Annotated in this window: 229 protein-coding genes, 2 tRNA genes, 1 other RNA gene, 2 pseudogenes and 1 other annotated feature (1 of these 235 only partly in view); of the genes and pseudogenes, 117 read left to right on the top strand and 117 right to left on the bottom strand. The window is 53.8% G+C overall.

The annotated features are described in order from the left end of the window. Window positions 1-1,782 carry the 5' portion of a transcription-repair coupling factor gene (mfd, locus tag OGW17_RS10430; RefSeq protein WP_071258226.1) on the bottom strand. It extends 1,665 nt beyond the left edge of the window, so 1,782 of the gene's 3,447 nt are visible here — the first part of the coding sequence; it begins with the start codon at window positions 1,780-1,782; its stop codon lies beyond the left edge, outside the window. A 129-nt stretch (window positions 1,783-1,911) separates the two neighbouring features. Beyond that, complete coding sequence (locus OGW17_RS10425; protein WP_012132800.1) at window positions 1,912-2,985, bottom strand: acyltransferase family protein; 1,074 nt, start codon at window positions 2,983-2,985, stop codon at window positions 1,912-1,914. Window positions 2,986-3,246: 261 nt separating this feature from the next. Here OGW17_RS10425 and lolC point away from each other — a divergent pair, with 261 nt between their 5' ends. The 5 genes from lolC to cobB are packed head-to-tail and all read left to right on the top strand — an operon-like array spanning window position 3,247 to window position 8,165. Next, window positions 3,247-4,446, top strand: coding sequence for a lipoprotein-releasing ABC transporter permease subunit LolC (lolC, locus tag OGW17_RS10420; protein ID WP_114647634.1), 1,200 nt, complete (start codon window positions 3,247-3,249; stop codon window positions 4,444-4,446). After that, complete coding sequence (lolD, locus tag OGW17_RS10415) at window positions 4,439-5,140, top strand: lipoprotein-releasing ABC transporter ATP-binding protein LolD (RefSeq protein ID WP_071258222.1); 702 nt, start codon at window positions 4,439-4,441, stop codon at window positions 5,138-5,140. Before lolC ends, lolD begins: the two co-directional genes overlap by 8 nt. Beyond that, entirely contained in the window at window positions 5,140-6,384 is a 1,245-nt protein-coding gene (gene lolE / locus OGW17_RS10410) for a lipoprotein-releasing ABC transporter permease subunit LolE (protein WP_024130429.1), read from the top strand. Before lolD ends, lolE begins: the two co-directional genes overlap by 1 nt. Before the next feature lie 32 nt (window positions 6,385-6,416). Beyond that, the gene (gene nagK, locus OGW17_RS10405; RefSeq protein ID WP_071258220.1) at window positions 6,417-7,328 is read left to right on the top strand and encodes an N-acetylglucosamine kinase; all 912 of its coding nucleotides are present in this window, start codon (window positions 6,417-6,419) and stop codon (window positions 7,326-7,328) included. A gap of 15 nt (window positions 7,329-7,343) precedes the next feature. Next, complete coding sequence (cobB, locus tag OGW17_RS10400) at window positions 7,344-8,165, top strand: Sir2 family NAD+-dependent deacetylase (protein ID WP_071258218.1); 822 nt, start codon at window positions 7,344-7,346, stop codon at window positions 8,163-8,165. Between the two features lie 101 nt (window positions 8,166-8,266). Here the strand turns inward: cobB and potD are convergent, their stop codons facing one another. Genes potD through potA form a run of 4 tightly spaced genes read right to left on the bottom strand, consistent with a single transcriptional unit; the run spans window position 8,267 to window position 12,091 of the window. After that, entirely contained in the window at window positions 8,267-9,313 is a 1,047-nt protein-coding gene (gene potD / locus OGW17_RS10395; RefSeq protein WP_071258216.1) for a spermidine/putrescine ABC transporter substrate-binding protein PotD, read from the bottom strand. 24 nt (window positions 9,314-9,337) lie between these two features. Next, window positions 9,338-10,117, bottom strand: a complete 780-nt coding sequence (gene potC / locus OGW17_RS10390) for a spermidine/putrescine ABC transporter permease PotC (RefSeq protein ID WP_012132793.1) — start codon at window positions 10,115-10,117, stop codon at window positions 9,338-9,340. After that, the gene (gene potB, locus OGW17_RS10385) at window positions 10,114-10,971 is read right to left on the bottom strand and encodes a spermidine/putrescine ABC transporter permease PotB (RefSeq protein ID WP_286452185.1); all 858 of its coding nucleotides are present in this window, start codon (window positions 10,969-10,971) and stop codon (window positions 10,114-10,116) included. The genes potC and potB overlap by 4 nt, the downstream gene beginning before the upstream one ends. Next, complete coding sequence (potA, locus tag OGW17_RS10380) at window positions 10,955-12,091, bottom strand: spermidine/putrescine ABC transporter ATP-binding protein PotA (protein ID WP_012132791.1); 1,137 nt, start codon at window positions 12,089-12,091, stop codon at window positions 10,955-10,957. The genes potB and potA overlap by 17 nt, the downstream gene beginning before the upstream one ends. 250 nt (window positions 12,092-12,341) lie before the next feature. On the opposite strand from potA, the gene pepT reads away from it, so the two are divergent. Further along, on the top strand, window positions 12,342-13,568 hold the full coding sequence (pepT, locus tag OGW17_RS10375; RefSeq protein WP_047457474.1) for a peptidase T: 1,227 nt from the start codon (window positions 12,342-12,344) through the stop codon (window positions 13,566-13,568). Window positions 13,569-13,677: 109 nt separating this feature from the next. Here the strand turns inward: pepT and roxA are convergent, their stop codons facing one another. The 8 genes from roxA to rluE form a co-directional block, all read right to left on the bottom strand. Continuing rightward, entirely contained in the window at window positions 13,678-14,799 is a 1,122-nt protein-coding gene (gene roxA, locus OGW17_RS10370) for a [50S ribosomal protein L16]-arginine 3-hydroxylase (RefSeq protein ID WP_071258215.1), read from the bottom strand. Between the two features lie 92 nt (window positions 14,800-14,891). Then, window positions 14,892-16,355: a two-component system sensor histidine kinase PhoQ gene (gene phoQ, locus OGW17_RS10365; protein ID WP_012132787.1), complete on the bottom strand. Its 1,464-nt coding sequence runs from the start codon at window positions 16,353-16,355 to the stop codon at window positions 14,892-14,894. After that, a complete protein-coding gene (phoP, locus tag OGW17_RS10360) occupies window positions 16,355-17,026 on the bottom strand; it encodes a two-component system response regulator PhoP (RefSeq protein ID WP_024130426.1) in 672 nt (223 codons plus the stop codon). The genes phoQ and phoP overlap by 1 nt, the downstream gene beginning before the upstream one ends. 171 nt (window positions 17,027-17,197) lie before the next feature. Beyond that, on the bottom strand, window positions 17,198-18,568 hold the full coding sequence (gene purB, locus OGW17_RS10355; RefSeq protein ID WP_012132704.1) for an adenylosuccinate lyase: 1,371 nt from the start codon (window positions 18,566-18,568) through the stop codon (window positions 17,198-17,200). 3 nt (window positions 18,569-18,571) lie between these two features. After that, window positions 18,572-19,213 (bottom strand): high frequency lysogenization protein HflD, encoded by a 642-nt coding sequence (gene hflD / locus OGW17_RS10350; RefSeq protein ID WP_024130407.1) that lies wholly within the window; start codon window positions 19,211-19,213, stop codon window positions 18,572-18,574. A gap of 35 nt (window positions 19,214-19,248) precedes the next feature. After that, entirely contained in the window at window positions 19,249-20,355 is a 1,107-nt protein-coding gene (gene mnmA / locus OGW17_RS10345) for a tRNA 2-thiouridine(34) synthase MnmA (RefSeq protein WP_071258214.1), read from the bottom strand. A gap of 54 nt (window positions 20,356-20,409) precedes the next feature. Next, window positions 20,410-20,871, bottom strand: a complete 462-nt coding sequence (locus tag OGW17_RS10340) for an NUDIX hydrolase (protein ID WP_012132701.1) — start codon at window positions 20,869-20,871, stop codon at window positions 20,410-20,412. 9 nt (window positions 20,872-20,880) lie between these two features. Beyond that, window positions 20,881-21,534 carry a 23S rRNA pseudouridine(2457) synthase RluE gene (gene rluE, locus OGW17_RS10335; protein ID WP_081353176.1) on the bottom strand — a complete coding sequence of 218 codons (654 nt, stop codon included), beginning with the start codon at window positions 21,532-21,534 and terminating at the stop codon, window positions 20,881-20,883. 172 nt (window positions 21,535-21,706) lie between these two features. Between rluE and icd the strand changes: the two genes are divergently transcribed. The 3 genes from icd (at window position 21,707) to OGW17_RS10320 (ending at window position 24,876) form a co-directional block, all read left to right on the top strand. Further along, window positions 21,707-22,957 carry an NADP-dependent isocitrate dehydrogenase gene (icd, locus tag OGW17_RS10330; RefSeq protein WP_047457457.1) on the top strand — a complete coding sequence of 417 codons (1,251 nt, stop codon included), beginning with the start codon at window positions 21,707-21,709 and terminating at the stop codon, window positions 22,955-22,957. Window positions 22,958-23,661: 704 nt separating this feature from the next. Continuing rightward, a complete protein-coding gene (locus OGW17_RS10325; RefSeq protein WP_049011760.1) occupies window positions 23,662-24,621 on the top strand; it encodes a Kdo(2)-lipid IV(A) acyltransferase in 960 nt (319 codons plus the stop codon). 123 nt (window positions 24,622-24,744) lie between these two features. Then, window positions 24,745-24,876 carry a hypothetical protein gene (locus OGW17_RS10320; protein ID WP_012132696.1) on the top strand — a complete coding sequence of 44 codons (132 nt, stop codon included), beginning with the start codon at window positions 24,745-24,747 and terminating at the stop codon, window positions 24,874-24,876. 666 nt (window positions 24,877-25,542) lie between these two features. Here the strand turns inward: OGW17_RS10320 and uspF are convergent. Then, window positions 25,543-25,971, bottom strand: a complete 429-nt coding sequence (gene uspF, locus OGW17_RS10315) for a universal stress protein UspF (protein ID WP_049011759.1) — start codon at window positions 25,969-25,971, stop codon at window positions 25,543-25,545. Window positions 25,972-26,502: 531 nt separating this feature from the next. Between uspF and OGW17_RS10310 the strand changes: the two genes are divergently transcribed. From OGW17_RS10310 to OGW17_RS10280, 7 genes are all read left to right on the top strand, one after another. Beyond that, window positions 26,503-27,597, top strand: a complete 1,095-nt coding sequence (locus OGW17_RS10310) for a NapC/NirT family cytochrome c (protein ID WP_049011758.1) — start codon at window positions 26,503-26,505, stop codon at window positions 27,595-27,597. Between the two features lie 20 nt (window positions 27,598-27,617). Next, window positions 27,618-30,062: a trimethylamine-N-oxide reductase 2 gene (locus tag OGW17_RS10305; RefSeq protein WP_071258212.1), complete on the top strand. Its 2,445-nt coding sequence runs from the start codon at window positions 27,618-27,620 to the stop codon at window positions 30,060-30,062. 136 nt (window positions 30,063-30,198) lie between these two features. After that, on the top strand, window positions 30,199-30,849 hold the full coding sequence (gene zinT / locus OGW17_RS10300) for a metal-binding protein ZinT (RefSeq protein WP_071258211.1): 651 nt from the start codon (window positions 30,199-30,201) through the stop codon (window positions 30,847-30,849). Window positions 30,850-31,058: 209 nt separating this feature from the next. Next, the gene (gene leuE, locus OGW17_RS10295) at window positions 31,059-31,697 is read left to right on the top strand and encodes a leucine efflux protein LeuE (protein ID WP_012132690.1); all 639 of its coding nucleotides are present in this window, start codon (window positions 31,059-31,061) and stop codon (window positions 31,695-31,697) included. Window positions 31,698-31,883: 186 nt separating this feature from the next. Then, complete coding sequence (gene yeaR, locus OGW17_RS10290) at window positions 31,884-32,246, top strand: DUF1971 domain-containing protein YeaR (RefSeq protein ID WP_024130400.1); 363 nt, start codon at window positions 31,884-31,886, stop codon at window positions 32,244-32,246. A 3-nt stretch (window positions 32,247-32,249) separates the two neighbouring features. Further along, window positions 32,250-32,432 (top strand): DUF1869 domain-containing protein, encoded by a 183-nt coding sequence (locus OGW17_RS10285; protein WP_012132688.1) that lies wholly within the window; start codon window positions 32,250-32,252, stop codon window positions 32,430-32,432. Window positions 32,433-32,664: 232 nt separating this feature from the next. Next, window positions 32,665-33,312: a hypothetical protein gene (locus OGW17_RS10280; protein ID WP_049011754.1), complete on the top strand. Its 648-nt coding sequence runs from the start codon at window positions 32,665-32,667 to the stop codon at window positions 33,310-33,312. A gap of 63 nt (window positions 33,313-33,375) precedes the next feature. Here OGW17_RS10280 and fdhF read toward each other — a convergent pair whose 3' ends face one another. Further along, window positions 33,376-35,523 (bottom strand): formate dehydrogenase subunit alpha, encoded by a 2,148-nt coding sequence (gene fdhF, locus OGW17_RS10275; RefSeq protein ID WP_071258210.1) that lies wholly within the window; start codon window positions 35,521-35,523, stop codon window positions 33,376-33,378. Window positions 35,524-35,989: 466 nt separating this feature from the next. Between fdhF and OGW17_RS10270 the strand changes: the two genes are divergently transcribed. Continuing rightward, on the top strand, window positions 35,990-36,238 hold the full coding sequence (locus tag OGW17_RS10270) for a GlsB/YeaQ/YmgE family stress response membrane protein (protein ID WP_012132684.1): 249 nt from the start codon (window positions 35,990-35,992) through the stop codon (window positions 36,236-36,238). Between the two features lie 139 nt (window positions 36,239-36,377). Here OGW17_RS10270 and OGW17_RS10265 read toward each other — a convergent pair whose 3' ends face one another. Continuing rightward, on the bottom strand, window positions 36,378-36,476 hold the full coding sequence (locus OGW17_RS10265) for a YoaK family small membrane protein (RefSeq protein WP_024130398.1): 99 nt from the start codon (window positions 36,474-36,476) through the stop codon (window positions 36,378-36,380). 170 nt (window positions 36,477-36,646) lie between these two features. Between OGW17_RS10265 and OGW17_RS10260 the strand changes: the two genes are divergently transcribed. Further along, the gene (locus OGW17_RS10260; protein WP_024130397.1) at window positions 36,647-36,901 is read left to right on the top strand and encodes a putative hemolysin; all 255 of its coding nucleotides are present in this window, start codon (window positions 36,647-36,649) and stop codon (window positions 36,899-36,901) included. A 55-nt stretch (window positions 36,902-36,956) separates the two neighbouring features. Here OGW17_RS10260 and OGW17_RS10255 read toward each other — a convergent pair whose 3' ends face one another. Further along, complete coding sequence (locus OGW17_RS10255; protein ID WP_012132682.1) at window positions 36,957-37,304, bottom strand: DUF488 domain-containing protein; 348 nt, start codon at window positions 37,302-37,304, stop codon at window positions 36,957-36,959. Between the two features lie 217 nt (window positions 37,305-37,521). Here OGW17_RS10255 and OGW17_RS10250 point away from each other — a divergent pair, with 217 nt between their 5' ends. After that, on the top strand, window positions 37,522-38,229 hold the full coding sequence (locus OGW17_RS10250) for a CTP synthase C-terminal region-related (seleno)protein (protein ID WP_012132680.1): 708 nt from the start codon (window positions 37,522-37,524) through the stop codon (window positions 38,227-38,229). Between the two features lie 32 nt (window positions 38,230-38,261). Here OGW17_RS10250 and OGW17_RS10245 read toward each other — a convergent pair whose 3' ends face one another. After that, a complete protein-coding gene (locus OGW17_RS10245) occupies window positions 38,262-39,449 on the bottom strand; it encodes a CynX/NimT family MFS transporter (protein WP_012132679.1) in 1,188 nt (395 codons plus the stop codon). A 99-nt stretch (window positions 39,450-39,548) separates the two neighbouring features. On the opposite strand from OGW17_RS10245, the pseudogene OGW17_RS10240 reads away from it, so the two are divergent. After that, a pseudogene (locus tag OGW17_RS10240) lies at window positions 39,549-40,338 on the top strand (AraC family transcriptional regulator); the annotation flags it as partial. On the opposite strand, the gene OGW17_RS10235 reads toward OGW17_RS10240, so the two are convergent. After that, on the bottom strand, window positions 40,321-40,767 hold the full coding sequence (locus OGW17_RS10235; RefSeq protein WP_012132677.1) for a DUF441 domain-containing protein: 447 nt from the start codon (window positions 40,765-40,767) through the stop codon (window positions 40,321-40,323). The pseudogene OGW17_RS10240 and the gene OGW17_RS10235 sit on opposite strands and share 18 nt — an antisense overlap. Before the next feature lie 210 nt (window positions 40,768-40,977). On the opposite strand from OGW17_RS10235, the gene yoaI reads away from it, so the two are divergent. Next, window positions 40,978-41,082: a small membrane protein YoaI gene (yoaI, locus tag OGW17_RS10230; RefSeq protein ID WP_096753847.1), complete on the top strand. Its 105-nt coding sequence runs from the start codon at window positions 40,978-40,980 to the stop codon at window positions 41,080-41,082. Between the two features lie 4 nt (window positions 41,083-41,086). Here the strand turns inward: yoaI and OGW17_RS10225 are convergent, their stop codons facing one another. Both OGW17_RS10225 and dgcJ read right to left on the bottom strand, forming a co-directional pair. Next, window positions 41,087-41,590: a YbaK/prolyl-tRNA synthetase associated domain-containing protein gene (locus OGW17_RS10225; protein ID WP_012132676.1), complete on the bottom strand. Its 504-nt coding sequence runs from the start codon at window positions 41,588-41,590 to the stop codon at window positions 41,087-41,089. A 45-nt stretch (window positions 41,591-41,635) separates the two neighbouring features. After that, entirely contained in the window at window positions 41,636-43,123 is a 1,488-nt protein-coding gene (gene dgcJ / locus OGW17_RS10220; RefSeq protein WP_071258209.1) for a diguanylate cyclase DgcJ, read from the bottom strand. Between the two features lie 170 nt (window positions 43,124-43,293). Here dgcJ and OGW17_RS10215 point away from each other — a divergent pair, with 170 nt between their 5' ends. Further along, window positions 43,294-44,064 (top strand): class I SAM-dependent methyltransferase, encoded by a 771-nt coding sequence (locus OGW17_RS10215; RefSeq protein ID WP_071258208.1) that lies wholly within the window; start codon window positions 43,294-43,296, stop codon window positions 44,062-44,064. Between the two features lie 51 nt (window positions 44,065-44,115). On the opposite strand, the gene OGW17_RS10210 is transcribed toward OGW17_RS10215, so the two are convergent. Next, entirely contained in the window at window positions 44,116-45,399 is a 1,284-nt protein-coding gene (locus OGW17_RS10210; protein ID WP_058669020.1) for a YeaH/YhbH family protein, read from the bottom strand. 204 nt (window positions 45,400-45,603) lie between these two features. Continuing rightward, window positions 45,604-47,538, bottom strand: coding sequence for a protein kinase YeaG (gene yeaG / locus OGW17_RS10205; protein ID WP_012132672.1), 1,935 nt, complete (start codon window positions 47,536-47,538; stop codon window positions 45,604-45,606). Window positions 47,539-47,971: 433 nt separating this feature from the next. Here yeaG and OGW17_RS10200 point away from each other — a divergent pair, with 433 nt between their 5' ends. Beyond that, window positions 47,972-48,718 (top strand): MipA/OmpV family protein, encoded by a 747-nt coding sequence (locus OGW17_RS10200; RefSeq protein WP_012132670.1) that lies wholly within the window; start codon window positions 47,972-47,974, stop codon window positions 48,716-48,718. 209 nt (window positions 48,719-48,927) lie between these two features. Here OGW17_RS10200 and OGW17_RS10195 read toward each other — a convergent pair whose 3' ends face one another. Both OGW17_RS10195 and gapA read right to left on the bottom strand, forming a co-directional pair. Beyond that, on the bottom strand, window positions 48,928-49,812 hold the full coding sequence (locus tag OGW17_RS10195) for a D-hexose-6-phosphate mutarotase (RefSeq protein ID WP_047457434.1): 885 nt from the start codon (window positions 49,810-49,812) through the stop codon (window positions 48,928-48,930). Between the two features lie 84 nt (window positions 49,813-49,896). Next, window positions 49,897-50,892: a glyceraldehyde-3-phosphate dehydrogenase gene (gene gapA / locus OGW17_RS10190; protein WP_012132666.1), complete on the bottom strand. Its 996-nt coding sequence runs from the start codon at window positions 50,890-50,892 to the stop codon at window positions 49,897-49,899. A gap of 341 nt (window positions 50,893-51,233) precedes the next feature. Here gapA and msrB point away from each other — a divergent pair, with 341 nt between their 5' ends. Beyond that, window positions 51,234-51,647, top strand: coding sequence for a peptide-methionine (R)-S-oxide reductase MsrB (gene msrB, locus OGW17_RS10185; protein ID WP_047457431.1), 414 nt, complete (start codon window positions 51,234-51,236; stop codon window positions 51,645-51,647). A gap of 41 nt (window positions 51,648-51,688) precedes the next feature. Then, on the top strand, window positions 51,689-51,964 hold the full coding sequence (locus OGW17_RS10180) for a YeaC family protein (RefSeq protein WP_071258207.1): 276 nt from the start codon (window positions 51,689-51,691) through the stop codon (window positions 51,962-51,964). Between the two features lie 93 nt (window positions 51,965-52,057). On the opposite strand, the gene pncA is transcribed toward OGW17_RS10180, so the two are convergent. The 3 genes from pncA to sppA form a co-directional block, all read right to left on the bottom strand. Next, window positions 52,058-52,699, bottom strand: a complete 642-nt coding sequence (gene pncA / locus OGW17_RS10175; protein ID WP_071258206.1) for a bifunctional nicotinamidase/pyrazinamidase — start codon at window positions 52,697-52,699, stop codon at window positions 52,058-52,060. A gap of 10 nt (window positions 52,700-52,709) precedes the next feature. Next, a complete protein-coding gene (gene ansA / locus OGW17_RS10170) occupies window positions 52,710-53,726 on the bottom strand; it encodes an asparaginase (RefSeq protein ID WP_071258205.1) in 1,017 nt (338 codons plus the stop codon). Between the two features lie 127 nt (window positions 53,727-53,853). Next, window positions 53,854-55,710 carry a signal peptide peptidase SppA gene (sppA, locus tag OGW17_RS10165; protein WP_071258204.1) on the bottom strand — a complete coding sequence of 619 codons (1,857 nt, stop codon included), beginning with the start codon at window positions 55,708-55,710 and terminating at the stop codon, window positions 53,854-53,856. A gap of 180 nt (window positions 55,711-55,890) precedes the next feature. Here sppA and OGW17_RS10160 point away from each other — a divergent pair, with 180 nt between their 5' ends. The 3 genes from OGW17_RS10160 to topB all read left to right on the top strand — a co-directional run bounded on the left by OGW17_RS10160 (window position 55,891) and on the right by topB (window position 59,594). Beyond that, window positions 55,891-56,442, top strand: a complete 552-nt coding sequence (locus OGW17_RS10160) for an NAD(P)H nitroreductase (protein WP_071258203.1) — start codon at window positions 55,891-55,893, stop codon at window positions 56,440-56,442. Between the two features lie 160 nt (window positions 56,443-56,602). Next, window positions 56,603-57,646, top strand: coding sequence for a selenide, water dikinase SelD (selD, locus tag OGW17_RS10155; protein ID WP_024130393.1), 1,044 nt, complete (start codon window positions 56,603-56,605; stop codon window positions 57,644-57,646). Window positions 57,647-57,650: 4 nt separating this feature from the next. Next, a complete protein-coding gene (gene topB, locus OGW17_RS10150) occupies window positions 57,651-59,594 on the top strand; it encodes a DNA topoisomerase III (RefSeq protein ID WP_071258202.1) in 1,944 nt (647 codons plus the stop codon). Between the two features lie 84 nt (window positions 59,595-59,678). Here the strand turns inward: topB and gdhA are convergent, their stop codons facing one another. Next, window positions 59,679-61,022, bottom strand: coding sequence for an NADP-specific glutamate dehydrogenase (gdhA, locus tag OGW17_RS10145; protein WP_012132655.1), 1,344 nt, complete (start codon window positions 61,020-61,022; stop codon window positions 59,679-59,681). Window positions 61,023-61,291: 269 nt separating this feature from the next. Here gdhA and OGW17_RS10140 point away from each other — a divergent pair, with 269 nt between their 5' ends. After that, window positions 61,292-61,534, top strand: a complete 243-nt coding sequence (locus OGW17_RS10140; RefSeq protein WP_172773950.1) for a YnjH family protein — start codon at window positions 61,292-61,294, stop codon at window positions 61,532-61,534. On the opposite strand, the gene OGW17_RS10135 is transcribed toward OGW17_RS10140, so the two are convergent. Continuing rightward, window positions 61,494-61,907 (bottom strand): pyrimidine (deoxy)nucleoside triphosphate diphosphatase, encoded by a 414-nt coding sequence (locus tag OGW17_RS10135; RefSeq protein WP_111925695.1) that lies wholly within the window; start codon window positions 61,905-61,907, stop codon window positions 61,494-61,496. The genes OGW17_RS10140 and OGW17_RS10135 overlap by 41 nt on opposite strands. A gap of 79 nt (window positions 61,908-61,986) precedes the next feature. On the opposite strand from OGW17_RS10135, the gene OGW17_RS10130 reads away from it, so the two are divergent. Then, window positions 61,987-62,556, top strand: a complete 570-nt coding sequence (locus OGW17_RS10130; protein ID WP_024130391.1) for a carboxymuconolactone decarboxylase family protein — start codon at window positions 61,987-61,989, stop codon at window positions 62,554-62,556. Further along, entirely contained in the window at window positions 62,549-63,184 is a 636-nt protein-coding gene (locus tag OGW17_RS10125) for a CDP-alcohol phosphatidyltransferase family protein (protein ID WP_071258201.1), read from the top strand. Before OGW17_RS10130 ends, OGW17_RS10125 begins: the two co-directional genes overlap by 8 nt. Before the next feature lie 143 nt (window positions 63,185-63,327). On the opposite strand, the gene OGW17_RS10120 is transcribed toward OGW17_RS10125, so the two are convergent. The 6 genes from OGW17_RS10120 to xthA all read right to left on the bottom strand — a co-directional run bounded on the left by OGW17_RS10120 (window position 63,328) and on the right by xthA (window position 69,531). After that, on the bottom strand, window positions 63,328-64,635 hold the full coding sequence (locus tag OGW17_RS10120; protein WP_071258200.1) for a rhodanese-like domain-containing protein: 1,308 nt from the start codon (window positions 64,633-64,635) through the stop codon (window positions 63,328-63,330). An 87-nt stretch (window positions 64,636-64,722) separates the two neighbouring features. Beyond that, window positions 64,723-65,355 (bottom strand): ATP-binding cassette domain-containing protein, encoded by a 633-nt coding sequence (locus OGW17_RS10115; protein ID WP_071258199.1) that lies wholly within the window; start codon window positions 65,353-65,355, stop codon window positions 64,723-64,725. Then, window positions 65,355-66,890, bottom strand: coding sequence for an ABC transporter permease family protein (locus OGW17_RS10110; RefSeq protein WP_058669030.1), 1,536 nt, complete (start codon window positions 66,888-66,890; stop codon window positions 65,355-65,357). The genes OGW17_RS10115 and OGW17_RS10110 overlap by 1 nt, the downstream gene beginning before the upstream one ends. Further along, the gene (locus OGW17_RS10105) at window positions 66,863-68,026 is read right to left on the bottom strand and encodes an ABC transporter substrate-binding protein (RefSeq protein ID WP_071258198.1); all 1,164 of its coding nucleotides are present in this window, start codon (window positions 68,024-68,026) and stop codon (window positions 66,863-66,865) included. The genes OGW17_RS10110 and OGW17_RS10105 overlap by 28 nt, the downstream gene beginning before the upstream one ends. A 14-nt stretch (window positions 68,027-68,040) precedes the next feature. Next, window positions 68,041-68,715, bottom strand: coding sequence for a TVP38/TMEM64 family protein (locus OGW17_RS10100; RefSeq protein ID WP_012132644.1), 675 nt, complete (start codon window positions 68,713-68,715; stop codon window positions 68,041-68,043). A gap of 9 nt (window positions 68,716-68,724) precedes the next feature. After that, entirely contained in the window at window positions 68,725-69,531 is an 807-nt protein-coding gene (gene xthA / locus OGW17_RS10095; RefSeq protein ID WP_012132643.1) for an exodeoxyribonuclease III, read from the bottom strand. 445 nt (window positions 69,532-69,976) lie between these two features. Between xthA and astC the strand changes: the two genes are divergently transcribed. The 7 genes from astC to ves all read left to right on the top strand — a co-directional run bounded on the left by astC (window position 69,977) and on the right by ves (window position 77,564). Next, window positions 69,977-71,197, top strand: coding sequence for a succinylornithine/acetylornithine transaminase (gene astC, locus OGW17_RS10090; protein ID WP_071258197.1), 1,221 nt, complete (start codon window positions 69,977-69,979; stop codon window positions 71,195-71,197). Next, entirely contained in the window at window positions 71,194-72,228 is a 1,035-nt protein-coding gene (astA, locus tag OGW17_RS10085; RefSeq protein ID WP_012132639.1) for an arginine N-succinyltransferase, read from the top strand. Before astC ends, astA begins: the two co-directional genes overlap by 4 nt. Then, window positions 72,225-73,703, top strand: a complete 1,479-nt coding sequence (astD, locus tag OGW17_RS10080) for a succinylglutamate-semialdehyde dehydrogenase (protein WP_071258196.1) — start codon at window positions 72,225-72,227, stop codon at window positions 73,701-73,703. The genes astA and astD overlap by 4 nt, the downstream gene beginning before the upstream one ends. Next, a complete protein-coding gene (gene astB, locus OGW17_RS10075; RefSeq protein WP_049008585.1) occupies window positions 73,700-75,043 on the top strand; it encodes an N-succinylarginine dihydrolase in 1,344 nt (447 codons plus the stop codon). The genes astD and astB overlap by 4 nt, the downstream gene beginning before the upstream one ends. After that, window positions 75,036-76,004 (top strand): succinylglutamate desuccinylase, encoded by a 969-nt coding sequence (gene astE, locus OGW17_RS10070; RefSeq protein WP_114647413.1) that lies wholly within the window; start codon window positions 75,036-75,038, stop codon window positions 76,002-76,004. Before astB ends, astE begins: the two co-directional genes overlap by 8 nt. Window positions 76,005-76,327: 323 nt before the next feature. Next, window positions 76,328-76,816, top strand: coding sequence for an ATP-independent periplasmic protein-refolding chaperone Spy (gene spy / locus OGW17_RS10065; RefSeq protein WP_047457387.1), 489 nt, complete (start codon window positions 76,328-76,330; stop codon window positions 76,814-76,816). Window positions 76,817-76,988: 172 nt separating this feature from the next. After that, entirely contained in the window at window positions 76,989-77,564 is a 576-nt protein-coding gene (gene ves / locus OGW17_RS10060) for an environmental stress-induced protein Ves (RefSeq protein ID WP_047457383.1), read from the top strand. A gap of 171 nt (window positions 77,565-77,735) precedes the next feature. On the opposite strand, the gene nadE is transcribed toward ves, so the two are convergent. Further along, window positions 77,736-78,566, bottom strand: a complete 831-nt coding sequence (nadE, locus tag OGW17_RS10055) for an NAD(+) synthase (protein WP_012132631.1) — start codon at window positions 78,564-78,566, stop codon at window positions 77,736-77,738. A gap of 228 nt (window positions 78,567-78,794) precedes the next feature. On the opposite strand from nadE, the gene osmE reads away from it, so the two are divergent. The 8 genes from osmE (at window position 78,795) to cedA (ending at window position 85,143) form a co-directional block, all read left to right on the top strand. Beyond that, window positions 78,795-79,136, top strand: coding sequence for an osmotically-inducible lipoprotein OsmE (gene osmE, locus OGW17_RS10050; RefSeq protein WP_012132630.1), 342 nt, complete (start codon window positions 78,795-78,797; stop codon window positions 79,134-79,136). A 300-nt stretch (window positions 79,137-79,436) separates the two neighbouring features. Beyond that, window positions 79,437-79,757: a PTS N,N'-diacetylchitobiose transporter subunit IIB gene (chbB, locus tag OGW17_RS10045; RefSeq protein ID WP_024130389.1), complete on the top strand. Its 321-nt coding sequence runs from the start codon at window positions 79,437-79,439 to the stop codon at window positions 79,755-79,757. 86 nt (window positions 79,758-79,843) lie between these two features. Then, a complete protein-coding gene (chbC, locus tag OGW17_RS10040; RefSeq protein WP_012132628.1) occupies window positions 79,844-81,202 on the top strand; it encodes a PTS N,N'-diacetylchitobiose transporter subunit IIC in 1,359 nt (452 codons plus the stop codon). Between the two features lie 50 nt (window positions 81,203-81,252). Beyond that, complete coding sequence (gene chbA, locus OGW17_RS10035) at window positions 81,253-81,603, top strand: PTS N,N'-diacetylchitobiose transporter subunit IIA (RefSeq protein WP_012132627.1); 351 nt, start codon at window positions 81,253-81,255, stop codon at window positions 81,601-81,603. A gap of 7 nt (window positions 81,604-81,610) precedes the next feature. Next, window positions 81,611-82,453 (top strand): transcriptional regulator ChbR, encoded by an 843-nt coding sequence (gene chbR / locus OGW17_RS10030; RefSeq protein ID WP_012132626.1) that lies wholly within the window; start codon window positions 81,611-81,613, stop codon window positions 82,451-82,453. 123 nt (window positions 82,454-82,576) lie between these two features. Further along, window positions 82,577-83,932: a 6-phospho-beta-glucosidase gene (locus OGW17_RS10025; RefSeq protein ID WP_012132625.1), complete on the top strand. Its 1,356-nt coding sequence runs from the start codon at window positions 82,577-82,579 to the stop codon at window positions 83,930-83,932. Window positions 83,933-83,944: 12 nt separating this feature from the next. After that, a complete protein-coding gene (gene chbG, locus OGW17_RS10020; RefSeq protein ID WP_058669038.1) occupies window positions 83,945-84,703 on the top strand; it encodes a chitin disaccharide deacetylase in 759 nt (252 codons plus the stop codon). Window positions 84,704-84,879: 176 nt separating this feature from the next. Further along, entirely contained in the window at window positions 84,880-85,143 is a 264-nt protein-coding gene (gene cedA / locus OGW17_RS10015; protein WP_196050445.1) for a cell division activator CedA, read from the top strand. A gap of 49 nt (window positions 85,144-85,192) precedes the next feature. Here the strand turns inward: cedA and tcyP are convergent, their stop codons facing one another. The 4 genes from tcyP to hxpB all read right to left on the bottom strand — a co-directional run bounded on the left by tcyP (window position 85,193) and on the right by hxpB (window position 88,983). After that, window positions 85,193-86,584, bottom strand: coding sequence for a cystine/sulfocysteine:cation symporter (gene tcyP, locus OGW17_RS10010; RefSeq protein WP_071258193.1), 1,392 nt, complete (start codon window positions 86,582-86,584; stop codon window positions 85,193-85,195). A gap of 132 nt (window positions 86,585-86,716) precedes the next feature. After that, complete coding sequence (locus tag OGW17_RS10005) at window positions 86,717-87,319, bottom strand: metal-dependent hydrolase (RefSeq protein ID WP_077956894.1); 603 nt, start codon at window positions 87,317-87,319, stop codon at window positions 86,717-86,719. Window positions 87,320-87,404: 85 nt separating this feature from the next. Beyond that, window positions 87,405-88,166 carry a 2-dehydro-3-deoxy-D-gluconate 5-dehydrogenase KduD gene (gene kduD / locus OGW17_RS10000; RefSeq protein WP_047457368.1) on the bottom strand — a complete coding sequence of 254 codons (762 nt, stop codon included), beginning with the start codon at window positions 88,164-88,166 and terminating at the stop codon, window positions 87,405-87,407. Between the two features lie 148 nt (window positions 88,167-88,314). Next, complete coding sequence (gene hxpB, locus OGW17_RS09995) at window positions 88,315-88,983, bottom strand: hexitol phosphatase HxpB (RefSeq protein ID WP_071258192.1); 669 nt, start codon at window positions 88,981-88,983, stop codon at window positions 88,315-88,317. Window positions 88,984-89,131: 148 nt separating this feature from the next. Between hxpB and OGW17_RS09990 the strand changes: the two genes are divergently transcribed. Beyond that, window positions 89,132-89,668 carry a YniB family protein gene (locus tag OGW17_RS09990; protein WP_012132617.1) on the top strand — a complete coding sequence of 179 codons (537 nt, stop codon included), beginning with the start codon at window positions 89,132-89,134 and terminating at the stop codon, window positions 89,666-89,668. A 79-nt stretch (window positions 89,669-89,747) separates the two neighbouring features. Here the strand turns inward: OGW17_RS09990 and OGW17_RS09985 are convergent, their stop codons facing one another. The 3 genes from OGW17_RS09985 to pfkB all read right to left on the bottom strand — a co-directional run bounded on the left by OGW17_RS09985 (window position 89,748) and on the right by pfkB (window position 92,041). After that, entirely contained in the window at window positions 89,748-90,608 is an 861-nt protein-coding gene (locus OGW17_RS09985) for a fructosamine kinase family protein (RefSeq protein WP_286452178.1), read from the bottom strand. Window positions 90,609-90,718: 110 nt separating this feature from the next. Beyond that, the gene (locus OGW17_RS09980; RefSeq protein WP_012132615.1) at window positions 90,719-91,006 is read right to left on the bottom strand and encodes a type V toxin-antitoxin system endoribonuclease antitoxin GhoS; all 288 of its coding nucleotides are present in this window, start codon (window positions 91,004-91,006) and stop codon (window positions 90,719-90,721) included. 105 nt (window positions 91,007-91,111) lie between these two features. Beyond that, window positions 91,112-92,041 carry a 6-phosphofructokinase II gene (pfkB, locus tag OGW17_RS09975; protein ID WP_049008572.1) on the bottom strand — a complete coding sequence of 310 codons (930 nt, stop codon included), beginning with the start codon at window positions 92,039-92,041 and terminating at the stop codon, window positions 91,112-91,114. Between the two features lie 287 nt (window positions 92,042-92,328). On the opposite strand from pfkB, the gene OGW17_RS09970 reads away from it, so the two are divergent. After that, a complete protein-coding gene (locus OGW17_RS09970; RefSeq protein ID WP_071258191.1) occupies window positions 92,329-93,087 on the top strand; it encodes a DUF481 domain-containing protein in 759 nt (252 codons plus the stop codon). Window positions 93,088-93,276: 189 nt separating this feature from the next. Here the strand turns inward: OGW17_RS09970 and yniD are convergent, their stop codons facing one another. Next, the gene (yniD, locus tag OGW17_RS09965; protein WP_096753848.1) at window positions 93,277-93,384 is read right to left on the bottom strand and encodes a small membrane protein YniD; all 108 of its coding nucleotides are present in this window, start codon (window positions 93,382-93,384) and stop codon (window positions 93,277-93,279) included. A gap of 304 nt (window positions 93,385-93,688) precedes the next feature. Between yniD and thrS the strand changes: the two genes are divergently transcribed. From thrS to selO, 16 genes are all read left to right on the top strand, one after another. Then, on the top strand, window positions 93,689-95,617 hold the full coding sequence (thrS, locus tag OGW17_RS09960) for a threonine--tRNA ligase (protein WP_071258190.1): 1,929 nt from the start codon (window positions 93,689-93,691) through the stop codon (window positions 95,615-95,617). A 3-nt stretch (window positions 95,618-95,620) separates the two neighbouring features. Then, window positions 95,621-96,163: a translation initiation factor IF-3 gene (infC, locus tag OGW17_RS09955; protein ID WP_047457361.1), complete on the top strand. Its 543-nt coding sequence runs from the start codon at window positions 95,621-95,623 to the stop codon at window positions 96,161-96,163. A gap of 96 nt (window positions 96,164-96,259) precedes the next feature. Next, entirely contained in the window at window positions 96,260-96,457 is a 198-nt protein-coding gene (rpmI, locus tag OGW17_RS09950) for a 50S ribosomal protein L35 (RefSeq protein WP_001124225.1), read from the top strand. A 118-nt stretch (window positions 96,458-96,575) separates the two neighbouring features. Then, window positions 96,576-96,932, top strand: coding sequence for a 50S ribosomal protein L20 (rplT, locus tag OGW17_RS09945; protein ID WP_000124850.1), 357 nt, complete (start codon window positions 96,576-96,578; stop codon window positions 96,930-96,932). A gap of 119 nt (window positions 96,933-97,051) precedes the next feature. After that, window positions 97,052-97,175: a sequence feature (Phe leader region), on the top strand. Continuing rightward, on the top strand, window positions 97,057-97,101 hold the full coding sequence (pheM, locus tag OGW17_RS09940; RefSeq protein ID WP_001386830.1) for a pheST operon leader peptide PheM: 45 nt from the start codon (window positions 97,057-97,059) through the stop codon (window positions 97,099-97,101). Its footprint overlaps the feature before it by 45 nt. Window positions 97,176-97,237: 62 nt before the next feature. Then, window positions 97,238-98,221: a phenylalanine--tRNA ligase subunit alpha gene (gene pheS / locus OGW17_RS09935; protein WP_024130384.1), complete on the top strand. Its 984-nt coding sequence runs from the start codon at window positions 97,238-97,240 to the stop codon at window positions 98,219-98,221. A 15-nt stretch (window positions 98,222-98,236) separates the two neighbouring features. Then, complete coding sequence (gene pheT / locus OGW17_RS09930) at window positions 98,237-100,624, top strand: phenylalanine--tRNA ligase subunit beta (protein WP_012132607.1); 2,388 nt, start codon at window positions 98,237-98,239, stop codon at window positions 100,622-100,624. 4 nt (window positions 100,625-100,628) lie between these two features. After that, window positions 100,629-100,928, top strand: a complete 300-nt coding sequence (gene ihfA / locus OGW17_RS09925) for an integration host factor subunit alpha (RefSeq protein ID WP_001229266.1) — start codon at window positions 100,629-100,631, stop codon at window positions 100,926-100,928. A gap of 100 nt (window positions 100,929-101,028) precedes the next feature. After that, complete coding sequence (btuC, locus tag OGW17_RS09920) at window positions 101,029-102,009, top strand: vitamin B12 ABC transporter permease BtuC (protein ID WP_071258189.1); 981 nt, start codon at window positions 101,029-101,031, stop codon at window positions 102,007-102,009. A gap of 29 nt (window positions 102,010-102,038) precedes the next feature. Beyond that, window positions 102,039-102,914 carry a class A beta-lactamase gene (bla, locus tag OGW17_RS09915; protein ID WP_114647412.1) on the top strand — a complete coding sequence of 292 codons (876 nt, stop codon included), beginning with the start codon at window positions 102,039-102,041 and terminating at the stop codon, window positions 102,912-102,914. A 47-nt stretch (window positions 102,915-102,961) separates the two neighbouring features. Beyond that, window positions 102,962-103,513 (top strand): glutathione peroxidase, encoded by a 552-nt coding sequence (locus OGW17_RS09910; RefSeq protein WP_024130381.1) that lies wholly within the window; start codon window positions 102,962-102,964, stop codon window positions 103,511-103,513. Beyond that, the gene (gene btuD / locus OGW17_RS09905; RefSeq protein ID WP_071258188.1) at window positions 103,513-104,262 is read left to right on the top strand and encodes a vitamin B12 ABC transporter ATP-binding protein BtuD; all 750 of its coding nucleotides are present in this window, start codon (window positions 103,513-103,515) and stop codon (window positions 104,260-104,262) included. The genes OGW17_RS09910 and btuD overlap by 1 nt, the downstream gene beginning before the upstream one ends. 78 nt (window positions 104,263-104,340) lie before the next feature. Next, window positions 104,341-104,805 (top strand): C40 family peptidase, encoded by a 465-nt coding sequence (locus OGW17_RS09900; protein WP_012132602.1) that lies wholly within the window; start codon window positions 104,341-104,343, stop codon window positions 104,803-104,805. 172 nt (window positions 104,806-104,977) lie between these two features. Next, window positions 104,978-105,148: a hypothetical protein gene (locus OGW17_RS09895; protein WP_153257548.1), complete on the top strand. Its 171-nt coding sequence runs from the start codon at window positions 104,978-104,980 to the stop codon at window positions 105,146-105,148. Further along, complete coding sequence (locus OGW17_RS09890) at window positions 105,145-105,858, top strand: EAL domain-containing protein (protein WP_012132600.1); 714 nt, start codon at window positions 105,145-105,147, stop codon at window positions 105,856-105,858. The genes OGW17_RS09895 and OGW17_RS09890 overlap by 4 nt, the downstream gene beginning before the upstream one ends. Window positions 105,859-105,919: 61 nt before the next feature. Then, window positions 105,920-107,362, top strand: coding sequence for a protein adenylyltransferase SelO (gene selO / locus OGW17_RS09885; protein WP_071258187.1), 1,443 nt, complete (start codon window positions 105,920-105,922; stop codon window positions 107,360-107,362). A 3-nt stretch (window positions 107,363-107,365) separates the two neighbouring features. On the opposite strand, the gene hemP is transcribed toward selO, so the two are convergent. The 3 genes from hemP to ppsR form a co-directional block, all read right to left on the bottom strand. Beyond that, window positions 107,366-107,557 carry a hemin uptake protein HemP gene (gene hemP, locus OGW17_RS09880; protein ID WP_047457344.1) on the bottom strand — a complete coding sequence of 64 codons (192 nt, stop codon included), beginning with the start codon at window positions 107,555-107,557 and terminating at the stop codon, window positions 107,366-107,368. Window positions 107,558-107,710: 153 nt separating this feature from the next. Next, window positions 107,711-108,757 (bottom strand): 3-deoxy-7-phosphoheptulonate synthase AroH, encoded by a 1,047-nt coding sequence (gene aroH / locus OGW17_RS09875; protein WP_058669047.1) that lies wholly within the window; start codon window positions 108,755-108,757, stop codon window positions 107,711-107,713. A gap of 165 nt (window positions 108,758-108,922) precedes the next feature. Next, complete coding sequence (ppsR, locus tag OGW17_RS09870; RefSeq protein ID WP_012132595.1) at window positions 108,923-109,756, bottom strand: posphoenolpyruvate synthetase regulatory kinase/phosphorylase PpsR; 834 nt, start codon at window positions 109,754-109,756, stop codon at window positions 108,923-108,925. Between the two features lie 335 nt (window positions 109,757-110,091). On the opposite strand from ppsR, the gene ppsA reads away from it, so the two are divergent. Continuing rightward, complete coding sequence (gene ppsA / locus OGW17_RS09865) at window positions 110,092-112,470, top strand: phosphoenolpyruvate synthase (RefSeq protein ID WP_071258186.1); 2,379 nt, start codon at window positions 110,092-110,094, stop codon at window positions 112,468-112,470. A gap of 141 nt (window positions 112,471-112,611) precedes the next feature. Here the strand turns inward: ppsA and rprA are convergent. Together rprA and ydiK are read right to left on the bottom strand one after the other, a co-directional pair. After that, window positions 112,612-112,719: antisense sRNA RprA (gene rprA / locus OGW17_RS09860), an RNA gene on the bottom strand. 191 nt (window positions 112,720-112,910) lie between these two features. Further along, window positions 112,911-114,023 (bottom strand): AI-2E family transporter YdiK, encoded by a 1,113-nt coding sequence (gene ydiK / locus OGW17_RS09855; RefSeq protein WP_047457341.1) that lies wholly within the window; start codon window positions 114,021-114,023, stop codon window positions 112,911-112,913. A 213-nt stretch (window positions 114,024-114,236) separates the two neighbouring features. On the opposite strand from ydiK, the gene ydiJ reads away from it, so the two are divergent. The 3 genes from ydiJ to OGW17_RS09840 all read left to right on the top strand — a co-directional run bounded on the left by ydiJ (window position 114,237) and on the right by OGW17_RS09840 (window position 117,988). Further along, window positions 114,237-117,293 (top strand): D-2-hydroxyglutarate dehydrogenase YdiJ, encoded by a 3,057-nt coding sequence (ydiJ, locus tag OGW17_RS09850; RefSeq protein ID WP_071258185.1) that lies wholly within the window; start codon window positions 114,237-114,239, stop codon window positions 117,291-117,293. Further along, complete coding sequence (gene menI, locus OGW17_RS09845; RefSeq protein WP_012132590.1) at window positions 117,290-117,700, top strand: 1,4-dihydroxy-2-naphthoyl-CoA hydrolase; 411 nt, start codon at window positions 117,290-117,292, stop codon at window positions 117,698-117,700. The genes ydiJ and menI overlap by 4 nt, the downstream gene beginning before the upstream one ends. Before the next feature lie 99 nt (window positions 117,701-117,799). After that, complete coding sequence (locus tag OGW17_RS09840) at window positions 117,800-117,988, top strand: YdiH family protein (protein ID WP_024130379.1); 189 nt, start codon at window positions 117,800-117,802, stop codon at window positions 117,986-117,988. 91 nt (window positions 117,989-118,079) lie between these two features. Here OGW17_RS09840 and OGW17_RS09835 read toward each other — a convergent pair whose 3' ends face one another. Then, window positions 118,080-118,931 carry a Vmh family MBL fold metallo-hydrolase gene (locus OGW17_RS09835; RefSeq protein ID WP_012132588.1) on the bottom strand — a complete coding sequence of 284 codons (852 nt, stop codon included), beginning with the start codon at window positions 118,929-118,931 and terminating at the stop codon, window positions 118,080-118,082. Window positions 118,932-119,056: 125 nt separating this feature from the next. On the opposite strand from OGW17_RS09835, the gene OGW17_RS09830 reads away from it, so the two are divergent. From OGW17_RS09830 to ldtE, 8 genes are all read left to right on the top strand, one after another. Beyond that, window positions 119,057-119,950: a LysR family transcriptional regulator gene (locus OGW17_RS09830; protein WP_071258183.1), complete on the top strand. Its 894-nt coding sequence runs from the start codon at window positions 119,057-119,059 to the stop codon at window positions 119,948-119,950. A 553-nt stretch (window positions 119,951-120,503) separates the two neighbouring features. Next, window positions 120,504-120,872, top strand: coding sequence for a Fe-S cluster assembly scaffold SufA (gene sufA / locus OGW17_RS09825; protein WP_012132586.1), 369 nt, complete (start codon window positions 120,504-120,506; stop codon window positions 120,870-120,872). An 8-nt stretch (window positions 120,873-120,880) separates the two neighbouring features. After that, window positions 120,881-122,368: a Fe-S cluster assembly protein SufB gene (sufB, locus tag OGW17_RS09820; RefSeq protein WP_012132585.1), complete on the top strand. Its 1,488-nt coding sequence runs from the start codon at window positions 120,881-120,883 to the stop codon at window positions 122,366-122,368. 16 nt (window positions 122,369-122,384) lie between these two features. Continuing rightward, window positions 122,385-123,131: a Fe-S cluster assembly ATPase SufC gene (sufC, locus tag OGW17_RS09815; protein ID WP_012132584.1), complete on the top strand. Its 747-nt coding sequence runs from the start codon at window positions 122,385-122,387 to the stop codon at window positions 123,129-123,131. Next, the gene (gene sufD, locus OGW17_RS09810; protein ID WP_071258182.1) at window positions 123,106-124,377 is read left to right on the top strand and encodes a Fe-S cluster assembly protein SufD; all 1,272 of its coding nucleotides are present in this window, start codon (window positions 123,106-123,108) and stop codon (window positions 124,375-124,377) included. The genes sufC and sufD overlap by 26 nt, the downstream gene beginning before the upstream one ends. Further along, a complete protein-coding gene (sufS, locus tag OGW17_RS09805; protein ID WP_071258180.1) occupies window positions 124,374-125,594 on the top strand; it encodes a cysteine desulfurase SufS in 1,221 nt (406 codons plus the stop codon). The genes sufD and sufS overlap by 4 nt, the downstream gene beginning before the upstream one ends. A gap of 12 nt (window positions 125,595-125,606) precedes the next feature. Next, the gene (gene sufE / locus OGW17_RS09800; RefSeq protein ID WP_049011812.1) at window positions 125,607-126,023 is read left to right on the top strand and encodes a cysteine desulfuration protein SufE; all 417 of its coding nucleotides are present in this window, start codon (window positions 125,607-125,609) and stop codon (window positions 126,021-126,023) included. A gap of 101 nt (window positions 126,024-126,124) precedes the next feature. After that, entirely contained in the window at window positions 126,125-127,129 is a 1,005-nt protein-coding gene (gene ldtE / locus OGW17_RS09795) for a L,D-transpeptidase LdtE (RefSeq protein WP_071258179.1), read from the top strand. Between the two features lie 68 nt (window positions 127,130-127,197). On the opposite strand, the gene lpp is transcribed toward ldtE, so the two are convergent. The 5 genes from lpp to OGW17_RS09770 form a co-directional block, all read right to left on the bottom strand. Further along, on the bottom strand, window positions 127,198-127,434 hold the full coding sequence (gene lpp / locus OGW17_RS09790; RefSeq protein ID WP_001082307.1) for a murein lipoprotein Lpp: 237 nt from the start codon (window positions 127,432-127,434) through the stop codon (window positions 127,198-127,200). Window positions 127,435-127,745: 311 nt separating this feature from the next. Next, on the bottom strand, window positions 127,746-129,158 hold the full coding sequence (gene pykF, locus OGW17_RS09785) for a pyruvate kinase PykF (protein WP_012132579.1): 1,413 nt from the start codon (window positions 129,156-129,158) through the stop codon (window positions 127,746-127,748). 7 nt (window positions 129,159-129,165) lie between these two features. After that, entirely contained in the window at window positions 129,166-129,360 is a 195-nt protein-coding gene (gene ynhH / locus OGW17_RS09780) for a protein YnhH (protein ID WP_244264181.1), read from the bottom strand. Window positions 129,361-129,534: 174 nt separating this feature from the next. Continuing rightward, a complete protein-coding gene (locus tag OGW17_RS09775) occupies window positions 129,535-130,680 on the bottom strand; it encodes a trans-sulfuration enzyme family protein (RefSeq protein WP_071258177.1) in 1,146 nt (381 codons plus the stop codon). Between the two features lie 9 nt (window positions 130,681-130,689). Continuing rightward, window positions 130,690-132,060: a pyridoxal-phosphate dependent enzyme gene (locus tag OGW17_RS09770; protein WP_071258175.1), complete on the bottom strand. Its 1,371-nt coding sequence runs from the start codon at window positions 132,058-132,060 to the stop codon at window positions 130,690-130,692. A gap of 423 nt (window positions 132,061-132,483) precedes the next feature. On the opposite strand from OGW17_RS09770, the gene OGW17_RS09765 reads away from it, so the two are divergent. From OGW17_RS09765 to ydhT, 10 genes are all read left to right on the top strand, one after another. Further along, the gene (locus OGW17_RS09765) at window positions 132,484-133,506 is read left to right on the top strand and encodes a methionine ABC transporter ATP-binding protein (RefSeq protein ID WP_047457318.1); all 1,023 of its coding nucleotides are present in this window, start codon (window positions 132,484-132,486) and stop codon (window positions 133,504-133,506) included. Next, window positions 133,499-134,167, top strand: a complete 669-nt coding sequence (locus OGW17_RS09760) for a methionine ABC transporter permease (RefSeq protein WP_012132573.1) — start codon at window positions 133,499-133,501, stop codon at window positions 134,165-134,167. Before OGW17_RS09765 ends, OGW17_RS09760 begins: the two co-directional genes overlap by 8 nt. Window positions 134,168-134,188: 21 nt before the next feature. Next, window positions 134,189-135,001, top strand: a complete 813-nt coding sequence (locus OGW17_RS09755; protein WP_012132572.1) for a MetQ/NlpA family ABC transporter substrate-binding protein — start codon at window positions 134,189-134,191, stop codon at window positions 134,999-135,001. Window positions 135,002-135,204: 203 nt separating this feature from the next. Then, window positions 135,205-135,414 (top strand): fumarate hydratase FumD, encoded by a 210-nt coding sequence (gene fumD, locus OGW17_RS09750; protein ID WP_012132570.1) that lies wholly within the window; start codon window positions 135,205-135,207, stop codon window positions 135,412-135,414. A 407-nt stretch (window positions 135,415-135,821) separates the two neighbouring features. After that, complete coding sequence (locus tag OGW17_RS09745) at window positions 135,822-136,448, top strand: ferredoxin-like protein (protein WP_012132569.1); 627 nt, start codon at window positions 135,822-135,824, stop codon at window positions 136,446-136,448. A gap of 20 nt (window positions 136,449-136,468) precedes the next feature. Next, window positions 136,469-138,571 (top strand): aldehyde ferredoxin oxidoreductase, encoded by a 2,103-nt coding sequence (locus tag OGW17_RS09740; protein ID WP_071258173.1) that lies wholly within the window; start codon window positions 136,469-136,471, stop codon window positions 138,569-138,571. Window positions 138,572-138,581: 10 nt separating this feature from the next. Continuing rightward, window positions 138,582-139,226, top strand: a complete 645-nt coding sequence (locus tag OGW17_RS09735) for a YdhW family putative oxidoreductase system protein (protein WP_071258172.1) — start codon at window positions 138,582-138,584, stop codon at window positions 139,224-139,226. A gap of 63 nt (window positions 139,227-139,289) precedes the next feature. Continuing rightward, entirely contained in the window at window positions 139,290-139,958 is a 669-nt protein-coding gene (locus tag OGW17_RS09730) for a 4Fe-4S dicluster domain-containing protein (protein ID WP_070518460.1), read from the top strand. Beyond that, window positions 139,955-140,740 (top strand): thiosulfate reductase cytochrome B subunit, encoded by a 786-nt coding sequence (phsC, locus tag OGW17_RS09725; RefSeq protein WP_071258170.1) that lies wholly within the window; start codon window positions 139,955-139,957, stop codon window positions 140,738-140,740. The genes OGW17_RS09730 and phsC overlap by 4 nt, the downstream gene beginning before the upstream one ends. Before the next feature lie 3 nt (window positions 140,741-140,743). After that, window positions 140,744-141,556, top strand: a complete 813-nt coding sequence (ydhT, locus tag OGW17_RS09720; RefSeq protein ID WP_012132564.1) for a protein YdhT — start codon at window positions 140,744-140,746, stop codon at window positions 141,554-141,556. Between the two features lie 5 nt (window positions 141,557-141,561). Here ydhT and OGW17_RS09715 read toward each other — a convergent pair whose 3' ends face one another. From OGW17_RS09715 to OGW17_RS09700, 4 genes are read right to left on the bottom strand one after another with little or no spacing between them, the layout of a single operon-like run. Further along, window positions 141,562-142,239: an amino acid ABC transporter permease gene (locus tag OGW17_RS09715; protein WP_012132563.1), complete on the bottom strand. Its 678-nt coding sequence runs from the start codon at window positions 142,237-142,239 to the stop codon at window positions 141,562-141,564. Beyond that, the gene (locus OGW17_RS09710; protein ID WP_071258169.1) at window positions 142,229-143,008 is read right to left on the bottom strand and encodes an amino acid ABC transporter permease; all 780 of its coding nucleotides are present in this window, start codon (window positions 143,006-143,008) and stop codon (window positions 142,229-142,231) included. Before OGW17_RS09710 ends, OGW17_RS09715 begins: the two co-directional genes overlap by 11 nt. Further along, window positions 143,008-143,826: an amino acid ABC transporter ATP-binding protein gene (locus tag OGW17_RS09705; RefSeq protein WP_012132561.1), complete on the bottom strand. Its 819-nt coding sequence runs from the start codon at window positions 143,824-143,826 to the stop codon at window positions 143,008-143,010. Before OGW17_RS09705 ends, OGW17_RS09710 begins: the two co-directional genes overlap by 1 nt. Window position 143,827: 1 nt before the next feature. After that, window positions 143,828-144,661 carry an ABC transporter substrate-binding protein gene (locus tag OGW17_RS09700; RefSeq protein ID WP_047457292.1) on the bottom strand — a complete coding sequence of 278 codons (834 nt, stop codon included), beginning with the start codon at window positions 144,659-144,661 and terminating at the stop codon, window positions 143,828-143,830. A 304-nt stretch (window positions 144,662-144,965) separates the two neighbouring features. On the opposite strand from OGW17_RS09700, the gene OGW17_RS09695 reads away from it, so the two are divergent. Further along, window positions 144,966-145,145 (top strand): hypothetical protein, encoded by a 180-nt coding sequence (locus OGW17_RS09695; protein ID WP_024130375.1) that lies wholly within the window; start codon window positions 144,966-144,968, stop codon window positions 145,143-145,145. A 96-nt stretch (window positions 145,146-145,241) separates the two neighbouring features. On the opposite strand, the gene OGW17_RS09690 is transcribed toward OGW17_RS09695, so the two are convergent. Together OGW17_RS09690 and OGW17_RS09685 are read right to left on the bottom strand one after the other, a co-directional pair. Further along, complete coding sequence (locus OGW17_RS09690) at window positions 145,242-145,382, bottom strand: hypothetical protein (protein ID WP_096753850.1); 141 nt, start codon at window positions 145,380-145,382, stop codon at window positions 145,242-145,244. A gap of 135 nt (window positions 145,383-145,517) precedes the next feature. Next, complete coding sequence (locus OGW17_RS09685) at window positions 145,518-146,420, bottom strand: endonuclease/exonuclease/phosphatase family protein (protein WP_071258167.1); 903 nt, start codon at window positions 146,418-146,420, stop codon at window positions 145,518-145,520. A 243-nt stretch (window positions 146,421-146,663) separates the two neighbouring features. On the opposite strand from OGW17_RS09685, the gene OGW17_RS09680 reads away from it, so the two are divergent. Then, window positions 146,664-147,602 carry an alpha/beta hydrolase gene (locus tag OGW17_RS09680; protein WP_071258166.1) on the top strand — a complete coding sequence of 313 codons (939 nt, stop codon included), beginning with the start codon at window positions 146,664-146,666 and terminating at the stop codon, window positions 147,600-147,602. Between the two features lie 72 nt (window positions 147,603-147,674). Here OGW17_RS09680 and OGW17_RS09675 read toward each other — a convergent pair whose 3' ends face one another. The 4 genes from OGW17_RS09675 to mdtK form a co-directional block, all read right to left on the bottom strand. Next, window positions 147,675-149,975 carry a TonB-dependent siderophore receptor gene (locus tag OGW17_RS09675; RefSeq protein WP_049010736.1) on the bottom strand — a complete coding sequence of 767 codons (2,301 nt, stop codon included), beginning with the start codon at window positions 149,973-149,975 and terminating at the stop codon, window positions 147,675-147,677. A 298-nt stretch (window positions 149,976-150,273) separates the two neighbouring features. Next, window positions 150,274-150,350, bottom strand: a tRNA-Val gene (locus OGW17_RS09670). A 4-nt stretch (window positions 150,351-150,354) separates the two neighbouring features. Next, window positions 150,355-150,431, bottom strand: a tRNA-Val gene (locus tag OGW17_RS09665). A 151-nt stretch (window positions 150,432-150,582) separates the two neighbouring features. Next, window positions 150,583-151,956 (bottom strand): multidrug efflux MATE transporter MdtK, encoded by a 1,374-nt coding sequence (mdtK, locus tag OGW17_RS09660; RefSeq protein WP_049011824.1) that lies wholly within the window; start codon window positions 151,954-151,956, stop codon window positions 150,583-150,585. A gap of 216 nt (window positions 151,957-152,172) precedes the next feature. Here mdtK and OGW17_RS09655 point away from each other — a divergent pair, with 216 nt between their 5' ends. After that, entirely contained in the window at window positions 152,173-152,814 is a 642-nt protein-coding gene (locus OGW17_RS09655) for a riboflavin synthase (protein ID WP_012132549.1), read from the top strand. Window positions 152,815-152,853: 39 nt separating this feature from the next. Here the strand turns inward: OGW17_RS09655 and cfa are convergent, their stop codons facing one another. Then, a complete protein-coding gene (cfa, locus tag OGW17_RS09650) occupies window positions 152,854-154,002 on the bottom strand; it encodes a cyclopropane fatty acyl phospholipid synthase (RefSeq protein WP_012132548.1) in 1,149 nt (382 codons plus the stop codon). A 290-nt stretch (window positions 154,003-154,292) separates the two neighbouring features. Beyond that, entirely contained in the window at window positions 154,293-155,498 is a 1,206-nt protein-coding gene (gene punC, locus OGW17_RS09645) for a purine nucleoside transporter PunC (protein WP_024130373.1), read from the bottom strand. A gap of 112 nt (window positions 155,499-155,610) precedes the next feature. Here punC and punR point away from each other — a divergent pair, with 112 nt between their 5' ends. Next, a complete protein-coding gene (gene punR, locus OGW17_RS09640) occupies window positions 155,611-156,543 on the top strand; it encodes a DNA-binding transcriptional activator PunR (protein ID WP_012132545.1) in 933 nt (310 codons plus the stop codon). Here the strand turns inward: punR and purR are convergent. Continuing rightward, window positions 156,540-157,565 (bottom strand): HTH-type transcriptional repressor PurR, encoded by a 1,026-nt coding sequence (purR, locus tag OGW17_RS09635; protein WP_012132544.1) that lies wholly within the window; start codon window positions 157,563-157,565, stop codon window positions 156,540-156,542. The genes punR and purR overlap by 4 nt on opposite strands. A 297-nt stretch (window positions 157,566-157,862) precedes the next feature. Between purR and cydH the strand changes: the two genes are divergently transcribed. Both cydH and OGW17_RS09625 read left to right on the top strand, forming a co-directional pair. Further along, the gene (cydH, locus tag OGW17_RS09630; RefSeq protein WP_096753851.1) at window positions 157,863-157,952 is read left to right on the top strand and encodes a cytochrome bd-I accessory subunit CydH; all 90 of its coding nucleotides are present in this window, start codon (window positions 157,863-157,865) and stop codon (window positions 157,950-157,952) included. A 174-nt stretch (window positions 157,953-158,126) separates the two neighbouring features. Continuing rightward, the gene (locus OGW17_RS09625) at window positions 158,127-159,293 is read left to right on the top strand and encodes an MFS transporter (protein WP_071258165.1); all 1,167 of its coding nucleotides are present in this window, start codon (window positions 158,127-158,129) and stop codon (window positions 159,291-159,293) included. A gap of 46 nt (window positions 159,294-159,339) precedes the next feature. Here the strand turns inward: OGW17_RS09625 and sodB are convergent, their stop codons facing one another. Both sodB and OGW17_RS09615 read right to left on the bottom strand, forming a co-directional pair. Then, the gene (sodB, locus tag OGW17_RS09620; RefSeq protein WP_012132540.1) at window positions 159,340-159,921 is read right to left on the bottom strand and encodes a superoxide dismutase [Fe]; all 582 of its coding nucleotides are present in this window, start codon (window positions 159,919-159,921) and stop codon (window positions 159,340-159,342) included. 125 nt (window positions 159,922-160,046) lie between these two features. Continuing rightward, window positions 160,047-160,868 (bottom strand): C40 family peptidase, encoded by an 822-nt coding sequence (locus tag OGW17_RS09615; RefSeq protein WP_047457273.1) that lies wholly within the window; start codon window positions 160,866-160,868, stop codon window positions 160,047-160,049. 337 nt (window positions 160,869-161,205) lie between these two features. Between OGW17_RS09615 and grxD the strand changes: the two genes are divergently transcribed. Next, window positions 161,206-161,553 carry a monothiol glutaredoxin 4 gene (gene grxD, locus OGW17_RS09610; RefSeq protein ID WP_003832760.1) on the top strand — a complete coding sequence of 116 codons (348 nt, stop codon included), beginning with the start codon at window positions 161,206-161,208 and terminating at the stop codon, window positions 161,551-161,553. Between the two features lie 110 nt (window positions 161,554-161,663). On the opposite strand, the gene rnt is transcribed toward grxD, so the two are convergent. The 4 genes from rnt to OGW17_RS09590 all read right to left on the bottom strand — a co-directional run bounded on the left by rnt (window position 161,664) and on the right by OGW17_RS09590 (window position 164,665). Beyond that, entirely contained in the window at window positions 161,664-162,311 is a 648-nt protein-coding gene (gene rnt / locus OGW17_RS09605; protein WP_012132536.1) for a ribonuclease T, read from the bottom strand. Window positions 162,312-162,413: 102 nt separating this feature from the next. Next, entirely contained in the window at window positions 162,414-162,821 is a 408-nt protein-coding gene (gene gloA / locus OGW17_RS09600; protein ID WP_024130371.1) for a lactoylglutathione lyase, read from the bottom strand. 88 nt (window positions 162,822-162,909) lie between these two features. Next, window positions 162,910-164,007 carry an alkene reductase gene (locus tag OGW17_RS09595; protein WP_071258164.1) on the bottom strand — a complete coding sequence of 366 codons (1,098 nt, stop codon included), beginning with the start codon at window positions 164,005-164,007 and terminating at the stop codon, window positions 162,910-162,912. Window positions 164,008-164,065: 58 nt separating this feature from the next. Next, window positions 164,066-164,665 (bottom strand): TetR/AcrR family transcriptional regulator, encoded by a 600-nt coding sequence (locus tag OGW17_RS09590; protein WP_047457263.1) that lies wholly within the window; start codon window positions 164,663-164,665, stop codon window positions 164,066-164,068. 101 nt (window positions 164,666-164,766) lie between these two features. On the opposite strand from OGW17_RS09590, the gene OGW17_RS09585 reads away from it, so the two are divergent. The 3 genes from OGW17_RS09585 to sodC all read left to right on the top strand — a co-directional run bounded on the left by OGW17_RS09585 (window position 164,767) and on the right by sodC (window position 166,553). Beyond that, window positions 164,767-165,006, top strand: a complete 240-nt coding sequence (locus OGW17_RS09585; RefSeq protein ID WP_047457260.1) for a DUF1289 domain-containing protein — start codon at window positions 164,767-164,769, stop codon at window positions 165,004-165,006. A 49-nt stretch (window positions 165,007-165,055) separates the two neighbouring features. Further along, window positions 165,056-165,952, top strand: coding sequence for an aldo/keto reductase (locus OGW17_RS09580; RefSeq protein ID WP_012132531.1), 897 nt, complete (start codon window positions 165,056-165,058; stop codon window positions 165,950-165,952). A 79-nt stretch (window positions 165,953-166,031) separates the two neighbouring features. Continuing rightward, window positions 166,032-166,553 (top strand): superoxide dismutase [Cu-Zn] SodC, encoded by a 522-nt coding sequence (gene sodC, locus OGW17_RS09575; protein WP_071258163.1) that lies wholly within the window; start codon window positions 166,032-166,034, stop codon window positions 166,551-166,553. Here sodC and OGW17_RS09570 read toward each other — a convergent pair. From OGW17_RS09570 to OGW17_RS09560, 3 genes and pseudogenes are all read right to left on the bottom strand, one after another. Beyond that, window positions 166,529-168,569, bottom strand: a pseudogene (locus OGW17_RS09570) (FUSC family protein). The gene sodC and the pseudogene OGW17_RS09570 sit on opposite strands and share 25 nt — an antisense overlap. Continuing rightward, complete coding sequence (locus tag OGW17_RS09565) at window positions 168,569-169,429, bottom strand: efflux RND transporter periplasmic adaptor subunit (RefSeq protein WP_071258161.1); 861 nt, start codon at window positions 169,427-169,429, stop codon at window positions 168,569-168,571. The pseudogene OGW17_RS09570 and the gene OGW17_RS09565 overlap by 1 nt, the downstream one beginning before the upstream one ends. A gap of 2 nt (window positions 169,430-169,431) precedes the next feature. Beyond that, entirely contained in the window at window positions 169,432-169,668 is a 237-nt protein-coding gene (locus OGW17_RS09560) for a DUF1656 domain-containing protein (RefSeq protein WP_012132527.1), read from the bottom strand. 194 nt (window positions 169,669-169,862) lie between these two features. Between OGW17_RS09560 and slyA the strand changes: the two genes are divergently transcribed. After that, entirely contained in the window at window positions 169,863-170,303 is a 441-nt protein-coding gene (slyA, locus tag OGW17_RS09555) for a transcriptional regulator SlyA (RefSeq protein WP_012132526.1), read from the top strand. 48 nt (window positions 170,304-170,351) lie between these two features. Here the strand turns inward: slyA and slyB are convergent, their stop codons facing one another. Continuing rightward, window positions 170,352-170,819 carry an outer membrane lipoprotein SlyB gene (gene slyB, locus OGW17_RS09550; protein ID WP_012132525.1) on the bottom strand — a complete coding sequence of 156 codons (468 nt, stop codon included), beginning with the start codon at window positions 170,817-170,819 and terminating at the stop codon, window positions 170,352-170,354. 283 nt (window positions 170,820-171,102) lie between these two features. Between slyB and anmK the strand changes: the two genes are divergently transcribed. From anmK to pdxY, 5 genes are all read left to right on the top strand, one after another. Continuing rightward, the gene (gene anmK, locus OGW17_RS09545) at window positions 171,103-172,224 is read left to right on the top strand and encodes an anhydro-N-acetylmuramic acid kinase (RefSeq protein WP_024130367.1); all 1,122 of its coding nucleotides are present in this window, start codon (window positions 171,103-171,105) and stop codon (window positions 172,222-172,224) included. A gap of 86 nt (window positions 172,225-172,310) precedes the next feature. Continuing rightward, window positions 172,311-172,640, top strand: a complete 330-nt coding sequence (mliC, locus tag OGW17_RS09540) for a C-type lysozyme inhibitor (protein ID WP_012132523.1) — start codon at window positions 172,311-172,313, stop codon at window positions 172,638-172,640. 58 nt (window positions 172,641-172,698) lie between these two features. Continuing rightward, window positions 172,699-173,355 (top strand): pyridoxamine 5'-phosphate oxidase, encoded by a 657-nt coding sequence (gene pdxH / locus OGW17_RS09535; RefSeq protein WP_012132522.1) that lies wholly within the window; start codon window positions 172,699-172,701, stop codon window positions 173,353-173,355. Window positions 173,356-173,481: 126 nt separating this feature from the next. Next, window positions 173,482-174,756 (top strand): tyrosine--tRNA ligase, encoded by a 1,275-nt coding sequence (gene tyrS / locus OGW17_RS09530; protein WP_024130365.1) that lies wholly within the window; start codon window positions 173,482-173,484, stop codon window positions 174,754-174,756. A 61-nt stretch (window positions 174,757-174,817) separates the two neighbouring features. Beyond that, on the top strand, window positions 174,818-175,678 hold the full coding sequence (gene pdxY / locus OGW17_RS09525) for a pyridoxal kinase PdxY (RefSeq protein WP_058669168.1): 861 nt from the start codon (window positions 174,818-174,820) through the stop codon (window positions 175,676-175,678). 252 nt (window positions 175,679-175,930) lie between these two features. Here the strand turns inward: pdxY and gstA are convergent, their stop codons facing one another. The 12 genes from gstA to blr all read right to left on the bottom strand — a co-directional run bounded on the left by gstA (window position 175,931) and on the right by blr (window position 186,197). Then, window positions 175,931-176,536: a glutathione transferase GstA gene (gene gstA, locus OGW17_RS09520; RefSeq protein WP_071258160.1), complete on the bottom strand. Its 606-nt coding sequence runs from the start codon at window positions 176,534-176,536 to the stop codon at window positions 175,931-175,933. 104 nt (window positions 176,537-176,640) lie between these two features. Continuing rightward, window positions 176,641-178,146, bottom strand: a complete 1,506-nt coding sequence (gene dtpA / locus OGW17_RS09515) for a dipeptide/tripeptide permease DtpA (protein ID WP_047457245.1) — start codon at window positions 178,144-178,146, stop codon at window positions 176,641-176,643. A 611-nt stretch (window positions 178,147-178,757) separates the two neighbouring features. Beyond that, a complete protein-coding gene (gene nth, locus OGW17_RS09510) occupies window positions 178,758-179,393 on the bottom strand; it encodes an endonuclease III (RefSeq protein ID WP_049008478.1) in 636 nt (211 codons plus the stop codon). Continuing rightward, entirely contained in the window at window positions 179,393-180,085 is a 693-nt protein-coding gene (locus OGW17_RS09505; protein ID WP_012132516.1) for an electron transport complex subunit E, read from the bottom strand. The genes nth and OGW17_RS09505 overlap by 1 nt, the downstream gene beginning before the upstream one ends. Before the next feature lie 3 nt (window positions 180,086-180,088). Then, on the bottom strand, window positions 180,089-180,709 hold the full coding sequence (gene rsxG, locus OGW17_RS09500) for an electron transport complex subunit RsxG (protein WP_071258158.1): 621 nt from the start codon (window positions 180,707-180,709) through the stop codon (window positions 180,089-180,091). Between the two features lie 9 nt (window positions 180,710-180,718). Further along, entirely contained in the window at window positions 180,719-181,771 is a 1,053-nt protein-coding gene (rsxD, locus tag OGW17_RS09495) for an electron transport complex subunit RsxD (RefSeq protein ID WP_012132514.1), read from the bottom strand. After that, window positions 181,772-183,790, bottom strand: coding sequence for an electron transport complex subunit RsxC (gene rsxC, locus OGW17_RS09490; protein WP_071258156.1), 2,019 nt, complete (start codon window positions 183,788-183,790; stop codon window positions 181,772-181,774). It lies immediately after the preceding gene. Beyond that, on the bottom strand, window positions 183,783-184,361 hold the full coding sequence (gene rsxB / locus OGW17_RS09485) for an electron transport complex subunit RsxB (RefSeq protein ID WP_012132512.1): 579 nt from the start codon (window positions 184,359-184,361) through the stop codon (window positions 183,783-183,785). The genes rsxC and rsxB overlap by 8 nt, the downstream gene beginning before the upstream one ends. Beyond that, window positions 184,361-184,942 carry an electron transport complex subunit RsxA gene (rsxA, locus tag OGW17_RS09480; RefSeq protein WP_005121199.1) on the bottom strand — a complete coding sequence of 194 codons (582 nt, stop codon included), beginning with the start codon at window positions 184,940-184,942 and terminating at the stop codon, window positions 184,361-184,363. Before rsxA ends, rsxB begins: the two co-directional genes overlap by 1 nt. 76 nt (window positions 184,943-185,018) lie before the next feature. Beyond that, window positions 185,019-185,459 carry a DUF2569 domain-containing protein gene (locus OGW17_RS09475; protein ID WP_012132511.1) on the bottom strand — a complete coding sequence of 147 codons (441 nt, stop codon included), beginning with the start codon at window positions 185,457-185,459 and terminating at the stop codon, window positions 185,019-185,021. A gap of 89 nt (window positions 185,460-185,548) precedes the next feature. Next, window positions 185,549-185,764, bottom strand: coding sequence for a transcription modulator YdgT (ydgT, locus tag OGW17_RS09470; RefSeq protein WP_024130361.1), 216 nt, complete (start codon window positions 185,762-185,764; stop codon window positions 185,549-185,551). A gap of 307 nt (window positions 185,765-186,071) precedes the next feature. Then, complete coding sequence (gene blr, locus OGW17_RS09465; protein ID WP_047457235.1) at window positions 186,072-186,197, bottom strand: division septum protein Blr; 126 nt, start codon at window positions 186,195-186,197, stop codon at window positions 186,072-186,074. A gap of 246 nt (window positions 186,198-186,443) precedes the next feature. Here blr and OGW17_RS09460 point away from each other — a divergent pair, with 246 nt between their 5' ends. Further along, window positions 186,444-187,484: an oxidoreductase gene (locus tag OGW17_RS09460; RefSeq protein ID WP_024130359.1), complete on the top strand. Its 1,041-nt coding sequence runs from the start codon at window positions 186,444-186,446 to the stop codon at window positions 187,482-187,484. 116 nt (window positions 187,485-187,600) lie between these two features. On the opposite strand, the gene add is transcribed toward OGW17_RS09460, so the two are convergent. From add to malX, 3 genes are all read right to left on the bottom strand, one after another. After that, complete coding sequence (add, locus tag OGW17_RS09455; protein WP_047457232.1) at window positions 187,601-188,602, bottom strand: adenosine deaminase; 1,002 nt, start codon at window positions 188,600-188,602, stop codon at window positions 187,601-187,603. A gap of 100 nt (window positions 188,603-188,702) precedes the next feature. Next, window positions 188,703-189,875 (bottom strand): MalY/PatB family protein, encoded by a 1,173-nt coding sequence (locus OGW17_RS09450; RefSeq protein ID WP_049011606.1) that lies wholly within the window; start codon window positions 189,873-189,875, stop codon window positions 188,703-188,705. Between the two features lie 10 nt (window positions 189,876-189,885). Beyond that, window positions 189,886-191,478, bottom strand: coding sequence for a maltose/glucose-specific PTS transporter subunit IIBC (gene malX, locus OGW17_RS09445; protein ID WP_049011605.1), 1,593 nt, complete (start codon window positions 191,476-191,478; stop codon window positions 189,886-189,888). Window positions 191,479-191,654: 176 nt separating this feature from the next. On the opposite strand from malX, the gene OGW17_RS09440 reads away from it, so the two are divergent. Continuing rightward, a complete protein-coding gene (locus OGW17_RS09440; protein WP_049011604.1) occupies window positions 191,655-192,683 on the top strand; it encodes a Mal regulon transcriptional regulator MalI in 1,029 nt (342 codons plus the stop codon). A gap of 70 nt (window positions 192,684-192,753) precedes the next feature. On the opposite strand, the gene OGW17_RS09435 is transcribed toward OGW17_RS09440, so the two are convergent. Both OGW17_RS09435 and manA read right to left on the bottom strand, forming a co-directional pair. Next, entirely contained in the window at window positions 192,754-194,262 is a 1,509-nt protein-coding gene (locus OGW17_RS09435; protein WP_049011603.1) for a YdgA family protein, read from the bottom strand. A gap of 102 nt (window positions 194,263-194,364) precedes the next feature. Beyond that, a complete protein-coding gene (gene manA, locus OGW17_RS09430; RefSeq protein WP_049011602.1) occupies window positions 194,365-195,540 on the bottom strand; it encodes a mannose-6-phosphate isomerase in 1,176 nt (391 codons plus the stop codon). A gap of 261 nt (window positions 195,541-195,801) precedes the next feature. Here manA and fumB point away from each other — a divergent pair, with 261 nt between their 5' ends. Both fumB and fumC read left to right on the top strand, forming a co-directional pair. After that, a complete protein-coding gene (gene fumB / locus OGW17_RS09425) occupies window positions 195,802-197,448 on the top strand; it encodes a class I fumarate hydratase (RefSeq protein ID WP_012132495.1) in 1,647 nt (548 codons plus the stop codon). A 159-nt stretch (window positions 197,449-197,607) separates the two neighbouring features. Next, window positions 197,608-199,011: a class II fumarate hydratase gene (fumC, locus tag OGW17_RS09420; RefSeq protein WP_047457217.1), complete on the top strand. Its 1,404-nt coding sequence runs from the start codon at window positions 197,608-197,610 to the stop codon at window positions 199,009-199,011. Here the strand turns inward: fumC and tus are convergent. The 3 genes from tus to rstA form a co-directional block, all read right to left on the bottom strand. After that, window positions 199,008-199,937: a DNA replication terminus site-binding protein gene (gene tus / locus OGW17_RS09415; RefSeq protein ID WP_012132493.1), complete on the bottom strand. Its 930-nt coding sequence runs from the start codon at window positions 199,935-199,937 to the stop codon at window positions 199,008-199,010. The genes fumC and tus overlap by 4 nt on opposite strands. A 97-nt stretch (window positions 199,938-200,034) precedes the next feature. Then, complete coding sequence (gene rstB, locus OGW17_RS09410; protein ID WP_012132492.1) at window positions 200,035-201,336, bottom strand: two-component system sensor histidine kinase RstB; 1,302 nt, start codon at window positions 201,334-201,336, stop codon at window positions 200,035-200,037. Between the two features lie 12 nt (window positions 201,337-201,348). Then, window positions 201,349-202,083, bottom strand: coding sequence for a two-component system response regulator RstA (rstA, locus tag OGW17_RS09405; protein WP_024130356.1), 735 nt, complete (start codon window positions 202,081-202,083; stop codon window positions 201,349-201,351). Window positions 202,084-202,210: 127 nt separating this feature from the next. Here rstA and OGW17_RS09400 point away from each other — a divergent pair, with 127 nt between their 5' ends. Further along, window positions 202,211-202,546, top strand: a complete 336-nt coding sequence (locus OGW17_RS09400; RefSeq protein ID WP_012132490.1) for a GlpM family protein — start codon at window positions 202,211-202,213, stop codon at window positions 202,544-202,546. Here the strand turns inward: OGW17_RS09400 and folM are convergent. The 3 genes from folM to ydgH form a co-directional block, all read right to left on the bottom strand. Then, a complete protein-coding gene (gene folM, locus OGW17_RS09395; protein WP_047457214.1) occupies window positions 202,543-203,265 on the bottom strand; it encodes a dihydromonapterin reductase in 723 nt (240 codons plus the stop codon). The two genes, OGW17_RS09400 and folM, sit on opposite strands and share 4 nt — an antisense overlap. 36 nt (window positions 203,266-203,301) lie before the next feature. Next, window positions 203,302-204,684: an amino acid permease gene (locus tag OGW17_RS09390; protein ID WP_012132487.1), complete on the bottom strand. Its 1,383-nt coding sequence runs from the start codon at window positions 204,682-204,684 to the stop codon at window positions 203,302-203,304. 289 nt (window positions 204,685-204,973) lie between these two features. Beyond that, entirely contained in the window at window positions 204,974-205,918 is a 945-nt protein-coding gene (ydgH, locus tag OGW17_RS09385) for a DUF1471 family protein YdgH (protein WP_012132486.1), read from the bottom strand. 525 nt (window positions 205,919-206,443) lie between these two features. Between ydgH and pntA the strand changes: the two genes are divergently transcribed. Continuing rightward, window positions 206,444-207,973 (top strand): Re/Si-specific NAD(P)(+) transhydrogenase subunit alpha, encoded by a 1,530-nt coding sequence (pntA, locus tag OGW17_RS09380; protein WP_071258296.1) that lies wholly within the window; start codon window positions 206,444-206,446, stop codon window positions 207,971-207,973. 10 nt (window positions 207,974-207,983) lie between these two features. After that, window positions 207,984-209,372: a Re/Si-specific NAD(P)(+) transhydrogenase subunit beta gene (gene pntB / locus OGW17_RS09375; protein ID WP_012132483.1), complete on the top strand. Its 1,389-nt coding sequence runs from the start codon at window positions 207,984-207,986 to the stop codon at window positions 209,370-209,372. Window positions 209,373-209,432: 60 nt separating this feature from the next. Here the strand turns inward: pntB and OGW17_RS09370 are convergent, their stop codons facing one another. Further along, entirely contained in the window at window positions 209,433-210,467 is a 1,035-nt protein-coding gene (locus tag OGW17_RS09370) for an AI-2E family transporter (RefSeq protein ID WP_047457210.1), read from the bottom strand. A 136-nt stretch (window positions 210,468-210,603) separates the two neighbouring features. Here OGW17_RS09370 and OGW17_RS21655 point away from each other — a divergent pair, with 136 nt between their 5' ends. The 3 genes from OGW17_RS21655 (at window position 210,604) to mdtI (ending at window position 211,567) form a co-directional block, all read left to right on the top strand. Continuing rightward, window positions 210,604-210,777 (top strand): protein YdgV, encoded by a 174-nt coding sequence (locus OGW17_RS21655; RefSeq protein WP_081353174.1) that lies wholly within the window; start codon window positions 210,604-210,606, stop codon window positions 210,775-210,777. A gap of 111 nt (window positions 210,778-210,888) precedes the next feature. Next, a complete protein-coding gene (gene mdtJ / locus OGW17_RS09365; protein WP_012132479.1) occupies window positions 210,889-211,251 on the top strand; it encodes a multidrug/spermidine efflux SMR transporter subunit MdtJ in 363 nt (120 codons plus the stop codon). Further along, a complete protein-coding gene (mdtI, locus tag OGW17_RS09360) occupies window positions 211,238-211,567 on the top strand; it encodes a multidrug/spermidine efflux SMR transporter subunit MdtI (protein WP_071258154.1) in 330 nt (109 codons plus the stop codon). Before mdtJ ends, mdtI begins: the two co-directional genes overlap by 14 nt. A 45-nt stretch (window positions 211,568-211,612) precedes the next feature. Here the strand turns inward: mdtI and OGW17_RS09355 are convergent, their stop codons facing one another. The 4 genes from OGW17_RS09355 to OGW17_RS09345 all read right to left on the bottom strand — a co-directional run bounded on the left by OGW17_RS09355 (window position 211,613) and on the right by OGW17_RS09345 (window position 214,616). Further along, window positions 211,613-212,431, bottom strand: coding sequence for a trypsin-like serine peptidase (locus OGW17_RS09355; protein WP_047457207.1), 819 nt, complete (start codon window positions 212,429-212,431; stop codon window positions 211,613-211,615). Window positions 212,432-212,532: 101 nt separating this feature from the next. Beyond that, window positions 212,533-212,613 (bottom strand): small membrane protein YdgU, encoded by an 81-nt coding sequence (gene ydgU, locus OGW17_RS21650; RefSeq protein ID WP_455549893.1) that lies wholly within the window; start codon window positions 212,611-212,613, stop codon window positions 212,533-212,535. Between the two features lie 88 nt (window positions 212,614-212,701). Next, entirely contained in the window at window positions 212,702-212,965 is a 264-nt protein-coding gene (gene asr, locus OGW17_RS09350) for an acid resistance repetitive basic protein Asr (protein WP_047457204.1), read from the bottom strand. A 160-nt stretch (window positions 212,966-213,125) separates the two neighbouring features. Continuing rightward, entirely contained in the window at window positions 213,126-214,616 is a 1,491-nt protein-coding gene (locus OGW17_RS09345; protein WP_047457202.1) for a carboxypeptidase M32, read from the bottom strand. Window positions 214,617-214,791: 175 nt separating this feature from the next. Between OGW17_RS09345 and OGW17_RS09340 the strand changes: the two genes are divergently transcribed. Further along, window positions 214,792-215,481 (top strand): CPBP family intramembrane glutamic endopeptidase, encoded by a 690-nt coding sequence (locus OGW17_RS09340; RefSeq protein WP_058669085.1) that lies wholly within the window; start codon window positions 214,792-214,794, stop codon window positions 215,479-215,481. A gap of 130 nt (window positions 215,482-215,611) precedes the next feature. Continuing rightward, window positions 215,612-215,707 (top strand): KPN_01571 family protein, encoded by a 96-nt coding sequence (locus tag OGW17_RS09335; protein ID WP_233609019.1) that lies wholly within the window; start codon window positions 215,612-215,614, stop codon window positions 215,705-215,707. Window positions 215,708-215,765: 58 nt separating this feature from the next. Here OGW17_RS09335 and ynfM read toward each other — a convergent pair whose 3' ends face one another. Continuing rightward, complete coding sequence (ynfM, locus tag OGW17_RS09330) at window positions 215,766-217,019, bottom strand: multidrug efflux MFS transporter YnfM/SxtP(Kp) (RefSeq protein ID WP_012132469.1); 1,254 nt, start codon at window positions 217,017-217,019, stop codon at window positions 215,766-215,768. 120 nt (window positions 217,020-217,139) lie between these two features. Here ynfM and ynfL point away from each other — a divergent pair, with 120 nt between their 5' ends. The 3 genes from ynfL to bioD all read left to right on the top strand — a co-directional run bounded on the left by ynfL (window position 217,140) and on the right by bioD (window position 220,209). Further along, window positions 217,140-218,039, top strand: coding sequence for a multidrug efflux transcriptional activator YnfL/SxtR(Kp) (ynfL, locus tag OGW17_RS09325; protein ID WP_012132468.1), 900 nt, complete (start codon window positions 217,140-217,142; stop codon window positions 218,037-218,039). 128 nt (window positions 218,040-218,167) lie between these two features. Continuing rightward, on the top strand, window positions 218,168-219,388 hold the full coding sequence (gene mlc, locus OGW17_RS09320; protein ID WP_012132466.1) for a sugar metabolism global transcriptional regulator Mlc: 1,221 nt from the start codon (window positions 218,168-218,170) through the stop codon (window positions 219,386-219,388). A gap of 125 nt (window positions 219,389-219,513) precedes the next feature. Continuing rightward, complete coding sequence (gene bioD / locus OGW17_RS09315) at window positions 219,514-220,209, top strand: dethiobiotin synthase (protein ID WP_024130350.1); 696 nt, start codon at window positions 219,514-219,516, stop codon at window positions 220,207-220,209. On the opposite strand, the gene clcB is transcribed toward bioD, so the two are convergent. The 8 genes from clcB to OGW17_RS09275 form a co-directional block, all read right to left on the bottom strand. Further along, window positions 220,165-221,454 (bottom strand): voltage-gated ClC-type chloride channel ClcB, encoded by a 1,290-nt coding sequence (clcB, locus tag OGW17_RS09310; RefSeq protein ID WP_048902388.1) that lies wholly within the window; start codon window positions 221,452-221,454, stop codon window positions 220,165-220,167. The genes bioD and clcB overlap by 45 nt on opposite strands. 164 nt (window positions 221,455-221,618) lie before the next feature. Beyond that, window positions 221,619-222,767: an osmoprotectant ABC transporter ATP-binding protein OsmV gene (gene osmV / locus OGW17_RS09305; RefSeq protein ID WP_047457187.1), complete on the bottom strand. Its 1,149-nt coding sequence runs from the start codon at window positions 222,765-222,767 to the stop codon at window positions 221,619-221,621. Next, a complete protein-coding gene (osmW, locus tag OGW17_RS09300; protein ID WP_012132461.1) occupies window positions 222,767-223,414 on the bottom strand; it encodes an osmoprotectant ABC transporter permease OsmW in 648 nt (215 codons plus the stop codon). Before osmW ends, osmV begins: the two co-directional genes overlap by 1 nt. A 9-nt stretch (window positions 223,415-223,423) precedes the next feature. Next, window positions 223,424-224,326, bottom strand: coding sequence for an osmoprotectant ABC transporter substrate-binding protein OsmX (gene osmX, locus OGW17_RS09295; protein WP_071258153.1), 903 nt, complete (start codon window positions 224,324-224,326; stop codon window positions 223,424-223,426). A gap of 27 nt (window positions 224,327-224,353) precedes the next feature. Then, window positions 224,354-225,064, bottom strand: coding sequence for an osmoprotectant ABC transporter permease OsmY (gene osmY / locus OGW17_RS09290; RefSeq protein WP_012132459.1), 711 nt, complete (start codon window positions 225,062-225,064; stop codon window positions 224,354-224,356). Between the two features lie 305 nt (window positions 225,065-225,369). After that, window positions 225,370-225,984, bottom strand: coding sequence for a Tat proofreading chaperone DmsD (gene dmsD / locus OGW17_RS09285; protein ID WP_024130349.1), 615 nt, complete (start codon window positions 225,982-225,984; stop codon window positions 225,370-225,372). Between the two features lie 41 nt (window positions 225,985-226,025). After that, on the bottom strand, window positions 226,026-226,883 hold the full coding sequence (locus OGW17_RS09280) for a dimethyl sulfoxide reductase anchor subunit family protein (RefSeq protein WP_071258152.1): 858 nt from the start codon (window positions 226,881-226,883) through the stop codon (window positions 226,026-226,028). A 1-nt stretch (window position 226,884) separates the two neighbouring features. Then, window positions 226,885-227,235: 4Fe-4S dicluster domain-containing protein (locus tag OGW17_RS09275; RefSeq protein WP_286452172.1), on the bottom strand; the 351-nt coding region annotated here is incomplete at its 5' end.

The raw sequence follows: 227,235 nt of genomic DNA, 5'->3' as shown, positions 1-227,235 counted from the left end.
GCAGAACAGTTGATACTGCTCGCGATCGTGCTTAAAGGCGAAACCTTCTTTTGCCGCGCGCTGGGCGTAAATATCCAGTAGCTCTGCCGCCACGTCGCGCACTTTCTCCGCGGCTTTCTGTCGGGCGCGAGACCAGGCGTCGCCGCCCAGTTTATGCAGCGGCGCGTTCTCTTCGGCGCCTCCGGCATAGCGGCTGATGAGATGTAAAGATGACACCGGTACGTACAGTCTGGCGTCGTTGGCGTAGGTGAGCATCAGGTACTCGCCCTTGATGCCGCCGGCTTCCAGCGTCGTCATACCCGCATAACGCCCCACACCATGCTCAAGGTGTACCACCGGCTGTCCAGGATGCAGCTCCGCCAGGTTGCGGATCAGCGTGTCGGGGTTAATCGTGCGGCGTGAGTCCTGACGGCGACGCGCAACGCGTTCACCCAGCAAATCGCTCTCGCAAATAAGCGCCAGATTACGCTGCGTATCGATAAAGCCATGCTCCGCAGCGCCAATCATCAGGTAACGTCCGGCGTCGAGCGCCTCATCCAGGCGCAAAATTCGTTTGGGTGAAATTTTAATACGGGCGAGCAGTTCCCCGAGCGCTTCGCGGCGGCCTTCGCTTTCTACGGAGAAAATGACCGGCCCGTTGAAGGATTCAAGAAATCTACGCAGCGCGTCCAGAGGCGCTTTTTGCTGCGCCTGTACCGCCAGATCCGGCAGTTTCTGGAAACCCAGATTGGTATTCGCCGCCTTACCTGGCAGATGTTCGGTTTTTAACTGTATGCGGGGCCAGCGTTTGAGTTCGGAGAACAGCTCATCGACCCGCAGCCACAGGGATTCCGGCGGCAAAAGCGGGCGCATAGGATCGACGCCACGGTTTTCAAAACGCGCCAGGGTATCGGCCTGGAAGCGTTCAGCGCTGTTTTCCAGCGTGCCGGTATTCACCAGCAGCGTGTTCGCCGGGAAGTAGCTGAACAGAGGCGGCAGCGGCTCGTTGAAGAACAGCGGCTGCCAGTATTCGATCCCGGCAGGCAGCGTGCCTTTACTGACCTGCTGGTAAATATGCTCGGCGTCGCGTTTAACTTCAAATGTGTCACGCCACTGGCTGCGGAACAGCTCGATGGCCGTTTTATCGGTCGGAAATTCATGCGCGGGCAGCAAATTGATGGCGTCGACTTCTTCCAGCGTACGCTGGGTATCGGCATCAAACAGGCGCAAACTGTCGATTTCATCATCAAAAAAATCAAGACGATAGGGCTGTTCGCTGCCCATCGGAAACAGATCCAGCAGCGCGCCGCGAGTGGCGTATTCACCGTGTTCCATGACCTGATCAACATGGCGATAGCCCGCGCTATCCAGCTGTGCGCGCAGGGCGTCGCGCGACAAACGCTGACCCTTTTTCATCACCAGGGCGTGGCCGTGCAAATAACTGTGCGGGCAAACGCGCTGCATCAGCGTATTTACCGGAACAATCAATACGCCGCGCTGCATTGACGGCAACTGGTAAAGCGTGGACAGGCGTGAAGAGATGATTTCCTGGTGTGGGGAAAAGCTGTCGTAAGGGAGCGTTTCCCAGTCCGCCAGATTCATCACCAGTTGGTCGGTGAACTGGCGAACTTCGTCATGCAGGCGCAGGGCGTTTTGCATGTCAGGTGCAATAAGTACGATTGGGCCAGCATGGCGCTCGGCAATCTCCGCCACCAGCGTGGCGCAGGCGGCGCCGGTAAGCTCGCCCAACTGGCGCTGATCGCCGGGTTTGGTTGGCAGAGTATAACGTTGTTGTTCAGGCATAGTGGTTGCAGGATCTCTATTGGGTATACACCACACTATGGGGGCATATCACTGATAAGCAATGCTCTTTATTATCCGTGATCGTTTCTCTTTAGCAAATTGATTCGCCCCCGGGAGGGGGCGAAAAGATTAACGCGAATAGCTGGTAACGGCGGGGAGAGAAGGCGGAGAGAAGAAGAGATCGGCAAACAGGCGTTGCGAAATTTTTCGGACGGTAAGGCCCGTCAGCGTGCAAATCAGCAGACTGGCAAAGGGGTAAACCAACAGCAGAGCAAACTCAAGCTGCGGCGACCATGCCGCGCCGTTGATTTTCGGAATCAACGTTAAGCTGAACGCTTCGACCAGGATACGGTGGGTTGTATAGATAGCAATAGTGTTTGAGCCGATGACATTCAGCAGACTGGAAGAACGCATGCCGAAGCGCTGCTCATACTGATAGAAAAGCTTCATGATCAGCACAATCGACACCAGTGAGAGCAGCAGGGATACATTAGCCAGCCAGGCGATGACGGCGAGCAGCGCAATGCCCGCAAACGCGATAGCATAACGACGCAGTGGGACATGCTTAATCCACTCCATCAGCGTGGCGCCAAACCAGGCGCCGAGGCTGTAGTAAGGCAGGTTGCGGATCACGCTGTTCATTCCCCACCACGGCGTCGGCACGAAGTTTATCGTCACGCTCAGCAGTACAAACAGTACGAACAGTGGTTTTGCCCATTGGCTGAAAACTTTACACAGCACAAAATAGACAACCAGCGCATACAGATACCAGAGGCTGGTGCTGGCCGTCAGCATTCCGTGAATAAACTCGCCGACGGACCCGGCATAAGCGGCGTTGGAGGCATTGTTGATGTCGCGTTCGGGCGCCAGCCAGTGGTTGAGCCAGCTAAGCGCCAGCCATTGCGCCACTCCCCAGAGCGCCAGTACCCAGACAATGCTCCAGATCCGTTTATCAATACAGGTTCCCCAGGGCACGCTGTCAATATAGCGGCGGATCAGATACCCGGAAATAAAGAAAAACACCGGCATGCGAAACGGCGCCAGATAGAGGTTAAAGTAGATCCAGCATTTCGTCAGGATCTCCGATAACGGATACTGGAAAGCGGTCAGGTGGGGATAGAACGTAATCACAGAGTGATAAATGACCACCAGGCAGATGCATAACCCTTTGATTTGGTTGATCCACAATTCTTTTTGTTTCATCAGGACGGCGTACTCGTGTTATTCAACATAGCCTGTGATCCTGCGGGCGGGGATCGGTGTTGTAATGCGTAACATTCTGTATTTTATTTTTTTAAGATAAAGATCAGGGTCAAGGGTGAGTATCAAAGCAGGTATCTTCAGGAAGTTGATTTCTTGATACTTTTCAGAATTACGCTGACGAACACTTACGGTTCAGTCATTTACCCATTCCGCTTTCGCTTATATACTCAGGGCTTTGCTAACAGCAACCAGACGGATTTCATGTACCAACCTGTCGCTCTATTTATTGGCCTGCGTTATATGCGTGGGCGTGCAGCAGATCGTTTCGGTCGTTTCGTCTCCTGGCTTTCCACCATTGGCATTACTCTCGGGGTGATGGCGCTGGTCACGGTATTGTCGGTGATGAATGGTTTTGAACGTGAACTGCAAAACAACATCCTTGGCCTGATGCCGCAGGCAATTCTCTCGTCTGAGCAGGGCTCCCTTAATCCACAGCTGATACCCGAAAAAGCGGTTACGTTGAATGGCGTCAATCGTATCGCGCCGCTTACCACGGGAGATGTCGTGCTGCAAAGCGCGCGTAGCGTCGCCGTGGGCGTGATGCTGGGTATCGACCCGGCGCAAAAAGATCCCTTAACGCCGTATCTGGTCAATGTGAAGCAAACCTCTCTTGAAGCGGGCAAGTATAATGTCATCCTCGGCGAGCAGCTTGCCGGGCAGTTGGGCGTCAATCGCGGCGATCAAATTCGCGTGATGGTGCCTTCCGCCAGCCAGTTCACGCCAATGGGACGCCTGCCGAGCCAGCGCCTGTTTACGGTGATTGGCACCTTCGCGGCGAACAGCGAAGTGGATGGCTACCAGATGCTGACCAATATTCAGGATGCGTCGCGCCTGATGCGCTACCCGGCGGGCAATATCACCGGCTGGCGCTTGTGGCTTAATGAGCCGCTGAAGGTGGATACCCTCAGCCAGCAGACGCTGCCGGAGGGGACGAAATGGCAGGACTGGCGTGAGCGAAAAGGCGAGCTGTTCCAGGCCGTGCGCATGGAAAAAAACATGATGGGTTTGCTGTTAAGCCTGATTGTCGCCGTGGCGGCGTTTAATATTATTACTTCGTTAGGTTTAATGGTGATGGAGAAGCAGGGCGAAGTGGCTATTTTACAAACCCAGGGGCTGACGCCGCGCCAGATCATGATGGTGTTTATGGTTCAGGGCGCCAGCGCCGGGATTATCGGCGCGCTGCTGGGGGCAGTGCTGGGCGCATTGCTGGCCAGCCAACTGAATAACCTGATGCCGATCATTGGCGCATTCCTGGATGGCGCTGCGCTGCCGGTGGCGATTGAACCGCTACAGGTTGTTGTTATTGCGCTGGTGGCGATGGCCATCGCGTTATTGTCCACGCTGTATCCTTCCTGGCGCGCTGCCGCCACCCAACCCGCTGAGGCTTTACGTTATGAATAAGATCCTGTTGCAATGCGACAACCTGTGCAAACGCTATCAGGAAGGCTCCGTGCAAACCGACGTGCTGCACGATGTCAGCTTCAGCATTGGCGAAGGCGAAATGATGGCGATTGTCGGCAGCTCCGGCTCCGGGAAAAGTACGCTCCTGCACCTGCTGGGCGGCCTGGATACGCCGACGTCGGGCGATGTCATTTTTAGCGGCCAGCCGATGAGCAAACTCTCGTCGGCGGCGAAAGCGGAACTGCGCAACCAGAAGCTTGGCTTTATTTATCAGTTCCATCACCTGCTACCGGATTTCACCGCGCTGGAAAACGTCGCGATGCCGCTGCTGATCGGCAAGAAAAAAACGGCTGAAATTACCGAGCGGGCGCGTGAAATGTTGCAGGCGGTGGGGCTGGATCACCGAGCTAACCATCGTCCATCCGAACTTTCCGGCGGCGAGCGTCAGCGTGTCGCCATCGCCCGAGCGCTGGTCAACAATCCGCGCCTGGTGCTGGCGGATGAACCGACCGGCAACCTGGATGCGCGCAATGCTGACAGTATTTTCCAGCTTCTGGGCGAACTCAATCGCGCTCAGGGAACGGCGTTTCTGGTGGTGACTCACGATTTGCAGCTGGCGAAGCGAATGAGCCGTCAGCTTGAAATGCGCGACGGTCTGCTGACGGCAGAACTGAGCCTGATGGGAGCTGAGTAATGGCTTCGCCTTTATCGTTATTGATCGGCTTGCGCTTTAGTCGCGGTCGTCGACGCGGCGGTATGGTGTCGCTGATTTCCGTTATCTCGACTATCGGCATCGCGCTGGGCGTGGCGGTACTGATTGTCGGTTTAAGCGCGATGAACGGTTTCGAGCGCGAGCTGAACAACCGTATTCTGGCCGTGGTGCCGCATGGTGAAATTGAAGCTGTGAATCAGCCGTGGACTCACTGGCGCGAAGCGCTGGAAAAAGTGCAGCACGTACAGGGGATTGCAGCGGCAGCGCCCTATATCAACTTTACCGGGCTGGTGGAGAGCGGGGCGAATCTGCGCGCAATCCAGGTGAAGGGCGTGGACCCGAAACAGGAACAGCGCTTGAGCGCGCTGCCGTCGTTTGTGCAAAACCATGCCTGGGATAACTTCAGGGCGGGCGAGCAGCAGATCATCATTGGCAAGGGCGTTGCCGATGCGCTGAAAGTGAAGCAGGGCGACTGGGTGTCGATCATGATCCCCAATGCCAGCGCCGATCATAAATTGCAGCAGCCTAAGCGAGTGCGTCTGCATGTGACGGGGATTCTGCAACTGAGCGGTCAGCTCGATCACAGCTTTGCCATGATCCCTATGGAAGACGCGCAGCAGTACCTGGATATGGGGGCCAGCGTGTCCGGCATCGCGATTAAGGTCAACGATGTCTTTAACGCCAATAAATTGGTACGGGACGCTGGCGAAGTGACCGACAGTTACGTTTACATTAAGAGCTGGATCGGTACTTACGGCTATATGTACCATGATATTCAGATGATCCGCGCCATCATGTATCTGGCGATGGTGCTGGTGATCGGCGTGGCCTGCTTCAATATCGTTTCGACGCTGGTGATGGCGGTAAAAGATAAGAGCGGCGATATCGCGGTATTAAGAACCTTAGGGGCGAAAGATGGCCTAATCCGCGCCATTTTCGTCTGGTATGGGCTGCTGGCGGGTCTGCTCGGCAGTCTGTGCGGCGTGGCGATTGGCGTGGTCGTCTCGTTGCAACTGACCCCTATTATCGAAGGCATCGAAAAGCTGATAGGGCATCAGTTCCTTTCTGGAGACATCTATTTTATCGACTTCCTGCCATCCGAATTACACTGGCTGGACGTTATTTACGTACTGGTTACGGCATTGTTGCTGAGCTTGTTGGCGAGCTGGTATCCGGCGCGACGCGCCAGCAATATTGACCCCGCGAGAGTGTTAAGCGGCCAGTAGTCGCAGTACATAAGAACAAGGAGCGGTGCGTGATGCATTACGGGTTTGACATTGGCGGGACAAAAATTGCCTTAGGCGTGTTTGATAACGAGCGACGTTTGCGCTGGGAAAAACGCGTACCGACGCCACGCGAAGGCTATGAGGCTTTTTTAACCGCGGTCTGCGATCTGGTGGCGGAAGCCGACCAGCGGTTTGACGTAAAAGGTTCCGTGGGCATTGGTATTCCCGGGATGCCGGAAACGGAAGACGGAACGCTGTATGCCGCCAATGTTCCGGCCGCCAGCGGTAAACCGCTCCGCGCCGATCTCAGCGCCCGGCTGGATCGTGATGTTCGCCTGGATAACGACGCGAACTGCTTTGCACTGTCGGAAGCCTGGGATGATGAGTTCACGCAGTATCCGCTGGTCATGGGGCTTATCCTCGGGACGGGCGTAGGCGGCGGACTGGTGCTCAACGGTAAGCCGATCACCGGTCGCAGCTATATTACCGGCGAGTTTGGTCATATGCGTTTGCCTGTCGATGCGCTCACCCTGATGGGGTTCGATTTTCCTCTGCGTCGCTGCGGCTGCGGTCAACTGGGCTGCATCGAAAATTATCTTTCCGGCCGCGGGTTTGCGTGGCTGTATCAGCATTACTATCATCAACCTCTACAGGCGCCGGAGATTATTGCTTTGTGGGAGCAAGGTGATGAACGCGCGCGTGCGCATGTTGAACGTTACCAGGATTTACTGGCGGTCTGCCTGGGGAATATCCTCACGATCGTCGATCCCGATCTGGTGGTGATTGGGGGAGGATTATCAAACTTCACTGCTATAACAACGCAACTGGCAGACAGGTTGCCACGTTATCTCCTTCCTGTTGCTCGTGTACCGCGTATTGAACGGGCGCGACACGGTGATGCGGGCGGGATGCGCGGCGCTGCCTTCTTACATCTTACCGATTAATCAAAAGAGGTTGTTATGCAGTCGCGTCGGGCTCATCGATTAAGCCGTTTTCGTAAAAACAAACGCCATTTGCGTGAACGCCTGCGTCAGCGAATCTTTTTCAGAGACAGAGTGGTGCCGGAAATGATGGAAAAACCAAGAGTATTAGTTCTTACTGGAGCGGGAATCTCTGCCGAATCCGGCATTCGTACATTTCGCGCCGCTGATGGTCTCTGGGAAGAGCATCGGGTTGAGGATGTGGCGACCCCGGAAGGGTTTGCCCGCGATCCAGAACTGGTTCAGTCATTTTACAACGCCCGCCGTCAGCAGTTGCAGCGGCCTGAGATTCAGCCCAACCCGGCGCATGTCGCGCTGGCAAAACTGGAAGAGGTGCTGGGCGATCGTTTCCTGCTGGTGACGCAAAATATCGATAATCTGCATGAACGCGCGGGCAACAAGAATATCATCCACATGCACGGCGAGCTGTTGAAAGTGCGCTGCTCCCAGAGCGGGCAAATTCTGGACTGGACGGGCGATGTGACTTCAGACGATAAGTGCCATTGCTGCCAGTTCCCGGCTTCGCTTCGCCCGCACGTCGTGTGGTTTGGTGAAATGCCGCTTGGCATGGATGAGATCTATATGGCGCTGGCGATGGCGGATGTGTTTATCGCTATCGGAACATCCGGGCATGTTTATCCGGCGGCCGGGTTTGTGCATGAGGCCCGCCTGCACGGCGCGCATACGGTCGAGCTAAATCTTGAACCAAGCCAGGTCGGCAGCGAGTTTGAAGAGAAATATTATGGCCCGGCAAGCCAGGTTGTACCGGCGTTTATTGAGAAATTATTGAAAGGACTGTGATTTTTTTGCCGGATGGCGGCGAATGCCTTATCCGGCCTACGGTTTGCATTTATCCAGGCCCGATAAGCGCAGCGCCATCGGGCATTCTTTACAACGCTGAATTAGCGTCCCGCTTTCAGCTTCTGATAATACTCTTCATAGATAGCACTGGCGGAACCCACGTCGTTCTGCCATTCCCCTTTATTGATGGTGTCGGCATCAGGGTAGAGTGATTTATCATTTGCCACTTCAGGACTTAACAGCTTACGTGCGGCCAGGTTCGGCGTCGGATAACCGATGGTTTCCGCCACTTCTTTCGCCACATCCGGGCGCAACAGGAAGTTGATCAGCTTCAGCGCGCCTTCTTTGTTTTTGGCGTTCGCCGGAATAGAAAGGCTGTCCATCCAGAAAATACCGCCTTCTTTCGGCCAGATAACCTCAAGCGGCGTCCCTGCCTGACGTGCAACGTACGCAGAACCGTTCCACACCATCCCCAGGTTGACTTCGCCTTCCATATACGGGTTAGCCGGGTTGTCGGAGTTGAACGCCGCCACGTTTGGCATCAGTTTTTTCAGTTCGTTATACGCCGCTTCAATCTCTTTAGGATCGGTGGTGTTGCCGGAGTAACCCAGCTTACGCAGCGCCATCTGGAACACTTCACGCGCATCGTCAGTCAGCAGCAGGCCGCCTTTATACTCAGGCTTCCACAGGTCAGCCCAACTGGTGACGGTTTTCGGGTCAATTTCGTCGCTGTTAACGCCAATTGCCGTTGCGCCCCAGATATACGGGATGGAGTAGTCGTTATTCGGGTCAAACGGTTTGTTGAGCATTTCAGGATCGAGGTTGTGGAAGTTGGTTAACTTCGTTTTGTCGATCTTCTGGATCATGCCCTCTTTACGCATTTTATCGACGTAATAGGTGGAAGGCACCACCAGGTCGTAGGCGCCGTCTTTATACGTTTTCAGCTTGGCATACATGGTTTCATTCGACTCGTAGGTCGAATAGATAACCTTAATGCCCGTCTCTTTAGTGAACTGTTCCAGCAGTCCTGGTGGAACATACTCGGTCCAGTTGTAGAAATAGAGCGTGTTGTTGTCATCAGCGTGAGCGGCGCTCATGCCCAGTGCCAGAGCACCCGCCGCGAGCAGGTGGCGTGACCATTTTTTCATTTAACGTCCCCTGAATAGTGGGCCTCAACGGCCCTTGGTTTTATCACGAGCAATAAGCTGGCTGGCGATGACCATAACCAGCGACAGAACCAACAAAATCGTTGCCAGCGCATTAACTTCCGGTGAAACGCCGACTTTTACCATTGAGTAAATTTTCAATGGCAGAATCTCATAGCCAGGCCCGGTGACGAATGACGAAACCACCACGTCATCCATCGACAGGGTGAAACTGAGCAACCAGCCAGCCGCGACCGCAGGCATTGCCAGCGGCAGAATGATCTTACGCAAAATCGTGACTTCACTGGCTCCAAGGTCTTTTGCCGCTTCCAGCATCCGCACGTCAAACCCTTTCAGGCGCGAGTAAACGGTAACGACCACGAAGGGCAGGCAAAAGGTGATATGCGAAAACAGCAACGACCAGAAGCCCAACTGGATGCCGAGCAGCATAAACAGCACCAGCAGTGAAATCGCCATTACAATATCCGGCGACATCATGACGACGAACAGCATGCCGCTGACAAACGGTTTACCGCGAAAACGATAGCGATACAGCGCCACTGCCGTTAGCGAGCCGATGATCGTGGCAAAGGTGGCCGAGAACACCGCCATCGTCAGCGAGTGCTGTGCCGCCTGCAACAGGCTGTCGTTATTCATCAGCAGGCTGTACCAGTTGGTGGTAAAGCCCTGCCAGTTGATGCCAAAGCGCGAACTGTTAAAGGAATTCACAATCAAGATGATGATTGGAATATACAGGTACGCGTAGATAGCGGTCATAAAACCGCCACGAAGCAGTCGACCGATCATTCGAGTTCCACCTTCTTATTCAGCAGCCGCGATGCGCGCCAGTAAACCAGCAGCATCAGGCCCATCACAATCGTCAGCGTAATGCTGGTGGCTGCGCCAAACGGCCAGTCGCGAATGTTCAGGAACTGAACCTTAATAACATTACCAATCAGCAGGTTCTTTGCTCCACCCATCAGGTCAGAGACATAGAACAGCCCCATCGCCGGCAGTATCACCAGTAGACACCCGGCGATGATCCCCGGCATGGTCAGTGGAATAATAATGCGAATAAAGGTCTGCAATTTACTGGCGCCCAGATCGCGGGCGGCCTCCAGCAGCGGCTTATCCAGTTTTTCAATGCTGGAGTAGAGCGGCATCACCATAAACGGCAGCAGGATATAGACCAGACCGATAATGACCGCGCCCGGCGTGAACATGATGCGGATCGGGGCGTCAATCACACCCAGCCACAGCAGGAACTCGTTGAGATAGCCCTTGGTGCTGAGAAAAATTTTCAGGCCGTAAATACGGATCAGCGAGTTGGTCCAGAACGGCACGATCAGCAAAAACAGCAGCAGCGGACGCACTTTTTCCGGCAGTTTCGCCAGAAACCAGGCAAAGGGATAGCCGAGCACCAGGCAGGCGAAGGTGGCAATGAGCGCCATATTGAGGGAATGCAGCAATACCTCAAAATAGAGCGGATCGAGCAAACGAGCGTAGTTATCCAGCGTAAAGACCATTTTGACGAAGTTCGCGTCATCACGGGTCAAAAAGCTGGTACCAATAATCATCAGGTTGGGCAGAAAGACAAACAACACAAGCCAACCAACGACAGTGACAATCACCACATTCTGGAATTTACTTGTGTTCTTCATCAGCCAGTACGACCTCCCAGCTTTCTACCCAGTTAATGGCCATTTTTTGGTCGAGAGAGTGGTCGAAGTCAGGATCGTCTTCATTGAAGAATTCGCTGACCATCACCATTTTGCCATTTTCCAGTTCGACGACGGACTCCAGCGTCATACCTTTGTAGTTGCGCTCGCGTACGTAGCCAATGAGACCTTCAATGTGGTTATCATCGTTAATTTCATCAACGCGCAGATCTTCCGGGCGTAACAGTACGTTCAGTTTCTGACCAGGAACGACGGCAAAGTTAACATAAATATTGCACTCGCGTCCTTCTACATTGGCGCGTACGCGTTGTTCGTCGAGACGTTCAATTACCGTGGCGTTAAACATGTTGATTTCGCCAATGAATCCGGCGACGAACAGGTTTTTCGGCTCCTCATAGATTTCTCGCGGCGTGCCGTCCTGCTCAATAATGCCGTCGCGCATCACCACGATACGGTCAGACATGGTCAGCGCTTCTTCCTGATCGTGCGTAACGAACACAAAAGTGATGCCCAGCTTACGCTGCAACGCTTTCAGTTCGTTCTGCATCTGCTTTCGCAGCTTGTAATCCAGCGCGGAGAGGGATTCATCCAGCAGCAATAAACGCGGTTTATTGACGACGGCGCGGGCGATGGCCACACGCTGCTGCTGCCCGCCGGAAAGCTGATGCGGCTTTCGCTGCGCAAACTCTTCCAGTTGCACCATGCGCAGAGCGTCGGTGACGCGAGGGGTAATCTCGGCGGCGGGGGTTTTCTGCATGCGTAAACCGAAAGCCACATTTTCAAATACGGTCATGTGGGGGAATAACGCATAGCTTTGAAAGACGGTGTTCACATAGCGGTGTTCCGCTGGAACGTCGGTGATGTCCTGGTTATCCAACATGATATGACCGGCATCAACATTTTCCAGACCGGCAATCAGGCGCAGAACGGTTGTTTTACCGCAGCCAGAGGGGCCAAGCAGCGTGAGGAATTCGCCGTTATTGATGGTCAGATTCAGATTAGAAATGACCTCTTTTCCGTCGAAGCTTTTGCGAATTCCCGCCAGTTGTACCAGCGGTGAAAGCGAACGCGGTTGTTTATTCAATTTTTTACTCTGTCCCATGTAGACGCAACGGATGGCTGACCGATGCGGGGTTTGTGGTTAACCACCTTGGTGACTCTTAATGAGGGCGGTCATTCTACGGCAAACCGCTAAAATCGCCAATCCTTGTTGCGAATTACTGGCTTAGCTTTATAGTCAGAAAAAGTGTCTACGCGAAATATTCTCGTTTGCAGGGATAAAAGTGACCTGACGCAATATTTGTCTTTTCTTGCTTATTAATAATGTTGTCACGAAAAGTGAGGGTGACTGCATGGATAAACTACTTGAGCGTTTTTTACACTACGTGTCGCTGGATACCCAATCAAAGGCGGGCGTACGGCAAGTGCCCAGCACTGAGGGCCAGTGGAAATTATTACATTTGCTCAAACAACAGCTCGAAGAAATGGGGCTGGTGAACGTCACGTTAAGTGACAAAGGGACCGTCATGGCGACGCTGCCAGCCAACGTTGCTGGCGATATTCCCGCGATTGGTTTTATCTCTCATGTGGATACCTCACCTGATTTCAGCGGTAAAAATGTGAATCCGCAGATTGTGGAAAACTACCGTGGTGGCGATATTGCGCTAGGGATCGGCGATGAGGTGCTGTCGCCGGTGATGTTCCCGGTTCTGCATCAACTGCTGGGGCAGACGCTGATCACCACTGACGGGAAAACGCTGCTGGGCGCTGACGACAAAGCGGGCGTGGCGGAAATCATGACCGCGCTGGCGGTACTGAAACAGAAAGACATTCCGCACGGTGATATTCGCGTGGCCTTTACGCCGGATGAAGAGGTCGGGAAAGGGGCGAAACATTTTGACGTCGAGGCTTTTGGCGCGCAGTGGGCTTATACCGTTGATGGCGGCGGCGTAGGGGAGCTGGAGTTTGAAAACTTCAATGCGGCCTCCGTGAATATCAAAATCGTGGGCAATAACGTACACCCCGGTACGGCGAAGGGCGTGATGGTGAATGCGCTGTCGCTGGCGGCGCGTATTCATGCCGAGGTTCCGGCGGATGAGAGCCCGGAGACGACTGAAGGCTATGAAGGCTTCTACCATCTGGCGAGTATGAAAGGCACCGTTGATCGTGCGGATATGCACTACATCATTCGCGATTTCGACCGCAAACAGTTTGAAGCCCGCAAGCGCAAAATGATGGAGATCGCTAAAAAGGTCGGGAAGGGACTGCACCCGGACTGCTACATTGAGCTGGTGATCGAAGACAGCTATTACAATATGCGCGAGAAAGTGGTCGAACATCCACATATTCTCGATATTGCACAGCAGGCAATGCGTGACTGCGATATTGTGCCGGATATGAAGCCGATCCGTGGCGGCACTGACGGCGCCCAGCTTTCGTTTATGGGCTTACCGTGCCCGAACCTCTTTACCGGCGGCTATAACTATCATGGCAAGCATGAGTTTGTGACGCTGGAAGGGATGGAGAAAGCGGTGCAGGTGATTGTGCGTATTGCGGAGCTAACTGCGAAGCAGCAGTAATGGTGCCGTGGTGTGATGGCGCCGGATGGCGCTTCGCTTATCAGGCCTACCGTGTGTAGGCCTGATAAAACGCGCTAGCGTTGCCATCAGGCTCAATCGCAATAACTTATTACCCTTCGAAGAACCAGTACCCGCTGTTGACCAGCGCGGCCAGCATCGCGAGGAACGACGGGTCTTCCAGCGCATCGCCAAAATTCTCGGCGGTCAGCACGATGTGACTGGAGAGCGCCTCCAGCGCCGGGCGGTGCGGAGAATCAATCTTCTCACCGTTGGCGTAGATCTCATCGCCAATGCGCAGGACGCGTAAGCCGCCCAGACGCACCAGCACATCGCCTTGTTTCAGCGCATCATAGATCTCATCCGGCTGATACGGCGGTTCCGGCGGCGCGATGTCCAGTTCGTGACGAGACTGGGAGATAAATTCGCCAAACCACTGTTTAAAGTGTTCAGGCTGATTGATCAGGTCGAGCATCATTTCACGCAGCTTGTCCATCTCCTGCGGCAGAACGTCGGCAGGATGCTCGCGCGGCGGGATATCCGGGTCGCTGTAATAGGTGCTGCCCAGCTCGCGTTGCAGAACGTAGTCGGCAAAACCGCTGATCAGTTCACGCGTATTCGGCGCGCGGAAACCAACCGAGTAGTTCATCGCGTTTTCCAGCGCGTAGCCTTCGTGCGGGAATCCGGGTGGGATATACAGAATATCGCCGGGCTCCAGCTCTTCATCAATGATGGCTTCAAAAGGATCGACCTGGAGTAGATCCGGGTGAGGGCAATGCTGCTTCAGTTGCAGCTTCTCGCCTACGCGCCAGCGGCGGCGACCGGTTCCCTGAATGATAAAGACATCGTACTGATCCAGATGCGGACCCACGCCGCCGCCAGGGACGGAAAAGGAGATCATCAGATCGTCAATACGCCAGTCTGGCAACGCGCGGAAAGGGCGCATCAGCGCAGCGGTAGGTTCATGCCAGTGGTTTACGGCCTGAACCAGCAGTGACCAGTTGTTCTCGCCGAGGTGGTCGTAACTCTCGAACGGGCCGTGGCTGACCTGCCATTTACCATCCTGATGGCTGACCAGACGGCTATCGACTTCGCTTTCCATCGCCAGTCCCGCCAGTTCGTCAGGGGAGAGCGGATCAATGAAGTTGTTGAACCCACGTTTTAACACCACCGGGCGTTTTTGCCAGTGGCGTTCAAGAAATTCGGGCCAGTTAAGTGTTAATTGATATTCCATGTTGATTATCCGCAGGCTGGTATCTGACACCGATTATAACGGATGCTTAACGACATGCGGTGAAGAACATACATAAATATTACACGCCAGCGTCATTCATCGCGCTGAATCGGGTGCTGGCGACCAAAAATCACCTCCATCCGCGCTCCGCCGAGCAAACTGTCACCGGCGACGATCTTCCCTTCATATTGCTCAGTGATCTCACGGGCGACCGCCAGCCCTACGCCTTGCCCTGGTCGCAGGGTGTCAATGCGCTGACCGCGATCGAAAACCACATCACGTTTGCTTTGCGGAATGCCCGGGCCGTCGTCTTCTACCAGAATATGCAGATGCTCATCGGTCTGCCGGGCTGAAATTTCAACAAACTCCAGGCAGTATTTACAGGCGTTATCCAGCACGTTGCCCATCACTTCAACAAAGTCATTCTGCTCGCCGACGAAGCTGATTTCCGGCGAAATATCGAGGCTAATGTTGACCCCTTTACGCTGATACACCTTATTGAGCGCGCAGGTGAGATTGTCCAGTAACGGCGCTACGGGGTGCAGCTCACGGCTGAGTAACACGCCGCTTCCGCGCATGCTGGCGCGATGCAGGTAATAACCGATCTGCTGGGAGATACGGCTGATCTGTTCCAGCATGACCGGTTCGGCGTCGCTGACGCTCATTTTTTCGCTGCGCATTGAACGCAGGGTGCTCTGCAATACTGCCAGCGGCGTTTTCAGACTATGGGTGAGGTCGGTTAACGTGGTGCGGTATTTATCATAACGCTCACGTTCGCTCTTCAGCAGCCGGTTGAGGTTGCGCACCAGGCTGGTCAGTTCCCGCGTGGTTTCCGGGTTGAGCATTTCACGGTGGTGTTCTTCCAGCTCGCGCACTTCACGCGCCAGCGCTTCGATAGGGCGTAAACTCCACCATGCGGCGACCCAGAGCAACGGGATGACTAACAGCAGGTTTGCCGCCAGAACATAAATAAACCAGCTCCAGACCATATACGAGCGTTTCAGCTCGATGGGGATGGTATCGACAACCACTATCGTCAGTTGCGGCATCCGCGCGGTAGCCGGATAGACATTCACCGCCACGGAGTGGGTCATTTCCGCATCGTCGTCATCTTCCCGCACCTCTTTGAGCTGCTGTTGGGCGGAATGATCTTCACTCAGCAATGTGCTGGTGGCATCGACATCGGCTTCAATTTCATGAAAACCGTTGGCTTTCAGCCATTCCGGCTGGATACGTTTCTCCAGCCAGGGAACGTTGCGCTGCGCCCATAACAACTTGCCGTTCTCATCATAGATCAGTGTCATCGTGGGGCTTTGCATATCGAGATTTTCCGGGATCTCGATATTGATTTTATTGTTTTGCCATGACGCGAGGGTGTAGAAAAGGTTGCTTTCACCGCGTAACAGGCGAAAGGTTGTCTTATCGAAACTGACGCTATAGCCAACCAGCGCGACCATGCCGTAGGCCAGAGAGAGCACCAGCACAACGCCTGCCGTCGCCAGCAGAAAGCGCAGGCGCAGCGATAAAGGAAAAAGATGACGCAGTAATTTATTCATTAGCGCAGTTCGAACAGGTATCCCTGACCACGGACGGTGGTAATCACATCATCAGGATATCGCGCCTGAATTTTTTTGCGTAAGCGCCCCATTAATACATCAATGGTATGGCTTTCACGCAGTTCCGCATCCGGGTAGAGCTGTAGCATCAACGAATCTTTACTGACGACTTTGCCATTATTGCGGATCAGCGTTTCCATAATGGTGTATTCAAACGCCGTCAGTTTTATCACTTCATCATTTACGGACAATTCACGGCGGGAGAGATCCACCTGAAAAGGCGGAATAGAGATAACCTGCGAGGCCAGGCCGCTGTTGCGGCGCATTAACGCCTGCATACGCGCGACCACTTCTTCAATATGAAACGGTTTTGTCACGTAGTCGTCGGCGCCGGCGCTCAGCACTTCCACTTTATCCTGCCAGCCCTCACGGGCGGTTAATACCAGAACAGGAAGGGAAACGTCATTGCTGCGCCAGCGGCGGATCAGCGAAAGCCCGTCTTCATCCGGGAGGCCTAAATCGACGATGGCGATGTCCGGCAGATGCTCGTTAAGATAATAATCGGCTTCCTTTGCATCTTCTGCGTCATCAACCTGGTGCCCCAAATCCTGTAATTGAACCTTCAGGTGGTGGCGTAATAAGGCATTATCTTCGACAACCAGTACGCGCATCATCTTTTCTCCCTAAATTAACGGTATTAGTAGTTTAACGCTGATTATGTTGCGGCGGGGATAAACATTTCGTAAACCGGGGGGAGAGTTATGCCGGATGAGTCTCCGGCATTGGGTGCGCTGAATATCGGCCGGATAAGATGCGTTAGCATCGCTATCCGGCAGGGGGGATTACTTCAGCTCGTCAACCATAGTGATGGCGCGACCAATATAGTTGGCCGGGGTCATCGCCTTCAGGCGCGTTTTCTCTTCTTCCGGCAGGGCCAGACTGTCGATAAACTGCTTCATGCCTTCGGCGTCAACACGTTTGCCGCGCGTTAACTCTTTCAGCTTCTCGTACGGTTTCTCAATGCCGTAGCGGCGCATTACGGTCTGGATCGGCTCTGCCAGCACTTCCCAGTTGTGATCCAGTTCATCCAGCAGACGATCGCGGTTCACTTCCAGTTTGCTTACGCCTTTCAGGGTGGACTGATACGCGATCAACGCATAGCCAATACCGACGCCCAGGTTACGCAGCACGGTGGAGTCCGTCAGGTCGCGCTGCCAGCGGGAAACCGGCAGTTTGCTTGCCAGGTGTTGCAGTACGGCGTTAGCCAGCCCCAGGTTGCCTTCGGAGTTTTCGAAGTCAATCGGGTTAACCTTGTGCGGCATGGTGGAAGAACCAATTTCACCCGCGATGGTTCTCTGTTTGAAGTGGTTGAGCGCGATATAACCCCAGACGTCGCGATCGAAGTCAATCAGGATGGTGTTAAAGCGCGCGACACAGTCAAACAGCTCTGCGATGTAGTCATGCGGTTCAATCTGTGTGGTGTACGGGTTCCACTGGATACCCAGCGACGTCACAAACTCTTCGCTGAAATGGTGCCAGTCCACTTCCGGGTAAGCGGCAATGTGGGCGTTATAGTTACCGACCGCGCCGTTGATTTTACCAAGGATTTCCACCTGGTTTAACTGACGGAACTGGCGTTCCATACGGTAAGCCACGTTAGCCATCTCTTTCCCCATCGTGGACGGCGTAGCCGGTTGACCGTGGGTACGGGAGAGCAGGGGAATGTCGCGATACTGAACGGACAGATCTTTGACCGCGTCGATCAGCTGACGCCAGTACGGCAGGATCACTTCGTCGCGTGCGGTTTTCAGCATCAGCGCATGAGACAGGTTGTTGATGTCTTCAGAAGTACAGGCGAAGTGGATGAACTCAGAAACCGCATGCAGTTCCGGGATATCCGCCACTTTTTCTTTCAGGAAATACTCAACTGCCTTCACGTCGTGGTTTGTCGTGCGCTCAATGGTTTTGATACGCGCGGCATCTTCTTCATTGAAGTTCGCGACGATCGTATCCAGGAAACCGTTTGCGTCGGCAGCAAAAGCAGGAACTTCCTTGATCGCTGCGTGCGCGGCCAGTTTTTGCAGCCAGCGTACTTCAACCTGTACACGGAATTTCAGCAAACCGTATTCGCTGAAAATCCCGCGCAGCGCGCTGACTTTATCGCCGTAGCGTCCATCGACAGGGGAAACGGCGGTCAGTGAGGATAATTCCATAGATCACAACTCCGGGGTTAAATGAGCAAGAATTTGTTTTGCCTGAGTGGTCAGGCGATTACGAGAAAACATTAATTGCAGGCGGCCACCGCCGACCTGGTGCCAGAGCACTGCGGCACGGATACCGGCCAGAAGCGAGGCGCGAACTTTTGCCTGCACCTGCGGGCTTTGCAGCACGGCGGGTGAGCCCGTCACCTGAATGCGCGGCCCCAGCGGGCTGATGACATCGACATAAATACCGGCCATCGCGCTCATCAGCGTTTCTGATTGCAGGTCAAAATGGTCAAGCTGACGCTGTAAGCCGTTAATGCGCTCGCCCAGCATGTCCAGCGCGCCTTTGGCGGCTGACAGTTTGCGCTCCAGCACCATCAGGCTCAGCGTATAGCGCGTCAGCTCTGCGTTCAGCCCCTGGCGGCTACTGGCATTCAGGACGCCGAGCAGGGTTTCCAGACCGAGGCGAAGGTTCGCTTCGCTGCCGCCGAATACGCCCAGCGTAGAGCTGGGGTTCATATCGATAACGCTGTTCAGTGAAACGTGTAGCGCATCGGCATCACAGTGCCCCTGGTGCGCCAGCTGTTGCACCAGGCGTGCTGACTGGCAAATGCCTGCCAGTGCGAGGGTGATGTCATAATAATTCTTTGCCACGATCACTGCTTCCTTGTATCAGTTATAGAGAATAATTATACCGGCAGGGGCAGGCGCTGCTCGATAATACCGCCGCCGAGGCACACTTCTCCGTTATAAAAGACAGCCGACTGACCCGGCGTTACTGCGGCTACCGGCTCATCAAAAATCACTTCAATGCGTTCGTCATCCAGCGTTTTCACGGTGCACGGAATGTCGGTCTGGCGGTAGCGGGTTTTCACCGTGCAGCGCAGGGTGCCGCTAAACGGTTCGCGATCGACCCAGTGAAGCTGTTGGGCAATCAGGCCGAAGGACATCAGACGTGGATGCTCATGACCCTGAGCGACAACCAGAATGTTATTCTCGACATCTTTATCGACCACGTACCACGGATCTTCGGTGCCTTCTTTGGTGCCGCCGATACCCAGACCTTTACGTTGGCCCAGCGTGTGGTACATCAGCCCCTGGTGCTGACCGATTTCGTCGCCGTCTACGGTGATGATTTTTCCTGGCTGCGCCGGGAGATAGCGACCGAGGAACTCGCGGAATTTACGTTCGCCGATAAAGCAGATGCCGGTAGAGTCTTTTTTCTTCGCGGTGATCAGACCGAGGTCTTCGGCAATTTTGCGTACCTGCGGTTTTTCCAGTTCACCGACCGGGAACAGGCTTTGGGCGATCTGCTCATGGCCGAGTGTGTAAAGGAAGTAGCTCTGATCTTTGTTACCGTCGAGCCCGCGCAGCAGGCGGCTTTTGCCGTCCACATCCGCGCGACGGACGTAGTGACCGGTGGCGATATAATCAGCGCCCAGATCTTCAGCGGCAAATTCGAGGAAGGCTTTAAATTTGATCTCTTTATTACACAGAATATCCGGGTTCGGCGTGCGGCCCGCTTTGTACTCTTCCAGGAAGAGTTCAAAAACGTTGTCCCAGTATTCTGCGGCAAAGTTTACGGTATGCAGTTCAATGCCAAGTTTGTCGCAAACGGCCTGCGCATCAGCCAGGTCGGCTGCCGCTGTGCAATATTCCTCACCGTCGTCCTCTTCCCAGTTCTTCATGAACAGGCCTTCTACCTGGTAGCCCTGTTGTTGCAACAGCCAGGCGGAAACGGAGGAGTCGACACCGCCGGACATGCCGACGATCACTTTTTTTGGGCTTTCTGACATTGGAATACTCACGACATTGAACTTCAAGGCGGCGTATTCTATCACGCAGCCCTTTTACTTGACACCCTCTGTAAACGGCCAGTTAAATTCGCCGATGATCGCCAGCGGATAACGTTGCCCGTTCTGCCAGCAACGAATGCTCTCGGCAACCAGCGGCGAACGCAGGTTGGGGGCGTTGAGGATCGCGTCGGCGCTGACCCAGCGACAGCAGTCAATGTCGTTGTCGTGAGGTTCAGTGGCGCACATCCTGGTAAGTTCAATGGAAAAGAGGAAACGCAGGAACGGCGTGTTGTCCGGCGCGATCCATTGATGCAGACGAATAAAGTGCTGGGGTTGCGCGGTAATCCCTGTCTCTTCCCAGAGTTCGCGCGCGGCGGCTTCCACCAGCGTTTCGTCGGCTTCCAGATGTCCGGCTGGCTGATTCCAGAGCGCTTTGCCGTTAATGGTCTCTTCCACCACGAGGAATTGACCTTCTGCATGGACGATGCAGGCGACGGTGACGTGCGGTTTGAACATGGTTTTTCCTTAATCGGTAGCGTCTCGCCATTCGCCGTTGGCAAGATTATCCAGCGTGTAGTTGCCCATTGCGTAGCGGATCAGTCGCAGCGTAGGGTAGCCGACGTGCGCCGTCATACGCCGTACCTGACGGTTACGGCCTTCATATAAGGTCACTTTGAGCCAGCGGGTGGGAATACTTTTTCGTTCGCGAATCGGCGGCGTTCTCGGCCACAGCCATTCGGGTTCCTCCACTACCTCAATGCCCGCAGGCAGAGTGGGGCCATCATTGAGCGTCACGCCATTGCGCAGGGCTTCCAGCGCTTCTGCGGTGGGTTCGCCTTCAACCTGAACGTAATAAATCTTACCGGTACGTTTGCCGGGCTGCGTCAGACGAGCCTGCAATGCGCCATCGTTGGTGAGCACCAGAAGACCTTCGCTGTCCCTGTCCAGACGACCTGCTGCATAGACGCCCTGGACAGGAATATAGTCTTTTAATGTGCTGCGCCCGGCCTCATCCGTAAATTGCGGCAAAACATCGTAAGGTTTATTGAACAAAACCACGCGTTTTGGCTGGTTTTCTTTCCGCCGCTTAGTGACTTGTCGTGAGCTGAATCGCTCAACCCGGTGATTTCTAAAAGAAGTTTTTTGCATGGTATTTTCAGGGCTTATCAATTGCCGCATTATAGCCTAATAACGAGTGTCTTTCATGGCAGCAAACAATAGGGTAGTATTGACACGCTCATTACAAATCATTAACAAAAAAGTTGCTCTAATGCATCCGTGTCGCAGGACGCAAACGCACATGCAGCGTGATGACAGACGAGCAAACCAGAAGCGCTCGAAGGAGAGGTGAATGGAAAGCAAAGTAGTTGTTCCGGCGGAAGGTAAGAAGATCACCCTGCAAAACGGCAAACTCAACGTTCCTGAAAATCCGATTATCCCGTTCATTGAAGGCGACGGTATCGGTGTTGATGTAACCCCAGCCATGCTCAAAGTGGTCGATGCCGCTGTCGAGAAAGCCTATAAAGGCGAGCGTAAAATCTCCTGGATGGAAATTTACACCGGTGAAAAATCCACTCAGGTTTATGGCCAGGATGTCTGGCTGCCTGCTGAAACCCTGGATCTGATTCGTGATTACCGCGTGGCCATCAAAGGCCCTCTGACTACCCCGGTCGGCGGCGGTATTCGTTCCCTGAACGTGGCGCTGCGTCAGGAACTCGACCTGTACGTGTGTCTGCGTCCGGTTCGTTACTATCAGGGCACCCCAAGCCCGGTTAAACACCCTGAACTGACCGACATGGTCATCTTCCGCGAAAACGCTGAAGATATTTATGCAGGTATCGAATGGAAAGCCGACTCTGCGGATGCCGAGAAAGTGATCAAATTCCTGCGCGAAGAGATGGGCGTGAAGAAAATTCGCTTCCCTGAACACTGTGGTATCGGTATTAAGCCGTGTTCCGAAGAAGGAACCAAACGTCTGGTGCGTGCGGCGATTGAATATGCCATCGCTAACGACCGTGATTCTGTGACCCTGGTTCACAAAGGCAACATCATGAAGTTCACCGAAGGCGCGTTTAAAGACTGGGGCTACCAGTTAGCGCGTGATGAATTCGGCGGTGAGCTGATCGACGGCGGCCCGTGGGTCAAAATCAAGAACCCGAACACCGGCAAAGAGATCGTGATTAAAGACGTGATCGCCGATGCGTTCCTGCAACAGATCCTGCTGCGTCCGGCTGAGTACGACGTGATTGCCTGTATGAACCTGAACGGCGACTACATCTCTGACGCCCTGGCGGCGCAGGTTGGCGGTATCGGTATCGCGCCGGGCGCGAACATCGGTGACGAGTGCGCGCTGTTCGAAGCGACTCACGGTACTGCGCCGAAGTACGCGGGCCAGGATAAAGTTAACCCGGGCTCCATCATTCTGTCTGCTGAGATGATGCTGCGCCACATGCAGTGGTTCGAAGCCGCAGATCTGATCGTCAAAGGGATGGAAGGCGCGATTGCCGCGAAGACCGTCACTTACGATTTCGAACGTCTGATGGAAGGCGCTAAGCTGCTGAAATGTTCAGAGTTTGGCGACGCGATCATCGCAAATATGTAATCCAGTTTCTGGGTTAAACAAGAACGGGAGCCTGAGGGTTCCCGTTTTTTATTATTAGCATTCGAACTTGTTTTTTGAATGTCGAATTCGCAGAGGACTAAGACGATACTTCGCAAGTCTCCAGACGGGGAAGATGTGCATCTGCCAGTGACTCAGACGATTAGCCCATCAGCGGATGTGGCTACGGAGCATTGTGCAAAACGGGCATGAACAACCTGGAACGGGTGAAGCGTCACAGGTTCCCAAAAATGTTGTCTGCGGCTCAGTACCATGCTGACTGTAAAAACTTCCCAGAATATTACTTTCGAGTGTGCGAACGTTATCAGGAGCCGTACCGGGTACTACGTTGGGCGGCGATTTGAATGCCAGGCAACTGAACGACGAGGCTGCCAGTGATATGGCGAATATGTTTCTGACTTTCATCTGATGATTACCCTTCTCACTAAAAGTTATGTAATAACATAACCTCAATTGTGCTTAATGAATAGACCTGAAATTGTCCGATCGGTCATGTGGCGGCGAAAAGGTAAATGACGTTTTTACGACCTCGCGGTGAGCAGGGGATAAGTCGCAAAAAATGACAAAACGACTTTTTCGTCTTTTTATAGACTTTTTGTGCTAACCGGGGCTTTAGTTTTCCCCTCTTTGTAATAGTCAGATAGCTAACACCGCAGTTATCAGTAAATCGGAACGTATTTTACTCAATGACGAGACTCCCAACATTTTCATTCGCTTTTTTTCATCCTCGCTACTGGCTGCTATGGCTGGGTATTTTCTTCTTACGATGTGCTGTTTTGCTGCCTTATCCCATTCTGCTCAGGCTTGGCGCTTGTCTGGGGAGAGTGGCCATGCGCGCATTGCCTCGCAGGGTAACAATAGCCCGTCGCAACCTGGAACTTTGCTTTAAGGCGCTACCTGCGAAGGAGCGTGAAAAATTACTGATTAAAAATTTTGAGTCGGTAGGCATGGGGGTACTTGAAACCGGTATCGCCTGGTTCTGGTCAGACAGGCGTTTACGCAAATGGTTTACGGTTACGGGTTATGAACATATGGAAAGTGCGCGAGCTGAAAATAAAGGCGTGCTTCTCATCGGTATGCACTTTCTTACTCTTGAACTTGGGGCGCGCATATTTGGGATGCTCAATCCGGGCATTGGCGTATACAGGCCGAACAATAACGCGCTGTATGACTGGTTGCAGACGCGGGGACGTCTTCGCTCAAATAAAACCATGCTCGATCGCTATGATTTAAAAGGCATGATACGAGTGCTCAAACAAGGTGAGATTGTCTGGTATGCACCTGATCATGACTATGGCGCTCGTAACAGCGTGTTTGTTCCTTTTTTTGATGTTCCCGATGCGGCGACTACCGCCGGCAGTTACATGCTTGTCAGAAGCGCCCGCCCGGCGGTTGTTCCTTTTGTTCCCCGACGCCGAGCGGATGGAAGAGGGTACGAGCTGATCATCCTCCCGGATATCGGCCATGAACTGTATGACGAGGGCAAGGAAACCGTTGCGACCAGAATGAATCGGGCGATTGAACGCGCAATCAACCTGGCTCCTGAACAATATATGTGGCTACACCGTCGCTTTAAGACCCGACCAGCAGGCAAGCCGGCCCTGTATGGGAAGAAGGAAAACGCGATTGAGAGTAACGGCGAATAGCTCGCTTCCTGGTTTCAAACCGCCTCCGGGCGGTTACTGGTCAATAATGCCGTCATAAACCTGTCATGTGTTCGTGCTATTGGGAATTTAGTCATTCATTTTCTGCGGTCAGGGGAGGTGAAAATGGGCACGGAACATGAACGCATTCGGTCAGTATTAACGGGGCTGCTTATCGCGCTGCTGATGCTGCTTGTCATGGCCGGGTGGCCTTATCTTGTGCGTATGATCTCCGGTTATATCGCCGGGTATCTGTAAATATGCACCTGAGGATAAACAAGAACGGGAACCTGTCAGTTCCCGTTTTTTTATGTCAGTAGAATGGCGTGTTGTGAGAGTGACGACTCTGCACCTGCAATCACCAGCCAGGCAGCGTACCCCCGACACTCCACTCTTCGGAGCCAAAATCGGGTTTCTCGCCTCGGATCACACGGTTTCTTTCTTCTTTTGTCGGTTTATGGGTGGCGGCGCGGCTGGGAAGTTTCCCGGGAGTTTTTACGCAGCCGAATCCCTGACAAATTGGGCTGGCGGAAGAAGGCGCGGGTTGTACTTCTGAGTCGACACAAGCCGTCAACAATACGATTGAAATCGTGCCGGCAACTCTCTTTATGTTCATAAATATCCTTTTAATGTTTAACGACTCACATGCCCTTTTCCCTGAGAGCATGAATACTCTGGCAAAAAAAGCCCGCAACAGAGTGCGGGCAAAATCATACTGGAAGCAATGTGAGCAATGTCGTGCTTTCAATACCTGTATTAGGCGCTAAGGTATTTACAGCAAGAGAATGATAACCATTATCATTTAATGATTCAACCATTCGTTTTATAAGGCTGTTTTTATCGGGAGTCATTCATCAGAAAACAGGTGTGATACAAGAACGGGAGCCTGTTGGCTCCCGTTTTCGCCAGGGTTAGCGAGCGGTATTAGCGTACAACCAGAACAGGGCAGTTTGCATGGCGAACAACGGCCGCAGCAGTTGAACCCAGCAGATAGGTGCTGAAACCCGGTTGATGCGACGCAATGATAATCAGGTCGGCTTCTACCGTATCCGCCAGTTTGAGGATCTGATCTTTGGGCGGGCCGTAGACAACATGGGACTGGCTCCTGCCCTCGGGGATATTGAATTGTTTAACAATTTCCTCCAGTTTGACGGCGGCCTTTGACTGAAGACCGCTTCTATCCGGGAACTCGCTGGAGTAGGCCAGACCCAGTGAGGCATAGAACGGGACAGAAGGTATTACGGCCAAAAAATGCACCTTTGCGGTTTTAGCATGCGCCTCAACCTGCGGGATGATCTGACGGGTCAAGCTGGCTTCTGAGATATCAATCGGCACCAGAATAGAACGATACATATTCACCACCTCCTGTTTGTTTTATCTCCACCTTAAGTGTACTGGACTTATCGGTTGTATAAGAAGTAATCAGATCAAAGTTATGTGAACGAGTCCGCAAGTCGTAAGAATGTAGACACAAAACGTCCACCAGAAGGAGTTACCGACATGATGGCTGTCAGGAGAATGATTTTTACCGTGAATATCGTTATGAAGCAGTAATGGGTTCCGTTTTACTTTATTTCATTGTATATTTATTTATATAACGACGGGATATTTTCTCTCTCTTGAATCGCCATCTTAATTATTTGAAACTTTCTCCTGATATTTAATTTAATACTGGTTTAAATATCTATATAATACAGTGTAACTTGCTGTGTTTTAACGATTTTATACTCATATATTCCGTTGCTGTGTAATCTGCGATCCCCTTCAAATTTACTTGCATGCTAATTCTTATTCACATCCACGCTTGATGGATATCAATAATTAACCTGCTCGGTCTAATTATTGTCTACCTCTAAAAGGGTAGTTGTCTGATGAGAATGAAGAATGAGAAAAATAAATAAAACCATTTTATGGACGATGCTGCTTTGCATCGTTCTTGGCGCAGTAATTGTTTTAGCGGGGCAATGGACGTTACATAAAACATCGAGCACTGAATTTTGTCTGTCTTGCCATACGATGCAGGCGCCTTATGAGGAGTATACGGGCTCGGTTCACTTCCAGAATCAGAAGGGGATTCGTGCGGAATGCGCGGATTGCCATATCCCGGAAGGCGGAGTGGATTACCTGGTAGCCAAGCTCCTTGCCTCGAAAGATGTTTATCATCAGTTCATCACCAAAAAAATCGACACGCCAGAGAAGTTTGAAGAACATCGTCTGGAGATGGCGCAAACCGTTTGGGCGCAGTTGAAAGCCAGCGACTCCGCAACCTGCCGTAGCTGTCATAGCATGGATGCGATGGATCTTGACGCGCAAAGCGCTGATGCCCGCAAAATGCACCAAATGGGCATTCAGGAAAAACAAACCTGTATTGATTGCCACAAAGGCGTCGCCCACTTCCCACCCGAAATAACAATGGACGACAGCGCCCTCAAAGCGCTTGAGGCCCAGTCTGCATCCACCCCCGCATCTGCAAAAACGCTCTATGCCGTAAGCAATACCGCTCTTGGCGATCTGGCAACTGTCTATCCGGCCACGCAAATGCATGTCCTGAAATCGACGGAAACGTCACGGCTGGTGGAGATCCGCGGAAGCCAGATGCAGGGGAGCGGGCAGGTTATTTACTACGCGGCAGGCCAGCGGTTGATCCTTGCCAGTCTGAGTGAGAAAGGGCAGCAATCACTCCACATTCTCTCTGACTGGAAAAAAGATGATTACGGTAACGCGTGGCGGGATGTGGCGCTACAGGGCGAGTGGAGCGGCTCTGCGCTCGCCAGCCGCGAACCGATGTGGGACTACGCGCGCAAACTCGACAATGTGTACTGCGCAGGCTGCCATGCGCCGATTCCTGCGAAGCATTTTACCCTCAATGCCTGGCCCTCTGTGGCGAAAGGGATGGGGGCTCGTACCAACATCAGTGAAAACGAACTGGATATCCTGAGCCGTTACTTCCAGTACAACGCGAAAGACATGCATGAATAGTGATAATACCAGGAGAAATCATGAAACTCACAAGACGTGACTTTATCAAGACGGCTGGAGCGGCAACCGGGACTATGGCGATTTCTTCGGTGATCCCAATGCCTGCCTGGGCCGAAAACCAAAATGGCGGCGCCATCCTGACTGCCGCACGTTGGGGGGCCGTATATGTGGAGGTTAAAGACGGCAAGGTTGTCTCTTCAAAAGGCGCATTACCTAAAACCATACCGAACTCATTGCAGCAAACCGCGCCGGATCAGGTACATACCAACGCCCGTGTAAAATACCCAATGGTGCGTAAAAGCTATCTGGAAAATCCAGGTAAAGCGGACGGTAAACGGGGAAGCGATCCCTTTGTGCGGGTGAGCTGGGAACAGGCGCTGAAACTCATTCATGAGCAGCATAGCCGTATTCGTAGCAGCTATGGCCCGTCCTCCATTTTTGCGGGTTCCTATGGCTGGCGCTCCAGCGGCGTCTTGCATAAAGCGCAAACATTGCTGCAACGCTATATGAGTATGGCCGGGGGATATGCAGGCCATACCGGGGATTATTCCACCGGGGCGGCGCAGGTTATCATGCCATATGTTGTGGGATCGGTTGAGGTATACGAACAACAGACGACATGGCCGATGGTGCTTGAGCACAGCCAGGTGGTGGTGCTGTGGGGGATGAACCCGCTCAACACGTTAAAAATTGCCTGGAGCAGTACGGATGAGCAGGGGCTTGAGTATTTTAATCTGCTGAAGAAATCGGGAAAAACCGTTATCGCGATCGACCCAATGCGCTCAGAAACCATTGAGTTTTTTGGCGACAATGCAACGTGGATCGCCCCGCATATGGGAACTGACGTGGCGATGATGCTGGGGATTGCGCATACGCTGGTGAAAAAAGAGCGTCACGATAAAGCGTTCCTGGAAAAATACACCACCGGTTATCCGCAGTTTGAAGAGTATCTGCTCGGCAAGAGCGACAACGTTGAGAAAACCGCTGAATGGGCATCCGGTGTCTGTGGCGTACCCGCAGAACAGATTGAGAAACTGGCGGAAATTTTCGCCAGCAACCAAACCATGCTGATGGCGGGCTGGGGGATTCAACGTCAGCAATACGGTGAGCAAAAACACTGGATGCTGGTGACGCTGGCCGCGATGCTGGGGCAAATTGGGACGGAAGGCGGCGGTTTCGGTTTCTCCTATCACTATTCCAACGGCGGGAACCCGACGCGTACCGGTGGTGTACTGCCTGCGATATCGGCGCAAATTGAGGGGGGATCGTCGGCAGGGAACGACTGGGCGGTATCGGATGCGGTGGTGAACCTGCCTGTGGCGCGAATTGTGGAGGCGCTGGAAAACCCAGGAGGAAAATATCAGCATAATGGTAAAGAGCAGACCTTCCCGGATATCAAAATGATCTGGTGGGCAGGCGGCGCGAACTTTACCCATCATCAGGATACCAACCGCTTAATCAAAGCGTGGCAGAAGCCCGAGCTGGTGGTGATTTCCGAGTGCTACTGGACGGCGGCGGCGAAACATGCCGATATTGTTCTCCCGATCACCACATCGTTTGAACGTAACGATCTCACGATGACCGGAGACTACAGCAACCAGCATCTGGTGCCCATGAAGCAGGTGATTGCGCCGCAGTTTGAGGCCCGTAATGACTTTGACGTCTTTGCTGATTTAGCTGAGATGCTCAAACCCGGCGGCAAAGCGGTCTATACCGAAGGTAAAGATGAGATGGCGTGGCTGAAGCAATTCTACGACGCCGCGCAAAAGGCGGCTCGCGCTCAACGTGTGGCAATGCCTCAGTTCAATGCGTTCTGGCAGCAGAATAAGCTGATTGAAATGCGCGAGAACGAAAAGAACAACAAGTATGTGCGTTATGCCGATTTCCGCCATGATCCGGTCATGAATGCGCTCGGTACGCCAAGCGGTAAGATCGAGATCTACTCAAAAACCATTGAAGGTTATCACTACAAAGACTGTCCGCCTCATGCTTCATGGATTGAACCGGATGAGTGGAAAGGGTCTGCGGATAAGGATCAGTTACAGTTGCTGACCGCCCATCCGGCGCACCGTCTGCACAGTCAGTTGAACTATGCGTCGTTGCGAAAAGAGTATGCCATTGCCGATCGCGAGCCGGTGACGATTCATCCAGATGATGCGAAGGCAAGAGGCATTGCCGAGGGCGACCTGGTACGTGTATGGAATGGTCGTGGTCAGGTTCTGGTCGGGGCGCACGTCAGCGACGGGATCAAGCCGGGGATCATCTGTATCCATGAAGGCGCCTGGCCTGATATCGAGAATGGCATCTGTAAAAACGGCGGCGCCAACGTGCTGACGGCGGACATCCCGACGTCAAGGCTGGCGAACGGCTGCGCGGGGAATACGACCCTGGTATACGCAGAGAAATTTACCGGCGAAGCCCCAACGCTCACGGTATTTGATGAGCCAGAGATTGTCACTCTGTAACGCCGGGGACTGTTAGTTTGTCGGAATAAGCGGGAGCCTGTGTGCTCCCGTTTTTTATGCTTCTCATTCAGAGTTGAATTAATAGTGATGTTATATTATAACATCCTATCTTTACGCACTGATTGAGGGTGATATTTTGGCGATTCATTTTGAAAAATTAGCAGTAGCTCTGGGAATGCTTCTGGTTAGCGGACACGCGCTTGCGCATGGGTACCATTCACATGGCGCACCGCTAACGGAGATGGAGCAAAAGGCGGCAGAAGGCGTTTTTGACGATAAAAACGTGAAGGACAGGGCGCTAACGGACTGGGACGGTATGTGGCAGTCTGTTTATCCGTATCTGGTAAGCGGGGAGCTTGATCCGGTATTTAAAAAGAAAGCGGAGAAAGATAACAGCAAAACGGCCGAGGAGATTAAGGCCTATTACCGTAAAGGCTACGCCACCAATGTGGATACTATCGGCATTGAGAATGGCGTCATGGAATTTCACACCGGTAATCAGGTTGAGTCCTGCCAATACGATTATGCCGGACACAAAATCCTGACCTACGCATCCGGTAAAAAAGGCGTTCGCTATCTGTTTGAGTGTAAAGATGCGAAGAGCAACGCGCCTAAATATGTGCAGTTCAGCGATCATATTATCGCGCCGCGTAAGTCGAGCCATTTCCATATCTTTATGGGGAACACTTCCCAGCAGGCATTGCTTGAAGAAATGGATAACTGGCCAACCTATTATCCGTACCAGCTGAAGGCCGAAGAGGTCGTCGACGAGATGTTGCACCACTAAGATGTTGTTATTATGGCGGGCCCGGCAGGACCCGCCATCGTGTTGTGACGGCGTCCCAAAAGAGCGATATCTGTCATAAGTAGGGCGCCTTTGCCGGTAAATATCATGATATAACGCAACGCTATGATTTCCCTTCCCATCATTCAGTTCATTCGTTAGCATATTGTTTCGCAGTAAAGCGTATCTGTTTTTTTCAGGAAGAGGTTAACGTGTTCGCAGAGTATGGAGTTCTGAACTACTGGACGTATCTGGTTGGGGCCATTTTTATCGTGCTGGTGCCGGGGCCTAATACGATATTTGTGCTGAAAAACAGCGTCGGGCGAGGGATGAAAGGCGGATATCTCGCCGCCAGCGGCGTGTTCATTGGCGATGCGGTGCTGATGTTTCTGGCGTATGCGGGCGTCGCAACATTAATAAAAACAACGCCGGTGCTGTTTAATATCGTTCGTTATCTCGGCGCTTTTTATCTGCTGTATCTTGGTGCGAAGATCCTTTACGCCACGCTTAAATCGAAAGGGAGCGAAGTGGCGCATGATGAGGTTCCGTTTGGCGCAATCTTTAAACGTGCCTTAATACTGAGCCTGACCAATCCCAAAGCCATCCTTTTTTACGTTTCGTTTTTCGTCCAGTTTATTGACGTCAATGCGCCGCACGCGGGGCTGTCATTTTTTATCCTGGCGACAACGCTTGAAGTGGTGAGCTTTTTCTATCTGAGCTTCCTGATTATTTCGGGCGCTTTTGTAACGCAGTACATTCGCACGAAAAAGAAACTGGCGAAGGTGGGGAATTCCCTTATCGGTTTGATTTTCGTTGGTTTTGCCGCACGTCTGGCGACGCTTCAGTCATAACGCCATCAGGCCCGCGCACTCTGTGGGCCTTCCGTTTTTACTTTTTACTTAAAGATGATGCTCACCGCCACGCGCGACGGAAAAAAATAACCAATAAATGGTATTTAAAACGCATCTTATGAGGCGTACCCTTTTTACAGCAGCGATTCAGTAAGATCGCTGGTTGTTACTGGAAGAGGGAATAAAATGCTTCAAATTCCACAAAATCATATCCATACACGCTCCACTCCGTTCTGGAATAAAGACACCGCGCCAGCCGGAATTTTCGAACGCCACCTTGATAAAGGAACCCGACCAGGGGTTTATCCTCGCCTGTCGGTTATGCAGGGGGCGGTCAAATATCTCGGATACGCAGATGAACACAGCCCGGAACCGGAAAAAGTGATGATCATTGAAGCCGGTCAGTTCGGCGTTTTTCCCCCGGAAAAATGGCACAACATCGAAGTGATGAGCGACGATACCTACTTTAACATCGACTTTTTTGTTGCACCGGAAGTGCTGATGGAAAGCGCCAGCCAACGAAAAGTCATTCATACCGGGAAGGAGTAAATCATGGGCAAAGCGACCTATACCGTTACCGTAACCAATAACAGCAACGGTGTTTCAGTTGATTATGAAACTGAAGCGCCGATGACACTGCTGGTCCCGGACGTTGCGGCAGAAGTGGTGAAAGATCTGGTGAACACCGTGCGCTCATACGACACCGAAAACGAGCACGACGTTTGCGGCTGGTGATCCCGTTCGGGAAGCCTGCGACCGCGATTTTTTAACCGTTACGCTAAACCGCACAGCGCTATCACGACGCTGGGCGGTTTTTTTTTCGCCTGATATCAGCATGTACCTGACAACTGAAATTAATTGAAAAGAAATATTAAGGAAACCTTAAGAACATCGCATTGTTTGTTAATGCTCTGGCATTCATAAAATATATGATTGAGCATCAAACACTGAACAGAAAATGACCACCATGAAATTTGATACTCGATTAACCTCGTCGGCTCTCGTCCTTGCGCTTGTTGCGTTGGTTATTCCTTTCACTGCGAACTGGCACGTACCTCTGCTAAATGGCGTCGTGGTGTTATGGATTGAAAATGGGCAGGCGCTATGGCTACTGTTTGGTGCGCTATTTACCGCCTGGTATATCAGGCCGTTGTCTCGCCCTGACGGCGCAAAGCAGTTCTGGCTTTGGGCGGTGGTGTGGTGGCTGGTGTTGTTAGGGCGAAGCACCAGCTGGGGGCGCGACTATTTTCCTGATCATCCCAAAATGATCTTCCGGGGGATTTCCGTCGTCCTGATCGCCGCGCTTGTGCTTCCGGTATTGATCTCAAAGACTTTGCGCCAGGAGATTGCGCGTCGGCTGCGTGAAGAATCCCTGCCGCTGTGGTTGCTAACTGTTACTGCCTGCGCGTTTTTAATTTCCGATACGGTAGAGCATCATCGGTTACTGTCGCCGCTGTTCCTGCACAGTAAGCAATACACTGATTTGATTGAAGAACTGTATGAATTGCCGTTCATGATCGGGCTTTTTTTGGTTACGCTGACGTTTATGAAACGCGATAAACAAGATGAATATATTGCGTTGCAGACGGCGGAACCGCAGCATGCGGAATATTGAGGTTCGCTGATGAAAACGCCCGGGTTCTTTTTCCCGAACCCGGGCTAACAGGCACAGCGCGGTTTATGCAATTGCCTCGCATAAACGCGACTTCATATCGCTGTACGATTGGGCAGCATGGTTTTCCGCCCAGCGCTGATCGGTAATGGCTTCGACCTTCACGGCGCAGTATTTGGTTTCAGGCGTTTTCGAAATCGGATCAAGATTATCCTGAGTCAGTTCGTTACAGGCGCCTATCCACCATTGATAGGTCATATAGACCGTTCCCTGGTTAATGCGATCTGAAACATCGGCCCGGCTGATGACTTTACCGCGACGTGAACTCACCCACACCAGTTCGCGATGACGAATCCCCAGTTTTTCCGCGTCGTTTGTGTTGATTTGCACGTTGCCAGGTTCATCTGCCAGCGCCTGTAGCGCAGCACAGTTGCCGGTCATTGAGCGGCAGGAATAGTGTCCCACTTCGCGAACGGTACAGAGCACCATCGGGAACGCATCATCAGGAACTTCCGCCGGAGCCCGCCACGGCGCGGCGAATAACTTGCCTTTGCCGCTGGGCGTATCAAACTGACTATGTGCGTAAAGATACGGTGTGCCGGGGTGATCAAGGTCCGGGCACGGCCACTGCACATGCCCCATATCGCCCATTTTCTCCCAGGTGACGCCGTAGAAAAGCGGACACAGTTCGCGCATCTCATCCCAGATGTGCTGGTTACTTTCATAATGCATCGGGTAGCCCATTTCGGTCGCCAGCAGACTGATAATCTCCCAGTCGCGCTTCACATCTCCGGTGGGATCGATGGCTTTTTCAAACCGCTGGAAGCCACGGTCGGCACAGGTGAAGACGCCGCCGTGTTCGCCCCATGAGGTCGCGGGCAGGAGAACATCCGCCATTTCTGCCGTTTTGGTCATGAAAATATCCTGCACCACGATAAAGTCCAGCGCCTCGAAACCGGCCCGCACCAGCCCCAGGTCGGCCTCGGTTTGCAGCGGATCTTCCCCCATGATGTAGTAGGCTTTAATTTTGCCTTCCATCGCCAGGTGCGGCACCTCGGTAATACGCGTGCCGACTTTGTCATCCATCAGGCTGGCATCGATTCCCCAGGCTTGCGCGAATTTCTCTCTGGCGGCTGCATCCGTCACGTCCTGGTAGCCGGGGAACTGGTTAGGCAGAACGCCCATATCGCACGCTCCCTGGACGTTGTTCTGACCGCGTACCGGGCCGACGCCGACGTCAGGACGCCCCAGATTGCCCGTCAGCAGCGCCAGGCTCGACAAACCGCGCACGACGTCGACAGCCTGACCAAACTGGGTCACGCCCATTCCCCACATGACCGTGGCGGAAGGGGCGGCGGCGAACGTTCGCATCGCCTGACGCACCTGCTGGGCAGGGACGCCGGTTAAATGTTCGACGGATTCCGGGGCGTAATCTTTTACGGTCTCCCGGTAGGCCTCCAGTCCTTCCGTGTGCTTTTGTACGTACTCCGTGTCGTAAAGGTGTTCATCAAGCAGAACGTAGCCAAAGGCGTTAACCAGCGCCATATTGCAGCCGTTGTTCAGTTGCAGGTGCTGATCGGCAATACGGGCGGTCTCAATGCGCCGGGGATCGCACACAATAATTTTGGCGCCGTTCTGCCTGGCCTTAATGACTCTGCGCGCGACAATAGGGTGAGAGTCTGCGCAGTTATAGCCGAAAATCAGCAGGCATTTGGAGTTCTCTATATCGCTGATGGAGTTACTCATCGCCCCATTACCCAGCGTCTCCTGCAACCCGGCGACGGAAGGGCCGTGGCATACGCGGGCGCAGCAATCGACATTGTTGGTATTGAGTACGGCGCGGGCGAATTTCTGCATGACGTAGTTGGTTTCATTCCCTGTCCCACGGGAAGAGCCCGTCGTCATAATGGCGCGGGACCCAAAGGTTTCTTTAATGGCGGATAAGCGTTGTGCGGTATAGCGGATCGCTTCATCCCAACTGACGGGGGTAAATTTTCCGCCTTTTTGATAGCGGATCATCGGGCGGGTCAGACGTGGCGTCAGAAGCCGCGTGTCGTTAAGGAAGTCCCAGCCATAGTAGCCTTTCAGGCATAACTGGTTCTGGTTGGTTACGCCCTCTGCGCCTTCGGCACGGATAATTTTGTTATTTTCAACAACAAGCTTGAGCTTGCACCCGGCCCCACAGTACGGGCACACACTGGTGATTTTTTTCATCAATAACAGACCTGTTAAAAGCTGAAATAGCGCGAATTGTAGTCGAAGCCGACGCGCAACATGGCGCTGGCTTCGGTTTGTCGTAGCGACGGGCTGTTAAAGCACAAACCGTGCCAGAAACAGAAACTCAGGCGCGGCGGGGCTTGTCTGCGGAAAGATGAAGAAAATGACAGCGGATTCGTCATAAATGACGAGTAAACGTCAAAAAAAAGCCCGCACTCAGTGAGGCGGGCAAAAATACTGGAAGCAATGTGAGCAATGTCGTACTGAATACCTGAGTGATTTGCTCAACTATTCAGTAATGAGAAAGATAATCTTTATCATCTAAACTTGCAACGCCAACTTTTATGGGAGTAAAGAAAAAATAATAAAAGTGACATTTATCACAAATTTCAATTCTCTGATGATGTGCTATTCTTTTTAACGGCGAGTAAACCGCTAACGTACAAACATAAGTGAGGAAAAAATGGGCATTATTTCATGGATTATCTTTGGGCTTATTGCAGGTATTCTGGCGAAGTGGATTATGCCTGGTAAGGATGGCGGCGGGTTCTTCATGACGATCATCCTGGGGATCGTCGGTGCCGTGGTAGGGGGATGGATCAGCACGTTCTTCGGGTTTGGCAAAGTTGACGGCTTCAACTTTGGCAGCTTTGCCGTAGCGGTTATCGGCGCGATTGTCGTTCTGTTTATCTACAGAAAAATCAAAAGTTAAGCGAAGTAGTTCGTAAGACGAAAAGGCTACCGTTGGTGGCCTTTATTATTTTGATAAGCCCGTTACCACCAGCCCAGTTTAGTTCCTGCCACCGCGATAATCGCAATGCCAATCATGATGAGTGTCGTTTTCTTCATCGTTACGCCCCCGGCGTGGCGTAGCCGCCGATGAAAAACCATGCCAAAAAAGTCACCGCCGTAATGAAAATCACGACAGGAAAAATAATGCCTAATTTCATGCTATCACCCGTTCTCGTTATAGGAAGACGAGCAAGGATAGCAGGGCGTCGTGCGTGACAAAAGATGTTTTAACGTCACGCTTTTCATTCTGATACGCATCGCAAGAAAACATGGAGATACAACGGCAGGCGGGTTAACCTGTCGGGGTGTAATGTTAACGGGAGTTCATATGAGATTCATGTTTGTCGCGCTGCCGTGCGCGTTGGCGCTCTCCGCCTGTTCGTCGTCATCCCAGCCCGAGGCGCCGAAACCTCCGCAAATAGGTATGGCAAACCCGGCTGCCGTCTATTGCGAACAGAAGGGCGGTACGCGAGTGCCCGTTCAAAGCCCGCAAGGGGTACGCACGGAATGCAAACTGCCCGGCGGAGAAGTGATCGAAGAGTGGGATCTCTGGCGCAGAGATCATCCTGCCAGCGGTAAGTGACACCCGGCGCATCGCTTTGCGCATGCGCCGTGTTTTGGCGGATTTTTTGTGCGAATCACAATCCGCGTAGCCAGTCGGCCAGGACAAGTGCGTGATTCTGCTCTGTGTTCTTTGCCGCATATAGCAGGGTCAGCGTCTGCTGGCGGGCAATATCCGCCAGCCGTTTACCTTCCTGCTTCTGTTGGTCGAGTTCACTCCGGTATTGCTCAGTAAAATTTTTGAAATCAATCACTTCAGAGTGAAAGGCCTTGCGTAATTCAGATGAAGGCGTAAGCGTTTTATCCCACTCGTCAAAGGCCAGATCGGTTTTTTTGACCCCTCGCGGCCACAGCCTGTCAACCAGTACACGGTAGCCGTCGCTTTTTTCTGCCGGGTCGTAGACGCGTTTACACTGAATTTTCATCCTTTTCTCTCCTCAATCCAGGCCATGACTTCATTAATCTGATTGCCGGAAAATCGTGCCGCGTCATGCTGACGTAGCAGGCTGTTTCTGAAACGTAGAACGTCATCACTATAGCACTTCGATCCTCCTCAATTTAAGGGATTGTGATAACAGTAAAAGATCGGTAGTCTGAGGTTCCTTATGTTGTCCCTCATTGCATTGACATAAGGAACGCCTCATGGAACTTTCCCCTGTTAAAGACACGCTACGTATTGCGCTGGTGGGTGATTACAACCCCGATATCGTGGCGCACCAGGCCATACCCCTTGCTATTGATGATGCGGCCGCCGTGCTGGAGTTAATGGCGGACTATGACTGGCTGACGACGCCCGACATCAATAGTGACGAAGATTTGGTGGGCTATGATGCCATCTGGGTTGTTCCCGGCAGTCCCTATAAAAATACCGAAGGGGCATTGATTGCTATTCGCTATGCCCGTGAAAACAGCATTCCTTTTCTGGGAACCTGCGGCGGATTCCAGCACGCGATCCTCGAGTATGCCCGCAACGTGCTGGGCTGGCGCGATGCGGCGCACGCCGAAACTGATGCTTCCGGTCGGATGGTTATCGCCCCGTTGAGCTGCTCGCTGGTGGAAAAAACGGATGATATCGAACTGAGGGCGAATACGCTGGTCGCCAAAGCCTACGGGCAGGACGTTATCTCCGAAGGGTATCACTGCAACTACGGGGTATCAGAGGATTTTGCCGCTGAACTTGAGAATGGCGATTTGCGGGTTACCGGGTGGGATGAGGCGGGAGACATCCGTGCCGTGGAACTGGTAACGCATCCCTTTTTCGTTGGTACGCTTTTTCAGCATGAACGTGGCGCGCTGGCGGGAAAACCCGTTCCCCTGGTGCAGGCGATGCTGCGAGCCGCACGGGGATAAAAACAAGGGCAGGTCAATGCCTGCCCGTTCGGTTATTTTGCTGCGATCTCCCGATCGCGTCCGGCATAAAGGCCGAATATCGCCATCGCGACCGCCAGAACCGCCACGCCAATTAGCGGGATGTGCCAGTCGCCGTTGGCATCATGAATCTTACCCATCAACGGCGGCCCACATGCCGCCAGCAGATAGCCGACAGATTGCGCCATGCCCGAAAGCGCCGCCGCCTGGTGCGCGGAACTGGCGCGCAGCCCGATAAACGTCAGACCCAAAATCATCGTCGCGCCAGAGCCAAACCCAAACAGAATCGTCCACAGCACCGCCTGCTCCGGCACAAACCAGAACCCGGCCGCGCCGAGAGCGCACATGAGCGATACCAGCGCGGCAATACTGCGCTGATCCTTGAACCGGTGCAGGATGAGCGGAATCAACAGTCCCGGCGCAGCCGTCGCCAGTTGCAGCAGGCCGTGTAGCGATCCGGCCTGCGCTTCACTGTAGCCGTGGCTGATTAAAATCGCGGGCAGCCAGCCGATGATAACGTAATAGATAAGCGAGTTAATGCCGAGGAATAAGGTGACCTGCCAGGCGAGGGAAGATCGCCAGATGCCGCGCGAGTGTAGCGCGCGGGAGTTGCTCAGGTTGGCGGTAGCCGTGTTGCGCCACTGCGGCAGCCAGATAAGAAAGGCCAGCAGGGGAAACAGCATCAGCATTAACAACGCGCCGCGCCAGCCAAAACCATGCAACGCCAGCGGTACGACCATTGCCGAACCCACCGCCGCTGCGGCGCCCATTGTCAATGAATAGGCGCCGGTCAGTTTTGCCACATGCTGCGAATAATCGCGTTTAATCAGCCCGGGGAGCAGCACGTTTCCCAGCGCGATACCGCAACCAATAATGGCTGTGCCGGTAAACAGGAAGCTGGCAGAAGGCAGCGAGCGCACGGCAATACCAAAGCAAATCAACAGCATGGCGGCAAACAGGCTACGTTCCATGCCGAACCGGCGCGCAATGTTTGCCGCCAGCGGAGAGACCAGCGCGAAAGCCAGCAAGGGAAGCGTGGTCAGGAGGCCCGTTTGTGCGGTAGTTAGCCCGTAATCCGCACGAATCGTCTCCAGTAACGGCGCAGCGCCAGTGAAGGTAACGCGCAGCGTCGTCGCAATCATCAGAATACCGGCAATCAGTAATGCACCGTTTTTGCCGCGTAATGAAGGGGAAATAGTCATTGTTTTCTCATATCAACAGGCGAGGCGATACCTTACCGTTTTTACTCTCTGGATCAATCAAGCTAAAATGACAGTTTATCGCTAAAATCGGACAATATGATGATTGGCCTGAGACTGGATGGCTACGAGCCTGACCTTCACCATGATGCGGCTGTGGCCTTTTGCATTCGCGCTCGCGAAGATGAACTTTTCAGTCCGCTGCATCACCATCGAAAAGGGCAACTGATCCTGGCGCTGCATGGCGCTATTACCTGCGAAGTAGAAAGCGCCATGTGGATGGTGCCGCCACAGTATGCGGTATGGGTTCCCGGCGAAATTCCCCACAGTAACCACGTCACGGCGGGGGCGGAATTATGTTTTCTGTTTATTGAGCCGGATGCGGTCGTGATGCCGGATCGCTGCTGTACGCTAAAAATAACGCCATTGTGCCGGGAGCTGATTCTGGCGCTTGCCGCGAGAACGGATATTCAGCGTACCGAGCCAATGACGCAGCGCCTGACACAGGTCTTGTTTGATGAGCTTCCGCAACAACCACAGGAGCAGATGCAGCTTCCGGTTTCCGGGCATCCCAAAATACGTCAAATGGTGGAGACGATGGCGCGTGAACCAGCCCGCTGGCAAACGCTGGGGCAGTGGGCGAGCCTGTTCGCCATGAGCGAACGCAATCTTGCCCGACTGGTGGTAAAGGAAACCGGCCTGAGCTTTCGTCGCTGGCGTCACCAGTTGCAGCTTATTCTGGCGTTGCAGGCGCTGATTGACGGACACAGCGTGCAGCATGTCGCCCAAACGCTGGGTTATGATTCAACGACCGCGTTTATCACCATGTTTAAAAAGGGGCTGGGGCAAACGCCAGGCCGTTATCTGGCCGGGCTTACTGCTTCCCAATAATCAGCGACACCAGGCCTGCGGCAATGAGCGGGCCGACCGGCACGCCCCGGAACAACGCGACGCCCAGTACCGTTCCCACCAGTAAACCCGCGACCAGCTGTGGCTGGCTTCCCATCAGCGTAACGCCGCGCCCGCCCAGCCAGGAGACGAAGACGCCAATGGCGATGGCAACCAGTGATTTCCAGTTGACGAAGGAGTGAATGAGCGTAGAGGGAGGCAGCGAACCGCTGGCGATCGGCGCCATGACGCCGATAGTCAGGATAATGATCCCGACGGTAAGCCCCTGTTTCTCAATCCACGGGAAAAACGTATTGAGTGGGGTAACGCGGACAATGATCAACACCAGAATTGAAACGGCGACAGTGGTGTTATGGCTGATAAAGCCCAGCGCTGCCAGTCCAAGCAGGATCAGCAGAGTGACATCAAACATCGTGGTTTCCTTGCCAGAGAAAGATAAGCCTGCTTACTGTACGCGCAAATACGTGAGTGAACAGGCTTTTTTATCAATAACGGCACATTTTCAGGCGAATGCCTGAGGGAGAATTTTCCGGGCAGGCCAGGCTTGCTGTCATTAAATTGCCATTAATTCGATTTATCAATAACAGGTGAGCCGTTTTCTCTGTCGCAACGGGGTGAAACCATGAACGATCATATGCTGATTGAAACGCTGATCATTACCTCATCATTTTTCGCTATTGCCGCGGTGATTGTGATTTCCGTACTGGTGCTGGAAAGACGTTTCTGAGCCGTTATTGCGCTCGGCGAAAGTTGACCAGTTCCGGCTGCGCAATGCGCAGGTAATCGTCGGTATTCATAATGACCGATTTTTCCAGCACACCGGCGTTAAACGCGATTTCGTTAAAGCGCTCGAACAACAGCGGATCGGCCACCAGCTTCAGGTTAGGGTGGAAGCTAAAAGGGGGAATCGCGCCAAAGACGCAGCCGGTCAGCGCATCCACCTCGGCAGGGCTGGCAAGCGAAGCTCTTAGTCCGCCGAGATGGTTTGCGAGTTGGGCGAGATCGGCCTGCTGGTCAGCGGAAAGGATCGCCAGGACATGTTGATTGACGCCATTGCCTTTCACTTTACACACCAGCGCTTTTGCCCCCTGGCCCAGTGCGGTGCCGCGAATTTCCGAAACCGCTTCGCACTTACCGACCGCCTCGTGGCTGAGTACACGATAAGTGGCGCCTTCCTGCGATAAAAGGGTAATCAAACGCTGGTGAGCCGTGATTCCCTTAGCGACTTCATTCATTATTCACTCCCAATATTGCGATGAAGTTTTAACGGCAAAAGGGTATCACAAACGTGCATGATTTTGTTGTTTGTTGAGATAGAGTTGCTCATCGGAGGCCTTGTATGCGTCCTGGATCGTATCCTCAGGCTGCATATGATAAAGTCCAGCGGAAAAACTAATCACCTTATCTGGCGCGATGATTCGCAACTTATTGGCAATACGCTCAGGTAAAGTTGTTGCCGGTACAACTGAATCGATAAGAATTACACAAAATTCATCACCTCCCAGTCTTATTGCGTAATCTGTTTTACGCACCGATGCTTCAATGGCTTTTGCCAGCAATGTAATTGTGCGATCGCCTTCCTGATGCCCCTGCGTGTCGTTAATGACTTTCAACCTATCCAGATCGATGGCGATAAACGTCACGGAGGTGCCTGTGTTGACCAGTCGCTGCAAACGCTGTTCAAGCTGCGGTGTCAGGATCTTACGGTTATAGAGGCCGGTCATCGCATCGCTGATATTTTCACGATTGACATTATGGTAAAGGCGAAAATGCATTCTGACCATGTTCAGTAACGTAGCGGTAACGAGCAGGTAAAAGGCGAACAGTTTCCATGATGAGACAATAAAATACAGGATGTCGAGAGATAATGTGACACGGATGCCGCCTGGCAGGTCGTGAACATAATTAACATAATTAAAGAGGTTATTTTCGCTCTGATGGACAATGATTTTTTTCTCTGAATTAAGGTCGAACAGAGTCGCGTCCAGATAGCGCCAGACCAGTGGACGATCCTGAGTGTAAAAAATATTCTTCAGGTTATCCTGGTTAATATCCACCATTACTATGCCTTTTAACTTTCCATGTAGATAAACGGGAGTTAAAAAACTCATCACATTTTTTTCAGTAAGATCGTCCTGATAAATGCTTGAGAGCACTGTTCGCCCTGTGAATTGACCATCAATATCGTTACGGTTGATTCCCAGCGTTCCTTTTCGCAGAAAAGACCAGTGGTGCATAAAAAATTGTCTGGAGTCAATCAGGTTATAAAAATAGACGTAGCGTTTTTTAATATCCAGATAGTAGTGGAATTTATCTTCTACAGTGCCCAGCCCTTTACCATAATCCTTCTGGTTACGATTCGCGGCCACCGCCTGATCAAAAGCGAACAACAGAGGAGCGTCGTCAGCTACGATCGCGCAGTTTGCCTCGGCGGTTTGCAGTGTTCCATGTAGCGATGGGTTATTATGAGTGGTGAGATTGATGCCGTGGGTATTGCGACCTGTTTCAAATCTGCGGCATAACGCATATTGTTGTTCATCGGATGACGGTGTTTTGGGCTCCGTGAACGTGCGCATTAAATGAGCTGCAATGCTCTGATTCTGGTACTTGTCATACAAAAATGAAGAGTCTGCCTTTTCGATGATATAGCCCATATAGGCATTCATCGCCCTGTCACTGGCGATCAATTCATAAGCCAGAAAAGAGGACGTCAGTACAATGACGCTTGCGGAGATAAAGAGCCTGAGCGCTTTATGATGCAATTTCATGATGAATAACAGTTTTCAAAGGGCGACGCTTCAGTTTATCACAGTGGCGATGTTCTCTCTAACAGCGCCTTCGTCCTCTTTTGTGTTGTGAAATAAAAATCATTCTCATACTTCCCCTTTTTCTCTTAATGTTGTATTTATAATGCAACTTATCAGGAAGGAGGTGCGCGATGAGTGCGAATGAAAAAGCGGGCCATACATTTTTAGCAAGCCTGGGCAAAACCCGTCTGCGTCCGGGCGGCATTGAGGCGACGGAGTGGCTGTTCAGCCAGTCTCAGCTGACGCCGGACAGCCAGGTGCTGGAAGTGGCATGCAATATGGCGACGACCGCCATTGAGTTGGTGCAACGTTTTGGTTGTTCGGTCTACGCCATCGATATGGATAAAAACGCGCTGGCAAACGCGCGGAACAATGTCGCGGCGCACGGGCTGGAAAATCACATCCATGTCATGGCCGCCAATGCCAACAGCTTACCCTTTGCCGATAACAGTTTTGATGTCGTGATTAACGAGGCCATGCTCACCATGTATGCCGACAAAGCGAAAGCAAAGCTGATCGGTGAATATTATCGGGTTCTGAAGCCGGGTGGCCGTCTCTTAACGCACGATATTATGCTGACCAGCCAGAAGCTGGCGGAAGGTGAGCAGAACCAGCTTCAGCATGTAGTGAAATCGAATGTAAGCCCAATGACCAAACAAGGCTGGCGCGATCTGTTGCTGGATTCCGGGTTTGAGCAGGTTTTACAGCAGAACGGTGAAATGTCGCTGATGTCTCCGCGAGGGTTGATTCGCGATGAAGGGCTGAAAGGGGCGCTTAAAATTGTTTATAACGGGCTGTGCATCCGTGACAATCGCAGCCGTTTTATCAAGATGTTTCGCTTCTTTAAATCACAGCGCCATCAGTTGAATTACATTGCCTGCTGTTCGGTTAAGGGGAAATAAAGAAAAGCCAGAACAGGGTTCTGGCTTTTTACTGACCTGACGGAGTGATTTCTAGTCTTTACTTGTCGTACTTTGTTTCTGGAACAGTTCACGGAAGACCGGATAGATATCATCCTGGTCGCGGATATGCTGCATCGCAAAGTTATCAAAAGTCGATTGCAGATGCTCATATTCGCGCCATAAGGTCTGGTGGGCGCGGCGGGTGATTTCGATATAGCTGTAATAGCGCACCACCGGCAGCAGTTTTTTCGCCAGAATCTCATGACACAGCGGAGAGTCATCTGCCCAGTTATCGCCATCCGAAGCCTGCGCCGCGTAGATATTCCACTGCGCCGGGTCGTAGCGATCTTTCACTACCTCATCCATCAATTTCAGGGCGCTGGAGACGATAGTGCCCCCGGTTTCCTGGGAGTAGAAGAACTCATGCTCATCCACCTCTTTTGCCTGCGTATGGTGGCGGATATAGACCACTTCAACGTTCTTATAGGTTCGGCTGAGGAACAGGTAGAGCAGGATATAAAAACGTTTGGCCATATCTTTGGTGGCCTGATCCATCGAGCCGGATACGTCCATCAGGCAGAACATCACGGCCTGGCTGGAAGGGTCAGGGCGCTTTTCATAATTTTTGTAGCGTAAATCAAAGGTGTCGATAAAGGGGACACGGTCGATTTTTGCCCGCAGTTCGGCAATCTCTTTACGTAGCCGCTCCTCTTCCAGCAACTGCGCGGGTTCGCTTTTGGTGATGATGTCCAGGTCGTCCTCAAGCGCGCGTAGCTCCCGACGTTTACCCGCAGTCATCGCCGTGCGGCGCGCCAGAGAGTTTTGCAGGGAACGCACCACGCTGATGTTGGCCGGAACGCCGTTGGAGGTAAAACCCGCGCGGTGGGTTTTATACTCAGTAAGCTGCCGTTGCTGATTTTTTTTCAGGTTAGGCAGCGCTAAATCTTCAAAGAGCAGATCCAGATACTCATCTTTGGAAATCTGAAAGACGAATTCATCCTGACCCTCACCATCCTGACTGGCCTGGCCTTGCCCACTCCCGGAACCACCGCCGCCACCTTGTGGACGCTCAATGCGATCGTTCTGTACGAAATGATCGTTGCCGGGGTGTACGCGATGGCGCAAGCCGCCCCGTCCCTGATGAAACATCGGTTCGCTGATGTCATCCGTCGGGATTGAAACGGACTCGCCGCTCTCTACATCGGTCACCGAACGTTTATTAATGGCCTCGGAGATCGACTGTTTAATTTGCGCTTTATAACGGCGTAAGAAGCGCTGGCGGTTCACCATGCTCTTGTTTTTACCGTTAAGACGCCGGTCAATAAACCAGGTCATAAGCCCCCCGTACTGCATTTGCCAACTTACGCTTCATCCTTCAAGTTGTCTCTGCGTTGGCTGTATTCGCTCACCCCAGTCACGTACTTATGTACGCTCCTGGGGATTCACTCATTTGCCGCCTTGATACCTCTTGAATGATTTCGCGTACAAAAGAATTGTTGGCCCGGTAAACGGATAAAATTTTCCGGGCCATTTATGCTGTTAAGACGATTTCCGTACGCGCAGATACCATTCGCACAGCAGGCGAACCTGCTTACGGGTATAACCTTTCTCCATCATGCGGTCGACAAAATCGTCGTGTTTTTTCTGCTCGTCGGTTGAGGTTTTCGCGTTAAACGAAATCACCGGCAGCAGCTCCTCGGTATTCGAGAACATTTTCTTCTCAATAACCGTGCGCAGTTTTTCGTAACTGGTCCAGTTTGGATTGCGACCGCTGTTATTCGCTCTGGCACGCAGAACGAAGTTGACGATCTCGTTACGGAAATCTTTCGGGTTGCTGATGCCCGCCGGTTTTTCGATTTTCTCCAGTTCAGCGTTCAGTGACTCGCGGTCAAAGAGCTGGCCGGTATCCGGGTCGCGGTATTCCTGATCCTGAATCCAGAAATCCGCATAGGTGACATAACGATCAAAAATGTTCTGTCCGTACTCGGAATAGGATTCCAGATAAGCGGTCTGGATCTCTTTGCCAATAAACTCGGCGTATTTCGGGATCAGATAACCTTTCAGGAACTCCAGATAGCGCTCAGCCAGCTCCTGCGGGAACTGTTCGCGCTCGATTTGCTGCTCCAGTACGTAGAACAGGTGCACCGGGTTGGCGGCCACTTCGGCATGGTCAAAGTTAAACACGCGGGAGAGGATCTTAAACGCGAAACGCGTGGACAGACCGTTCATCCCTTCATCGACGCCGGCGTAATCCCGGTATTCCTGATAGGACTTCGCTTTCGGGTCGGTATCTTTCAGGCTTTCGCCATCATAGACGCGCATTTTCGAGTAGATGCTCGAGTTTTCCGGCTCTTTCAGACGAGAAAGAATCGAGAAGCGCGACAGGGTTTCCAGCGTACCCGGCGCGCATGGCGCATGAGTCAACTCACTGTGATTCAGCAGCTTCTCGTAGATTTTGATCTCTTCGGAAATGCGTAAGCAATACGGCACCTTCACGATGTAAACACGGTCGAGGAAGGCTTCGTTATTTTTGTTGTTGCGGAAAGTCACCCATTCGGATTCGTTCGAGTGGGCAAGAATAATACCGTTAAACGGCAGGGCGGAGATACCTTCCGTCCCGTTGTAGTTACCTTCCTGAGTGGCGGTCAGCAGAGGATGCAGCACTTTAATCGGTGCTTTAAACATCTCGACGAACTCCATGATCCCCTGGTTAGCGCGGCACAGCGCGCCGGAATAGCCATAGGCATCCGGGTCGTTTTGCGCGTGGTGTTCGAGTTTACGAATATCCACCTTGCCGACCAGCGCGGAAATATCCTGGTTGTTTTCATCGCCGGGTTCTGTTTTGGCGATAGCAATCTGTTCCAGAATGGACGGCCAGACTTTGATGACGCGGAATTTGGTAATATCCCCGCCGAACTCATGCAGACGTTTCGCGGCCCACGGCGACATAATGGTGCCGAGATAGCGGCGCGGAATGCCGTACTCTTTTTCCAGAATCTGCGCGTCCTCCTGCGGATTAAACAGGCATAACGGGTGATCGTTTACCGGACTACGCTCACCGTTGGCGCTCAGAACATAAATAGGCACATGCTGCATCAAAGATTTCAGTCGCTCGGCCAGCGACGATTTACCGCCCCCTACAGGCCCCAACAGATACAGGATCTGTTTCTTCTCTTCCAGCCCCTGAGCCGCGTGTTTCAGATAAGAGACAATCTGTTCAATCGCGTCTTCCATGCCGTAAAACTCTTCGAATGCGGGATAGCGAGCGATGACCCGGTTCGAAAAGAGTCGAGAAAGTCGAGGTTCCTGGGCAGTATCGACCATGACAGGCTCACCAATAGCCATCAGTAGCCGCTCTGCCGCGTTGGCATAAGCACTGCGATCTTGCCGACAAGTGGTAAGAAACTCCTGCAGTGTGAACTCTTCGTCCTTGGCAGCTTCATAGCGCTGGCGATAGTGATCGAATATATTCATGGTATGCCGTCCTTTCGTTTTTTAGCACATGGTAAGAGCCGTTCATATGAATAGTAGAGGCTCCCGGAAGAGGTAACTGAACGACGTCTCTACTGATTAAACAGCAACTCTCATGCCACAACGCAGAGCAAGAGATCAACGTGCCCGGTGATACATCTTCTTAAAATTAAGCGTAGATGGCATTTGCAAAACTTGCCTGTGCGCATAAATGAATTTCAATGGCATATCAATAACTCATCCGCTAAAAGTGCATGGTTATGTAAAGAAAAGAGATGAAAGTCATCCCACGTTCATCCGACTGCAAGCAAACTGTCATCCACTATTGAGAAATTAACCGGTTACAGAGAGTGAAACGAATAAGTAAAATAGTTGGGTTGAAACGTATTGGCAGTTACACTTTTGGCGCTAAACATTTGAATAAGGAATATGGATTGTGACCAAACTCAAACTTCTGGCATTTGGCGTGCTTATCGCCACATCAGCTGGCGTAGCGCAAGCTGAAAACGACTTGACGCTGGGCGCTGGCGTTGGTGTGGTTGAACATCCTTACAAAGATTACGATGCTGATGTGTATCCGGTGCCGGTTATCAACTATGAAAGTGATAACTTCTGGTTCCGGGGCCTGGGCGGCGGATACTACCTGTGGAACGACAAAGCGGATAAATTGTCGATTACCGCGTACTGGTCTCCGCTGTACTTTAAGCCGGGTGACAGCGACGATCGCCGACTGCGCGAACTCGACAAGCGTAAGAGCACCATGATGGCGGGCCTGTCTTACATCCACAATACCGAATACGGTTTCCTGCGCACCACGCTGGCGGGTGATACGCTGGATAACAGCAACGGCATCGTGTGGGATCTGGCCTGGTTGTACCGCTATACCAATGGCGCGCTGACGCTGACGCCGGGCATTGGTGTGCAGTGGAACAGCGAAAACCAGAACGAATACTACTATGGTGTTTCGCGCAAAGAGTCCTCGCGCAGCGGCCTGCGTAGCTACGATCCAGAAAGCGGCTGGAATCCGTACCTGGAAATCAGCGCTAACTACAACTTCCTCGGGGACTGGAGCGTTTACGGTACAGCGCGTTATACCCGTTTGTCGGATGAAGTGACCGACAGCCCGATGGTTGATAAATCCTGGACCGGCCTGATCTCAACCGGGATCACCTATAAGTTCTGATTGTGCATTTTTACAGTGCAATTCGTGCATCAAAACAGGGCGCTTGCGCCCTGTTTTGCTTTGCGGTGGTGCATTGATGGGGAGGATGCGATGACAGGACTTGGTACATGGGTGAGAATGCCAGCGCAGAGATGTACGCAGACGGCGGTGCCGACAGGTTGCAGGCCGGATAAGATGCGTCAGCATCGTCATCCGGCATCAGTCAAGCCTTAACGTTTTGCGACGCGAATTGTTTGCACCAGGCGAGACGGTTTTTCTTCGCTGGCTTTTTGCGGCGCGGTGGCATAAGCCGTTTCCACACAGACAAAGGTTTTGTAGCCATCATCCGGCATGTCGCCCATGCTGGCGGCGAGTGCCGGGCCAGGGTTCCATCCCACAACGTTAATGTTGTGATGGTGGATGACGTCAATGTTGCGGTTCAGCGCATCATCATGGATAACGCTACAGGCTTCCGGGTTCAGGTAAACGCGGTCAGTACGATCCGGGAACGTCTGGACGCCGTCTGCCAGCACATCTTCTTTGGCGTCGTTCACTTTATCAATGAAACGGTCGCCAAGGCCGCTGACCTTAACTGCGGCGATATCGCCGACGTTAAAGTAGGTGTGCAGGGCAGACGTGGTTTCGAATTCGCCGTGGGCCTCCAGTTCGATCTCACAGGTTTTACCCACTTTGAAGCGCGCAAGCAGGGTGAAATCGTGCGGCCAGTACTGGCGAGTCGCCTCACTGCTCTGTAGTTCAAATGTCAGTACCGCGCCGTTGTCGTCTTCGTTGTGGGCTTTCAGCGCCCACGGCAGGTTACGGGCAAAGCCGTGAGACGGCAGACCCTGCTGCGCAGAGGGGCCAAACCACGGCCAGCAGATCGGTACGCCGCCACGCAGCGCAACGCCTGTTTTAAACGGCGTGTTGTTGCTCAGCCACAGCACTTCTTCGGCGCCTGCTGGTTTCCAGGAGAGCAAATGTGCGCCCTGGAGTGCAAAAGACGCCTTAACTTGCGGGTGATCGACGACGATCACGTCAAGCTCGTCGAGCTGGCGGCGGGAGAGGACAGGGGTAATTTGTTCGATGACCGGGAGAGCGAAAATTGTGTTAATCATGATGCAATCCTTGGAGTTGAAAACTCTTAGCCATAAAAAAAGGCGACCGAAGGTCGCCTTTTGGGATCAATTTCTCATCTCAACTTATTTGGAGATGTGAGCAATCAGATCCAGAACTTTGTTGGAGTAGCCGGTTTCGTTGTCGTACCAGGAGACCAGTTTCACGAAGTTGTCGTTCAGCGCGATACCTGCTTTAGCATCGAACACGGAAGTGCACACTTCGCCGTTGAAATCGGTAGATACTACGTCGTCTTCGGTGTAACCCAGAACGCCTTTCATCGGGCCTTCGGAAGCAGCTTTGATCGCTTTCTTAATGTCTTCGTAAGAAGCCGCTTTTTCCAGACGAACGGTCAGGTCAACAACGGATACGTTCGGAGTCGGAACGCGGAACGCCATACCAGTCAGTTTGCCGTTCAGTTCCGGCAGCACTTTACCTACCGCTTTAGCAGCACCGGTAGAGGACGGGATGATATTCTGAGCTGCGCCACGGCCGCCGCGCCAGTCTTTGTGAGACGGGCCGTCAACGGTTTTCTGAGTAGCGGTGGTCGCGTGAACGGTGGTCATCAGACCTTCGATGATGCCGAAGTTGTCGTTGATAACTTTAGCCAGCGGCGCCAGGCAGTTGGTGGTGCAGGATGCGTTGGAAACGATGTCCTGGCCTTCGTATTTGTCAAAGTTAGCGCCTTTAACAAACATCGGAGTGTTGTCTTTGGACGGGCCCGTCAGAACCACTTTTTTCGCGCCAGCAGTGATGTGCTTACGTGCGGTTTCGTCAGTCAGGAAGATACCGGTAGCTTCAGCAACTACGTCAACACCAACTTCGTCCCATTTCAGGTTAGCCGGATCACGTTCAGCGGTAACACGGATTTTTTTACCGTTAACGATCAGATGACCGTCTTTCACTTCAACGGTGCCATCGAAACGACCGTGAGTGGAGTCATATTTCAGCATGTAAGCCATGTATTCAGCGTCTAACAGATCGTTGATTGCAACAATCTCAATGTCAGAACGTTTCTGAGCAGCACGGAAAACAATGCGACCGATACGGCCAAAACCGTTGATACCTACTTTGATAGTCATATATTCCACCAGCTATTTGTTAGTGAATAAAAGGTTGCCTGTAAAATTACAAAAACCTTACGCAGCGTCAAGCGGAATCGTGTCAATCATTGCGACAAATCAATCCTCTGTACAAGCTTTGCACGGCTGACTCGCCTCACTCTTCCTTTCGGCTTGAAACCACATGGGGGCGGCGCCCCGAATTTTAAAGGGCAACTGAGATAAAAACGTGATTCCGATCACGATTCATAAGCTGCCATTTCGCAAGGATCAAGTTTAGAACAAAAGTTCACACTGGGGTGTTAATGTTTTGTTAGAATCGGTCACGCAATGTGAGTATGGCTAAAGCGAGATGTGAGCAAATGGCTAATCAACCCTCTGCGGAAGATCTGAAAAAAAAGTTGTCCGAAATGCAATTCTACGTGACGCAGAATCACGGTACGGAACCGCCATTTACCGGGCGTTTGCTGCATAATAAGCGTGATGGCGTCTACCACTGTCTGGTCTGCGACGCGCCGCTGTTTCATTCCCAAACCAAGTATGATTCCGGCTGCGGCTGGCCGAGCTTTTACGAGCCGGTCAGTGAAGAATCTATCCGTTACATTAAGGACTTTTCCCACGGGATGCAGCGTATAGAAATTCGCTGCGGCAATTGTGACGCGCACCTGGGACATGTCTTTTCGGATGGCCCACAGCCGACGGGTGAGCGTTATTGCGTCAATTCGGCCTCATTAAGCTTCACCGATGATGAAAACGGCGAACAAACTAAGGGCTGAAAAAACGATTCAGCAAATTATTCCACAGGAGCGGACTTATCATGAATCTTGATGAGATGATCGACAGCATGACGCCGGAAGTTTATCAGCGCTTATCTACCGCCGTTGAGCTGGGAAAATGGCCGGATGGCGTTGCGCTGACGCCGGAGCAAAAAGAGAACAGCATGCAACTGGTGATGCTCTGGCAGGTGCGGCACAATACCGACGCGCAGCATATGACCATTGATACCAACGGTCAGATGGTGATGAAAAGTAAGCAGCAGTTGAAAGAGGATTTTGGCATTGCGCCAAAATCGATTGCGACGCTGAAACTGTAATGTAGCCTTTTTTATTGGTAGCCTGATGGCGCTTCGGCCTACTGGTCATCGCTTTGTAGGCCTGATAAGCGAAGCGCCAGGCAGTAAGAACACCTAACCCTGCGTTTCTTCCCAGTCAACCAGCGTATACAGCGTGGCGCCAGCGGCCGCCATCTCCATAAAGGCGTGCGCGCTGTCCTGCGGCTGAATATTCACGCCGCGACAGCCATCGGTAATCACATTCACCGTATAACCCAGTTGCAGCGCATCCAGCACGGTAAACTTCACGCAGTAATCGGTCGCCAGCCCCATCACGATCAGCGTCTGTACGCCGTTCTCGCGAAGCCAGGCGTCCAGGGCGGTTTTCTGGCGGCGTCCGTTATCAAAAAAGGCGCTGTAGCTGTCCACCTGCGGATTCTCGCCTTTATGGAAAACCGCGTCGATGGCGTTCTGCCTGAGCAGGGGATGCAGGGCCGCGCCGTCGCTATTTTGTACGCAGTGATCGGGCCAGAAGGTTTGCGCTAAACCGTCCAGTTGTCCCTGGCTGTAGGGTTGCGCCTGATGCTGGCTGGCGAAACTGCCGTGTCCGGCAGGATGCCAGTCCTGGCTGGCGATCACCGCGTCGCCGCGCGCTTTACACCAGGCGATAAGACGGTTTGCTACGTCCACGGTGCTGTCACCTTCAGGGACGGCCAGTGCGCCGCCGGCACAAAAATCATTCTGCAAATCAACCAGTAGTAAGGCCCGGGTCGTCATGAAAAGCTCCTTATTCGTCTGGCGTCAGTTCACCGCGCAGATTTTGCGTCATCGCGGTACGAATGGTCTGTGTATCCAGATTCTGGCTTAATAAGTAGTGCAGCTTAGTCAGCGTTGCTTCAACGGTCATATCCGCGCCGCCGATCACGCCCGCATGCGCCAGCGCGTTGCCGGTGGCATACCCACCCATATTCACCTTGCCAGACATGCATTGCGTCAGGTTAACCACCACGATACCGCGTGAACTCGCATCTTCCAGTTCTTTGAGGAACTCTTTGTTCTGCGGCGCGTTACCGACGCCGTAAGAACGCAGGATCAGCGCTTTTACCGGCTGGCGCAGGAAGTTACGCACCACTTCGGCAGAAATTCCCGGATAAATGGTGACGACGCCAATAGGCTGCGGTGTGATCGGGTGAACAATCAGCTCGCCTTCGCCGTGCGGCGCGGGCGGCGTACCTAAGCGACGGATATGAATTCCGGCTTCCAGCAGCGGCTGAAGGTTGGGGGAGGCGAACGCGTCAAAGCCATCGGCATGCGCTTTTGTCGTGCGGTTGCCGCGAAACAGCCGGTTATTGAAAAAGAGGGTGACTTCATTGATGGGGTAATTCGCGGCGACATACAGGGCATTCAGCAGATTAATCTGCCCATCGGAGCGCAGCTCCGCCAGCGGAATTTGTGACCCTGTCACAATTACCGGCTTACCCAGATTCTCCAGCATGAAGGAGAGCGCCGAGGCGGTAAACGCCATCGTGTCAGTGCCGTGGAGGATGACAAAGCCGTCATAGTCGGCGTAACGCGCTTTGATGTCTTCTGCGATATGCTGCCAGTCTTCCGGCGTCATATCGGATGAGTCCATCAGCGGGGCATATTCATGAATGGTGAAGTCCGGCATTTCCGGGCGGTGAAATTCGGGCATCAGCGCCAGCTGGCGCTGGAGATGGCCTGATACCGGAATGTAACCCTGTTCCGAGCGCTGCATACCAATCGTACCGCCGGTATAGGCAACGTAAATCGATTTCTTCTGCATGGCAATGTTCTTACGAAGTGAAGTCTCTTATATTGCCGGAGGCGGTTGCGCCTTATCCGGCCTACAAATTACGCGAAACTCGTAGGCCGGATAAGACGCGATAGCATCGCCATCCGGCAATGGCAATTTAGCGCACGTTCGCGCAGGTCAGGCAGAACGCATAACGGTTTTGTGGATCGTTAAAGGCAGCCAGCTTATCACTCTCTGCTTTTACCGCGCTGGCGGCTGTCGCCAGCGGCGCCGGGAGCATCGCCTGAATGGCTTCCGGCAGCATCGCGCGCACGGAGCCGGACATGCTGTCCATGATTCTGTCGAAGAATGTCGGTTCATCCTGATAATACTCAAGATGCCATTGCTTCAGTTTAGCCAGCTCTGCGGCTTTGGCGATGGCGTCGTCAAAGTCACCCAGACTGTCTACCAGACCATTCGCTTTTGCATCCTGGCCGGTCCAGACATGCCCCTGCGCGATTTTATCAATCTGCGCCGGGGTGCTCTTACGCGCATCGGCAACCAGCGTGATAAAGCGTTTGTAGCCATTCTCAATGCTGAGCTGCATCATCTGCTGCACTTCAGGCGGCAGCGATTTGGTGACAGAAACGTCCGCCAGCGGCGAGGTGGCGACGCCATCGGTATGCACGCCGATCGAATCCAGGCTGTTCTCAACGGTGTTGATAACGCCAAAGATGCCGATTGAGCCTGTCAGGGTGCTCGGGTTCGCCACAATGTAGCTTGCCGGGGTGGAGATCCAGTAACCGCCGGATGCCGCCATTCCGCCCATCGACACCACAACCGGCTTGCCTGCGGCTTTCGCAGCGGCCAGTTCGGCGCGAATGACTTCAGAGGCGCTGACGCTGCCGCCGGGGCTGTTTACGCGCAGCACAATCGCTTTCACTTTCGGGTCCAGGCGCGCATCGCGGATTTGCGACGCTGTCGTGTCGCCGCCGACGTTGCCCGGTGTTTCTTCACCGTCCATAATCGCGCCATTGGCGAACACGACGCCGATACCGTCGCCGGTATCGGCAGGCGTTTTCAGCGAATAATCGTAATAGCTGATGGCCCGATAGTTGTTTTCTGCTTTGCTCCAGCCAAACTGTTTGGTCAGCGCTTTTTCCACTTCGGCGTTAGACGCCAGCGCATCCACCAGTTTGTTGGCGAGCGCGTATTTCGCGGTATCGCCATCCACTTTGCTCAGCCCGTCGAGCATAGCCTGCGCGCCAGGGAAGACCTGCTGCGCGGGGATCTGACGGTTCGCCGCAACGATGTTCAGGTAGTTTTGCCACAGCTCGCCAATCCAGCGGCTGTCCGCTTCGCGCGCGGCAGGCGACATATCATCGCGGATAAACGGTTCCACGGCGGATTTATAAGTGCCGACGCGGAAGACGTGCGTGGAGACTTTCAGCTTATCCAGCAAGGATTTGTAATACAGGCCGTTGGTTGCGAAGCCGTGCAGATCGACCGTACCCTGCGGAGAAAGCCAGATTTTATTGGCGAAGCTCGCCAGGTAATATTGCCCCTGACTGTAGCTGTCGCCTACGGCAAAGACCGGCTTGCCGCTATCGCGAAATTCGCGCAGCGCTTTCCCGATGTACTGCATGGAAGGCTGATCGGCGCCCGCGAAGTTTTTCAGATCCATCACGATGCCGGTGATATTGCGATCGTCTTTCGCCTGACGAATGGTGTTGACGATATCAAACAGTGAGTTTTCTTGCAGGCGGTCAGAGCTGGCGCCAAACAGCTGTCGGCCAATGACGCCCAGGCGGTTGGTGCTGGACGGTTTATCGACGATCACGCCGGAAATATCCAACAGCAGCGCGCCGCGTGCAGTTTGTTGGCTGGTATTGCCATCGCTAAGCTGCATCCAGATACCGACGCCCACCAGAACCAGAAAGATGAAGAACAGGTTGAGCACCAGTTCCCGGACGAAATTCAGCAGTCGCCATGTCCACTTAAAAAATCCGGCAATAAATCGCCACAGGGTTCGCATGTATTCTCCCTACCAGATTAACATTCCGCTATCTCCGTCATACTCAGAGAGAAAGCGTATAAGATGTGGGTATCGTAATGACCAGGCAGGCACTTGTCAGCAGGAATCACTGCCTGTGCTGTAACTAAATCCCCTCTCGTGTTAATTTTGTGAATAAATATCATTGCTGGAGTTAACCAAATGGACGCACTCGAATTACTTGTAAACCGTCGTAGCGCCTCTCGTCTGGCCGAACCCGCGCCTGCGGGTGAACAGTTACAAAATATTCTGCGCGCGGGCATGCGCGTACCCGATCACAAATCCCTGCAACCCTGGTGTTTTTTTGTGATTGAAGGTGAGGGGCGTGAGCGCTTCAGTGCTGTTCTGGAGCAGGGCGCCATTGCGGCGGAAGGCGATGAGAAAGCGATAGAGAAAGCGCGCACCGCGCCATTTCGCGCGCCGCTGATCATCACGGTGGTGGCGAAATGCGAGGAGAACCACAAAGTGCCGCTGTGGGAGCAGGAGATGTCAGCAGGATGTGCGGTTATGGCGATGCAGATGGCGGCGATTGCGCAAGGCTTCAACGGCATCTGGCGCAGCGGGGCGTTAACCGAAAGCCCGGTGGTTCGCGAGGCGTTCGACTGTCGCGCACAGGATAAAATTGTGGGCTTCCTCTATCTGGGCACGCCGCAGCTGAAAGCGTCAACGACCATCAGCGTACCGGACCCGACGCCTTTCGTGACGTATTTCTAAGCGTCATGGCCCCGGCAGGCGGCTTTTTCGATGAGCGCCTGCCGATTATTCGGCAAAACTGTCTGGATTATGAGCAAAGACGCCGGAATTCAGACACTCTCTCTTACCACGTCATGGAATGAGCGCTACCATAGCCCGATTGCAATGACAGGAGATGTCCATGAGCGAGCACGCTATTCGTTTAACGCAATACAGCCACGGAGCCGGTTGCGGTTGTAAAATTTCCCCTAAAGTGTTGGAAACCATCCTGCACAGCGAGCAGGCGAAGTTTGTCGACCCGAACCTGCTTGTGGGCAATGAAACCCGCGATGACGCGGCGGTATACGACCTGGGTAATGGCACCAGTATCATCAGCACCACCGACTTCTTTATGCCGATTGTCGATAATCCGTTCGATTTTGGCCGTATTGCGGCGACCAACGCCATCAGCGATATCTTCGCGATGGGCGGCAAACCGATTATGGCGATCGCCATTCTGGGCTGGCCTATCAACAAACTGTCGCCGGAAATTGCCCGGGAAGTCACCGAAGGCGGGCGTTTTGCTTGTCGTCAGGCGGGTATTGCGCTGGCGGGCGGGCACTCTATCGACGCGCCTGAGCCCATTTTCGGTCTGGCTGTCACCGGCGTGGTGCCGACCGAGCGCGTGAAGAAAAACAGCACCGCGCAGGCCGGATGCAAACTGTTCCTCACCAAGCCGCTGGGCATTGGCGTGTTGACCACCGCCGAGAAAAAATCACTGCTCAAGCCGGAACATCAGGGGCTGGCGACAGAAGTGATGTGCCGGATGAACATTGCGGGGGCGTCGTTTGCCCATATCGACGGCGTGAAAGCAATGACCGACGTGACCGGTTTTGGTCTGCTGGGGCACCTTAGCGAAATGTGCCAGGGCGCAGGCGTGCAGGCGCGGATCTGCTATCAGGACATTCCAAAACTGCCGGGCGTCGAAGAGTACATTAAACTTGGCGCAGTGCCGGGGGGGACGGAGCGTAATTTCGCCAGCTACGGCCATCTGATGGGCGACATGCCGCGCGAGGTGCGTGACCTGCTGTGCGATCCGCAAACGTCTGGCGGTCTGCTGCTTGCGGTGACGCCGGAAGCGGTAGAGGAAGTGAAAGTCACCGCGGCGGAGTTTGGTATTGAACTGACGGCGATTGGTGAACTGGTTGACGCCCGTGGCGGTCGCGCCATGGTAGAGATCCGTTAATTCGATGCGGTTGTTTATTGCCGAAAAGCCGAGTCTGGGCCGCGCCATTGCGGATGTGCTGCCAAAGCCGCACCGCAAAGGCGACGGTTTTATCGAATGCGGGAATGGACAGGTGGTCACCTGGTGCATCGGCCATCTGCTTGAACAGGCGCAGCCGGACGCGTATGACGGTCGTTATGCGCGCTGGAATCTGGCCGATCTGCCGATTGTGCCGGAAAAGTGGCAGCTCCAGCCGCGTCCTTCCGTGATGAAGCAGCTCAATGTCATTAAGCGCTTTTTACATGACGCAAGCGAAGTGATTCACGCGGGAGACCCGGATCGCGAAGGGCAGCTGCTGGTGGACGAGGTGCTGGATTATCTGCAACTGTCCCCGGAAAAACGCCAGCAGGTGCAGCGTTGCCTGATCAACGATCTTAACCCGCAGGCGGTGGAGCGTGCGATTTCCCGGCTGCGCGCCAACAGCGAATTTGTGCCGCTGTGCGTCTCCGCGCTGGCGCGTGCGCGCGCCGACTGGCTGTACGGCATTAACATGACCCGCGCGTATACCCTTCTCGGGCGCAACGCGGGTTACCAGGGCGTGCTCTCGGTAGGGCGTGTTCAGACACCGGTTCTCGGGCTGGTGGTTCGCCGCGATGAAGAGATCGAGAACTTCGTCGCCAAAGATTTCTTTGAAGTGAAAGCGCATATCGTCACGCCAGCTGAGGAGCGGTTTACCGCCATCTGGCAACCCAGTGAAGCGTGCGAACCGTATCAGGATGAAGAGGGGCGTTTGCTGCATCGTCCGCTGGCGGAGCATGTGGTGAATCGTATTAACGGTCAGCCCGCGATCGTCACCAGCTATAACGATAAACGGGAATCAGAATCTGCCCCGCTGCCGTTTTCGCTGTCGGCGTTGCAGATTGAAGCGGCGAAACGCTTTGGCCTGAGCGCGCAGAACGTGCTTGATATCTGCCAGAAGTTGTACGAAACCCACAAATTAATTACCTATCCGCGTTCCGACTGCCGCTATCTGCCGGAAGAGCATTTTGCCGGACGCCATGCGGTGATGAACGCCATTGGCGTGCATGCTGCGGATTTGTTGCCGCAGCCGGTGGTTGACCCGGACACGCGAAACCGCTGCTGGGATGATAAAAAAGTCGACGCTCACCACGCGATCATCCCGACTGCGCGCAGTTCATCAATTTCCCTCAGCGACAATGAAGCGAAGGTGTACAACCTGATCGCACGCCAGTACCTGATGCAATTCTGCCCGGACGCGGTATTTCGCAAATGCGTCATTGAACTGGAGATTGCGAAGGGGAAATTCGTCGCCAAAGCGCGTTTTCTGGCGGAGGCCGGATGGCGAACGCTGTTGGGCAATAAAGAGCGTGACGAAGAGAACGACGGTACGCCGTTACCGGTGGTGGCGAAAGACGACGAACTGCTGTGCGAAAAGGGCGAGGTCGTTGAGCGTCAGACCCAGCCGCCACGCCATTTTACCGATGCTACGCTGCTGTCCGCCATGACCGGGATTGCCCGTTTCGTGCAGGATAAAGATCTGAAAAAGATCCTGCGAGCGACCGACGGGCTGGGAACCGAAGCGACGCGCGCGGGCATTATCGAACTGCTGTTCAGGCGCGGATTCCTGACCAAGAAAGGGCGTTACATTCATTCAACGGATGCCGGGAAGGCCCTGATTCACTCGTTACCGGAGATGGCTGCCCGACCGGATATGACGGCGCACTGGGAGTCTGTCCTGACGCAAATCAGTGAAAAGCAGTGCCGCTATCAGGATTTTATGCAGCCGCTGGTCGGCACGCTTTTTCAGTTGATCGATCAGGCTAAACGCACGCCGGTACGTCAGTTTCGGGGCATTGTCGCGCCAGGCGGTGGCGGCGAGAAGAAAAAGAGCGCGCCCCGTAAGCGAGCGGCGAAAAAAAGCCCGCCATCAGAAGAGGCGAGCGTATAACGCACAGGCCTGATAAGGCACTTGCGCCGCCATCCGGCAATGCCTGATGGCGCTGCGCTTATCAGGCCTGCATGCCACGGAAAATTAAATCACACCCTGCGCCAGCATCGCGTCGGCCACTTTGACGAAGCCTGCGATGTTCGCCCCGCGAACATAGTTGGTATGTTTGTTTTCGCCGCCGTATTCCACGCAGGCATGATGAATATCCAGCATGATGTGGTGCAGACGCGCATCCACTTTCTCGGCTTTCCAGCTCATTCGCGCGGCGTTCTGCGCCATCTCCAGACCGGAAGTCGCCACACCGCCTGCGTTGGCCGCTTTACCTGGCGCGAACAGCACGCCAGCTTCGAGGAACAGATCGGTGGCTTCAATGGTGGTTGGCATATTGGCGCCTTCCGCCACTGCTTTCACGCCGTTGGCGATCAGCACGCGCGCGGCGTCCACGTCGAGTTCGTTCTGCGTTGCGCACGGCAGGGCGATATCAACTGGCACTGACCACGGCTGTTTGCCTTCCATATAGGGCAGGCCGAACTCGCGGGCGTAATCCGCCACGCGCCCGTCACGGCTGGCTTTGATTTCGCACAGGCGCGCCAGTTTTTCTTCGGTGAAGCCGCTCTCATCCACGACGGTGCCGCTGGAGTCCGAAGCCGTCACCACACGAGCGCCGAACGCCATTGCTTTCTCGATAGCGTACTGCGCCACGTTGCCGGAACCGGACACCGCCACACGCATACCCTCAAAACCCAGACCGTGGCGTTTGAGCATCGCTTCGGTAAAGTACACCAGGCCATAACCGGTGGCTTCCGGGCGAATCAGGCTACCGCCAAACGAGAGGCCTTTCCCGGTGAACACGCAGGCGCTGTTGTTGGAGAGCTTACGCATCATACCGGCCATAAAGCCCACTTCACGTCCGCCCACGCCGATATCGCCAGCAGGTACGTCAGTGTCTGGCCCTAAATGGCGATAGAGCTCTGTCATCAGCGCCTGACAGAAACGCATCACTTCGCCTTCGCTCTTGCCTTTAGGATCGAAATCGCTGCCGCCTTTACCGCCGCCCATCGGCAGCGTGGTCAGCGCATTTTTAAACGTCTGCTCGAAGCCGAGGAATTTCAGGATCGAGAGGTTAACGGAAGGATGAAAACGCATCCCACCCTTATACGGGCCGATGGCGGAATTAAACTGTACGCGCCAGGCACGGTTAACCTGCACCTGATTACGATCGTCCACCCACACCACTCGGAACTGGATCACGCGTTCTGGCTCAACCAAACGTTCCAGCAATGACATCTGACGATAACGAGGATTTTGCTCAAGGAAAGGCCACAGCGTGGTCATTACTTCACGAACGGCCTGCGCGAACTCGGTCTGATTGGGGTCACGCTGTTGAACATGGTTTAGAAACGACTCCAGAGAACATGTCTGATCCATAGATATAAGAACCTCTTATGTATTGATATGGTTATATTTATAATGTTGTGTTTCGTGTTTATGCAGTTTTTGACTATACCACCAGCAGTGTGACGGTAAGCAAGAAAAAAAAATGGCGTGCCAGGGAAATTAATAACGGCGCGCGCGTCATAATAAAAAGCGATGGATGGCGTGGCTAAAGTTTCAGTTGCTTACGACCGTTATACTGAAGGTAGGCTTCATAACAAGGAAACGCTATGCATCGTTTATTTATCGCGGCAGCAGCGGCGATGGTCTCTTTTGCCGCGCTGGCGAATCAGCATTATCGCCCGGATGTGGAGGTTAACGTCCCGCCCGAAGTGTTCAGCTCCAGCGGGCAGCGTGCGCAGCCCTGCAATCAGTGCTGCGTCTACCAGGATCAAAACTATTCGGAAGGGGCGGTGATTAAAGCCGAAGGCGTGCTGCTGCAATGCCAGCGCGACGAAAAAACGCTCAGTACGAATCCGTTGGTCTGGCGTCGCGTAAAGCCATAAACGCCTCTAACAGCGGAATGTCCGCAGGCGCAAGCGGGTAACGCAGCGCCTCTTTTGGCGAACACCAGATCATGTTCTGGTGATAGTGCGCGGTGACGGCGCCGGTAAACGCCGGGACGTGCCAGGCGTGCAGATGGATCAGCCGGCCAGAGACTTCGCGCTGATGGCTGGCGATATAGCGCCCGACAACCGCCTCAATACCCAACTCTTCACGCAGTTCGCGAATCAACGCCTGAGGCTGCGTCTCACTGGACTCCACTTTGCCTCCGGCAAACTCCCACATACCCGGCTGATCGGCATGTTCCGGGCGTTGAGCCAGCAATATTTTGTCGTCACGCTCAATGATTGCGGCGACGACATCAATGGTTTTCATCATATTCATCAAGGTTCAACAACGGAAAGTGACATACTATCCTTATCTTTGCGTGACCTAAAGTCTTCAGGAGCAAGCGTTGAACGATCCACAACCCTGGGTTAGCCCATTGACCCATATCCCTTCCAGTCTGAAACCTCTCGTCGCTACGCAGAAAAAACATTACGGCGACGTTCTGCACCCCACGCGCTGGTGGGGGCGAATGCCGTTTCTGTTCTGGCTGGTGGCGCTGTTTGTCGGGTTTCTGGAACGTAAGCGCGCGCGGTTAACGCCGGTGATGCGCGCGTTGTTGATGACGCGCGTTTCGCAGGTGTGCCATTGCGCCTTCTGTGTGGATGCCAACAGTTTACGTCTGGCCGAACGGTGTGGGGCGCTGGATAAAGTACAGGCCGTTGCCGGGTGGCAATCGTCCACGCTATTCAGCGAGGAGGAGCGTGTCGCACTGGCTTATGCCGAGGCCGTGACCGCCACGCCGCCGCAGGTTGATGAGGCGCTCAAGGCGATGATGAAACGCTATTTTACTGACGACGCGATTACCGAAATGACGGCGCTGATCGCCTTTCAGAACCTGTCGGCGCGTTTTAATGCTGCGCTGGATATTCCTTCGCAAGGGCTGTGTGACGCATTGAAAGGGGCGCCACATGTTTGATCGGCATCTGCACCCACGGGTTAAACCGCTCCTGCACCGCTGTGCCGCGTATCTCGATAAACCGGCGATCACCCCGGACGGCCTGACGCTGTTTGGATTTGCCATTGGCGTGCTGGCGCTGCCGTTTCTGGCGCTGGGCTGGTATCTGGCCGCGCTGGCGGCCATTGTGCTGAATCGCCTGTTCGACGGGCTGGATGGCGCGCTGGCGCGGCGCAGAGGGTTAACCGATGCGGGGGGATTTCTTGATATCACCCTCGACTTTCTGTTTTACGCGCTGGTTCCGTTTGGCTTTATTCTGGCCGCACCGGAACAAAACGCGCTGGCAGGGGGCTGGCTGCTGTTTGCGTTTATCGGTACGGGCAGTAGTTTTCTGGCGTTTGCGGCGCTGGCGGCGAAGCATCAGATTGATAATCCGGGCTATGCGCACAAATCGTTTTACTATCTGGGCGGGTTGACCGAAGGCACCGAGACAATATTGCTTTTTGTTCTGAGCTGCCTGTTTCCGCGTTATTTTCCCGTTCTGGCGTGGGTATTTGGCGCGTTGTGCTGGATGACCACCCTGACAAGGGTCTGGAGTGGATACCTGACGCTGAAGGTTATCCGGCCTGGAAAAAGAGCCTCTCTGTAGGCCTGATAAGCGTAGCGCCATCAGGCATCAGTATGGCACGGCGCTTTCCCGTAGGCCTGATAAGCGCAGCGCCATCAGGCATCAGTATGGCACGACGCTTTCCCGTAGGCCTGATAAGCGCAGCGCCATCAGGCGCATTATGTCTACTTACTGCTGTCCGGGTCGCGCTCGCCGGTGGACACCGGATTTTTCGGATCGCTGCTCCATTCGTACCAACCGCCGTCATACACGGCGACGTTTTTCCAGCCCATCGCCCGCGCGTACATAAACGTTTCGGAGGCGCGCCAGCCGGTGCCGCAATAGAAGGCAACGTGCTGATCCGGCAGGATATCCCACTGCTTCCACATGGCGGCGATATCCTCTGCGCTGCGCATGGTGCCGTCCGGGTTATGGAAATCCTCCATATGCGTGGAGTCGCTGCCCGCATGTCCCCAGCGCGCGCCGGCAATTTCGCCTTTTGGTTTGATATAGCTGTATCCGCTGGTGGTGCCGATAAATTCCGGCCAGGAACGGATGCTGACCAGCGATGCGTCCTGACGGTGCAGCAGGGCGCGGGCCTGTTCCATATCCAGCATTAACTGCGGCTGCGCCGGGATCGCCACGCCAAAGTCGGGTTCCGGCTTCACGTCAGTCGGCATGCCGCGTTCAACCGGCAGACCCGCATCGGACCAGGTTTGCCAACCGCCGTCGAGCAGACGAACGTCCTTCACGCCCGCATAGAGCATAATCTGCGCAACGCGCGCCGCAGCGTATACGTCGCGGCCATACAGAATAACCGTCGTGTCATGGCGAATACCGTGTTTCGCCAGCATCGCTTTCAACTGCGCGTCAGAGACTTTATTCCACAGCGGTTCGCTTTCCACCTCATTGGTGTCGATGTATCCGGCGCCGGGAATGTGGCTGAGCAGATAATATTTCGGCGCGCCCCAGCCTGCTTCAATCACCTTCCAGTCTCCCGCCGGTTTAGCCGTAACCGGCTGGTTTTGTTGAAGGGCATGCAACCACTGTGGGTATGCTAATTGCTCGAAGTGAGGGAGCTTTTGCAGTCGGGAAGGATCGGTCAGCGCATCGCTCAGCGTAGCAATCTGGCTGAAGCCTGCCTTCTGTAAACGTGATTTCACCGCCTGTACGCCACTGTCATTGCCATACAGCGCCAGCGGGGCGTCTTTCCTGAGCTGATGCAGTTGCAGCCAGGCGGCGAGCTGCTCGTCGCTCATTTTATCGAGCCAGGAGGCTGACAGATTCAGTGCGGAAGGTTCGTGACCGGAAGGGCCATTAAGGGTTTGCGGCCAGCCGTTGTAAAAAGCGCTCTGGCGCGTATCAATTGCGGCGCCCTGTTTTTGCTGTAGCTGGCTGAAGGTAAGCGACTGCGCCATATCAGCAGCCCAGGAGGAAGCGCAGGCGAGTCCTGAAGCCAGTGCCAGCGCGGTCATTTGAGAAACACGTTTCATCGAATAGCCCGACGTTAAAATAAGAGGGCGCCATTCTCTGCTGGCTGGCAGGGAAAAACTTTGCGTTAACGCAGTTTGTCGGCATATTCACGCCCACGCCTCCATCTGGAGCACCGTGCCGCCGGGAGGGACATCCTGGATATCGTGCGTCACCTGTACCACCGGAATGTTTTGTTGCCGTACTTCGGCAAAGACCCACCGGCGGAAGGCGTCGCGGCGCCCGGCGTCCAGTCGGCTGAACGGCTCATCCAGCAGTAATGCCTGCGGTTGCGCCAGCAGCGCGCGAAGCAGGGCCACCCTGGCGCGCTGGCCGCCGGACAATGACGCCGGATCGCGGCGGCTGAACCCGTCCAGCCCGGCGCGCTCAAGAGCATGCCGCACTTCCGTTTGTCTGGCCGCCCCTTTTATCGCGGCAGGCAGCGCCAGCAGTAAGTTCTGCCCGACGCTGAAATGGTCAAACAGCAGGGCATCCTGAAACAAAATACCGATTTGACGTTGCGCGGTGGGGAGCGTATCGATGCGTCGTTCGTTGAGCCAAAGCTCGCCGGAGGCCTGAAACTGAGACGGCAGTGCGCCGACCATCCACGAAAACAGCGAAGACTTTCCGCTACCGGAAGGCCCCATTAACGTGACAATGTCACCTTTTTTGACCTGAAAGGCGACCTGATTCAATAAGCGGTGATTGCCCTGGCGCAGCGTGAGATGTTGAACGATGAGCATTAGCGGAGTCCTTGACGATAGTGGCCAATGACGCGTGAACATAGCGCCGTCAGCGCGAAAACCAGCAGGGGTAACAGCAGTTGCCATAGCGCCTGCGACGCAAGAATTGTGGTACTGCCGCCGCTGCTGAGCGCCACGGCTTCTGTGGTGAGCGTAGGGTAGCGTCCGGCGCCCAGCCAGAGTGTCGGCATGTATTGGGCGATGCTGACGGAAAAACCGACCGCGAAGGCAAACAATGCGGGGCGCAGTAAAAGTGGGCACTTGATGCGCCAGAAGATACGAACCCGCGTCCAGCCCAGCGTTTGCGCGATCAGCACCAGCCGTGGGTCAATGCGCCGCCAGGCGGGTTTGAGGACGAATAACATCCACGGGATAACCCACAGCAGGTGCCCCCAGATAACGGTAGCGTACTGGCCGTCTTGCCCGGCGAGCAGCGCCAGAGTGTATTGCCCGGTGACCAACGGCAGCGCAGGCAGCAATATTGGCAGCCAGACCCAGCGGTGCCCGGTTTGCGGCCCCCATTCCAGCCATAAGAACAGCGTCATCAACCCCAGCACGGCGGACGCCAGCCCCATTTGCAGGCTGTTCATCAGCGCTTCGCGGTTCACCGACGCAGGTTCAGCCATACAGGCCAGCAGCGCCACGCACAGCATGCCGCTTAACGGCAGCGTTAGCGCCAACGTTTTTCCGCTTCTGCCTGATAAGCGCTGGCGGCGAAGACCGTTGATGGCAGGAAGGGTGCGTTGCCATCCCCGCCAGATGAGATAGCCGAACAGGGCAAACAGCATAAGCAACGCCACGAGCAGTAAACTGGCGAGCGCGCCTTTGGCCTGTTGGTCGGCGTCGCCCTGGCTCAGCCATTGCCAGCTTAACACAGCCAGCGTAGGTGGATTGCCCGGCCCCAGAATCATCGCGACATCCACTGCCGATAATGACCAGGCGACAATCGCCAGCATTACCGCGCCTAATCCAGGCGCAACGGCGGGTAACAGCAGCCAGCTCAGGCATTGCAGACGGCTGTAGCCCAGGGTATCCAGCACGATGACCTGCTGCGAAAGCTGTTTTTCACTTAATAATGCCGACAGGACCCAGAGCAGAAAGGCGCTCTCTTTGACGGCCAGCGTGAGCCCAAGCCCGATGCCATAGCGATCCATCTGCGGCGTGAGCGAGGGGAAAAGGCGATAAAGCATCCCGCCTTCGGCAAAAAGCAGCAGGGCGCTGGCGGCAAAGGCCACATGAGGAATGGCCAGTAGCCAGGGGAGGCGGGCGCAAAGACGCGCCCATTTTGCGCCAGGCCACAACGCGACGACGATCGTCAGCGCAATAGCCAGCGCGCCGGTTGCCGCCAGGGTGACGGAGACCAGCGTTGCCCGCAGCGCCTGCGGAAGCTGTGGATCGCTAAACAGCGCCAGCCAGTGCGTAGCGGAGAACGCGGGCGTGATAAGCGTGAATGCGGCAGGAACCAGCGGCAACCAGATGACCGCCATCACGCCCCAGACCAGCAGGGTTACTGCGTACCGTAGCGGCGTAGCCATGCCTGTTCCAGCGCGTTCACCCATGCGGAATGCGGTTCCGCCAGCGTAGGCGGCAACCCGTCAGGAATGCGCGACCGTAACGCTTCCCGCTGCCCGGCGGGCAGCTTATGCGGGTCAAGCACGGAAGGATCGCCCCAGAACGCCGGATCGGCTTTGCGCAACTGCGCGTCGGGGGAAAGCAGGAAATTGGCAACCACCTTTGCGCCTGCGCTGGCGCGGGCGTTCGCCGGGATCGTGACAAAATGCACGTTGCCAATCATGCCTTGTGAAAAACCGAAACTGTAGCTGGTTTTGGGCAGTTCGCCGCTGGCGATCTTTTGCTGCGCATGAGCGGGATTAAACGTCAGAGACAGGCGCAGCGAACCGGCTTGCAGCAGCGCGTCCATCCGGGCGGGAGAGGGAGGGAAGTCTTTTCCCTTCCGCCACAGGCTGGGATGCAGCGCATCAAGATATGCCCATAGCGGCGCGGTGACGGAATTGAACGTCGCGTCATCCGGCGCGACCTTGAGCGCATCCGGTTGAGGGGTTAACGCCAGTAACAGCTGTTCCAGGAACGCCGTCCCGGTAAAATCCGGCGGCCGTGGGTAGGTGACAGTACCGGGATGGGCTTTCGCAAAAGCGAGTAGCGCCTGCGGGCTTTGCGGCGGCTGCGGCGTAATATCCCGGTTAGCAATGAAGGTTAACTGCGCGCCGCCCCAGGGTGACTCCGCCCCTTGCGTCGGCATGGAAAAATCCTCGCGTACCGGTTTGCGCGTATCGACATAGCGCCAGTTTGGCAGCGTTTCCGCCCAGTGAGTTTGCAGCAGTCCGGCTTCTTTCAGCGTGCGGAAGTTCTCGCCATTTACCCACAGCAGATCGACGGAACCATCGGTTTTACGCCCGGCGGCGGACTCAGTCTGAATGCGTTTCACGGCATCGGCGGCATCCGCAAGCCGGACAATCCTGAGGTTAATGGCGTAATGCGTTTTCATCTCGCCGCTGACCCAGTCGAGATACTGATTAACGGCATTGTCGCCGCCCCAGGCGTTAAACCAGACGGTCTGGCCTTTGGCTTCATCTTTCACCGCCTGCCAGTTTTCGACGGCTTGCACATGGCCCGTCAACAGCAGACCCGCCAGTAATAGAGTACGACGCATGATCGCTCCTGAAATTAGGATCGTAAAAAACGCTTAACCAGCCAACGGGAGGCCAGTGGTAACAGCCCCAGCAGGGCAAAGGCCGCCAGCATACCGGGGGAAATGATGTCGCGTATTGATGTCAACTGGCTGAGCTGGCGTCCGGCGTTGAGATAAATCACCGTTGCCGGAAACATGCCCGCCTGACTGATCCACCAGTATTGACGTACGCGGATTGACGTCAACCCGGCGAGTAAATTAACAAGAACAAAGGGGAACAGCGGCATTACGCGCAGCGCAAACAGATAAAAGGCGCCGTCGCGCGCCATACCATGATTTACGGTTTGCATCTGGCGTGCGAACCGGCGGGAGATCCACTCCCGCAGCAGGTAGCGGCTGGCCAGCATGGCGAGCGTAGCGCCGAGGGTTGACGCGAAGGAGACCAGCAGCGTTCCTTGCCAGAGTCCGAATAGCGCGCCGCCGAGCAGCGTCAGCAGCGCAGCGCCGGGAATCGATAAGGCCGCCACCAGCGTATAGACCAGAAAATAGAGACCGGCGCTCAGGAATGGCGACTGTTGCTGCCAGGCCGCCAGCATCGTGTGATAGCGTTTCAGGGTATCAAGGGAGAGAAAACCGGGAGGCAAAGCCCACACCACCCCGGCGATACAGATGATTAAAAAACCTGAGAGCAGTCGTTTTTTCGCGTTCACCTGCGTTTATCAGACCCGGAATTTTGCCCAGACGGGCGCATGGTCGGACGGTTTTTCCATGCTGCGGATTTCATAGTCAATGCCGGTTTCAACGCAGTGTTCGGCCAGCGGATTGCTCGCCAGCAGCAGGTCGATGCGCAGCCCCCGGTTGTCGTCGAAACCTTTTGAGCGGTAATCAAACCATGAAAATTTATCGACCGTTTCCGGGTGCGCGTGACGAAAGGTATCCACCAGCCCCCAGTTTATCAGGCGATCCATCCACTCGCGCTCTTCCGGCAGGAAAGAGCACTTACCGGTACGCAGCCAGCGTTTGCGGTTCTCTTCGCCAATGCCGATATCCAGATCGGTTGGGCTGATATTCATATCCCCCATGATCAGCACCGGATTGTCGCGTTTCAGTTCGTTGTCCAGGTAGTTTTGCAGGTTCTGATAAAACTGCGCTTTTGCCGGAAATTTCAGCGGGTGGTCACGGCTTTCGCCCTGCGGGAAATAGCCGTTAATGACGGTGATACTGCCCAGCGGTGACGGGATCTCCGCCATGATGATACGGCGCTGCGCCTCTTCGCCGTCGTCGGGAAAACCACGGCGCACAGAAACAGGCGTCTCTTTGGTCAGTAGCGCGACGCCGTAATGGCCTTTCTGTCCGTGATAGAAGACGTTATAGCCGAGCTTTGCTACCTCTTCGAGAGGGAACATATCGTCGTGAACTTTTGTCTCCTGCAAGCCGATCACGTCAGGCTGGTGCTTGTCGACAATGGCTGACAGTTGATGAGGACGGGCGCGCAGGCCGTTGATATTAAAAGAGACAAATTTCATAGTCGCTGCCACTTTGCAAGGTGAATAGTGCAAGGATGGTAGCAGAAATTAGACGGGCTGACTGCCACTTGTCGCGCGAATCAAACGATAACTGCCAATGGCCTTAACGATGGAGCAAAAACTGCACTGTTTCAGGGCGGAGTGCGTCATAACGATGCAATAATTTCTGATAAATTTCGTCTACGATCACAATTCCAGAATTATATTTGGCGACTGAATAATATTTCGATTTTTCCTCTTATTTGTTCTTTTCTTCGCAAATATATTCACTTTTTATGCAGCAATAGTGAATGCCGGCGGGTTGTAACCCGTTGATTTTTCGTTTCCAAAACCGGTTTATGCATTTTTTCCTCTGGCTGGCACGAACAGTGCAATCTACATTTACAGCGCAAACACTCATTTTATTAACATATAAATAACTTTTTATTTACCGGAAGAGGTCGCTATGTCTCTGTCAATTACGCGTGAAAATTTTGATGAATGGATGATGCCGGTCTATGCCCCGGCACCTTTTATTCCGGTTCGTGGAGAAGGCTCACGCCTGTGGGATCAGCAGGGGAAAGAGTATATCGACTTCGCCGGGGGAATTGCGGTGAATGCGCTCGGCCATGCGCACCCGGCTTTACGCGAGGCGCTGAATGAGCAGGCAAGCAAATTCTGGCATACCGGAAATGGCTACACCAACGAGCCGGTGCTGCGACTGGCGAAGATGCTGATTGACGCCACCTTTGCTGAACGCGTCTTCTTCTGTAACTCCGGCGCGGAGGCCAACGAAGCGGCGCTGAAACTGGCGCGTAAGTATGCGCACGATCGTTTTGGCACGCATAAAAGCGGGATTGTGGCATTCAAAAATGCCTTTCATGGCCGCACGCTGTTTACCGTCAGCGCAGGCGGGCAGCCTGCGTATTCACAGGATTTCGCTCCGCTGCCGCCGGATATCCGCCATGCCGTGTATAACGATCTCAACGCGGCCAGCGAACTGATTGATGACACGACATGCGCGGTGATCGTGGAGCCCATGCAGGGCGAAGGGGGCGTGCTTCCGGCCACGAAAGCATTCTTACAGGGGTTGCGCGAATTGTGCGACCGACACAATGCCTTGCTGATTTTTGATGAAGTACAGACGGGGGTTGGGCGTACCGGCGAGCTGTATGCCTACATGCATTATGGCGTCACCCCCGATCTGCTTACCACTGCGAAAGCGCTGGGCGGCGGTTTCCCCATCGGGGCGCTGTTGGCCACTGAAAAATGCGCCAGCGTGATGACGGTAGGCACTCACGGAACCACCTACGGCGGCAACCCGCTGGCTTCTGCGGTGGCGGGAAAGCTGCTGGAAATCGTCAATACGCCGGAAATGCTGAACGGCGTTAAGCAACGCCATGACTGGTTTGTCGAACGCCTGAACGCCATAAATGAACGCTTCGGATTGTTCAGTGAAATTCGTGGACTGGGGCTGCTTATTGGCTGCGTTCTGGAGGCTGAGTTTGCCGGAAAAGCTAAACTTATTTCACAGGAAGCCGCAAAAGCCGGAGTGATGGTGTTGATTGCGGGCGCTAACGTGGTGCGTTTCGCACCTGCGTTAAACGTCAGCAAAGAGGAAGTGGCAACCGGGCTGGATCGCTTTGCGCTGGCCTGTGAACGCATCAAAGCAGGAGGTTCGTCATGATGGTGATCCGCCCCGTCGAACGACGTGATGTCAGTGCGTTGATGCAGCTTGCCAGTAAAACCGGCGGCGGCCTGACCTCTCTGCCAGCAGATGAAGCGACGCTGACGTCGCGTATTGAGCGCGCGCTAAAAACGTGGCGTGGCGAACTGCCGAAAAGCGAACAGGGTTACGTGTTCGTGCTGGAGGACAGCGATACGGGAAGCGTTGCGGGAATTTGTGCGATTGAGGTGGCCGTGGGGTTGAACGATCCCTGGTACAACTATCGCGTTGGCACGCTGGTGCATGCTTCTAAAGAGCTGAATGTCTATAACGCGCTGCCGACGCTGTTTCTCAGTAACGATCACACCGGGAGCAGCGAACTGTGCACGCTGTTCCTCGATCCCGACTGGCGTAAAGAGGGCAACGGCTATTTGCTCTCTAAATCACGCTTTATGTTTATGGCGGCGTTTCGCGACAAATTTAATGAAAAGGTTGTGGCGGAAATGCGCGGCGTGATCGACGAACACGGCTACTCGCCGTTCTGGGAAAGCCTGGGAGAACGCTTTTTTTCCATGGAATTCAGCCGGGCAGACTATTTATGCGGCACCGGACAGAAGGCGTTTATTGCTGAACTGATGCCGAAGCACCCTATTTACACCCATTTCTTATCGGAAGAAGCCCAGGCGGTGATTGGCGAAGTACATCCGCAAACGGCGCCGGCCAGAACGGTACTGGAGAAAGAAGGTTTCCGCTACCGCAACTATATCGACATTTTCGACGGCGGCCCGACGCTGGAGTGCGACATTGATCGGGTTCGGGCAATCCGTAAAAGCCGCCTGCTGGACGTGGTGGAAGGCCAGCCCGCGCCGGGCGAGTTTCCGGCGTGTCTGGTCGCCAATGAAAATTATCATCACTTTCGCGCCATGCTGATTCGTACCGACCCGGATACGCAACGTCTGGTGCTGACTGCGGCGCAACTTGATGCGCTCAAATGCCACGCGGGAGATCGCGTTCGTCTGGTACGTCTTTGCGCTGAGGAGAAAACCGCATGACTTTATGGATAAATGGCGACTGGGTAACTGGTCAGGGGGAGCGCCGGGTCAAAACGAATCCGGTGAATGGCGAAGTGCTCTGGCAGGGCAGCGACGCGGATGCGACACAGGTCGCTGAGGCAGGGCGTGCGGCGCGTGCAGCGTTTCCGGCCTGGGCCAGGCTGCCTTTCGCCGCGCGGCAGGCCATCGTGGAAAAATTTGCCGCCTTGCTGGAGGTTCATAAAGCGGAGTTGACGGCAATTATTGCGCGAGAAACCGGGAAGCCTCGCTGGGAAGCGGCGACGGAAGTGACGGCGATGATCAATAAAATCGCTATCTCGGTGAAGGCATACCATGCCCGGACGGGAGAACAACAAAGCGAATTGCCGGACGGGGCGGCGACATTGCGCCATCGTCCGCATGGCGTGCTGGCGGTGTTTGGCCCGTACAATTTCCCCGGCCATTTACCCAACGGCCATATCGTTCCGGCGCTGCTGGCCGGAAATACCCTGATTTTTAAACCGAGCGAGCTAACGCCGTGGACTGGCGAAGCGGTGATGAAACTGTGGCAACAGGCGGGGTTGCCGCCTGGCGTACTCAACCTGGTGCAAGGAGGGCGCGAAACGGGACAGGCGCTCAGCGCGCTGGACGCGCTTGACGGCCTGCTCTTTACCGGCAGCGCGAATACGGGGTATCAGTTGCACCGTCAGTTATCCGGGCAACCGGAAAAAATCCTGGCGCTGGAAATGGGAGGGAATAACCCGCTCATTATTGAGAACCCAGAGGACATTGATGCGGCGGTACACCTCACGATTCAGTCGGCGTTTGTCACCGCCGGACAGCGCTGCACCTGCGCCCGCCGTTTGCTGGTGAAACGCGGGGAACAGGGCGACGCGTTTCTGGCGCGCCTGCTGGAGGTGAGTCAGCGTTTAACGCCGGGTGAGTGGGATGATGAACCGCAGCCGTTCATCGGCGGGCTGATTTCCGAACCGGCTGCGCGTCATGTGTATGAGGCCTGGCAGCGTCTTGAGGCGATGGGCGGACGAACGCTGCTGGCCCCACGTATGCTGAAAGCGGGAACGTCCTTGTTAACGCCGGGCATTATCGAAATGACCGGCGTGAAGCAGGTCCCGGATGACGAGGTGTTTGGCCCGTTATTGAGCGTCTGGCGCTATGAGCGCTTTGATGAAGCCATTCGTATGGCGAATAACACCCGCTTCGGTTTGTCGTGCGGGCTGGTGTCTCCCGATCGTAAGCAGTTCGACCAGCTACTGCTGGAGGCGCGTGCGGGTATTGTTAACTGGAACAAACCGCTGACCGGAGCGGCCAGCACGGCGCCGTTTGGTGGCGTTGGCGCGTCGGGGAACCATCGCCCCAGCGCCTGGTATGCAGCAGATTATTGCGCTTGGCCGATGGCGAGCCTGGAATCGCCGACGCTTGTACTGCCCGATTCGCTCAGTCCGGGGCTGGACTTCTCTCGCGAGGAACCGGTATGAAAGCGCATGAAGTGAATTTTGACGGTCTGGTGGGGTTAACCCACCACTATGCCGGGCTGTCCTTTGGTAATGAGGCGTCGATACAGCACCGCTTTCAGGTGTCGAATCCCCGCCTGGCGGCGAAGCAGGGCTTACTCAAGATGAAAGCGCTGGCGGATGCGGGATTCCCTCAGGCGGTCATCCCCCCGCACGAGCGGCCGTTTATTCCCGTGCTTCGTCAGCTAGGTTTTAGCGGGCAGGACGAGCAGGTGCTGGAGAAAGTGGCGCGCCAGGCACCTCACTGGCTCTCCAGCGTCAGCTCCGCTTCGCCGATGTGGGTGGCGAATGCGGCGACGGTATGTCCTTCAGCGGACGCGCTTGACGGCAAAGTGCATCTGACGGTGGCGAACCTGAACAACAAATTTCACCGCGCGCTGGAGGCACCGACCACGGCGTCTTTGTTGCGGGCCATCTTCCGCGACGCGCAGTTTTTCGCAGTGCACGACGCGCTGCCGCAGGTGGCGCTGCTGGGGGATGAAGGCGCTGCCAACCATAACCGGCTCGGCGGTGATTATGGCGCGCCGGGTATTCAGCTGTTTGTCTATGGGCGTGAAGAGGGCGTCGACACGCGTCCGGTGCGCTATCCGGCGCGGCAAACCCGCGAGGCCAGTGAAGCGGTGGCGCGTCTTAACCAGGTGAATCCGCATCAGGTTATCTTTGCCCGGCAGAACCCAGACGTTATCGATCTCGGCGTATTCCACAACGATGTGATTGCGGTGTCGAACCGCCAGGTGCTGTTCTGCCATGAACAGGCGTTCGCAAAGCAGGGCGAGCTGATGCGCCAGCTCCGGTCGCGCGTGGCGGGATTTATGCCGCTTGAGGTGCCTGCCCGGGAGGTTTCCGTGCAGGATGCCGTCGCCACGTACCTGTTTAATAGTCAGCTTTTAAGCCGCGATGACGGCTCTATGGCGCTGGTTCTGCCGCAGGAGTGCCGGGAACATGCCGGTGTGTGGCGGTATCTGAACGCGTTGCTGGCGGCTGATAACCCCATCAGCGATCTGCGCGTGTTCGACCTGCGCGAAAGTATGGCGAACGGCGGCGGCCCGGCCTGTTTACGCTTGCGTGTGGTATTGACCGAGGATGAGCTGCGGGCGGTGAATCCGGCGGTGATGATGAACGATACCCTGTTCAGCACGCTCAATGACTGGGTGGATCGTTATTATCGCGACCGCCTCACCGCCGCCGATCTGGCCGATCCGCAATTGCTGCGTGAAGGGCGGGAGGCGCTTGATACGCTGACGCAACTGCTTAACCTGGGGTCGGTGTATCCCTTCCAGCAGGAGGGTGCAGGGAATGGATAACTTTTTGGCGCAGACGCTGGCAGGAATATCCCCCGATATTACGCAAGGGGAAACGGAGAGCTTTCACTGGCGCTGGCAGATGCCTGGTGTGCTTGAACTTACGCCTGCCGTTGAGGTTGACCGCGCTCTGGTGCTCTCTGCGGGCATCCACGGCAATGAAACGGCGCCTGTGGAAATGCTGGACGCACTCCTTTCGGCGCTGTTTGAAGGGAAAATCCCCCTGCGCTGGCGATTGCTGGTGATTCTGGGGAATCCTCCGGCGCTGGCCGAGGGGGTACGCTATTGCCATAGCGATATGAACCGTATGTTCGGCGGGCGCTGGCAGATGTTCGAGGAGAGCGGGGAAACGCTGCGCGCCCGCGAGCTGGAACAACTGCTGGAGGATTTTTATTCCCGCCGCAAAATGTGGATACGCTGGCATCTCGATCTGCATACTGCGATTCGCGGCTCCCGCCACGTTCGGTTTGGCGTTTTGCCGCAACGGCCTATCCCCTGGGATGAACACTTTCTGTCATGGCTGGGGGCGGCAGGGCTGGAGGCGCTGGTTTTTCATCAAACGCCGGGCGGCACCTTTACGCATTTTAGCTGTGAGCATTTTGGCGCGTTGTCCTGCACGCTGGAACTGGGCAAAGCGCTGCCGTTTGGGCACAACGATCTGACGCAATTTACCCCTACCGCGCAGGCGCTGGCGACGTTGCTGGCGGGAGAAAAGCCGATGGAAGGGGGAATAAGGCCGGTTCGCTATCGCGTGGTGGCGCAAATTACACGCCGCAGCGATGCGTTTGTTCTCTATATGGATAACCAGACGCTGAATTTCACGCCGTTCAAAGAAGGAACGCTACTGGCGCAGGATGGCGATGAACGGGTGATCGCTACCCATGATGTTGAATATGTTCTCTTTCCTAACCCTAATGTGGCCTGTGGTTTACGTGCTGGCCTGATGCTGGAAAAACTCGCGTAATTATTTCCCCCTCAGGCGAACGTCTGAGGGTCTTATTTTTGTGTGCTATCGCGATTTATTACGGATTAATCCTGGTAAACTGCTTTATTAATAGTCACCGGTCAGGTATAGTTCTTCATATTTCCTGCAAAATCATCCGCTTGCAATAAAATATTGCAACTCTCCTCGATTTATTCTTTTTTTCTTCATAATTGACGAAAAATTGTTTTTTACACTTTCATTGTTTTACCGTTGCTCTGACTAATTGACGATTAAGGCGGTAAAGTTTATCTCGTCAACACGGCGCTACGCCGAAAGAATAACTGAAAGGAAGGACATAGATTATGCGTAAATTAACTGCACTGTTTGTTGCCTCTACCCTGGCGCTGGGCGCTGCGAACCTGGCTCACGCGGCTGATACCACTACCGCTGCTCCGGCAGATGCGAAGCCGATGATGCACCACAAAGGCAAATTCGGTCCGCATCATGACATGATGTTCAAAGATTTGAACCTGACCGACGCGCAGAAACAGCAAATCCGCGACATCATGAAAGGTCAGCGTGACCAGATGAAACGTCCGCCGCTGGAAGAGCGCCGCGCAATGCACGATATCATCGCCAGCGACAGCTTCGATAAGGCGAAAGCCGAAGCGCAGATTGCGAAGATGGAAGAACAGCGCAAAGCCAATATGCTGGCGCACATGGAAACGCAGAATAAGATCTACAACATTCTGACGCCGGAACAGAAAAAACAGTTTAATGCCAATTTTGAGAAGCGTCTGACAGAACGTCCGGCGCCGGAAGGTAAAATGCCAACACCACCTGCTGAGTAATCCCTCAGCGTTACGCTAACGCATTCAAGACCGCCGGTCCTGTTCACAACATCTCTTCTCGATGTGGACAGGATCGGCGGTTTTTCTTTTCTTCTCGTTAAGGTAAATCTTCACTGCTGCCGATAACAACAATGTGCCATATTATGGCGCTGCGTCCTTCTCGGGAGTGATAATGGAATACTTTGATATCCGTAAAATGCCGGTAAACCTCTGGCGCAATGGTGCGGGCGAAACGCGCGAGATTTGTTGTTTTCCTCCGGCGACGCGGGATTTTCACTGGCGCGCCAGTATTGCGTCTATCGCCGGGAACGGGGAGTTTTCCCTTTTTCCTGGGGTTGAGCGCGTTATTACGTTACTGGAAGGCGGAGAGGTGATGCTGGAAGGCGTGAATACGTTTACCCATACCCTCAAGCGACATCAGCCGTTCACGTTTGCAGGCGATAGCGTTGTGAAAGCCACGCTGTCGGAAGGGCAAATGTCGATGGATCTCAATATCATGACCCGACGCGATCGCTGTAAGGCGAAGGTCAGGGTTGCCGATCGCACGTTTACGACCTTCGGTTCGCGCGGTGGCGTTGTGTTTGTTATTAGCGGCGCCTGGCAACTGGGAGACAAGCTCCTGACCGCCGATCAGGGCGCCTGCTGGCATGACGGGAAACACACGTTACGGTTGTTGAAGCCAGAAGGACAGCTGTTGTTTAGCGAGATTACGTGGTTGCCGGGTTATACGCCGGACACCGTCCAGTAAATGCAACAGGACAGCGCCCGATGGCGCTTCGCTTATCGGGCCTACGGGAGCTATGCAGCGATGTAGGCGGATAAGGTGGTACGTTCGCGCCCGATGGCGTTTCGCTTATCGGGCCTACAGGCGTTATACAGTGATGTAGGCCGGATAAGACGGTACGTCGCCATCCGGCGATTATGATCTCTTCCAGAAATCGTCAAACACCGTAATGGGTGTGCGACGCTTGTGTTCCGTTCGGATATACCAACCTTCGATGATTTTCGCGATGCTGGCATCCAGCGTTTTCCCTTCCAGATAATCATCAATGTTGTCATAGGTGACGCCAAGCGCCGCTTCGTCCGGCAGAGAAGGGCGATCGTCTTCGAGATCCGCCGTTGGCGCTTTCTTATATAAATGTTCCGGGCAACCCAACGCGGCGAGCAGCTGTTTTCCCTGGCGCTTGTTCAGACGGAAAAGCGGGTTAATATCGGTACCGCCATCGCCATATTTAGTGAAGAAGCCCGTCACCGCTTCGGCGGCATGATCGGTGCCGACCACCACACCGTTGGTCATTCCGGCGATACTGTACTGCGCCTTCATGCGTTCGCGGGCTTTTTCGTTGCCGCGAACAAAATCGCTTAACTCAATGCCTGCTTCACGCAATGCCTGCTCGCTGGCCAGAACGGCGCCTTTAATATTGACGGTCAGGACTCTGTCCGGCTGAATAAACGCGATCGCATCCTGACAATCCTGCTCGTCGGCCTGCACGCCGAATGGCAGACGCACGGCAATAAATTGCAGGGCGTCGTTCCCTGTCTCTTCACGCAGTTCAGTAATTGCGGTCTGGCACAATTTGCCCGTCAGCGTCGAATCCTGCCCTCCGCTGATACCCAGTACCAGGGATTTCAGGAAGGGATATGTTTTCAGGTACGCTTTCAGGAAATCTACGCTGCGGCGAATTTCCTCTTCTGCATTAATGTGCGGTTTTGCGCCAAGCGCCCGGATTATCTCTTGCTGTAGCGTCATTTAACCCCTCCGAAGATTTTCAGAATAAATATACTGCGTTAAAGCTAACGCTTTGCTCTCTAAACGACAAGACTCCACGGCCTGAGTGGCGCAATTTACGGCATTAAAACGACATCGTTTTGTTTAATTGGAATTTTCTGAAAGATTTGTTGCATCGATTGTGGGCTTGAAAAAAGCCCTGATGTATTCCAGGCTTATATAACACGCTGATAAACAAGAGGACGGAAAATGAACAAGAATATAGCAGGAATTCTGAGTGCAGCGGCGGTAATGACTATGCTGGCAGGGTGTACGGCGTACGATCGTACAAAAGACCAATTTGTCCAGCCTGTAGTAAAAGATGTGAAAAAAGGGATGAGCCGGTCGCAGGTTGAGCAGATTGCCGGTAAGCCTTCATCTGAAGTGAGCATGATTCATGCGCGCGGTACTTGCCAGACCTACATCCTGGGTCAACGTGATGGTAAAGCTGAAACCTATTTTGTCGCGCTGGATGACACTGGTCATGTGATTAACTCCGGCTACCAGAGCTGTGCAGAGTATGACACCGATCCGCAGGCTCCGAAGCAGTAACAACTGTATATTGCCTGAGCATATGTATGAACCGGCCTGTGTGCCGGTTTTTTTGTTCCTGGGATAATCTTATTTATTGTCGCGAAATATTTGCCTGAAATGTGAGAGGGGTCATAACACCAGGTCAATGAGAGACAATTTTGTTAGTCAAAGAAATACCATCCGCCAGTTCTATCCCGTATACTCATTTCAGCCACCTAAAAAAGTAAATTCGGTTACGCAAGTTGTCCAGTGCATGGATGCAGGTTAAGGCTTGCGGAATGACTGGCTAACAGATAATCGCATATGAGGATCGTTTTTATGGAAAAGAAACACATTTATCTGTTTTGTTCTGCGGGCATGTCGACTTCTTTACTGGTATCGAAGATGCGCGCTCAGGCTGAGAAATATGAAGTGCCGGTTATTATTGAAGCATTTCCTGAGACGCTGGCAGGAGAAAAAGGTCTTTCAGCGGATGTCGTGTTATTAGGCCCACAAATTGCTTATATGTTACCCGAAATTCAGCGTTTGTTACCCAACAAACCTGTAGAAGTGATTGACTCGCTGCTGTATGGCAAAGTCGATGGTTTAGGCGTGCTTAAGGCTGCTGTCGCAGCAATTAAAAAAGCCGCCGCAAATTAATTTTTTGTTTTAATTTTTCCCGTCAAAGAGTTATTTCATAAACATTCACCGCAATATTTTATTGCGGTATTTAAGGGTATTTTTCTATGAGTAACGTCATTGCTTCACTTGAAAAGGTACTCCTTCCTTTTGCTGTTAAAATAGGAAAGCAGCCGCACGTTAATGCAATCAAAAACGGCTTTATTCGCTTAATGCCGTTAACCCTTGCGGGGGCCATGTTTGTATTAATCAACAACGTTTTCCTGAGCTTTGGGGAGGGGTCGTTTTTTTATTCTTTAGGCATTCGGCTTGATGCTTCCACCATTGAAACATTGAATGGCTTAAAAGGCATTGGCGGAAACGTCTATAACGGTACGCTTGGTATTATGTCGTTAATGGCGCCGTTCTTTATCGGAATGGCGCTGGCGGAAGAGCGTAAAGTTGATGCGCTGGCGGCGGGGTTGTTATCCGTGGCGGCCTTTATGACCGTTACGCCATATAGCGTAGGCGAAGCTTATGCGGTTGGCGCGAACTGGCTGGGCGGTGCGAATATTATCTCCGGTATTATTATTGGTCTGGTCGTGGCGGAAATGTTTACCTTTATTGTGCGCCGCAACTGGGTCATTAGATTACCGGACAGCGTCCCGGCGTCGGTTTCCCGTTCATTCTCGGCGTTAATTCCAGGCTTTATTATTCTCTCCATTATGGGGATCATTGCGTGGGCGCTGGCGAACTACGGTTCTAACTTCCACCAGATCATTATGGATACCATTTCTACGCCGCTGGCATCGCTGGGCAGCGTGGTTGGCTGGGCCTATGTGCTGTTTGTTCCGCTACTGTGGTTCTTTGGTATTCACGGCTCGTTGGCATTGACCGCGCTGGACAGCGGTATTATGACCCCGTGGGCGCTGGAAAACATCGCCATCTATCAGCAGTTTGGTTCCGTGGATGCGGCGCTGGAAGCCGGGAAGACGTTCCACGTCTGGGCGAAACCGATGCTCGATTCCTATATTTTCCTCGGAGGGAGTGGCGCGACGCTGGGTCTGATTATCGCTATCTTCCTGGCCTCGCGTCGTGCGGATTACCGCCAGGTAGCAAAACTGGCGCTGCCGTCTGGTATCTTCCAGATTAACGAACCGATTCTGTTCGGCCTGCCGATTATTATGAACCCGGTGATGTTTATCCCGTTCATTCTGGTTCAGCCGATTCTGGCCGCCATTACGCTGATTGCGTATTACCTGGGGATTATCCCGCCGATTACCAACATCGCGCCGTGGACGATGCCAACCGGTCTGGGAGCGTTCTTTAACACCAACGGCAGCGTTGCCGCTCTGCTGGTCGCACTGTTCAACCTGGGCGTCGCGACGCTGATTTATCTGCCTTTCGTGGTTGTCGCCAACAAAGCGCAGAATGCAATTGAGCAAGAAGAAAGCGAAGAAGAAATCGCTAACGCACTGAAATTTTAAATTTAATCCGGCATGGTCTCCCCATGCCGGGCTGAACCAGAGGAAAACGTATGTTGGATCTCGAAAACGTAGCGGGTACGCCGTCAGAGGCGGAAGAACTCGAAGAAGTGGTGATGGGGCTTATCATCAACTCCGGTCAGGCGCGCAGCCTGGCTTATGCGGCGCTGAAACAGGCCAAGCAGGGTGATTTTGCTGCGGCAAAAACGATGATGGAGCAGTCGCGGATGGCGCTCAATGAAGCGCATCTCGTGCAGACGAAACTGATTGAAGGCGATCAGGGCGAAGGTAAAATGAAAGTCAGCCTGGTGCTGGTTCATGCTCAGGATCACCTGATGACGTCGATGTTAGCGCGGGAACTGGTTACAGAGTTAATCGAGCTTCACGAGAAGCTGGAACAGTGAGGAATAAATGATGCAGCTACAGGTTAACGCACCGGAGATCGCCACCGCTCGTGAGCAACAGCTTTTTAACGGCAAGAATTTCCATGTGTTTATCTATAACAAAACTGAGAGCATCAGTGGGCTGCATCAGCATGATTATTATGAATTTACCCTGGTGTTAACGGGGCGCTACTATCAGGAAATCAACGGTAAACGTGTGCTGCTGGAGCGTGGTGATTTCGTGTTTATCCCGTTGGGATCGCACCACCAGAGTTTCTATGAGTTCGGCGCCACGCGTATTCTTAACGTTGGTATCAGTAAGCGTTTTTTTGAACAACACTATCATCCTTTATTACCGTTTTGTTTTGTTGCGTCTCAGGTATACCGGGTCAACAGCGCTTTCCTGACTTATATTGAAACGGTTATCGCGTCGCTGAACTTTCGGGGAAACGGGTTAGATGAGTTTGTAGAAGTGGTCACCTTCTACATCATTAACCGGCTGCGCCATCACCGTGAAGAGCAGGTGATTGACGATATTCCGCAATGGCTGAAAGCGACCGTGGAGACAATGCACGACAAAACGCAGTTTGGTGAAAACGCGCTGGAAAATATGGTGCACCTGTCCGCAAAATCTCAGGAGTATCTGACCCGCGCAACGCAGCGTTATTACAGCAAAACGCCAATGCAGATTATTAATGAGATCCGTATTAATTTTGCGAAAAAACAGCTGGAAATGACCAACTACTCCGTAACGGATATAGCGTATGAGGCGGGTTACAGTAGCCCAAGTCTGTTTATTAAAACGTTTAAAAAGCTGACCTCATTTACACCGAACAGTTATCGTAAAAAATTAACTGAATTTAATCAGTAAACAATATTGACCTGACAACACGATTTTATCGCTTGCCCTGAATAGCGCGGGACGTCCGCGCCATACCTGACGAACGGGCAGAGCGTAATACACGCCAGTGTTTTTACACTGAAGGGAGAAAGTATGAGCCAGAAATTAAAAGTCGTCACAATTGGTGGCGGGAGCAGCTACACCCCTGAATTACTGGAAGGTTTTATTAAGCGTTATCATGAATTGCCGGTTTCTGAATTATGGCTGGTGGATGTTGAAGACGGAAAAGAGAAGCTGGATATTATTTTTGACCTCTGCCAGCGCATGATCGACAAAGCCGGTGTCCCGCTGAAATTATACAAAACGCTGGATCGTCGCGAAGCTTTGCAAGGGGCAGATTTCGTCACTACGCAACTGCGCGTGGGCCAGCTGAAAGCCCGTGAACAGGATGAACGCATTCCGCTAAGTCACGGGTATCTGGGGCAAGAGACCAACGGCGCAGGCGGCCTGTTCAAAGGGTTGCGCACCATCCCGGTTATCTTTGATATCGTGAAAGATGTCGAAGAACTGTGCCCGAACGCGTGGGTCATTAACTTCACTAACCCGGCAGGCATGGTGACAGAAGCGGTTTATCGCCACACCCACTTTAAGAAATTCATCGGCGTATGCAATATCCCCGTGGGGATGAAAATGTTCATCCATGACGTGCTGGCATTGCAAGACAGCGACGATCTGTCGATCGACCTGTTTGGCCTCAACCACATGGTGTTTATTAAAGACGTACTGGTGAATGGCGAATCGCGCTTTGCTGAACTGCTGGATGGCGTGGCGTCCGGGCAGTTAAAAGCGTCAACGGTGAAAAATATTTTTGACCTGCCGTTTAGCGAAGGGCTTATTCGCTCGCTGAATATGCTGCCGTGTTCCTATCTGCTTTACTACTTCAAGCAAAAAGAGATGCTGGCGATTGAAATGGGCGAATACTATAAAGGCGGCGCGCGCGCTCAGGTGGTGCAGAAGGTTGAGAAACAGCTCTTCGATCTTTATAAAAATCCAGAGCTGAACATCAAACCGAAAGAGCTGGAGCAGCGCGGCGGGGCTTACTATTCCGACGCCGCATGTGAAGTGATTAACGCTATCTATAACGATAAGCAGACGGAACACTACGTCAATATCCCACATCATGGTCATGTGGATAATATCCCTGCTGACTGGGCGGTGGAGATGACCTGCACATTAGGGCGGAATGGGGCGACGCCGCACCCGCGCATCACGCATTTCGATGAAAAAGTGCTGGGCCTCATCTATACCATCAAAGGGTTTGAAGTCGCAGCCAGTAAGGCGGCGCTGAGCGGCGAGTTCAATGATGTGCTATTAGCGCTTAACCTGAGCCCGCTGGTGCACTCCGATCGCGATGCGGAAACCCTGGCGCGGGAATTGATTCTGGCTCACGAGAAGTGGCTGCCGAATTTTGCGGAATGCATCGAGAAACTCAAAGGCGCACAACACTGACAGAGGTTGGGTATGGAACGCTTATTGATTGTGAATGCGGATGATTTTGGCCTGAGCAAGGGACAAAACTACGGCATTGTCGAGGCTTGTCGGAATGGCGTTGTGACGTCCACAACGGCGCTGGTCAATGGTGACGCCATCGACCATGCGGCGCAACTGTGCCGTGACGTGCCGAAACTGGCGGTGGGGATGCATTTTGTGCTCACCTTAGGGAAGCCGCTGACGGCAATGCCGGGTTTGACGCGTGAAGGGCTGCTGGGAAAATGGATCTGGCAAATGGCCGAGGAAGAGACCTTGCCGCTGGATGAAATTTCGCATGAGCTGGAGTGTCAGTATCAGCGTTTTATAGACCTTTTTGGCCGTGAGCCAACGCATCTGGACAGTCATCACCATGTGCATATGTTCCCGCAAATTTTTCCCATTGTGGCACAGTTTGCGGCAGAACGCGGCGTTGCTCTGCGTATCGATCGCCAGTCGGTGCTTAATGCTGACGATCTGCCGGTAGCGTTACGCAGCTCGCAGGGATTCAGCAGCGAGTTTTACGGCGACGCTATTTCAGAAGCGCTGTTTCTTCAGGTGCTGGATGCCTCTGCTGACAGAGGCGAAAAGTCACTGGAAGTGATGTGTCATCCGGCGTTCATCGACAATATCATCCGTCAGAGCGCCTATTGTTACCCCCGCTTGACTGAGCTTGACGTGCTGACGTCTGCGTCGTTGAAGTATGCGATTGCGGAACGTGGGTATCGTCTCGGCAGTTTTCTTGATGTCTGACTCCTGAGTTTGCGGCGCATTGCTGCGCCGCATTTTTTATGCCGTCAGCCTGACGGCGCTTGTTTTACCCGCCCGTGACCAGACGCGGTGCGTCGCCATCAGCGTAAACCGCACATGCAAGGCGGGACGAACGGGGGCAAAATCAGCTAAGATAGTGTTTTTCTGATTTTTAGCATTTGCCTTTAGTGAAACAACTGATGATGAAACCTCTTCGCCAACAAAATCGCCCGGTTATCAGCTATGTTCCACGCGTGGAGCCCGCGCCGCCAGAACATGCGATAAAAATGGACGCGTTTCGTGACGTATGGATACTGCGCGGAAAGTATGTCGCCTTTATCTTAATGGGGGAGGCATTTCAGCGATCGCCTGCATTTACCGTTCCTGAGTCGGCGCAGCGATGGGCGAATCAGGTTCGCCAGGAAAATGAGATAGCCGAATAATTCGCATAAAAAAACCGCCTGATTAAGGCGGTTTTTTCATCACGCGGGATCAATGATGTGCCAGTTCGGCATCGTCTTCACTGTCCAGAAGGGTTTTGTCCGTCTGCTTCAGCCACTGGCTGGTCAGCGTACCGGCAGTCATTGAGCCGCTCACGTTCAGCGCGGTACGACCCATATCGATCAGCGGTTCAACGGAAATCAGCAGCGCGACCAGCGTGACCGGCAGGCCCATCGCAGGCAGGACGATCAGCGCAGCGAAGGTGGCGCCGCCGCCGACGCCCGCGACACCGGCAGAGCTGACGGTCACAATACCGACCAGGGTGGCAATCCAGACCGGATCAAGCGGGTTAATACCGACAGTCGGCGCAACCATCACCGCCAGCATAGCCGGGTACAGGCCTGCACAACCATTCTGACCAATCGTCGCGCCAAAAGAGGCGGAGAAGCTGGCGATGGATTCCGGTACGCCCAGACGACGCGTTTGCGCTTCCACGTTCAGCGGAATGGACGCGGCGCTGGAGCGGCTGGTAAAGGCGAACGTCAGAACCGGCCATACTTTACGGAAATATTTCAGCGGGCTGACGCCGTTGACGCCCAGCAGGATACCGTGCACCACAAACATGATGATCAGGCCAAGATAAGACGCGACCACGAAGCTACCCAGTTTGATGATGTCCTGTAGGTTAGACCCTGCGACGACTTTGGTCATCAGCGCCAGTACGCCATATGGCGTCAGTTGCATTACCAGGCGCACCAGCTTCATCACCCAGCTTTGCAGGGTATCGATAGCGATTAGCACGCGTTCGCCTTTCGGCGCGTCGTCTTTCAGCAGTTTCAGCGCCGCGACGCCGAGGAATGCCGCGAAGATCACCACGCTGATGATGGAGGTCGGGTTTGCGCCGGTCAGGTCAGCAAACGGGTTTTTCGGCACAAACGACAGCACCAGTTGCGGTACGCTGAGGTCGGCGACTTTACTGACATAGTTGGTTTCTATGGCGTTCAGACGCGCGGTTTCCGCGCCGCCCTGCACCAGACCTTCCGCCGTCAGACCGAACAGGTTGGTGACCAGTACACCCACCAGTGCGGCAATCAGGGTAGTGAAAAGCAGCGTGCCAATGGTCAGAAAGCTGATCTTACCCAACTGAGACGCGTTATGCAGACGCGCAACGGCGCTGAGAATAGACGCGAAGACCAGCGGCATGACGATCATTTGCAGCAGTTGTACATAGCCGTTGCCGACGATGTTGAACCACTGAACGGAGTCTTTTAATACCTGGCTGTCAGACCCGTAAACGGTGTGCAGGGCGAGACCGAAGATCACGCCCATCACCAGACCGACCAGCACTTTTTTTGCCAGACTCCACTGTTTGTGGCGAGTTTGCGCCAGCACGAACAGCAGTGCAACGAACACCACGATGTTCGCGATTAATGGAAAATTCATCCCCGTTCTCCTGATTTTTTTATACGTATCGCCGTGTGACAGCGATCCTGTTGGCGCAAGGTTAGCAGAACTGTGACCGACCTCTTATATTCAAATGGAATTGTTTATGCCAAAAATGACATTTATGCTGGTTTACTCAGCAATCTGGTGATTTATAAAGCGATCGAACTGCATTTGCAGCATATTAATCATCTGCGACGACCAACGCACTGCACTGTTTTCGGGCATTGTCTGCGGCATCCAGATAGCCCACACGAATAACGCCATGCATAAAAAACGCTCCAGTTGATTGCCTTTTTGCGGAACGAGGATCGGTAGACGGAAGCGCCAGCGGCAGGGCCAGAGCAGGGGAACGCCCGCCGGGGTCAGCATATCGGCCAGAATATGGCTTAAATAACCGAGCACCATTCCTTGCAGGGCATCGGCCGGAATAATCCAGCTCTCCGGCACTTTCAGGTAGAAAAGGGCAAGCATAGCGAACACGGCGAACAGGCTGTGCGTAAACCCGCGATGGCCGAACGCGCGCGCGACAGGTTTTGATATCCATTTCAGACGCTGGCCAAGAAATGATTTTGGATGATCAATATCGGGCAGCAGGCAGGTCAGGATGGCCGAAGGGACAATATGCCACCAGTCGCCCTGAGCGAGAACCGGCGTCAATTCCGCATTTTTGGCAAACACTGCGCAGGCAATGGAAAAAAGAAGGTGGCCTTCCGCCGTCATGATAAAACCCAATAAACTGTCAATTCATACAGTATAGGGTTTTTATACAGTAGGCGGAAGAGGTGACGTTGTAACTCTATGTCACAAATGACATGAATTAGCGCGCCAGCCAGCCGCCATCGACGGCGAGGGTATAGCCGTGAACGTAATCAGACGCCGAAGAAGCGAGAAAGACAACCGGGCCTTGCAGATCGGCAGGTGTGCCCCAGCGTCCGGCCGGAATGCGGTCAACAATCTCTTTGCTGCGTGCGGCGTCATCCCGCAGCTGTTGCGTATTGTTCGTCGCCATATAACCGGGAGCGATGGCGTTCACGTTGATGTGATGTTCCGCCCATTCGTTCGCCAGCAACCGCGTGATACCCAATACGCCGCTTTTCGACGCGGTATAAGAAGGCACGCGAATGCCGCCCTGGAATGAAAGCATTGAGGCGATATTAATAATCTTCCCGCCATCACCTTGCTTCAGGAATTGCCGTGCGACGGCCTGAGAGAGAAAGAACACGGATTTAAGATTCAGATTCATCACATCGTCCCAGTCTTTCTCGCTAAACGACAGCGCGTCTTCGCGGCGGATCGTCCCGGCGTTGTTCACCAGAATGTCAATTCGGCCAAACTGTTCGACCGTTTGCGCGACAATAGCCGGGATAGCGCGTTGCTGGCTCAGGTCGGCCTGGATCGCCATAAAACGGCGTCCGAGCGCCGCCACTTTTGCTGCCGTATCGTGGGGGACTTTGCGATTAACGCCGACGATGTCGCAGCCTGCTTCCGCCAGCGCCAGCGTCATACCCTGCCCAAGCCCGGTATCGCATCCGGTCACTATCGCGACTTTACCTGCAAGACTAAACGCATCCAGAATCATGTTCACCTCGGCTATCGGTTTTTATCAGTTTTTTGCCCTGAGAAAAGGATAGAAGAGGCGGTGAAGGAATACAATAAAAAATGAAACAGCGTTTTATAAAGAAGATGTGCGTAGCAAAACGGGCAATGTCGCCACTGCCCGTCGCTATTTAACCGCGCAGATGCGCTGCGGTCAGTTCAGCCAGCGAAGTCAGTTTGACGTTGGCAAGGGCGAAGCGCGGGTCGTGCTGGCCTTCTTCCGCCGGAACAACAATTGAGCGCATTCGCGCCGCTTTTGAGGCGACCATGCCGTTGACGGAGTCTTCCAGCGCAACGCAGGTTAACGGGTCAACGCCCAGTTTGGCCGCGCAATCGAGGTATACCTGCGGATGCGGCTTGCTGTAAGGCAGTTTTTCCGCAGAGGCCAGGGCATCGAAACTTTCACGCAGATCAAACATGGTCAGCACCTTTTCCAGCATATGCAGGGGGGAAGCGGAGGCCAGACCGACCATTAACCCCTGAGATTTGCACAGCGCGACCGCTTCGCGCACGCCGGGGAGCAGCGGGCGAGTTTCTTCAACCAGTGAGATGGCGCGGGTAATGATTCGGTCGGTAACCGCCTGACGGTCTGGCCCATTCCACGGTTGTTGGGTGTACCAGAGGTCAACAACCATATCGATGCGTAAACCCAGCGTATCCGGGAGTTCATGGCGGCGGGTAATATCTACGCCTAAACTTGCCATGACCTCCAGTTCAGCTTGATCCCAAAGCGGTTCGGAATCGATCAGTAGTCCATCCATATCGAAAATTGCAGCAAGAATCTGACGCGGGGTTGACATTACAACCTCTCCTTTTGAGGTGAAAACACAATGGATTAAGCGCTTATTATGGCTAATGACGTATCATAGCGCCTTTAAAGAACAGGCGAAATTGGTTATCAGCAGGTAGACTTAGGCCAAAACGACGCGTCTTTATCAAGGGGAACTCATGACGTATCAACAAGCTGGACGCATTGCTGTCTTAAAAAGGATTCTGGGATGGGTGATTTTTATCCCTGCGCTTATTTCCACACTGGTTTCATTGCTGAAGTTTATGTATGAGCACAGCGAAAAGCAGGAAGGGATTAACGCGGTGATGCTTGATTTTACTCACGTTATGATTGATATGATGCGGGCGAATACCGCGTTCCTGAACCTGTTCTGGTATAACTCGCCAACGCCGGATTTTCAACACAGTCTGAACATTGTTTTCTGGGTGATTTTTGTGTTGATTTTCGTTGGCCTGGCATTGCAGGACTCAGGCGCCAGGATGAGCCGCCAGGCGCGTTTTCTTCGCGAAGGGGTTGAAGATCAGCTTATTCTGGAAAAAGCGAAAGGCAGCGAGGGGTTGTCACGCGAGCAAATTGAGTCGCGCATCGTGGTTCCGCATCACACGATCTTCTTACAGTTTTTCCCGCTTTATATCCTGCCGGTGATTATCATCGTGTTGGGCTACGTTTTCTTTTCGCTTCTTGGATTTGTGTAGCAATGAAGAATGCCCGATAGCGCTTCGCTTATCGGGCCTGTGGTTCAGTGCATTTGTAAGCTGTCATCCGGCACAATAGCTATGCCGCCAGCAACCTTTCCATCGCTTTTTGCGCCACCACCAGGTGTTGCCCGCCAAACAGTCTCGCCCGATTGAGCAGGGTATAGAGCTGATAAATCGGCTGGCGATCCAGAAAATCCAGCGGTAGCGGAGAAACAGACTGGTAGCCATCATAGATCTGCGGGGGTTGGTCGGTATGCAGCGGCAACATGGCCAGATCGCACTCCCTGTCGCCCCAGTAACAGGCGGGATCGAAAATATAGGGGCCATCAGGCCCAAGCGCGCAGTTTCCTGACCATAAATCGCCGTGCAGCAGCGAAGGCTGCGGCTGATGCGAGGCCAGACGCTGCTGAACATGCTCAACGATCGCATCGATATTGCCAAATGCGATGCCTTTTTCTGCCGCCAGTTCGAGCTGCCAGCCAATGCGTTGTTCGGCAAAAAATGTTGACCAGCGTCGTTGCCAGGCATTGGATTGAGGCGTGGTGGACAGGGCGTTATCAAAATCAAGGCCAAACTGGGGCTGGTCGCTCCATTCATGTAAATGGGCAAGTTGCTGACCGAGGATAAAGGCGTTGTGGGCATCCAGAGGACGGGGAGGGAGATAATCCATCACCAGAAAACTGTAGTCTCTGTCTGAGCCCTGCGCCCAGACTTTCGGGACGGTGACGGTTTTACTGCGGGAAAGCAGCTCCAGTTGGTCAGCTTCCGCCGTAAAGCCGGGAAGGAGCTCTCTTTCATCACATTTGACGAAAAAATCGCGTCCCGCATAGCGTAAATGCCATGCGGCATGGATCTCTCCGCCGGGCAGTTCATTACGCAGTTCGATTTCGCCTTCACCTAATTGCTCGCTTAAAAGACGACTGATAGCCTGCCACATGATGTCTCTCCCCATGTTGTCTGCCAGATCATAAGGTTAGCGCATAAATGCGGTGAAAAAACACGAGCTAACGCACACCGTAGACGCGTTTTTGCACAATGGCACTGATATTATCGGTCTTTAGTCCACTCCTCCCATGTCATGACCGATATTTCTGGTTTCTTATCTAAAGCGCTTTCCGCCAGCCCGGCGGTAAGCGCGGCGATCTCATCTTCGCTCAGGGCGCTGATAAAACCAAATGTGTTGGTACCCAGTTCATGCACATGCCCTTGCTCGTCGGTCATGGTGAGCAGAAAACCGCACCGCGTCAGATGGTTGTTCAACTCGTTAATCTCTGTCAGCGAGTCTTCATGAAATTTCACGGTTATGACATAGCGGATGACATCACCACTGGCCATAAATCACCTCTTTGTAATCACATGATTTTTTAGCATAGTCGGTTAATTCGTATGCTGATAGCTTTGCCGCTGAAACCCCCTCGTAATAAGGAGGGGGATGGCCGATCACTGAGAAAGCCAGGCGTAGATTTTCTGCGTATCGTCCCGGGAACACAGACGTGTTCCTTGATTCAACGTCGCCGCGCTGCCTGCCGAGACGCCGAAACGCACCATCTCTTCCAGCGAGGCGTTTTCCGCCAGTTTTAGCGTCATTGCGCCAACCATGCTGTCGCCCGCGCCGACGGTACTTTGACTTCTGACGGGAGGGGGAACAACCTGGACGCAGCTTTCGCTATCCACCGCCAGCGCCCCCTGCGGCCCCAGAGACACAACGACGCGGCGCGCTTTGCCGCTCTTCACGATTTCCTGCGCCGCTTTGCGCACATCGTCAGGCTGCGTGAGTTCGCGATTGACCAGCGCGCTCAGCTCTTTTTGGTTCGGTTTGACCAGTTCAATATTGCCGAGAGATAACGCCGCGTTGAGCGCATCGCCCGAACTATCAATAATGCAGCGGATGCCCTGTTTCTGCGCGGCGGCAATAAGCTGCGTCAGTTTTTCCAGCTTGACGCCGGGCGGCAGACTCCCGCTGATAACCAAAATGGCGCCGGATTCGATCTCCAGAACCTGTTCTTCAATCTGGCGAAATTCGTCATCGTCGAGTGCCGCGCCGGGCATGACAAAGCGATATTGCTCCCCGCTGGACTCCACATGAACATGCAGGTTTTGTCGCGTCCAGTCTTTGGCGTCGATGGTGACGACGGGGACGTTTTCATCGGCCAGAAGTGCGACCAGATGTTCGCCGGTCGCGCCGCCTGCGGGGAAAATCGCGGTTGCGGTTCCGCCAAGATGGGCAATCGCGCGGGCAACGTTGATTCCGCCGCCGCCGGGTTCAAAAACGGGTGATGAACAGCGAAGTTTCCCTTCGGGATAGAGTTGTGGGGTGATTGTTGCGCTATCGAGAGAGGGCGCAAGTGTTAACGTATAGATACGTATCATCTTTACCTCCTGTTAGGCTGACTTCAGTCTGGCACTGAATGCCCGGAAAGGGAAGTAATTAACAATATGATTTACTGGATATTTATTTAAAATTACCGGGAGAAAGATATATAAATAAATATCTGCTTTGGGAACTCTCTTATTCAAAAAATGAAATAAGAATTCATTGCTATGTTATTCGAGCCTTTTTATAATTTGTTACCTTTCCTGGATCGTTTGTCATTGATCCTTATGAAAGTTTCCGGGACCGTAACGGTCTCTTTTTTTGTTGTACGGACTCTTTATAAATGAAGCTTTTGAAGACAGTACCCGCTGCATTAATGTTGGCAGGGGGCGTATTTGCGTCAATGCATGCCGCTGCTGATGATTCCGTTTTTACTGTCATGGATGATCCCGCCACTGCGAAGAAACCCTTCGAAGGTAACCTGAATGCGGGCTACCTTGCTCAGTCAGGCAACACGAAAAGTTCTTCTTTAACGGCTGACACCACGATGACCTGGTACGGTGCAACCACCGCCTGGTCGCTGTGGGGGAATGCCAGCAATACATCCTCCAACGATGAGCGCTCTTCGGAGAAATACGCGGTAGGCGGCCGTAGCCGTTTCAATATGACCGACTACGATTACCTGTTTGGCCAGGCAAGCTGGCTGACAGACCGTTACAACGGTTATCGTGAGCGTGACACACTGACCGCCGGTTATGGCCGTCAGTTCCTCAACGGGCCGGTGCACAGCTTCCGTTTTGAATTCGGTCCTGGCGTACGCTATGACGAACATACCGATGGCAAAACCGAGACCCAACCGCTGGGCTACGCTTCCGGTAGCTACGCCTGGCAGATGACGGATAACACCAAATTTACGCAGGGCGTGTCCGTTTTCGGCGCTGAAGATACCACCCTCAACTCAGAGACGGCGTTGAATGTCGCGATCAACGAGCATTTTGGTTTAAAGGTGGCTTATAACCTGACCTGGAACTCCGAACCGCCCGCAACGGCGCCGGAACATACCGATCGCCGCACGACGATATCGTTAGGGTATAAGATGTAATCGCCTGCCGGGTTGTTTTAAACACGACCCGGCTTTTTAAATTAGCGTTTTTATCGCGATTGCGCGCTAAGTGAAATTATATTTATATTTTCCGTGGCGAATGCCATTCATAAAAACGCGTTGAACGTGCATATTATTGATGTTTTCTATTCATTCGCAGGAATTAACTTTCGGCGAACGCTTCGGATATTAGCCCCAAATCATCGCCGCCCAGCGGAGCAGCAACATTGCGCCGCAAATGAGGAGCAATACGACAACCATCTTCCAGTGTTTTTTGGCAAAGCGGTTTGTTGGCATTTTCTCTCTTCCTGTCAAAATCGGACTGATGCTCTCAGTGTAACAAAAGCGATGGCGCGTCAGGGAATTGATTTACATCATACAGTTCGGCGTGATTGCGGCTTTGATCGGCAGTCAATGCCGTGTACACTGTCAAACGGTGTTATCAAAAAACGGGTGTAGGTCCAGTCTTGCCATTCAGGCGGGCCGTGACATATTTCGCAGAGTGAAGCGGGAATCAGCCCATAACTTTTTGATAATTTTAAATATTGAAACTTTGTATGTGATCTTTCGTGTGGGTCACCACTGCAAATAAGGATATAACATGCCTGTTATTACTCTTCCTGATGGCAGCCAACGCCATTACGACCACGCTGTAAGCCCCATGGATGTTGCGCTGGACATTGGTCCAGGACTGGCGAAAGCCTGTATCGCAGGTCGCGTTAATGGCGAACTGGTTGACGCGTCCGATCTCATTGAAAACGACGCTCAGCTGGCAATCATCACCGTGAAAGATGAAGAAGGTCTGGAGATCATTCGTCACTCCTGCGCGCACCTGTTAGGGCACGCGATTAAACAACTTTGGCCGAACACCAAAATGGCTATCGGTCCGGTTGTCGATAACGGTTTTTACTATGATATTGATCTCGACCGTACGTTAACCCAGGAAGATGTCGACGCGCTCGAAAAACGGATGCACGAGCTTGCTGAGAAAAACTACGACGTCATTAAGAAGAAAGTGAGCTGGCACGAAGCGCGTGAAACCTTCGTGAAGCGTGGCGAAACCTATAAGGTTTCTATTCTTGATGAGAATATTGCGCATGATGACAAGCCGGGCTTGTATCATCATGAAGAATATGTCGATATGTGCCGTGGCCCGCACGTGCCGAACATGCGTTTCTGCCATCACTTCAAACTGATGAAAACCGCAGGGGCATACTGGCGTGGCGACAGCGACAACAAGATGCTGCAACGTATTTATGGTACGGCGTGGGCGGATAAAAAATCCCTGAACGCCTATCTGCAACGCCTTGAAGAAGCCGCCAAGCGCGACCACCGTAAAATCGGTAAGCAGCTTGACCTGTATCATATGCAGGAAGAAGCGCCGGGTATGGTGTTCTGGCATAACGACGGCTGGACTATCTTCCGTGAACTGGAAGTCTTTGTGCGTTCTAAGCTCAAAGAATATCAGTATCAGGAAGTTAAAGGCCCGTTCATGATGGACCGTGTGCTGTGGGAAAAAACCGGGCACTGGGAAAACTACAAAGATGCGATGTTCACTACCTCTTCAGAGAACCGTGAATACTGCATCAAGCCGATGAACTGCCCGGGCCACGTGCAGATCTTCAACCAGGGTCTGAAGTCCTACCGCGATCTGCCGCTGCGTATGGCGGAATTCGGTAGCTGCCACCGTAACGAACCGTCAGGCGCCTTGCATGGCCTGATGCGCGTACGTGGCTTCACCCAGGATGATGCGCATATCTTCTGTACTGAAGAACAGATTCGCGATGAAGTGAACGCCTGTATTCGTATGGTCTACGATATGTACAGCACCTTTGGCTTCGAGAAAATCGTCGTCAAACTTTCCACTCGCCCCGAAAAACGTATCGGTAGCGATGAAATGTGGGATCGTGCTGAGGCGGATCTGGCCGTTGCGCTGGAAGAAAACAACATCCCGTTTGAGTATCAACTGGGTGAGGGCGCATTCTACGGTCCGAAAATTGAATTTACCCTGTATGACTGCCTCGATCGTGCATGGCAGTGCGGTACGGTACAGCTGGACTTCTCTCTGCCGTCTCGTCTGAACGCCTCTTATGTTGGCGAAAACAACGAGCGTCAGGTGCCGGTGATGATTCACCGCGCGATTCTTGGGTCAATGGAACGTTTCATCGGTATCCTGACTGAAGAGTTCGCAGGCTTCTTCCCGACCTGGCTTGCGCCGGTTCAGGTAGTGGTGATGAACATTACCGATACTCAGTCTGAATACGTTAACGAATTGACGCAGAAACTACAAAATGCGGGCATTCGTGTAAAAGCAGACTTGAGAAATGAGAAGATAGGCTTTAAAATCCGCGAGCACACTTTACGTCGTGTCCCTTACATGTTGGTCTGTGGCGACAAAGAGGTAGAAGCAGGCAAAGTAGCCGTGCGTACCCGTCGTGGCAAAGACTTGGGCAGCCTGGACGTAAATGAAGTTATCGAGAAGCTGCAACAAGAGATTCGCAGCCGCAGTCTTCAACAACTGGAGGAATAAAGTATTAAAGGCGGAAAACGAGTTCAAACGGCGCGTCCTAACCGTATCAATGGCGAAATTCGCGCCCAGGAAGTTCGCTTAACAGGTCTGGAAGGCGAGCAGCTTGGTATTGTGAGTCTGAGAGAAGCTCTGGAAAAAGCTGAAGAAGCTGGAGTAGACTTAGTCGAAATCAGCCCTAACGCCGAGCCGCCGGTTTGTCGTATAATGGATTACGGCAAATTCCTCTATGAAAAGAGTAAGTCTTCTAAGGAACAGAAGAAAAAGCAAAAAGTTATCCAGGTTAAGGAAATTAAATTCCGTCCTGGTACAGATGAAGGCGACTATCAGGTAAAACTCCGCAGCCTGATTCGCTTTCTCGAAGAGGGCGATAAGGCCAAGATCACGCTGCGTTTCCGCGGTCGTGAGATGGCCCACCAACAGATCGGTATGGAAGTGCTTAATCGCGTGAAAGAAGATCTGGCTGAACTGGCAGTTGTCGAATCCTTCCCTACGAAGATCGAAGGCCGTCAGATGATTATGGTGCTCGCTCCTAAGAAGAAACAGTAAGGCCTTCAAGTAGCAATTCCTGTGGAGCCTTCGGGCTTCACAGATTTTGTTCGCCTGGGTTTCGTTTATTAACAATGCGAAGTGGAAGTTATTAAAATGCCAAAAATTAAGACCGTACGCGGTGCTGCTAAGCGCTTCAAAAAAACCGGTAAAGGTGGTTTTAAGCACAAGCACGCTAACCTGCGTCATATTCTGACCAAAAAAGCGACCAAGCGTAAACGTCACCTGCGCCCGAAAGCCATGGTTTCCAAAGGCGATCTGGGTCTGGTAATCGCGTGCCTGCCGTACGCATAAGCCGTTAACGTTTTTTTTAACTTTTTTATGCCCGATAGATTTCGCATGTCGCAAGGCGGTTAACGCCGCGAAAATGTGAAAGATGAAGGGCGAATCAGAATAGATACAGGAGAGCACTATGGCTCGCGTAAAACGTGGTGTAATTGCACGCGCACGTCACAAGAAAATTTTGAAACAAGCCAAAGGCTACTACGGTGCGCGTTCTCGCGTATACCGCGTTGCCTTCCAGGCAGTTATCAAAGCTGGTCAGTATGCTTACCGTGACCGTCGTCAACGTAAGCGTCAGTTCCGTCAACTGTGGATTGCGCGTATCAACGCAGCAGCACGTCAGAACGGTATTTCTTACAGCAAATTCATCAACGGCCTGAAAAAAGCCTCTGTTGAAATCGACCGTAAGATCCTGGCTGACATCGCAGTATTCGACAAAGTAGCGTTCACCGCTCTGGTTGAAAAAGCGAAAGCAGCTCTGGCATAAGCCAGTGAAAAGAGGGAGCCTGGCTCCCTCTCTTTTATTTGTAGTGCAATCAATCAGTTGACAATTTATCCGTAACCCTTTTCAATAAAGGTTGTCCGGTTTTACCACACAAGGTAACGCAAGCATGAATGCTGCTATTTTCCGCTTCTTTTTTTACTTTAGCACCTGACTCCAGGAGGCTAGCGCGTGAAAGAAGAAACGAAAAACAGCGCGAAAAAGCCTCCTGATGGAGGCTTTTTTTGTACCTGAAATCGAGAGATTAAGTCCAACGAACCGGTGTCTTCACCGACACAATGAGGAAAACCATGTCACATCTCGCAGAGCTGGTTGCCAGTGCGAAGGCAGCCATTAACCAGGCGTCAGATGTTGCCGCGTTAGACAATGTACGCGTCGAATATTTGGGCAAGAAAGGGCATTTAACCCTTCAGATGACGACCCTGCGTGAATTGCCGCCAGAAGAGCGTCCGGCAGCCGGCGCGGTTATCAATGAAGCAAAAGAGCAGGTACAACAAGCGCTGAACGCGCGCAAAGCGGATTTAGAAAACGCAGCGCTGAATGCACGTCTGGCGGCGGAAACCATCGACGTTTCTCTGCCTGGGCGTCGTATTGAGAACGGTGGTCTGCATCCGGTAACACGTACCATTGATCGTATTGAAAGTTTCTTCGGTGAGCTTGGTTTTACCGTGGCGACTGGCCCGGAGATCGAAGACGATTACCACAACTTCGATGCGCTGAACATTCCTGGCCATCATCCGGCCCGCGCTGACCACGACACTTTCTGGTTTGATGCCACCCGTCTGCTGCGTACGCAGACTTCCGGCGTGCAGATTCGTACCATGAAAGAACAGCAGCCGCCGATCCGTATTATTGCGCCGGGCCGAGTGTACCGTAACGACTACGATCAAACGCACACCCCGATGTTCCATCAGATGGAAGGGCTGATTGTTGACACCAACATCAGCTTCACCAACCTGAAAGGCACGCTGCACGACTTCCTGCGTAACTTCTTTGAAGAAGACCTGCAAATCCGTTTCCGTCCTTCTTACTTCCCGTTCACGGAACCGTCCGCTGAAGTGGATGTAATGGGCAAAAACGGCAAATGGCTGGAAGTGCTGGGTTGCGGGATGGTGCATCCGAACGTTCTGCGCAACGTGGGCATCGACCCGGAAATCTACTCTGGCTTCGCGTTTGGTATGGGGATGGAGCGCCTGACCATGCTGCGTTATGGCGTGACCGATCTGCGCTCATTCTTCGAAAACGATCTGCGTTTCCTCAAACAGTTTAAATAAAGGCAGGGTAAAACAATGAAATTCAGTGAACTGTGGTTACGCGAATGGGTGAACCCGGCAATCGACAGCGATGCGCTGTCGGATCAGATTACGATGGCTGGTCTGGAAGTGGATGGCGTTGACGCCGTCGCCGGTGAGTTCAACGGCGTGGTTGTGGGTGAAGTGGTGGAGTGCGGCCAGCACCCGAACGCAGATAAACTGCGCGTTACGAAAGTGAACGTGGGCGGCGAACGTCTGCTGGATATTGTCTGTGGCGCGCCTAACTGCCGTCAGGGGCTGAAAGTAGCCGTTGCAACTATCGGCGCGGTTCTGCCGGGCGATTTCAAAATCAAAGCCGCTAAACTGCGCGGCGAGCCGTCGGAAGGGATGCTGTGCTCCTTCTCCGAACTGGGGATTTCCGACGACCATAGCGGCATCATCGAATTACCGACGGATGCGCCGATCGGAACCGATATCCGTGAATACCTGAAGCTTGACGATAACACCATTGAAATCAGCGTGACGCCGAACCGCGCCGACTGCTTAGGGATCATCGGTGTGGCGCGTGATGTCGCTGTCCTGAACAAAATCGCGCTGGTTGAGCCGGAGATCGCACCTGTTGCAGCCACCATCAATGACACGCTGCCGATCGCGGTTGAAGCGCCGGATGCCTGCCCGCGCTACTTGGGTCGCGTGGTGAAAGGCATTAATGTTAAAGCGCCTACGCCGCTGTGGATGAAAGAGAAGCTGCGTCGCTGCGGCATTCGTTCCATTGATGCTGTCGTTGACGTCACCAACTATGTACTGCTTGAACTGGGTCAGCCGATGCATGCCTTTGACAAAGACCGTATTGAAGGCGGTATTGTCGTGCGTATGGCCAAAGAGGGCGAAACCCTGGTGCTGCTGGACGGCACAGAAGCGAAGCTGAGCACCGATACGCTGGTGATCGCGGATCACCACAAAGCGCTGGCGATGGGTGGTATCTTTGGCGGCGAGCATTCCGGCGTGAATGAGGAAACGCAAAACGTGCTGCTGGAATGCGCGTTCTTTAGCCCGCTGTCTATTACCGGTCGTGCGCGTCGCCACGGTCTGCATACGGATGCTTCCCACCGCTATGAGCGTGGTGTGGACCCGGCGTTGCAGTACAAAGCAATGGAGCGCGCCACCCGCCTGTTGATCGACATTTGCGGCGGCGAAGCCGGTCCGGTTATCGACGTCACGAATGACGCCACGCTGCCGAAACGCGCGACCATTACGCTTCGTCGTAGCAAGCTGGATCGTCTGATCGGGCATCATATTGCCGATGAGCAGGTGAGCGATATTCTGCGTCGTCTGGGCTGCGAAGTGACTGAAGGTCAGGACGAGTGGAAAGCGGTCGCGCCGAGCTGGCGTTTCGACATGGAGATTGAAGAAGATCTGGTCGAAGAAGTGGCCCGCGTGTATGGCTACAACAACATTCCTGATGAGCCGATTCAGGCGGGTTTAATCATGGGGACTCACCGTGAAGCCAACTTGTCGCTGAAGCGTGTGAAAACCATGCTCAATGACAAAGGCTACCAGGAAGTGATCACCTATAGCTTTGTCGATCCGAAGGTTCAGCAACTGCTGCATCCGGGCGAAGAAGCGCTGTTGCTGCCAAGCCCGATCTCCATTGAGATGTCGGCGATGCGTCTCTCACTGTGGACCGGCCTGCTGTCAACGGTGGTCTATAACCAGAACCGTCAGCAGAACCGCGTTCGTATCTTCGAAACCGGTCTGCGTTTCGTGCCGGATACCCAGGCAAATCTGGGCATTCGTCAGGATCTGATGCTGGCAGGGGTGATTTGCGGCAACCGTTATGACGAGCACTGGAATCTGGCGAAAGAGACCGTTGATTTCTATGATCTGAAAGGCGATCTGGAAGCGGTGCTGGATCTTACCGGCAAACTGGCCGACATTCAGTTCAGGGCGGAAGCGAATCCGGCGCTGCATCCTGGGCAGTCCGCGGCGATTTATCTGAAAGGTGAACGCATTGGTTTTATTGGGGTTGTTCATCCTGAGCTGGAACGTAAACTGGATCTGAACGGTCGCACTCTGGTGTTTGAACTGGAGTGGAATAAGCTCGCAGACCGCGTGGTGCCTCAGGCGCGCGAGATTTCGCGCTTCCCGGCTAACCGTCGCGACATCGCGGTGGTGGTCGCAGAAAACGTTCCCGCAGCGGATATTTTATCCGAGTGTAAGAAAGTTGGCGTAAATCAGGTAGTTGGCGTAAACTTATTTGACGTGTACCGCGGTAAGGGTGTTGCGGAGGGTTATAAGAGCCTCGCTATCAGCCTGATCCTTCAGGATACCAGCCGTACACTCGAAGAAGAGGAGATTGCCGCTACCGTCGCCAAATGTGTAGAGGCATTAAAAGAGCGATTCCAGGCATCATTGAGGGATTGAACCTATGGCGCTTACAAAAGCTGAAATGTCAGAATATCTGTTTGATAAGCTTGGGCTTAGCAAGCGGGATGCCAAAGAACTGGTCGAGCTGTTTTTCGAGGAGATTCGTCGTGCTCTGGAAAACGGTGAGCAGGTGAAACTCTCTGGTTTTGGTAACTTCGATCTGCGTGATAAGAATCAACGTCCGGGACGTAACCCGAAAACGGGCGAAGATATTCCCATTACAGCACGGCGCGTGGTGACCTTCAGACCCGGACAGAAGTTGAAAAGCCGGGTTGAAAACGCTTCGCCCAAAGAAGAGTAATCTGATCTAACTAAAAAGGCCGCTTTGCGGCCTTTTTTCTTTCCTGCGATGGTTACGCACCGTAAAATCAACATCATCCCTTTTCAGCTGAATGGAAAACATGCTGACTTTTGCCTGCCAACAACAGCGCCGTAATGTGCGCTGGTTATCCAGTCTGTCGGTGCTTATGCTGCTGGCAGTGGTATTAAGCCTGTGCGCCGGAGATCAGTGGATAGCCCCTGGCGACTGGTTCAGCGCCCGTGGTGAACTGTTTGTCTGGCAGATACGACTCCCTCGCACGCTTGCTGTTCTGCTGGTAGGCGCCGCGCTGGCGCTGTCAGGCGCGGTAATGCAGGCGTTATTTGAAAACCCGCTTGCCGAGCCCGGATTGCTTGGCGTCTCCAACGGCGCTGGCGTGGGCCTTATTGCCGCGGTGCTACTGGGGCAAGGTCAGTTACCCGGCTGGGCGCTGGGGATTTGCGCTATTGCCGGCGCGCTTATCATCACACTTATTCTCCTGCGATTTGCCCGTCGACATTTATCAACCAGCCGCCTGCTGCTGGCGGGCGTTGCGCTTGGCATTATTTGCAGCGCGATGATGACGTGGGCCATCTATTTTTCAACCTCCTTCGACCTGCGCCAGTTGATGTACTGGATGATGGGAGGATTCGGCGGGGTGGACTGGCAGCAGGCCTGGCTGATGATTGCCCTGATCCCGGTTTCACTCTGGATTTGCTGCCAGTCGCAGCCGATGAATATTCTGGCGCTGGGCGAAACGTCCGCGCGTCAACTGGGGCTGCCGCTGTGGTTCTGGCGCAATTTGCTGGTGGTCGCCACGGGCTGGATGGTCGGTGTTAGCGTTGCGCTTGCGGGTTCGATTGGGTTTATCGGCCTGGTGATCCCACATATCTTACGGCTTTGCGGTCTGAGCGATCATCGCGCTTTGCTGCCGGGCTGCGCGCTGGCGGGGGCGATAGCTCTGCTGCTGGCGGATGTCATCGCCCGTCTGGCGCTGGCGTCGGCGGAACTGCCTATCGGCGTAGTGACGGCGACGATGGGGGCGCCGGTCTTCATCTGGCTATTATTAAAATCCAGGCGCTAGCCAAAATGAGAAATGAGGAAGTCATTAGTATGTGGCAACGGATGAAATGGGGTCTGTGTGTGCTGGCACTCAGCGGTTCTGCGATGGCCGCACCGCTGACGGCGCAATACGTGTCGGCTATCGCGACGCAGGAAGAACAGCGTCTTCATGCCCGGATTGGCATTGCGGTACTTGATACGGCGACCAACAGTATCACCCATTATCGGGGAGAAGAACGGTTCCCGTTAAACAGTACGCACAAGCCGCTGTTATGCGCAGCGTTATTACGCGAAGTCGACAGGAAGGCGCTGGCGCTTTCTGCTTCAACGCAGTTTGAACCCTCGCAGCTGGTGGAGTATTCGCCGATTACTGAAAAACATGTGGCGCCAGACGCCATGAACTGGGCGCAATTGTGCAGCGCGGCGGTAAGCTACAGCGATAACACGGCCGCCAATCTCATCGCCAGGAAGCTCAACGGGCCGCAGGCCGTCACGCAGTTTTTGCGTGATTCGGGGGATACGATAACCCGCCTCGATCGTTATGAGCCCGAACTGAACAGCGCCATTCCCGGTGATGAACGCGACTCCACGACGCCTGTCGCGATAGCGAAGACGCTCAATACGCTACTGCTGGGGAATGTGTTGCAGCCATCCTCAAGAGAGCAGCTTATGCAATGGATGCGGGACGACAAAGTGGCTGACGGTCTGCTGCGTTCGGTCTTGCCGGACGGCTGGAAAATCGCGGATAAAACCGGGGCGGGCGACAATGGCTCGCGTTCTATTGTTAGCGTTGTCTGGCCGACATCACAAAAACCTCTGCTCGTGGTTATCTATATTACACAAACTCCGGCGACAATGGCGCAGCGTGACGCCGCGATTGTCCGCATCGGGGAGTCGCTGTTTTCAACACTCGCAGTCTATGATTAAAAGCTGATATTTGATCACTCACATCCGCCTGTTATATGGGAGACGCTATGCAAGATACCATTCTCAACACTGAAGTGACGACGATCGACGGGGATGTCACCACGCTTGAGAAGTACGCCGGAAACGTACTGCTGGTGGTTAATGTGGCCTCGAAATGTGGCTTAACGCCACAATACGAACAGCTGGAGAATATTCAGAAAGCCTGGGCCGACCAGGGCTTTACGGTGTTAGGTTTCCCCTGCAACCAGTTTCTTGGTCAGGAACCTGGCACTGAAGAGGAGATTAAAACCTATTGCAGCACCACCTGGGGCGTCACATTCCCGATGTTCAGCAAGGTTGACGTCAATGGTGAGAACCGCCATCCACTGTATCAGAAGTTGATTGCCGCAGCGCCTGCCGCCGTTGCGCCGGAAGGTAGCGGTTTCTATGAGCGCATGGCGAGTAAAGGCCGCGCACCACTTTACCCGGACGATATTTTGTGGAACTTTGAGAAGTTTTTAATCGGCAGGGATGGACAGGTCGTACAGCGTTTCTCACCGGACATGACGCCTGAAGATCCGGGTATGGTGGAAAGTATCAAAATCGCGTTGGCAAAATAATGATCTCGTTGATGCAGTTACAGGATGTTGCCGAAACGACGCGTCTGGGGCCGCTTTCCGGCGACGTTAAGCCTGGCGAGATTCTTCACCTCGTGGGGCCGAATGGGGCAGGGAAAAGTACGCTGCTGGCGCGTATGGCGGGCTTAACCTTCGGGGAAGGCACCGTCATATTCGATGGCGTGTCGCTGGAGGCATGGCCTGCGGCGAAACTGGCTCAACATCGGGCCTATCTCGCGCAGCAGCAGAATCCCCCATTTTCAATGCCGGTCTGGCATTTCCTGACGCTGCATCAACCTGATAAAACGCAAACGGACCTGCTGAATGACGTTGCGCAGGCGCTTGGGCTGAGCGACAAGCTGGGGCGGAGCGCGAATCAACTCTCCGGCGGCGAGTGGCAGCGTGTACGTCTGGCGGCGGTGATATTGCAAATTCACCCTCACGCTAACCCGCACGGGCAGCTTCTGCTACTGGATGAACCGATGAACAGTCTGGACGTTGCGCAACAAAACGCGCTGGATAGGCTGCTGAGCCAGCTATGCAGCCAGGGTATCGCCATCGTGATGAGCAGCCATGACCTTAACCATACTCTGCGCCACGCGCATCGCGCCTGGTTGCTGAAACAGGGGAAATTGATCGCCAGCGGGCGGCGTGACGAGGTGCTGACGCCGCCAAATCTGGCCCAGGCATACGGTATGAACTTCCGTCGGCTGGACGTTGAAGGCCACAGAATGCTCATATCAACCACTTAAGTTAAATGGGTTCTTGAAAAACACATAATTTCCACGCTAAATAGAAGCAAGAATAAAAAGATAGAGGATTCGTCCTGAATGCGCTTTTGGCTTCTTCTTATCGCAGCACTGTTTTTGGCAGGGTGTAGCAGCCATCGTGCGCCAGCACCTAACGCCAGGCTTTCGGATTCCATTATGGTTATCGCGGGCCTGAACGATCAGCTACAGTCCTGGAGAGGTACACCGTATCGCTATGGCGGAATGAGCCGTAGCGGGGTGGACTGCTCGGGATTTGTGTTGATGACGATGCGCGACAAATTTGATTTACAACTGCCGCGTGAAACGCGCCAACAGTCAAAAATTGGTACGGAAATCGACAAAGATGAACTGCTGCCCGGCGACCTGGTCTTTTTTAAAACCGGATCGGGGGAAAGTGGTTTGCACGTCGGCATTTATGATACCAACAATCAATTTATTCATGCGTCTACCAGCCGTGGCGTGATGCGCTCATCGCTCGACAATGTCTACTGGCGGAAAAATTTCTGGCAGGCGAGACGTATTTAATGCTATCGATGGTAAAGCGGATACCCAGCGGCCGCTTCATCATCTATATTTAAGAAATTGATTTCTCATTGTCTGAATGCCAGGGCTATCGTGAGTTATCAGAAATAGTTTTAACCCTACATTTTGCAAAAGTATTTTTAGTCAAAATGATTTATCCGGTGTCTTGCGGAAAATGCAAAACTGGATATTGGTTTATAATCGAGATAAGCTAAAAAAAGGACCCGGTTTACCGGCTAAAAAGGAAAAAATGAAAGCACCTCCAGTCGTATCAGAAATGACATCTTTCTTCGTTCTTTCTTACAGGATGCCGGATTACACCCATGCAGCGGGGCTGGCACAATGATTGTTTCACTGGATAACTTTTATCATTCTCACCTTTATTTTGTTCCTGCCCGAACAGAGAAAGAGAAACTCGTCGGCCTGGAGATTGTTGCAAACTTTGTCACTGAAGACGGTAATGTCCGTATGCCGACGGAGCTGGTCATGCCGCGCCTGTCAGCAGAAGAACAGCGTTGTCTGTTCGAAGAAAAACTCGCATTGCTGGAAACGTGCCAACATTTTTTTATTCAACATAAACTTATTGCCTGGATTAATTTAACGCCAGCCGTCGTCGCATCATTATTATCGGACGGCGAGTTTGTATCCCATGTAAGGCGCTTTCCATTTTTGGAACTGATGATTAATGAGAATTATCCTGAATTAAGTCTTGGGAAAGAGAATCAAATTCTGGCTGAGTTAGCCGGACGATTTCCCCTCATCCTTGCCAATTTCGGCGCTGGCGATACATCGATAAAAGCGATCTTTGATGGTCTCTTCAAACGCGTCGCGCTGGATAAAAACTTTGTCCAGCAAAGATCCGCAAGTCTTTCTTTTGAACCCTTTATGCAGGCTATTATTTCGCAGATATCACCGTGCTGTGATTCGATAATGATTGCAGGTATTGATACTGAAGAGATGCTGGCGCGGATATCATCAATGGGATTTAGCGCGCTGCAAGGATGTTTATGGCCTGCCGTGCCAGCGAGCCAGGTTACGACGCTGGTTCAGGGATAACCTTTTTATTTGCTGGTGTTTAAGCGGGTATTAACCGTCTACACTACAGGCAGGAGGCCCTATGACCCTGTCTTTTACATCCCGCTGGCGTGACGAACTGCCAGCCACATATACAGCACTTTCTCCAACTCCTCTGAGTCATGCCCGCCTGATTTGGCATAACGATGCGCTGGCGCAGCAGCTGGCGATACCACCTTCGTTGTTTGCTATGGAAAACGGCGCAGGCGTATGGGGCGGCGAGTCATTACTGCCCGGCATGTCGCCTCTGGCTCAGGTTTATAGCGGCCATCAGTTTGGCGTCTGGGCCGGCCAGCTCGGTGATGGACGCGGTATTCTGTTAGGCGAACAACTGCTGGCGGACGGCAGTACGCTTGACTGGCACCTGAAAGGCGCCGGACTAACGCCATACTCCCGCATGGGCGACGGGCGAGCAGTGCTGCGCTCAACGATCCGTGAAAGTCTGGCCAGCGAGGCGATGCACTATCTTGGCATCCCCACAACGCGGGCGCTGTCTATCGTCACCAGCGACACGCCTGTTTACAGGGAAACGGTTGAATCCGGCGCGATGCTCATGCGTCTGGCGCAGAGCCATATGCGTTTCGGTCATTTCGAACATTTTTACTATCGGCGTGAGCCGGATAAAGTCCGTCAGCTGGCCGATTTTGCAATTCGCCATTACTGGCCGCAATTTCAGGCGGAAGAGGACAAGTATGCGCTCTGGTTCCGGGACGTAGTGGCGCGCACGGCGAGGTTGATTGCTGACTGGCAAACAGTAGGTTTTGCGCATGGCGTGATGAACACTGATAACATGTCTGTACTGGGGCTGACGATAGATTATGGCCCTTTCGGTTTCCTGGATGATTATCAGCCAGGGTTTATCTGTAACCACTCCGATCACCAGGGGCGCTATAGCTTCGATAATCAACCGGCTGTCGGATTGTGGAATCTGCAACGCCTGGCGCAAACCCTGTCGCCGTTTATGCCGGTCGATACGCTGAATGATGCGCTGGATGGCTATCAGCTGGCGTTGCTCACGCACTACGGCCAGCGCATGCGGCAAAAACTGGGCTTCTTTACCGAACAAAAAGAGGACAACGCGCTTCTCAACGAGCTTTTCGCCCTGATGGTGCGCGAAGGCAGCGATTATAGCCGAACGTTCCGTATGTTGAGTCAGACTGAGCAACAGAGCGCGGCATCGCCGCTGCGTGACGAATTTATCGATCGCGCGGCCTTTGACGGGTGGTTCAGCCGTTACCGGGCACGTTTACAGCAGGAGCAGATGGATGACGCTACGCGTCAACAGCACATGCAGCGCGTGAATCCTGCGGTGGTGCTGCGCAACTGGCTGGCGCAACGCGCGATAGCCAGCGCTGAGCAGGGGGATATGGGCGAATTACATCAACTGCATCAGGTTCTGCGCGACCCCTTTACCGACAGAAATGACGATTATGTCAGCCGTCCTCCGGACTGGGGTAAACGGCTGGAAGTCAGTTGCTCAAGCTGATTGCTACTTGGTCAACAGCAACTTACCTGCCTGCGTCTTGCGCAGCAGGTATTCCTGGCCGTCATGATCGATGATGACTTTGCCTTCAGGGCCTAACAATGTCTGGCTGCTGATACGCCGCTCGGCAGCAGGGGAAGGGGGCACGCTGTCTCTTTCCTTAAAATGAAGTAACTCAATGTCGTCCATATGTGGCATATCGCTAATTAATAATAATCAGTTTAACAATGATTATTATTATCAATATTGTGTATGGCGACAGCAAGTGTTAATTCTGGTAGCAAATCAGGCGAGTGGGGAATGCGTGGAGGGGAAAGAAGCGCGCCCATCCCCGCGAGGATGGGCATGATGTCAAAAACGGCTATCAACCGCTGAGGCAAGTTTTTCTAACAGTAATTCAGTATCTTCCCAGTTCAGGCAAGGGTCGGTAATGGACTGACCGTATACCAGCGGCTGACCGCTGACGATTTTCTGCGTACCTTCACGCAGGAAACTTTCGGCCATGATCCCGGCAATTGCGGTAGAACCGTTACGGATTTGCTGGCAGATATCATCACAAACTTCTAACTGGCGGCGATGCTGCTTCTGGCAGTTACCGTGGCTGAAGTCCACCACCAGGTGTTCCGGCAGACCAAACTCATGCAGCGTATCGCAGGCGGCAGCGATGTCTTCCGCGTGGTAATTCGGTTTTTTACCGCCGCGCATGATGATATGGCCGTACGGGTTCCCGCTGGTCTGATAAATCGTCATCTGGCCTGTTTTATCCGGCGAGAGGAACATATGGCTGGCGCGCGACGCGCGAATCGCATCAACGGCGATGCGCGTGTTGCCATCTGTCCCGTTTTTAAACCCAACCGGGCAGGAGAGCGCGGAAGCCATTTCACGGTGAATCTGGCTTTCCGTCGTGCGCGCGCCAATGGCGCCCCAGCTGATCAAATCGGCAATAAACTGGCCGGTGACCATGTCGAGAAATTCGGTGGCGGTGGGGACACTCAGCTCATTGACCTGCAACAGCAGCTTGCGCGCCAGTTCGAGGCCATGATTTACGCGGTAACTGCCATTTAAATCGGGATCGGAGATGAGGCCTTTCCAGCCCACAACCGTGCGCGGTTTTTCAAAATAGGTGCGCATAACGATTTCCAGACGCGCCTGATGCGTGTTGCGCAACGTTTGCAAGCGCGTTGCGTATTCCATCGCAGCGTCCAGATCGTGAATCGAGCAGGGGCCGATGATCACCAGCAGGCGGCGATCTTCACCATTTAATATTTTTTCAATCCGGCGTCGGGAGTCAGTAACGTGGCTGGCGACGGAGGATGATACAGGATGACGTAGCGCTAGCTCAGCAGGGGTGACCAGGCTGTCAATACGCGCGGTACGCAGTTCGTCGGTTCTGTTCATTACAAGTCTCAGAAATTTGTTGCTTCAACGGCAGGACTACCGGGAAGTGATGGGCATCACAATAACACACTTCAACCTTCACCTGCTGATTTCAAATGCGAGGCGTTTCACACCTCGCAAGCAGAGCGGCATGATAGCAAAAAATTGAACTCTTGCACTAGTTTGTTAGTACATTCGACGATTCAGCCCCATGATGTCGAGAATCTTGGTGGCAATTTCTTCTACCGAATAGTTAGTACTGTTCAGGCAAGGGATCTGATTTTTACGGTAGAGCGCTTCAACTTCCGCAACCTCCATCCGGCACTGGCGTAGCGATGCGTAGCGGCTGTTTTCACGGCGTTCCTCGCGGATTGCCGCCAGACGTTCCGGGTCAATGGTCAGGCCAAAAAGCTTATGCTGTAGCGGTTTAAGCGACGTGGGCAACACCAGGTTATCCATATCGTCAGCAATAAAGGGGTAGTTCGCCGCCCGGATGCCAAACTGCATCGCCAGATAGAGGCTGGTCGGCGTTTTTCCGCAGCGTGAAACCCCCAGCAGGATCACCTGCGCCTGATCCAGATTGCGCAAGGAGATCCCATCGTCGTGCGCAAGGGTATAGTCGATTGCCGCGATACGCGCGTCATACTTGTTGAGGTTGCCGGGGTTAAGCCCGTGGGTGCGATGCGCGATTGGCGTTGGGTCGAGCTTCATTTCCTGCTGTAGCGGCGCCACCAGCGCCTGCACGATGTCCTGACAGAACCCTTCGCTTTGTAAGATGATGGCGCGAATTTCCGGCAGAACAATCGAATAGAACACCAGCGGACGCACGCCAGTTTGCTGATAAATCGCGTCGATCTGATCTTTCACGGCCCTGGCGCGACTCTCGTTTTCAACGAACGGCAGCGTAATGCTGCTGATGGTCACAGGGAATTGCGACATCACCGCATGACCCAAAACCTCGGCGGTGATGGCCGTACCATCGGAAATATAAAAAACATGGCGATCAACAACATTATCCATTTTGTTTATCCTGAGGAGCAAACATAATTATCTGAAAGCATAAATTAAAATTTGCCAGAAGCGTATATCACGATGCTTATTTTATAAAATGAAACGCTATTTTTATATTAAGTGAAAAGTGCATTTCATTTTTCGGAACTTATGTTTATACCGACAGTTTTTGGGGAGATCGCCCGTCGCCCGCGGGTTTGCGCAAATGCGTAAACAATCTGAAAAAATAAAAAATAAATCTGCTTGAACGATTCACCGTTTTTTTCAGGGGTTTAAATATGCAAAGATAAATACGCAATAATGTAGTTTCTAAACTCGTTCATTTATCACAAAAGGATTGTTCGATGTCCAACAATGGCTCGTCACCGCTGGTGCTTTGGTATAACCAACTCGGCATGAATGATGTAGACAGAGTTGGGGGCAAAAATGCCTCCCTGGGTGAAATGATTACTAACCTTTCCGGTATGGGTGTTTCCGTACCGAATGGTTTTGCAACGACCGCCGATGCGTTTAACCAGTTTCTGGATCAAAGCGGCGTAAACCAGCGTATTTATGAACTGCTGGATCAAACGGATATTGACGATGTCACCGCGCTGGCGAAGGCCGGCGCGCAGATCCGCCAGTGGATTATCGACACTCCTTTCCAGCCAGAGCTGGAAAACGCTATTCGCGATGCCTATGCACAGCTCTCTGCGGATGATGCGCAGGCGTCTTTCGCCGTGCGCTCGTCCGCAACGGCTGAAGACATGCCGGATGCCTCTTTCGCCGGCCAGCAGGAAACCTTCCTCAACGTGCAGGGTTTCGATGCGGTGCTGGTGGCGGTGAAACATGTTTTTGCCTCGCTGTTTAATGACCGCGCTATCTCTTATCGCGTTCACCAGGGGTATGACCATCGCGGCGTCGCGCTCTCCGCTGGCGTACAGCGGATGGTACGCTCCGACCTGGCCTCGTCCGGGGTTATGTTCTCTATTGATACCGAGTCCGGTTTCGATCAGGTGGTGTTTATCACTTCAGCCTGGGGTCTGGGCGAGATGGTAGTGCAGGGCGCAGTCAACCCGGATGAATTCTACGTGCATAAACCGACGCTGGCGGCGAATCGCCCGGCGATCGTTCGTCGCACGATGGGGTCGAAAAAAATCCGAATGGTTTACGCGCCAACCCAGGAGCACGGTAAGCAGGTCAAAATTGAAGATGTGCCGCAGGAACAGCGCGACATCTTCTCGCTGACCAACGAAGAAGTGCAGGAACTGGCGAAACAGGCCGTACAGATTGAGAAACACTACGGTCGCCCGATGGATATCGAATGGGCGAAAGACGGCCATACCGGCAAACTGTTTATTGTACAGGCCCGCCCGGAAACCGTCCGTTCTCGTGGTCAGGTAATGGAGCGCTACACGCTGCATGCGCAGGGGAAAGTGGTCGCGGAAGGCCGCGCCATCGGACATCGCATTGGCGCGGGGGCGGTTAAAGTCATCCACGACATTAGCGAAATGAACCGTATCCAGCCTGGCGACGTGCTGGTGACTGACATGACCGACCCGGACTGGGAACCGATCATGAAGAAAGCGGCGGCCATCGTGACCAACCGTGGCGGTCGTACCTGCCACGCGGCCATTATTGCCCGTGAGCTGGGGATTCCGGCGGTTGTCGGCTGCGGCGACGCGACGGAACGCATGAAGGATGATGAAAACGTCACCGTTTCTTGCGCCGAAGGCGATACCGGCTATGTCTATGCTGACCTGCTCGACTTCAGCGTCAAAAGTTCAAGCGTGGACACCATGCCCGATCTGCCGTTGAAAGTCATGATGAACGTCGGTAACCCGGATCGCGCCTTTGACTTCGCCTGCCTGCCGAATGAAGGCGTTGGCCTGGCGCGTCTCGAATTTATTATCAACCGAATGATTGGCGTGCATCCTCGCGCACTGCTGGAATTTGATGACCAGGACGCGAAACTGCAAAACGAAATCCGCGAGATGATGAAAGGCTTCGATTCACCGCGTGAGTTCTATGTCGGTCGTCTGACAGAGGGCATTGCGACGCTGGGCGCGGCATTTTATCCGAAACGCGTTATCGTGCGCCTGTCGGATTTCAAATCGAACGAATACGCCAACCTGGTGGGCGGCGAGCGTTACGAACCCGATGAAGAGAACCCGATGCTGGGCTTCCGTGGCGCCGGTCGCTATGTCTCCGACAGCTTCCGCGATTGCTTCGCGCTGGAATGTGAAGCGGTGAAACGCGTGCGCAACGATATGGGGCTGACCAACGTGGAGATCATGATCCCGTTTGTGCGTACCGTTGAGCAGGCGAAAGCGGTAGTTGACGAGCTGGCGCGTCAGGGGCTGAAGCGGGGTGAGAACGGGCTGAAGATCATCATGATGTGTGAAATTCCGTCCAATGCCCTGCTGGCTGAACAATTCCTGGAGCACTTTGACGGCTTCTCGATTGGTTCTAACGACATGACGCAGCTGGCGCTGGGTCTGGATCGCGACTCCGGTGTGGTTTCTGAACTGTTCGATGAGCGCAACGATGCGGTGAAAGCGCTGTTGTCGATGGCGATCCGCGCCGCGAAGAAACAAGGCAAGTATGTCGGCATCTGTGGTCAGGGGCCGTCCGATCACGAGGACTTCGCCGCCTGGCTGATGGAGGAGGGAATCGACAGCCTGTCGCTGAACCCGGACACCGTCGTACAGACCTGGTTGAGTCTGGCTGAACTGAAAAAATAAGCGTCAGCGCTGATCCTAATCCGCAACGGCTCCCGTAAAAAGGAGCCGTTTTTTTTTGCGATGCGCGCTATCCCGCCCGACGTTATGCGTGGGCATATCAGAATTGTTGGCGGTGGAGAAAAGGTGTGTGAGGGCAGGCACTTAAAAAAAGGCCCATCGTGGGAGATGGGCAAAGACTACACACAGCAATTCGTTGTTTCACTCAGGGGATTTCCATGCTTATAAATCAAGGCGTTGATTTATAACCGTGCCCTAATAGTAGGCGTGGAGATTTTTTGCGTCGATCAGATTCGTCCCAATAGTTTAAAAACTATGAAGAATTTGCGACGTAAATGAATTACGTAAGGAGGATTACGCCATAAGGCAGGTTGGTCAGGATGCTAATTGATGAGCAATGCTAAAGTATCGGCCGACCGAATGCGTCGATCGGCCGATGGGGTTTATTTATGGCTGTCCTCAATCTCCCCCAGTTCTTCGAGGAGTTCGTCAGGGTCGTTTCCCGGCGCGGGCACTTCATGCACCCATGCGGAGAACAGACGCCAGGAAACCGCCAGCAATACCGGACCGATAAACAGACCGATCATTCCAAAGGCAATCAGCCCGCCGATAACGCCAGAGAGAATCAGGATCAGCGGCAGGTCAGCGCCCATACGAATCAATACCGGGCGAATCACGTTATCCAGCGTACCGACCACGCAGCTCCACACCAGCAGCACCGTGCCCCAGGTCGTATCGCCCGTCCAGTACAGCCAAATGATTGCCGGGATTAACACCGGTAACGGCCCCAGTTGCACCAGGCAGGAGAGGATCATGACGACCGTCAGCAGCGTTGCGTAAGGCACGCCGGAAATGGCGAGGCCAATCCCGCCGAGAATTGCCTGAACCAGCGCGGTGACAACCACACCCAATGCAACGGCGCGGATGGCCTGAGCCGCCAGCAGCACGGCGGCATCGCCGCGTTTCGCGGCCAGACGACTGGCAAAGTGGCGGATGCCCAATGCCACCTGTTCGCCGCGCCAGTACAGCAGGGCGCTGAACAGCAGCATCAGACCACAGTGCATCATAAAGCGACCGATATGCGCGGCCTGACCCACAAACCAGGTCGTGGTGGTGCCAATATAAGGACGCACTTTCGCCATGATTGCCGTACCGCCCATATCCAGCAGGTTATGCCACCCGGCATACAATTTGGCGCCAATCAGCGGAATACTGTTTAACCAGGCCAGGTCGGGCAACGTCATGTCGCCGGCGGTGACGGCGTGGATGAGCGGGCCGCTACCGTCCACGATGCTGTTGACCAGCAGGGCGATGGGAATAATGAACAGCAGAACCAACAACAGCGTCATAACCAGAACGGCCAGAGAACGGCGGCCCCAGAGTATTTTCTGTAAACGTAACAAAACGGGCCAGGTCGCAATAACGATCGTACCCGCCCATGCAAAACCAAGGACAAAGGGACGCACAATCCACAAGCAGGCCACGATCATGATGGCTAAAAACAGCACCGACAGCAGCACTTGCGCGATATCCCTGGGCTGACGAAGATTTACCATAAATACCTTTTCACCTTTTCTGTGCGTCAGAACGTTGACGCGACGCGAACACGCGAACCTTACCCCATAATGATGAGCAATTTCAGCGGTTTTTAACAGGCGGATTCTGCCTGTAATTCTGCTGGGCGTGTAAGAAAAAAATGTGATACAACAAACAGAGCAACACGCAAACGATTAAATTCACAATACAGACCGCAGGAAAGGGTCACTATAATGATTCCACAGATTTCTCAGGCACCTGGCGTCGTTCAGCTGGTGCTCAATTTTTTGCAGGCGCTGGAGCAGCAAGGGTTTACCGGCGATACGGCAACGAATTACGCCGATCGTCTGACAATGTCGACAGATAACAGTATCTATCAGCTTCTTCCTGATGCTGTGGTTTTCCCGCGTTCAACGGCGGATGTGGCGCTTATCGCCCGTCTGGCGGCAGAGTCGCGCTTCGTCTCATTGATTTTTACCCCGCGCGGCGGCGGCACCGGCACCAATGGTCAGGCGCTGAACCAGGGCATTATCGTTGATATGTCCCGCTATATGAGCCGTATTATTGAAATTAACCCGGAAGAGGGCTGGGTGCGGGTTGAAGCCGGGGTGATCAAAGATCAACTCAATCAGTATCTGAAGCCGTATGGCTACTTCTTTGCCCCGGAGCTTTCGACCAGCAACCGTGCGACCCTCGGGGGGATGATCAATACCGATGCGTCAGGTCAGGGGTCGTTAGTTTACGGTAAGACATCCGATCATGTGCTGGGCGTTCGCGCGGTATTGCTGGGTGGCGATATTCTGGATACCCAGGCAATGCCGGTCGAACTTGCGGAAACGCTCGGTAAAAGCAACACCGCGATCGGTCGCATCTATAACACCGTATACCAGCGTTGTCGGGAAAACCGACAGCTGATTATTGATAAGTTTCCCAGACTCAACCGCTTCTTAACGGGCTACGACTTACGCCATGTCTTTAACGATGAGATGACGGAGTTTGACTTAACGCGCGTGCTGACCGGTTCTGAAGGCACGCTGGCGTTTATCACGGAAGCGCGTCTGGATATTACTCCACTGCCTAAAGTTCGCCGTCTGGTGAACGTCAAATATGACTCTTTTGATTCCGCGTTGCGTAACGCGCCCTTTATGGTCGAGGCGCGGGCGCTCTCGGTGGAAACCGTCGATTCTAAAGTGCTTAATCTGGCGCGGGAGGACATCGTCTGGCATTCCGTCAGTGAGCTGATTACCGATGTGCCTGATAAAGAGATGCTGGGCCTGAACATCGTCGAGTTCGCCGGGGATGACGAAGCGGCTATTGATGCTCAGGTGAGCGCGTTGTGCCAGCGTCTGGATGAGCTGATTGCTCGCCAGGAAGCCGGAGTGATCGGCTGGCAGCTGTGCGCGGAGCTGGCGGGCGTGGAGCGTATCTATGCCATGCGGAAAAAAGCGGTTGGTCTGTTGGGTAATGCCAAAGGCGCGGCCAAACCGATTCCGTTTGCGGAAGATACCTGCGTGCCGCCGGAGCATCTGGCCGACTATATTGCTGAATTCCGCGCGCTGCTCGACGGTCATGGCTTAAGTTATGGCATGTTCGGGCATGTTGATGCCGGGGTGCTGCACGTCAGACCCGCGCTGGATATGTGCGATCCGCAACAGGAAATTCTGATGAAGAGTCTTTCCGATGATGTGGTGGCGCTCACCGCGAAATATGGCGGTCTGCTGTGGGGCGAGCACGGTAAAGGTTTTCGCGCTGAATATAGCCCGGCGTTTTTTGGCGAGCAGCTTTATGGCGAACTACGCAAAGTGAAGGCGGCGTTCGACCCGCAAAACCGCCTGAACCCCGGAAAAATTTGTCCGCCGGAAGGCATTGATGCGCCGATGATGAAGGTCGATGCGGTGAAACGCGGTACCTACGATCGGCAGATTCCACTGGCGGTGCGTCAGGTCTGGCGCGGGGCGATGGAGTGTAACGGCAATGGCCTGTGCTTCAACTTTGACGCCAAAAGTTCGATGTGCCCGTCAATGAAAATCAGCCTGAATCGCATTCACTCTCCCAAAGGGCGTGCGACGCTGGTGCGTGAATGGTTGCGCCTGCTGGCCGACCGTGGGGTTGATCCGCTACAGCTGGAAAAAGATCTGCCGGAAAAACGCGCCAGTCTGCGGACGTTAATTGCTCGTACCCGCAACAGCTGGCACGCTCGCAAAGGCGAATATGATTTCTCCCATGAGGTGAAGGAGGCGATGTCGGGTTGCCTGGCGTGCAAAGCCTGCTCGACACAATGTCCGATTAAAATAGACGTGCCGGAGTTCCGCTCACGCTTCCTGGCGCTTTATCACACGCGCTACCTGCGTCCGCTGCGCGATCATATGGTGGCGACGGTCGAAAGCTATGCGCCATTAATGGCGCGGGCGCCGAAAACCTTTAACTTCTTTCTCAATCAGCCGTTGGTGCGAAACCTCGCGAAGAAACATATCGGCATGGTGGATTTGCCGCTACTTTCGACGCCGTCGCTGCAACAGCAAATGGTCGGGCACCGTTCCGCCAATATGACGCTGGAACAGCTTGAACTCCTGAGCCAGGAGCAAAAAGAGCGTACGGTGCTGGTGGTACAGGACCCGTTTACCAGTTACTACGATGCGCAGGTGGTGGCGGATTTTATCCGGCTGGTGGAAAAGCTCGGCATTCAGCCTGTATTGTTGCCGTTCTCGCCAAATGGCAAGGCCCAGCACATCAAAGGGTTCCTTAACCGATTTGCGAAGACGGCGAAGAAAACGGCCGAATTTCTCAATCGGGTGGCGCAGCTGCGTATCCCGATGGTCGGTGTCGACCCGGCGCTGGTGCTTTGCTATCGTGATGAATACAAACAAACCCTCGGCGAACAGCGTGGTGATTTCCACGTACAGCTGGTGAATGAGTGGCTGCCGACGGTGCTGGCGTCCCGACAGCCTCTTGCCGTGAGCGGTGAGCCCTGGTATTTCTTTGGGCATTGTACCGAAGTGACGGCATTGCCTGGCGCACCGGCGCAGTGGGCGGCCATTTTTGCGCGCTTAGGGGCGAAGCTGGAGAGCGTCAGCGTAGGCTGCTGCGGCATGGCGGGTACTTACGGCCATGAAGTGAAAAATCATGAAAATTCGCTGGGGATCTATGCGCTGTCGTGGCAACAGGCGATGGCGCGACTGCCGCGCAATCGCTGCCTGGCGACCGGTTACTCTTGCCGCAGCCAGGTAAAACGCGTTGAAGGCACCGGGGTTCGCCATCCGTTACAGGCACTACTGGAGATTATTGGATGATCTGGAAACGTAAAGTCACGCTCGAAGCGCTGAACGCTCTGGGCGAAGGGAACATGGTGGGGCTACTGGATATTCGCTTTGAGCATATTAGCGACGATACGCTGGAAGCAACGATGCCGGTGGATAGCCGCACAAAGCAACCTTTTGGTCTGCTACACGGCGGCGCGTCCGTTGTGCTGGCTGAAAGTATCGGCTCGGTTGCGGGCTATCTGTGCACGCAGGGCGAACAGAAAGTCGTGGGGCTGGAGGTGAATGCCAACCACGTTCGCTCAGCGCGCGAAGGGCGCGTCAGAGGGGTGTGCAAAGCGCTGCATACCGGCTCTCGTCATCAGGTCTGGCAGATCGATATTTTTGATGAGCAGGGACGGCTGTGCTGTTCTTCACGTCTGACAACTGCCGTTGTGTGACGTTGTCACAAAATATCTTTATCGCAGACTGCTTTTGGTCAAAATGTGTGCAGAAAAAAGTGTTATACTGTGCACGTTTTGAACATAAGCGAGGATGATATGTCTACCGATTTAGACCCAACCCAACTGGCAATTGAATTTTTACGCCGTGATAAAACAGAGCTTTCTCCAGCCCAGTATTTGAAGCGCTTAAAACAATTAGAGCTGGAATTTGCCGATTTACTCACGCTCTCTTCCTCTGAGCTAAAAGAAGAGATTTACTTTGCCTGGCGTCTGGGCGTTCATTGATTCCGCACTGTTTTATCGCTCGGTGAATTAACACCAACAGAAAACCCCGACACGCTCTGCCGGGGTTATTTTTTGGGCTATGAGCGGCGGTTTACCACTTCATTTCACCGGTATTCACTTTCGCGCTCAGCGTCAGGGAACTTTCGTCAGCGAGGCCAGGCCAGGCGGCGGTCATCGTTTTGATGACATACTCTGACCCTTTTTTCGCCTCAAGCGCTTGCTCAAAGGATTGTAGGTAATCCTGCGTGAAGCGTATAGCGGCGTCGCCTGCTGGACGTTCACCGATATAGTGACCCGGAATCACCTGGGTCGGCTGCAAACTGTGCATCTCTGTCAACACATGACGCCAGGCCGCACGCTGCTCAGGAGACTGGGTATCCGCCGTCCAGACATGGATACCGGATGCGATTCCCGTTCCGCCAAGTATTGCGCGGTTCGCCGGGACCCAGACGTAAGCGGCGTAATCGTTCGGGTGGCGCAGTTCCAGCGTTTCCCCATCAATCGTAAATTGTGTCTCGGTGGTTGCCTGCGGGATGGTGAGCGCCGCTGGCGCGCCATCTTTCATTTGCGGGCCCCAGTATTGCAGTTTGGCGTCTTTCGTTGCGCGAATGTGTTCCACCACATGCGGCGTCGCCAGAACTTTCACGTTCGGGAAGGCTTTTACAATCGGTTCCAGACCAAAATAGAAATCTGGATCGCCGGAGGTAATCACGATGGCTTTCAGCGACTTGCCGCTCTTTTTAATCATTTCGACCAGCTTTTCCCCGTCTTTGGTACTGAACTGCGCGTCGAATAAAATGGCTTCTTTAGGGCCAGAGACCAGCGTGGAAGAGACCGGGAAAATCGCGTTTTCCTGCGGATTATAAACGTCGAGTTGCAGCGGGGCGGCGAACAATGGCGCGCTAGTCAGCGACAGCAGAAGTGCCAGCGTTTTGATTTTCATTCTGAGTGACCTTATCGGCAGATGATGTTGATTTATTTACGTGGCTTATTTTAAGCAAATCTCGATCTGTTAAAATTCCTCTATCAGGACATGCTGAGTTTCATAAAACGATCGGATGGAAGGTTATGGACAGAGTGATGGCGGCAACGGTGTTTAACCATATCTGTGATTTGGGTAGCCTGAGCGCGGCTGCGCGCGCATTAGGGATCTCCAGGCCGATGGTGAGCCGTTATCTGGATGAAATGGAGAAATGGGCCGGAGCCAGACTTATTCATCGTTCGTCGCGCCGCCTGACGATCACGCCTGCTGGAGAAGACGCGTTGATGAAAACGCGAACGCTGGCGCGGCTTTCCCTGGATATTGCGGGGGCGACCGGGCGAGAGGTGCCGTCCGGCACGTTGCGCGTCGCCTGCGCCCATTTCACCGCGATGCATATTCTTGCCCCAATGCTGCCTGCTTTTTTAGCGCGTTATCCTGAATTGCGCATTGAAGTGGAGATTAATAATCAGCCTGTCAGTTTAGTGGGGGAGCGTATTGATGTGGCGATACGCATTACCGATAACCCTGAGCCAGGGACAATTGCGCGTCGGCTTGGTGACTGTGAGTCTGTGCTCTGTGCGTCTCCTGACTATCTGCATCGCTATGGCACACCGCAGACGTCGGAGGAGCTGGCGCAACACAATTGCCTCTATTACAGCGGATTTGCTGGAAAATCCTGGCATTTTCTGGATGAGCAGGGAGAACCGATCTCCGTTGCGATCAAGGGCAACCTGAGCGCCGGAATCTCTTCGCTTTTGTGTGAAGCGGCGCTGGCAGGGATGGGGATTGCGCTGGTGCCGGAAAAAGAGGTGCGAGAGGGGCTGGCGCAGGAGAAACTGGTTCGCTTGTTGCCCCATCTACAACCGCGGCAATTGGCCGTATACGGGTTATACCTTTCCCGTGAGCATCAGCCCGCCGCGCTACGCCTGTTCCTTGAGGCGGTGCAGGGCGCGATGCGCGACGGTGAAGCCTGTTCCTGACGCAGCATAAGGCGTATAAAAATTGTGCAGAAAGCAAGATCTGTTAAATACGCGATGCAAACTTATGAGAATATTCTTACACCCCTTCAAGAGCTAAGCCTGAAATGAGTGCCGGAGATAAGCGCCGGGTGGGGCAACGAACGATCGGTGTTATTCATACAATACCGATCGTTCGTTGTTAATTACTCCGTTCTTTCTTTTTCACGTTAGTGGATTTGCTAATCCGACGGCTGTTTGAGCTATTGTTTAGCACCGTCATCGTCCGCTTTTGACCCCCATTTTTATTGATAACCCTATCTCAAAAATAGGCATTTTCGATACATATTTAATTTTTTAACCTGCCGCGCTGTTTACTCTTCTTAAATGCTTTATCTATCAATGTATTGAATAAAATAATCCATCACTGATAACCCTCGAAACAGGGTCTATGCTTAGTAAAAGTGGTCAAAAAGGGCGGTTAACCCGAATGACCCTTCTGTCAGAGGGTTGAAGTGATAATCATTATCACTAACATGGTGTTATGCCCTGGTGGCTTATTACACGAGGTGGACCTATGGAATTGCATTCAGGAACATTTAATCCAGACGATTTTGCATGGCGTGGCCTGACGCTAACGCCTGAGGCGGCGGCACATATTCGTGACCTGGTTGCGAAGCAACCCGGCATGCTTGGCGTGCGTTTAGGCGTGAAGCAGACGGGGTGCGCGGGATTTGGTTACGTGCTGGATACCGTCAGCGAGCCAGAAAAGGACGATCTGTTGTTTGAAACGGAGGGCGCGAGGTTGTACGTGCCGCTTCAGGCCATGCCGTTTATTGACGGGACAGAGGTCGATTATGTGCGCGAAGGATTAAACCAGTTATTTAAATTTCATAACCCGAAAGCCCAGAACGAATGCGGCTGTGGCGAAAGCTTCGGGGTATAGGCGGTACTATGTCTCGTAATACTGAAGCAACTGACGATGTCAAAACCTGGACCGGTGGTCCACTGAATTATAAAGAAGGCTTCTTCACCCAGTTACAGACTGACGAGCTGGCAAAAGGCATCAGCGAAGAGGTCGTGCGTGCGATTTCCGCCAAGAGAAATGAGCCGGAGTGGATGCTGGAGTTTCGCCTTAATGCGTACAAAGCCTGGCTTGAGATGGAAGAGCCGCACTGGCTGAAAGCGCACTACGATAAGCTGAATTATCAGGATTACAGTTATTACTCTGCGCCATCGTGCGGTAACTGTGATGAGACGTGCGCGTCAGAACCGGGTGCAGTACAGCAAACCGGTGCGAATGCGTTTCTCAGCAAAGAGGTGGAAGACGCCTTCGAACAGCTTGGCGTACCGGTACGTGAGGGTAAAGAGGTGGCGGTGGATGCCATTTTCGACTCCGTTTCCGTTGCCACCACCTACCGGGAAAAGCTGGCGGAACAGGGCATCATCTTCTGTTCGTTTGGCGAGGCGATTCACGATCACCCTGAGCTGGTGAAGAAATATCTGGGCACCGTGGTGCCGGGTAATGACAACTTTTTTGCTGCGCTGAACGCTGCGGTAGCGTCTGACGGCACCTTCATTTATGTGCCGAAAGGCGTTCGTTGCCCGATGGAGCTGTCAACCTATTTCCGAATCAACGCGGAAAAAACAGGGCAGTTCGAACGCACCATTCTGGTGGCGGATGAGGGCAGCTACGTCAGCTACATCGAAGGGTGTTCTGCGCCAGTGCGCGACAGCTACCAGCTGCACGCGGCGGTGGTAGAGGTGATCATCCACAAAGATGCCGAAGTAAAATATTCCACCGTGCAAAACTGGTTCCCCGGCGATAACAACACCGGCGGGATACTGAACTTCGTCACCAAGCGCGCGCTGTGCGAAGGTGAAAACAGCAAGATGTCGTGGACGCAGTCCGAAACGGGATCGGCCATCACCTGGAAATACCCGAGCTGCATTCTGCGCGGCGATAACTCCATCGGTGAGTTTTACTCTGTGGCGCTAACCAGCGGTCATCAGCAGGCCGACACCGGCACCAAAATGATCCACATCGGTAAGAACACCAAATCGACCATTATTTCAAAAGGGATCTCCGCCGGGAATAGCCAGAACAGCTATCGCGGGCTGGTGAAGATCATGCCGACGGCAACCAATGCCCGTAACTTTACCCAGTGCGACTCAATGCTGATTGGCGCGGACTGCGGCGCGCACACCTTCCCGTATGTCGAGTGTCGTAATAACAGCGCCCAGCTTGAGCACGAGGCGACGACGTCGCGGATCGGTGAAGATCAGCTCTTTTACTGCCTGCAACGCGGCATCAGCGAAGAGGATGCCATCTCGATGATTGTTAATGGCTTCTGTAAAGACGTCTTCTCTGAACTGCCGCTGGAATTTGCCGTTGAAGCGCAAAAATTGCTGGCAATCAGCCTTGAACACAGCGTCGGTTAAGTATTAAGGAAAGCACATGTTAAGCATTAAAGATTTACAGGTCAGTGTGGAAGATAAAGCGATTCTGCGCGGTCTGGACCTCGACGTCAGACCCGGAGAAGTGCATGCCATTATGGGGCCGAACGGTTCCGGGAAGAGTACGCTTTCCGCGACGCTGGCGGGCCGTGAAGATTATGAAGTGGTTGGCGGCTCTGTCGAATTTAAAGGCAAAGATTTACTGGAACTGTCGCCAGAGGATCGGGCGGGCGAAGGCATCTTTATGGCGTTCCAGTATCCGGTAGAAATTCCTGGCGTCAGCAACCAGTTTTTCCTGCAAACAGCGCTGAATGCCGTGCGCAGCTATCGTGGTCAGGAGTCGCTGGATCGTTTTGATTTTCAGGATCTGATGGAAGAGAAAATCGCGCTTTTGAAGATGCCGGAAGATTTGCTGACCCGTTCGGTGAACGTGGGCTTCTCCGGCGGTGAGAAGAAACGTAACGATATTCTGCAAATGGCGGTGCTGGAGCCGGAACTGTGCATCCTTGATGAGTCTGACTCCGGGCTGGATATTGATGCGCTGAAAATTGTCGCGGAAGGCGTCAACTCGCTGCGTGACGGTAAACGATCATTCATTATCGTGACGCACTATCAGCGTATTCTGGACTACATCAAACCTGATTACGTCCACGTCCTGTATCAGGGGCGGATTGTGAAGTCCGGCGATTTCACTCTGGTCAAACAACTGGAGGAGCAAGGATATGGCTGGCTTACCGAACAGCAGTAACGCGCTGCAACAATGGCACCATCTGTTTGAGGCGCAGGGCGAATCCCGCTCGGCGCACGCGCAGCAGCATTTACAACAGATGCTGCGCCTGGGGCTGCCGACGCGTAAGCATGAAAACTGGAAATACACACCGCTGGAAGGGTTGGTCAGTAGCCAGTTTGTCAGCCGTTTTGCCGAGGTTACTCAGGAACAGCGCGACGCGCTGGCGCTGGATATCGACGCTGTGCGTCTGGTGTTTGTTGATGGCCAGTTCAGCCCGCAGCTTAGCGACAGCGCTACAGCCAGCGGTTTCGACATTGCGATCAACGACGAACGTCAGGCGCTGGCCGCACCGGTTCAGCCGGAGATTTTCCTGCATCTGACGGAAAGCCTGGCGCAGAGCGTGACGCACATCAGCGTTAAGCGCAACCAGCGGCCCTCTAAGCCGTTGCTGCTGATGCACATCACGCAGGGGCTGGAAGGCGATGAGGTCAACACTGCGCACTACCGCCACCACCTGGAACTGGCGGAAGGGGCAGAGGCGACGGTGATAGAACACTATGTCAGCCTTAACGCGGCACGGCACTTTACCGGGGCGCGTCTGACCATGAACGTGGCGGCGAATGCGCATCTGCACCACATCAAACTGGCGTTTGAAAACCCGGTGAGCCACCACTTTGCCCATAACGACATTCTGCTGGCGGCGGATGCAAGCGCGCACAGCCACAGTTTCCTGTTGGGCGATGCCGTGCTGCGACATAACACCAGCACCCAGTTAAACGGTGAAAACACCACGCTGCGGATTAACAGCCTGGCGATGCCGGTGAAAAACGAAGTGTGTGATACCCGTACGTGGCTGGAGCACAATAAGGGTTACTGCAACAGCCGTCAGTTGCATAAAACCATTGTCAGCGATAAAGGCCGGGCGGTATTCAATGGCTTGATCAACGTGGCGCAGCACGCCATTAAAACCGACGGACAAATGACCAATAACAATCTGCTGCTCGGTAAACTTGCCGAGGTGGACACCAAACCGCAGCTGGAGATTTACGCCGATGACGTGAAATGCAGCCACGGGGCGACGGTAGGACGGATTGATGACGAGCAGATGTTCTACCTGCGTTCACGCGGGATTGGAGAGCAGGATGCCAGACAGATGATTCTCTACGCGTTTGCCGCTGAGTTGACGGAAGCCCTCGGCGATGACGCGCTTAAACAACAGGTGCTGGCGCGAATAGGGCTTCGCCTGCCGGGAGGCATAGCATGACATTTCCCATCGAAAAAGTGCGGGCTGATTTTCCCGTCCTGACGCGTGAAGTCAACGGGCTGCCGCTGGCGTATCTGGATAGCGCGGCCAGTGCGCAAAAGCCCAACCAGGTGATTGACGCTGAGGCGGAGTTTTACCGTCATGGCTATGCGGCGGTGCACCGGGGCATCCATACGCTGAGCGCACAGGCCACCGAGAAGATGGAAAATGTGCGTAAACAGGCATCGCTGTTCATTAACGCCCGCTCAGCGGAAGAGCTGGTGTTCGTGCGCGGGACGACAGAGGGCATCAACCTTGTTGCCAACAGCTGGGGGCCGGAGAATGTTCGGGCTGGCGATAACATCATCATCAGCGAGATGGAGCACCACGCCAATATCGTCCCCTGGCAGATGCTGTGCGCGCGTACAGGGGCGGAACTGCGCGTCATTCCGCTCAATACGGACGGCACGTTGCAGCTGGATACGCTCCCGTCACTGTTTGATGAGCGTACCCGACTGCTGGCTATCGCGCATGTGTCGAACGTGCTGGGAACGGAAAACCCGCTTCCTGAAATGATCGCGCTGGCGCATCAGTATGGCGCGAAAGTGCTGGTCGATGGCGCGCAGGCGGTAATGCACCATGCGGTGGATGTTCAGGCGCTGGATTGTGATTTTTACGTTTTCTCCGGGCATAAGCTGTATGGCCCCACCGGTATCGGCGTGCTGTATGTCCGGGAGGAACTGCTTCAGGATATGCCGCCGTGGGAAGGCGGCGGTTCAATGATTGCGACCGTTAGTCTGACGGAAGGGACGACCTGGACCAAAGCGCCCTGGCGTTTTGAGGCGGGGACGCCGAATACGGGCGGAATTATCGGCCTTGGCGCCGCCATTGAATACGTTTGCGCGTTAGGGCTGGCGGAAATCAGCGAATATGAACAAAACCTGATGCACTATGCGCTGGAACAGCTGGCGGACGTGCCGGAGTTGACGCTATATGGCCCGGCTAACCGGCTGGGGGTCATCGCCTTTAATCTGGGCAAACACCACGCTTATGACGTGGGCAGCTTCCTCGACAATTACGGTATCGCCGTGCGAACCGGCCATCACTGCGCAATGCCGCTGATGACGTATTACAACGTTCCCGCCATGTGCCGGGCGTCGATAGCAATGTATAACACCCATGAAGAAGTGGAACGTCTGGCAACCGGGCTAAAACGTATTCACCGCTTACTGGGATAACAGGGAGACGCTATGGCTGCGCTACCAGATAAAGAAAGATTGCTGCGTAATTTTCAGCGTTGCGCCAATTGGGAAGAAAAGTATCTGTACATTATTGAACTGGGGCAGCGTCTGGCGGAATTAAATGAGCAGGATCGTCGCCCGGAAAATAGTATTCAGGGATGTCAGAGTCAGGTATGGATTGTTATGCGTCAGAACGCTGACGGCGTTATTGAATTGCAGGGCGACAGCGATGCAGCAATAGTAAAAGGGTTAATTGCCATCGTCTTCATTTTGTATCATCAGATGACGCCACAGGATATTGTGAATTTTGATGTGCGGCCGTGGTTTGAAAAAATGGCGCTGACGCAACATCTCACGCCCTCCCGTTCACAAGGACTGGAAGCAATGATTCGCGCGATCCGCGCCAGAGCCGCAACTCTTAGCTAAACTGAAAAGACGTAGAACGCCAGATGGCGTACAGCTCTACGTGACTCGTAGGCCGGATAAGGCATTTAACCGCCATCCGGCAAAACGCCAGGGGGGTGGATATGAAACGTGCGTCTCTCATTGCAGTTACACTTTTCGGCGCTTACAGCGCATTTCAGGCGGCCTGGGCAGTGGATTACCCCTTGCCGCCAGCAAACAGTCGCCTTGTCGGGCAGAATCAAACCTATACCGTGCAAGCGGGGGATAAAAACTTACAGGCGATTGCCCGGCGTTTTGATACTGCCGCAATGCTGATCCTGGAGGCAAATAATACCATCGCACCGGTCCCTAAACCGGGGACGCCGATTATCATTCCATCTCAACTGTTATTACCCGATGCGCCGCGTGAAGGCATTATTGTGAACCTGGCGGAGTTACGACTCTATTATTTCCCGCCGGGTGAAAATAGTGTTCAGGTTTACCCTATCGGTATTGGTTTAGAGGGGCTGGAAACGCCGGTAATGGCGACGCGCGTCGGGCAAAAAATCCCGAATCCGACATGGACGCCGACGGCAGGTATCCGCAAACGCTCGCTTGAACGCGGCATTACGCTGCCGCCGGTGGTGCCCGCCGGGCCAAATAACCCGTTAGGACGCTTCGCCCTGCGCCTGGCATACGGCAACGGTGAGTATCTCATTCATGGCACCAATGCCCCGGACAGCGTCGGGTTACGCGTCAGTTCCGGCTGTATTCGGATGAACGCGCCAGACATTAAAGCGCTGTTTGCGCAGGTCAGAACGGGAACGCCGGTACGGGTGATTAACGAACCGGTGAAATTCGCCGTGGAACCAAATGGAATGCGTTACGTTGAAGTACATCGCCCGCTGTCGCCTGAAGAGGAGCAAAACGTACAGACGATGCCGTATGTGCTGCCAGCAGGCTTTACGCAGTTTAAGGCGACTCAGGAGGTGGATGAGCGTCTGGTGGAAAACGCGCTGTATCGCCGGGCGGGATATCCGGTTGCCGTTACATCAGGGCAGGTACCGGTAGCTTCTGGCCGCTCTGTGGTGGAGTCCGCGCAAAACAGCCAACCCGGGAGCGGCGCTGAAACCCAGGCAATGCAGTAGCAGAGAAGGGAAAACACAGGCAAAAAAAATGGCGCACAATGTGCGCCATTTTTATTACACAGGTACTATTACTTACGGTATTTAGTAGCCTGGTTGTCCAGACGCTGGTTAGCGCGAGCTGCGTCGTCTTTAGCAGCCTGAACGTCGGAACGCATTGCGTTCACGTCGTTGCTCAGCTGGTCAACTTTAGCGTTCAGAGTCTGAACGTCAGAAGACAGCTGATCGATTTTAGCGTTGCTGGAGCAACCAGCCAGCAGAGTAGAACCCAGGATTACCGCGCCCAGTACCAGTTTAGTACGATTCATTATTAATACCCTCTAGATTGAGTTAATCTCCATGTAGCGTTACAAGTATTACACAAACTTTTTTAGGTTGAGAATATTTTTTTGACGGGAATGCACTTATTTTTGATCGTTCGCTCAAAGAAGCATCGAATTGAGCTAAAATGGCTAAAAAACCGAGTGAAAACAGAATCCTTCCATCGGATTCGTCTTAGATAATCTGCGATTAGATAGTGAAATCCGATTTGATTTTTTATTAAGAGTGGCTATCGATTAAATAAAAAAAGCGCCGCGAGGGCGCTTTTTATTCAGAAAATTAATTCACACAGGAATTATTACAGGACGTGAACAGATGCGGTGTTGGTCGTGCCGCTCGGTACCAGCGCGCCGGAAACCATGACCACAACGTCGCCTTTCTGGCCCAGACCGCTCTGTAGAGCGACTTCTTTACCCAGACGGTAGAAGTCGTCAGTAGAGTTAATTTCTTTCACCAGCTGCGGCACAATGCCTTTGCTCAGCACCAGCTGACGCGCGGTCACTTCGTTGGTGGTCAGCGCCAGGATGGTGGCGTCCGGGAAGTATTTACGCACTGCGCGAGCAGATTTACCGCCCTGAGTCGCAACGACAATGACCGGCGCTTCCAGTTTTTCGGCAGTTTCAACCGCGCCGCGGCACACCGCTTCGGTGATGCGCAGTTTACGGCTGTCGTTATTGAAGTCCAGACGGCTGGTCATCACGCGGTCAGTACGCTCGCAGATGGTCGCCATGATGGTGACGGCTTCCAGCGGGTATTTTCCTTTTGCGGATTCGCCGGACAGCATCACTGCGTCGGTGCCGTCGAGGATGGCGTTCGCCACGTCGCCAGCTTCTGCGCGGGTCGGACGCGGGTTCTTGATCATGGAATCCAGCATCTGGGTCGCGGTGATAACGACTTTACGCGCGCGGATACATTTTTCGATGATCATCTTCTGCGCGAAGATAACTTCTTCAACCGGGATCTCAACGCCCATGTCGCCACGAGCAACCATGATGCCGTCAGACGCTTCGAGGATCTCATCGAAGTTGTTCAGGCCTTCCTGGTTTTCGATCTTGGAGATGATCTGGATGTTCTCGCCGCCGTGCGCTTTCAGGTGCTCACGAATTTCAACAACGTCAGAACGCTTACGGATAAAGGACGCGGCAACAAAGTCAACGCCTTGTTCGCAGCCGAAGATCAGATCCTGTTTGTCTTTTTCAGCCAGTGCTGGCAGCGCGATGGAAACGCCCGGCAGGTTAACGCCTTTGTTTTCGCCCAGGTCGCCGTTGTTCAGCACTTTACAGATAACCTTGTTACCTTCGATCGCGGTGACTTCCATGCCGATCAGACCATCGTCAACCAGTACGGTGTTGCCTACGGACAGGTCAGAAGTGAAACCTTCGTAAGTGACGGCAACCATTTCGCTGTTGCCGATAACGGATTTGTCCGTTGTGAAAGTGAAGGTCTGGCCCGCTTTCAGGGAGACGTCATTACCACCTTCCAGCTTAATGGTACGGATTTCCGGGCCTTTGGTATCGAGCAGGATTGCGGCTTTTTTACCGGTTTTGCTCATTACGTTGCGCAAATTCTTGATGCGCTGACCGTGTTCTGCATAGTCACCGTGAGAGAAGTTCAGACGCATAACGTTCATGCCTGCGTCCAGCATTTTGGTTAACATCTCTTCAGATTCGGTTTTCGGACCGATGGTGCAAACAATTTTCGTCTTTTTCATGACAGTCTTAGTCTTTAAGTTGAGAAGGATATGGAAATCTGGCTTCAGGGGCGCACGGCCTTGAAGCTAAACCTGTGTTGCGAAAGTGGTGTTGCCTCGCTCTAAGGATAGGTGACATCGAAAGAGCGTGCAGAGGAATGTGTGCTCGTGTTTCAGCCCAACGGGATGGCGTGTTTTTTAGTCGTTGAGTTTTGCAGTCCAATGCGCTGAAACCATTCAAGAGACAATTGGCGCGCATTATACGCTGAAATTTACACAAAAGGAAAATGAAAACAGCGTTTCAAAAAACATCTGTGCAGATTCACAACAAATTGTTATTAAAGCGTTAATTATGATCCTTGCGTTGTGCCGCCCGGGAAAGGGCGGCGTTGCGCAACTACCCGGCGAGCGCCTGAGCTAAATCGTCCTGCAAATCCTGAACATCTTCAATGCCCACTGATAGGCGAATCAACTGTGGGGTGATGCCATTCGCCAGACGCTGCTCAAGCGGAATAGAGGCGTGAGTCATGGTAAACGGCTGGCTGACGAGGCTTTCAACACCGCCCAGGCTTTCCGCCAGGGTGAATAATTTCAGCCGTATGATAACGTCAGTGGCGCGCTGGTCATCGCCTTTTATGACGATGGAGATCATCCCGCCGAACTGTGACATCTGCTGGCGCGCAAGGGCATGCTGAGGATGCGACGCCAGCCCCGGATACCAGACGTGTTCTACCGCCGGATGTTTTTCCAGCCATTGCGCCAGCGTCAGCGCATTGCCGCTGTGCCGCTCAATTCGCAAGGCCAGCGTGCGAATACCGCGTAATGTCAGAAAACTGCTAAATGGGTCCAGTACGCCGCCGACAGCGTTTTGCAGATAACCCAGCTGTTGTGCGAGCGCCGGGTTGTCCCCGACGACCGCCAGTCCGGCGACGACGTCTGAATGGCCGTTCAGGTATTTCGTCGCGGAATGCACCACGATATCGAACCCCAGATCAAGAGGACGATGGATCAACGGCGAAGCGAAGGTGTTATCGGCCACGCTGATAAGCTGGTGGCGACGCGCGATATCGGCAATGGCCGCCAGATCGGCCAGTTTTAGTAACGGATTTGTCGGCGTTTCTACCCAGATCATGCGGGTATCAGGACGAATCGCGGCTTCAATACCGGCCAGATCGTCAGGTTTTACCCAGCTAACCTGTAGTCCGGCGCTGCGACGGCGCACATTTTCAATCAGTCGATAGGTGCCGCCATAGACATCGTCAATCGCCACCAGATGGCTGTCTTTATCGAGAAGTTCAAGCACGGTAGCGATGCCCGCCAGACCGGACGCGAAGGCATAACCTTGCGTACCGCCTTCCAGCTCGGCAATGGCGGTTTCCAGCGCATGGCGCGTCGGGTTGCCGCTGCGTGAATATTCATATCCGGTATGCTGACCCGGCGCGGGTTGCGCAAACGTCGATGTTGCATAAATCGGCGGCATAACGGCGCCGTGCGCGTCAGAAAAGGTTCCGCTGTGGACGCTAAGTGTGGAATACGATTTCATGAGAGTTCCTTATTTATCCAGGCGGTTGCGCCAGTGGGTGAGCACATCGCTACGGGTGACCAGACCGAGGAACTGGTCGTTGTCGACAATCACAGCCACCTGGCCGCGATCAAAAATAGGTTTCAGCGCGCTTTCCGGTTCACGTTTATCAAGCCGGACTACCTCGCGCGTCATTGCTTCTTTTACCGGGAGGGAAAAACGCGGGTTATCGCCCTGAATATGCGTAATCAGATCCCATTCGTCGATGATGCCGATAAGCTGATCCTCCTGAAGAACCGGCAACTGCGAAATATCGTACAGGCGCATACGCGCCAGCACGGTCGCCAGCGTATCGTCCGGCGCGGCGGTTACGGTTGCCCCTTCGTCATGACGTAAGGCGATGAAGTCGCTCAGATCGCCAGCCTGTGGTCGGGTGATGAGCCCTTGCTGGCGCATCCAGTCATCGTTAAACATTTTCGAGAGATACTTATTGCCGCTATCGCAGGCGAAGGTCGCCACGCGCTTTGGCTGCGTCTGCGCCTGGCAGTAGCGCAGGGCGGCGGCGAGCAGCGTACCGGTCGATGAACCGGCAAGGATGCCTTCGGTTCTGAGCAACTCGCGCGCCGTGGCGAAGGCGTCTTTATCGCTGATGCGAAAGGCCTGTGAAACGGATTCGATGTGGGCGAGCGGCGGAATAAAGTCCTCGCCAATCCCTTCAACCAGCCAGGAACCGGCGGTGCCGAATGTGCCTGTTTCGACCTGATCGGCAAGGATTGAACCGGCGGGGTCGGCCAGCACGAACTCCGTGTGCGGGGAGTGTTCGCGAAACCATGCCTGTAAACCGCCCAGCGTGCCGCCGGAACCGACGCCGACCACGATGGCGTCAATGCGGCCATCCATCTGGGCAAACAATTCGGGGGCGGTGGTGGAAGCATGCGCCAGCGGGTTCGCGGCGTTGTTGAACTGATCAATATAGAAGGCGCCGGGCGTCTCCTGCGCCAGACGGCGTGCGTAATCCTGATAATAGGCCGGATGACCTTTGTTGACGTCTGAGCGGGTTAATACCACCTGTGCGCCAAGCGCGCGTAAATGGAAGATCTTCTCACGGCTCATTTTGTCCGGCACGACCAGCGTCAGGGCATAACCTTTTTGCGCGGCGATCAGCGCCAGCCCCAGCCCGGTGTTGCCCGCCGTCGCTTCAATAATCGTGCCGCCGGGTTTTAGCAGCCCCTGTCTTTCCGCTTCATTGATCATAGAAAGTGCGACGCGATCTTTAATCGAACCGCCCGGATTCTGGTTCTCCAGTTTCAAAAAGAGTTCGCTTACGCCGCTATTCAGCTTATGCAACTGAAGCAGCGGCGTATTGCCAATCAGTTCCGTTACGGAGTGAAACGTTGTCATGGTGAATATCCGTCAGTGAATAACATGACGAAATAATAGGGTTGCCAAAATGCACGCCTAAAGAATGTTTGTCTGTGAATAAGAACAGAATGGAATATAAAACGCTATTTGGATGGCAGGACGTTTAGCCGTGCAGTCGTCTGGCGGTGTTGATGGCCGAATTGCCCTGTTTTTGTCGATTAATTCAACAGTTTACGCTGCTCGCATTAAGGATAATGCCGCACCCTGCATAAAGGTTGCCGAAATTGTACTAAAGCCATTTTCCCGCGCTGCGCCTCTCTTATTCCTTGTGGATATATCAAATTCCTTTTTGGTCATTTAAAAGCAGAAACACCCTGATTACACTCATTTGGACATCCATACTGCTAAACAGCTAAAAGCACTGGCAGGATAACCATAAGCAGCAGCGGATACGATAACGATATGATCGTCCTGAAAAATATTTCGAAAGTTTTTACGCCCGGCAAGCTGTCTATTACCGCAGTGGATAACGTTAATCTGACGGTTGAACAGGGACAAATTTACGGGATTATTGGCTACAGCGGCGCCGGAAAGAGTACGTTGATTCGTTTGCTGAACGGTCTGGAAAAACCGACCGTGGGCAGCGTGACCATCAATGGTCATGATATTTCAGCGGCGACAGGAGAATCCCTGCGCCAGGCGAGGCTGAAAATCAGCATGGTGTTTCAGCACTTCAATTTGCTGTGGTCGCGTACCGTCAGCGAAAACATCGCTTTTTCTATGCAAATCGCGGGCGCGCCAAAAGCAAAAATCAAGGCGCGGGTGGCGGAGCTGATCGACCTGGTGGGATTAACCGGGCGTGAGAATGCTTACCCATCCCAACTGAGCGGCGGGCAAAAGCAACGTGTGGGGATTGCCCGTGCGCTGGCAAATAACCCGGATGTGCTGCTCTGCGACGAGGCGACTTCCGCGCTGGACCCGCAAACCACCGATCAGATTCTGGATCTGCTGCTCGATATTAATCGCCGCTTCCAGCTCACGATTGTGCTTATTACCCACGAGATGCATGTGGTGCGCAAAATCTGCGATCGCGTTGCGGTGATGGAAAACGGCAGAGTGGTGGAGGAAGGCGATGTGCTGAACGTCTTTACTCATCCGCAACAGCCGATTACCCGGCAGTTTGTCCGCCAGGTAAGTCAGTATGCCGAAGAGGAGGCGTTTAACCCGCAGCTGGCGAGCGAGCTGGGCGGGACGGTGATTAAGCTGACCTTCACCGGGCACAGTACGCATCAGCCGATCGTAGGGGAGCTTACCCTGCGTTATGGCCTGCCTTTCAATATCTTACACGGCAAGATGACGCAAACCGCACATGGCGTGTTTGGCCAACTGTGGCTGCACGTCGTGGCGACGGAAGAACAACTGAATAATATTCTGGCGGATTTGCGGCAGAGCGATATTGAAGGTGAGGTAGTACAACATGGTTGAGAATCTGTTTCCCCATCTGAAATGGGAACAACTTTTTGCGGCAACGCAGGAAACGCTCTATATGACGGCGCTTTCCGGTATCGCGACGTTTGTGCTGGGGATTGTACTGGGGCTGGCGTTATTTTTGACCGCGCGCGGCGGGCTGTTTCAGAACCGCACGCTGTATAGCGTCATTTCGCTGGTGGTGAATATTTTTCGCTCGATCCCGTTCATCATTTTGATCGTCTTACTGATCCCGTTTACCAAAGCGCTGGTCGGCACCATTCTCGGGGCGAACGCTGCGCTGCCTGCGTTGATTGTCGGGGCGGCGCCGTTTTATGCGCGTCTGGTTGAAATCGCACTGCGCGAGGTTGACAGAGGCGTGATTGAAGCCACGCGTTCAATGGGCGCACGTCTCAGCACACTTATTTTTCGGGTTTTACTGCCTGAATCATCACCCGCACTGGTGTCCGGGATCACCGTGACGCTGATTGCGCTGGTCAGTTACAGCGCGATGGCCGGAGTGATTGGGGCAGGCGGTTTAGGGAACCTGGCTTATCTGGAAGGATTCCAGCGCAACCACAACGACGTCACGCTGGTGGCGACGGTGACTATCCTGATCATCGTCTTCATTATCCAGTTCTGCGGCGATGTGATCACCTCTCTGTTAGATAAACGCTAATAAAATACGGAAACCATTATCATGAAAAAATCACTGACATTACTCGCCGCAGCAACCTTAAGCGCCCTGAGCTTCGCCTCCTGGGCGGATACGCTGACCGTTGGCGCCTCTAACGTACCGCATGCGGAAATCCTTGAGCAGGCGAAACCGATTCTGGCGAAACAGGGGATCGATCTGGAGATTAAACCTTTCCAGGATTACATTCTGCCGAATACCGCGCTGGCCGGTCGTGAAATCGACGCCAACTACTTCCAGCATATCCCGTACCTGAATAGCGTGCTGAAAGATCATGCGGGTGATAAAACCTATGATTTCGTCAGCGCCGGGGCGATTCATATTGAGCCGATCGGCATCTACTCTAAAAAATACAAATCGCTGAAAGATCTGCCGGAAGGCGGCAGGATCATTATGCGTGACGCGGTCTCTGAAGAGGGACGTATTCTGTCGATCTTTGAAAAAGAGGGCGTGATCAAACTGAAGCCGGACGTGGATAAGGTCAGCGCGCGCATCAGCGACATCGTGGATAACCCGAAAAAACTGAAGTTCCTGCCGAACGTGGAAGCGGCGCTGTTACCACAGATGTACAACAACGATGAAGGCGATGCGGTGGTGATTAACGCCAACTACGCTATCGACGCAGGTCTGGACCCGGTTAACGATCCGATCGCCGTTGAGAGCGGAGAAAACAATCCGTACGCCAACATCATTACCGTACATCGTGGCGACGAGAAGAAAAAAGACATCGTGGCGCTGGTTGACGTTCTGCACTCAAAAGAGATTCAGGACTGGATCCGCACGAAGTACAAAGGCGCGGTGATTCCGGTCAATAACTAATACCACGTAGTGCCGGATAGCGTGACGCTTATCCGGCCTATAAAAGAGCCTGGCCGAACGGGTGAGCAAGTTACAGAGTGTGAGGTGACGGATATCGGTTAAGTTGAATAGTCACTCTGTTTATTTGTTTGATTTATCTGAGTTTTGTCTTCATCGTTAGAGTGATATATGCTGTTTGTTTGTGCTGGCGATGAGAGACAATAATGGGAAACCTGACAAAAGACGACGAACTGTACCGTGAGATGTGCAGAGTGGTTGGCAAAGTGGTTCTGGAGATGCGCGACCTGGGGCAAGAGCCGAAGCATATCGTGATTGCGGGAGTGTTACGAACCGCCATGGCGAACCAGCGACTCCAGCGCAGCGAACTTGAAAAACAGGCGATGGAAACGGTTATCAAAGCCCTGGCAGGATAATTCTCTCAGGGATGGCGCTCGCTTCGTCATCCCTTATTCCCGGTATTTAAATTCTTCACCTTGTAAATAATCAGATATCGCGTTTATATTAATATCGATATGTATATTAATATATAACGAAGGCGATTGATATTAATAATGGGAACGAGGTCACATTATTAATTATTAATAGATTGCCGTGTTTTATATCCTCTAAATGATAATAAATATCACTCCGCTTTTATTATTTCACTTCCGGTTTTTAATTGATAACGATCAAAGTTAATAGCACTGAATAACCACATTATTTATGTGCCTAACTCTTTAGGATTAGTCTATTTGTATTTAATGATATGACGTATGCGATCCGGTTAGGGCAAAACATCGGGTGTTGTCAGCACTGTGTTTGCGAAGAGGATGCGAAATAAATGAACCAGGTCGAACGTCCAATATTAGATTTTGGCTTAACGCGGCTCGAATTTCTGCGTATATCAGGAAAGGGTCTGGCAGGATTAACTATCGCTCCCGCGCTGCTGTCACTTTTTGGCTGCAAACAGGAAGACGTTGATAGCGGTACGGTAGGACTGATAAACACGCCCAAAGGGGTATTAGTGACCCAACGCGCCCGCTGCACAGGCTGCCATCGCTGCGAAATCTCCTGCACCAATTACAACGATGGCGCCGTGGGCTCGTTCTTCTCCCGCATTAAGATTCACCGTAATTACTTCTTTGGCGACAACGGCGTCGGCTCCGGCGGCGGCCTGTATGGCGATTTAAACTACACCGCAGATACCTGTCGCCAGTGTAAGGACCCGCAGTGCATGAAGGTCTGCCCAATCGGCGCAATTACCTGGAAACAGGACGATGGCTGCATCGCGGTTGATCATAAGCGGTGTATTGGCTGTAGCGCCTGCACCACTGCCTGCCCCTGGATGATGGCTACCGTAAACAGCGAAACGAAAAAATCGTCAAAATGTGTTTTATGCGGCGAGTGCGCCAGCGCCTGTCCAACAGGGGCGCTGAAAGTTATCGAGTGGAAAGATATTACTGTTTGAATCTTGCAAAGGAAAACATTATGGCTAACGGTTGGACAGGTAATATATTACGGGTCAATCTTACAACAGGCGATATTACCCTCGAAGATTCCAGTAAATATAAAAAATTTGTCGGCGGAATGGGGTTCGGCTACAAAATTATGTATGACGAAGTTCCGCCTGGCACGAAACCTTTCGATGAAGGAAATAAACTGGTATTTGCCACCGGCCCGCTGACCGGATCTGGCGCGCCCTGTAGTTCCCGCGTCAATATCACTTCGCTCTCTACGTTTACTAAAGGTAATTTGGTTGTCGATGCGCATATGGGCGGCTTCTTTGCGGCACAAATGAAATTTGCCGGGTACGACGCGATTATTATTGAGGGTAAATCCGCTTCGCCTGTGTGGATCAATATTAAAGATGACAAGGTCAGCCTCGAAAAAGCAGATTTTCTGTGGGGCAAAGGGACGCGCGCTACGACCGAAGAGATTTGCCGTATAACCAGCCCGGAGACCTGCGTGGCGGCCATTGGTCAGGCGGGTGAAAACCTGGTGCCGCTCTCCTGTATGCTCAACAGCCGTAACCACAGCGGCGGGGCGGGAACCGGCGCGGTGATGGGGTCGAAAAACCTCAAGGCCATTGCCGTTGAGGGCACCAAAGGGGTCAATATTGCCGATCGCAAAGAGATGAAGCGGCTGAATGACTACATGATGACGGAGCTGATTGGCGCCAATAATAATCATGTTGTGCCGAGCACCCCGCAGGCATGGGCGGAATTTTCCTCACCGGCCTCGCGCTGGACGGCGCGTAAAGGCTTGTTCTGGGGGGCCGCAGAGGGCGGGCCTGTTGAAACCGGCGAGATCCCGCCGGGTAATCAAAATACGGTCGGCTTTCGCACCTATAAATCCGTGTTTGACTTAGGTCCGGCGGCTGAAAAATACACCGTGAAAATGAGCGGTTGCCACTCATGTCCGATCCGCTGCATGTCGCAGCTCAATATTCCACGGGTAAAGGATTTTGGCGTACCGAGCACCGGGGGGAATACCTGCGTGGCAAACTTTGTCCATACCACGATCTTCCCGCACGGCCCGAAAGATTTTGACGACAAGGACGATGGCCGCGTTATCGGCAATCTGATCGGCCTGAACCTGTTTGACGACTACGGTATCTGGTGTAACTACGGGCAGTTGCACCGTGACTTCACGTATTGCTACAGCAAAGGCGTGTTCAAGCGCGTGCTTCCGGCTGAGGAATATGCGGAGATCCGCTGGGATCAACTGGAAGCGGGCGATCCCAACTTTATCAAGGATTTCTACTATCGCCTGGCGCATCGCAAAGGAGAGTTGAGCCATCTTGCGGATGGTTCATACGCCATTGCCGAGCGCTGGAATCTGGGTGAGGAATACTGGGCGTACGATAAAAACAAACTGTGGTCGCCGTTTGGCTATCCGGTACACCATGCTAACGAAGCGTCGGCGCAGGTGGGGGCAATTACCAACTGCATGTTTAACCGTGACTGCATGACCCACACCCACATCAACTTTATTGGTTCTGGTTTACCGCTGAAGCTACAGCGAGAGGTCGCGGCGGAACTGTTTGGTTCTGAAGACGCCTACGACGAGACTAAAAATTACACGCCGATCAACGCGGCGAAAATCAAGTATGCCAAATGGACGCTGCTCAAAGTTTGCCTGCATAACGCTGTGACGCTGTGCAACTGGGTCTGGCCGATGACCGTTTCGCCGTTGAAGAGCCGAAATTATCGTGGGGATCTGGACCTGGAAGCGAAATTTTTCCAGGCGGTGACCGGGGATGAAACCACCCAGGCGAGCCTTGATTTAGCCGCAGAACGTATCTTCACGCTCCATCGCGCCTATACCGTCAAACTGATGCAGACCAAAGACATGCGCAATGAACACGATCTCATCTGTTCGTGGGTTTTTGACAAGGACCCCAACATTCCGGTGTTCACTGAAGGGACTGACAAAATGGATCGCGACGATATGCGTGAATCCCTGACGCTCTTTTATACCGAGATGGGCTGGGACCCTGAACTGGGATGCCCGACGCGAGAAACGTTGCATCGCCTCGGTCTTGAGGATGTCGCCGCCGATCTGGCCGCGCAGAATCTGCTGCCAGCGTAAGGAAGGTGAGATGAGTCATTCAGAGGGCGAACACTCCACGCCTGAGGTGGATATTGAAAAGCGGCAGTGGCTGCAAGGCTTACATCAGCATGAAAGGCGAGTGGATGAACCAGCGCCTCCCGCGAGTCCGGCAGAGATCATGGCGGAGTTCATCCGCCAGCATTCTGCTTCAGGCCAGCTGGTGGCTCGCGTGCTTTTCCTGCAACCGCCGTATTCAGTGGAGGAAGAGGCGTTAACGCCGCTGCTGGAGACGCTGCTTCAGAGCGAGACAGGGGCGGATATCGCCTGCGTGCAGGGTGCTCAGGATGATTATTACTACTCGACGCAAACCATGACCGCTAACTATGCCGACATGTGCGTGCAGGTGGTGGAGAACGATATTTGCCGGGCTATCGCACAGGCGGTGCGTTTTGATTGCCAGACCTATCCGCGACCCTACAAGGTCGCCATGCTGGAACAACCGCCATACCGCTTTGCGCCGCAGCAAATAGAGACAGCTCTTGCCGCGATCGACACGCACCCGGATTACGCGGATATTCGCCGTGTGGCGTCGTCCAACGACGTGCCGTATCTGTTTAGCGAACGTTTTATGAGCTACGGCAAGGCATATGGCTTATGCGAATGGCTTGAGGTTGAGCAGTTTCAGAATCCCTGATTGTTCAGGGTGATGTCATGGAAAGCGTGGGCGATCGCTGCCACCGGATTAGAGGATAACCAGATGTCCTTCACTCGACGAAAATTTGTGCTTGGTATGGGGACGGTGATTTTTTTCAGCGGGCCCGGCCAAAATTTGTTAGCGAACACGAAGAATAGCAAAGCGGTGCGTTATGCCATGATTCATGACGAATCCCGGTGTAACGGCTGCAATCTCTGCGCCCGGGCGTGTCGCAAGACCAACCATGTTCCGGCTCAGGGCAGTCGTTTATCCATCGCGCATATTCCTGTTTCGGATAATGAAAACGAAACCGTTTATCACTATTTCCGCCAGTCCTGCCAGCACTGTGAAGATGCGCCCTGTATTGATGTTTGCCCGACCGGCGCCTCCTGGCGTGATGAGCGCGGTATTGTGCGGGTAGACGAATCGCGCTGTATCGGCTGTAGCTACTGTATAGGTGCTTGTCCGTATCAGGTGCGTTATCTCAATCCACAAACCAAAGTGGCGGATAAATGCGACTTTTGCGCCGAATCTCGCCTGGCAAAGGGGTTCCCGCCGATTTGCGTGAATGCTTGCCCGGAGCACGCATTGATTTTTGGTCGTGAAGACAGCCCGGAAATTCAGACCTGGCTGAAGGAGAACAAATTCTATCAACACCAACTCGCAGGCGCCGGAAAACCGCATCTGTATCGCCGGTTCGGTCAACATTTGATTAAAAAGGAAAATGTATGAACGCGTCGCAGAATGCTGAACAGTTCCATGCCCAACTGGCGAACTATGTCCCCGTGTTTTCTCCCGAATACTGGCCTGTCTGGTTAGTCATCGCCGGACTGATGCTGGCAGCGATGTGGCTGGTGTTGGGGCTGCATGCCATGCTTCGGTTTCGCGCCGCCAACAAAGCCGCGGCCGGTCACGGTGAAAAGGTTTACCTGTACTCAAAAGCGGTGAGATTGTGGCACTGGTCGAACGCGCTACTGTTTGTGCTCCTGCTCGGCAGCGGGCTGATCAATCATTTCTCGCTGGTTGGCGCGTCGGTGATGAAGAGCCTGCTGACGGTGCATGAGATCTGTGGTTTTCTGCTGCTGGCGTGTTGGCTGGGTTTTGTTTTGATCAACATGCTGGGCGGCAACGGACACCATTATATTATTCGCCGCGAGGGCTGGATTGGCCGAGCGATGAAGCAGACCCGCTTCTATCTGTTCGGCATTATGCAGGGTGAGGAACATCCGTTTCCCGCCACCACACAGTCTAAATTCAACCCGTTACAGCAGGTCGCTTATCTCGGGGTGATGTACGGCCTGGTGCCGCTGTTGCTGATAACCGGACTACTGTCGCTTTATCCGCAGGCGGCGGGCGATCTGTTCCCCGGCGTGCGTTACTGGCTGTTGCAGGCGCATTTCGCGCTGGCGATCGTTAGCCTCTTTTTTATCTTCGGTCATCTTTACCTTTGCACGACAGGTCGTACGCCCGGTGAGACCTTCCGCTGCATGGTTGATGGCTATCATCGGCACTAACGGATGATCATTACGCGAGAGGATTTACGTACCTGGCGAGTCGGGCCCGTCATGTATCGTTGGTTTGTCCGTCGCTTTCCGAATGGCGGCAGCTACGCCGACGTGCATCGGGCGCTGAGCGGTGAAGGCTATCTCGACTGGGCAAATAGTCTGGTGGAATATGCCTGGTCACGCTGGCTGGATGAGGAGAGCTTTGCGCGTCAGGATATCAGCGCGATGGACAGCCTGGTGAGTGCGCAGTCGCACCACGGTAATAGCGAACACATTGCCTGCGCGGACGATAACGTTCATCTGGGATGTGCGGGCGATAACGTCAAAATTGCCAGCGTGGGGTACGCTTCGCAGATTGCCAGCGCGGGGTACTGCGCGCGCATTGGCAGCGCAGGCTACAACACGCATATAGGCTGTTCCGGCGATCGCGCGCGGGTGGCGGTGGCAGGGAACTCAACCCGCGTAAGCTGCGCCGGTGACGGGAGTCGTATTGCCAGTGCGGGAATGCGGGTACGCATCAGCACGCTGGGTGACAGGAGCAATATTGCCAGCAATGGCGATCTGGCGCAGGTTGTCAGCTTTGGCGCCAATGCCAGAATTGCCAACAGCGGAGAGAATGTTCATCTCGTTACCAGCGGTGACAATGCGGTCATCGCCAGCACCGGGCACGTTGACTCCCTGATACTGGGGCCCGGCGGCTGTGCCGCGCTGGCGTATCACGATGGCGAACGTACCCGTTTCGCCGTTGCCATTGAAGGCGAGAACAACATACGCGCCGGGGTAAAATATCGCCTCAACGAACAACATCAGTTTGTTGAGTGTTGAGCCGTTTATCGGATAGCGAATCGTCGACGGGTGAATCTCTCCAGGCCAAAACAGAGCAGGTAATAGACCAGTCCGGTAAAGATAAAAATGGCCGCCGGGTAAATCTGTACCCGGTTATTCACCTGACCGGCGACGGTAGTTAGTTCAGGAACATTGACGATAAACGCCAGCGACGTGTCTTTCAGCAGGCCGATAAAAATGCCGGTCAATGACGGCATTACATTGCGTAGCACCTGGGGAAGCAGAATGAGCCATAATGCCTGAAACGGGCGAAATCCCTGCACTACCGAGGCGTCGTACTGCCCGGCAGGAAGCGCGTTTATGCCGGCATAAACGGAGTGCATCACCGATGCCGCAGTAAACCAGGCCAGCGCCAGCGTGACGGTAACGGCGCCGGGAAGATCGCTTCCGGTAAGCATTGGCAGCAAATACCACATCCAGAAGATCACGAAGATCAGCGGAATGCCGCGAATAAATTCTGCCCAGAGAAACAGCCCATTACGGATAACGCCCGGAAATCGCCAGGCAAGACAGGCGAGAACCACCCCGCCGGGAAGCGCCAGCACGCCAGCACCCAGCGCCATCAACAATGTGAGGAGCACGCCGCCGGGTTGACCATCAGCAGCGCGTCCCCACAGCAGGTAATCCAGATTGTCGGTAATGACCGAAATATTAGCGATCATGGTGTGGACTCCTGAGGCTGAAAATACGCGTTTTGGGCTTCACTCTTTTGGCCGGGGCGGGGTTTAGCCGCGCCAGTAGCAGACCCAATACAATGCCGGTCAGCAAATAGAGCGCGGTGCCGACGGCAAAGGCTTCCAGAGCATGGGCGTTATAGCTTTCAATTTGTCGCACCTGATAGGTCAGTTCGGCAAAGCCGATACCGCTGGCAAGCGATGAGAGTTTCATCAGATTAAGGTATTGCCCCACGATGGGTTGCCAGGCGTTTGCCAGCCCCTGGGGGAGCAGAATATGGCGGAGGGTCGTCCACGCGGAAAAACCTTGCGATACCGCGGCCTCTCGCTGCCCGGCGGATACCGCCTGCAACCCCGAGGCGATCTCCTCAACCAGAAAGGCCGATGTGAATACCCCCAGCCCCCATGCGGAGCAGAGAAATTCTGGCGTCAGCCACCAGACATCGCCAGGCAGGATCGACCAAAAATGATCGGTATTAACGAAATCAATCACGCCACGGGGCAGAAAATTCCACGCTGCGAAGTACCAGAACATCAACTGCACAAGCAGAGGAGTATTGCGAAACAGCGAGACCCAGGCGGCGACCAGACGGCGACCGAATGCGTTGCCGGAGAGACGTAGCGCGAGCAGGATAATCGCCAGCAGTGTCGACAGCAAAACGCCTGCCAGCGTGACCCAGAGCGTGGTCAAAAAACCCGAGATGACCCATTGCAGAGGTTGCCCGCTCAGCACCCCCTGCCAGTCCAGAGTAAGCATTATAACGATGACTCCTGGTGTAACGGATCGAGCACTTTCTTCAGGAAGCGCTGGGTTCTGGGGTGCTGCGGACGGGTAAAAAATGCTTCAGGCGAGGCGACTTCCAGAATATCGCCGCCGTCGATAAACACGACACGGTCGGCAATTTCGCGCGCGAAGTGCATCTCGTGCGTAACGACGATCATGGTGATCCCGCTGTGGGCAAGATTTTTCATGACCTGTAAGACTTCGCCGATCATTTCCGGGTCCAGCGCGGATGTTGGTTCATCAAAAAGGATAATTTGCGGGGAGGAGGCCAGCGCGCGGGCAATGGCGACGCGCTGCTGCTGTCCACCAGAGAGCTGGGCGGCAAATGCGTCGGCTTTTTCAGCCAGACCCACCTGGTCCAGCAACTCGCGGGCTCGCTGCCGGGCGGCCTCTTTATTCCAGCCATGCACATACTCCAGCGCCAGCGTAATGTTCTGCTGCGCCGTCAGATGGGCGTAAAGGTTGAATTGCTGGAATACGAATCCAATGCGGCTGCGTAACTGGCGCAGCGCTGCGCCCTTGAGCTGACCAATGGGCTTATCGTCGATAAAAATATCGCCGCCGCTTAATGACTCAAGCTGGTTGATGAGTCGAATAAGCGTGGATTTTCCCGAACCGGATGGCCCAAGGATGGTAACGACTTCTCCGGGTTCCACCGTCAGATTGACACCGTTTAATACCCGGTGCCCGTCGTACTGTTTGATCACATCGCGCAGTTCAACGCGCGCCTGACGCAAATGCGTAAAATCCGCAGCCGAAGCTGCGGAGCGGGTAAACAAACCTGAGAGCATATTACTTCGCTTCTATTTTAAAGGCGCGCGGCTGTGGATTTTTGGTTTCGGGGCCGAACCAGACGTCATAGATTTTAGCCGCCTGTCCGGTGGACTCGAGCTTCAGCAGTTCATCGTTCACCGCCTTTAACAACGCGGGTTCGCCTTTTTTCACCCCGACGCCGATTTCCTCTTTGCTCAGCAGATCGGGTAGGATTTTAAAGTTGGCTTTGTCCGGCGCCCCGCTTAACAGGCCCGCCAGAATGGTGCTGTCCTGGGTGATCGCCTGAACGTTGCCATTACGCAGCGCGGTCAGCGCCAGCGGGATATCATCATAGGCCAGCACGCGGGATTGCGGGAAACGCTGGTGCAGCGCCTGTTCCCCCGTTGTTCCTTTCACCGCGCCAATTCGCGCGCGGCTGTACTCATCCAGCTTGTCGGGGGAGGTCGCCGGAACCAGGAATTGTTGCCCGGTGACAAAATAGGGAACGGAAAAGTCGATAACCTGGGCGCGCTCCGGGGTGATGGTAATATCCGCGACGATCAGATCGGCCTTACCCGATTGCAGTAACGGGATACGGTTGGCTGGGTTGGTGGCGACCAGTTCCAGTTTGACTCCCAACGATTTGGCCAGCGCTTCGGCAAAATCAACGTCGTAGCCAACGATTTTATGCGTTTGCGGATCGACGGAGCCAAACGGCGGGTTCGCATCGAACGTGGCCACTTTCACTACGCCGGCGGCTTTAATATCCGCCAGTTGATCGGCCTGGGCGGGTAACGCGGCAATACCGGATGCGAATAGCGCACTTAATGCCAGTAATGTTTTTTTAGTGCTGTGAATTGTCGTTGCCATCATCTTCTTTGATATCCCTGTAGAGACGCTAAATAATTCATGTCGCGGTCAAAAAGGCCGCTACATTCGCGACATGATTGGGTTTGTCTTTTTACGCTCCCACAACTCGCCGTCGTCACCAAATAAGAAAAGATTCTTATCTATATACAAAAAGATATTAGTAAAACAGATGTTAATGGTCGGTGAATTAAGATGGGATGGTCTAATGCAATAAATGCACAAGGATGGCAGGATTTCGTATTTCATTTTTTCACGCGAATGCGCTGCAATAAAACGCATCCAGCATACAGACAGAGGGGCGGAGAAGATGAATGGGTTTAAACGTCTTTGGCATACTGTGGTGAAGGCACGTCCACAGACCCGACAGTACGATGCGGAGCCTCATCTTCAGCGTATTGTTGAGTCTGTTCTTCCTGTCGCCAGCCTGTATGGCGTGGATATCGCCAACATTGATCCGGAGTGGTTCCGTGATAAAACAGAACGCTGAACATCGACAAACGCGCGAGGCATACTGGAACGAAATCTGCGCGCTTTCTGCGGCTTAATCCTGAATAAAAAAACCGGCATTACGCCGGTTCTGTCGTTATATTTTGCAGGCATCGCCGCAGTCATCATCCGCAATAACCGCCTGGGCTTTTTTATCTGCGTCTTCCACACGTTCAGCGTTACGCTCTTGCGCTTCCTCCAGCCCGTCAAAGACCAGATTGTCGAGATCAATATCCATCAATCACCTGTTTAGTTCAGTGTTTGCCAGCTTTCCAGTATAGGGCAAAATCTGTGATTGATGCACCTTGCGCTATTGGCGATCGGTGCGGTTGCCAGCAGGGAAAGTGGAAATCCCGCCATCCCTGCCAATAGGTTACTGCTCGGTGAGTTCCATATCCGCGATAAAGGGGAGATGATCGCTTGCCGACGACCAGGTGAAAGCAGGGGAGTTATGCGGAATTTCTATTTTCTTCACATCCCATTTTTGCCCCTTGAAAGTGAAGATGTGGTCAATATCAATCGCCGGGTTAACCGCAGGCCATGTACGATAATCCGTCCCCTGTTTCTCAACCGGATTAAAGAAATAGCCAATTTCTTTTAACGGCTGTTCGTCACGGGTAGAGTTGAAATCGCCAGCCAGAATTTTTATTGAAGAGGCGATATCTTTAAAATCGGATGACGCATCGCCAATACTGACATCCAGCAGATGGCGGACTTGCTCAATTCGCATGGTGGGATCTTTTTGCCAGTCAAGGTGGGTAACCATGACCAGTACCGGCGTATCGAAACCCGGAACCTCAATTTGCGCCAGTAATGCTACCCGTTGTTCTGCATCGCCTGAGGGTAAATTGATAACCTGAGTATGCTGAATTTTGTATTTCGATAAAATGCCGAGTCCGTATTCACCACCGTCAAAATCCAGCGCCTTACCAAAGGCATAGTGATAGTTATTTGCATCGGCGATCGTTTTCAATTGATCAATCTTTTGGCTTCTTGCGGTTTTATTATCAACCTCTGGTACCGCAATGATATCGGCTGCAATTTTTTTGATAGCGGCGTTAAGCGACGTAAAATCAGCTACATTTTCGGACGCTTCATTTTTGCCGATGTTATAGGTCGCAATTCTTAAATGAGGCTTGTTATTTTCATAAATCTTATCCGGGACACCGCCTTTCTGAACGGCGAGAATTTCATTACCGGCAAGTTTTTCACTGGCTATAGCGTGCGTGGAAAGGCAGCTTAGCGCGAGGAATGTCAGTGTAAAGATGTTTTTCATAACGAATAGAGGCCTTGTTTATTTGCTGTTGTCGCCACTATAACGCGCATAAAAATAGGTTACTGTGAGACTTTGCACAAACTTATATTGTTTTGCGAAATAAGTGATTAAAGTACATTCACCAGAATTTTAAATGTGAATGAAGGCCGTAACGGTTTACTTGACCCGCAGAGCCTTTCGGGTAACTGTATGTAATGTTGTAAAAATCTGAATTTCACCTGTAAAAAAAGGAATAACGAAGAGATGTATGGCCGTGAGTATCGAAACGGGTGTCGTCGCATGGCGCCGTTTTTAGCAATCTCTTGCATTACTTTGCTGTATGGCGCGAAAGGGTACGCCAGGCCGGATATGGAGCCGCTGGGACCGAATATCGCCGATCGGGGTTCCGCGTTTTACCATTTCAGGGTTGAAAATTTCGACTCCGCCGACGGAAAAAGGCATTACAAGGTCTGGACCGGCATTCCTGATAAAACGCCGCCAGCGTCGGGTTATCCGGTTCTGTATATGCTGGATGGCAACGCGGTGATGGACCGCCTGACGGAGGACTTGCTGAAACAACTGGCGGAAAAAACGCCCCCCGTTATTGTCGCCATCGGCTACCAGACCCACTTACCCTTTGATCTGAACGGCAGAGCCTATGATTATACGCCCGCGCTGGAAGTGAAAAGCGGGGCGGAGGGGCGCTACCGTCGACCGGGTGGCGGCAGTGGGGACTTCCGTCGACTGCTGGAGACGCGTATCGCGCCGCAAACGGAACAAGGGATCAACATCGATCCTGAACGACGCGGCGTATGGGGACACTCCTACGGCGGCTTATTCGTCCTTGATTCGTGGCTGTCGTCGTCATTTTTTCGGTTTTACTACAGCGCCAGCCCATCGCTGGGAAGAGACAATTCCTCGTTGTTAACCCGGTTAACCACAATGGATGCCGCGAAAAATTGCCATAAGCGTTTATTTTTCATGGAAGGTTCCGCTTCACCGGGGAAAAATGCGCAGACTCCGGTTTCCGATATCCTGAATAAAACCCGCGACGCCGTTTCCGCCCTGCAAAAAGACGGGCTTGCGGTTGCCTGGTGGAATTACCCGGGATTGACGCACGGGCCGATGTTCACCGCCTCTTTTCAGAGCGCGTTACTGAATATGAGCGCGGAGGAGACTCCCGGGGCAGCGCGCTGCGATTAACCGGGCAGTGAGTGAAGAGGGCGGCGGGAAGCCGCCCTTAGCCATTACGCTATGATGCGAGTCTGGTGGTCGTCAGAAGTGTAGCCCCACCTGCATGTAGTAGGTGCGGCCAGGTTCGTTATAGGTGTTCGCACCAGCTCCCCACAGATACGCGCCCGTGGTGGCGTTACCGGTGGTCTGGGCATTTCCTTCACGGAAGTGGCGCTTGTCGAACAGGTTATCGATCCCTGCGGTTACATCCACATATTTCGTCACCGCGTAAGTCGCACTCATGCCCACCAGCGCATAAGGCGATACCTGTCGGGTTTCGCTGCCCGAAGTGGGGTTCCCTTGATAAGTGTATTTTTTCGGTTTCTGGCGGCCATACCACGTCAGCGTACCCTGCACCGACAGATCGTTAGCGGCCTGCCACTCCAGCGTTGAGTTGATGGTGTATTTGGGAATAACCGACAGGTAATCTCCACTCTTCTTATTCTTGTTCTCGATGATATAGGTGAAGTTATTTTTCATCTTCAGCGTATCGGCGAGCGGGAAATTGAACGTCCCTTCCAGCCCCTGAACGACGGCTTTTGGCACGTTTTCCCATTGATAAATATTTGCGGAGGTGGCTTTGCCCGCAACCGAGTCACCGGCTGCAATCTTGTCATGGTAGTCGTTGCGATACCAGGTCAGCCCGGCCTGCACTTCATCATGATTATATTCAATCCCTACCTCTTTATTGACGCTGGTTTCTGCTTTTAGATCGCGGTTGCCTTGCAGATAGCAGGCGCCGCCGCCGTAGCATCCCTGGCCTTTACTGAACAACAGGTAATTGGGGTTGGTCTGATACAGATTTGGTGCTTTCCATGCGCGGGCAATACCCAGTTTTAACGTGAAGTCACCGCCCAGTTCCTGGGAGAGGTTCAGTGACGGACTCCAGTTACTGCCGCTAATACTCTGGTGGTTGAAGCGAATGGCAGGGGTCAGACGGGTGCTGTCCGTCAGTTCAAGGTTATCTTCCGCAAAGATGCCGTAAATATCCGCTGAGCTGTATTTGCTGCGCCCGGTATCGGCAATCCCCGGAACCGAGCCTCCGCCGGTGGTGGATTCGGTATTCGACGACGGATCTTTCATCGCCTGGTGGTTAAATTCTGCGCCAAAGGTCAGCGTCTGGCTAACCCACAGGTCAAGCGGGATATTCACTTCCGAGTGCAGGTTGGTGTCATACAACGAAATGGTCGAAAACCCTTCATTTGACGGGCTGAAAATCCCCGAGATGCCGCCAGAGAGGCCTTCATTGAGGCGGGTATTACGCGTTTTTTCAAACTGCACATAGTTATTGGTGGTGACGCCGCTGTCCCAGGCGCCGGTATATTTCAGGCTGAGCGTCTGGCGGTAGAGAACGTTTGTTTCTTTGCCATAATATTTTTTTACCAGCGCGTTGCTGTTGGTGTTTTGCGTATCACCGGCATACAGGTTGCCGTGGCGACTGTAGCCGGCCCCCAGTTCCAGCGCCTGCATCGGCATAAATTCCCAGCGCAGAGCTGAATTGATGTCTTTATTGATAAAACCTTCACGGCCAGCGGGGTAGCTACCGGCATAAGAACCGATACGCGGGGTCGTGTGGTTTTCGTTGATATCCTGGGCATCAGCCTGCGTTTTATTCCAGTTACCGTAAACTCGCAGGGTCAGATTATCCGCCAGCGCGCCGCTTAAACTGCCGTTATAGCGTTTGGTGCTGCCTTCGGATTTGTGCTGTGGAAAGTTGTAATAGGTATTTAAACTGCCGTGCCATTCGTCCGTCGCCGGTTTGGTGATGATATTGACGACCCCGCCCATTGCGCCACTGCCGTACATCGCGGCGGCCGGGCCACGGATGACCTCAATGCGCTCGATCATTTCTGGCGGCACCCAGTTGGTGTCGCCACGGGTATCGCGCTCATCGCTCCAGCCATAGCGCACCGAGTTGCGGCTGGAGACAGGCATACCGTCAATCAGAATCAGGGTGTTCTCCGGCCCCATGCCGCGGATATCAATCTGGCGGTTATTCCCGCGTTGTCCGCTGTTAGAGTTCCCGGTGAGATTGACGCCCGGCATGGTGCGAATGATCTCAGCGACGTCGCGCTGTATTGGCCGTTTTTTAATGGCCTCGCTGTCAATGATAGAGACGCCGGGGGCCTGGAGCGTCTGTTCTTTGGCCGTCACGACCATGGTTTCGCCGCTGTTTATTTCTTTGTCGCGGGCAGCCTGTTTCTCAGGTGGGTTACTGGCGTTTGTTTGTTCTGCTTTCTGGTTTGCCGCTGTTTTGATGTCGTCAGCCTGTACCGCAGGAATTGCCAGACTCCCTGCAATAAGCGAACTCAAAAGCGATAATTTATATGCCTTTTTTATCATGATATTAATCACTTGCCATTGTTAAAAGAAAAATTGCGTGAAATAACTTATTAGCAATATTTCTCATTTGCAACACAATAATGATTATCATTTACATTTTTGGTCGTACGAGCGCGCTGCCGTTAGCGGCAATTTCAGGTTATTAAATAGAATAAAATCAGTAAGATAATTAATATCAGGGCAGCAGGCGTGAAGGGACAGTTGCGGTTGTTGGTCTGTACAACGGTCAAACCATGAATTCAGGAAAGATTTGTGGGGGCAATGCGCTGTGGGAACAGTGTGCTGTATGGATAAAGAATGGTGCGTCTGAATGGACTCGAACCATCGACCCCCACCATGTCAAGGTGGTGCTCTAACCAACTGAGCTACAGACGCAGGATGGTGCGTTCAATTGGACTCGAACCAACGACCCCCACCATGTCAAGGTGGTGCTCTAACCAACTGAGCTATGAACGCAATGTTGCAGGTGACAACGGGGACGAATATTAGCGGCAGAGCCGGAATGAGGCAAGAGGGAAAACGTAATTTTCTTCCTGATTTCACTCGATTGCAGAGGAAACGCGCAAAATGTCGAGAGAATAGCCGCCGTTCGGCGGCTATTGCTGATTTATCGTGCAGCGCGCTGCAAAATAATCGCTGATGACTGGCGTTGCAGGTATCGCATACGCAGCATCATCATGATGGCCGCAGACGTCAGGCCGATAATAAAGCCCATCCAGAACCCGGCCGGCCCCATGCGATCCACCACCAGATCGGTCAGCGCGAGGATATAACCGCTCGGTAATCCCAGCACCCAGTAAGCTGTAAAGGTAATAAAGAAAATCGACCGCGTATCTTTATAACCACGCAAAATACCGCTGCCGATAACCTGGATCGAATCGGAAATTTGATACACCGCCGCCAGCAGCATCAGTTGCGCGGCGAGCGTGACCACTTCAGGATTGTCGTTATAGAGCAGGGCGATAGGCTCACGCAGCGTCACGGTAAAAATTGCGGTGATAACGGCCATGCAAACCCCGACGCCCAGTCCGGTTCTGGCGGCTGTCTGGGCATCCAGCGTTGAGCCCTGGCCAAGTCGATAACCCACGCGGATGGTAACCGCAGCCGCCAGCGACATCGGCAATACGAACATCAGCGAACTGAAGTTCAGGGCAATCTGGTGGCCTGCGACATCCACAATACCCAGCGGTGAAACCAACAGCGCCACCACGGCAAACAGGGTGACTTCAAAAAACAGCGCCAGGGCGATCGGCAAACCTAGCTGTACCAGACGTTTCATGACATCCGTATCCGGCTTGCTGAATCCGCGCTCGTTGCGAATATCGCGCATTGAACGCGCACGTTTCACATACGAGGCCATCGCGATAAACATCACCCAATAGACCGCCGCCGTGGCAACGCCGCAGCCCACGCCGCCGAGTTCCGGCATGCCGAAGTGACCGTAGATGAATATATAGTTCACCGGAATGTTGACCAGCAGGCCAAGGAAGCCTATGACCATGCCGGGTTTGGTTTTTGCCAGACCTTCGCACTGGTTACGCGCAACCTGAAAGAACAGGTATCCCGGCGCGCCCCACAGGAGCGCGCGAAGATAGCCCACGGCTTTATCCGCCAGCGCAGGATCAATGTTATGCATAGAACGGATAATGTATCCGGCATTCCATAGCACAAACATAATGAGAACGGACACACAGCCCGCCAGCCAGAAGCCTTGTCGCACCTGGTGAGCGATGCGTTCGCGGCGGCCAGAGCCGTTGAGCTGCGCGATAACCGGGGTCAGAGCCAGTAACAACCCATGACCAAACAGAATGGCGGGCAGCCAGATGGATGTGCCGATAGCGACGGCAGCCATATCCGTGGCGCTGTACCCGCCAGCCATCACGGTATCGACGAATCCCATCGCGGTTTGGGCGATTTGCGCAAGAATCACCGGTATTGCCAGAGCCAATAACTGACGCGCTTCACTGATATACTTTTGCACGTATACACCATTATTTGTTGTTATTTGAGAGACTAAAAAAGCCGCCTTAAATGGCAGCAAGAAGAAAATGCAGGGGAAATTTCAGTCTATTGTAGCGAGGAATACGTAATTCTCCAGTGAAAAAACAGGTGCTTTTAGCGCTTTGCTGGCAACCTGATTTTCCACCTGCTATTGTGCTGGGCAGAGATGTATTAACTGATTTCAGGAGTTGCAGGTATGTTTACAGGTATTGTGCAGGGCACCGCGAAACTGGTGTCGATTGATGAAAAACCGAATTTCCGCACGCATGTCGTGGAATTACCTGAACACATGCTGGACGCGCTGGAGACGGGCGCATCGGTGGCGCACAACGGCTGTTGCCTGACCGTCACTGAAATAAACGGTAATCAGATCAGCTTTGACCTGATGAAAGAGACGTTACGCATTACCAATCTTGGCGATCTGAGCGTCGGCGATCTCGTTAACGTGGAGCGTGCGGCGAAATTCAGCGATGAGATTGGCGGGCATTTAATGTCGGGTCACATTATGACCACGGCTGAAATTTCGAAAATTCTGACCTCTGAGAATAATCGTCAGGTCTGGTTTAAAGTTCAGGACCCGCAGCTGATGAAATATATCCTGTATAAGGGATTCATCGGCATCGATGGCATCAGTCTGACGGTAGGGGAAGTGACGCCAACGCGCTTTTGCGTTCATCTGATCCCGGAGACGCTGGAACGCACCACGCTGGGTAAGAAAAAACTGGGTGCTCGCGTCAATATCGAAATTGATCCGCAAACCCAGGCGGTTGTTGACACCGTCGAGCGCGTGCTGGCGGCACGGGAAAGCGCGGCGAACCTGCATGCAGGCGACGCGTAACCCGACGTAAAAACCCCCGCAGCGCGGGGGTTATCAGGATTAGCGGGGAATACGCAGGCCGTGTTCGACGCCGCGAGAAAAAACCACCTGCCATAGCTGTATATCACGGGCGCGAAACGCCCCGGCGCATGCATTCAGATAATAACTGAACATGCGTTTAAACCGTTCGGTGTAATTATCTGCAATTTCCGGCCAGCCGTTGATAAAGCGAGAATACCAGGCCATCAGGGTGGTGTCGTAATCTGCGCCAAAGTTGTGCCAGTCTTCCATCACGAAATGCGATTCGCTGGCATTCGCAATCTGGCGAACAGACGGCAGGCACCCGTTCGGGAAAATATACTTATTGATCCACGGGTCGACATTATTATCCGTCTTTTTGGAACCGATAGTATGGAGCAGGAAAATACCGTCCGGTTTCAAATTACGGTCGACCACTTCAAAATAGGTTTTATAGTTCTTCGGCCCGACGTGTTCAAACATACCAACGGACACAATGCGATCAAACTGATCGTTAAGGTCGCGGTAATCCTGTAGCCGAATAGAAACGTCCAGACCTGCGCAACGTTCCTGGGCCATCTTTTGCTGCTCGGCGGAAATCGTGACGCCAACGACGCTGACGTCATAATTGGACGCCATAAACTGGGACAAGCCACCCCAGCCGCATCCGATATCCAGCACGCGCATACCCGGCTGCAACTGTAGTTTTTCACAAATGAGCTTCAGCTTCGCTTGCTGGGCGGATTCCAGTGTGTCGGCATCTTTCCAGTAAGCGCAGGAATATTGCATATACGGGTCGAGCATGCGGGAGAAAAGATCGTTGCCGAGATCGTAATGTTCTTTCCCGACTATCCAGGCGCGTTTTTTACTTTGTAAGTTGAACAGGCGTGCGCCCGCGATACGCAGCGTATCTTTGAAATGGTGGGGGAGTTGGTTTTCGAGCCCGGCTCGTAAGACTTTACTAAAAAACATGTCCAGTCGGTCGCATTCCCACCAGCCATCCATATAACTTTCACCTAACCCCAGTGATCCTTCCTGTAATACACGTTTGAAAAAATCGGGGTTTTTAACACGAATATCCGCTGGGGCAGTGCCATTGATGGCGATACCCGCACGGCCCAGCAATTCGTTGGTGATACGATACCAGTCATCATCTGGTACGCTGACTTCTTCTATACACGATGAACTCATAGCTTCTCCATCACTTGGTCGGTGATCAGAACCTTAAAACAGCGTAGACGCTTTTTGGGCTTTGTGAGAAATCTCACGGAATAATTCCGCGAGTCTATTATCCGACGTAGAACAGAGGAAGGGAGGAACCCTTACCGAAAAGGCCATCCGTGGTGAAACGGGAACGCTCCGGTTCCCGTTAACGCATAATAATTATCGTAATATTAACAACCGAAATTTAGTATAGGCCTCAAAATTCGATGATACAACCGAAAATTGTTAGCGAGCTAATTACCTGTTGTTGAACATTTTTAGTGAGATTCGCTGTGCGCAACTTCGGTGTTTGCTGCGCGCGCGGCCGGTTCCTGCGCCTGAAGTTGCAGCCAGTATCCCAGCGCCGCCAGAGCCACCGTCGACAGCATTACGCTGGTGGTGGTAAGCAGCGGCGTACTGATCAGCCACGAAACGACCAGGCTTGCCAGGAAACACAGACCCAGTTGCAGCGTGTTCTGTAAGGCTGCTGCGCGTCCGGTCGCTTGCGGGAAGGGGCGCAGCGCCTGGGCGACCACGATAGGGTAGATCGCGCCGTTCGCGATAGCCATCACACAGAATGGAATCAGGATCTCTGTCAGCGAAACATGGCTGATGAAACTGGCGCCCCAGGTGGCGACCACGCTCAGCGCATAGAGAACCAGTAACCAGGGCAACAGCTGTTGACCCTGCCATTTTTGCAGCGCCGCGCGGCAACCGTAACCGCCCACCAGGAACGCGATGGTCTGCGGTACATAGCTCAGGCCAATCACCGCCGGGCTATAGCCCATTTCGCTGAGGATAAACGGGGAACCCGTCAGCCAGGCAAAAAAGCTGGCGGAGCAGGCGGCGTAAATCAGGACGTTGCCGCGATAAGTTTGTGAACGCAGCAGGCTGGCGAAGGTCAGTTTTTCCTGGCTGTGGTCATGTGCTTTTGTTGTTGGCTTTAAGCGTAAGGCGGGCAGCATCAATATCAGCGTAATGATGAACAGCGTGGCAAAAATGGCCTGCCAGGAAAAATGCGTCAGGATCCAACTGCCGAGTAAAGGCGCAAGGGCGGGCGATAAACCGACCAGCGGCATAATGGTGGCGAAGATGCGATTAATTTTTTGCGTTGGATAATAATCCGTCACCAGCGCCTGCCAGATCACCGTAGCGGCACAAACCCCCACCGCCTGAATAAAACGCAGTACCAGCAGTCCGGTAGCGCTTTCGACCCACATCATCCCCAGACTGCCCAGTGCGAAGATGGAGAGACCCAGCAGCAAAATGGGTTTACGCCCGTAACGGTCTGACAGCGGCCCCCACAGCAGTTGCGCGACGGCGAAACCGGCCAGGAACAGACTGAGGCTGGCGCTGACAGCCGCCGCCGGTGTTTGCAGGTCGGCCTGAATTGCCGCGAACGCAGGCAGATACATATCTGTTGCCAGAAAGCCCAGCACGCTGAGACCCGCCAGCCAGACTAAAAAACCTTTTCCGGGTTGCATAATTGTTTCTCTTTTCCAGAAGTAAGACATTGCCGCTGAGTGTAGGGAGTGAAATTCTGCTTGTGAAACGCTAATATTTGGCTACTGGATTCAAAATTTTTGCAGGCAGAATATGTGGTCAGAATATTCACTCGAAGTGGTTGATGCCGTTGCCCGTAATGGCAGCTTTAGTTCTGCGGCGCAGGAGTTGCACCGCGTGCCTTCTGCGGTGAGCTACACCGTCCGTCAACTGGAGGAGTGGTTGGCGGTGCCGCTTTTCGAACGACGCCATCGGGACGTTGAACTGACCCCCGCCGGGGCATGGTTTTTAAAGGAAGGGCGCTCTGTTATCAAAAAAATGCAGATCACCCGGCAGCAGTGCCAGCAGATAGCCAACGGCTGGCGGGGGCAACTGGCGATTGCGGTCGACAATATTGTTAAGCCGGAGCGCACCCGGCAGATGATTGTTGATTTCTATCGTCATTTTGATGATGTGGAATTGCTGGTATTTCAGGAAGTATTTAACGGCGTCTGGGATGCGCTGTCGGACGGGCGCGTGGAGCTGGCTATCGGCGCGACGCAGGCCATTCCGGTTGGAGGACGCTACACCTTTCGCGATATGGGGATGCTGAGCTGGAGCTGCGTGGTCGCCCGCCATCATCCGCTGGCGTCAATGGCTGGCCCGCTCAGTGACGACACGTTGCGCAACTGGCCGTCGCTGGTCCGGGAGGATACCTCGCGTACGCTTCCGAAGCGCATCACCTGGCTGCTGGATAACCAAAAACGCGTGGTGGTGCCGGACTGGGAATCTTCAGCGACCTGCCTTTCCGCGGGACTGTGTGTGGGAATGGTGCCGACCCACTTTGCTAAGCCGTGGATCGACAGCGGGAAATGGGTGGCGCTACAGCTTGAGAATCCGTTTCCTGATGCGGCGTGCTGTCTGACGTGGCAGCAGAACGACACGTCGCCCGCGCTGGCCTGGCTACTGGACTATCTGGGCGACAGCGAAACGCTGAATAAAGAGTGGTTACGGGAGCCGGAAGAGGCTCCCGCAGAAGGGGATTAACGGCGATAGTCGCGGAACGGGCCATCGGCGACAGAGCGCCGCTCAATCAGACGCGGATGCACCTCAATGGACTGCGACTCTTCGCGTTTATTGACGATACGGTCAAGCAGCATATTGAAGGCCGTTTCACCCAGAGAATCTTTCGGCTGGTGAATCGTCGTCAGCGCAGGCGTAAAGTAACGCGCGTTGCGCACGTTGTCGTAGCCGATGACCGAGATATCCTGCGGTACGCGCAGCCCCATCTCGTCAGCGGCGCACAACGCGCCCATCGCCATAATGTCGCCACCGCAGAATACGGCCGTCGGGCGGTGAGACTGGGAGATCATTTGCTGCATCGCGCGGTAGCCTGATTCCGGCTCGAAATCACCCTGAACGATCCAGTTTTCCGGCACGTTTATCAACGCTTCTTCCATCGCTTTCATAAAGCCAGCCAGACGACCTGCGCCGGTGTTGCGTTCCATCGGGCCGGGAATCACGCCAATTTCACGGTGGCCGCGTTCAACCAGATAACGACCGGCCATATAGCCGCCTGCAAAGGCGTTATCAATGACCGTATCGGTAAAGTCCGCTTTGGCTTCGCCCCAGTCCATCACCACCATCGGGATATGACGATACTCTTCAAGCATAGAGAGCAGGGACTCAGGGTATTCGGAACACATGACCAGCAGGCCATCCACGCGCTTTTGCGCCATCATGGAGAGGTACGCGCGCTGCTTTTCCAGGTTGTTCCAGGCGTTGCCCAGAATCAGCGTATATCCTTTCTGGAAGCAGTTCTTTTCAACGGCTTCGATAATTTCAGCAAAATAGGCGGCTTCGCTGCTGGTCGCCAGCAAACCAATCGATTTGGTGTGGTTAACCTTCAGGCTGCGGGCAACCGCGCTGGGAGAGTAGTGCAACTCTTTAATGGCTGCCCATACCGCGTTGCGCGTCTCTTCCGCAACGAAGCGCGTTTTGTTAATTACGTGTGATACGGTTGTAGTGGAAACGTTTGCTCGCTTCGCCACATCTTTAATTGTTGCCATTACATCTCACTCCAGACCATATCCTGAACTCCTGAAAATACTGTAAGTAAACGTTTGCCTTTACACACCTTGATCGCAACGTCAGGGTTGCGGCACGCCGGGAAAACGACACGGAACATCAGGAAGGGGGCAATGGCCGGTACGCTAATCAAGTAAGCGTGGAATTTTGTCTGATCTTGACGAAAAGGGGAAGAGTTAAAAGCGCTTATCAATATAAATCATGGGAGATTTTTGCATTCAAGTGTGTAAAAATGCGCAATATCACTTTTTGTGTGGGAATAAAAAGGAGAAAACTTGATGAGCACCGATCTGAAATTTTCGTTAGTGACCACCATTATTGTGCTGGGCCTGATTGTCGCGGGCGGTCTGACAGCCGCACTGAACTGATTTACCTCTGAGGGAGAGCATTCTCCCTCTGTCTTTCCTCTCTCTTCTTCCTCATTTTTAACCAAATCGTAAAAGTCTTTTGCTATTTTGCTTACTTTATTAGTTTTGTGATTGATGTCATGCTTTTGACTCTTTTGCGTGCCCCGTGACGGCACGAAGCTGCGGAGTCGATGTATGAAAATAAATTATCCCTTACTGGCGCTGGCAATTGGCGCATTTGGTATTGGAACCACCGAGTTCTCTCCTATGGGCTTGTTGCCCGTTATCGCTCGCGGCGTGGATGTCTCGATTCCTGCGGCCGGAATGCTAATCAGCGCGTATGCCGTTGGTGTGATGGTCGGCGCGCCGTTGATGACGCTGCTGCTTTCCCATCGCGCACGTCGTAATGCGCTTATTTTTTTGATGGCGATTTTTACTCTCGGAAATGTGCTGTCGGCCATCTCGCCGGATTACACTACGTTGATGCTGTCGCGGATTCTGACCAGCCTGAATCACGGCGCTTTCTTCGGTCTGGGGTCGGTGGTGGCGGCCAGCGTCGTCCCCAAACATAAACAGGCCAGCGCGGTCGCCACCATGTTTATGGGGCTGACGATCGCCAATATTGGTGGTGTTCCTGCGGCGACCTGGCTGGGGGAAACCATTGGCTGGCGTATGTCCTTCATGGCGACGGCGGGGCTGGGCGTAATTTCAATGATTAGCCTCTTTTTCTCGTTGCCGAAAGGCGGGGCGGGAGAGCGCCCTGAGGTGCGCAAAGAGCTGGCGGTGCTGTTGCGACCACAGGTGTTATCGGCATTACTGACCACTGTTCTGGGCGCAGGCGCGATGTTTACGCTCTATACCTATATCGCCCCGGTGCTGCACAGCATTACGCATGCAACGCCTGCTTTCGTTACCGGTATGCTGGTACTGATTGGCGTTGGCTTTTCTATCGGCAACTACCTGGGGGGAAAACTGGCGGATCGTTCGGTTAACGGCACCCTGAAAGGATTTTTGCTGCTGCTGATGGTGATTATGCTGGCGATCCCGTTCCTGGCGCGCAATGAAGTGGGCGCCGCTATCAGCATGGTGGTATGGGGGGCGGCGACGTTCGCGGTGGTTCCGCCTTTACAAATGCGCGTCATGCGGGTTGCCAGTGAAGCGCCAGGCCTCTCTTCATCGGTCAATATCGGTGCCTTTAATCTCGGTAATGCGCTTGGTGCGGCGGCGGGGGGCGCAGTGATTTCCGGTGGTTTGGGCTACAGCTTCGTACCGGTGATGGGGGCGATTGTGGCAGGGCTTGCGCTGTTGCTGGTCTTTGTCTCTGCGCGCAGACAGCCTGAAGACGTTTGCGTGGCGAGCTAAGCGCAGCATTAAAACGCAGAAGGGACTCCCTTCTGCGTTATTCTCTTTATGCCGCGAAGTTTTTCGCCACAAAGTCCCAGTTTACCAGCGCCCAGAAGTGCTCCAGGTAGCCAGGACGGGCATTGCGGTAGTCGATATAGTAGGCATGTTCCCACACATCAACGGTCATCAACGGCGTGGCGTCGGTGGTCAGCGGCGTACCGGCATTCGACGTAGAGACGATAGCCAGTTTCCCATCCGTCCCTTTCACCAGCCAGGTCCAGCCGGAACCGAAGTTCTTAATTGCGGCGTCGGTGAACTGCGCTTTGAAATCGGCAACGCTGCCGAAGGACGCGACAATGGCGTCAGCCAGTTTACCCGTTGGTTCGCCGCCAGCATCAGGTGCCAGGCAGTTCCAGTAGAAGGTGTGGTTCCAGACCTGGGCCGCGTTATTGAAGACGCCGCCTTCAGCGCTGCGAACGATCTCTTCCAGTGATTTCCCCTCAAACGGCGTGCCTTTGATCAGGTTGTTAAGGTTGGTCACATAGGTCTGATGATGTTTGCCGTAATGATATTCCAGCGTCTCAGCAGAAATGTGCGGTGCAAGAGCATCTTTGGCATACGGTAATGCAGGTAATTCAAACGACATTGCTTCTCTCCTTATATTTATATTAGGTGCGCACAATAACCTTATTGTACGTAAGGATAGGGTAGCAAATTGAAAGGTGATACAAAAGAAGAACTTACCCTGTAGCCATACTACAGGGTAACGTTTTATCGAATGGTTTTCGGCGTCATGACCCGGCGTGCGCCCACGTAATGGCGCTGCCAGTAATCTTCGCTAAGAGAGGTAATCTGTATTTCCTGACCGCTGCGCGGAGACTGAATAAATTTGCCGTTGCCAACGTAAACGCCAACGTGATCGGCGGTACCGCGACCCTGGGTACGGAAGAACACGAGATCGCCATTTTTCAGTTCGCCACGTTCAATCGGCGCGGCATCGCGCAAATGGTACATTTCATTTGCAGTACGCGGGATGCGGAATTTCACCAGATCCTTATACGCGTAATAAACCAGACCGCTGCAATCAAAACCGGTTCGTGGAGACGTTCCGCCCCAACGATACGGTTTGCCAATCTGATTCATTAATTTATTCATCGCCGTGTTGGTGGCTTTCTGCATTTTCGCTTTATGCGCATCGGCAATGGCAAGCGGGGCGCCTTTTACTTTGACACAATGCGGCTTACGACCCTTGCGCGGCGTACATTTTTCCGTCCAGGTTACGGCGGCGGTTTGTGTAGTGGCGGGTTTGCTACGACGGCTTGCGGTTTTGCTGGTTTTGGTGGTTTTCGCAGGGGAGGCAATACGTTTTTTCGATGTGGAGGCCGTTTTACTTTGGGTTTTACTCACGGCTTTTTTTGCAGTCTTCGTTTTTTTCTTGCTGGTCGCGGTGTTCTTCTGCTTATCTGCCGTTTTCGTGACATGCGCGGCAGGCGTCGCCCTGGCTTGCCGGGAGGCATGCGCCATTGACGTAAAAGGGAGCGTGGTAAAAAGCAAAGCACAGAGCGTGATCGAGATCCGGTTTATCCGCGCCACTGAGCAATCCTCTGGTTAAGGGCAGGTCGAATTCATGCCTGCGTATGATTTACAAAACGCATCGATTCTAATCTATAAAATCCCCGGAAGTTAATAGCTTTTGTCATCTAAAATCGCGTTTCGTTATTGAGTGCAAAAAAAAGCAGCAACAAAAGCGGAAACGGGTCAACAGATAAACAATTCCATACTGTTTAAGTGGATAAGAGATATTTAGAATGCAACTTCAGGCTTCAGAAGATAAAATAGTAAAGCGTGATGAAAATGTTATTTTCCGTTGCCAGCCTGACCCGCTACAATGTCAGACTACTGCCGTAAAGAAGTTTAAGGAAGCAAGACAATGAGCACCACTATCGAAAAAATCCAGCGCCAGATCGCTGAAAACCCGATTCTCCTGTACATGAAAGGCTCTCCAAAACTGCCAAGCTGTGGTTTTTCCGCGCAGGCTGTTCAGGCGCTTTCTGCCTGTGGTGAACGTTTTGCCTATGTCGATATTCTGCAAAACCCGGACATCCGCGCCGAGCTGCCGAAATATGCTAACTGGCCGACCTTCCCGCAACTGTGGGTGGACGGTGAGCTGGTTGGCGGCTGCGATATCTTAATTGAAATGTACCAGCGCGGTGAGTTGCAGCAGTTGATCAAAGAGACTGCGGCAAAATACAAAACCGAAGAGCCTGACGCTGAGTAATTCAGCCGAAATAAAAAAGCGACCATCTGGTCGCTTTTTTTTTGCTGAAAACGCGCTTGCCTGATGGCGCGTCGCTTATCAGGACGCGCGGACACTGCCACCCGACACGATTATGCCTCTTCTGGTACCGGCAACGGCCAGCCGCCAAGACGCTTCCAGCGGTTAACGATTTCGCAAAACAGAACGGCCGTTCGTTCGGTGTCGTATAGCGCAGAGTGCGCCTGCGTTCCATCAAACTCCATTCCCGCCGCCAGACACGCTTTTGACAGCACGGTCTGTCCCAGCGCCAGGCCGCTCAGGGCCGCAGTGTCAAAGGTCACGAAGGGGTGGAAGGGGTTACGTTTCAGCGAAGCGCGCTCAGCGGCGGCCATCATAAAACTGTGATCGAACGTGGCGTTATGGGCGACCATGATCGCACGATTGCAACCGCTGTCTTTAATTCCCTTGCGCACCATTTTGAAAATAGCATGCAGCGCATCGTACTCGCTGACCGCGCCGCGCAGCGGGTTAGAAGGATCGATTCCGTTAAAGGCAAGCGCTTCAGGCTGTAAGTTTGCGCCTTCGAACGGCTCAACATGGAAATGCAGCGTCGTGTCCGGCATCAGCCAGCCTTGTTCATCCATTTTCAGCGTGATGGCGGCAACCTCAAGCAGCGCATCGGTTTTGGCATTGAATCCCGCCGTTTCGACATCAATGACGACAGGATAAAAACCACGAAAACGGTCGCACAGACCGGAAAGTTGAGCGTTATCGGACATCTGGATCTCTTAATACGGAAAATTGCAGCGCGCATTATGGCAAATTTTACGCTGAGATGCAGTAAAACAACGGGCACAGGAGAGTCTGCGCCCGGCGGGAGATTAGTTGCCCAGACCGCGACCGGCGTCTTTGGCTTCAATCAGCTCAATTTTGTAGCCATCAGGATCTTCAACAAACGCGATGACGGTGGAGCCGCCTTTTACCGGACCCGCTTCACGCGTGACGTTACCGCCGTTCTGGCGAATGCGCTCGCAGGCTTCGGCAGCATTGTCGACGCTCAGGGCGATATGGCCATAGGCCGTGCCCAGCTCGTACTTATCAACGCCCCAGTTGTAAGTTAACTCGATCACCGCTTCTTCGCTTTCCGGGCCGTAACCCACGAATGCCAGAGAGTATTTGTATTCCGGGTTTTCGCTGGTGCGCAGCAGCTTCATGCCCAGTACGTTGGTGTAGAATTCGATGGAACGCTGCAAGTCGCCAACACGCAGCATGGTATGAAGTAAACGCATCTTTTTCCCCTCAAAAGTGCTGAATGGTCAATACATTCAAAATGTTGTTCTAGTATAGCGGCGTTTTTACGCCGCTACCAACGCAGGATTACAGGGTAGGATAGTCCGTGTAACCTTCCGCGCCGCCGCCGTAGAAGCTTTCTGCGCGTTGTGGGTTCAGTTCTGCTTTGCGTTGCAGACGAGCTACCAGGTCCGGGTTAGCGATATACGCCCGGCCAAACGCGACGGCGTCGATCAGGCCCTTATTGAGCAGGTCTTCCGCTTTTTCCGGCGTATAGGCGCCTGCGCCAATGATTGGGCCGTGGAAGCGGGCGCGAACTTTCTCACGGAAGGCGTCAGTATACGGTTCGCCGCCAGCCCAGTCAGGTTCGGACATGTGCAGATAGGCAATGCCGCGTTTACCCAGTTCCTCAATCAGATAGAGCGCATCGGCTTCTTCATTCGGGCCATTGTCGACATTCTGGAATGTGCCGATAGGGGAAACACGAATACCAATTCGATCTGCCCCCCATTCCTGAATACCGGCATCGACGACTTCCAGCACCAGACGCGCGCGGTTCTCAACGCTGCCGCCGTACTGATCAGTACGATGGTTTGACGTCGGGGAAAGGAACTGGTGCAGTAGATAGCCATGGGCGGAATGCAGTTCTACCAGGTCGAAACCGGCTTCACGCGCATTGGCGATAGCCTGACGGAAATCGTTGACGATGCCTGGGATCTCGTCGGTTTCCAGCGCGCGCGGCATTGAGGTGTCGATACGAATGGCCTGACCGTTTTCATCGCGCAGCGAGGTACGGGTGCCAGCGCCGATCGCAGACGCGGAGACGGGAGGCTGGCCACCGGGTTGCAGGCTGGAATGAGAGATTCGACCGGTATGCCAGAGTTGAACAGCAATGTGCCCCTGTTCGGCATGAACGCCAGCGGTAATTTTTTTCCATGCCTCGATCTGCTCCGCGCTGTGCAGACCCGGCGCGCCCGCATAGCCTTTCGCCTGTGCGGAGATCTGCGTCGCTTCACTGATGATTAGCCCGGCGCTGGCGCGTTGACGATAATACTCGGCCATTAACGGGGTGGGAATGTCGCCCGGTTCAATGCTGCGCAAACGCGTCAGAGGGGCCATGAACACACGGTTTGCTGCCGTAATTGCGCCCACTTTCAGCGGGGTAAACAGTTTCTCAGATGACATAATGGCTCCTGGTATAAGTAGACCGGTCGTCTAGTGATAAGGAAAATAAAAACGCCCGTTAAGCCGCAGGCGTTGCGATAATCGTTTTTACATGTGCCAGCGCGCTTTCAAGCGGGGCGGCACTGCGAGAAATTTTGGCATGCAGATTCGCGCCTAACCACAGCGCATACAGGATCTGCGCCTGTTGCAGCGGCTCGCCAGCAAAAGAGAGGCAGCGGGCTTCGCGTCCTTTTTCCAGCGCTTGCGCTAACAGCGTAATAATATGCCGCGCGCCTTTGTCCATCGCAGTGCGCATATCTTCTGAGAGATCGCACACTTCGGCGGACAGCTTTACGGTCAAACAGCCGCTGATAGTGCCTTGCTGGCAAAACTGATTCAGGGTTTCCTGATAGTAAGCCAGAATGCGGTCACGGTAGTTGCCCGCACCGGCGTCAAAATGCGTTGCCAGCCGCTGATGATATCCGGCGTAATGCCGTTCCAGCATGGCGACGCCAAACGCTTCTTTGGAACGAAAATAGTGATAAAACGACCCCTTCGGCACTTCGGCGGTTTTGAGCAGCTCGCTCAATCCCATTCCGGTGAAGCCACGCTGCATACAAAGCTGCTCGCCGGTAGCCAGAAGATGTTCGCGGGTATCATGTTCAGTCTGTTTGTTCATGCCGCAGAGTGTAATAGACCAATCGGTCTAATGCAAGTCAGGTTGCCAGAAAGCCAGTTAGCGTCTTCAATAAGCATAAGTGCTTTCGTTGAGGAGAGAGTGTGGCCGAGCAGTTAGAGTTTTTTCCCGTCCCAAGCCCGTGCCGGGGGATCTGTCAGTCGGATGAGCGCGGATTTTGTCGCGGCTGTCTGCGCAGTCGGGATGAGCGTTTCAACTGGCAAAAAATGAGCGACGCCGAGAAGCAGAACGTGTTGCGGCTTTGTCGTCAGCGTCTTATGCGCAAATTACGCGCAAACAAACCGAACCCGCAGGAAGAACCTCAACAACCCTCACTCTTTTGAAACCGTAATTGCGTATACTCGCTAAACATCTATATATGAGGAAGCGGTTATGGTTCAGCGTATCACTATTGCCCCGCAAGGCCCGGAATTTTCGCGCTTCGTGATGGGTTACTGGCGTCTGATGGACTGGAATATGTCTGCGCGTCAGCTGGTCAGCTTTATTGAAGAGCATCTTGATCTGGGCGTCACGACCGTTGACCATGCGGATATCTACGGCGGTTATCAATGTGAGGCCGCGTTTGGCGAAGCGTTGAAACTGGCGCCGCACCTGCGTGAGCGGATGCAGATCGTAACGAAGTGTGGTATCGCCACGACCGCCCGGGCTGAAAATGTACTCGGCCATTACATCACTGACCGCGACCACATTGTTGCCAGCGCTGAACAGTCCCTGAAAAATCTGGCGACCGACCGTCTTGATCTGCTGCTCATCCATCGTCCCGACCCGCTAATGGATGCGGACGACGTCGCGGAAGCATTCCAGCATCTCCACCAGAGCGGAAAAGTGCGCCATTTTGGCGTCTCTAACTTTACCCCCGCCCAGTTTACGCTACTGCAATCGCGTCTGCCGTTTACCCTTGCCACGAACCAGGTTGAGATTTCACCGGTTCATCAGCCGCTGCTACTGGACGGCACGCTGGATCAGCTACAGCAACTGCGTATTCGACCGATGGCGTGGTCCTGTCTTGGCGGCGGTCGTCTGTTTAATGATGATGAATTCGCGCCGCTGCGCAACGAACTCGCCGCGATTGCGGAAGAGCTGAACGCGACCACGATTGAGCAGGTGGTATATGCGTGGATTTTACGCCTGCCGTCTCAGCCGTTGCCGATTATCGGCTCCGGTAAAATTGAGCGCGTACGCGCAGCGATTGAGGCGGAGTCTCTGACGATGTCGCGTCAGCAATGGTTCCGTATCCGCAAAGCGGCGTTAGGTTACGACGTGCCGTAATGCTCCGTTTTCGGCTTTCCGTTCAAAATTGTGTCACTGGTTTACACTTAACCGGGTAAACACATTTGACGGAGGTCTTATGAAGCGTTTGAGTCTGGCAATGCTAACCCTGCTGGCCTGTGCGGGTGCACAGGCCGCCAGTGAAGAAGTGACGATGAATCTGGTGACTTCGCAAGGCGTCGGGCAGTCGATTGGCAGCATAACCATTGCCGAAACGGATAAAGGGCTGGAGTTTACTCCCGATCTGAAAGCGCTGCCGCCGGGCGAACATGGTTTTCATATCCATGCTAACGGCAGTTGCCAGCCTGCGATTAAAGAGGGTAAAGCCTCGGCGGCAGAGGCTGCGGGCGGGCATTTCGACCCGCACAATACCGGGAAGCACGAGGGGCCGGAAGGCGCCGGACATATGGGCGATCTTCCCGTGCTGGTGGTCAATAATGACGGGATAGCCACCACGCCTGTTACTGCGCCGCGCCTGAAATCTCTTGATGAAATCAAAGATAAAGCGCTGATGATCCACGTCGGCGGCGATAACATGTCCGATCAGCCGAAACCGCTTGGCGGTGGTGGCGAGCGTTACGCCTGCGGCGTCATCAAATAGTCAGGATGTCAGTGAACCCTGCGGCGGCGCTTGCTCAAGCTGCGACAGCGAGCAGTGTAATCGCCAGATGAGCGCCGCCAGTTCCTGAGCCGCAGGTTGATGATGATGCGACAGCGTGTTGCAAATACGCTGTAGCTCCTGGAGCGTGGCCGCCAGCGGTCGTTGCTGTACGCCGCGCTCGCTCATCACGTCGCGCAACAAGGCAATACAGATATCCCGGACGCGCGAAAGCGGGTCGGAGCGGGTTTCCCAGGCACGCAGTTGCCACACCACATGTGAACAATTCAGCAGTACCACTCCCCAGCGTAACAGCCAGCGTCGCGCCAGCGCATCCTGGCTATTGCTGAGTTGACTGACGTGATGATAGGTCAGCGATTCAAACTCATTCTCGCTGTGTGATGGATGACGACTGAGCTGATCGACAAAATCTCTGCGCAATGCGCGGATATGGCGACGGCTTTTGCGGGCATCCGAACCCGGACGCAGGATCGCAAACGCCAGCCACGATAGCGCGACCCCGGCAATTTTAGCCGTATTGTCATTAAGAAAATCAGCAAAGTCATACACGGGGGGATTGGTGACGGCGATAAACGATCCCATAAAAACGATCAACTGTCCCCAAAGTCCGGCGAGTTTCGGCATTTGCAGCTTCAGCAGTTGCATCGTGGCCAGCAAAGGAAACAGAAACAGCAAAAACTGCCAGAGATCGGTTATCTGCACCATCAAACCGAATTTTACGACGAAGCTGAATAACGAGAGCAGAATCAGCGTGCGCATCAATAAAGAGAGTGATTTAAACGGCGTGGCGACGGCGGAATAGAGCACGCAACTGATGGCCGCCAGCGTTAATGCCCCTGAACCGGATTCCCATTGTGAACCGATACTCCACGCGCCAATTACCATGAGGGTGGTAAATGTGCGCAATCCGCTCCATATCGCTTCGGCGTTGTCCGTATGGCGGGCCAGACCGGGGCTGTGCGTTACTTTGATCTCATCGACTGCGGCGCCGTTTTCCAGCAACCGTAGCTGATGGCTGTTGTGTAAGTAGAGCTGGCAAAAATAGCGCAATCGCTGCCAGAAGGCGACGTGGCGGTAATCCTGTCGGTTTTTCGGATGTAGCGGGGCAATAATGCGCGCGACGGTATAACTGTCGGTACGCGGATTAGCCAGCGCGGCCAACAGTTGTTCAATCACATCGCGGGTCTGCTCCGGCGGGTTGGGCCAGTTCAGCAACATCCTGCGGAGGCTGGAAATGACGCTGGTCAGGCGAAGCTGCTGATGTAGCAGAGCGTTAAGCAGCGCGTTCTGGCGACGAAAACGGTAGTGACTCCAGAATGCCTGAATGCGCAGCAGGTTCATCGTCAGAATTTGGCCGATAACCCCTTCATGGGCGGAACGTATCGCATCGGTGGTTTCCGGCTGCCAGAGCAGGCTGGCGTGCTCCAGCAGCCGTGCGTGCATATTTTTCAGCGCGGTCAACAGCGCCGTGCCGTCAGAGGTGCTGGGCAGGATCATCATCATCATGCCGCCGCAAAGAATACCGACGATCACCTCGCAGACCCTGGCCTGGGCGATATCCCACAACTGTGTGACCTCGATGATGTTGACCATGGGAAAGGCGATGATGGCGGCCGTGTAACCCGCCAACTGGAAGGCGTAGGCGACGTTATTGGTGAAATGGGCGCAGGCCCAGGTGCAAAAGCCAATCCAGGCCGCCATGCTTAATAAAAAGAGCCAGGGTTCGTTTAGCGTGTGACCTGCGATGATGAGCGCGGCGGTGGCGCCAAGTAAACTCCCGGCAATACGCCCCAGACTTTTACTGATCACGCCGCCTACCGTCGGAAAACTTACCACGGCGGCAGAGGTCATCGCCCAGTATGGCTCATCCAGATTGATGTAGTAGGCGAACGTCAGCGCCAGGCACATGGCGAGGGTATTGCGCAATGCATAGCGCCATTGCCCAGAGGTTGCTTTGAACCAGGGCGTATCGCGCCAGGTCAGGTGAGGGAGCTTCATTAGCGCTGACCGATAGCCACGCTGCATGTTGTGCCCGAAACCAGCGTGACATCATGAGGTAACGCATCAAATTCGATACGCACCGGCACGCGCTGTGCCAGACGAACCCAGGGAACGTTAGGTTTAATGTCAGGGACCAGGCCGGAATCGCTCTCCACGCTTTGATCATAAATCGCCCGGCCAATACTGGCAACGTGACCCTGTAACTTCACGTTGCCGCTGTAGAGGGTGATCTGCGCCGGAGCGCCTTCGCGAATATGGCGCAGTTTCGTCTCTTCGAAATATCCCATGACGTAGAACGAGTGGCTGTCGACCAGCGCAAACAGCGGTTGGCCGGTGGAGGCGTAATCCCCCGTGCGCGTTGAGAGGTTTGTCACCCAGCCCGCGACCGGCGCGCGAACGTCGGTCTGGGCTAATTGCCATTGCGCCTGTTTTAATGACGCTTCCACCGCTTCGACGCTGGCCTGCATCGCTTTAACGTTCAGGTTTGCGGTGTCCATATCTTCGGCAGAGATGTAATTTTGTGATAAATGGCGACGCCGGTTGGCTTCATTATTGGCTTTCGCTAAATCGGAGCGGGCTTTAGCCAGTTCTGCCTGCGCATTAAGCTCAGCGATGTGAAAAGGGGTCTTATCAATAGAAAAGAGCAGATCGCCTGCATTCACGAACTGGTTATCTTTTATATTGAGTTTGGTGATGCTGCCGGAGACCTGAGGCGTAATGCTCACCTGTTCCGCCCGTACTTTACCATCGCGCGTCCACGGAGACTGCATGTAGTAATTCCATAGCCACCAACCGGCCAGAACCGCGATGGCCGCAACCACAATCGTTGAAAAGTATTTCATTGTTTTAAGCGACATAATCACCACGCAATCAGCAAAATAAGGCTCAGGCACACGCAAAGTGCAAATATCGACAGATCCATCAGCAGGGGATGCCAGATTTCACCCGAGTAAATCCAGTCGCGTAGCAGGCGATGCGCCAGCAGCCAGATAACAAATCCAAGCGCGAATGCTTTGAAAAGCGGAGGGAAATAGACAGATGCGCCGATCACCAGATCTTGTAGGGGCAATCCTGTTGCAGTGGGTATAAACGTCACAAGCAAGAATCCTTTGCGTTAAACAACGTTGCTATAGGTTTAGTAAAAACCGAGGTACAGCACGTCTTTTCCGCATAATGTCTGAAAAAATGTCTACCTGTAAGCAAATTTAGCAATACATTTGTTTTGAGCATATAAATGCTGCACACTATTCTAAAATCAGTATAATATCTTAGCAAGCTAATTATAAGGAGATGAAATTGGAATCGCCACTAGGTTCTGATCTGGCACGGTTGGTGCGCATTTGGCGTGCTCTGATTGACCATCGCCTGAAACCTCTGGAGTTGACGCAGACACACTGGGTAACGCTGCATAATATTCACCAACTTCCGCCAGATCAGTCGCAAATACAGTTAGCCAAAGCGATCGGCATTGAACAACCGTCTCTGGTGCGTACGCTGGATCAGCTTGAAGACAAAGGGCTTATCTCACGACAAACCTGCGCCAGCGATCGTCGCGCCAAGCGAATTAAGCTGACGGAGAAGGCGGAACCGCTCATCACAGAGATGGAAGCCGTGATCAATAAAACGCGTGGAGAGATTCTGGAAGGGATTTCGCCGCAGGAACTTGAGCTGTTAATTAAGCTGATTGCGAAACTTGAGCACAATATTATTGAGTTGCAGTCTCAGAACTAAGAGCAGAAGAAAGGCGTGTGGCCAGAGGCTGACCACACGTCTGTTGGATTAGCGCGGAGAAACAGTAACTTGGCTGCCGTTGCTGGCCAGAACAACACGCTGACCTGCGGAGAAACGGGTATCGCCCTGTTTCTGTACCACCATGATGGTGTTGCCGTCATCCTTACGGATTTCCAGTTCCACACCCTGAGTTTTGTTCATCGCGCCCTGGACGCCTTGTCCCGCTACGCCACCTGCGACTGCGCCAGCGGCCGTCGCCAGTGAACGACCCGTCCCGCCACCGATGGTATTACCGAGGAAACCACCGAGCACTGCACCACCGATAGCGCCGATCACGTTGGAGTCATCACCGCCCTGGATTTGCACCGGACGAACGTTAACGACAGTGCCGTATGTGACATTCTGCACTTGTTTCGCCTCGGACGCGGTATAGACATCACCGGACAGGCTATCGTTATTCACACAACCCGCTAAAGATAAGCCCATCAGTGAAACGATCAGCACACGTTTAATCATCTATAAATCTCCTGTTCACCATGAAACGCCACAAAGCATCCCTCATGGTTAAATTATATGGCATATACGACCGTAAAGGCACATGTTCTGCTGGAACAATGTGAAAATCATAATCAGATTTGGGTTAACCAAGTATAAACGAATCATCCATGAGATTTATCAGAACAGAGTGTCAGCGTCTGCATCGAAGGGTAAAAATGCTTAATGAAGCATGGTATTAGCGGAAACTTTGTGGTTGAGTGGTAGCGCTAAAATCATGCTTAACACGCTAAAAGGAAGATGTATGAAATCGGGCCGTTTTATCGGCGTTATGTCTGGAACCAGCCTTGATGGCGTCGATGTTGTGCTGGCGGCAATTGATGAAACGATGGTCGCACAGCAGGCGAGCCTGACCTGGCCCATCCCCGTTCATCTTAAACAAGCCATTCTGGATATTTGTCAGGGGCAACAACTCACGCTTTCCCAGTTTGGCCAGTTGGATACGCAGCTCGGGCAGCTTTTTGCCGACGCGGTGAACGCGCTGCTGGCGCAGGAAAAACTGCGGCCGCGGGATATTGTCGCCATCGGCTGTCATGGCCAGACGGTCTGGCATGAACCTACCGGCGCCGCGCCGCATACCTTACAAATCGGTGATAACAACCAAATTGTCGCGCGAACCGGGATAACGGTTGTCGGTGATTTTCGTCGTCGCGATATTGCGTTGGGCGGGCAAGGCGCGCCGCTGGTTCCCGCGTTCCACCAGGCGTTGCTGGCGCACCCGACAGAGCGTCGGATGGTGCTGAACATTGGCGGTATCGCCAACCTGTCTTTGCTCATACCGGGTCAACCGGTAAGAGGGTACGATACCGGGCCAGGCAATATGCTCATGGATGCCTGGATCTGGCGGCAGTGCGGTAAGCCTTATGATAAAGACGCGCAATGGGCCAGTGAAGGGAAAGTGATAATTCCGCTGCTGCAAAATATGTTGAGCGATCCCTATTTTTCAGCGCCCGCGCCGAAAAGCACCGGGCGTGAGTATTTCAACTATGGCTGGATAGAACGCCACCTTTCGGCCTTTCCTGGCCTCGCTCCCCGCGATATTCAGGCAACGCTGGCTGAGCTGACCGCGGTGACAATTTCTGAACAGGTTCTGTTAAGCGGCGGCTGCGAGCGGCTGATGGTGTGCGGCGGCGGGAGTCGTAACCCTTTGCTGATGGCGCGTCTGGCCGGGTTGCTGCCGGGCACGGAAGTTACCAGCACGGATGAAGCCGGGATCAGTGGCGATGATATGGAAGCGCTGGCGTTTGCCTGGCTGGCGTGGCGCACGCTCGCCGGGTTGCCGGGGAACCTCCCTTCGGTGACGGGGGCCACAGAATCCAGCATTCTGGGGGCCATTTTCCCGGCGAACCCGCGAACTCAGAGTTAACTGAATTTTTCCGGGCCTGTCTGCCGTTAAACTGAAAGGGTTAGGAAGGGCGTATTTGCCCTTCGGACCAGGAAAGTCTTCGGGATATGTCTATGAAAAAACTGCTCATTGTATGTCTGCCTGTGCTCCTGAGCGGTTGTAGCGTCTACAACCAATTGCTTGAGCGTATGCAAACGGACACGCTGGAATATCAGTGTGATGAAAAACCGCTTACCGTAAAAATGAACAATACCCGGCAAGAGGTGAATTTTGTTTACGACAATAAACTGCTGAACCTCAAACAGGGCATGTCTGCGTCGGGAGCACGTTACACGGACGGCATCTACGTCTTTTGGTCAAAAGGCGATGGCGCAACGGTCTATAAACGCGACAGAATTGTGCTGAATAACTGCCAGTTACAAAACCCGAAGCGTTGAGATTTTCACCTGGGCGGCGCACAATAGCGCCACCCACTGACAATCCGTAGCGAACACCATGTCTGATAACGACGAATTGCAGCAAATCGCGCATCTGCGCCGTGAATACACCAGAGGCGGCCTGCGTCGCAACGATCTTCCCGCTGAACCGTTAACCCTTTTCGAACGCTGGCTGGGTCAGGCATGTGATGCCAGACTGGCGGACCCGACCGCGATGGTGGTCGCCACCGTCGATGAAAACGGCCAGCCTTATCAACGCATTGTGCTGCTTAAACATTACGATGAAAAAGGGATGGTGTTTTACACCAACCTGGGCAGCCGTAAGGCGCATCACCTCGAAAATAATCCGCGTATCAGTCTGTTGTTCCCGTGGCATATGCTGGAACGGCAGGTGATGGTGACTGGCAAAGCGGAACGCCTTTCCACGCTTGAAGTGGTGAAATACTTCCACAGCCGCCCGCGCGACAGCCAGATTGGCGCCTGGGTGTCTAAACAATCCAGCCGAATCTCTGCGCGCGGCATTCTGGAAAGCAAGTTCCTTGAGCTGAAGCAGAAGTTCCAGCAAGGGGAAGTCCCGTTGCCCAGCTTCTGGGGCGGATTCCGCGTCAATATTGAACAGATGGAGTTCTGGCAGGGCGGCGAACACCGTTTACACGACCGCTTTTTATACCAGCGCGAAAACAACGCGTGGAAAATTGACCGGCTTGCTCCTTAAACCCCGAAATTTGTTGTGTTAAGCGCTAGCGCTGCGTGCGTCAGCGCTTTATTCTATATACCTTTCGCGTCTGGCGAAAAGTCGTGTACCGGCAAAGGTGCAGTCGTTTTATACATGGAGATTTTGATGGCAAGCAGTAACTTGATTAAACAATTGCAAGAGCGGGGGCTGGTGGCCCAGGTAACGGACGAGGAAGCGTTAGCAGAGCGACTGGCGCAAGGCCCGATCGCGCTCTATTGCGGCTTCGACCCTACCGCTGACAGCTTGCATTTGGGGCATCTTGTTCCATTGTTATGCCTGAAACGCTTCCAGCAGGCAGGTCACAAGCCTGTTGCGCTGGTAGGCGGCGCGACTGGTCTGATTGGCGACCCGAGCTTTAAAGCCGCTGAGCGTAAACTGAACACCGAAGATACTGTGCAGGAGTGGGTGGATAAAATCCGCAAGCAGGTTGCACCGTTCCTCGATTTTGACTGTGGTGACAATTCCGCCATTGCCGCGAATAACTACGACTGGTTTGGCGGCATGAATGTGCTGACCTTCCTGCGCGACATCGGCAAGCACTTCTCCGTCAATCAGATGATCAACAAAGAAGCGGTGAAGCAACGTCTGAACCGTGACGATCAGGGCATCTCCTTTACCGAGTTCTCCTATAACCTGTTGCAGGGTTATGACTTTGCCTGCCTGAATAAACTGCACGGCGTTACGCTGCAAATCGGCGGCTCTGACCAGTGGGGCAACATCACCTCCGGTATCGATCTGACCCGTCGTCTGCATCAGAACCAGGTGTTCGGCCTGACCGTACCGCTGATCACCAAAGCGGATGGCACCAAGTTTGGTAAAACCGAAGGCGGCGCGGTATGGCTGGATCCGAAAAAGACCAGTCCGTACAAGTTCTACCAGTTCTGGATCAACACCGCAGATGCTGACGTGTACCGTTTCCTGAAATTCTTCACCTTCATGGACATTGCCGAGATCAATGCGCTGGAAGAAGAAGATAAGAACAGCGGTAAAGCGCCGCGTGCCCAGTATGTGCTGGCAGAGCAGGTCACGCGCCTGGTGCATGGCGAAGAAGGTCTGGTTGCGGCGAAACGTATCACTGAAAGCCTGTTCAACGGTAATCTGAGCGATCTCAGCGAAGCCGATTTCGAACAACTGGCTCAGGATGGCGTGCCGATGATCGAGATGGAAAAAGGCGCCGATCTGATGCAGGCGCTGGTGGATTCCGAACTGCAACCGTCTCGTGGTCAGGCGCGTAAAACCATCGCCTCTAATGCGGTGACCATCAACGGTGAAAAACAGTCAGACCCGGAATATTTCTTCCAGGACAGCGACATTTTATTCGGGCGCTACACGCTGTTGCGCCGCGGTAAAAAGAATTACTGTCTGATTTGCTGGAAATAATAAAAAGTCAGCAGGGGCGTGGGAAACCACGCCCCTTTATTATTTTAGGGTTATGGTAAACATGAAGAATATCCTCGCCATCCAGTCGCATGTTGTGTTCGGCCATGCGGGCAACAGTGCTGCTGAATTTCCGATGCGCCGTCTTGGCGCGAATGTCTGGCCGCTGAATACCGTTCAGTTTTCTAACCACACGCAGTATGGCAAATGGACCGGTTGCGTTATGCCGCCCGAACATTTGACTGAAATTGTTCAGGGTATTGCGGATATCGATAAACTTCAGACGTGCGATGCGGTTCTTAGCGGCTATCTGGGTTCCGCAGAGCAGGGTGAGCATATTCTGGGGATTGTCCGTAAAGTAAAAGCGGCGAATCCACAGGCGAAATATTTCTGCGATCCGGTCATGGGGCATCCTGAAAAAGGGTGCATCGTGGCGCCTGGTGTCGCTGAGTTCCACGTTCGCCATGCGCTCCCGGCCAGCGACATTATCGCGCCCAATCTGGTGGAGCTGGAAATTCTCTGTGAACATGCGGTCAATAATGTTAATGAAGCTGTACTGGCTGCCAGGGAACTGATCGCTGAAGGGCCGCAAGTCGTGCTGGTTAAACATCTCGCCCGGGCAGGATACAGCCCCGACCGCTTTGAGATGTTGCTGGTGACGGCGGATGAAGCCTGGCATATTAGCCGTCCGCTTGTTGATTTCGGGATGCGTCAGCCGGTGGGTGTCGGGGATGTGACCAGCGGTTTGTTGCTGGTAAAACTGTTGCAGGGCGCAACGTTGCAGCAAGCGCTTGAACACGTTACTGCGGCGGTATATGAAATTATGATCGCCACGAAAAATATGCAGGAATACGAGTTGCAGGTGGTGGCCGCGCAGGATCGCATTGCTAAACCTGAACACTATTTCAGCGCGACGCAGCTGTGAGTTTTACCGAAGCGCCCGGTGGCGCTAACGCTAACCGGGCCTACGGGTTGTTCTGTAGGCCGGATAAGGCGTAGCCGTCATCCGGCAAAGCGCCCAGAGGCGCTAACGCTTACCGGGCCTACGGGTTATTTTGTAGGCCGGATAAGGCGTAGCCGCCATCCGGCAAAGTGCCCGGAGGCGCTAACGCTAACCGGGCCTACGGGGTGTTTTGTAGGCCGGATAAGGCGTAGCCGCCATCCGGCGCAACAACCATTAGTTCAAACCTTCCGCCTTCAGCGCCGCCGCCACGCAGGGGCGTTCAGCGACCCGCGCCATATAAACGTCGATATGGCTTAATCCTTCCATATTCAGCTTCACTGCTTTCGCCCAACGCAACACGGTAAAAAGGTAGGCATCTGCGATCGTGAAACGCTGGCCGCAAAGACACTGGCCTTCCTGGAGCGCGTCATTCACATAGCGCAATTTTTTCTCCAGCAGTGCACGGACAATCGGTTTATATTCCTCTGGCGTATCCGGGCGGAAGAGTGGCGTAAAACCTTTGTGCAGCTCCGTGGCAATATAGTTGAGCCATTCCAGCGTTTTGTAGCGGGAGATGGTGCCTGTCGGTGCCAACAGCTGACGATCGGGCACGCTATCCGCCAGATATTGCATAATCGCAACGCCTTCGGTCAGTAAGGTGCCATCGTCCAGCATCAGAGCCGGAACCTGTCCTTTTGGGTTTACCGCGAAATAATCATCGCCGTTTTCCAGACGCTTTTTCGCCAGATCAACGCCATCCAGCGTGAAATCAATACCGCTTTCCCGCAGGGTGATGTGAGAAGCAAGAGAACAGGCGCCCGGTTTGTAGAACAGTTTCATCGGTAACTCCTTTTTGCTGAGGTTTAACGTATGGTAGTGCGGCATCAGGCAAAAAAAAAGCCGCTAACGCACGTTAGCGGCCTGAATATCAGTTTCCCTGAAAATTACGCGGTAGCGGTTTTGGCGGCCTTCGCGTTTTCTTCATCATCCTGAGTCATGCGATTCAGTTTCGGCGCGGTGATGAGCATCAGCGCGGCGATAACCGCAGTGGCGACACCGATTTGCAGGAATACGCGACCGTAAACTTCCAGAGACATCAGCGGGTCAGTAACGTTTTCCGGCACCGCCATCATGCCAGCCACGTAGCCACCAATCAGGTTGGCGCCCGCCGTAGTCAGGAACCAGCTACCCATGATGAAGCCCATCAGACGCTGCGGAACCAGCTGGGCAACCATTGCCAGACCCAGACCGGAGATCATCAGTTCACCGATACTTTGTAGACCGTAGCTGAGGATGAGCCAGTTAACAGACACAATGCCTGCATCTGTAGCGAATTTCGCGCCCAGCGGCAGAACGAGGAACGCGCCAGAGCACAGAACCATACCGATAGCGAATTTGGTCGGCATCGGCAGCGTATCACCCATCTTGTTATAGATGGCCGCCAGAATCGGGCTACCAATGATGATCCAGAACGGGTTCAGCGCCTGATACTGCTCCGGTTCAACCGCGATACCGAGGATAGTGTGTTCAACGTTACGGATTGCGAAGAAGTTCAGTGACGTCGGCATCTGGCTGTACAGCACAAAGAAGATAATCGCTTCCAGCATCAGGATGAATGCGACGATCATTTTACGACGTGCCGCGCCCTGCATCGCGAACGCTTCTTTACCAAAGATAATCACGATACCCAGAGCGATCACGCCCAGAACCATACGTGCAATGCCCTGGTTGTGCAGCAGCCAGGTCGCGATAGCGATCAGCACGATAACGCCTGCGATAGTCGCCAGCAATTTACCGAAATGTACCGCTTCGAAGTCTGGTTTTGAGCCGTAATCTTTAACCCAACTGCGGCAGAACAGGAAGTTAACCACCGTGATGAGCATACCGACGAAGCTCAGGGCAAACGCCACGCTCCAGCCGAATTTTGCGGCAAGCCACGGCGTCGCCAGCATAGAGAAGAAGGAACCGATGTTGATGGACATGTAGTACATGGTGAATGCACCGTCCAGACGCGGGTCATCTTTGGCATAGCAGGTCGACAGCAGAGAAGACGGGTTCGCTTTGAACAGACCGTTACCTACGGCGATGGTCGCCATACCCATATAGACGATCGCAACATCATGACCGGACCAGGCGACCAGGCCATAACCAATCGCCAGTACGATAGCACCCAGCAGAATGACGCGTTTGGTGCCCAGAACTTTATCCCCTAACCAGCCGCCAATGGCGACCAGACCATACACCAGGGCGCTAAAGGAAGAGAAAAGGGTGATGGAATCCGCTTCTGACATACCCAGTTGTTTAACCAGGTAGACGGCCATAATTCCTTGCAGGCCGTAATAACCAAAACGCTCCCATAACTCAATAGAGAAAATGAGATAGAACGATTTCGGTTGTTTGAAAGCGTTCAAACTGACGCTTTCAGTTGGTTTATTGTTTGCAGTAGACACTTTTACCTCTTTTTTTACATCCCATATTAACGGGGGTGTTCTGGCGCGTGATGAGTCAAGTTCATCCGTCCGATTGTTATAGTGGGAGGGGAAACGGCAAGTAATGTTCACTATCTTTCCCTTCCATACAAGGGGTTTGTAATACTCTGTTACATATATCTTGCATGGTGGAATCATCGGGACTGAGAAATGTTATGTAGCGTTAAATTTCTTCATTTGTAAAATGGCAGTTTTTTACACTACAAGGAGGGGCGATAAAGCGGATGGTGGCGATATGTTCTGCTATTTGAGGTTTAAAGTAGTGATATAGGCCATTATCTGAAAAATAGCCAGTGTAATGTTTTGTATTGAAAAGGCATCATCAGGTCATCTGGTTGTAATTTTAACCGTATTTGATAAAAAATTTTACACGAAGTTATCAACGTGATCTGGATCACGTATAGATAGAAATTTCAGTTTCTAAAAAAACGATTAACCTGGTGAAGTGTTAAATCAAAAGAACATTGCATTAAGAAAGCGAAGCGGACCGGTATCATAGTCGGGTAAACAGGTGAGCCGAAGTGGATAACAAATTGTTATGCGTCGGGGCGTACGGCGTCGCCCCTGGCGCATCAGATATCGACTTTCTCTTTGTATTCGCAAAGATCTTCAATAATGCAGGAGCCGCAGCGTGGTTTACGGGCAATGCAGGTGTAGCGGCCATGCAGAATTAACCAGTGGTGGCAATCGACTTTAAATTCCGCTGGAACGACCTTGAGCAGTTTTTCTTCCACCTGCTCGACGTTTTTACCGGGGGCGAACTGTGTCCGGTTACAGACGCGGAAAATATGCGTATCGACGGCGATAGTTGGCCAGCCAAATGCGGTATTGAGCACCACGTTGGCTGTTTTACGCCCGACGCCGGGCAGCGCTTCCAGAGCCGCCCGATCCTCTGGAACCTCGCCATTGTGCAGTTCAAGCAACATCCGGCAGGTCTTAATCACATTCTCCGCTTTGCTGTTGAACAGGCCGATAGTCTTGATATACGACTTTACGCCCTCGACGCCAAGCTCCAGCATGGCCGCCGGGGTATTGGCGACGGGATAAAGCTTTGCGGTCGCTTTATTCACGCTGACGTCCGTGGCCTGTGCTGACAGCAATACGGCGATGAGTAACTCAAACGGCGAGGTGAAATTTAACTCCGTTGTGGGGTGCGGATTGTTGTCACGCAGGCGCGTTAATATTTCCAGTCGTTTTGTTTTGTTCATTACACATTCCCTGTTTCACCTGACGGAAGCTCAGCGGCAACGGCTTCGGCGCGGCGTTTTTTCATTTTCTCGTCAATAAGGTACTTCACGGCCAGCATCAGCCCCAGACCAATAAAAGCGCCGGGCGGCAGCATCGCCAGCAGGAAAGGCGAGTCGGTATGAAAAATCTCCACGCGCAGCACTTTCGCCCAGTCGCCCAGCAGACCGTCAGCGCCATCAAACAGCGTGCCATTGCCGATGATTTCACGCATGGAGCCGAGGACAAACATGGCGCCGGTCGCCCCCATGCCAATGGAAAAACCGTCCAGCGCGGACAGCGCCGGGCCTTTTTTCGCGGCAAAAGCCTCTGCGCGCCCCACAACGATGCAGTTGGTCACAATCAGTGGAATGAAGATCCCCAGCGACTGATACAAGCCGAAGGCATAAGCGTTGATCAGCATCTGTACTGCACTGACCACGGACGCGATGATCATTACGTAGATTGGGATGCGGATTTCCGCTGGCGTCCAGCGGCGCAGGGCGGAAATTGTCAGGTTGGTCAGCGTCAACACCAGCGTGGTGGCGAGGCCGAGGCCTAATGCGTTCGTGGCGGTGGAGGTCACTGCCAGTAGCGGGCACATACCAAGCAGCTGTACAAGCGCTGAGTTGTTTTTCCACAAGCCCTGAACGATAACGTCTTTAATTTCGCTCATGGTTTATTCTCCACAGGCGGTAAGTTGAGGAAGTTGCGCCGGTAAGGTCTGCGCGTACAGGCCCGCACGTTTCACCGCGTTGACCACTGCCCGAGGGGTAATGGTTGCGCCGGTAAACTGGTCAAAATCACCGCCGTCTTTTTTCACGGCCCAGTGAGCATCGTTCTCAGCGCCGATGGTCTTCCCGCTGAAGTGGGTGATCCAGTCGGATAAGCGCAGCTCAATTTTATCGCCCAGGCCAGGCGTCTCATGATGTTCTGTCACGCGTGCACCCAGCACAGTGCCGCTGAAATCAGCGCCAACCAGGAGCTGTATGGCGCCAGAATAGCCGTCCGGCGCCGTGGCTTCAAGAATGGCGGCGACGGGCTTATCGTCCTGACGGGCGATATAGATGCGGTGTGTACCTTTGCCCAGCGCCGGAGCATTCACCAGAAAGCAGCTGTCCTGCAAGGTATTATTGTAGCGATCGGCAGGCAGAACCTGATCAAATAACGCTTTTTGCTGGAGAACCGCCTGTTCGGCAATCGTCGATTTAGTGACCAGGTTAATGGCCGCCGTCAACCCCGTCGAGCCTGCGGCAAACAGCGCCAGTGTGATACCGTGTTTACGAATCGTTTTCAGCATGGGGTGTCCTTAGCGATGCCCGTAGACGCGAGGTCGGGTGTAGTAATCAATCAAAGGCACCGTGATATTCGCCAACAGTACAGCGAACGCCACACCGTCCGGGTATCCCCCGAAACTGCGAATCAACCACACTAACAAACCCGCCAGCGCGCCAAAAATCAGACGACCACGATTGGTTGTCGAGGCGGTGACGGGATCGGTCAGAATAAAGAACGCGCCCAGCATTGTCGCGCCAGAGAGCAGATGCAACTGCGGAGACGCCAGTGAATCCCCGGCGAATGCCCATCCCAGAGTGGAGCAGACAGCCAGCGTCACTAAAAAGCTGACCGGAATGTGCCAGCGGATCGCTTTTTGCCAGAGCAGCCACACGCCGCCAATGAGCCAGGCGATGTTTACCCACTGCCAGCCCGCACCGGCCAGCATGCCGCTGTAGATGGGGTACTGCATAATCTGTTCAACAGCGTGCCCGGCATGTAACGAAGTTTTGAACGTATCGAGCGGCGTAGCCTGGCTGATGCCGTCAATGCCCATGCGTAACGTATTCATGTCGCCGCCGCTGGCGGTGTGTCCGGTGAAGATGACCTGCAACGCATCCAGAAGGCCTGGCGCCGTTGCGGCGATGTCATGCGGCGGGAGCCAGCTTGTCATCTGTACCGGGAATGAAATCAACAGAACGACATAACCAATCATCGCTGGGTTGAATGGGTTTTGCCCCAGACCGCCGTAAAGCTGCTTGGCGATAATGACGGCAAATACGGTGCCCAATACCACCATCCACCACGGAGCGAGAGGCGGTATGCTCACAGCGAGCAGCAAACCGGTCAGCAATGCTGAATTGTCTTTTAAGATAGCGGCGATTGGCTGTTTACGCAGTTGAAGCACGGCGGCTTCTGCGGCCAGCGCGCTGACTGCGGCCAGTATAATCTGGAACAATGTGCCCCAACCGAAAAACCATAGCTGAGTGGCAATCCCCGGCAGCGCGGCGATTAACACCAGCATCATGATACGCGATGTCTGGCGCTGGTTATGGGTATAAGGCGAGCTTGCGATTCTGAATACCATTTATTCCTCGTTAACAACCTGCTGCTGTGCTGCTTTTTTTGCCTGAACGCGGGCAATCGCCGCTGCGACGGCGGCTTTGCGCGGGTCTACCGGTTCAGCAGGTTCCGCAGCGGCCTGCTGTTCCTGCTTGCGCGCTTTGGCGCGGGCAATTGCCGTTTCGACAGCGGCTTTGCGCGGATCGACCGGTTCGGCGGGTTCCGCAGCGGCCTGCTGTTCCTGCTTGCGCGCTTTGGCGCGGGCAATTGCCGCTTCGACAGCGGCTTTACGCGGGTCGACCGGTTCGGTAGGTTCCGCAGCGGCCTGCTGTTCCTGCTTGCGTGCTTTGGCGCGGGCAATTGCCGCTTCGACGGCGGCTTTGCGCGGGTCGACCGGCTCGGCGGGTTCCGCAGCGGCGTTCTCCGTCTGTCTGGCGCGCGCCTGCGCTTTACGCGCTTCACGGGCAGCAATAACCGCGCTGTTATCCGGCTTCTCTCCCGCGTTGATGACAACAGGCTGAGTCGCCTGTGCCTGTTTCTCTTTTACGCGCGCCAGCGCTGCGGCGATGGCATCCTGATCTTTTGCCGCAGGTTGTGCGGCCGCATTTTTATGGCGCTCAAGGCGTGCGGCTTTCTCACGCTCCAGTCGCGCCTGTCTGGCCTCAAAACGCGCTTTCGCTTCAGCCGCGCGTTTTTCTTCTTGCGCGATCGCGTAAATCTCCGCTTTTTCCTGACGGAAATACTGCACAAGCGGAATGCTGCTGGGGCATACCCAGGCGCAAGCGCCGCACTCAATGCAGTCGGCAATGTTATGTGCGGTGGCTTTATCGTGCTGTTGGCCTTTGCTGAACCAGTACAACTGCTGGGGCAACAAATCGGCGGGACAGGCATCGGCACAGGCGCTACAGCGGATACAACCTTGCTCTTCCGGCGTTTCGCCCATTTCCGTGGCGGAAGGCGCGAGAAGGCAGTTAGTGATCTTCACGACGGGAACATCAAGCCAGGGCAGGGTAAAGCCCATCAGCGGGCCGCCCATAATCACCATTTGATCGGCTGAAGAACAGAAGCCCGCATCATTAAGCAGGTGGCTGACAGGCGTCCCCAGCCTGGCCCAGACGTTACCGGGACGGCTGACGGACTCTCCGGTCAAGGTCACAACGCGCTCGGTGATCGGTTCCCCGTCAATCACTGCGCGTTTGACGGCATAAGCCGTACCAACGTTTTGCATCAGCACGCCGATATCAGAAGAGCGGCCGCCGTGCGGAACCTGTTTCCCGGTCAGGATCTGGGTAAGTTGTTTTGCGCCGCCGGAAGGGTATTTCGTTGGGATAACGCGTAACGCGATATCATGCGCATCGGCCAGAACGGCACGCAGCATTGAAATGGCCTGCGGCTTGTTATCTTCGATACCTATCAGGACCTCACGCGGTTGCAGAATATGGGCAAGGATACGGATGCCTTCCACCACCTGCGCGGCGCAATCCTGCATTAAGCGGTCATCAGCGGTGATATAGGGTTCACACTCTGCCGCGTTGATGATCAGCGTTTCAATCTTATCGCCGCCGCCCTGTAATTTGACGCCGGTCGGGAACCCCGCGCCGCCGAGCCCGGCAACGCCGAACTGGTGAATTCGGGTAATTAGCTCTTCGCGGCTGCGGCGCTGATAATCCGCCCAGCCGTCGCGTTCGATCCAGCGATCTTCGCCATCGGCATCAATCATCACGCTAAGCTCAGCCAGGGCCGACGGGTGCGCGGTAGAGTGGGGGGCAATCGCGATAACCTTCCCGGACGTCGGCGCATGGACGGGCAGCATGCGGCCGCGACCACGGGTCAGCGGCTGGCCTCGCAGGACGCGATCGCCCACGTTAACGCACAGCTCGCCCTCAGCGCCAATATGCTGCTTAAGAGGAATGATAAAGCGCGGCGCCAGTGGAACCTGTCGCAGAGGCGTACCGTTTGACTGGGTTTTCATTTCCGGCGGATGAATGCCGCCATCGAAATCCCAGATTTTATCTTTTCTGAATGCAGAGAATAACTTAAGCATGTTGTTCCACGGGAATGATACGAACGGGGATGGTGTTCAAATCCCACTTCCAACTGTCAGGTGTTTCCGCTACCGGGCGTAATTCAATGCATTGCGTCGGGCACGGGTCAACGCACAGATTACAGCCAGTGCAGAGATCGCTCATGACCGTATGCATCGCGCGCGTGGCGCCCACAATGGCATCCACCGGGCATGCCTGAATACATTTAGTGCAGCCGATGCAATTGTTTTCATCGATGACCGCCAGCATACGCACTGGCGCAACTTCTTGTTCATCACCATCGATAGGTTGCGGATCGACGTTCAGTAACGTTGCGATTTTCAACATCACCGCTTCGCCGCCCGGCGCACAGCGGTTAATTTTTTCACCCTGACTACCGATGGCTTCAGCATAAGGGCGGCAGCCAGGATAGCCGCACTGCCCACACTGGCTCTGCGGTAAAATTTCGTCGATTTTTTCGACAACGGGATCGTCTTCCACGGCAAACCGGCGGGAGGCATACCCCAGGATGGCGCCGAATGCCAGGCCCAGCAGGCTCACGGCGACTACGGCAATCCAGATAGCATTCATTACAACTTCACCAAACCACTAAAGCCCATAAAGGCCAGAGACATTAAACCTGCGGTAATCAGCGCAATCGCGTTACCGCGAAAAGGGGCAGGGACGTCTGCCACGGCGAGGCGCTCGCGAATCGCCGCGAACAGCACCATCACCAGAGAGAAGCCGACGGCGGCGGAAAAACCGTACAACGCCGACTGCAAAAAATTATGACCGAGGTTAATGTTCAACAGCGCCACGCCAAGCACCGCGCAGTTGGTGGTGATGAGCGGCAGGAAGATCCCCAGCAGACGGTACAATGCCGGACTGGTTTTACGCACCACCATCTCAGTAAATTGCACTACCACCGCGATGACCAGAATAAACGCCAGCGTCCGCAGGTAGATGAGATCGAGCGGAATCAAAATCCAGGTGTCAATCAGCCAGGCGCAGATAGACGCCAGCGTCATCACAAACGTGGTGGCGAGCCCCATACCCATTGCGGTTTCCAGCTTTTTGGAAACCCCCATAAACGGGCAGAGACCCAGAAACTTGACCAGTACAAAGTTATTGACCAGTACAGTTCCGACAAAGAGCAGCAGGTAATCAGTCATTTTTCGGCCTGAAATAAAAAAGCCGCCTATTATCTGTCAATCTACAGCAGGCGACAACAGGTTAACTGTAAGGGTATTACGGGTTCACAAACGTTGCTTTAACGCGCGCCGAGCGTTTGAAATAGGGTACGATCAGCGCGGCCGCCAGTAACGGGAACAACAGCTGGCGAACCGCAAACGCGTCTGAGACTGGCGAAAAGGCAAAGGCTTTAATTGCCAGCAAGACCGACACCAGCAGCCAGATAATATAATGTTTAGGCACGCAGTGGCGGCGCTTGAAGAAGGCGATGGTCAACCATAAGGTGTAATACCACATTGCGATGGCGGTAATAAACGAAACGCCCCACAACAACAGGTTGCCGGTACTTTGCTCACTGAGCATATGGAATGTCTGCGGCGTAGCCAGCGCAGTAGCATAGAGCAATAACGCGAGCGAGGCGCTCAGCAACGCGACTAACAGCCAGGCCAGTGGGCCAAGCAACCAGCCCCCGATGCGTTGTGCCGGTGTTGTGGTCATATCTTCTCCAGATTTGCCAGCGCGAACAGGCAGACTATTTCATTTTGGGGCCAGTATTATAAAGCTTTTAACGCCGATCGCTACTTTCTTTATTGTACGTAATGCCAGACTGATTTTGGCACCTGACCGACATCATACAGACGACCGCCCGAGACCAGTTCCGCGCGACGATGATCTGCGGCGCGATACATATTGATGATCTCCCGATCGTCAGAGAGGGTGTAGTTAAGGTGATCAAACAGTTTTTCCAGGCTCTCAAGCGAACTGATTTTGCGGAATTTTAATAAATAATCCTGAACTGTCATAAATAGCGATCCATATTAAACAAATAACACCAACGGAGTAGTGAATATAAAAATAAACAAAACGACACCGAAAAGAATAATCGGCGCGCAAGGGTAAATAAGCGTATTCTTACGTGTCATGAATCAGGTGAGCAGAGCACCTGCCGGAAGGGTAACGCGCTTCATGACAACTGGCAACAAGCGTGCGGCCAGCAGACGGCATATTTCGCTTTTTTTTGCCGCTTTTCATCTTTTCCTGATTTTTCTGGCTGTAAACCGAAACCATTTCTGACGATATGCGGCTATGCCGCAACTGGCCAGGACACGCTTATTTTTTCTGAACGGAGACCGTCGGTTCAGGGGGCTGGTAATTATCGATATGGCTGGCGACGCCTAAGAGGATCACTGAGACAACGAGAACAATCCAACCGGTTAATTCAATAAGGCGATTCATTACTGACGACATTTTTTTTGCTTTGATTTATCCATAAACACAGGATGCAAATGTTACTCATCAATAAATAAGACGGCAAGGGTGTCGGGAACGATTTCAGCGACTTTTTCGCAGCAGGAGAGCCCGAAGTCACTGATGTTTGACTTAAGTTAAGCAACAACCTTTATAACCTGGCGGTTATTAAACTATTGTGAGTGGTTAAGGGATAGTGTGAAATGACTCCGTTCTGACATGAGAGGCAAAGACATGAGTGACAACATCCGGGTAGGGCTAATTGGTTATGGTTATGCCAGCAAGACTTTCCATGCGCCCTTAATCGTGGGGACGCCGGGTCTGGAACTGGCGGCGGTTTCCAGTAGTGATGAAACAAAAGTGAAGGCGGACTGGCCTTCTGTGGCGGTTGTCTCAGAGCCTAAGCATCTTTTTAACGATCCGAATATCGACCTTATCGTCATTCCTACGCCCAACGACACCCATTTTCCGCTGGCGAAAGCCGCGCTTGAAGCGGGAAAACATGTGGTTGTGGATAAACCCTTTACCGTGACACTGTCACAAGCCCGTGAGCTCGACGCCCTGGCGCGCAGCCTGGGACGCGTGCTTTCTGTGTTCCATAACCGCCGTTGGGACAGTGATTTCCTGACGCTGAAAGGATTGCTGGCCGATGGCGTTCTGGGGGAAGTGGCTTACTTTGAATCCCATTTCGACCGTTTCCGCCCGCAGGTACGCGATCGCTGGCGCGAACAGGGCGGCCCTGGCAGCGGTATCTGGTACGATCTGGCGCCGCATCTGCTGGATCAGGCGATCAATCTGTTCGGTTTGCCGGTCAGCATGACGGTGGATCTGGCGCAGCTTCGCCCTGGCGCGCAGTCGACGGATTATTTCCACGCGATATTATCCTACCCGCAGCGTCGGGTGATTCTGCACGGTACGATGCTGGCGGCGGCAGAATCAGCACGTTATATCGTGCATGGCTCGCGCGGCAGTTACGTGAAATATGGCCTCGATCCACAAGAGGAGCGGCTGAAAAACGGTGAGCGACTGCCGCAGGAAGACTGGGGTTACGACATGCGTGACGGCGTGTTGACGCGCGTGGAAGGCGAAGACCGTGTGGAAGAGACGTGGCTGACGGTGCCGGGTAATTATCCGGCTTATTATGCGGGCATCCGTGACGCGTTGAATGGCAACGGTGAAAACCCGGTTCCGGCGAGTCAGGCGATCCAGATTATGGAGTTGATTGAGCTGGGGATTGAATCAGCGAAGCATCGCTCTACGCTGTGCCTCGCGTGATAACGGTGTACTCTTCTGGCGCCGGGTGTTGCCGGATGGCGGCGTAAACGCCTTATCCGGCCTACGGTTGTGCAGTTACAGGCCTGATAAGCGCAGCGCCATCAGGCGTTGCGTGCTTAAACCGCTGCGACTTTCTCACGCAATGCGCGTTTTTCCGCTTCGCTTAAAAACGCCATTTCCAGGCCATTGATCTGCGCCTGACGAATCTGCTCGCGGGTTAATCCTGCCGCTGGCGCCGCTACCGTGTATTCGTGAATAATATCCACACCCTGTACCGCGGGATCATCCGTATTCAAACTTGCCAGCACGCCATGCTCAAGGAACGTTTTCAGCGGATGCGCAGCCAGCGAGGCAACGGTGCTGGTCTGGATATTAGACGTCAGACAGGATTCGATACCGATTCGCTGTTCGACCAGAAAATCCATCAGCGCGCGATCTTCCACGGCCTTCACGCCATGACCGATACGCTCGGCGCCCAGTTCGCGAATGGCCTGCCAGATGCTCTCCGGTCCCGCCGCTTCGCCAGCATGTACGGTAATATGCCAGCCCGCATCACGCGCGCGGTTAAAGTGAGAGAGGAACAGACTGCCCGGGAAGCCAAGTTCATCGCCCGCTAAGTCAAGCGCGGTAATGTGATCGCGGTGCGCCAGCAGCGCTTCCAGTTCCTGCTGACAGGCAGCCTCGCCGAAAGTACGGCTCATGATGCCGATCAGACGAGCTTCAACGCCAAAAGTCTGGCACCCTTCACGTACGCCAGCGATGACCGCTTCGACCACGCCTGCCACAGGCAACTGGTGCGTCATCGCCATATAACCCGGAGAAAAACGCAGTTCGACATAATGCAGGCCGTTGCGGGCGGCATCTTCAATATTTTCAAAGGCCACGCGACGACAGGCATCCAGCGACGCCAGAACTTTAACGCCCCAGTCGAGCTTTGCCAGAAAACTGACCAGGTCAGGCTCCGTTGAGGTGATCTGCACATGCGGAATGAGCGCGTCAAGCGTTTGTGCCGGAAGGGCTAAATTGAACTGGCGGCCAAGATCAAGAATAGTTTGGGCTCGAATGTTGCCATCAAGGTGGCGATGAACGTCAGTTAACGGAAGGGAAGTATCAATCATGGTCGCACTCTTTTTTAATATAAAAGTGCTCGCCATTATAAAAATAAAACGGGCGTAAAATCTATGTTGCGCAATAAATAATTTTATTGCGCAATCATTGTCAGCGTATAGCGTGGATCGCGTTGATCAGCCCGTTAACGCCTTTTTCGAGTTTCGAACGTGGACAACCGGCATTAAGACGAACAAACCCGCGACCTTCTTCGCCATAAGTATACCCAGGCATGATGGCCACTTTCTGCTGATGAATCAGCGCATCCTGTAAGGCGTGGTCGTCAATATTCAGCGCGCGCAGATCAATCCAGGCCAGATAGGTCGATTGCGGAACCTGCCAGTTTAGCGTAGGGAACGCGGTGTTTAACGCATGTGCGATATAATTCAGGTTATCAGCAAGATACTCGCGCAGGGCATCCAGCCACGGCGCGCCCTGTTGATAAGCGGCAATATGCGCGCTAAGCGCCAGAACGGCGGGTGACGACAGCCCGTCACGCCCCTTCAATACGCTGAGGTAACGATTGCGGCTTTCCTCATCGCCGATGAGCCCGTAGGCGCCGGTCAGCGCCGGAATGTTGAAGCTTTTTGACCCGGAGGTCAGCAGCGCCCAACTATCACGCGCCACATTGCTCCAGGGGATATGCGGCTGCGCGCTCCATACCATATCCATGTGGATTTCATCGGAGATGACCCGCACGCCGTGACGATGGCATAGCTCAGCCATCGTCTCCAGTTCATCGCGCGTCCATACCTTTCCGGTAGGGTTCTGCGGGCTGCACAGCAGGAGAATTTTACTCTCTGGCCGGGCGAGCACCGCGTCCAGCGCGGCCATATCGCAGTGCCAGCCGTCCGCGTTTTTCTGTAGCGCAACCGGCATGACGGTGCGCTGGTTGCCTTCGATGGCGTTATAGAACGCATCGTAAGCGGGGGTGTGAATCACCACCCCTTCACCGACGGATGACCACTGGCGGATCAGCTCCGACACCATGTAGATCACGGAGGGGCCGTACACGATCGACTGCGGGTCGACCGTGGTGTGGTGACGGGTTGCGAACCAGTGAGCGATCGCCCCTAAAAACTCATCGTTTTTCCAGCGGCTGTAACCCAGCACGCCGTGCGCCAGACGTTGGTTGATGGCCTCCAGGATGCACGGCGCGGTAGCGAAATCCATATCCGAGATCGTAAACGGGAGCAGGTCAGGGGCGCCAAAGCGATCGGCGACATAATCCCACTGCGTACACCACGTACCGTGACGATCCACCACCTTTGAAAAATCGAACATATCGTTGTCCTTATGCCTCAACCGTGTTCATCAGACCTGCCATTTCATCCTTAACGGACTGTACCTGAGGGCCAATAACCACCTGTAAGTTATGTTGATTCAGCTGTACTACGCCGATAGCGCGATTGTCCTTCAGCGCCTGTACATTCACAAGCGACATATCCTTCACCGACAGGCGCAGACGGGTAATGCAGTTATCCAGGCTGACGATATTTTCACTGCCGCCAAGCGCGGCCAGAATCGCCGGGACGTTATAGCCTGATTTCCCTGGCGTGCCCGCCATGACTTTTTCAATATTGCTGGCGATTTCGGTATCGCGGCCCGGCGTTTTCAGATTAAAGCGCGTAATGGCGAAACGGAAGATGACGTAGTACACCGCGAACCAGATGGCGGCGACCACCGGAACCAGATACCACTTGGTTGACAGACCGTGCAGGATCCCGAATACCACAAAGTCGATGATGTTGCCGTCGGTGTTGCCGATGGTGACGCCGAGGATCGCCATGATGGTGAATCCCAGACCTGTCAGCAGGGCGTGAATCACATACAGCACAGGCGCGACGAACAGGAACAGGAATTCCAGCGGCTCTGTGGTACCGCCAACGACACAGGCGATAAGGCCAGAAATCAGCAGCCCCTTAATTTTGTGACGATTTTCAGGACGCGCGCAGTGGTACATCGCCAACGCAGCGCCCGGCAAGCCGCCGAGGAAGGCAGGCATTTTCCCCTGAGACAGGAAGCGGGTCGCACTTTCAGAGAAGCCGTGCGTTGTCGGGCAGCTCAGCTGCGCCTGGAAAATGGTCAACGCGCCGCTCACGCTATGGCCGCAGACTTCCTGCGTACCGCCCGCTTCGGTAAAGCGAATTAACGCGACCAGAATGTGGTGCAGGCCGAACGGCAGCAGCAGGCGCTCACCCGTACCAAAGATCATCGGACCGAAATCACCCGCGCTATTGATAATGTGGCCCAGACCGCTGATACCCATTGCAAAAACAGGCCATACCAGCGGAATGACCAGCCCGACCAGTCCCATCACCACGGAAGAGACGATCGGCACGAAACGCGTACCGCCAAAGAAAGCCAGCGCATCGGGCAGACGAATATTGTGGAAACGCTCATGCAGCATCCAGACAACGATACCGGCGATCACCGCCCCCAGAATCCCCGTGTCGATAGACTGAATCCCGAGGATATTCTGTACGTTATTGGCTTTCAGAATGGCGGCGTCAGTCGTCGGCAGAATGCCTTTCGCCGTTAACCAGAAGTTCACGGCAAGGTTCATTACGGCGTAACCGACGAAACCGGCAAACGCGGCGACACCTTTGTTTTCACGCGCCAGACCGAGCGGAATCGCGATACAAAACATCACCGGGAGGAAGCTAAAAGCGAACGAGCCGACTTTACTCATCCAGGTAAAGATGGCCTGTAGCACTGGGTTGCCCAGCGCCGGGAGCAGGGTGACGACATCGTGGCTGCTTAACGAGCTGCCGATCCCCAGCATGATCCCGCAGAAAGAGAGCAGCGCCACGGGCAGCATAAACGTTTTACCCAACTGCTGGAAAAATTCCCATAATGTTATTTTTGGTGTTGTCTTCGTCGTCATCTAACGACTCCTCGTGAAAAAGAAGGCTGTGGTCAATTATTTGAGCGAGAAGATAAAACGTTTTACCTAATTTTAGTGCGGCGCAAATCACATTATCGAACGATAATAAAGCGTATAAATATAAGTGATTGATAAAACGTTTTATCTGTCACGTTATCAGGGAGCTTTCTTTTTTCATGGCTATAGCCAAAAAAACCACCATCCATGATGTCGCGTTGGCGGCTGGCGTTTCCGTCAGTACCGTCTCATTAGTGCTCAGTGGCAAAGGGCGGATTTCGTCAGCCACCGGCGAGCGGGTTAACGCGGCGATTGAACAGCTGGGCTTTGTGCGTAACCGCCAGGCATCGGCGCTTCGCGGTGGGCAGAGCGGCGTCATCGGGCTGATTGTGCGCGATCTGTCTGCGCCTTTTTATGCGGAACTCACGGCCGGGTTGACAGAGGCGCTGGAGGCGCAGGGGCGCATGGTCTTTTTGTTGCACGGCGGTCAGGATGGCGAACAGCTGAGTCAGCGCTTCGCTATGCTCCTTAATCAGGGGGTGGATGGCGTGGTGATCGCCGGAGCTGCGGGTAACAGCGATGCGCTCCGGGAACGGGCAGAAGAAAAAGGGATTCCGGTGGTGTTTGCCTCGCGCGCCAGTTATCTGGAAGAGGTGGATACTGTCCGGCCGGATAACATGCAGGCGGCGCAGCTACTGACGGAACATCTGATTTGCCTTGGGCATCAGCGGATCGCGTGGCTGGGAGGGCAAAGCTCCTCATTAACGCGCGCGGAGCGTGTCGGCGGCTATTGCGCGACGCTGCTGAAGTTTGGGTTGCCTTTTCACAGCGACTGGGTGCTGGAGTGCGCATCCAGCCAGAAGCAGGCCGCCGAAGCCATTACCGCATTATTGCGGCATAACCCGACCATCAGCGCAGTGGTGTGCTACAACGAAACCATTGCGATGGGAGCATGGTTTGGCCTGATGAAAGCGGGGCGGCAGAGTGGTGAAATTGGCGTTGATCGCTATTTTGAACAACAGATCTCGCTGGCGGCGTTTGCTGATGTGGCGGAAAACGTGCTGGACGATCTGCCGATCATCTGGGCCAGCACGCCAGCCCGCGAAATTGGCTATACCCTTGCGGAGCGCATCCTGCAACGGATTGGTCATGAAGAGAGCCATTCGCGCAGCCAGACCATTTCCGCTCGTCTGGTGACGCAAAAATAGCGTAGCGGGACAGGTGTTTGAATAGCGGCCCGACGGGAAAGTCCCGCCGGGCGCGGGACGTACAGAAAACTTACTGCTGAGGAATAGCCGGAGCGTCCGGCACGGAGAGCGCAGGCATACCAAACATGCCGACAAACTCTTCCAGCGTCATTTTTTGCCCGTTGAGCGTTACCTGACCATTGGCATACTGTAGGTTGGTGGCGATGGTATTATCCTGCAACGTGGTGATGCGGAACATTTGCCCCATCGCGGCTAACCCTTTGACTTGTTGATTCGCCAGCTTATCGGCATCTTCCTGCTGATAGCCTTCCAGTCTGGCGACCTGGGTCATAAACTCAACGGCCATATCCATCGGGATCGTCAGCTTCGCGTCGAGAGATTTAACGGAACGATCCACTTCCTGAGTCAGCGTTTGCGGTTCTTCAGTGGTCGCGGCCGGATCTTTCAGGAACAAGGAGAGGTTCAGCGCGGTCTCGCCTTTAGCGTTTTTCCAGCTTAACGGCGCGACGGTAATCACTGGTTCGCCTTTCATCAGCAGCGGCAGGGCGCCAAAGAACGCTTCGGTCACTTTCTCCTGATAAAGTTCAGGATTTTGCACCACCTCGGGTTGCGTCATCAGCGCCTGAGTCTGAGCGTTATACTGGCGGCTAAACTGGTGCCAGGCTTCGCCATCGATCTGTCCCACTTTCAGCGTCAGCTTGCCGCTACCCAGATCCTGATTCTGCACTTTAAGGCTGTTCAGCGAGTAATCCAGCTGGCTATTGATGGTTTTGCCGTCGTTGACGAGATCGGACTTACCGTCGATCACCATGCCTTCCAGCACGGCCATCTCTTTACCTTCTACCGATACCGTCATTTTTTCCAGCGACAGCGTCTGGTTGCCAATACGCTCGCCGAAGCTGGCCAGGGTGCTGGAACCGTCGGTTTTCAGGTTATTAAAAGTAATCTGGACTTTCTGGTTATATTCGTTGACGGCATCCACCAGGCCGCTTTGGGCTTCGCCTGACAGTGAAACAACATTGCCGTCTTTATCGGCATTCAGCTGAAATTCCCCGCCGCTAAAGGCGACTTTTTCACCGTTATTTTCATAATTCAACGGCTTGAGGGAGATATCTGAGCGGGTATCGCCGCCATAACCAATCCGGGAATTAATCTCGACCGGCGTCTCGCCCTTTGCGATATCAAACAACGGTCTGGTGACGTCGTTGTTGACCAGGGTCGTCTTCACCGAGGCCATCGCAGGGATAAGGTTGAACGATTTCAACTGTGCGAACGGGAAAGGGCCATGATCCACCGCTTCGTTCAGTACGACGCTTTGTCCTGGCTTCAGCCAGGGGTTTTCCTTGCCTTCGACAGGCTTCGCCACCAGCTGTAACTGGCTGCTGAAAATGCCGCGCTGGTAGTTTTGATAGCTCAGCTCAATGGCGGCTTCAGGCGCCGTGCGTTTAAGCTGCTCATTTGCCTGATTCACCATCTGTGCGAGATGCGTTTCCAGTTTTTTCCCGGTGTACCAGGCCCCGCCTGTCCAGACCACGCCCAGGGCGACGATCACACCTGTAGCTACCAGCGATTTTTTCATATCGATTATCCATAAAAATGAAACCAGGCGGATTAAACCGCCTGGAGAAGTTGTGAGCCTTTAACTAGCTTAGCAAGAGTTGTTAAAAAATTCAGTATGTTGCTACAGCTTGTTGTAAACCCTGGCCAAACGGCCCACGCCGCTGGCGTTGACCGGAGACTCATCAGCGCCGATAAACGCGGATTCGCCGGGTTTCAGCACCAGACGCTGCTCGCCCTTGCTCAGTACCGCTTCGCCTTCCACGCAGAACAGAATGGCGGCGCTCTGCTGGCTGATGGCCGTTTCCTGAGCGGAGAGGTCATGCAGCGAAAACGCGAAATCTTCCACCGGAATCGGGAAGTCCAGTTCCGCACCGTGTTTTACCGGCGTTGTCAGCAGCTGATCGGCTGGTTTGGCAACGAATTTGACGTTCGCGACCAGCTCAGGAATGTCGATATATTTCGGCGTCAGCCCGGCGCGCAGGACGTTATCGGAGTTCGCCATCACTTCCAGCGCCACACCCTGCAAATAGGCATGAGGCGTTTCGGCAAACAGGAACATGGCTTCGCCAGGGTTCAGCTTGACCACGTTCAGCAGCAGTGGAGAGAAGAGGCCGCTGTCATCCGGGTAAAATTCGGATATGACGCGGATCGTCTGCCACGGTTCACCCTGTTGGCTGTTCAGCGCCGCTTTCAGCACCGCCAGCGCGCGGGATTTTTCATCGCCCTGCATATTGAGCAGGCTGGCGAACAGTTGGCTCAGGCGTTCGGCATTCGGCTCTTGCAGGAAGTGGGCAATGGCGGTATGCGCGCCGGAAACAGGTTGCAGCAGGGAGACAATCTCAGAGAACTCGCGGAATGCGTTCATCGCCAGGAACGGCGTCAGGGCAAAGACCAGTTCAGGCTTGTGGTTCGGATCTTTATAGTTACGCTCGGCGGCATCCATCGGAATACCGGCCGCATTCTCTTTCGCGAAACCCATTTCTGAGTTGTGTTTATTCGGATGAACCTGGATGGAAAGCGGCTGCGCGGCACACAGCACTTTAAACAGGAAGGGCAGCTCGCCAAAACGTTTTGCGACAGACTCGCCCAGCAGTGTGGCTTTATCGTGCTCAATCACGTCGCGTAACGAGACGGCTTTCCCGTCAGCGCCTTCAATTCGGGAGCTGCTCTTGGGATGGGCGCCCATCCAGAGCTCTGCCATTGGCTGCTGAGACGGATTCGCAATGCCGTAGAGTTCCGTTAACGCAGTTTTACTACCCCATGCATAGTTTTGCACTGAGTTGATGAGTTTTTGCATTATCAAGCCCTGTTTCAATATGGAAATTAATTCGCGTATTAAACCAAGAAACCCGCGGGAAGTAACCTCTGCGCGCAAAAAGTCGTACTTGTCTCAGTTTTTGTTAAAAAATTGTGTAGGATAGTGTAACTCGCTTTTTACACCCTGACGCATTCGGGTTGCAGGACAATAACATGTCTGCCGCTGGAGGCGTGACGGGTAAGCAGGGCAATGGAACATCTGCCCAGAGAATAACCAGACCGAGCAGTAAGTGAGAGAACAATGTCGAACAAACCCTTCCATTATCAGGCTCCTTTTCCCCTCAAAAAGGACGATACCGAATATTACCTGCTGACCAGTGAACACGTTTCCGTTGCCGAATTTGAAGGGCAGGAAGTGCTTAAGGTCGCTCCTGAAGCGCTAACGCTGATGGCGCGTCAGGCATTCCACGATGCTTCGTTTATGCTGCGCCCTGCGCATCAACAGCAGGTCGCTGATATCCTGCGCGACCCGGACGCCAGCGAAAACGATAAATATGTCGCGCTGCAATTCCTGCGCAACTCGGACATTGCCGCAAAAGGGATTTTACCAACCTGCCAGGACACCGGTACGGCCATTATCGTTGGCAAAAAAGGCCAGCGTGTCTGGACTGGCGGCGGTGATGAGGCTGCGCTGGCGCGCGGCGTTTATAACACTTACATCGAAGATAACCTGCGCTATTCGCAAAATGCCCCTCTGGATATGTATAAAGAGGTCAATACCGGCACCAACCTGCCCGCGCAGATTGATCTCTACAGCGTTGATGGCGATGAATACAAATTCCTGTGTATCGCCAAAGGCGGCGGTTCCGCCAACAAAACCTATCTGTATCAGGAAACCAAAGCGCTGCTGACGCCGGGCAAACTGAAAAATTACCTGGTCGATAAAATGCGCACTCTGGGGACGGCGGCCTGTCCTCCGTATCACATCGCCTTCGTGATCGGCGGGACGTCGGCGGAAGCAACGCTGAAAACGGTTAAGCTGGCCTCCGCAAAATACTATGACGAACTGCCGACGGAAGGGAACGAACACGGTCAGGCATTCCGCGACGTGGAGCTGGAAAAAGAGTTGCTGACGGAAGCGCAGAATCTCGGGTTAGGCGCCCAGTTCGGCGGTAAATATTTTGCCCATGATATCCGCGTCATTCGTTTACCGCGTCACGGCGCGTCCTGTCCGGTCGGGATGGGCGTCTCCTGCTCTGCGGATCGCAACATTAAAGCGAAAATCAACCGCAAAGGTATCTGGATCGAGAAACTGGAACATAATCCGGGTAAATATATTCCCGAAGAATTGCGCCAGGCAGGCGAAGGCGAAGCGGTTCGCGTTGACCTCAATCAGCCAATGAAAGCGATCCTGCAACAGTTGTCGCAGTATCCGGTTTCAACTCGTCTGTCGCTGAACGGGACGATTATTGTGGGGCGTGATATCGCGCACGCCAAACTGAAAGAACGGATGGATCGTGGCGAAGGGTTGCCGCAGTATGTTAAAGATCATCCGATCTACTACGCGGGGCCGGCAAAAACGCCTGAAGGATACGCGTCCGGTTCGCTGGGGCCAACGACCGCAGGGCGTATGGACTCTTACGTCGATCAGCTTCAGTCGCAGGGCGGCAGTATGATTATGCTGGCCAAAGGCAACCGCAGCCAACAGGTGACCGATGCCTGCCATAAACACGGCGGTTTCTATCTGGGCAGCATTGGCGGGCCTGCCGCCGTACTGGCGCAGGGCAGCATCAGGAGTCTGGAATGCGTGGAATACCCTGAACTGGGGATGGAAGCGATCTGGAAAATTGAAGTGGAAGATTTTCCGGCCTTTATCCTGGTGGATGACAAAGGCAATGATTTCTTCCAGCAAATTCAGACTTCGCAGTGCACGCGCTGCGTGAAGTAAGACAATAAAAAGGTACATTTGCAGGCCGGGTAAGGCGCTGTGCCGCCCGGCATTTCAGAAGCGCACAAAGCGCCATGCAGTATTTATGAAGCAATCAATACTTAATCCTGACAGGTGTGTGAGCATGTCCTCAACTTCATTGTTAACAAGGAGAAAGTAATGACGACGGTACGCTGCGAGAAAGATTCGATGGGCGGGATTGATGTTCCGGCAGATAAACTTTGGGGAGCGCAAACCCAACGATCGCTGGAGCATTTTCGTATCTCCACGGAGAAAATGCCCGTCTCGCTGATCCATGCGCTGGCGCTGACCAAGCGTGCGGCAGCCAAAGTTAACGAGGACTTAGGGCTGCTGTCGGCGGAAAAAGCCTCCGCCATTATGCAGGCGGCTGATGAAGTGCTGGCCGATAAACATCCCGACGAATTTCCGCTGGCGATCTGGCAGACCGGGTCGGGCACGCAAAGCAACATGAACATGAACGAAGTGCTGGCGAACCGCGCGAGCGAACTGCTGGGCGGCGTTCGCGGCATGGAGCGCAAAGTTCACCCGAACGATGACGTTAATAAAAGCCAAAGTTCGAACGACGTCTTCCCAACCGCGATGCACGTTGCGGCGCTGCTGGCGCTACGCAAGCATCTCATCCCGCAGCTTAATGTCCTGACCGATACGCTGCGCAAAAAGTCCCATGCGTTTGCTGACATTGTGAAAATTGGCCGCACGCACTTGCAGGATGCGACGCCGCTGACGCTCGGTCAGGAAATTTCCGGCTGGGTGGCGATGCTGGAGCACAATCTCAAACATATTGAAAATAGCCTGCCGCATGTGGCGGAGCTGGCGCTGGGCGGCACGGCGGTGGGCACAGGGTTGAACACCCATCCTGAATATGCCCGCCGCGTGGCGGATGAGCTGGCGGTGATCACCTGCGCGCCATTTGTGACGGCGCCGAACAAGTTTGAAGCGCTGGCGACCTGTGATGCGCTGGTTCATGCGCACGGCGCGCTAAAAGGGCTGGCGGCGTCGCTGATGAAAATTGCCAACGACGTTCGCTGGCTGGCTTCTGGCCCTCGATGCGGTATTGGTGAAATTGCCATTCCTGAGAACGAGCCGGGCAGTTCGATTATGCCAGGTAAAGTGAACCCGACCCAGTGCGAGGCGCTGACCATGCTCTGCTGTCAGGTGATGGGCAACGATGTGGCTATCAATATGGGCGGGGCGTCGGGAAATTTCGAGCTTAACGTCTATCGCCCGATGGTTATCCATAATTTCCTGCAATCGGTACGCCTGCTGGCGGATGGGATGGAAAGCTTTAATGCGCACTGTGCGGTCGGTATTGAGCCAAACCGTGAGCGTATTAATCAACTGCTCAATGAATCGCTGATGCTGGTCACCGCGCTCAACACGCACATCGGCTATGACAAAGCGGCGGAGATCGCCAAAAAAGCGCACAAGGAAGGGCTGACCTTAAAAGCCTCCGCCCTGGCGCTGGGGTATCTCACTGAAGCCGAGTTTGATAGCTGGGTGCGCCCGGAACTGATGGTGGGCAGTATGAAGCCAGGCCGTTAATCCGCCACATACAGGTGCAACCGGGGGATGATAAGTCGCAACGGTTGCGCCTGAGGCTTAAAGCGGTGCTGAACATTGTCCGCATCGTAATTCAGTAGTTCGCCGATATCCGGCACGGTCATGCCTTTATCGGTATTGATCAGCGCGATAAGCGGCGTCGGGCAGGCGTGCTGAACCTGTTTCTGCTGCCCTTTGTACCAGACGCGGGCAATCGGCTGTACCTTCACCGGTCTTTTAATCTTCAGCCGCGCCTGTTGCGGCAGGGCGGCGATATCCTGATATTCGCGCTCCAGCCTGGCCTGCCACTCTTCGCGCGTCCAGGGATGCACGCTGCGCGGCGTGTTCAGGCTTTTCTCCAGTTGCGCCAGCACCTCATCCCGGCGCAGATTCTTAATAATGTGCTTGTTGGCCCAGCCAAAACGGAGGGTGGCGGGATTCTTGATCACCGTTAACGCGCGGTAGGCATTCAACGTGATAAGACCGGGCAGATGGCGATGCACCCACTCAAAACGCGCCGCTGACGGCAATCCTGACTCCACCGTCACAATACGCTCAAATGTCGTTTTTAACTGATTGATGTGCTGGATCTGGTTTTCCAGCGCGGCCTGCGTGGCATCATCAACCTGATAGCACAATACGCCGGGCAGGCGAACCGCCGCTTTGCTGCTGCGATTTTCAGACTGTTGCTGAATAAACAGGTGGCGATAGTGGCGCAGCGCCAGCGATTCGGCCTCTTTTCCCAGATGCTGCTCCACCGCAATGGTCGCCAGAGGGTTGTGCTCCGCCTCTTTGGTCACTTCGGGGAGGGAGAAGACGCGGGCAATCAGCAGCGGTTGCTGTTCGAGATTTTCTGTCAGGGTTGCCAGCGCGTGTTCTGTCTGGCGAAAAGTACCATTCAGGCGTTCGACAAGATCGTAACGGGCCATATCACCACCATTTCAGTGTCGCAGAAAGAAGGATATTAGTTACAACATACTTACTGTATATCACATCATACCCGGCCTGACCATCGTGCGCTATGCGTCAGGCAGGGGGAAATTCGGGGATGTTGTGCCAGACGGGCCAGTTGAAGGTGAATCTGGCGCCGCCCAGTTCACTTTCGCGACAGTTTACCGTTCCACCCATCGCCAGAGCGATGGAGCGCACGATGGCTAATCCCAGCCCGCAGCCTCCGGTAGCGCGGTCGCGGCTGGGATCGAGGCGCACAAAGGGTTCGAATACATGTTCGCGCGCGTCTGGCGCGATGCCGGGGCCGTCGTCTTCAACAATCAGGGTCGCCTGATTGCCGCTTAATAACAGGCTGGCCTGAACGGTGGAATGGGAATAACGCAGCGCGTTATTGAGCAGATTATCCAGCACACGCTCCATTAGCCGCATATCCAGCGCGCCGTAATCACCAGGCGTAAGCTGGCTGAGCCGCACCGTGCGCCCGGGGTTGACGCTCTGTACGTCTTCCAGGTGGCTTGCCAGCCACACGGGGAGGTCGGGAACGGTGAGCGTTAACGCAGTCTGCGGCCTGTCCAGCCGCGCATAGGTCAGTAACTCTTCGATTAACGCTTCCAGTTGGCCGATATCGCGATTCAGCGCCTGCGACTCCTGTGCGCTGAGATTTTCACTCATCTCCAGCCGGTAACGCAGACGCACCAGCGGTGTACGCAGTTCGTGGGCGATGCCGTCAATAAGCTGTTTTTTACTGGCGATCAGCGCGTTGATGTTATCCGCCATCTGGTTAAAGGCGATGCCGAGACGTTCAAAACTGGAACCGTTGTCAAAGTGAAGGCGCTCTGCGAGGTGCCCTTCGCCAAAACGCTGAGCGGCGGCCTCCAGGCGCAGCATCTCCTGCCAGTGCGGGCGCATCCAGATAAACACCGGAAAGGCGAGGGAGATGGCGATAAAGGCCATCAGCGCGATATCCAGTAGCCGCATCTGGTGAAGAAAATAGAGATAAGGAACCGGCCCGACGGCCAGCACGTAATGGCTGCGGGGGATGCGCTGAATAAACGTATACTGATCGTCCAGCGCGACGATGTCGCCTTCGCGCAGCCGCTGTGTGGTAAGCGCGTCGAGTTTGTATTTATTGAGCGGCTCTACGCGCAAATCGAAAGAGAGATTAAGATCCATCTCTTTGAGGGTTTTCCCCCAGTCGCGCGGAGGGATCTCCCGCAATTCGCTGCGCATTAAATACAGCGAGCTTTTCATCAAATCATCCAGCGACTGTCTGCCTGCGCGTTCTGCGGTGAACTTATACACCAGCCCGACCAACAGGGTCATGACCAGAAAGCAGACAAACAGCAGCAGATAAAACTGAACGAACAGTTTTTTCATTGATGCACCCGGCTAATCACGCTGACTCTCTTCCCAAGCATGGGGGGCAAACAGATACCCTTTGTTGCGAACCGTTTTGATTCGATAGGGCTCGGTGGCGTTATCCTGCAATTTCTTACGCAGCCTTGAGATAGCGACATCCACGCTGCGGTCCATGCCGTCGTAGCTGACGCCGCGCAAGTTTTTTAGCAGCGCGTCGCGATCCATAATCTGCCCGGCATGGGTTGCCAGTTCCCAGAGTAATTCGAAATCGGCGGTGGAAAGCGAAACCGGTTCGCCGGAAAGTGCTACTGAACGATTGACCGGGTCAATAATCAACGCGCCAAAACGCAGCGTTTTATGCGGGGTCATTGCCGTATCCTGAATGCCTTTTGCCTGCGCGGTGAGTTCATTCTGCCGTAAATGCAGGCGCAGACGGGCGAGGAGCACGGCAGGGGGCGTGGTTTTCAGGATGTAGTCACAGGCGCCCATTTCCAGCGCCAGGATGTGGTTCATGTCGCTGTCCAGCGAGGTCAGCAGGACAATCGGCCCTTGCCAGCGGCCTCGCAAATCGCGGCAAATGGTCATACCGTCTTTGCCCGGCAGCATGATATCCAGTAACACCAGCTCGGGTTGCGTGCGAAGGATCGTCTCTTCAGCCAGATCGCCGCGAGGTTCAATCAGCACCTCAATATCGTGTTTCGCCAGATAAGCGGCAATCAGCGAGCCAACTTCAGGGTCATCCTCAACAAATACGATGGTGTTCATAACGTTCATTACGCGGAGAAAACGCCAACATACACCGCCTCCGTTTTCCCTTCCATTAATCTTTTCTAAACGAGAGCGCTTCCGTTATGCTACAGCCTCAATGTTATTGATGTGTTAAGGCATCGAAATGGGACTCGTGATAAAAGCCGCGCTGGGTGCGCTGGTGGTGGTATTGATTGGTTTGCTGGCAAAAACAAAAAATTACTATATCGCCGGATTAATTCCGCTTTTTCCGACATTTGCACTGATTGCCCACTATATTGTCGCCAGCGAGCGCGGAATTGACGCGTTACGCACGACCATTGTATTCAGTATGTGGTCGATCATCCCTTATTTTGTCTACCTCGCCACGCTTTGGTATTTCACCGGTTTTCTGCGTTTGCCCGTTGCGCTCGGCGGGGCGGTGGTGTGCTGGGGCCTGAGCGCATGGCTACTGATATTTTGCTGGATCAAACTGCATTAACGCAGGTGCCGGCCGCCATCCACGGCGAAACTGCGGCCGGTAACGAAGCAGCTGGTGAGAAGGTAATCCACCAGGTCGATTACCTCTTTCTCGCCGGGCGCTGTCTTCATCAGGGATTTATTGAGCGCCTGCTGACGGTACTCGGCGTCGTCGTTTTCGTTAAACAGGATCAGCGACGGGGCGATGGCGTTGACTTTCACTTCCGGAGCCAGTTTGCGGGCAAAAGAGCGGGTCATATTATCCAGCGCTGCTTTACTGGCGGCGTAGGCGATGTGTTTGTCGCTGCCGCGTTCCACAACATAGTCCGTAAAATGGATGATATCGGTGGCCGCATGTCCGTGGCCGCGCAACAGTCTTTCCAGCGCATGGTTTAACAGATAGGGCGTATTGACGTGAATCTGCATCATGCATGCCAGCACGTCAGAGAGCGGGGTGCCAGGCGCCTCGGCCATCCAGGCGCTGGCGTTATGCAAAATAGCCCGCAGGCCTGGCGTATGGGTTTTTATCTTCTCAGCAAATGCCAGGACGCCGTCATCGGTGGAAAAATCGGCCTGAATGCACAGCGCGCCCGCTTGCGTCAGGCCGTCGATGGCCGGATAGTGCGTCCGGTAGCTGACAATCACCGGCTGTTTTTGATTGAGAAAGTGCCACGCGAGCGCGAGACCGATGCGGCGGCCTCCTCCCGTGATAAGGATGGGCAAGGGCTGGTTTTTACCCATTGTAGTCTCCTTTGGCATCAAACAATGGGGCGACGATTACCCCACCAACATCCACGTAGCCGGAACAGCGGCGATGAGTAGCAGACCGATCAACATCACTTCCTGACGATTCAGGACATTATCGTGCGTATGCGTCTTGCGTGCGTAGAGGAAAACTAACAATCCCGGCGCATACAGTACCACCGACAGCAACAGGTGCATCGGGCCGGACGCATACAATAACCATAAGCCATAAATGCAGGCCCCGACACCTACCGCCTGATGAAGAGGGCGCGCGGCGATTTTCAGCAGGAACGCGCCGACCAGGAAATAGGGTACCAGAATCATCTCTGAAGCAATCGTCAACAGCGTGTTGTAATCCGAACCTGTGAGCCAGATCAGCACCAGGCAGATCTGAACGCACGCGTTGGTGAGCCACAGCGAAGCCGATGGCGCGCCTTGCGCATTCTGGCGGGCGAAAATGCGTGGGAAGGCTTTATGCGTTGAGGCCAGAAACGGCACTTCTGCCGCCATAATGGTCCAGCTCAGATAAGCGCCGCAGACTGAAACGATAAGACCCGCCGCGATAATGATTTCGCCCCACGGCCCCATCATTTTCACCATCAAACCCGCCATTGACGGATTGCGAATCTCCGCCAGTTCCGGGCGGGCGACGACGCCTAAAGAGAGCAGCGTCACCAGCAGGTAGACGCCCAATGCGGCGAGAACCGCCAGCAGCGTCGCACGTCCGACATCACGCTTATTTCTCGCCCGGGCGGAGACGACAACCGCGCCTTCCACGCCGATAAACACCCACAGCGTGATGAGCATCGTGTTTTTAACCTGCTCCCAGACGGGAACGCCCAGCGCCAGACCGGTGAAATCCAGGCTGAACGTATCGAGCTTAAACATGATGATAGCCAGGACGATGAATAACCCCAGCGGCAACAGCTTCGCCAGCGTCGCGACCAGGTTGATGCTGGCGGCGGTTTGCACACCGCGCAGCACCAGGAAGTGCACCACCCAAAGCAGCACCGACGCGCCGATGATGGACTGCCAGGTATTGCCGTCGCCAAACAGGCGGAGTTCCGGCGTATCGGTAAAGAAGCTCAGGGCAGAAAAAACGATAACCAGATAAGAGACGTTGGCGATAACGGCACAGAGCCAGTATCCCCAGGCGGAGCAGAAACCGATCAGTTCGCCGAAACCTTCGCGCGCGTAGGTGAAAATCCCGCCATCCAGTTCCGGGCGAACGCGCGTCAGGATCAGCATAGCGAAAGCCAGTAGCAGTATCCCGACGCCCGTAATCGCCCAGCCAATCAGCAGCGCTGCCGGGCTGGCCACCGCTGCCATGTTCTGTGGCAGACTAAACACACCTGCGCCAAGCATTGAGCTTAAAACCAGCGCGGTCAGCGCGCTCAGTCCCAGTTTCTTTTCCATCGGTATCCAGTTATAAAAACGAGAGTGGGAGAATAATTATTTTGGCAAAACGCATAAAAATGGTGAAAGCCACTAAGGCGCGGGATTTTACGGAGAGAAGAGACCGCATGCAATGATCTCTGAAACATTTGTGACTAAAAATGCTAAAGGCGGGTAGATTTCACATAGGGCAGCATCGTATTGGCGCCTGATGGCGCTACGCTCATCAGGCCTACTAACACGTAGGCCTGATAAGATGCCAGGTCTCGCCATCAGGCGTTATGACAACACCGGATGGCGGGAGCGTACTTTACTTATACAGGTCGGCGCTGATCGTCATGTTGTTACCACGTTCCTGCCACTGGCGGGTGATGTGATAATATTTCGCACCTTTCTTCGCCGCACGCTTGGCAACCTGGTAGGAGACTTCCGTCATGTTGCCGTAGTTGCCGGTGAATTTGATGCTGTCAAACGGCACCATCATCGCAGCGGTCGCTTTGTTCAGCTCTTCGACTTTCGTTCCGTCAGGCAGAGTGACAGTGTAACGTCCACCTTTTGAGGATTGCGTTTCGAAGAAGCGTCCGACTTCAGCGCTTGGAGAAGCGGTCGTCGCGACGCCCGGAATCTCCACTTTCTTCGCTGCTTCACCGCCGGCGGCCAGCGCTGCGCGACCCGCATCGGAATCAGCAGGAATAACGTCCGGGCTCTGGACGACGCGTTTCTTCGCATCTTCTTTATAGATAAACGCGGTAATACGCTGGTTGCCGCCCTGGTTGGCATCGACCTGACGCACAATGTAGAACGAGTAGGCGCCTTTTGCTTTTGCTGCTTTGGTGATGGCGTCATTCACTTCCGGCTGGCTACGGTAGAAACCCTGCACCGTTACGGTGTCGTAAGGTTCCAGCAGCACGGCCTGATCTTTCGGTAATTCGACGATACCGTTAATTACACGGTTTTGAGGCGCGTCGGATTTTGGCGCGTCTGATTTATAAACGTCAGCCACGACACGCCAGTTACCGCTGTTGCCAAAATCGGACGTATCAACAACATAAAAAGAGGCTGCACCTTCTTTATCTGCGCGGCGGGATACGGCATTTACCGCATCGCCAATGGCATTAAAACGCCCGGTGACCACAATGCGGTCATAAGGTTTTAGTGCTGCCGCTTGCTCCGGCGTCAGTTCTGTCGCTGCATTTACGGAAAAAGCAGTCGCAGAAAGCAGTGCGGACGCCAGGAGAGTGTTCTTAAGCTTCATAAAAATAATCCTTCGCCTTGCGCAAACCAGGTACTGGTATTGTTATTGACTAGAAACGTGGCTGATTATTGCATTTAAACCCTGCAAATGTCTGCGTCATTTTTCACTCATCGTACCGCCTGAAGTGACAAGAATGATAACATTTGGTGATATGTCTAAAAAACAGGCGCTTGACCGGCAAAACTGATAAAGCATACGCATTTTATAAGTTAATTTAATGTTAAACGATTGAATGTCGATGGCGCTAAATCATGTTTTGCCGCTTCGCTTGAGCGAATTATCGGTCACTGAAGGTGATTTCAAGGTCATTATTCCTGTTTGTGGGCTGAATCGTTCATATTTTGCAAATTTCATAATAAATACTGTTTTTTGGCGCTAGATCACAGGCGCTATTTTCAGTAGGTTATAGAGAGTTTGTTACTGTTTTATTTTTCCGGGGTAGCACTTACCTCTTACGCAGGCGTGCGTATGCATCCTGCGATCACTGACAAACCATCATCAAAAAAACCGATGGAAGGGAACATTATGCGAATTGGCATACCAAAAGAGCGGTTAACCAATGAAACCCGAGTCGCAGCAACGCCAAAAACGGTTGAGCAACTGCTGAAACTGGGTTTTACCGTCGCGGTTGAAAGCGGCGCGGGTCAACTGGCAAGTTTTGACGATAAGGCATTTACAGAAGCGGGCGCAGAAATTGTAGAGGGAAATGCGGTCTGGCAGTCAGAGATCATCCTGAAGGTCAATGCGCCGGAAGACGATGAAATTCCTTTACTGAATGCGGGCACGACGCTGGTGAGTTTCCTCTGGCCGGCGCAGAATCCTGAGCTATTGCAAAAACTCGCGGAACGCAATGTAACCGTGATGGCGATGGACTCCGTGCCGCGTATTTCGCGCGCGCAGTCGCTGGATGCCCTGAGTTCAATGGCCAACATCGCCGGTTATCGCGCGATTGTGGAAGCCGCACATGAATTTGGTCGTTTCTTTACCGGGCAAATTACCGCTGCGGGCAAAGTGCCGCCAGCGAAAGTGATGGTGATTGGCGCGGGCGTCGCAGGTCTGGCGGCCATTGGCGCGGCAAACAGCCTCGGCGCCATTGTACGTGCGTTTGATACCCGTCCAGAGGTAAAAGAGCAGGTTCAGAGTATGGGCGCTGAATTCCTCGAACTGGATTTTAAAGAGGAAGCGGGCAGCGGCGATGGCTATGCCAAAGTGATGTCCGAAGCGTTTATTAAAGCGGAAATGGAACTCTTTGCCGCGCAGGCGAAAGAGGTCGATATTATCGTCACGACCGCGCTAATTCCGGGTAAACCTGCGCCGACGCTGATCACGCGCGAGATGGTTGATTCCATGAAGTCCGGCAGCGTGATTGTCGATCTGGCCGCGCAAAACGGCGGTAACTGTGAATACACCGTCGCCGGTCAGGTGACTACGACCGACAATGGCGTGAAGGTTATCGGTTACACCGATCTGCCGGGTCGTCTGCCGACGCAATCCTCCCAGCTTTACGGCACCAACCTGGTCAACTTGCTCAAACTGCTGTGCAAAGAGAAAGACGGCAATATCGACGTCGACTTTGACGACGTGGTTGTGCGCGGCGTAACGGTCGTGCGTGACGGTGAAATTACCTGGCCCGCGCCGCCGATTCAGGTGTCTGCTCAGCCGCAGGCTGCGCCGCAAGCGGCCCCTGCGCCGAAAGAAGCGGAAAAACCGGCTTCACCGTGGCGTAAATATGCGCTGATGGCGCTGGCGATCATTCTGTTTGGCTGGCTGGCTGACGTGGCGCCGAAAGAGTTCCTCGGCCACTTCACCGTTTTCGCACTTGCTTGCGTGGTGGGTTACTACGTGGTGTGGAACGTTTCGCACGCGCTGCATACGCCGTTGATGTCTGTGACTAACGCCATCTCAGGGATTATCGTTGTCGGGGCATTGTTACAGATTGGCCAGGGAGGCTGGGTGAGTTTCCTGAGCTTTATCGCGGTGCTTATCGCCAGCATTAATATTTTCGGTGGCTTCACCGTGACTCAGCGTATGCTGAAAATGTTCAGGAAAAACTAAGGGGTAACACATGTCTGGAGGATTAGTTACAGCTGCATACATTGTTGCCGCGATCCTGTTTATCTTCAGTCTGGCCGGGCTCTCTAAGCATGAGACGTCCCGACAGGGTAACAACTTTGGTATCGCCGGGATGGCGATTGCGCTGGTGGCGACGATCTTCGGCCCGGATACCGGCAACGTTGCCTGGATTCTGGTGGCGATGATTATTGGTGGGGCGATCGGTATCCGTCTGGCGAAACGCGTTGAAATGACCGAAATGCCGGAGCTGGTGGCGATTCTGCACAGCTTTGTCGGCCTGGCGGCGGTACTGGTGGGCTTTAACAGCTACCTGTACCACGAGGCGGGCCTGGAACCGATTCTGGTGAATATTCACCTGACGGAAGTGTTCCTCGGCATCTTCATTGGCGCGGTTACCTTCACCGGTTCCGTGGTGGCGTTTGGCAAGCTGTGCGGTAAGATTTCGTCCAAACCGCTGATGCTGCCGAATCGTCACAAAATGAACCTGGCGGCGCTGGTGGTTTCTTTCCTGCTGCTGGTGGTGTTTGTACGTACCGAAAGCGTTGGCTTGCAGGTTCTGGCGCTGCTGGTGATGACCATTATTGCGCTGGCTTTCGGCTGGCACCTGGTGGCGTCCATTGGCGGGGCGGATATGCCGGTTGTGGTGTCCATGCTGAACTCCTATTCCGGTTGGGCAGCGGCGGCGGCAGGCTTTATGCTGGGTAACGACCTGCTGATCGTCACCGGCGCGCTGGTTGGTTCTTCGGGTGCGATTCTGTCTTACATCATGTGTAAGGCGATGAACCGCTCTTTCATCAGCGTTATCGCGGGTGGTTTCGGCAGCGATGGATCTTCTACTGGCGACGATCAGGTCGCGGGCGAGCACCGTGAGATCACGGCGGAAGACACGGCTGACATGCTGAAAAATTCGCACTCGGTCATCATTACCCCTGGCTATGGCATGGCGGTTGCGCAGGCGCAGTACCCGGTGGCGGAAATCACCGAGAAACTGCGCGCGCGCGGTATCAAGGTACGTTTTGGCATCCACCCGGTTGCGGGGCGCTTGCCTGGTCACATGAACGTACTGCTGGCGGAAGCGAAAGTGCCGTATGACATCGTGCTGGAAATGGACGAAATCAACGACGACTTCGCTGACACCGATACGGTGCTGGTTATCGGCGCGAACGACACGGTGAACCCGGCGGCGCAGGACGATCCGCGTAGCCCGATTGCCGGTATGCCGGTTCTGGAAGTCTGGAAAGCGCAAAACGTTATCGTGTTTAAACGCTCGATGAATACCGGCTATGCCGGGGTGCAGAACCCGCTGTTCTTTAAAGACAACACGCATATGCTGTTTGGCGATGCGAAAGCCAGCGTGGATGCGATTTTGAAAGCGCTTTAATCTTTACCGGCGCGAGTTATAAAACGGCCTCTCAGGAGGCCGTTTTTGCATCTGAAGAGATCAGGTTTTATTCAAATCACTGAGCAGGACGGCAATGCTTTGCCCGCCGGAGGTTTGCTCCAGCGCGATTTTAACGATGATCGTCAACGGCACGGAAAGCAGCATGCCGACAGGGCCTAATAACCACCCCCAGAAGATCAGGGAGAGAAAAACCACCAGCGTGGAAAGGCCCAATCCACGCCCCATGATGCGGGGCTCAAGGATATTCCCGAACACCAGATTGATAATCAGATACCCCGTCAGCACCACCAGCGCGTCATAAAGACCGCTGAACACCAGAACCTGCGCAATAGGCGGGATTGCGGCCAGAACCGAGCCAATATTGGGGATATAGTTAAGTGCGAAAGCCAACAGTCCCCAAACGAATGCGAAACGAACTTCCAGCAGCGCCAGCATTCCCCAGACCACAACGCCCGTGATAATGCTGATCGCCGTTTTCAGCACCAGATAATGCGACACGCTGTCGATTGCGCGCTGAATCGCGGCCATACCTTCAACCGGCCTGGCCATCATCTGCTGGAGTTTACCGGGCAATTGCGGAACTTCCAGCAGCATAAAGACCACGGTTAACAAGAGCAGGAAAATGGATGACATGGCGTTAGACAGCTGCGCCAGCAAATTCGTCACCAGCGTCATGGCGGCGTTAGGGTCGATATATTTCACCAGCTCATCCACCGAGACGCCGATGCCCAGGCGCTGTAGCCACGGTTCAATGTTTTTCAGCGGCACAACCAATGATGAGCGGTATTGCGGCAGCGTGCGGGCTAACTCATTTAGCGATGTGCCGAGATAGGCCAGCAGCAACACCATGCCCATCACGATAATCCCGATCAGTATCGATACGGCCAAAACCCGCGGGATGCGGAGCCTGACCATGCGCTGCACCAGCGGACTCAGTACCACCGCAATAAATAACGCCAGAATAAACGGCACAATAATATCGGCAGCGAAGCGAATACCGGTGAGAATGATGACCAGCATTCCCAGCATGATTACGAGTTTCAGGCCGTTAAGCGTGATGATCGGTTTTGCCATGATAATTCCTGAATTTTTGTTCTTACTCTTTATAATAATGTGATTTTTGTCGGGCTGTGCTAACAAAAATCAAACGGCGCGGGTAAAGAAGTGAAAAGGTTTTGAGTTAATTCTAAGGCTGTGGTACAAATCAGACGTGTTTAACTACCGAGGACAATTTTCATCCGCGATGATGAGAAGCAACACTGCGGATAATTGTAATATTATGGACAATATGTTCAGGACGTTTTTTTCTACACAGACCGTACTTCTTCGCACTTCTTCCTCTTTCCTGCTTGCTGGTGAGCAGCACTGGCGCAACGCGCTTTAGTCCCTTACTTCTGCCTGAGCTGGCGTTACGCGCCTGGCTAATTCATTTTATTTTTTGGTTTGCTGCATGCAGCAGGCCCGAAGGACTATATTCTCAAGCAGGAGAAGCACCATGTTTTACTGGATTTTATTAGCCCTTGCCATTGCGGCTGAAATTACCGGAACGCTGTCGATGAAATGGGCAAGCGTAAGCAATGGCAACACGGGTTTTATTTTAATGCTGGTCATGATTACGCTGTCGTATATTTTTCTCTCTTTTGCCGTAAAAAAAATTGCGCTTGGCGTGGCGTATGCCTTGTGGGAAGGCATCGGTATTTTATTTATTACGCTGTTTAGCGTGCTGTTATTTGACGAAGCCTTATCGGCCATGAAAATTGCGGGTCTGGTTACGCTGGTATTCGGGATTGCGCTGATCAAATCGGGTACGCGCAAGCCAGTAAACGCCGCGAAGGAGGCGACGCATGCCGCAGTTTGAGTGGGTTCATGCCGCGTGGCTGGCGATGGCGATCGTTCTGGAAATCGTCGCTAACGTGTTCCTGAAGTTTTCTGACGGCTTTCGTCGCAAGTTCTATGGCATTCTGTCGCTGGCCGCGGTGCTGGCGGCCTTCAGCGCGCTCTCTCAGGCGGTGAAAGGCATTGATCTTTCGGTGGCATATGCGTTGTGGGGCGGATTTGGTATCGCCGCCACGCTGGCAGCCGGGTGGGTGCTTTTTGGACAGCGTCTGAACAACAAAGGCTGGATAGGCGTGGTATTGCTGCTTATCGGCATGATCATGATAAAACTGGCCTGACAGCTATGCTGCCCGTTACGGCGGGCAGCGCACGGGAACCATCATCTATTCCTGAGCCAGCGCTTCCAGCTTGTCGCGAAAGCCGGTGACGGAAATCGCGCGGTTGTCAGCCCGCCAGCGATCTTTTGCCGCTGGAGCGGAACTTTGTACGCCAATCAACTGCCAGCCAGCGTCGGTATGCAGCATTAACGGAGAACCGCTGTCGCCGGGCAGCGTGTCGCACTGGTGAGAGAGCACCGCGTTTTGCGCCCAGCCGGTAATCAGGCAATCCTGATGCGAGTAAAGCGTATCAAGATGATCTTCCGGGTAACCTGACTGCGTCACTTTGCGGTCGGCGGTTTTCAGGGCAGCGGTTAGCGCGGCTTTATCGCCTTCAAATAAGGGCAGTGGAGTAATGCCGGACGGCGGATAACGCAACACAATCAAACCAAAATCCCACGGCGCGGCGGCCGGAGGGACAATCCAGCCATCGCCATCAGGCTTTAAGCGCTTTCCCAGCGACGGATCGACCCGACCTTCAATACCGTGAATTTCATAACGCCAGAGACCTTTTTGCGATACGAAACGCAAAGCCACGGCTTTATCTGGCTTCCCTTTCGGCGGCGTTAACAAGCAGTGTCCGGCGGTGAGCGCCAGATGAGATGAAATGAGCGTGGCGGTACACAGGTTGCCGCTGGCGGTTTCCAGTTGACCAATAGCGTCCCACGGCGACTGCGTCGGATCTTCAACCTTGACCCGATCGTCATGGTCAAAAAATAACGTTTTGGCTTCACGGGTATCCGTGGTGGTATCAGCCTCATCCGCATGAGCAACAACAGGGGAAAGACAAATTACGCCCAGTAATACCGCAATGGTTTTATGCATATCACACTCTGTGTGGGTAATTATGATTATTAAAAGCAAACCCTCAGTGAATACTATAGACGTGACGGCAGGAAAGTGGGAGTAAAATCAGATAACTACACTCAGGAAATATAAAAATGCGTGGCAATAAGGGCGCATAATATAAGCATGGTGAGAATCAACTCAAAGCGGTAACGAAACACGTTAACCCTCCGAAGAAACGGCGCTAAACCCGATGATTTAGCGCCGTGTGTTATGGCGCGGGGGAGCGCCATAGAACTCGCCAGTGCCTTATGCCGCCGGTTTAGCTGCCGGTTTAGCCGCAGTATGTTTTACCGCTTTTTTGGTGTGTTTTTTCGCTGCCTGCGCTTTTTGTTCAGGCGCTTTCTGAGTCGCTGCTGCTTTGTGGTGTTTTTTGTGATGCGTGGTTTTTGCCGGTGCGGTTTTAGCGGGTGCCGCAGCCGGAGCCGTCGTGGACGTTGCCGTTTCAGCAGCAAATGCAGCAGAAGACAGACCCATAGCAGCGGCAACAACCAGAGCTAATACTTTTTTCATTCTGATACCCTCGATTTGGTTTTTTATTCAACCCCACTGCGGGGCCGGTGAAATCACTATATCGCTGTAAATCGAGGGCTTCCGTGAGTCATTGGTATCGGCGTGTAACGGTATGTACAACCGGCCCGGCAGATTGACGCTACCGGGCAAATAAGAGACATCATGACAAATAGCGTGATTCCAGATGCGCCCGGAAGTAACGGCTGCTCAACGGTTCTCCGGTGGCCTGAGCGATCAGCTGCGCGGTAGTAAAGCGACTGCCGTGCTGCCAGATATTTTGTCGCAGCCAGTCAAACAAGGCGCTGAGATCGCCTTGCGCAATCTGATTATGCAGATCCGGCAATGCGCTATGAGCGGCACTAAACAGCTGTGCGGCATACATGGCGCCCAGCGTATAAGACGGGAAGTAGCCAAAGCCGCCGTCGGTCCAGTGGATGTCCTGCATACAGCCGTTACGGTAATCTCCCGCGGTTGACAGCCCCAGCCAGGCCTGCATTTTTTCATCCCACAGTGCGGGAATATCATCCACTTCGATGTCGCCGTTAATCAGCGCCTGTTCAATGTCATAGCGCAAGATAACATGGGCAGGATAACTCACTTCGTCGGCATCCACGCGGATAAAGCCCGGTTTCACCCGCTGATTCCAGGCAATGAAATTCGCTTCTTCAAAAGCGGGCTGATCGCCAAAATGACGTTTAACGGCGGGAATGAGCCGTTTGAGGAACGCAGCGCTGCGACCCAGTTGCATCTCGAAAAACAGGCTCTGGGATTCATGGATGGCCGTGGAGCGGGCAAATGCGATCGGCTGACCCTGCCAGGCGTGGGGCAGATTCTGTTCATAGCGGGCGTGCCCCGTTTCGTGGATCACGCCAAAGAGCGCGCTGAGTAATTCATTTTCATCATAGCGCGTGGTGATGCGCACATCTTCCGGCACGCCGCCGCAGAACGGGTGGGCGCTGATGTCCAGCCGACCGGCGTTAAAATCAAACCCTAACTGCGACATGGTTTCCAGTCCCAGTTCACGCTGTAGCGCCGTCGGGAACGGGCCGACCGGCGCAATCAGTGGCTGATGCGACTGTTTTGACACCGCGCGGTTTAACAGATCGGGAAGCCAGGTTTTGACATCCGCAAACAGAACATCCAGTTGGGCGCTGGTCATATCGGGCTCAAAAATATCCAGCAGGGCATCGTAGGGCGAACATCCTTTAGCTTCGGCGCGAAGTTTTGCCTCTTCACGGCTGTATTTCACAACCTCTTTCAGATTCTGCGCAAATCCTTGCCAGTCATTCGCCGGACGCTGACTCCGCCATGCGTGTTCACACCGGCTCCCCGCCAGCGATTTCGCCTCCACCAGTGACTCAGGCAGCAGGGCCGCCTGATGGTGCCGCCTCGCCATTTCACGCAGGTTCGCCTGCTCAACATCGTTCAAATCTTCCTGCCCGGCGGCGGCTATCCACTGCGCAACCTTCGGGTCAGTCAATAACTGATGTTCCAGCACGTTCAGCTCGGCCAGCGCTTCGCCTCGCGCGGTGCTTCCACCGGGAGGCATCATGGTGAACATATCCCAACTGGCGATAGCGGAGAGATGCGAAAAGCGGGAGAGGCGCTGGAAAGTGCGGGTGAGTTGTTGGTAGTGGCTCTTGTTGGACATTGTTGTGTTCCCGTCGTGTTCTGCGAATGTGAGGAGTTTACCCTGATTCATACATGTTTATGCGCTGATGGCAACGATGGCAGAAATGTTGGTAGGTTGTAAGTGATAATGATACTTCTTATCATAAATAGCGGTGTCGTGAAGCACACTGGTGAAATATTAACAGGGAACAGGGATGCAACAGGAAATCAATAACGCCTATATTGTCAGGACAAAAGCAGTGTCAGGCTGCTTTTCTATGTTTATGCTGATGTTTGGTATTACATTTACGCCACTGTTTTTTACCCGCAGTGCGCAATTAATGGAAAGTGGGTTACTTTTACCGCTGATGTTTGTGCTGGAGTTTCTTATTCTGGTCCCGCTGTATTATCTCTTTTTTAGAAAAAGAGACGGTCTGGGAAAAGGCACATTGAGTGCAAAGTGGTTTGTTATTTTGTTTGGCGCCATTCTGATCATCCAGTTTCTTTTACCTGCTATGTTGGGGATGAGAAAAACAGAAGCGTGGGTTATGACGCAGGTTTCATTGCATAACTACGCTTTCTGGCTGACCAACCTGTCACTGATTTTCCTCGTCCCGGTCTACGAGGAAATCGTCTTCAGAGGGTGTCTGTTCAACGCCTTTCAGTACTGGTTCAATGATAAGGTGTGGGCGACGTCGCTTGTCGTTTCAACGCTGTTTGCGCTGATGCATACGCAGTACGCCGATATCAGAACATTATTGATGTTATTTTTAATATCGCAGGTGCTTATTGTCGCCAGAGTCAAATCTAAAGGGTTATTAATGCCTGTTACCCTGCATATATTAATGAATGCGACGGTGATCGGGATACAATATGGCGTTCAGGTCTTATTATCCTCCGGGTGATATTTACGGCATTCGGAAGCGATATCGTCAGTGTTGCCCACCATTACAGGTAGTTTTATCTTCCGGTCTCGCTTTTGGGTATCGCGCGGGGTAAAGTCAAACCTCAACAATAAAAATAAATACACACAGCATGATGAATCCAATTATCTGGGTTATCTTTGCTCTTCTGGCACTGGATGCCGTCAGGGAATTGATGGGGGCTTCTTCCATCCTGGGATTGTGGTAATCCAAAGCGCTGGTTGAGCTGTAAAGAATGCCCGGGCTCGACCCGGGCCTTCTCTTTATCAAACGTGCAGACGATGATGCAGGCGGGAGCCAACCAGCAGCGCCAGAAGCAGCATCAGCGCGATAAACCCGCCCACACCGTTCCAGCCATAGCTGTGCCAGAATACCCCGCCTAACGTCCCGGCAATGCTGGAACCCAGGTAATAGCTGAAGAGATACAGGGAAGATGCCTGGCCTTTGGCGCGTTTCGCGCGTGGGCCAATCCAGCTGCTTGCCACCGAATGCGCGGCAAAGAATCCGGCGGAGAAGAGCAGCATTCCGGCAAAAATCAGCCATAGCGACGTGAACAGCGTCATTAATAGCCCGAACAACATCACGCCGGTTGAGAACAACATCACCGGGCCGCGACCATAACGCGTCGTCATGGCGCCTGCTTTAGGCGAGCTCCAGGTGCCCGTCAGGTAAGCCACCGATAAAAGCCCCACGATAGCCTGGCTGAGTTCCCAGGGCGAAAGCATCAACCGATAGCCGATATAGTTAAATAGCGTGACAAACGACCCCATTAACAAAAAGCCTTCTGCGAATAACAGCGGCAGACCCCTGTCGCGCCAGTGAAGGCGGAAGTTGATGAACAGCGTTTTGGGGCGTAATGAGGTCGGTCGGAAATGGCGGGATTCCGGCAAGATTTTCCAGAACATCAATGCGGACGCCAGCGCGAAACAGCCGATCGCCGCCAGTGCGATGCGCCAGTTAAAAAAGTCAGTAAATACGCCGCTGATCAGACGCCCGCTCATGCCGCCAATCGAGTTGCCGCTAATGTACAACCCCATTGAGAAGGCGACGAAACTGGGATGGATCTCTTCACTTAAATAGGTCATGCCTACCGCAGCGACGCCGCTCAACGACAGGCCAATCAGCGCGCGCATGATTAAAATGCCATGCCAGCTGGTCATCATGGTGGAAAGCAGCGTACAGCAGGAGGCCAGCAGCAGCGCCGTCACCATTACAGGTTTGCGGCCGATCGCGTCGGACAACGGGCCGGTAAACAGCAGCCCGATGGCTAACATGCCGGTGGAGATGGAAAGCGAGATACTGCTGCTGGCGGGAGAGACGCCAAATTCATGGGACAGCACAGGCAGTATCGGTTGTACGCAATAGAGAAGGGCGAACGTCGCCAGCCCGGCGGAGAATAGCGCCAGCGTAACGCGCATAAACTGGGATGTACCACGTTTTATATATTGAACCGGCTGGGAAATAATGTGTTCATCAACATCGCTCGCCGTTGCGGTGTCGACAGCAGTAATACGACTCACTTGAAATCCTTGCTCAACATCCCCGTGATTATGGTGACGGGTATGACCTCAGTGCTAAGAGTAGGAAAATCAAAATATTCTGTCTAATATATTAATAATCTCAAATAATATTTATAAAATATGAATATTGAACTTCGTCATCTACGTTACTTTGTGGCAGTTGCGGAAGAGTTGCATTTTGGCCGGGCGGCTGCGCGGCTGAACATCTCTCAACCCCCGCTAAGCCAGCAGATCCAGACCCTTGAACAGCAGATTGGCGCGCGGCTGCTGGCGCGAACCAACCGGAGCGTTGCGCTGACGGCGGCGGGTAAGCAGTTTCTGGCAGACAGTCGGCAGATCCTTGGGCTGGTGAATGAGGCCGCCGCCCGCGCGGAACGCTTGCATCAGGGGGAGACCGGCGAGCTGCGCATTGGCTTCACCTCATCCGCGCCGTTTATCAAAGCCGTCTCGGATACGCTGTCTCTGTTTCGCCAGGACTACCCGGATGTGCATATGCAGACCCGTGAAATGAACACCCGCGAGCAGATTGCGCCGCTTAATGAAGGCGCGCTGGATATGGGGTTACTGCGCAATACCTCATTGCCGGATACGCTGGACTGGGAAGTGATTCTGCATGAACCGTTGCTGGCGATGATCCCCCGTGAACATCCGCTGGCGCAAAAGCCGGTCGTGACGCTGGCGGAGCTGGCGAAAGAACCGTTTGTTTTTTTTGATCCGCATGTCGGAACGGGGTTGTATGACGATATTCTCGGCCTGATGCGCCGTTACCATCTCACTCCGGCGATCACTCAGGAGGTTGGAGAGGCGATGACAATTATCGGGCTGGTAGCCGCAGGACTGGGGGTGTCGATCCTGCCCGCCTCGTTTAAGCGGGTACAGCTTGATGAAATGCGTTGGGTGCCCATTGCCGAAGCGGACGCCGTGTCGGAAATGTGGCTGGTATGGCCGAAACATCATGAACAAAGTCACGCTGCGCAACGATTTCGCCATCAACTTTTAACGGCCGCAAAGCGCGCTTAATTTAGTTTAAAAAGGGATGAAAATGTGCAGTAAATCACACGGCTAAGTAAAAAGTTGACGACAACTATTGAAGTCATTCACCATAGCCCACAGATTATTTCGGAGCGCGAAAATAAAGGGAGTCAGAGGTGGTTGCTGATAGTCAGCCAGGGCATATCGATCAAATCAAGCAGACCAATGCTGGCGCGGTATATCGCCTGATTGATCAGCTGGGCCCCGTGTCGCGAATTGATCTTTCTCGTCTGGCGCAACTGGCGCCTGCCAGTATCACTAAAATTGTTCGCGAAATGCTCGAAGCGCATTTAGTTCAGGAGCTGGAGATCAAAGAGGCGGGAAGCCGTGGTCGCCCGGCGGTCGGGCTGGTGGTGGAAACCGAGGCCTGGCACTATTTGTCTATTCGTATCAGCCGTGGCGAGATTTTTCTCGCCCTGCGTGACCTGAGCAGCAAGCTGGTGGTGGAGGAGTGCCTTGAGCTACCGCTGGTTTCTGAGACTCCGCTGCTTGAACGCATCATTTTTATGGTCGATCAGTTTTTTATCCGTCACCAGCAAAAACTCGAACGCCTGACCTCTATCGCCATCACCTTACCCGGTATTATTGATACTGAGAATGGCATTGTGCACCGCATGCCGTTTTACGACGATGTCAAAGAGATGCCGCTGGGGGAAACCCTCGAACACCACACCGGCGTACCGGTCTACATTCAGCATGATATCAGCGCCTGGACGATGGCCGAGGCGCTTTTTGGCGCATCGCGCGGCGCGCGTGATGTTATTCAGGTGGTGATTGATCACAACGTTGGGGCTGGCGTGATTACCGACGGCCACTTACTGCATGCGGGCAGCAGCAGCCTGGTGGAGATCGGCCATACGCAGGTCGACCCCTACGGTAAACGTTGTTACTGCGGGAACCACGGCTGTCTGGAAACGATCGCCAGCGTGGACAGCGTGCTTGAACTGGCGCAGCTGCGACTCAATCAGTCAATGAGTTCTTCGCTGCATGGGCAGCCGCTGACGGTGGATTCGCTGTGCCAGGCGGCGGTGCAGGGGGATTTGCTGGCGAAAGATATCATTAGCGGCGTCGGGATGCATGTTGGCCGCATTCTGGCGATCATGGTGAATTTATTTAATCCGCAAAAAATTCTGATCGGTTCGCCGCTGAGCAAAGCGGCGGAAATCCTTTTTCCGGCAATTGCGGACAGCATCCGTCAACAGGCGCTGCCGGCGTATAGCAAACATATCGCCGTCGAAAGCACGCAGTTTTCCAATCAAGGGACGATGGCGGGCGCCGCACTGGTAAAAGACGCGATGTATAACGGTTCTTTGTTGATTCGTCTATTACAGGGTTAACATTTTTTAACTGTCGTACGAAAATTTGCGCTAACGCAAGCTGATCGCGATTGTCATACCTTAGACTTTCTCCACTGTATTATTTTCCTGGCTTATATTTTCGAAGCATAACGGTGGAGTTAGTGATGCTGAAGCGTTTCTTTATTACAGGTACAGACACTTCTGTTGGGAAGACAGTGGTTTCCCGCGCATTACTACAAGCGTTAGCGTCAGGGAACAAAAGCGTCGCAGGTTATAAACCCGTTGCGAAAGGCAGCAAAGAGACGCCGGAAGGCATGCGCAATAAAGATGCGCTGGTGTTGCAGAGCGTCTCTTCTATTGAGCTGCCTTATGAGGCGATCAATCCGATTGCGCTGAGCGAAGACGAAAGCAGCGTGGCGCATAGCTGTCCGATCAATTACACCCTGTTATCTAACGGGCTTGCCAGCCTGAGCGAAAAGGTTGACCACGTCGTGGTGGAAGGCACCGGCGGCTGGCGCAGCCTGATGAACGACCTGCGTCCGTTATCTGAATGGGTCGTGCAGGAGCAGTTACCGGTGTTGATGGTGGTGGGGATTCAGGAAGGCTGCATTAACCATGCGCTGCTGACCGCACAGGCTATCGCCAATGACGGATTACCGCTGATCGGCTGGGTGGCGAACCGCATCAATCCCGGACTGGCGCATTATGCCGAAATCATTGATGTGTTAAGCAAAAAACTGCCTGCGCCGCTGATTGGCGAACTGCCTTATTTGCCGCGTGCCGAACAACGCGAGCTGGGGCAATATATCCGTCTGTCAATGCTCGGCAGTGTGCTGTCGGTAGACCGAGTCCTCGCGTAACGTTCGCGATAAGACCGACGCCACTACGCAGGCAATCAGTAATCCGGGGAGTAGTCGATACTCCCCGGTCATTTCACAGATCATCAGCGTCGACATCATCGGCGCGTGTGTTGTTGCCGCCAGCAGCGTCGCCATTCCTGTTAATCCCAGCAATATTGCCATCTCATCCGCTCCCGGAAGCCAGAATCCCCACATCCGACCGTATAACATACCAATCGACAAGCCGATGAACAGCGTGGGGGTAAAGACGCCGCCGGGCGCACCGGAACCGCTGCTGGCGAGTACGGCGAGTAATTTGCAGATGAAGATCCCGGCGATCACGGAGAGCAGCGGCGGGGAGAGCAAAAATGACTGCACGACGCTGTAGCCATTTCCCCAGACGGCCGGCGTCAGCAGGGATAGTAAGCCAACGATGAATCCGCCCAGCGCCAGTTGCCACGGAGGCGATAATTTCAGCCGAATAAAACCGTTATGAGTGGTGGTCATTAACCACATAAACAGCGGTCCGCAGACGCCAGCCACCAGCCCGGTGCTGATAATCATCGCATATTCCCGCACATGTAAATCCAGTGACAGGTGAACCGTATAGAGCAGGGCATTACCGCCGCTGAGCAAATGGGTGGTCAGTAATGCCACGACGGCGGAAATCACAACGGGGCCCAGCGACGCCAGCATCAGCGTGCCAAACAGGATTTCCGCGATAAAGAGGCTGCCCGCCAGCGGGGCGTGATACGCGCTGGCCATCCCTGCCGCAGCGCCGCAGGCGATCCACAATTTCCACTCTTCACGCGGGGTGCAACGCTGAGCAAAACAGGATGCCGCCAGCGCTGCCAGTAAGATCATGGCCCCTTCGCGCCCGATGGCGCTACCGCTGGCGACGACCAGCAGCGAAGCAAGGGACTTCACCAGACTTGCCCCGTAATCGAATTGCCCATCTGTTTGCAGGGCTTCCATGTAGTCGGTGGGGGCATGGGGGCGTTGTTGATTCATTTTCTGCCAGCCCCAGAGCAGCGCACCTGCCGCGAGGCCGCCCACGGCGGGGGTGATCAGTCGTCGCCAGGGAGAAAGGTTTGTCGCGGCATTCACCAGGCTTCCCGTATCGTTACGTAAAAAAAGCCATTCCAGCACCAGCATGGCGTGACGAAACCCGGCTACCGCCAGTGCGGCAAGGATGCCAATTATTGTCGCGATTAACAGGCGGCGAAACATCGCTCGCAGGTCAGGGTATGTATGTAGGCGGTGCATGGGCAGACCACACAGGCATTTTCAGGAGTGTCTATTTTGCGGGTAAACAGCGCGGGACGCAAAAGCACTGCGTGCGCAGGGGGAACTGCCCGATGGCGCTTCGCTTACCGGCCCGACAAGAATGTGCTCCGTAGGCTAGGTAAAGCGTAGCTGCCATCCGGCGTTTAGCTACTTTCGTGAATATTCAGCGCCCGACGGGTGCGGCCTGAACTGAGATAATCGGCAATGTAATCCTGCGAGATTTCGCCGTTATAGCGTCCTTCCTCATCGACAATGGGCATCCAGCTGGTGTTACTCTCGTACAGTTTCGACAGCACAATACGCAGGTTGTCTTCCGCTTTTCCGGTGACGCGAAACGGGTGGATTATATCCGCGCAGGTGCCGTTGGCGTTCCTGGCTTCACGACGCTTCACAAAGCCAAGCGGCTTGCCGTCGCTGTCGACAACGGTGATCGCGCGAATATCATTATCGTCCATGATGCCGAACGCCTCTGCCAGCGAGGTGGCGGTGCGGGCGGTCAGGGTGGGTTGTTGGTCGGTTACGTCGCCCGCCGAAACCAGCAGAAGACGTTTTAGCGTACGATCCTGACCGACAAATGAGCCGACGAATTCATTCGCCGGTTTTGCCAGCAATTCATCCGGGCTGGCGCACTGTATAATGCGGCCCTGGCGGAATACGGCAATCCTGTCGCCCAGTTTCAGCGCTTCATCAATATCATGGCTGACCAGCATCACCGTCTTTTTCAGCGCCCGCTGCATATCAAGAAACTGATTCTGAATCACCTCGCGGTTAATCGGGTCCACCGCACCGAAAGGTTCATCCATCAACAGTACCGGGGGATCGGCCGCCAGCGCGCGGATCACGCCGATGCGCTGTTGTTGACCGCCAGACATCTCTTTCGGGTAGCGATGCAGAAACTTTTTCGCATCCATTGCCACCATGTCCATTAACTCTTCCGCACGACGTTTGCAGCGGGTTTTATCCCAGCCCAGCATACGCGGGACAACCGTGATGTTCTCTTCGATGGTCATGTTGGGAAACAGGCCAATTTGCTGGATCACGTAGCCAATGTTGCGCCGTAGCGTGACGGTATCCATCGCACTGGTGTTTTGTCCGTTAATGAAAATATTGCCGCTGCTGGGCGCGATCAGCCGGTTGATCATCTTCAGGGTGGTGGTCTTGCCGCAGCCTGACGGCCCAAGCAGCACGCACATTTCACCTTCCGGCACGTTCAGATTGATGTTATCAACGGCGTTAAGCGGTTGGCCGTTCTTCTGTGAAAAGCGTTTGGTGAGGTTTTCCAGTTTTATCATTATCGTATCCCCTTAGGTGTCAGTACGACTTGCAGGCGATGCAGCAACCAGTCGAGCACAATGGCCAACAGACAAATCATCAGCGCACCGGCGATTAACATGCGGATGTCACTCCCGCCGATGCCGTTCAGTAACAGTAACCCCAGGCCGCCAGCGCCAATAACGGCGGCGATGGCCATCACGCCGATATTCATGACGACGGCAGTGCGAATCCCGCCAAAAATCACCGGCAGGGCCATCGGAATTTCTACCCAGCGCAGACGCTGCCAGAACGTCATGCCAATTCCGCGTCCCGCTTCGCGCAAGCCCGGCGGTAAACTGTCGAGCGCGGTGTGCGTGTTGCGCACAATCGGCAGCAGCGAGTAAAGAAAAACGGCGGTAATTGCGGGAAGGGCGCCAATCCCCTGACCGATCAGCGAAAACAGCGGGATCATCAAACCAAATAATGCGATGGACGGGATAGTGAGCAGCAGCGTCGCCGCCCCTAACACCGGCGTAGCCAGCCATTTATGACGAACAATCAGAATGCCCAGCGGCACGCCAATGATAATCGCCAGACCGACGGCCAGCGCAACCAGCCACAAATGCTGAAGAGTGAGGCTCGTCAGATAACCCGCGTTATCCATCATGTAATGAATCGTATCCATAAGCGCTCCTTACAGCAGACCTTTTTGTTGCAGGAATGTGCGCGCAACCTGCTGGGGTGACTGGTGATCGATGTCGACCTGCGCATTAAGCGTCGAGATGACGTCGTTATTGAGCAGCCCGGAAAGGGTATTCAGCGCATCATCCAGCCCCGGATGAGCATCCAGTATCTCTTTACGGACGACAGGCGTGACAGCGTAACCTGGGAAGAAGCCTTTATCATCTTCCAGCACCTTGAGGTCAAAACCCTTCACCCGGCCATCCGTGGTGTACACCAGACCGGCGTCCACAAAGCCATCGCGCACGGCGTTATAGACCAGACCCGGGTCCATTTGCCGAATCTGCGGACGGTCAAGCTGCATCTGGTAGGCATCCTGCAACGGCTTCATCCCGTCGCTGCGCCCGGAAAACTCAAGGTCGAGACCTAACATCCAGTTATTGTCAGGGTCGGTCTGGCGGATGTGTTCGATTTTCGCCACCATTTCCGACAGGGTGTTGATGTTCTCTGCTTCGGCGAGTTTGCGCTGCATGGCGAACGCGTAGGTGTTATTCATATTCGCCGGGTTTAGCCATACCAGTCCGAGCTTCGCATCCAGGCGTTTGACGGTATCGTAGGATTCCTGCGGGCTCATCCGTTTATCAATGTGGTTAAAAATGATCAGGGACGTGCCGGTGTATTCCCAGGTGATATCAATCTGCTTATTCACCATGGCATTACGTGAAATCACCGCCGCAATGTTGGTGCGCGGCTGAACCTGAAAACCCTTTTTTTGCAGGTACTGCACGGTCATGGCGGAAAGGATGTGTTGTTCGGTAAAACCTTTGGTTGCAAGGATCAACGGGGCCGCCTGAGCCTGTCCGGTAACGAGCAACGCGGCGGCAAGCCATCCCAGCAGATGTTTTTTTAATGTCATTCAGCGCTCCTTATTCTTATCGTTGTATCAGGCCGTATGCGGACTGAGGATGCGGCCAAGCAGGGCAAGCAGGCTGTCGAGAATCAGCGCCACCAGAGCGGTTGCCGTTGCGCCCAGAATCAGCGTCGGGAAGTCATTGAGGTAAATGCCGGGGAAAATCAGCTCGCCGTAGCTGCTGGCCCCAATCAGGAACGCCAGCGGGGCCGTACCCACATTAATCGCCGTCGCGATCCGAATCCCTGCAAGCATCACCGGCCAGGCATTGGGCAGCTCAACCTGACGCAGACGCTGCCATTTCGTCATACCGATGCCGTTTGCGGCTTCAATCAGGGAGGCGGGAACAGAACAAAGCCCGGCGTAGGTATTGCGCACGACAGGAAGAAGCGAGGCGAGGAACAGCGCGAAAATCGCCGGAACGTCGCCAATGCCGATAATCACCATCGCCAGTGCCAGTACGGCCAGAGGCGGCAGAGTATTGCCTACATTAAAGAGCTGCATTACGTATTCGGCGAATCCTTTGGCTGCCGGACGGCTCAGTAAAATGCCGCTGGGAATACCGATAACTAAGGCGAAGAACATGGAGGTAAAGACGAGGAGTAAATGCTGTTTGCCCAAATAAAGCAGATCAACCTGACGCGCTTTAATGGTTTCCAGACCCACTCCCCAAACCAGCAGCGCCAGCACAAGAGCGATCGCGCCAGTAAACCCGAGCACGCGTTTTAACGTAAAAGTGTGCATTGCGGTGTGTCTCCCTGTTTGCATGCGTTATGGCAACGAAAGAGACGTTGCGTGTTGTTATGCCATGTAGCGGCAGGGTGTTTTGAGCTATAGCAACACGTCGGGAAGGATTCCAGCGAGACAGGTATTTAAATTAGCAGGCTATGCATGCCCGTTGCTCATTTGCCCTTACAGGGCTAAGGATGTGCGCGAATGTGAAGAATTGTCTTAAAAATGGAAAGTTAAAGTGACGTTGTCACTTATCGGGAAGGGGAAACAACCGGTTTTTGACGATAAAGGCAGGGCGCGCCCTGCCTGAAAAAGCATTAGCGAAACAGCGGTTTTACGGCGACAGGGATCAGCAACTGAGACTGCCACTGCGCCAGCGTTTGCTGTGCCAGCTCACCTGCCGCCTGGTAAAATGGATGGTTTGCGCCTTCGATGAAAACCGCCAGGAAGCGCGCAGACCACGGCAACAGATGCCAGGCCAGCAATTGTTCGCATTCGCTATGACGACCATTTTCCGCAAGCCAGGCAGCCAACAGCAGCAGGGAACCAAAATGATCTTCCGGTTCATTTTGCTGGATCTCAAACTGGATGCCGTTGTCCCGCATCCACTGGCGTAATGCCAGCGTAGACTCGCCAAACAACACGCTTTCACGGTCCAGCCAGACCGATCCCCAGGGAGGCGACGGAAGCGCCCAGGGACCGACAAACAGACGTTGCCAGGCTTGCGGGAGCGGCTCCTCGATGTCGGCCTGAAAAACCGCCGCAATCGGCGCCAGAACCTCCGGTGAAAGTGGCCACTGCGCCTGCCAGCCGTCGGTTTTTAACGCTGAAACCAACGGGGCGGCTTCGGTACTGTCTGGCGCATAATAAAACAACGCGCCCAGCACGCGTGCAGCCATAGAAAAATCGTCACGTTGTGAAAAAGAAGTCATGAAACCATCCTGAAAGGTGCGGGTTTCCCCGCACGCGTAAGTTAACCTGCAATGGCCATTCCGACGGTCATATGCAGGCCGTAAAACAATCCGCGACCTATGATTTCGCCGCCAAGCACCAGGATTAACCCCAGCAACAATCCGACGACATGCGGTTCTTTGCGGCGTACTAACGGGCATATCCAGCAACCCAGCCCGGCAGCAAGCAGCACTACGCGCCAGACCTGTAAGCGGCCATAGTCTGGAACCAGCGCGCTCGCCTGTTGCACGGAGCTGTGGATTGCCCCAAGCGACATGCCTTGCATGATGATTACGGCCACGCAGACTAACAGCGCCAGCACGCTGATGCTTGCGAACGTCGTGCCGTTGAATCTGGCGCGCGCGGCGCGCAATATCAGCGCCGCAAATAGCGGCCCGCTCAGGAACACCGTCAGGAAGAATGCCAGCGTCGTGTAGCCATTATACCAGGTAGGAACGGTATCGATCTGATAGACTCGCGTCATTGCCCAGACAAATACCACCCCGAGTACCATGCTGACCAGCAGCCAGATTTTGCCCAGTGCTTCCGGCATTTTGCCGAGCACAGCCACCAGCCACCAGAAACCGCCTACGGCAAAAAAGACAGAGCCAGCGGCAATTTCATTACTCAGCGCGGAAGCGCCTACCCGGTTAAGCGAGTTAAACGCGCGGAACGGCGAGCCGAGGTGCATGATCGACGCCAGAAAACCCAGCCCTATGACGACCCATAAAAAGAACATACCGCGCACAATACGCCGTCTGCTGGCCGCATCGTCTTTCGCCGCAAACCAGCCCAGACCGCTGACAATCAATGCGCCGACAACGCATTGACCGAACACCGTAAACAGCACCAGCGGCCATTCATGCCATCCATTTCCCATTTTATACCTCCTTCGGATTTGCCAGATAACCCGTGGTATCCCCGGTCGGGCGGCTGTTGGCGTTGGGTTTAATCACAATGTTCGGTCTGGTGAAGTGCGCGCCCGGCAGCGGCGCAACGGCCGCCAGCGTGCCATGTTTCTTCCGCAGCTCTTCTATCGGGCCAAAGTCCAGCGCGCGCAGCGGGCAGGACTCGACGCAGATCGGTTTTTTGCCGTCGGCAACGCGGTCATGACAGCCGTCGCATTTGGTCATGTGGCCTTTGGCGGCGTTATACTGCGGCGCACCGTACGGGCAGGCCATATGGCAGTAGCGACAGCCGATGCAGACGTCCTCATCCACCACCACAAAGCC

The organism is Citrobacter sp. CK181 (assembly GCF_030333595.1).
GTDB lineage: Bacteria > Pseudomonadota > Gammaproteobacteria > Enterobacterales > Enterobacteriaceae > Citrobacter_B > Citrobacter_B koseri.
This window is presented reverse-complemented; position numbering and strand designations above follow the sequence as displayed.

Bases quoted from the DNA above. Each gene is read 5' to 3' on its own strand.
- OGW17_RS10425 (WP_012132800.1), bottom strand. From the start codon at position 2,985: ATGAAACAAAAAGAATTGTGGATCAACCAAATCAAAGGGTTATGCATC.
- lolC (WP_114647634.1), top strand. From the start codon at position 3,247: ATGTACCAACCTGTCGCTCTATTTATTGGCCTGCGTTATATGCGTGGG.
- lolD (WP_071258222.1), top strand. From the start codon at position 4,439: ATGAATAAGATCCTGTTGCAATGCGACAACCTGTGCAAACGCTATCAG.
- lolE (WP_024130429.1), top strand. From the start codon at position 5,140: ATGGCTTCGCCTTTATCGTTATTGATCGGCTTGCGCTTTAGTCGCGGT.
- nagK (WP_071258220.1), top strand. From the start codon at position 6,417: ATGCATTACGGGTTTGACATTGGCGGGACAAAAATTGCCTTAGGCGTG.
- cobB (WP_071258218.1), top strand. From the start codon at position 7,344: ATGCAGTCGCGTCGGGCTCATCGATTAAGCCGTTTTCGTAAAAACAAA.
- potD (WP_071258216.1), bottom strand. From the start codon at position 9,313: ATGAAAAAATGGTCACGCCACCTGCTCGCGGCGGGTGCTCTGGCACTG.
- potC (WP_012132793.1), bottom strand. From the start codon at position 10,117: ATGATCGGTCGACTGCTTCGTGGCGGTTTTATGACCGCTATCTACGCG.
- potB (WP_286452185.1), bottom strand. From the start codon at position 10,971: ATGAAGAACACAAGTAAATTCCAGAATGTGGTGATTGTCACTGTCGTT.
- potA (WP_012132791.1), bottom strand. From the start codon at position 12,091: ATGGGACAGAGTAAAAAATTGAATAAACAACCGCGTTCGCTTTCACCG.
- pepT (WP_047457474.1), top strand. From the start codon at position 12,342: ATGGATAAACTACTTGAGCGTTTTTTACACTACGTGTCGCTGGATACC.
- roxA (WP_071258215.1), bottom strand. From the start codon at position 14,799: ATGGAATATCAATTAACACTTAACTGGCCCGAATTTCTTGAACGCCAC.
- phoQ (WP_012132787.1), bottom strand. From the start codon at position 16,355: ATGAATAAATTACTGCGTCATCTTTTTCCTTTATCGCTGCGCCTGCGC.
- phoP (WP_024130426.1), bottom strand. From the start codon at position 17,026: ATGCGCGTACTGGTTGTCGAAGATAATGCCTTATTACGCCACCACCTG.
- purB (WP_012132704.1), bottom strand. From the start codon at position 18,568: ATGGAATTATCCTCACTGACCGCCGTTTCCCCTGTCGATGGACGCTAC.
- mnmA (WP_071258214.1), bottom strand. From the start codon at position 20,355: ATGTCAGAAAGCCCAAAAAAAGTGATCGTCGGCATGTCCGGCGGTGTC.
- OGW17_RS10340 (WP_012132701.1), bottom strand. From the start codon at position 20,871: ATGTTCAAACCGCACGTCACCGTCGCCTGCATCGTCCATGCAGAAGGT.
- rluE (WP_081353176.1), bottom strand. From the start codon at position 21,534: ATGCGGCAATTGATAAGCCCTGAAAATACCATGCAAAAAACTTCTTTT.
- icd (WP_047457457.1), top strand. From the start codon at position 21,707: ATGGAAAGCAAAGTAGTTGTTCCGGCGGAAGGTAAGAAGATCACCCTG.
- OGW17_RS10325 (WP_049011760.1), top strand. From the start codon at position 23,662: ATGACGAGACTCCCAACATTTTCATTCGCTTTTTTTCATCCTCGCTAC.
- OGW17_RS10320 (WP_012132696.1), top strand. From the start codon at position 24,745: ATGGGCACGGAACATGAACGCATTCGGTCAGTATTAACGGGGCTGCTT.
- uspF (WP_049011759.1), bottom strand. From the start codon at position 25,971: ATGTATCGTTCTATTCTGGTGCCGATTGATATCTCAGAAGCCAGCTTG.
- OGW17_RS10310 (WP_049011758.1), top strand. From the start codon at position 26,503: ATGAGAAAAATAAATAAAACCATTTTATGGACGATGCTGCTTTGCATC.
- OGW17_RS10305 (WP_071258212.1), top strand. From the start codon at position 27,618: ATGAAACTCACAAGACGTGACTTTATCAAGACGGCTGGAGCGGCAACC.
- yeaR (WP_024130400.1), top strand. From the start codon at position 31,884: ATGCTTCAAATTCCACAAAATCATATCCATACACGCTCCACTCCGTTC.
- OGW17_RS10285 (WP_012132688.1), top strand. From the start codon at position 32,250: ATGGGCAAAGCGACCTATACCGTTACCGTAACCAATAACAGCAACGGT.
- OGW17_RS10280 (WP_049011754.1), top strand. From the start codon at position 32,665: ATGAAATTTGATACTCGATTAACCTCGTCGGCTCTCGTCCTTGCGCTT.
- fdhF (WP_071258210.1), bottom strand. From the start codon at position 35,523: ATGAAAAAAATCACCAGTGTGTGCCCGTACTGTGGGGCCGGGTGCAAG.
- OGW17_RS10270 (WP_012132684.1), top strand. From the start codon at position 35,990: ATGGGCATTATTTCATGGATTATCTTTGGGCTTATTGCAGGTATTCTG.
- OGW17_RS10265 (WP_024130398.1), bottom strand. From the start codon at position 36,476: ATGAAATTAGGCATTATTTTTCCTGTCGTGATTTTCATTACGGCGGTG.
- OGW17_RS10260 (WP_024130397.1), top strand. From the start codon at position 36,647: ATGAGATTCATGTTTGTCGCGCTGCCGTGCGCGTTGGCGCTCTCCGCC.
- OGW17_RS10255 (WP_012132682.1), bottom strand. From the start codon at position 37,304: ATGAAAATTCAGTGTAAACGCGTCTACGACCCGGCAGAAAAAAGCGAC.
- OGW17_RS10250 (WP_012132680.1), top strand. From the start codon at position 37,522: ATGGAACTTTCCCCTGTTAAAGACACGCTACGTATTGCGCTGGTGGGT.
- OGW17_RS10245 (WP_012132679.1), bottom strand. From the start codon at position 39,449: ATGACTATTTCCCCTTCATTACGCGGCAAAAACGGTGCATTACTGATT.
- OGW17_RS10235 (WP_012132677.1), bottom strand. From the start codon at position 40,767: ATGTTTGATGTCACTCTGCTGATCCTGCTTGGACTGGCAGCGCTGGGC.
- yoaI (WP_096753847.1), top strand. From the start codon at position 40,978: ATGAACGATCATATGCTGATTGAAACGCTGATCATTACCTCATCATTT.
- OGW17_RS10225 (WP_012132676.1), bottom strand. From the start codon at position 41,590: ATGAATGAAGTCGCTAAGGGAATCACGGCTCACCAGCGTTTGATTACC.
- dgcJ (WP_071258209.1), bottom strand. From the start codon at position 43,123: ATGAAATTGCATCATAAAGCGCTCAGGCTCTTTATCTCCGCAAGCGTC.
- OGW17_RS10215 (WP_071258208.1), top strand. From the start codon at position 43,294: ATGAGTGCGAATGAAAAAGCGGGCCATACATTTTTAGCAAGCCTGGGC.
- OGW17_RS10210 (WP_058669020.1), bottom strand. From the start codon at position 45,399: ATGACCTGGTTTATTGACCGGCGTCTTAACGGTAAAAACAAGAGCATG.
- yeaG (WP_012132672.1), bottom strand. From the start codon at position 47,538: ATGAATATATTCGATCACTATCGCCAGCGCTATGAAGCTGCCAAGGAC.
- OGW17_RS10195 (WP_047457434.1), bottom strand. From the start codon at position 49,812: ATGATTAACACAATTTTCGCTCTCCCGGTCATCGAACAAATTACCCCT.
- gapA (WP_012132666.1), bottom strand. From the start codon at position 50,892: ATGACTATCAAAGTAGGTATCAACGGTTTTGGCCGTATCGGTCGCATT.
- msrB (WP_047457431.1), top strand. From the start codon at position 51,234: ATGGCTAATCAACCCTCTGCGGAAGATCTGAAAAAAAAGTTGTCCGAA.
- OGW17_RS10180 (WP_071258207.1), top strand. From the start codon at position 51,689: ATGAATCTTGATGAGATGATCGACAGCATGACGCCGGAAGTTTATCAG.
- pncA (WP_071258206.1), bottom strand. From the start codon at position 52,699: ATGACGACCCGGGCCTTACTACTGGTTGATTTGCAGAATGATTTTTGT.
- ansA (WP_071258205.1), bottom strand. From the start codon at position 53,726: ATGCAGAAGAAATCGATTTACGTTGCCTATACCGGCGGTACGATTGGT.
- sppA (WP_071258204.1), bottom strand. From the start codon at position 55,710: ATGCGAACCCTGTGGCGATTTATTGCCGGATTTTTTAAGTGGACATGG.
- OGW17_RS10160 (WP_071258203.1), top strand. From the start codon at position 55,891: ATGGACGCACTCGAATTACTTGTAAACCGTCGTAGCGCCTCTCGTCTG.
- selD (WP_024130393.1), top strand. From the start codon at position 56,603: ATGAGCGAGCACGCTATTCGTTTAACGCAATACAGCCACGGAGCCGGT.
- topB (WP_071258202.1), top strand. From the start codon at position 57,651: ATGCGGTTGTTTATTGCCGAAAAGCCGAGTCTGGGCCGCGCCATTGCG.
- gdhA (WP_012132655.1), bottom strand. From the start codon at position 61,022: ATGGATCAGACATGTTCTCTGGAGTCGTTTCTAAACCATGTTCAACAG.
- OGW17_RS10140 (WP_172773950.1), top strand. From the start codon at position 61,292: ATGGTCTCTTTTGCCGCGCTGGCGAATCAGCATTATCGCCCGGATGTG.
- OGW17_RS10135 (WP_111925695.1), bottom strand. From the start codon at position 61,907: ATGAAAACCATTGATGTCGTCGCCGCAATCATTGAGCGTGACGACAAA.
- OGW17_RS10125 (WP_071258201.1), top strand. From the start codon at position 62,549: ATGTTTGATCGGCATCTGCACCCACGGGTTAAACCGCTCCTGCACCGC.
- OGW17_RS10120 (WP_071258200.1), bottom strand. From the start codon at position 64,635: ATGAAACGTGTTTCTCAAATGACCGCGCTGGCACTGGCTTCAGGACTC.
- OGW17_RS10115 (WP_071258199.1), bottom strand. From the start codon at position 65,355: ATGCTCATCGTTCAACATCTCACGCTGCGCCAGGGCAATCACCGCTTA.
- OGW17_RS10110 (WP_058669030.1), bottom strand. From the start codon at position 66,890: ATGGCTACGCCGCTACGGTACGCAGTAACCCTGCTGGTCTGGGGCGTG.
- OGW17_RS10105 (WP_071258198.1), bottom strand. From the start codon at position 68,026: ATGCGTCGTACTCTATTACTGGCGGGTCTGCTGTTGACGGGCCATGTG.
- xthA (WP_012132643.1), bottom strand. From the start codon at position 69,531: ATGAAATTTGTCTCTTTTAATATCAACGGCCTGCGCGCCCGTCCTCAT.
- astC (WP_071258197.1), top strand. From the start codon at position 69,977: ATGTCTCTGTCAATTACGCGTGAAAATTTTGATGAATGGATGATGCCG.
- astA (WP_012132639.1), top strand. From the start codon at position 71,194: ATGATGGTGATCCGCCCCGTCGAACGACGTGATGTCAGTGCGTTGATG.
- astD (WP_071258196.1), top strand. From the start codon at position 72,225: ATGACTTTATGGATAAATGGCGACTGGGTAACTGGTCAGGGGGAGCGC.
- astB (WP_049008585.1), top strand. From the start codon at position 73,700: ATGAAAGCGCATGAAGTGAATTTTGACGGTCTGGTGGGGTTAACCCAC.
- astE (WP_114647413.1), top strand. From the start codon at position 75,036: ATGGATAACTTTTTGGCGCAGACGCTGGCAGGAATATCCCCCGATATT.
- spy (WP_047457387.1), top strand. From the start codon at position 76,328: ATGCGTAAATTAACTGCACTGTTTGTTGCCTCTACCCTGGCGCTGGGC.
- ves (WP_047457383.1), top strand. From the start codon at position 76,989: ATGGAATACTTTGATATCCGTAAAATGCCGGTAAACCTCTGGCGCAAT.
- nadE (WP_012132631.1), bottom strand. From the start codon at position 78,566: ATGACGCTACAGCAAGAGATAATCCGGGCGCTTGGCGCAAAACCGCAC.
- osmE (WP_012132630.1), top strand. From the start codon at position 78,795: ATGAACAAGAATATAGCAGGAATTCTGAGTGCAGCGGCGGTAATGACT.
- chbB (WP_024130389.1), top strand. From the start codon at position 79,437: ATGGAAAAGAAACACATTTATCTGTTTTGTTCTGCGGGCATGTCGACT.
- chbC (WP_012132628.1), top strand. From the start codon at position 79,844: ATGAGTAACGTCATTGCTTCACTTGAAAAGGTACTCCTTCCTTTTGCT.
- chbA (WP_012132627.1), top strand. From the start codon at position 81,253: ATGTTGGATCTCGAAAACGTAGCGGGTACGCCGTCAGAGGCGGAAGAA.
- chbR (WP_012132626.1), top strand. From the start codon at position 81,611: ATGATGCAGCTACAGGTTAACGCACCGGAGATCGCCACCGCTCGTGAG.
- OGW17_RS10025 (WP_012132625.1), top strand. From the start codon at position 82,577: ATGAGCCAGAAATTAAAAGTCGTCACAATTGGTGGCGGGAGCAGCTAC.
- chbG (WP_058669038.1), top strand. From the start codon at position 83,945: ATGGAACGCTTATTGATTGTGAATGCGGATGATTTTGGCCTGAGCAAG.
- tcyP (WP_071258193.1), bottom strand. From the start codon at position 86,584: ATGAATTTTCCATTAATCGCGAACATCGTGGTGTTCGTTGCACTGCTG.
- kduD (WP_047457368.1), bottom strand. From the start codon at position 88,166: ATGATTCTGGATGCGTTTAGTCTTGCAGGTAAAGTCGCGATAGTGACC.
- hxpB (WP_071258192.1), bottom strand. From the start codon at position 88,983: ATGTCAACCCCGCGTCAGATTCTTGCTGCAATTTTCGATATGGATGGA.
- OGW17_RS09990 (WP_012132617.1), top strand. From the start codon at position 89,132: ATGACGTATCAACAAGCTGGACGCATTGCTGTCTTAAAAAGGATTCTG.
- OGW17_RS09985 (WP_286452178.1), bottom strand. From the start codon at position 90,608: ATGTGGCAGGCTATCAGTCGTCTTTTAAGCGAGCAATTAGGTGAAGGC.
- OGW17_RS09980 (WP_012132615.1), bottom strand. From the start codon at position 91,006: ATGGCCAGTGGTGATGTCATCCGCTATGTCATAACCGTGAAATTTCAT.
- pfkB (WP_049008572.1), bottom strand. From the start codon at position 92,041: ATGATACGTATCTATACGTTAACACTTGCGCCCTCTCTCGATAGCGCA.
- OGW17_RS09970 (WP_071258191.1), top strand. From the start codon at position 92,329: ATGAAGCTTTTGAAGACAGTACCCGCTGCATTAATGTTGGCAGGGGGC.
- yniD (WP_096753848.1), bottom strand. From the start codon at position 93,384: ATGCCAACAAACCGCTTTGCCAAAAAACACTGGAAGATGGTTGTCGTA.
- thrS (WP_071258190.1), top strand. From the start codon at position 93,689: ATGCCTGTTATTACTCTTCCTGATGGCAGCCAACGCCATTACGACCAC.
- rpmI (WP_001124225.1), top strand. From the start codon at position 96,260: ATGCCAAAAATTAAGACCGTACGCGGTGCTGCTAAGCGCTTCAAAAAA.
- rplT (WP_000124850.1), top strand. From the start codon at position 96,576: ATGGCTCGCGTAAAACGTGGTGTAATTGCACGCGCACGTCACAAGAAA.
- pheS (WP_024130384.1), top strand. From the start codon at position 97,238: ATGTCACATCTCGCAGAGCTGGTTGCCAGTGCGAAGGCAGCCATTAAC.
- pheT (WP_012132607.1), top strand. From the start codon at position 98,237: ATGAAATTCAGTGAACTGTGGTTACGCGAATGGGTGAACCCGGCAATC.
- ihfA (WP_001229266.1), top strand. From the start codon at position 100,629: ATGGCGCTTACAAAAGCTGAAATGTCAGAATATCTGTTTGATAAGCTT.
- btuC (WP_071258189.1), top strand. From the start codon at position 101,029: ATGCTGACTTTTGCCTGCCAACAACAGCGCCGTAATGTGCGCTGGTTA.
- bla (WP_114647412.1), top strand. From the start codon at position 102,039: ATGTGGCAACGGATGAAATGGGGTCTGTGTGTGCTGGCACTCAGCGGT.
- OGW17_RS09910 (WP_024130381.1), top strand. From the start codon at position 102,962: ATGCAAGATACCATTCTCAACACTGAAGTGACGACGATCGACGGGGAT.
- btuD (WP_071258188.1), top strand. From the start codon at position 103,513: ATGATCTCGTTGATGCAGTTACAGGATGTTGCCGAAACGACGCGTCTG.
- OGW17_RS09900 (WP_012132602.1), top strand. From the start codon at position 104,341: ATGCGCTTTTGGCTTCTTCTTATCGCAGCACTGTTTTTGGCAGGGTGT.
- OGW17_RS09895 (WP_153257548.1), top strand. From the start codon at position 104,978: ATGCAAAACTGGATATTGGTTTATAATCGAGATAAGCTAAAAAAAGGA.
- OGW17_RS09890 (WP_012132600.1), top strand. From the start codon at position 105,145: ATGATTGTTTCACTGGATAACTTTTATCATTCTCACCTTTATTTTGTT.
- selO (WP_071258187.1), top strand. From the start codon at position 105,920: ATGACCCTGTCTTTTACATCCCGCTGGCGTGACGAACTGCCAGCCACA.
- hemP (WP_047457344.1), bottom strand. From the start codon at position 107,557: ATGCCACATATGGACGACATTGAGTTACTTCATTTTAAGGAAAGAGAC.
- aroH (WP_058669047.1), bottom strand. From the start codon at position 108,757: ATGAACAGAACCGACGAACTGCGTACCGCGCGTATTGACAGCCTGGTC.
- ppsR (WP_012132595.1), bottom strand. From the start codon at position 109,756: ATGGATAATGTTGTTGATCGCCATGTTTTTTATATTTCCGATGGTACG.
- ppsA (WP_071258186.1), top strand. From the start codon at position 110,092: ATGTCCAACAATGGCTCGTCACCGCTGGTGCTTTGGTATAACCAACTC.
- ydiK (WP_047457341.1), bottom strand. From the start codon at position 114,023: ATGGTAAATCTTCGTCAGCCCAGGGATATCGCGCAAGTGCTGCTGTCG.
- ydiJ (WP_071258185.1), top strand. From the start codon at position 114,237: ATGATTCCACAGATTTCTCAGGCACCTGGCGTCGTTCAGCTGGTGCTC.
- menI (WP_012132590.1), top strand. From the start codon at position 117,290: ATGATCTGGAAACGTAAAGTCACGCTCGAAGCGCTGAACGCTCTGGGC.
- OGW17_RS09840 (WP_024130379.1), top strand. From the start codon at position 117,800: ATGTCTACCGATTTAGACCCAACCCAACTGGCAATTGAATTTTTACGC.
- OGW17_RS09835 (WP_012132588.1), bottom strand. From the start codon at position 118,931: ATGAAAATCAAAACGCTGGCACTTCTGCTGTCGCTGACTAGCGCGCCA.
- OGW17_RS09830 (WP_071258183.1), top strand. From the start codon at position 119,057: ATGGACAGAGTGATGGCGGCAACGGTGTTTAACCATATCTGTGATTTG.
- sufA (WP_012132586.1), top strand. From the start codon at position 120,504: ATGGAATTGCATTCAGGAACATTTAATCCAGACGATTTTGCATGGCGT.
- sufB (WP_012132585.1), top strand. From the start codon at position 120,881: ATGTCTCGTAATACTGAAGCAACTGACGATGTCAAAACCTGGACCGGT.
- sufC (WP_012132584.1), top strand. From the start codon at position 122,385: ATGTTAAGCATTAAAGATTTACAGGTCAGTGTGGAAGATAAAGCGATT.
- sufD (WP_071258182.1), top strand. From the start codon at position 123,106: ATGGCTGGCTTACCGAACAGCAGTAACGCGCTGCAACAATGGCACCAT.
- sufS (WP_071258180.1), top strand. From the start codon at position 124,374: ATGACATTTCCCATCGAAAAAGTGCGGGCTGATTTTCCCGTCCTGACG.
- sufE (WP_049011812.1), top strand. From the start codon at position 125,607: ATGGCTGCGCTACCAGATAAAGAAAGATTGCTGCGTAATTTTCAGCGT.
- ldtE (WP_071258179.1), top strand. From the start codon at position 126,125: ATGAAACGTGCGTCTCTCATTGCAGTTACACTTTTCGGCGCTTACAGC.
- lpp (WP_001082307.1), bottom strand. From the start codon at position 127,434: ATGAATCGTACTAAACTGGTACTGGGCGCGGTAATCCTGGGTTCTACT.
- pykF (WP_012132579.1), bottom strand. From the start codon at position 129,158: ATGAAAAAGACGAAAATTGTTTGCACCATCGGTCCGAAAACCGAATCT.
- OGW17_RS09775 (WP_071258177.1), bottom strand. From the start codon at position 130,680: ATGAAATCGTATTCCACACTTAGCGTCCACAGCGGAACCTTTTCTGAC.
- OGW17_RS09770 (WP_071258175.1), bottom strand. From the start codon at position 132,060: ATGACAACGTTTCACTCCGTAACGGAACTGATTGGCAATACGCCGCTG.
- OGW17_RS09765 (WP_047457318.1), top strand. From the start codon at position 132,484: ATGATCGTCCTGAAAAATATTTCGAAAGTTTTTACGCCCGGCAAGCTG.
- OGW17_RS09760 (WP_012132573.1), top strand. From the start codon at position 133,499: ATGGTTGAGAATCTGTTTCCCCATCTGAAATGGGAACAACTTTTTGCG.
- OGW17_RS09755 (WP_012132572.1), top strand. From the start codon at position 134,189: ATGAAAAAATCACTGACATTACTCGCCGCAGCAACCTTAAGCGCCCTG.
- fumD (WP_012132570.1), top strand. From the start codon at position 135,205: ATGGGAAACCTGACAAAAGACGACGAACTGTACCGTGAGATGTGCAGA.
- OGW17_RS09745 (WP_012132569.1), top strand. From the start codon at position 135,822: ATGAACCAGGTCGAACGTCCAATATTAGATTTTGGCTTAACGCGGCTC.
- OGW17_RS09740 (WP_071258173.1), top strand. From the start codon at position 136,469: ATGGCTAACGGTTGGACAGGTAATATATTACGGGTCAATCTTACAACA.
- OGW17_RS09735 (WP_071258172.1), top strand. From the start codon at position 138,582: ATGAGTCATTCAGAGGGCGAACACTCCACGCCTGAGGTGGATATTGAA.
- OGW17_RS09730 (WP_070518460.1), top strand. From the start codon at position 139,290: ATGTCCTTCACTCGACGAAAATTTGTGCTTGGTATGGGGACGGTGATT.
- phsC (WP_071258170.1), top strand. From the start codon at position 139,955: ATGAACGCGTCGCAGAATGCTGAACAGTTCCATGCCCAACTGGCGAAC.
- ydhT (WP_012132564.1), top strand. From the start codon at position 140,744: ATGATCATTACGCGAGAGGATTTACGTACCTGGCGAGTCGGGCCCGTC.
- OGW17_RS09715 (WP_012132563.1), bottom strand. From the start codon at position 142,239: ATGATCGCTAATATTTCGGTCATTACCGACAATCTGGATTACCTGCTG.
- OGW17_RS09710 (WP_071258169.1), bottom strand. From the start codon at position 143,008: ATGCTTACTCTGGACTGGCAGGGGGTGCTGAGCGGGCAACCTCTGCAA.
- OGW17_RS09705 (WP_012132561.1), bottom strand. From the start codon at position 143,826: ATGCTCTCAGGTTTGTTTACCCGCTCCGCAGCTTCGGCTGCGGATTTT.
- OGW17_RS09700 (WP_047457292.1), bottom strand. From the start codon at position 144,661: ATGATGGCAACGACAATTCACAGCACTAAAAAAACATTACTGGCATTA.
- OGW17_RS09695 (WP_024130375.1), top strand. From the start codon at position 144,966: ATGAATGGGTTTAAACGTCTTTGGCATACTGTGGTGAAGGCACGTCCA.
- OGW17_RS09690 (WP_096753850.1), bottom strand. From the start codon at position 145,382: ATGGATATTGATCTCGACAATCTGGTCTTTGACGGGCTGGAGGAAGCG.
- OGW17_RS09685 (WP_071258167.1), bottom strand. From the start codon at position 146,420: ATGAAAAACATCTTTACACTGACATTCCTCGCGCTAAGCTGCCTTTCC.
- OGW17_RS09680 (WP_071258166.1), top strand. From the start codon at position 146,664: ATGTATGGCCGTGAGTATCGAAACGGGTGTCGTCGCATGGCGCCGTTT.
- OGW17_RS09675 (WP_049010736.1), bottom strand. From the start codon at position 149,975: ATGATAAAAAAGGCATATAAATTATCGCTTTTGAGTTCGCTTATTGCA.
- OGW17_RS09655 (WP_012132549.1), top strand. From the start codon at position 152,173: ATGTTTACAGGTATTGTGCAGGGCACCGCGAAACTGGTGTCGATTGAT.
- cfa (WP_012132548.1), bottom strand. From the start codon at position 154,002: ATGAGTTCATCGTGTATAGAAGAAGTCAGCGTACCAGATGATGACTGG.
- punC (WP_024130373.1), bottom strand. From the start codon at position 155,498: ATGCAACCCGGAAAAGGTTTTTTAGTCTGGCTGGCGGGTCTCAGCGTG.
- punR (WP_012132545.1), top strand. From the start codon at position 155,611: ATGTGGTCAGAATATTCACTCGAAGTGGTTGATGCCGTTGCCCGTAAT.
- purR (WP_012132544.1), bottom strand. From the start codon at position 157,565: ATGGCAACAATTAAAGATGTGGCGAAGCGAGCAAACGTTTCCACTACA.
- cydH (WP_096753851.1), top strand. From the start codon at position 157,863: ATGAGCACCGATCTGAAATTTTCGTTAGTGACCACCATTATTGTGCTG.
- OGW17_RS09625 (WP_071258165.1), top strand. From the start codon at position 158,127: ATGAAAATAAATTATCCCTTACTGGCGCTGGCAATTGGCGCATTTGGT.
- sodB (WP_012132540.1), bottom strand. From the start codon at position 159,921: ATGTCGTTTGAATTACCTGCATTACCGTATGCCAAAGATGCTCTTGCA.
- grxD (WP_003832760.1), top strand. From the start codon at position 161,206: ATGAGCACCACTATCGAAAAAATCCAGCGCCAGATCGCTGAAAACCCG.
- rnt (WP_012132536.1), bottom strand. From the start codon at position 162,311: ATGTCCGATAACGCTCAACTTTCCGGTCTGTGCGACCGTTTTCGTGGT.
- gloA (WP_024130371.1), bottom strand. From the start codon at position 162,821: ATGCGTTTACTTCATACCATGCTGCGTGTTGGCGACTTGCAGCGTTCC.
- OGW17_RS09595 (WP_071258164.1), bottom strand. From the start codon at position 164,007: ATGTCATCTGAGAAACTGTTTACCCCGCTGAAAGTGGGCGCAATTACG.
- OGW17_RS09590 (WP_047457263.1), bottom strand. From the start codon at position 164,665: ATGAACAAACAGACTGAACATGATACCCGCGAACATCTTCTGGCTACC.
- OGW17_RS09580 (WP_012132531.1), top strand. From the start codon at position 165,056: ATGGTTCAGCGTATCACTATTGCCCCGCAAGGCCCGGAATTTTCGCGC.
- sodC (WP_071258163.1), top strand. From the start codon at position 166,032: ATGAAGCGTTTGAGTCTGGCAATGCTAACCCTGCTGGCCTGTGCGGGT.
- OGW17_RS09565 (WP_071258161.1), bottom strand. From the start codon at position 169,429: ATGTCGCTTAAAACAATGAAATACTTTTCAACGATTGTGGTTGCGGCC.
- slyA (WP_012132526.1), top strand. From the start codon at position 169,863: ATGAAATTGGAATCGCCACTAGGTTCTGATCTGGCACGGTTGGTGCGC.
- slyB (WP_012132525.1), bottom strand. From the start codon at position 170,819: ATGATTAAACGTGTGCTGATCGTTTCACTGATGGGCTTATCTTTAGCG.
- anmK (WP_024130367.1), top strand. From the start codon at position 171,103: ATGAAATCGGGCCGTTTTATCGGCGTTATGTCTGGAACCAGCCTTGAT.
- mliC (WP_012132523.1), top strand. From the start codon at position 172,311: ATGTCTATGAAAAAACTGCTCATTGTATGTCTGCCTGTGCTCCTGAGC.
- pdxH (WP_012132522.1), top strand. From the start codon at position 172,699: ATGTCTGATAACGACGAATTGCAGCAAATCGCGCATCTGCGCCGTGAA.
- tyrS (WP_024130365.1), top strand. From the start codon at position 173,482: ATGGCAAGCAGTAACTTGATTAAACAATTGCAAGAGCGGGGGCTGGTG.
- pdxY (WP_058669168.1), top strand. From the start codon at position 174,818: ATGAAGAATATCCTCGCCATCCAGTCGCATGTTGTGTTCGGCCATGCG.
- gstA (WP_071258160.1), bottom strand. From the start codon at position 176,536: ATGAAACTGTTCTACAAACCGGGCGCCTGTTCTCTTGCTTCTCACATC.
- nth (WP_049008478.1), bottom strand. From the start codon at position 179,393: ATGAACAAAACAAAACGACTGGAAATATTAACGCGCCTGCGTGACAAC.
- OGW17_RS09505 (WP_012132516.1), bottom strand. From the start codon at position 180,085: ATGAGCGAAATTAAAGACGTTATCGTTCAGGGCTTGTGGAAAAACAAC.
- rsxG (WP_071258158.1), bottom strand. From the start codon at position 180,709: ATGCTGAAAACGATTCGTAAACACGGTATCACACTGGCGCTGTTTGCC.
- rsxD (WP_012132514.1), bottom strand. From the start codon at position 181,771: ATGGTATTCAGAATCGCAAGCTCGCCTTATACCCATAACCAGCGCCAG.
- rsxC (WP_071258156.1), bottom strand. From the start codon at position 183,790: ATGCTTAAGTTATTCTCTGCATTCAGAAAAGATAAAATCTGGGATTTC.
- rsxB (WP_012132512.1), bottom strand. From the start codon at position 184,361: ATGAATGCTATCTGGATTGCCGTAGTCGCCGTGAGCCTGCTGGGCCTG.
- rsxA (WP_005121199.1), bottom strand. From the start codon at position 184,942: ATGACTGATTACCTGCTGCTCTTTGTCGGAACTGTACTGGTCAATAAC.
- OGW17_RS09475 (WP_012132511.1), bottom strand. From the start codon at position 185,459: ATGACCACAACACCGGCACAACGCATCGGGGGCTGGTTGCTTGGCCCA.
- ydgT (WP_024130361.1), bottom strand. From the start codon at position 185,764: ATGACAGTTCAGGATTATTTATTAAAATTCCGCAAAATCAGTTCGCTT.
- blr (WP_047457235.1), bottom strand. From the start codon at position 186,197: ATGAATCGCCTTATTGAATTAACCGGTTGGATTGTTCTCGTTGTCTCA.
- OGW17_RS09460 (WP_024130359.1), top strand. From the start codon at position 186,444: ATGAGTGACAACATCCGGGTAGGGCTAATTGGTTATGGTTATGCCAGC.
- add (WP_047457232.1), bottom strand. From the start codon at position 188,602: ATGATTGATACTTCCCTTCCGTTAACTGACGTTCATCGCCACCTTGAT.
- OGW17_RS09450 (WP_049011606.1), bottom strand. From the start codon at position 189,875: ATGTTCGATTTTTCAAAGGTGGTGGATCGTCACGGTACGTGGTGTACG.
- malX (WP_049011605.1), bottom strand. From the start codon at position 191,478: ATGACGACGAAGACAACACCAAAAATAACATTATGGGAATTTTTCCAG.
- OGW17_RS09440 (WP_049011604.1), top strand. From the start codon at position 191,655: ATGGCTATAGCCAAAAAAACCACCATCCATGATGTCGCGTTGGCGGCT.
- OGW17_RS09435 (WP_049011603.1), bottom strand. From the start codon at position 194,262: ATGAAAAAATCGCTGGTAGCTACAGGTGTGATCGTCGCCCTGGGCGTG.
- manA (WP_049011602.1), bottom strand. From the start codon at position 195,540: ATGCAAAAACTCATCAACTCAGTGCAAAACTATGCATGGGGTAGTAAA.
- fumB (WP_012132495.1), top strand. From the start codon at position 195,802: ATGTCGAACAAACCCTTCCATTATCAGGCTCCTTTTCCCCTCAAAAAG.
- fumC (WP_047457217.1), top strand. From the start codon at position 197,608: ATGACGACGGTACGCTGCGAGAAAGATTCGATGGGCGGGATTGATGTT.
- tus (WP_012132493.1), bottom strand. From the start codon at position 199,937: ATGGCCCGTTACGATCTTGTCGAACGCCTGAATGGTACTTTTCGCCAG.
- rstB (WP_012132492.1), bottom strand. From the start codon at position 201,336: ATGAAAAAACTGTTCGTTCAGTTTTATCTGCTGCTGTTTGTCTGCTTT.
- rstA (WP_024130356.1), bottom strand. From the start codon at position 202,083: ATGAACACCATCGTATTTGTTGAGGATGACCCTGAAGTTGGCTCGCTG.
- OGW17_RS09400 (WP_012132490.1), top strand. From the start codon at position 202,211: ATGGGACTCGTGATAAAAGCCGCGCTGGGTGCGCTGGTGGTGGTATTG.
- folM (WP_047457214.1), bottom strand. From the start codon at position 203,265: ATGGGTAAAAACCAGCCCTTGCCCATCCTTATCACGGGAGGAGGCCGC.
- OGW17_RS09390 (WP_012132487.1), bottom strand. From the start codon at position 204,684: ATGGAAAAGAAACTGGGACTGAGCGCGCTGACCGCGCTGGTTTTAAGC.
- ydgH (WP_012132486.1), bottom strand. From the start codon at position 205,918: ATGAAGCTTAAGAACACTCTCCTGGCGTCCGCACTGCTTTCTGCGACT.
- pntA (WP_071258296.1), top strand. From the start codon at position 206,444: ATGCGAATTGGCATACCAAAAGAGCGGTTAACCAATGAAACCCGAGTC.
- pntB (WP_012132483.1), top strand. From the start codon at position 207,984: ATGTCTGGAGGATTAGTTACAGCTGCATACATTGTTGCCGCGATCCTG.
- OGW17_RS09370 (WP_047457210.1), bottom strand. From the start codon at position 210,467: ATGGCAAAACCGATCATCACGCTTAACGGCCTGAAACTCGTAATCATG.
- mdtJ (WP_012132479.1), top strand. From the start codon at position 210,889: ATGTTTTACTGGATTTTATTAGCCCTTGCCATTGCGGCTGAAATTACC.
- mdtI (WP_071258154.1), top strand. From the start codon at position 211,238: ATGCCGCAGTTTGAGTGGGTTCATGCCGCGTGGCTGGCGATGGCGATC.
- OGW17_RS09355 (WP_047457207.1), bottom strand. From the start codon at position 212,431: ATGCATAAAACCATTGCGGTATTACTGGGCGTAATTTGTCTTTCCCCT.
- asr (WP_047457204.1), bottom strand. From the start codon at position 212,965: ATGAAAAAAGTATTAGCTCTGGTTGTTGCCGCTGCTATGGGTCTGTCT.
- OGW17_RS09345 (WP_047457202.1), bottom strand. From the start codon at position 214,616: ATGTCCAACAAGAGCCACTACCAACAACTCACCCGCACTTTCCAGCGC.
- OGW17_RS09340 (WP_058669085.1), top strand. From the start codon at position 214,792: ATGCAACAGGAAATCAATAACGCCTATATTGTCAGGACAAAAGCAGTG.
- OGW17_RS09335 (WP_233609019.1), top strand. From the start codon at position 215,612: ATGATGAATCCAATTATCTGGGTTATCTTTGCTCTTCTGGCACTGGAT.
- ynfL (WP_012132468.1), top strand. From the start codon at position 217,140: ATGAATATTGAACTTCGTCATCTACGTTACTTTGTGGCAGTTGCGGAA.
- bioD (WP_024130350.1), top strand. From the start codon at position 219,514: ATGCTGAAGCGTTTCTTTATTACAGGTACAGACACTTCTGTTGGGAAG.
- clcB (WP_048902388.1), bottom strand. From the start codon at position 221,454: ATGCACCGCCTACATACATACCCTGACCTGCGAGCGATGTTTCGCCGC.
- osmV (WP_047457187.1), bottom strand. From the start codon at position 222,767: ATGATAAAACTGGAAAACCTCACCAAACGCTTTTCACAGAAGAACGGC.
- osmW (WP_012132461.1), bottom strand. From the start codon at position 223,414: ATGGATACGATTCATTACATGATGGATAACGCGGGTTATCTGACGAGC.
- osmX (WP_071258153.1), bottom strand. From the start codon at position 224,326: ATGACATTAAAAAAACATCTGCTGGGATGGCTTGCCGCCGCGTTGCTC.
- osmY (WP_012132459.1), bottom strand. From the start codon at position 225,064: ATGCACACTTTTACGTTAAAACGCGTGCTCGGGTTTACTGGCGCGATC.
- dmsD (WP_024130349.1), bottom strand. From the start codon at position 225,984: ATGACTTCTTTTTCACAACGTGACGATTTTTCTATGGCTGCACGCGTG.
- OGW17_RS09280 (WP_071258152.1), bottom strand. From the start codon at position 226,883: ATGGGAAATGGATGGCATGAATGGCCGCTGGTGCTGTTTACGGTGTTC.